Origin of the sequence: Bizionia hallyeonensis, from assembly GCF_042657385.1 — a bacterium.
Taxonomy (GTDB): Bacteria; Bacteroidota; Bacteroidia; order Flavobacteriales; family Flavobacteriaceae; genus Algorimicrobium; species Algorimicrobium hallyeonense.
On the sequence record NZ_JBHSLA010000002.1, the window covers coordinates 1 to 230,686 of the forward strand.

Sequence of the window (230,686 nt, forward strand, 5' to 3'; positions counted from 1 at the left end):
TAATAGCAGTAGCAAATAAATTATTAAAACAGGCATTTGCTATCGCAAAAAGTGGTTTGCCTTATGATGAGAACTTTGTTTCAAAATTAGCTTAAAATTGCTTGTTTTTTAACTCAGTTCTTTGTTGCCAACCGTTTTTTATTCCGCATTATAATTTTCGACCGTTTTTAATAATTGTTTTTCAAAGTTATAAATGTCGTCAATAGAATTTATTGGTTCTTTAATTTCCTTCTTATTGTCGTCAAAAATGCTAATGTATTTGTTTCCTCCGTTTAAATGAAGTCGGCAAAGTGGCTTTCTGTTATTGTCATCTAATAAAATTCCAAAATAAGATTGAGTGTCTCTCGAAACAATTCTTTCTTTTGATAATTTTCTTCTCAAAATCGCAACTACAATTGCAAATCCTTCCAATTCCTCTTCTGTAGTTTCCACTTTGCTTTTAGGTTCTTCCTCAACTTCTTCTATTTTTTGTTTTTCCTCTTCTTTATTAAGAGCTGAATTTAATCGGTCGTTTACTTTTTCGCTTATTATCTGCGTAAAAGCTTTATTTACAATTTCGGTAAATTCGTCCATAACATTTGAAGTTAATCTTCCATTATATGCTTTATTAGCAAATAAGCGAACAAATTCTTGAGATGGCGACTGAAGTTCTTGGTCAATCAGATTTTTAATTTCTCTTGTGTATTTTAAATTACTCGCATTATCAACGATTTTAGAAACATCAAATTTTGATTTGTGAAATTTCTCGATTTCTTTAACAGTACTTTCTTTTAAGTTTGTAATGTCAAATTCTAAAAATGGTTTTTCGTCCATTTTATTCGTTTCTTCTAAATCCGTGTAGAATCTATAAGTAATTCCATTTGTTAAAAGGGCAAATCTCGTTTTTGTAACGTGAAAATATCTAAATAATTGAGAGTTGTGAACGTTCAAATCTTGTTTCCAATTTTTACATTCTACAATTAAAATTGGTGCTCCATTTTGAAAAATCGCATAATCTACTTTCTCTCCTTTTTTTAGTCCTAAATCGGCAGTAAATTCAGGCACAACTTCTGTCGGATTAAAAGCGTCATATCCTAAAATATTTATGAACGGTAAAGTGAAAGCGTGTTTTGTACTTTCTTCTGTTTCAATTCGGTCTTTCAGCTGTTCTACTTTGTCTGCAAGTCCTTTTAGTTGGTTAAATAATTCCATATTTTTCTTATTAGTTCGGTTTTTTTTCAAATGGTTGGCAACGGTTTCGTGTATGAAAAGTGCGTGTTTGTGTCAGAGGGTTTTCGGAATGAAAATCGGAAGAAAGCAAACACACACTTTCCTTTTGATTAAGCACTAAAATAAGCATTTTTTATACACAGTGTTGTGGTGCGTTTTTATTTCCACGTTCTTCTTTATTTCGCCTGTTTTTCAAAATTCCGATTGTTATTATATAAATCAGTACGATTGCGAATGGTATAGCAATAAATCTATGTTCAGGTAATAAATACCAAAGTGCAAGAACTATTGTCGTTCTAAAAGTTGCGTGGAAAATCCCAACCCAATGATTAATTATCCAAGAAAATGGTAACCACATTAAGCCTGTCAAAATTCCGACTGTCATAGGCAATGAAGAATAGTCTATAATAAAAAAAGGAATTGCAATAGAATAGGCTAAAAGTGCTTGTCCAACCGTAAAAAAGAAAAGCTTATCAAATTCATTTTTTGGTTTTGTTTTATCAAGGAAATTTTCACCTGTGAATTTTGAAATGAACATAGCTAAATACACAATACTACCAGTTCCAATAAAAATAGACCAAACTGCTATAAAATCAGAGAAAAAAATCCCAAAAATTCCGATAATTGTCCAAACTATTAGTCCTGATAAAGGTGTAGCAAGAAATTTTTGATTTGAAAATTCAATTCGTTGCTGTTCGAGTGTCCTTTTATTCATTGGTTATTCAGTCAGTTTTATTTTTTTATATTTCTCAAAAATTGTTCTTCGAATTACAATATTTTTTCTAAATTTTGATGCTTTTCCGATTTTTTTTAAATGCACCACAACGTGTGTGTAATATTACTAGTGTTATTATATTTATTATATCTACACCTACAAATCTAATGGATTTTTAATAGAATCAAAACTACTTTTAGCAACATGAGTGTAAATTTCAGTGGTTTTAGTCGAGTTATGCCCTAATAACAATTGAATATATCTTAAATCTGTACCGTTTTCAAGAAGATGCGTTGCAAAACTATGTCTTAACGTATGTGGAGTTACATGTTTCCTTATTCCTGCTTTAATTGCGGCGGCTGATATTATTTTGCCAACACTCCCCGTACTGTACTGTTTATTTTTAATACCTTCAAACAAATATTCTTGTGGCTTCCATTGTTTATAATATTCTCTTAAATCTTTAAGCGCATTTGTTGATAAAATGGTGTAGCGATCTTTATTGCCTTTTGCATCCGTTACGTGAATAAGCATACGAGAACTATCTATATCATTAATTTTCAAATTTAGTACTCGCCTCGTCTCAAGCCTGAAGAATACAACAAGGAAACGATACATTTATGTTTGATGTTGTTAGTAGAGTCAATCAAAAGTTTTATTTGGTCCTTTGAGAGTACAACTGGTAGTTTTTTCTTTTTTCTAGGTCTATCAATCCTGTATAACCTATTAGGCATTCCCATAACAACCTCGTAGTAGAACTTTATACTGTTTATGGACTGATTGATATATGAATTAGAGCGTTTACTTTTTATAAGAAGTTGCAAGTAATCTCGTATATCTACCTCGTTAATATGATCTATATCTTTATCAAAAAAGTGATTTATAAATTCCTCAAAAAGTTTTACATAAAGTCTAACGGTGTTATTAGAATATTTTTTTAATTCAAGCTTTTGTAAATAGACTTCTGGACACAATCTGTAATTAGATGGTCGTGCTCGCTGTCTATACCAATCAACATCAAAAACCTCATTAAGTGCTTTAGAACGGGTGTGACTAAAAAAGTATTTCGAATCAACCCAGGCTACGCCTCTAAAAGTATTATAAATTTCGTCTAACTGATTTTTGTTGTTCGGAACACGATACATATTAAACTCATCACTCCAATTTACATTTTTAAGTTGTTTAACAAGAATATCCAATGCCTTGTTAGAGTAGAATTGAAGACCAATATATTTCTTATTGTCTATTAATAAATGCTTTAAGGCTATATGTTGTCTAAACTTCATTGTACACTTTTTATAAAATTAAACACTATAATTGATTTATCCGTATCTTATACGAATAGTATTCGTGTAACCTTCACTTAATTAATGAAATGAGACAAAAAACATGCGTAGCCTGCGGAAAAGAATTGAAAGGTAGGTCAGATAAACGATTTTGTGACTTACATTGCAAAAGCACCTATCATTATAGAAAATCACAGGAGGAAGAACCTAGATTTTTCAATAAGGTCGATAATCAACTTAAAACCAATAGAAAGATATTAAAACAGTATAATAAAGCAGGAAAGGCAACTGTTAGGTCATCGTTAATTATAGGTGAAGGGTTTAATCCTAATTTCTTTACGCATTATTGGAAAAATAAGAAAGGAGATGTGTATCTATTTGTATATGAGTATGGATTTCTTAAAAAAGTAGAACATGGTGTAGATAAATTTATTCTCATAAAATGGCAAGATTATATGCTGAAAAAAAATCCTTTGAGTTAATATAGTTTATAATCATGTGAACAAAATCAGAAACCCGATTTCATCAAAGTAACTGTTCAAAATCTAGTGCTAGTGTTGAAATAATGGACTATGTCGGGCTTATCCAAAATCTTGGAATTCGAAGTCAGACCGAAAACAGAAATACATACAGGATGCACACCGGGATCAGAAATCCGTGTAATAACCAATTCTTTTTTTACTCCCTATCCGCTTTCGGCAGCTGTAAATCCTTACACACTTCCTTAAAAAGGTCTCCTGGGTCTTCGTCAATGGCAAGGGCAATTAAGTATAGCTCTTTTACTTTCAATTGTGTACTTGCATTATTCGCGAGTTCGCTTAATCGTGTTTTGCTTAAACCAGTTTTGCGCGACACGTCTGATCTATTTATTGATTTTTTTGCAAAGAAAAGTCCTAATTCTGTCATCTATTTATCCTGTTTTCAGTATATAAAGTTACTATTTAAGATAAAACTTTCCGATTTTCTAAACTTTGATTTGTTATTTTGTCTTATTATATGTATATTAGTTCCGATAATATGAAATAATTGTCTTATTTTATAAATAAATGTAGAAATGATGAGTCAAATACTTAATTCACATCAAGAACAAGTTATAAATAAGCTTACTACTTTACTGGACATAAAATACATATACCAGTCAGATACCGGATTGGCAGGTGGCAACCAACCGCTGCTGATTGTGGTGCTTTCAGGATACTGTTCGGCGTTAACACAAAAGTTATCGGCCATGGTTGCCAAAATATGTCAGGAAGAAACCGCTATGCTATACCGGATATTCCCCTTGGACTATGCCGAGGAACAACTTATAGCGGACAACCTGTTTTTTGTGTATCACTGCAGCTGGGATAAACTAGTTTATCAAAGTCCTCAAACCGAACCGGATCGGTTTCAGGAATACCAAATCCCCCAAAGCACATCCAACAACATACAAACAAGCTTTAATAAAGAAAGCCAAAAACTAGCGGGCTTTTTAAAAGGGGCCACTTTTTTTATGGACAACCATCAGGGGTCCCATGCGGCCTATATGCTGCACCAATACATCGAGCTGTGGTTTCGGTTTGCAGCGCTCATTACCATGGGCAAGGCGCGTAAAAGCCATCGGATAAAAGAACTGCAATCCTATATCAAGGATTTTGCGCCAGAACTCGGAAACCTGTTCCCTACGGAAATAGAGGCGGAGCACAGCTTGTTAAACCTGTTGGATGCAGCCTATATAGCAACGCGCTATGAAAACCACTATCATATTAATACGGAACAGCTCCAACGGATCCTGGAGAAAGCCAAAGCCCTAGAAGCCATGGTAACTCGTATATATACAACCCTATGGGAGGCCTGTACAAATCCACTAACAAATCCAAAAGAACGTCAGAAGCCTAATGAATCATGCCGGCCTCCAAATGCTACCGAAAAGGCTAATTTTATACAGTCACTATCCGAAAGGGATTTTCCCAGCCTAAAACCCCATCGGGTTAGAACCGGCTTATACACCATGGAACTGCTTACAGAAGGTTATTTGGATACCGCCTATATGATAGCCAATCTAGTAAAAGTCTGTTTGCTGGCTATGGAATCCGACTACCGTGGGACGCGGTACATTCCCGATCCAGAATTTAATATTAAAGAAGTGTTGGGGTTTATCTTGGATATGATACCCTATACCGAAATGGAGATGCTAGACACCATCAGAGATGAAGCTTTAAAAACAGCCATAGACGATTAATAAAACAGCCATGACAGATACAAACAAATTACAAGCTATCCGGGAGCACATCCAAAACCTCTCGGGCCTCCGAGAAGAACCTTTTGGAAATAGAACCAGAAAAACTGTGGGGTTTGAAGTGTTGGACCAGGCGGACTTGACCAATTCCATAGCCGCCCTTTTGGAAGTCTGTTATTATGCGCTGGATGGCCATGGCAGTTTTGTGGAACCCAAGCATTCCCATAAAATGCCAATAGCTAGTGTAACCAAAGTTATTGAGATGGTCATTGACCTCTTGCCTCACGACCAAATGTATGGATTGGATAAGATTACCGAAATACTAGCGGATGGGGCTAGCAAAAAAGCCTAAAAGGATAACAGGATACCATAACAGTAATCAACCACTAATTAAATTGCAAGCCAGATGAAAACAAAAAAAAAGAAACTCAAAACCCTCTTGAAGTCAGCCAAGCAGCACTTGGACACTTTAGAACCGTCTGATATTCAAAAACAGCAATTTAAAGCCAAGTATTTGCAGTTTGAAGGCTATCAAGATGTGTTTATAACCATTGAAGCCTTAATTAATGTGAGTATTTTAGCCACCCAAGGCGATGTCTATGCACCGCCACGCATAAAAAATCACGGAAGCGATATTCGGAAAACTTTGGAGCTGGCACAAAAACTACTACCCTTTGAGGAAGGTGCGTTTCTGGACGAGGTCAATGCCCAAATAAACCAAGAAAATAAAGCCTAGGGCAGGTGTTCTAAATAAGTAACACAACAGCCATAGTATATACAATCCGATTATATTTTCTGATATCAGGATGTAGTGCTAACGAAATTTATAGAGGTATTTTAGTGATAAGGTTATAGGGTTTTACCTGCTTGCTTATCGGCAGAACCGCTTTTGACTCCGGTACTTGGTTGTACCCAGGTATTTAATCCCAAATGGCATTCAATTCGGTTAATATAAGTGGATGTTTATCCGTTATAAGTATGGTATGTTCGTGTTGGGTGACGTATCCACCTTTGTTACCGACTAATGTCCAACCATCATTCAATGCTACAGCAACAGTGGATTTTGTTGAGATAAAAGTTTCTATGGCTACTGTTGTATTTTTTTTGAATCGCTCTCTGTTACTTGTAACGCTGTAGTTTAAAATATTTTCTGGCGCTTCGTGTAAACTTCTACCAACGCCGTGACCAGCCAAGTTTTTAATGACTTTAAATCCTGATTTTTTTGCTTCCGTTTCTATTATATAGCCAATATCAGAAATTCTCACACCACCTTTGATATGGTTTATGGCTTTGCGTAATATATTTTTAGAAGCATCTACAAGCGGTTGGTGATTATGGATGTCTTTACCTAGAACAAAAGAGCCACCATTGTCAGACCAAAAACCGTTAAGCTCCGCTGAAACATCAATATTGATTAAATCGCCTTCTTGCAATATTTTTTTCTCGGATGGTATTCCGTGTGCGGCTTCTTTATTGATACTAATACACGTATAACCAGGAAATCCATACGTTTCATAGGGTGCTGATTTAGCCCCATAACGCTTCAAAATGTCTCCTCCATAGGCATCTAGTTCTTTTGTAGATATGCCAACTTTAGCATATTCTCTCATTAATTTTAGTGTAGTTCCAACAACGTCACTAATCTTTTTCATTCCAATTAATTCGTCTTCTTTTGTTATCGACATGTTATTTTCTTTAATTGCTTACAACGGTTGGTATAAGTCATGGTTTGTATATAGACACCACAAATATAATCACATTTTAATCTTCAATATAGAAACTAAAAGTAACTTAAAAAATAATAGCACGAATAAATTTTCAGCGCATTAATAGTTTAGGTAAAAATAGAAAAGCGCGTTTTAAAAAAATTAGGGAAATGACTTCTTTAAAATGGCGCTTTTACAACTAAAAGCGCGATTTTTTAAATTAACCAAATAACGGTTGTGCGAGAAATTTAGAAGCAAACCACCAAAAACGGCCGATTTTATAATACCGTTTTAACAGCCATTCCCGGCAATATGTTTTAACTTTATGAAAATTTAAAACATAAAATCATGAAACAACAACTACTTAATTTCTTGGCTATCATCGGTTTAATTGGAACCGTTTCGGCACAGGGTTATACCACGCCAGATACCGGAACCACCTTTACTTTAGAGGATCTGGTGGCGGCAAGTCCGGCTACCATTTCGGTTTCAGGCACCACTTATACCTTGGTGGATGATTTGATAATTTCCACAACAGATACTTTTCTTATAAATTCAAATGTAACATTGGAACTAGCTGCCGATATCCGCATCACCGTTTTTGGAACCTTTAACGTCAATGCAGATAGTGTCACGTTTACGGCCATAGATCCAGCCGCACCTTATGATGGTTTTCGCTTTGAAGAGTTTTCTAATATTAACATTCAAAACGCTACCATTCAATATGGTGGTGGCTTACGTGTGCTTACTGAAACGTTTACCATTAACAATTGTCTAATTACCAATAACGTGTCAGGTGTTGCAACGGGCGGCGTTATTGCGCTTTCACGAGGTATGCCGCAAATTACTAACAACACGATTACCTTTAATCAAACCCCAGCTATAAGTTCGGGTGCCAATAGTGCCGTATCTCCGTATATTTTTAATAATTATATGGAAGGGAATAATCAAGCAAATTCTAACCGACCTCAAATTAACATGGGGACCACAAGGACTACAGAACCCATTCAAATTATTCAAAATACCATTAAAGGCGATCGCAGCTTGGATATGGTAGGCGGCATTGCCGTGTCTAACTTGGTTGGAGGTACCATAAATGCCATAATCGATGACAATAGCATTACCGATAACCGATATGGACTGACCATTGTTGGAAACAATGCCTTTGCTTACGTTAGAAATAACAGGATTGAAGACAATGATTCACAAGGAAGTCCTAACGTCGGCGGAAGTGGTATTTCCTTAAATACCTCTTCAGGCGGTATGGAAGTCATTGCCAGTGGAAATCAAATTCGTCGTAACCTCTGGGGAATTACGGTTATTGGGGAAGCGTCTATTAACTTGGGTGATGGCGCCGCAAATGTAGGCCAAAATGTCTTTTCTGAAAATGGAAACGGTGGCATAACGTACGCGCTCTATAACAATACACCCAACGCATTGATGGCCATGAATAATTGTTGGGATGAAACCAATGCGCCAAACACCCTTGCCGACGCCGAAGCCGTTATTGTGCATCAAAACGATATGTCTACATTAGGATTAGTAAGTTTTGATCCCGTAGATTGTGGCTTTTTAAGTACAGACGATCACCAATTGAAGGTCGTAACCATGTATCCGAATCCTACAGACGGACAACTAAACATAGCCGATAATACGGCTTTTAAACACATGACCATATACAGTTTAGATGGAAAATTAATCATGCAGAAAACACTCCAAATAGGAGGGAATAGCATGTTTTTGGATTTGAAGGCTGGTATGTATATTTTAGAATTAACAGGCGAGAATGCGAAGGCCACCAAAAAGCTAGTGGTTAAATAATTTGGAAGGACGTAATAGTGAAAAGCGCCACTTGAAATGTGGCGCTTTTTTACATAATGTAAAGAACAGTCGCGATTCTCAAAGCGCTTAAAGCTGTTTTTTTTATTACAGGTAATGCCCCATAAACCATTGAATCCCAATAATGGTTTTCGCATCGCAAAACTGATTGGTTTTGATGTGTTTACGGACCTCCTGAACCGGCATTTTTACCAATTGAATATCCTCTTTTTCAGTTATCAAACCGCCACCTTTAAATATGTTATCGGATGAATTTACTTCGGTATAGAACAGAAAAATGCGCTCCGAACTTCCGCCAGGCGAAACAAAAAATGAACTTATAAAATCCAGCCCGTTTAGCTGATAACCAATTTCTTCTTCTACCTCCATTTTCACACGCTGTTCTGGGTTCTCATCGGCTTCTATAGAGCCGGCAGTAAGCTCAAGTATCCAGCCATCCCCTTCTTTAATGCTGGGATATCTAAATTGCTTGGTAAACAGCAAGCAATCGGTGTCTTTTTCATAAATAACAATGGCTACAGAATCGCCCCGTTCAAAACAATACCGTTCCACCTCTATAGTTTTTGAGTTGAAGGTGTCATGGTTAATTTTTGCTTTTTTGATTTTAAAGAAACTGTCAAATACCAGTTCTTCATGAAGTAGGCGATAGGTCATAATTTTTTGTTTTTTAAAGCAGACTTAAAGTCTATGTAAATTCGAAATAGTAAAGTAAATAATTTGGTTTCAATTTTCCAATCGTGAATAAACTTACCAAGTAAAGAGACAAGTCCGTGAAAAGTCGTAACCTCAATAATTATCAGGACGTGACAAAATGGTTTGCGGCTATGACATCAAATTCTAATGCAATCCGAAAACCAATCACCCCAAACAATCCAATACCACAGCACCAACAGATCTTGGTAATTCGCATAAGGCATCACCTTGAATGCTATAAAAACGTATCCCTAAAACGGCCACACCAAAATGAATGGGCGCTAATACGGTATTGGGAATGAGGTCAAAGGAAGTGCTGCCAGAACGAACATCTAAAAAATAGGTAGGAGACAGGTGTAACGATGATGCCAAGCTATCAAAATCAAAATCCAATATACCCAAAGTAAGGCCAATATGGGTGGTAGCTTTTGGTTTTTTAAACAAACTGGGATTAAAGTCACTAATGGCTAACTGCTGCCTTTCCCAATTAAAACGCCCATGGGTTGTTAACGCTTTTAATAGCGGAGTTTGGTAAGTAAAGGCATACTGCTTAAGTAAATTTTGGCCTTTGGTTGTTTGTAAACCCTGTTTTACAGTTCTTTTTCCACGTTCAGAAATACCATCCAAAGCCTTAAGGCCTAAAAATAATTGCATCATCCTGGAGTGGAATAGCTTACCTGTAATACCAATTAAAAACGGCGATAAGGCCAAACGAAAATGCTTTCTAAGCCGACTACAAGTCCCAAATTCGTTATAATTATCTCTTACGGGTTGCATACTGGCTTTGGTTTTTATAGCATACCCATCAAACCCACCGCCAGCTTTTCGTTTATAGCCAATACTACGGGCTATATAATAATTAATATCGCCCAGGGTTCCCGAAATTGTAAAAGGTCCTTTTTGTCGTGCCATGGTAATACTAATATAATGAATAACAGGTATATAAGCAATAGGTATAGCGTATCAACCCTATGGATACCCTATAGATACGCTATACATAACCCTAGTATATTGTAAGGATACAAGGGTGGAAAATAGGCTTACAGATGCCCTGTTTAATCAATGCACCGTTTTTATAGTAGGTTTCAAATAGAAATGAATGAGGATTCTAACAAAAGAATGTCTGTGTCAATGCCTATAAGGGTTAAGCCTAATAAAATGGGTCTAGTTTCTATAATCTAAAAGCGTAGCGGTCTAGATTCAATGTCAGAGATTAAAGAATATAGAATGTAGTATAACCATACTAAAATCTAAACGTTCACGCATTTATAACACGTTTGTATACCTATTCACTTGGAAGCCAGCTTCAGCGAAACCCATAAAAAAAAGCCCTATACTTTCGTATAAGACTTTTACTGCTGTAGCGAGACCGAGATTTACAGAATCTTTATAGGGTTGCCATGACAATAGTAAAAGTTTAAACGCGAGCGCGTTGAATGGCTTTTTTTATGCCTTCATCGCTTATGTGCTAGCACAACACTTAAAGACATAAAAAAAGCCCTATACTTTCGTATAAGACTTTTACTGCTGTAGCGAGACCGAGATTTACAGAATCTTTATAGGGTTGCCATGACAATAGTAAAAGTTTAAACGCGAGCGCGTTGAATGGCTTTTTTTATGCCTTCATCGCTTATGTGCTAGCACAACACTTAAAGACATAAAAAAAGCCCTATACTTTCGTATAAGACTTTTACTGCTGTAGCGAGACCGAGATTTGAACTCGGGACCTCCGGGTTATGAAAATTCTAACTATATAATAATCAGATAGTTAAGTGATGTTTTCGCTGCAAGTGTGTTCCAGGAAAGAACAGTTTATGTTCACTATTATTAATAATAGTTTGAGGTAGCAATATATAAAAATTTCATAAAAACACCCTGTCTTAGAGCTATATAAATTAAGGGTTTAGAAAATGGGATTTTCCTTGTTTTAGCGTTTTTTAGCTTTTAAAAAGTAGTAGACAGGATGAACACGTTTTTAAAAACTGTTTAAACGATATTTCAGTGTATAAATAAAACAAGCAAACTATAATATATTGTTATATTTATACAAAATTTCGACTTGATTTAACACCTAATAAATGTCCTTTAAACAGTCATTCCTTATTTTCTTCTTTTCCATTTTAGGGTTGTTAAATCTTATGGCTTTGCCATGTTATGCATTTCAAAAAAAAGCAATAGATAGTACTTTATATTTTAGTGATAAGGTAGAAAACCCAAAACAAAAAGATGATTTAATTGATGCATTCGATTACTTCACAAAAGTCAAAGATCAAAATCTTAAGGCGTCAAATTAAACGCATGCCATTTACAATTTGCGGCAAATAGCCATTATTCAAAATAAGCTTGGTTTCTTTTATGATAGTGAAGGAACGGCTATTGAAGCTTTAAAATTAGTAGATAATTTGCCAGAAGATTCAACGACTACTGAAAGCCGTATTGGAATTTACAATCAGCTGGGTAAAATATATCGTCAATTATTAGAATACGATAAAGCCATTACCTATTATCAAAAAGCCCTCGATTTAGTTACAGCAAAACACCATCAAATTATACTTAAAAATAATATTGGCTATGTGCTTATAAAGTCGGGAAATTTAAATCAGGCACTTTCCGAGTTTGAAGATCTCCATAATTCGTTGGCAGATGTTCAAGATCCTTCAGAAAAAGCCCGTATTCTCAATAATTATGGAAAAGTAAAAGGGAAACTCAATCAACCAGATGCCTTGACTTACTTACTACAAGGTCTTGCTATGCGTGAAGCTTTAAAGAATGGAAGTGAAGTCATTGGAAGTTACATGGATGTATCCAAGTATTACTCGGAAACAGGTGATACCATCAAGGCAGAAACATATGCAAGAAAAGCTTACCATTTAGCTAAAGAAACTAATAATTCTAATATTATTTCAGAAACAATGGATGTAATAATTGAATTAAAAAGTGATTCGGAAGTTCAATTATATAAAAAAATCAGTGATAGTATAAAAGAAGCTAATCTATTAACCGAAGGAAAATATGCCTCCAAAAAATACGATTTTACGCAACAAGAAAAAATAGCGAATGCCAATTTGCTTCAAGCAGAAAAAGAGAAAAATTTGAAGTTGATTTATGGATATACCGCCATTCTTTTGGGTGTTTTTGCTTTTGTGTGGTTTTTAGTAATCCGACAGCGCCATAAAAAACAAAAACAGTTAGAGGTTTATAATACAGAATTACGGATTTCAAAAAAAGTACATGATGAAGTGGCGAATGATGTGTATCACTTAATGAACAAACTACAACAAGAACAGATAAACAAGGATTCAGTTTTAGATGATTTAGAAGCTGTTTATGAAAAAACAAGAGATATTTCCAGAGAATATCATGATATAGATGTGGTCAATAATTATCAAGAACTTTTAAAAGACTTAATTTCAAATTATCAAAGTTCTGAAAGAAATATCCTTATCAAAGGGATTTCAAAAATAAACTGGGAAGGTTTATCCGAAACTAAAAAAGTCGCTATTTATCGGGTCATTCAAGAATTAATGACCAATATGAAAAAACACAGTTCGGCAACTATTGTGGTTTTAGACTTTAAAAAGCAAGGTCGAAAAGTTCATATTCAATACACGGATAATGGTGTAGGAAGCAACCAAAAAAAACAAAATGGATTGCAAAATGCGGAAAACCGTATAAATACTATAAATGGTTCTATTACTTTTAAATCTCAAATTAACGAAGGCTTCAGTGCATTAATTATAGTTTAGGATGTTTAAAAAAGTAATAGTTTCAGACGATTTAATCAGTATTAATCTAGGAATGTTAACCATTCTGGACACGTTAAAAATAACCAATGTCACATCCGTCCAATACTGTGATGATGCGTATTTACGAATTAAAAGTGCCAGTTTAAATGGTGAGCCTTTTGAATTAATAATCACCGATTTATCCTTCAAAAAAGATCATAGAGATCAAAAATATGCCTCTGGAGAAGATTTAATTGAAGCATTACATACCAATTTTCCTGATTTAAAGATTATAGTTTACTCCATAGAAGATCGGATTCAAACGGTAAAGCGTTTGTTGAATGACTATGCTGTAAAAGCTTATGTCTGCAAAGGTAGGCGAGGACTTATTGAATTAAACGATGCTATTAAGGCTGTTTCTCAAGATCAAGTGTATGTTTCAGAAACAGTTTCACAAGCGTTGAGTAAAAAATCGGATTTAGAAATTGATGATTATGACATTTTACTGTTGAAAGATTTGTCTTTGGGATTATCGCAAGAACAAATCAGTAAGCAATACAAGAAAAAAGGCTTATCGCCAAGTAGTTTGAGTTCTATAGAAAAGCGTCTTAATAAACTCCGCATTCAATTTAAAGCCAAAAATGCTATTCATTTGGTCGCCATCGTTAAAGATTTAGGACTTATTTAAAATTTCATCAGGTTACGGAAAACAGTAAGGAAAGTTGACATATGTACTATATGTTTGCTATGCTATTTATTGAGAAAAAACGAGGGAGTTTTTTAAGCGCACAGGTTTTGTGCGCTTTTTTTGTTGCTTTTTACGGGAAACAGTAAAGTGATTTGAGGACAATTCTTTATGTTTGGATAATGATCAAACTTCTATTTTAAAACATAATAAATTCTTATTTTTGAAATTAACCAAAACCCAAATTCATGAGATTACCTTTTTTTTTATTTCTATTATTTCTACCTATTGCTATACTTTCCCAAAATTATGTCCAAGTTAACCAAGTAGCCATTCAAAAAAACACTTACACTATAAATAATAATAACAATATTGGTTTAACAAATATTGCTTATGCTATTAATTCGTTTAGGAATTCTTGGGATAATAATAAAAAACGAGAACGTGAAATACAAAAAGCCAAAGCCCAATTAGAAATAATTAAAAGAACCTACGACGATCATGAGAATTATCCTGAAAGCATAATTGATGGTTGGCATATTGTATCAGTCACTGATAATTTTAATTATTGTACTGATGCCAAAGTGTTTATTGATAATAATCAAATAATAAAGTTTGTGATAAACAATTATTCAGCTCATACTTTAGACTTTAAGATGATTACACCCATAAAAAATGGTAAAGCCCTTTTAAGTCTGGACTTATTAGATGGTAATACAGATACTGTGGAAGTCTATTTCATAAACGATTTAAATGGTCCACAAACTGTGGAAAAACCTCAAGATGCTGGTTATATTTCTTTCTGGTCCGATATGAATAAGGCTAAAAGTATAAAAATATGGATTGAGGATATGTACTATGGCGAATTAGGAAAGCAATTTGACGATGAACCTGAATGTTATGAGGAAGGAACAATTTCATTAGGTTATAGACCTGGTGTTTATAAATTTAAAGCAGCTGGTCGTGGAACTATTAATTGGCTTGGAACTTTTGAAATAAAAGAGAATTCCTGCCTTATTCTTAACTTGAATAAAGATAATAGGAATTAAACAAAATACAATGGAAGAGAAATTTGGAAAGTGGTTAATTGAAAAAGAACATAAGGCTATTGGAACGGTTTACAGCTATACCAATGCTATTAAGAAAATATCGGAGCACTATTCACAGTTTCAAGGAAAACGCATCTATATTTTTGATATTGAAGATGAGACTAAAATTGAACCTTTGATTGAATTATATGATTTTAATGGGAAACACAGTGATTTTGGCAATAAAGGTCATCGAACTTATATAAACGCTTTAAAAACTTATTTAAGATTTTTAAAACGAAATGACATCGAGCAAGATGTAACTTTTAGAACAACAAAAAACATTAAAATAAAATCAAAAAGGATTTATTCAAATTCTGAAATACAAGAAAAAATTTCAGTATCGGCAAGAAAACTTTCAGATACCGATTTAGAAAAACTGTGTTTAAAAGATTATTCTAAAATCACCTTTAACATTAATTTCCCACTTTTTTTAAAAGTGCCAGATCATTTTACATATGCCGAAAAATCAATTGCGGTAAAGGATGAAGGAGGAATGAATCGATGGACATGGAAATATGAGATTAAAAGAAACGGTTACTCATACGCTATTAGTACACAATGGTATCCGAGAAATGATGAATTTGTTCAACGGTGGTTGCGTAAATTTCAATAATACTAGATGCTTTGAAGATTCTTTTTATATCTTTAAAAATCACTAAAAACATAATGAAAGTAACTCTGTAAAAGCTGTTTTAATTATGTTTCAGTTTAATTAATCATGAAGTTTTTATGTTTTTTAATAAAATGATAATTAAAATTATTGCAGATGAAGAATTACACTAATTATAGTTTTCTTAAAGATAAATATATAGACTTATTGCAATTAGCGATGCTGGCTGAACGAAATTGCTTTTCGGATCCTAGCACAACCTTATCTAAATTAAGAATACTATCAGAAAAGTTGGCAAGTACATTAATTGATTTCGAACAATTAGAAGAGCCTGTTGATGCCAGACAAATTAGCCGACTAAATATTTTAGCGAATCAATCAGAAACACCTTCTGAGATAATTTCCATTTTTCACACTATAAGAAAATCTGGCAATAAAGCGTCGCATTCTGGAGAGGGATCACAAGCCGAAGCCAGATACATGTTAAGGCAAGCCTTTTATTTAACAAAATGGTTTGTTGAGGTTTATGAAAACGTGGAAGTACTTGTAGATTATCAAACACCAGAAGAGTCTTGGTTTTTGGTGGAAAATAAAAGGGAAATAGAATTAGAGCAAAAATTAGAACTCTTAGAAAAAGAAGTTGAAAGTTATAAGCAGCAAATAAAAGAGCATACGCATATTTCTGATGAAGCCAAGCAGCAACGTAAGGAGCGTGCTCATCGTAAAGCCAAAAAAATAGAAGAAACGGAATCTGAAACAAGAGAACGGATCGATAAGCAGTTACGAGATGCTGGTTGGGAATGTGATACTCAAACTTTAAATTATAAATCTTGTAAAACTTTACCTCAAAAAGGAAGATACATGGCCATAGCCGAATGGAAATGCGCTACAAAATGGGCAGATTATGCTTTGTTTAATGGTTTGGAGCTAATAGGAATTGTTGAAGCTAAAAAGCATATTAAGAATGTCATGAGCGATTTAGGTCAAGCTAAAACTTACAGTCAGCTTGTGAATGATGACCATGATATTATATTTCCAGCTCATCCTAATAGTGACATTTACAAAGTGCCATTTATGTTCTCAACTAACGGTAAACCATATTTGGAGCAATTTCAAACAGCTTCTGGCATTTGGTTTTGGGATGGAAGAAATCAAAAAAATATAGCAAGGCCATTACCACAATGGTTTTCGCCACGAGATTTAATTGAAAAACTAAATTACGATGAAGGTGAAGGCGTCAAAAAATTAAAGAGTACAGGATATGAACTGTTAACGGATCCTAGTGGTTTAAGTTTAAGAGACTACCAAATAGATGCCATAAAAGCGGTAGAGCTTAAAATTTTAACCAATACAGAAGACAGACGTGCTTTATTGGCAATGGCTACTGGTACTGGTAAAACACGAACCATGATTGGTATGTGCTATCGTTTAATAGCTTCTGGAAGATTTCGACGCATTCTATTTTTAGTAGATCGGCGCATGTTAGGTACTCAAGCTTCTGATGCTTTTAAAGAGCTGCATATTGAAGGTTTACAAACATTTGCTCAAATTTATGACCTTCAAGAATTAGAAGACAAAATAGCGGAATTAGATACAAAAATCCATTTTGCAACGGTTCAAGGAATGGTTCATCGGATTGCATATGCTGATGAAAGCCCGAGCGTTGGAGATTATGACTGTATTGTGGTTGATGAAGCCCATAGAGGTTATACGTTAGATCGGGAAATGGACGAAGAAGAATTGATACTTCGCGACCAATTAGATTTTCAGAGTAAATACCGCATGGTTTTAGATTATTTTGATGCTTATCGTATCGGTTTAACAGCAACACCAGCCATTCACACGAAAGATATTTTTGGAGATCCTGTTTTTACATATTCCTATCGTCAAGCAGTTATTGAAGGTTGGTTAATAGATTTTGAACCACCTTATGTATTTCAAACAACCTTATCTAAAGACGGTATTGTTTGGGATAAGGGAGATAAGGTTAAAGTTTATGATCCAGAGGACAATGATATTAAAGATTTAGGTGTTACCGAAGATGAAATTAAAGTAGAAATTACAGGATTTAATAGAAAAGTAATTACCGAAAACTTCAATCGTGTAGTTCTACGAGAAATTATTGAAACCTATGGTGTTCTTCCAGAAAACAAAGACAAAACACTAATTTTTGCTGCAACCAATGCGCATGCAGATACGATTGTTAGGTTATTGTATGAATTATATGAAGAATTAGGTGTTGATCCAGATGCTGATGCTATTGTGAAAATTACTGGCGAAGTCTATAATAGAGAAGATTTACTGCGCAAATTTAAAAATGATCAATACCCTAGTATCGTGGTGACAGTCGATTTATTAACTACTGGAATCGATGTTCATAGTATCTCTAATTTAGTGTTTTTGCGTCGCGTAAATTCCAGAATTTTATATGATCAAATGATTGGTCGTGCAACCAGACGTTGTAATGAAATAGGAAAGGAAGTCTTCAAAATTTACGATTGTGTTGGTGTCACAGAAATTATGGCAGATGAGCAGGTCATGAAGCCCGTCGCTCCATTGGTAAGTAAAACGTTTTCTAATTTAATTGAAGAATTAGCTATTATTGAAGACGATTATTCCAAAGATGCCAAATTGGATCGTATTATTGCTAAAATGCAGCGTAAATTTTCAGGTTTTAGTGACCACCAAAAGGAGCAATTTCAAATATTATCTGGAGAACCAACAGTACGGGATTTTGCCAAAAAGCTTAAAGCTACTGACCTCGCTAAATTAAACAATGATATTCAAGATTACAGTCACCTTTGGGAGTTTTTAGATAGGGAAAAAGGAAAAGCATTCAGTTATGGAACCTTGTACAGTGAACATGAAGACAAAGTGGAAGATGTTTTTAGAGCCTATGATAAAAACCTAAAACCAAAAGATTATTTAAATGCTTTTTCAGAATATATTAAAACTAATAGAAACCAAATTGCAGCTCTTAATATTGTTTGCACAAAACCCAGTAGTTTAACAAGATCCGATTTAAAAGAACTCCGTCTTATTTTAGATACCGAAGGGTTTAATAAAACAAATCTGAATACGGCTTATAAGGAAGTAACCAATACCGAAATTATTGCAGATATTATTGCACACATTCGCACCTCTGCTATAGGTGAAAATTTAATAAATCATAATGAGCGTATTGCCAATGCGGTTTATAAACTTAAATCATCACATAATTGGAACCAAATTCAATTAAAATGGTTAGATAAAATTGAAGCACAACTGCAAAAAGAATCTATAGTTACAGTAGAAGATTTAAATAAACCACCTTTTAGTGTAGATGGAGGATTAAAACGCCTAGAAAAAGTATTTAAAAACGATACTGCTAAGATTATTAAAGAGCTAAACGAGTATTTATACGCTTAACTAATGAAAGATAAACAACCTCAAATCATAACTATAACAGATGCTTTTAAGAACACTAATTTAAGCATTCCAGATTATCAAAGACCATATAAATGGACTGAGAAAAACGTAAAACAACTATTAGATGACATTAGGTTAAATAAGAATAGCATAGATTATCGCTTAGGAACTATTGTATTACATGAAAATGAAATAAACGATGAGACAGTTTTAGAAATTGTTGATGGACAGCAGAGAATGTTAACTTTAAGTTTAATTTCTTTAGCTATTTTTAAAACGTTTGATAAGAACGATTTTTTTAAAAAGTACAAAGATTACAAATCACCCTTGTTAGAACTTAAATTTGGTAATTTTATTACTCAAAGAAATCTAAAGGCTAATTACCAAGTGATTTTAAGAGAGGTAAGAAACTTTGATGAATCTACAATTCATTTTTTTTACAATCATTGTAAAGTTGTTTGGGTAACTATTTCAAATATATCAGAAGCATTTCAGTTTTTCGATTCTCAAAATTCTAGAGGGAAAGATCTTTATCCTCAAGACTTATTGAAAGCATTCCATTTACGAGAAATGGCTAAAAACACAGAAGAGGAAAAAAGGGCTTGTGTGGAATATTGGGAAAACCTTGATCAAAAGAAGTTAGATAAGCTCTTTAAAAACTATTTGTTTAGAATCAGAAACTGGAGTAAGGGAAGATCAGCAGAAGAATTTACTAAAAGCGATGTTGATGTTTTTAAAGGCATTACACTAGATAATACTCATGGATTTAATTACGTCCAAGCTTACAAAATAAACCACTTTTATACCGAAATGTATAATAGTGATATGAATAGAAATATAGATGGTTTAAAATTAGAATATCCATTTCAACTAGACCAAATTATGATTAACGGTCAACGTTTTTTTGAGTTTGTTACACATTATGGAAAAGAGGTTGAAAAAGTAAAAAACTTTGGTAATAAATTAAACGAAATTAAACTTAAAATAAAAGACACAAAAACGAAAGCGCTTGATATATTAGAGCTTTTGGAAAGTTATGATGCACGTTTTAGAACAGGAGATCTATATGTGAGAAACATTTTTAACTGTTGTTTGCTATACTACATTGATAAATTTGGCTATTACAAAATAGATGAAGTGATTGTAAGATTTTTTATTTGGGTATATTCACCTCGTATTGAAAAACATTCCGTAAGGTTAAGAACCATTGATAATTTAGGGGCAGATGATAATGGTTTTTTTAGAACTATAAGAGAGTCTATAAATACAAAGGAAGTTTTTTACAAAGAATTAAAAATAGTAGTCCCTTATGGAGGTAATCGTAAAAACAAAAAAACCAAACCACTTATTGAAGTCTTTAATGAGTTAAATTATATAGCCAATTAAATATGGAGCCAAAATATTTAACCAGAGAGCAAATTTTTGATGAAAATGATAAATACAACATTCCTATTTATCAAAGAAATTATGCTTGGGAAGAATCACAAATAAGCCAACTTATTCAAGATATATACGATGTTTATCCAGATAATAATAATTATTACTTGGGTAGTTTAATTGTATATAATAGAGAAAACATATATGAAACTATTGATGGGCAACAACGTTTAACAACTCTTAATATATTAGCTTGTATTTTAAAACATGAAGCTAAGGAAGTTAACTTTTTTGAAAACGTTAATGTGAATTTACAGTTTGATAGTAGATTAAATTCTAATAAAACACTTCAGTATTTTAATGAAAATGGTTATGCACCTACTACATTCGAGTTGCATCCTCAAATGGCTCAAGCTTATGAAATTATAAATAGAAAATTACAAGAATTGTTTGGAAGAGATTTTTCTAAATCTCAAGATTTTAGAAATTTTTTAGATTACTTTTTACAGAAAGTAAAGATTTTACGTATTCAAGTTCCTGAAAAAACTGATCTCAATCATTACTTTGAGGTAATGAATAATAGAGGTGAACAGTTAGAAAAACATGAAGTACTTAAAGCTAAATTCCTAGATATTTTAACTAAAAGCAAAGACAGCGAAACGCATAGAAAAACCTTCAACTTAATTTGGGAAGCTTGTTCATATATGGATAGGTATGTGCAATATGTTTTTAAAACCGAATATAGAGTTCCTTTATTTGGAGAGTATTGGAACGAAATTCAATTTCATGATTTTCAAGATATTTGTGATAAAACATTTCAAAAAGAAGAATTAATTGAAACTGAAGATGATGAACCAGAAAACACGCTTCTAAATATTGTTTTGGGAGATGTTAGAGTGAAAGAAGATAATGAAAAAGATATTAATGAAGAAGGTCTTGAACGTTTTACACCTGTAACCTCTTTTCCTCATTTTTTATTACAAATTTTAAGAGTTACTGTAAATTCAGAAGTGAAATTGGACGATAAAAAATTATTATCAGAGTTTAAAAAGCATCTTTTTGAATCTGAAAACGTTTTGGAATTAGCAAAAGAATTTGGTTATAACCTTTTGTTATCGAAGTACATGTTCGATAATTATATTTTAAAAAGAGATTATAAAAATGACAAAGAATCTTGGGCTATTTTAGAAATGAAAAAGCAAAATGATAGAGATATTGGATATTATACCAATACCTTTGATGATGTTAAAGAGCATAATAAACTAGTTTTATTGCAGAGTATGTTTCATGTGTCTTTTCCTCAAACTAACTATAAACACTGGTTGTCAGCTAGTTTAGATTTTTTGTTGTTTGAGGAAGTTGATGTAAATAGTTTTATTAATTACTTAGAAAATTTATCTGATGCCTTTTATTTTAATCGATTGGTAGGCGACCTAGACTATCACAAAATCATTTTTGAAAACCAAGGTTGTATTTCAACAGAATATCCTTCGTATTTTACAATAGACAAACATTTTAACATTGGTACAAGCGTCAACAATTTTATCTTTAACCGGTTAGATTATTTACTTTATTATAATATAGACACTCAAAAAAATATAATATCAGAAGATAATAAAGACGAAGATTATATTTTATTTAATAAAAATGATTTTGAATTTTCATTTAGAAGTTCCGTAGAGCATTATGCGCCACAGCAGCCTAAAAACAACGACAAACCAATAGATAATATTGATAACTTTGGTAACCTTTGTTTAATTAGTGCAAAAAGAAATTCAGAGTTAAGTAATTATTCGCCTTCTGCAAAAAAAGAGCATTATAAAAAATCTAACACTATCGAAAGCTTAAAGCAACGTTTAATGATGTGTTATAAAAACTGGGATGAAAATTCAGTAAGTGAACATCAATCTCATATGATAGAATTACTAAATACAAAAACAACTATAAAATAAATGGCATTATCCACACAAGAAATAGTAAACAAACTCTGGAACCTTTGTAACGTATTACGAGACGATGGAATTACTTATCACCAATACCTGAACGAGCTTACTTTTATTCTGTTTCTTAAAATGGCAGAAGAAACGGACTATAACGATAAGCTACCAGAAGGTTACCGTTGGGAAGACCTAAAACAAAAGGAAGGCGTAGAACTCGCCACCTTTTACCGTCAGTTATTATTAAAATTAGGAACGGAAAGCACAGGCAACATCCAGAAAATATACAACAACGCACAAACCAGTATTCAAGAGCCAGCTAACCTGCGTAAAATTATAAAGCACATCGACGAGCTTGATTGGTTTGAAGCCAAAGACGAAGGTTTAGGCGAAATGTACGAAGGCTTGTTAGAAAAAAATGCCAGCGAGAAAAAATCGGGAGCAGGACAATATTTTACGCCAAGACCATTAATTAATGTGATGGTACGTTTAATGGAACCTAAAGTGGGCGAACGTCTTAACGATCCTGCCTGTGGAACCTATGGTTTTATGATTGCCGCACACCATTATATTTTAAAGCATAACGATATTTACACCCTTGGAGATGCCGAAAATAACCATTTACAAACCGAACAATATTCGGGTTGTGAGTTGGTTGGCGATACCCATCGTTTAGCCATGATGAATGCATTTTTACACGGTATGGGCGGAAACATTGCTTTAGGCGATTCTTTAAGTAGCTATGGCGAAAGCATAAAAAACATGGACTTAGTCCTGGCAAATCCACCATTTGGAACTAAAAAAGGAGGAGACAGACCCACCAGAACCGACTTAGTCTATCCAACCTCTAACAAGCAATTAAACTTTTTACAGGGTATTTATAGAAGCTTGCATACCAGAGGAGGCGCAAGAGCAGCAGTCGTATTACCAGATAATGTATTGTTTGAAGATGGCGACGGACAAAACGTGCGTAAAGACCTTATGGAAAAATGTAATTTACATACCATTTTGCGTTTGCCAACAGGTATTTTTTATGCTGCAGGAGTAAAAACCAACGTCTTATTTTTTGAGCGTGGTACCACAGATAAAGCAAATACCAAAGACGTATGGTTTTATGATATGCGTACCAATATGCCCAACTTTGGAAAACGCACACCGTTTACTGAAAGCTATTTTGCAGACTTTGAAAAAGCCTATACCGCCAAAGACCGAAACAAAATTAAAGACGAACGTTTTAGCTGTATAACTAGAGAAACCATTGCTAAAAAGAATGATTCTCTAGATTTAGGTTTAATAGCAGACGATAGCATTACCAAAGCCGAAGACATTGGCGAACCTATAGATATTGCCAAAGAAGCGTTAACCGAATTAACCAGCATTACCAAGGAGTTGAATGCCATAATTAAAGCATTACACTAGATGGAGAAGAAGTTGCCAAATAATTGGATTGTAACTGAAATAGGTAATATTTGTCTAATAGGTGATGGAAATCATTCAGGAAAATACCCTAAAAAGGAAGAAATGCTTTCGGAAGGAATTCCTTTTATTAGAGGTGTTAATTTTAAAAAGGGTATAGTTTCTACGAAATATGTAATTTACCTTATATTTATTGGGGTTAGAGCATTTGGGCAACAAATAGGATACAAAAAACACCTAAAAAGGATAAATTAAAGACAATTATTAATAAATTCAATTACGAATATAGCATAAAAAAACCACTCATAAAGAGTGGTTTCATACATAAAAACATCAACCGTTAATTAGCTGTTCCAGAGCCTAAATAAACGCTGTTTGACACTGTATTACCTTCAGCAGTAATAAATGCCATAAAAAGCTCGACTGTATCACCTGCATAGGTACTTGGAATTGTAATGATTTGAGATCCTACAGTTCTATCAGCACCATCAAGAATATACATTGATTCCTTTTTACTTGGATTGTAAACCAAAATCATTGCTTTATCAGTTGCATTTGCATTACCTTCAGCAGAGTTATCATCCCAAGTAAATTCTACTTGTCCCGCAGTTGCTAAATCTGTTGCAGGGTTTAATGCTCCTGATAAGTTACCTCTACTTAATAAAGCTAAAGCATAATCTACAGTAAAGTTTGGTGCAGCTCCTGTAATAGCATTATTCAATACATAAGACATTGCAGCATTAAACTCTGTTTTTTGCACCGCATAAGACTTATATCCCTTTTGGATAAAGCCTAAATTCGGTTGAAGATACTCCAAAGTAACAGTAAACTTGTTTCTTTGGTTAACTTGCCCCTCTGTACGTGGATTTGCCACGCTTGAGGGTTTGATTCTCAAATAGTCAATACCTTTCCAAGAAGCACCAACTACGTTTCCTACTTTACCTGATACACCGCCCAGGATTCCTTGTGAAATAACACCCATTGTATATAAAATTTAAAATTAATACTTGTTCGAAGTTGGTACGGACTTGGTACGGTCTTTAACCAACACAAGTAATATATGGCAAATACTATGCTAATAGATTGATTTGGTTTTTGTTGCCCTTTGTTGCCCGATTTTGCTTTTTAGAAAATAGATTTTGTATGTATGACAATTTTAAATCTGCCATTTTTGAAATTACTTTTTGAAGTTGAGCTTCTTTTTTACAAATTGCTGACACTATATTAATATGCTTTTGTAACTCAAATTCATCATTTAACAACGAGGTGTAACTGTTTTTTAAGGTGTTTCGGCAATCATCTATTGAGATAAACGGAATAACACTCCCTTTTAAATAATAAGCATAAAAACCGCCTATTTGCAACATCATTGATAAATGGTAAAGGGTTTGTTTTTCTTCTTCGGTTGATGTAGATACCACAAAACAATTAGGACAAGGATTTATTAAAGGCTTTCCGCTGTTTTGCCCTTTGTTTAGGATAAAAAAATGAGGGTTTGAGTAAGTTCTTCCGATTTGGTGTGTTTTTAGTTCAAAAGTTGACATAGCTATCCAATTTAAAATTGCTTCGCTACGCTTCGCACCATTAATTTTTTAAAAGAAAAACAATAAAAAAAGAAAGCCTAATGCTCTTGTGGCGTGGATAAGGCTGTCAAGGTTTTTGGATAAAAGTTTTTTGAGATTAATTGTTTAATGATTGTGAAAAATGCTTTTGAAAAAAGTTTTATTCAAAACCCGTAGGGCTTGACCTTTATAGCCTTGCGCGTTGGCAGAAGGAAGCCACATATATTTGCTACCTTTTTTTATTATTTTTTTTGTTCAACTTAATTCACTTTTTGGGGCATAAACTCTTAAAAAAATAGGTTGTTTTCAATTTGAGCGTGGGATGAAGCGTTTGTATGGGTAGCGTTTTAAATAGTTGTTTGATAAAACAGCATTTAAACAAGCTACTTATACAGGACTTTTAGGCAATAGCTTTTTGTTTTTTTGAGGTACGATAAAAAGCAATATGCTATGTCGTATTACTGCATTTTCTTAACCTATTTTTTTATAACCGCTGACTTGGGTGGTGGGGAAAAGTGGACTTTTATATTTGTTAACGAAATGAAACAAACAAAGACTTGAGGTAAGGAATACTTGGACTTAACGATGGTTTTGTGCAGTTTGAATGAGATAACCAATATAATACTAAACTTAATCAATCTTTTAAATTTGCTATTGTTTAATGCTTGTTCAAAATATGGTTATATGTTCGGATGTGAGCGTTGGAATAGCGGATATTTTACATAATACCAGTTATAGCTACAAAATGCATTAAAACTGCGATAGCAAACCTTTGAAAAGTGCCGTTTGCTACTATAACTTGTATTATGTAAACATAGCTTGGGGTAGTTTTTGGTGTGAGGGATGGCAACAGCTCTTTGCTTTTTTATTGTACTACTTTTAAAATATAATAGCAAATAAAATAAGCAATGTGCTGTGTGAGGGTTGGCAACCAAAAACTACAAGTGCGGTGGATAGCGGAACAAAACAAAAGACAGAGGATTTTGAGGTACGAAAAAACTGGGTTTTGGGTTGTGGGGACAATTACCAACTCATTCGTTGTAATCTAACTGCATTTAAAATTGCTAATAATGCTACGCCTACATCTGCAAAAACTGCTTCCCACATTGTGGCTAAACCACCTGCTCCTAATATCAAGACAATAACTTTAACTCCAAACGCTAAAATGATATTTTGCCAAACAATTTTTCTTGTAGAACGACTTATTTTAATGGCTCTAACTACTTTTGAAGGCTGGTCGGTTTGAATGATAACGTCTGCTGTTTCAATAGCTACATCACTACCTAAACCACCCATTGCAATACCAACGTTACTTGCTGCTAAAACAGGTGCATCGTTAATACCATCACCTATAAAGGCTATTTTGTTTTCAGGATTTTTCTTTAAAATTTCAACTTCGTTTAATTTATCTTCTGGAAGTAAACCACCTTTAGCATTTTCGATATTCAACTCTTTAGCGACTTGTTGCGTGATGGAATCTTTATCACCGGAAAGCATCATAATATTTTTAATGCCTACTTTGTGTAATGCTGTTATAGTTTCTTTTGCATCTTCCTTTAATTCATCTGCTATGACTACATAACCTGCAAATTGATTATCGATTGCAACTAATACTATCGATTCTACAATAGATTCCGTTTCAGATGGAACATTTATATTATTCGCAGTCATTAAGGCTTTATTTCCTACTAAAACTGTTTTACCATTAACAACGCCTTTTAAACCTTTACCTGCAATTTCAGAAACGTCTTGTGCTTCAAAATCTTCTCCTTCAGCTTTGTACTCTAAAATGGCTTTAGCAATTGGATGCGTGGATTGTTCTTCCAACGCCATTAAGTATTGCATAAATTCGGTTTCATTCCAACCAATTGCTTTTACTTCTTTGATTTTAAAAACACCTTTGGTAACGGTTCCTGTTTTGTCCATTACCAAAGTATTTATTTTGGTCATAGCATCTAAAAATGAAGCACCTTTAAATAATATTCCATTTTTTGAAGCTGCTCCCAATCCACCGAAATATCCTAATGGAATTGAAATCACTAACGCACAAGGACAAGATATTACCAAGAAAATTAATGCTCTGTATAACCAATCTCTAAACACATAATCATCTACAAAAAAGTAAGGTATAAAAGTAACACCAATAGCTAAAAACACTACAATTGGTGTGTAGATACGAGCAAACTGTCTGATGAATAATTCTGTTTTAGATTTACGTGCTGTTGCATTTTGAACCAAGTCTAATATTCTCGCAATAGAACTGTCTTCAAACTTATTGGTTACCTCAACTTCAATAACGCTTTCCAAATTAATACTACCCGCGTAAACCTTTGCTTCTTTTTGAATGGAATCTGGTTTGCTTTCTCCTGTTAACGCAGCTGTATTTAAAGATGCTTTTTCGGATAATAAAATGCCATCCAATGGAATTTTTTCACCTACACGAATTTGAATTTTCTCTCCAATATTGACAACTTCAGGCGAAACACTTTTATAATCTCCCTCACGAAATACATTGGCTTCTTTAGGTCTAACATCTAATAATGCTTTTATATTTCCTTTTGCACGATTTACAGCAGCACTTTGAAATAATTCGCCTACTGCATAAAATAGCATTACTGCAACACCTTCGGGATATTCACCAATAACAAATGCACCAATGGTTGCTATAGACATTAAAAAGAACTCTGTAAAAACATCACCTTTTTTAATACTAATCCAACCCTCTTTTACAACAGGAAACCCTACAGGAAGATATGCAATACCATACCAAGCAATACGAATCCAATCCTTAAAGAATGAAACATCAAAATAATCTAAACCTATACCAATGATAAGCATTGTAAAACTTATTATTGCAGGCACGTAGGTTTTGAATGCACTTCCATTACCGTGATTATGACCATCATTATGCGTGTGTTGCACTTCTGAATTTGGTTTTAAATCTCTTAAATTGACTTTCTTTTTTTTCATTTAATATCTAATAATTTTTCAATGTCATTGGGAATAGGCATTCGTTTTAATGGTGGCACGTTTGCTCCACCAGTATTACCAAGTGGAACGTGATTTATAAATGATTTCCAGCCACCCACAAGCAACCTAATTATTTGACCTATTACTTCTTTCGTATCTTTTTGTCTAAATCCAAACTTTAGCATAAGCCAATGTGAATAGGTATGTTCTATAGGATAAGATTGTCCTATTATATGATTACGTTCTAAATGATACCAAGCATTACCAAACTGCTTATTTTCTAAACAGAAACTGTATTGTTTTAATTCTTGGTTATACGCCTGTTTTAGATGTTTAGGTATTTTAGTATTAAACTTCATATCCTCTAATTTTGGATAAATGTACTTTAATAGTAAGTGCAATGGAAGTGCAATAATTAGACACTACACTTATCGCAAATACCTTTTACCACCAAATTTACATTCTCTGACACAAAACCATCTGGCACTTTTATTTGAGGTATTTTATGTTCTGTTAAGCAAATGGTTTCATTGCAATTATTACAATGAAAATGTAAATGCAAATCGTTTTTAATATCACAATTACATCCCTCTTCGCATAACGCATATTTTGTTATCCCTGTGCCATCGTCTATTTGATGGACTATTCCTTTATCTTCAAATGTTTTAATAGTTCTGTATAAGGTAGTTCTATCTGCTTTTTCAAAAGCATTTTCAATGTCACTTAATGTTACTGCTATTTCTTTTTCTGCAAGAAACTTATATATAAGCAAACGCATTGCTGTAATACGAATTTGTTTTGACTCTAATAATTGTTCTATTGTCTGCATAATTAATGTTCGTGTTCTGCTTCTCCTTTTTTCATTTCTGCGTTAAGGTAATAAGCATTGTTATAGGCAAATTGTGTGTTACTTTCTATATCTTCAATAAATTGAACCGATACCCAATCACCATCTTTAGTACCTAACACAACTTCGATAGGTTTAAAGCTCCAATCGTCATTTTCTTTTTCTACTGAAAACACATAATATCTTTCGCCTTCTTTTATAATTGCACTTTCTGGTAAAGCTTTTGTTTGGGTATTATCTACTTGAATTTTACCTTGAATATACATACCAGGAATTAAATTACCTTTTTTGTTTTCTATTTCTGCGTGAACGTGAACTGCTTTTGGGTTGTCCTCAAAGGTTATGCTTACGGAATAGATTTCTGCGGTAAGTTCTGTATCTGGTATAGATTGTACCGTAAAGTTTACTCTTTGACCCTTCTGTACTTTATGGACATCTTTTTCAAAGACCATAAAATCGGCGTGAACGTGATGCGTATTTACAATTTCAAATAATTCGGTTTGTGGCTCTACATATTGACCTGTTTTTACTTCAACTTTTTGCACAAAGCCTTCTATTGGACTACGCAATGCTATGCGCTGTGCAATTGTTCCATTGCGAACTGATGTAGTGTTAACGTTGAGTATTCTTAATTGCGCTTCTAAACCATTAACCATTGCTTTTGATGCTTGATATTCTGCTTCTGCTTTCTGGAAATTAGCACCAGAACCAACACCAGCATCGTATAATTTTTGTTGACGTTCATAATTTTTCTTTGCAAGCTCGCTATTGCTATAAGCGTTTAAATAATCCGTTTGCGCTTGTATGATATTTGGGTGCGATAGATAAGCCACAACTTGACCTTTATTAACCTTATCACCTTCAATCACTTCAATTGAAACGACATTTGCACCAACAACAGTAGTAATAGCTGCTTCGTTTTGTGGTAGTACTTCTAACGTTCCGTTTGCCTCTACATAGCCGCTCATATTACGTAATGCCAACGTATCTATTTTCATTTTTAAAGCATCGAATTGCTGTTGTGATAGCATTACTTCTTCGCTTTCATTATGTTCTTCGTCAACTTCTGTTTTTTCTTCCTCATCGTGGGAATGACCATCATTCTCGTTATGATTTTCTTTATTTCCGCAAGCTGAAACAAAAATGGTTAACACCATTACGGTAAGAATTTTATATATTTTATTTTTCATTGTCTTATTGATTAAAATATTGTAATTGAAATGTGCTTTCTAAATAGTTTACTAATGCAGTCTGTGCTTCAAGTTCCGATTGAATGGCTTCTTTTATCAACTGCGTAAATGCAGTATAATCTATTTCGCCTTCTCTGTACGCCAGTAATGCACCTGTTTTTTGCTCTTTTGTTAATGGTAAAACTTGGTCTTTGTAAAACTCCCAAGATGTTTTCCATTTTATATAGTTTTCTTTAGCCTGAACAAACCTTGATTGTACTTCCTGTTTTTTGAACGCTACATTGGTTTCTGCTATTTCTTTATCAATTTTGGAACTTCTAATTTGTGCTTTGTTAGTACCTGATAAAAACGGAATGGAAATACCTGCTTGATACGTGTAAAACCCTGAATTGCCATTTACTTTCTGTATACCACCTTGAAGATTGAACTTTGGCAAATTATCTGCTTTTGCAGCTTTATATTTAGCTTCCGCTTCATCTACAATGTTCTGCGACATACTGTACAACGGATGGTTTTCAATACTAATCGTTTCCATATCACTATCTATCGCTACCTCAAATTCATCTGAAACTGTAAAAATTTCTTCTGATACCAACCACAAATTGAATTGCTGTAAGGCAATAAGGTAATCACTATAGGCTTGCGCTTTTTTATTTTTAATTTGAAACGCTTGATTTTTTGCTGCCGAATATTCTAATTTAGAAATGGCTTCGACTTCATAATTTAAAGCTACTGCTTGTTCAAATTTGGAATAAATGGAATCCAGTTCTTTATACAAGTTATAGTTCCGTTTCATTTGATAGCATTTAGACCACGCTTTTTTTACTTCCAATTCCAGTTCTAATTCGGAAAGTTGAAAGGCTTTTTGTGCTAACTGAATGCGTTGTTCTTGCAGCTTCTTTTTTGTACCAATTCCAAATAAATCAATGTTGGATTGACCAACACCTATGGTTGTATAGATGCCATTACCACTATTAATTTCTTCACCACCTGTAAAAATTTGAGTCGTTCCGAAATCATAGGCAGTCGCTTTTAATTGCTCTTGTTTTGTAATTTCCAACTGCTTTTGTTTGAGCAATGGATAATTACTTTTTGCGAGTTTAACAGCTTCCTGTAATGAAATTTCGGGAATTGTATCATTCAACTCTTGAGCGTTACTTTGTGGTGAAAAGCCAAACAGTAATAATACAACTGCTGTTGCTGTTACTAACTTTTTATTTGGCTTAAACGTAAAAGATTTATTTTCTACCCAATGGTATAAAATAGGTAACACAAATAGTGTTAGCAAAGTTGAAGTTAATAATCCACCAATAACTACAGTTGCCAATGGACGTTGTACTTCTGCACCTGCTGATGATGAAATCGCCATTGGTAGAAAGCCTAACACATCTGTAAAAGCAGTTAGCATAATAGGTCTGATTCTTCGTTTAGTGCCTTCAACTATTCTATCCTTTAGATTGGTTACACCTTCTTCTTTTAATTCGTTGAGTCCACTTATCATTACCAATCCATTTAAAACTGCAACGCCAAACAACACAATAAAACCAACACCTGCTGAAATACTAAATGGCATATCACGCAACCATAAGGCTACAACACCACCAATGGTTGCCATTGGGATAGCGATGTAAATCATTAAGGTTTGTGGTAACGATTTTAATGCAAAATATATCAGTACAAAAATGAGTAACAAGGCAATAGGAACAACAGTTTGTAAACGGTTACTGGCACGTTCTAAATTTTCAAAAGCACCACCATAACGAATAAAATAACCAGAAGGTAGTTCTAATTGTGCATCTAATTTAGTTTTAATTTCGCCTACCAACGATTTTACATCACGACCTCTTACATTAATACCTACATAAGTTCTTCTATTGGTGTTATCTCTACTTATTTGCATTGGACCTGCTTTGTAACTTACATCAGCTACTTCGCGAAGTGGAATCTGTGCACCAGAAGGTAAGTTGATAAACAAATTTTGCACATCTGTTATGTCTTTACGATTATGAGAACTTAACCTAACCACCAAATCAAATCGTTTTTCTCCTTCAAAAATAGTTCCTGCTATTCCTCCTGCAAAAGCTGATTGCACAATTTGATTTAACGTGTTTATTTGAAGTCCGTATTGTGCCAATTTACTTCTGTTATAAGTAATTGTCATTTGCGGTAAACCAGTTGTAGCTTCCGCTTTCATATCTCCAATACCATCAGTACCTGCAATAATTTTAGATATTTCTTCTGCTTTTTGAGACAATACATTTATATCTTCTCCATAAAGTTTAATAGCTATATCCTCTCTAACACCTTCAAGCAATTCGTTAAAACGCATTTCAATTGGTTGCGTAAACTCATAATTCACACCAGGAATTATTTCCACTGCTTCTTTCATTTTTTCGATGAGTTCATCTTTTGTCTCAACGGTTGTCCATTCACCTTTTGGTTTCAGTATTACAAATACATCTGCTAAATCCATTGGCATTGGATCGGTTGGAATTTCGGCAACACCAATTCGACTTACAATTTTTTCAACTTCTGGAAACTTTGCTTTTACAATTTGTTCAATTTTTGTGGTTGTTTCAATCGTTTCTGTAAGCGAGCTTCCGGGTTTTAAAATGGCGTGAAATGCAATGTCACCTTCATCGAGTTGTGGAATAAATTCGCCACCCATTTTTGTAAACATAAAAAGTGCAATCCCAAATAAGACAACAGAAACACCAATTATTAATTTTCCTTTCTTTAAAGCTTTTTCTAATAGTGGTTGGTATTTACGTTCTACCCAATGCACGAATTTATCGCCATAAGATTTTTTGTCTGACTTTGGCGATCTTAAAATAAGTGCAGACATCATTGGAACGTAGGTTAAACAAAGTACCATTGCACCAATCATTGCGAAAATAAAGGTCAATGCCATTGGTTTGAACATTTTTCCTTCAATACCTTCTAATGCCAGTATTGGCAGAAATACAATTAAAATAATCAGCTGACCGAAAAAGGCAGCATTCATCATTTTTTTTGAGGCATCTGCCGCAACACCATCACGTTCTTTAGATGTCAATTTCCTTTTCTTTAGGACTTGCGAAGCAATTAGAAAAACGGTACTTTCTACAATAATCACAGCACCATCGACAATAATTCCAAAATCTATTGCTCCTAAACTCATTAGGTTAGCCCAAACATCAAAAACATTCATTAGTATAAATGCGAATAATAGAGATAATGGAATTGTTGAAGCTACTATTAAACCACCACGCCAGTTACCTAATAAGAAAATAAGAACAAATATCACTATTAATGCCCCTTCAATTAGATTGGTAGCAACCGTTGAAGTTGTTTCTGCTATTAATTTGCTTCGGTCTAATAAAGGTTCGATAATGACACCTTCTGGTAATGACTCTTCAATTTGAGCCATTCTCACTTTTACATTCTCAATAACATCGTTTGAATTAGCGCCTTTAAGCATCATAACCAAACCACCAACTACTTCGCCTTCTCCATCTTGGGTTAAAGCTCCATAACGAATAGCAGCACCAAATTGTACCGAAGCAATGTCGCCAACGGTAATTGGAATATTGTTTGTGTTTTTAACCGTAATCTTTTTAATATCTTCTAAACTACGCACCAAACCTTCTCCACGAATAAAATTGGCTTGATGGTTCTTTTCAATGTATGCTCCACCAGTATTTTGATTGTTAGCTTCAAGAGCTTCAAAAACATCGGTAATTGTTAAACCAATAGCTTTTAATTCGTTTGGGTCTACAGCTACTTCGTATTGCTTAATTTTTCCACCAATGGCGTTTACCTCAACTACACCTTCTACCATAGCCATTTGACGTTGAACAATCCAATCTTGCATTGTACGCAAATCAGTAACCGAATATTTGTCTTTATACTCTGGTTTTACTTTAAGTGTGTATTGATAAATTTCTCCTAATCCAGAAGAAATAGGACCCATAGTTGGCTCGCCAAAACCACTCGGAATTTGTTCTTTGACTTCGTTTAGTTTTTCTGCTACTAATTGACGTGGTAGATACGTTCCCATATCATCGTCAAAAACTATAGTAACTACAGATAAACCAAAACGAGAAATGGAACGGATTTCCTTTACATCAGGCAGGTTGCTCATTGCAACTTCCACAGGGTAGGTTACAAATTGTTCAATATCCTCTGTACCTAAATTGGGGGCTTGCGTAATGACTTGAACTTGGTTATTGGTAATATCTGGAACAGCATCTATTGGTACTTGGGTCATACTCCAAATACCTGCTCCAACAATGGTAAGCGTTAGCAAACCAATAATGAATTTGTTATTGATTGAAAAATCAATGATTTTATTAATCATAGAAAATGTATTAATTCAGTTGAAAACTTGCGGTGCGAATAGGTGCAACGCTTTTATAGAGCAATGCTTACTTTGAGAAGCATCACGTTAGGATATAGCTATCCTTAAAAAAAACTGAATTATACTTTTGGGGGTTGGAAAAGTGATTCCAAATATCTGGAAGTGAAGTTTACTTGATGTAAATTATATTGTTTTTTCTCTTCAAATTTAAGTCGATTGGTTAAAGCCAAATTATTGTTCGCAATAATTAATACCAAAGGGTGACAACATTGATTATGAGAATGGACTGGTGTATTCTCCTTATCTGGGTTATGATGATGCTCTACATTTTTAGCATCGCTGCCAATGTAATCTTCAACTACATATTCAAGGAAAGAGTCACCATAAACTTTATGGTCTTGATAATGGGTAATAACGTTTGAAATTTCTTTAATTGGACCACAAAAGTCCATATCTATGCTTATCCCTTGAAAAAAGAATAAAATAGACATTGATATGGAAACGAATATTTTCATATAATTTAGACAAATATACAAATTATTGAATGCAATGGTTGTGCAAAAGATAATGAGTTATTTTTTACAAAAACCACAATTTGTTTTTTGCATCCTCTGGAACACCATTGTTAAAGCGTGGTGCTATTTGTGCCACCATTTCAGGGTATTTAATGGTAATTGGTACATTTTGTTGGCGTAATGATTTCCAATAGAGTCTGCTGAATTGATAGACTTGGGTTAAAAGTTCTAATGCTACATTAGCATCTTCAAACGCATCGTCGTCTGGACTACTCATTTTAATTTTTATTGGAAATGGATAGCCATCTGTATCTGTGTAGTATTGTGAATTTGGATAACGTGCATTATTAAATAACAAAAATTGGTTGCTGTCTATACGAATGTATGTACCACTTACTGGCATCAATTTATTATTCCAATTAAGGTCGTAAGCAATAATGTCTTCAGATTCTGTTTTGTTGATGTTAAGTATATATAAAGGTACTCCTAACTCTAATTGATGCATTCCTTCAATAATAGGCTGTAATTCTTCATATTTCATTTCTTTGTAAAAGTGAATGACTACTTTATCTGCTTGAGCTACTGAAGTAAAATCTCTAATAGCTTTTAAAATGCTTCCTGCTAATAACTTGGTTTGGTTTTGATTGAAATATTCAAAGTTTCTGAATAGACCGTTATTTTGAAAACTAAAAGCACTTGCTATGTAACGCCTGTTTTCGCCTTGATTGGTAAAGGCTCCTACTCCAATAACTAATTCTTTTTTATCGGTTACTGCTAACTTCCAAGGTGCGCCACCTAATTTAGCGTGTATTGCCAATGCCATATTTTGTAAGGAAAACTGAAAGTTGTATTGATTTTCAATATTTTCAATCATTTTATGATAATCCACTACTTGGGTAATAATACCTTCATTTAAAAACAATTCCTTTATTTGAATATAAATTTCTCTGTCTTCGGGATCTGGTGTAAACTTATCGAATGGGCTTAAATAAAAAGCAGCATACTTTACATTGTCGTGGTCAAATTTTAGGTTTTCTAGCTTTTGTATGATGTCTGGTAAAGGGTCGTTCTCGTTTGTAAATTCAATAAAATGTTCTTTGGATGTTGATGCTTTAATATTTACATAATCTTCTATCCCTTTGAAATATTTCTTTTGTGCTGTGACACCAAATTTTAAATTGTTATAAAAACTCTTTACGGCTTCTTTATGTGAGGTGTGATATATAAAAAAGAATTTAATATTTGGACCTTTAGGACGTCTGTAAGGTGTAAACATATTCATAGCCAATTTAGGCACTAAATGCGTTTTCTTATTACCATATTGGTCTTTGCCAAACTCCAATAAGCCTACTTCTGGATTGATGTGATTTATGCGATTACCTGGTACATCAATAAATTCGTCTATTTTAAAAGGAAATATGGCTTTAAATTCTTCTGTAAAGAGATAAGAGGCAGCAAATTTATTGATGAGGGCTACATACTTTTGATATTTATTGGTAGGTCTTGTAGGTTCTTCAATAGGAATGTTTAAAGCTCTTGCGAGTTGTAAATTGAATATAGGGAAGGCTTTATCAAACACAATACTATTATAAAACTCTTCTTTATCTTCTGTATCGCGTTTCATTTGATAATTGACCGTTTTTTGGCCATATACACAACGCTTTATATACTCTGTTTCCTCAATATCCTTAACAGACTTTGTAAGGACTTTTGACATACCATCATACGAAACGATGAGTTCTGGCAAATCGGTGAGTTTTGCGAATTGTATTTTAAATGAAAACTTATAGTATAAATTATAATCTGCTGTATTCCCTTTTTTTGAAGGCATCCATACTTGTACATCCCTCACAAAGTTTTTTACTACGATATAGCCTTTTTCTAAAAAGTAGTTTTTTAATTGGTGTTTAAGATATTGCTTGTAAATGCGCAACTCTCTACCATCAACCAACTTTATTTTTATACTTGGTGCATCAGGTATTTGTTGTGTAAAGGTGGTAAATATTTGGTCTGTGTTTGATAGGTCTGTTTTTGGAAACGCCTCTTTAATCTGCTTTGAAAACTTTGATTTGTGTATGGGGTGACTGCCTTCCATATCTTCTAATGAAAAATAAAAGGTTGGTGCACTATTTGGCCATTTAAAGTTTAGGATGTTGGTTTTTAAGTGTTCTTGCATAGATATTGAGGTGTTTAATTTTTACATAAATATTATTGGTTTAGTTTCAAAAAGTAGAATACACATATAATCAGTAAAATTATTTCTGATAAATAAATCGGCCATATTGTTGGCCTAAAAGCTATTTTCCAAGGATTGATTTTACTTTTATAATTAGAGATATCCATTGACATTGATTTAGCTTCTTTTTTAATTACAGCGCTGTATAATTCTCTAAAGATTTTTTCAAGCCATAAATAGTGAGCATCTAAATACCAAAATAGAAGTGCAACAGGAAAGCCAATAATAAATATTTTATAATCTTCTTTATCAATACCAAACGCCATTAACGCAGTAATAGCTGTAATGCTCCAACTTTTAACTAAAAAGGATTTATGTGACAATCTATCTATCACATTATGAATCAGTTCTAAATGTTTAATTTTTGTTTCTTTCATTCCTTTATGTTCTTAATATTGGGTCTGTTCCTTTAAGCCAATAATCCATCATTACATATTTATTTAAGCTTTCTCTAATCCACAATTTAATATTGTCAGTATTGGCAATGTTGTTCTGTGTTATGTAAGGATAAATTCCTAAATACTCCGTTCCGTTGAAGCTATCGGACTCATAATCCGAAATGGGTAATACAGCAACTCTTCCTTTAATACCATCAAAATACCCCAACTCCCAAGGCATCCATTTTGACAAACTACTATTTCTTGAAAAAGCATATACTAATGACTTACAGTTTTGCATTCGATATCTTATTCTTTCTGCTGTTTCTTTAGTAACAGAATTGCGATTGAGTTGAAAATCATCAATCCAATCAACATAAACTGAAAAGCCAAAATCTTCTAAATAAATTTTTAAGCTTGCTATTTCCTCTTTGTCTAAATAACTATGCGATAAAAATATATCGTATTCTTTGTTAATATTGAATGATTCATTTAAGATTTGAGGTGCTCCCAAACCTTTACTTAAATTCACTTTTCTGTGACTTGTTATTCTACTTAATAAATCTTTAGTAATTAAACTCATACTAATTCTTTAACCAATCAATTAAATCCTTTTTCTTTCCGTCAGGATATATCACAGTATATTCATCATCCCATTCTATAGACTTATACTTTTTGTCCACATATGGGTAAATCTGTAAATACTCATTTCCAATCCAATTACCAGAATTATCAGCAACAGGCAATAAAGCAATATGTTCAATATACTTGTGTACGTCTCCTAATCCCAACTCCCAATTACACCATTTAGAATCTATACCTTCATTTGTGGCTAAAAGAATAAACTTTTTATTGGCATCAATCATATTTTTAATCTTAATTGCTGTTTTTCCCGTTGGCGGATAGGACAATTCATCATCCATCCAATCTACATAAACTTGTACTTTTAGCTTATTAAGTATACCAACCAAATATTCTACTAAATCAGAATTTTTATGACTATGGCTTATAAATACACTTGACTCAAATTCACTTCTCTTTTTAGCAAGTTTTGAAGACATTGCTAACAACACAGCCATACTGCCTTTTAAACCATAATCATCTTTACCAAGAGTAGATTTTAATTGTTCTTTAGTAATAAAATCTGCCATATATTAACTATTCTCAACAATTTGTATTTCTTCCTCTGTTAACCTATACAACTCATACACCATAGTATCAATTTCTTTTTCTGTTTGGGTGATTTGGGTTTGCAGCTCTTGGGCTTTTTTCTTGTTATCCTCGAAGAGTTCTAACCACTCAAACTCATCTTTTTTGGTAAGCGATGTGCCACCTGCTTTTTTAATGGCTCTGTTGAGTTCTTTTATAAAGTCTGCAAAGTCTAACTCGTGCCAGTTTTCGAGTTTTTTTGTGAGTTTTTCTAATTCAAATTTGAAACAGAAATACTTTCTAAAAGAATCTTGAACCTTGTTAATGTTACTATTTAATTCTATTAGATTATTTCCTGATTCTGACAATTCAGTATCTATTTGAATAAGTTTTTTTGAAATTGGAATTGTGGTTATTTTGTCTCTCCTAAAATCATAAAAACCTCCTTGTAAGGTTGTGCAAACATTCTTTAAATAGAAAAAGATGAGTTTAGAATTTAAAAGAGATAATAATGCTTTAGAATCTGTTGAAATAAAGAAATTATTATCTAACAAAAACACCTCTCCCTTTTCATCAAAATAAAAATTACCTCTATTATTAATTCTTGGATAAATTATTTTGGGTTGTTTCATTTCTTCATAATAGGCACAAGCTCTTAAATTCCAATAGTTTTCACCTTGGTCATATCTTTTAATTAAAGCATCTTTAAAATTGTCTAACTCTGCTTGAATGTCAGGATATAGGTTAGGAATATCATCATCGTAACCTGTAAATAATAAATATTTATCTTGAAAATTAAAATGATTTCTTTTGACTTCTTTACCAGTAGCTAATACTTTAATTCTTTCTTCATTTTTAGGGTTTTTAGCAATTAGTTCATTTCGTTTTATGCCATCTATAATAAATGCCTCATTTCTGCCAGTTGTTAAGCCTCTATATATTTTTTTATCCACAAATTTCCCAAGCACTATGGAATCATTTTCTAATTTGTTTAAAATTTCAAATGATTTAACATCAATAAAATTCCACATATCTTCAGTTAAAGACTCAAAAGGAACTGGATGCTTTTTTAATTCTAATGTATTTATTGGATCTATAGTATTATCTCTTTTATTAATTTCAGAAAAAACAAATGTTTTGGTCTTATAATCTGGATTTTTATTTAGTACATAAATTATTGGATATGTTGTAGCATCTGCAAAAACAGGGTAATCATCAAAATCAAACAACAATTCTAAATTTGCATCTTCTTTTATAACTTTTCGTATCTCCTTGCCATAAGTCGCTTTTAAAAATTTGTTTGGTAAAATGAAAGAAAACAAACCATTTTTATTCATTAAATTAATTCCTTTTTCAATAAAATAAGTATACAAGTCCGCTACACTATTATAGCATTTATAATTTTTTTCTAAATAGGGTTTAATATCTTTAAACAGTTCTTGTCTCACATAAGGCGGATTCCCAATTACTACGTCAAAGCCTTGTTTTGATTCGGCAGATTGCTTCGTTCCTCGCAATGACGTACCAAATATTTGAGGAAACTGCTCTTGCCAATTAAAGGCTTTATCTCCTGCTACGGTTTTACTATCAATTAATGAGTTACCACATTTTATGTTGTTGCTTAAATCGTTGAGTTTACGTCTTGGTTGTGCTGTACGTAACCATAGGGATAGTTTGGCAATTTCTACAGATTCTTCGTTGAGATCAACCCCATAGATGTTGTTTTCGAGAATGGTAGTTTCTATGTCGCTTAAAATAAAGCCACCACCCAAAACTTTAGCTTTTAATTCATCGATGTATCGGTGTTCTTTTATTAAAAAGTCTAACGCTTGGTTTAAGAATGCTCCAGAACCACAAGCTGGGTCGCAAATGGTTATTTGCAGTAGCCACTCACGATAGGTGTCTAATACGTCTAATAGTTGTTTTTTAGTGTTTTGGTGTGTGCCTTTTTTAAGCTCGAAATAGGCTTCTTCTTTGAAGCCAAGTATTTCTTTTTTCTCTTGACAGAGCTTACCAACGGTATTTTCTACAATATATTTGGTAATGTATTTGGGTGTGTAGAAAACGCCATCTTTTTTACGCTTACTCTTTTGCTTATCGAACTCGCCACCTTCAATTTCGGCATTTACGCTTTCTATTTCGTTGAGTGAGTTTTCAAAAATATGCCCTAAAATATTGACATCTACCTGACTGCTAAAATCGTATTTAGCAAGTTTGTAGGCGTGTTTATACAGTAATGCATCGTCAATCTCCAAACTATCTATAATAGCGTCCGGTTTAAAGAGACCTCCATTATAGGCATAAATTTCAGCTCTTGATGTTGTGCCTTTTCTACCTTCATCTAAAAAATGAAAGTATTGTTTAAAGAGGTTATACAATGGACGTTCGTCACCAAAATCGATGTCGGCTTTCCATTTGTCTAAAATCTGTATGGTTGAGTTTGGTGGTAATAGGTCTCTATCTTCAGCAAAGAAAATGAACAGGAAACGGTCTATTAGTTTCTGTGATTTTTTGAATAGGGATAGTTTTACGTTTTTTTCGAGTGCTTTGTTCTCATTAGCGTTGTTATCTTCAAGAGATTGCCGCGCTTCGCTCGCAATGACAGCATCCATTTTAATGCGTTTGGCGTTGCGTTTTACCAAGTCCCTAAAGAGTTCGCGTTTAAATACCGAGTAATCGTTGTAAAACTGCTTGGTGATTTTTTCTTCCTCTACTAAAGATGCTTCTTTAATAGTAAGTGGCAGATTATTTAAAATATTGTCTTTGTGTAAGCACAGATGTAATAAGGCAAATTCTTCTGGTGCTAATTGAAACAGATTGAACTCTAAAAACTCGGTGGCATCATTGATGTAAAACCTCAACTTCTCAAAGTTGGATGTGATGACATACACACAACCTTTTTGATTGGCTTTATAGTCGAATGCTTGTTTACGGATGCTTTCTAAATCTTTTGTATTGGTTCCCTTTAACTCAATAACTCCAATTGCTTTGGTTTCCTTTAAAATAGCGCCATCTGCTTTTCCTGCTCCCTTTTGGTTTTTAAACTCGGTAGTAATGTTGAAGTCAGGCTTTGGATTAAGCGTATAATCCAAGACATTTACAAACAACTCGTCCAGAAACTTTGCCTGGTACTGTTCTTCTTTAGAGTTTTTAATATTTTCTTGAATGGTAAGATTGTGAAAATACTTGGTGTATTTTTTATAGGCACGCTCTACTACATTACTGTCTTGCTGTGTGAGGTATGTTTTTAATACTGATGTTTGGAATAATGCCATTTAAAGCTGCTGTTTTTTGTTGGTTAAGTTCTTAATTTCTTCTTCTGCTTTTTTGAGGATTTCCGTACTGTTGGATTCATCTTTAATCATTTTGACAATTTTATCTGCCATCCAAAGCTTTAGTAGCTCATTTTCACTTTCATTTAAAGCCTCTGCCAAATCCTCTACTTGTTCTTTTCTGGCGATACGTGTACCGCGTTCAATCTTACTTAATAGCGCAGTATCGATACTCATTTGAGATGCTACTTCACGAAGTAATAGTTGCTTCTCTTCCCTTAACTTCCTTATATAATTACCAAATGCCATTTTAGAGAGATTTTGACTTGTCAATATCTGTCTAATGTAAGAAAAAGTAAGTAAAGGAAAATAAAAAGATATAAACAGTTGTTAACAGATAATGAGGAAGTTGAGGATATTGAGGAATTAAGTGATTATTTTATTCTTTTTTGCATTGATCAAAAAAGAAACAAAAAAATCTAGGCTTACAATTCTTATTTACCCATTACGCTTTATGTCCTAAACAAAAAGAACTCGAAATACATTTCTCAAACAGCTTTTTGTTTTTAACGGACATTTCAGCTATGGGTCCCAAAGTCGAATTGTAGGTCGTTTTTAATACAAAAAGGAAAGACCGCTTTATGATAACTGATTATAAATTGAGCTGTTATTAATTAAGACAGAGCGAAGTTTAATAAGGGTTTGTAGTGGTTATTATCGGCTTGTTTTACTGCTTTAAGATACGCTTTACGTGTATCGCTATCTTTAGAGAGATTAGCCGCACCCCAAGAAAAGGGTTCTTTACCAAATAGCTTTTCAATAATAATGTCAGCCATTAATCTACTATGTCTCCCATTTCCATTAGGGAAACAGTGTATGCTTACTAAACGATGTTTAAAGCGAATTGCGATTTCCTCTGGTGGATAGGTTTCGTTTTCTATCCAAAATAGCGTATCATCACAAAGCGCTTTTAACTGCATTGGGATTAGATAACTCTTAACCCCTATGTTTTTTTCTGTTTTTCTGAATGTTCCAGCCCACGCCCACACATTGCCATACATACGCTTATGTAAGTCACAAATAAATTTTTCTGTGAACACCTGTTGGGGTTTGAACTTTTTACCAAATATCCACTGTAAGGCTTCTTCGATATTGAGTTGTTCGAACTCGTCCAATTCACCTTTAGTGGATATGGTTTCTATGAGTAAGCCCTCTTTTTCTTCTTCATCAATTGGGGTTTGCCCATCTATGTAGTCCAAGTTTAATCCCATAGCATTTTTGGCATTTCGTTTTTAATAATGGCTGTGCGCTCTTCAATCGCTTTTTTAATGCGCTGTTTAGAGTTTTCTTGATCTTCCAATTTCATTGTATTAGACGTTCTGGATACAATGCGTATCGCCAATTCTTTGGCTTTTCGCTCTATTAAATCATCTAACGTACCATCTTTAGGCACGAAGCCATATACCAATTGCATATCGAGCGCACTTGCAGTATCCTTTAAGGTTTTGAGGGTTATGTTTCCTTCTTTTTCCCTTGTTTCAATCTCCTGTACACTCTGTTTTGTAATAGACAATTTATCTGCCAACTGCTGTAAAGACATACCCAAAGATACTCTTACCGCCTTGAGCCAACCAGTGGGTGGTGGCGTTACTTGAGCAGCTGTATTAAACCCTCTTAATTTTCGGTCTAATTGTTCTAATTGTAATCTCTTCTTGTTCATAACGTAAGGCTTTAGACTGACATATTATTTACAAACGTAAGGTTTTAACCTGACATAAACAAATATTTCGTCAGCTTACAAACTGACATTAATAAACAAAAAGTAAGGCTATAGGCTGACATAACATCTTTAATTCCTTAAATCCTTAAAATCCTTAATTACGTCTTTGCAGGATTTGAATAGTTATTGTGTGCTTCTCTGTGTATTAAACCTGCTTCTACAAATTTGGTAATATAGCCTTCTGCGGTTTTGTGTGGGATGCTCTGCTTTGTTGCTAAATCTAAATACTCTTGCCTGCTAAATTGCTTTGGCAAACTTTCTAAAAAGCGTTCTTTTCTATTTAAACGTTTTGTTGCTTTTTGCTCAATAGGTAAGTCGTTAAACACTTTACTACTATGTTTTACTAAAATTGAAATAATAGTTAGTGCATTTTCAAAATCTATATCCTCACATTCTTTAGTTGCGTTTACATCACCATCTTCCATAATGCGGAAAGCTGTGAATAGCATCATTATCCTAAACGCAATTAAGCCTAATCGCCTTATTGTTGCGATGTATTCTTCGGGTTGTAGGTTGATGTATTTGGTTTGTAAGGATTCAAAAAACGTATTGAATTGCTGTTGTTGGGTTGTGGTTAATCGTATTTCAATCTCTGGATTGTTTTTTAGCGTTTTGTAAAGTCCCAAAAACTCACTACCTAATTGGTTATAGTAATCATCTAAACCTACCTTATTGCTATTTTGAAACACGTTTTTCCAAGTTGGTTTAATATTCATATAGTAAAACATAAAACGACTGAACAAACCATTTTCTGCATTGGGTATTAAGGTTGCCACTTGTTTAGGTGTACCAGACAACACCGTTGACAAACAAGGTCTTTCAATATCTACATATTCTCTATCTGTTCTGCGATAATAGCTTATAGTTTCGTGATGAAAGGCTTTACGAAAACCATCGGAATAATTACCATAATCGCTTTTAAAGGCTTGTGCTAACGTATCGCCTTCGGTTTCAAAAATTAACCCTCTGCCTTTATTATCAGAAATTAATTGATATACGCCTGTTACACTATTGTTAGCAGGAATAAACAACATTCGTTCTGGTGGCTTACTTGGTTTTTCCAAGTTTTCATCTTTGCCTTTGTTCATATTGTAAGTAGCAGTTTCTGCTTGAAATTGCTGTTTTAGCACTTTGGCTTGTTCTCGTTTTAATTTGTGTACAGGCTCTACCAAATTTTTAATTTGGTTAAGCCTTCCTTTACCTGCAGATGCAGGTGCGGTTACAAATAAATATAAGTTGCTGAACACTTTACGTTGGTCATAGATTCCGAAGAGTTTAGGAAAACACGCACTAAATGCTGTTAATGCGCCTAACAATAAAATGTCCTTTTCTTCCTGTCCATTAGCAGGGTTTACAACTTGTTGTAAAAACTGTGGCAAATTCTCATATACCGTTTCTGGTATTGTTGGCATAGATTCATTTGGTGTGTCAACTACAGTTGCAACCTTTGTTGCAACTTCGTTGTTGTTTTGTAGTTTAGTCGGTTTGACACCTGATTGATGTGCATAGTGATAAAAGGTAGCAATTGTAATTCCGTGTCCTTTTGCGTTTAAGCATTTATCGAATTGTGCATCACATTCTTTGGTATCGTAACCTGCATAATTTTTACTTATACGATGGAAATAATCTCTTCCTGTTTCTCCATATTCTTCTGCTAAAGCAAAGCCTAAATCTCTCCAAGTGGCATAACTTCCTGTTATGTCTGTGCTTGATTGCTCGATTGCTGAAATGTAGGATTCAATGTCTGTATCAGCAACAGCAACAACATTGGTTGTTGCTGTGTTGCTTTTTGGTTTTGTTGGCTCTTTAGGAACTTCTAACCAATCTTTTGGGTTAAATATTTTAGTCATAATGCTTGATGTCTTTTATGTAGAAAGGCTGTTGGGTCGTATGGTAAAAAACACGCTCTGGAAACGTCTTTACCTGACTGGTCAACCTCAATGTTATAATTGTGTTTAATGTAATTTGCTACTGCTGTAAAATATTCTGAATGTGTTACCTCTGAAACATCTATTCTAATAATCCATTTTAGGCCATCACCAGATGGTGAAATGAAGAGCATTTCGGTTTCAAAATATTCATCATTTAAGAGTTGCGTTCTTAACTCTTGTAGATTCTCTAAATGGTCAAAATCAATGGTTAATAAATTAGAATGCTTTAGCAAATTGTTATCGCTTCGTTTTTCAAATGTTCCTGAAAGTGTCACGTAATCAAAGCGATTCGCTTTGAATTTACGTGCTTCTTTTACATTGGTAATTGCTCTTAATTCTTCAGTAATGCTTTTGTATTTATCACTTGTGATTAATGCAAATACTTGATGCAGTCGCAAGGTTTCCGAAGGAAATACATTGCGAACAGGTGCTTTGAAAAAGCTACAGTTGGCATACCAGGTATCATCTGGTTCATTAAGCCATTCCAATTCGTCTTTTTCCTTGACTTCTAAATTTAGATGTAACTCTTTATTTATCTTCTGGAATAATTCTTCTTCATCGGTTATTCTAAAATGGTATTGTGCAAAATCGAATACATCACCTTTAAAGGCTTCTAATTCTGTATCTCTATGTGTTGCTATAATGCCATCAATATGAATCCGTAAGGTTTCTTTACCGCCATTAAAAGGGTTTCGAGTTATCCCACAGTCCCTTCCTTTTACAGAAAGGACTGTTTGATTAGGATAATACTGTCTCAACACATAGGCATAGATTTTTAAACCATAATGTGTTTTGTCTAAAATTGCTTCTCTACTTATTTCCATCTCGCTTGAAATTATGGTTGTAGTAGTTGTCTTGAAGCAACTGCTCAATGTCAGCAACTTTATAGTAAAATTTACCTTTTACTTTGCTGTAAGGCAAAGTGCCATTGGTTCTTAAAGTTTGTAGCGTTCGCTTACTTATATGTAAGGTCTGCAATACATCTTGATTGTCTATCCACGTATCTTTTAATACTTCTGCTCTCGATTGTCGCAACAATTCGATACGTGCTTTTAAGTGCTTAACATCTTGCGAGAGCGTTAAGAGTAAATCGATTATTTCAGTCATAACTTCACCGCTCCTTTCTTAATGAGGTAATCGGCAGCTTGCTGTTCGATTTCGTCTTGTGAATCTACACGGTTACTTAATAACCATTGTTCTAATTCAACTCTGTTAAAATAAATTTTCTTACCATTCGGTTTATAATGTGGAATGGTTCCTGTGCTTGTAAGTTTATATAAATGGGATTGTGATAATTCCAAAAACTTACACGCTTCGTTAAAGCTCAATACGTTTTTTACAATAATGTTTCTGTCTAAAACGTGCTGTTCGATAATTTTGAGACGTTCTAATATTTCGTCCATAACTAATAAAATTTTAGTTTATAGTAAATGGACATCTGGCCAAATGTCATTCTTGGTTTTCAAGAACAGGACAAAGGTTTAAAATTGGCTTCGTGATTTTAGTAAGAGTGTAAAACAAGGGTAAGACAACAGTAAGGTTTCTTACTATTCTTACTGTTTTTTATTGCAGTTGTTGGATGATTTTATCTATTTCTTCCTTTTCTTTTGGGTTGTGAACTTTGTTTTTGTGAAGATTATTCGCCTTTAATAGCGTACCTGTTTTAGTAACAAATTTTCCAGAACGTTCTATTGATGTAGGATTGAAACCATTGAAAAATGGCTTTAGTTTTGTTACAAGGTAACTAAACTGTGTAGTCTCGCATTGAAGATAAATTTGCGATTCTGTATTGGTAAAATCTTTTGCTAATAACAATTGGTGCAACTGTTCAACAGTTGTGCGGTTATCTAACAAATCTATTTTTAGATTTATTTGTTTGAGCACAGTTAGCAAAGTTGAGGTGTCGTTGCTTTTATATCCAAAAGAGGTCTTTGGTTTTGCTTTCGTTTTTAATGTTATTTTGGCAGCCACTTTTTTAGTGGTGCTCTTTTCTATTAGGCTAATATCAAAAGTTTCATCATTAAAGTATTTTTCTGCAATTTCAGCAATTGAGAATTTTGTGTTTACGGAAAACTGACCGTATTGCTCTTGTAGTTCAGCATACAATCTTATAGCAGACACTTTTAAGTAGTTTATGATATAATTGTCATCATTGTTGAAATCTGCTGTTATTCCTCTTTTATTGATATAAGTTGAAATGTCATTTAAGTACTTATCAAATTTATTAAGTAGAATGGTATAACTGTATTTATTTTCTGGTGTAGTTGCATTTTTCGGAAATTCCTTCGCAAATGATGCTACTGTATATTCTGTTTCATTAAATATTAGCTTTTGATAGTATTCTTTTTTCGCATTTAAAGGTTTTTTAAAGTTTACTTTAAAAACTGCGTTATTAGCTTTTTGGTTCAATTTAAAATCAGACAATAAGTATTTAAAATCCTTTTCCTGTCTATTATCTCTATGTAAGCCATTGGTTATAGAAACCAAACTTGAAAATATACTTCCTTTCATTATAAATCCAGTTGAATACGGTTAGCAGCTTCTTTCTTTTTATCGTCAATTACTTTGGCATATATCTGTGTAGTGCGTAACTCTTTATGACCTAATAATTTTGATACAGTATATATGTCTGTACCCAAAGTTAATTGTAAGGTAGCGTAGGTATGACGCGCACAATGAAACGTAATAGTTTTAGTAATACCTGCTTTCATCATCCATTGTTGTAATTTTAAATTAGACCAGGCACTATAATGTAAGCCATCAAATACTTTATCGTCTGGATTACCTTTTTCTCCTAATAGATTTCTTGCTTGGTCTGATATTGGTAAGGTTTCGACACCTTTAGTTTTCTTTTGTCTAAATCGGATATAATATCCCATTTCTTTTGAGTGCTGGATTTCTGACCATATCAATTTTTCAATATCTGACCAACGTAATCCGGTTAAAGCTGAAAAAATAAAAGCATTCTTTAAAATAGGCAGTTCACATTCTGTATTAACTGCCTTTTGTAATTCATCAAGCGTTAAAAATTCTCGTTGAGGTTCACCTTGTTTAAAATACTCTACACCATTTGCAGGATTTACTTTTAATATGCCATCCTTTACAGCCTGTTTTAATGCAGCTGAAAATTTACCAAAATATGAATATTTTGAATTTTGAGATAGTTTTTTACCTGCTCTACCAATTGCATCTTTATCTAAATACTCTTTGAAACGCTCAACAAATGATTTGTCTATGTCTTGAAAACTAACATCAGTTGGACAAAACTTTTTTAAATGTTTTAGCATACTATTCCAATTCCCATAATTGCCAGAGCTTGTATTTTTCTTTTCTGCTAAAGCTGTGATGTAAGTAATAAAACTGCCTTTTAGCTTTTCAATATCTTGAAAGCCATAAATACCATTTTGAATTTCTATTTGTCGCTGTGCACATATAGTTTCAGCCAATTGTTTGGTTTTCTTATTAACTTCTCTTTCAGTTTTGGTTTTAGGATTAGGTGTAAGGTATAAGCGTAAGTATTCTGTTTTACGTTTGCCTTTATGATAGTAATCTAAATACAGACTTATTTTGTCGTTCTTCTTGCGTTGTCTTAATGTTACTTTCATAATGGAATTAATTAAAAAGGTTTTCTATTTGCCATCTGGCCACAATACGCTTTCTACCAAAAGGAACTGCTTTTAAACGTCCTTGTTGTATCATTCTTTGAATGGTCCATCTACTTACTCCAATAAGTTGTGAAGCTTCTGTTACGCTTAAAAAATCTTTATTGTTTACAGCATTTGGATTTTGAACCTCAACCACTTCATTCTTTTGCTTCATATCAGCATTAAGAGTTGATTGAATTTTTTCTTTACGCTTTCTGGCCTTATAGGCTTTTTTAGCGCAAGAATTACCACAGTATTGAGTTACTGTTGTACGTGCTGTAAAAGCATTTCCGCAATGCTTACAAGTTTTCGGGATGTATAAATTACTGCTCATAAATGGTGCTTTATGTAGCGTTATGGTGCAACGTGGGGCAATATGGTGCATCATTTCGCCTTTATTTTTGCCAACAGATTTGGGCAACAAATCCGTATAATGGGCAACATATATGAAACAAATATAGTTAAAAAAGGGCAATTAGGCAACAAAAAAGAATATGTAAACCACTGAAAAACAAGCAAGAACTAATAAAAAGAAGCTTAATTACTTCCTAATACAAGATATGTTATATATATCACCTGAGAAACACGAACAGTTAAGAAAAGGACATTTAAAGAAAGGTGATGTTTTATGTGCAAATAGAGGAATGATTGGAAAAGTCGCTATGTTACCAGATAGTTTTGAGAAAGCAAATTTAAACTCTCAACTTGCATGGTTTAGATGTATCGATAAGGTTCAGTCGAAACTTTTATATTATCAGTTACAAGATGTAAATGTAACTGATCAAATGAATAATTTGACTACAGGTACAGCTCTTAAACAATTACCTATTGGAAATGTAAAAAAAATTAAACTAAAAATTCCACCACTAGCAGAACAACAACGCATTGTTGCCAAGTTAGATGAATTATTTGGGTATCTAGACCACCTTAAAACCCGTTTAAACCACATACCACAAATCCTTAAAAACTTTAGACAAGCGGTATTAACCCAAGCGGTAACAGGTGAATTGACTGAGGAGTGGCGTGTTGGGAAGGCGTTGGAGGAATGGGAAGAAACTACAGTAAGTAAGTTTATGATTGAGGTGAAAGATAAAATGAATCCAATGGATTCAGATGCTACAAATTATATAGGGTTAGAGCATCTTTTAAAAGATGGCGGAGTAATTAATAAGTCAACTTCTGAGGATCTTAAAAGTTCTAAAACAGTTTTCAGAAAAGGGGATGTTCTATATGGAAAATTGAGACCATATTTAAATAAACATGACGTCGTTAATTTTGATGGTGTTTGTTCCACAGATATTCTAGTATATAGAAATGATTTTGAAGATTCTTCACATTTCTTTAATTATTTTTTAGGTACAGAGAATTTTATTCAAAAAGCAAATTCTGAATCTAAAGGAATAAATCTTCCTAGAGTTTCATCAAAAACTATTAATCAATTCAATATTAATGTTCCACCAAAAGAAGAACAAACCGAAATTGTAAAGCGAGTAAAGCATTTATTTGCTAAAGCAGATACTATAGAAGCGCAATACCAAAGCCTAAAAACAAAAATAGACAGCTTACCACAAGCTATATTAGCCAAAGCGTTTAAAGGAGAATTAGTTGAGCAGTTACCTACGGATGGTAGTGCAGAGGTTTTGTTGGAGGAGATAGAGCGGTTGAAGGTTGAGGTTGTTGGAAAAGGAAATACTAAGCGTAATAAGAAAGTTGTTAAAAAGTAAGATGTTATGAGATTAGCTGCATTATATATTGAAGATCATTTTCTTTTTGATCAACCTCAAACTATTAATTTTGGAGGTAACTATATTTATGATTTCACAAACATCCTCGGAATAACAAGAGAGCCAAACAGATTTTTTATTGAAAACTTATATAAAGAAAATAATTTAAGTCTATTATCTGCAATTGTTGGCAGGAACGGTACAGGGAAAACGACTCTTTTGAGATATATAATAAGTTGCATAAAAGGCGAAGGGTATGGAAGTCGTTATATACTTATAGTAGAAGATAATAATATTACTTACACGCTAAGTCCATCTTTGAGTGTTGGCTATAGTTTTACAGAAAGATCACTTGATATAAATTTAATAGAAACACTCTATTATTCACCATATTTAGATTTTAAAGAGTCTATAAATGGTATTGATTTAAGTTACGATACTATTTTGGAAAAAGACATTGAAGCTTCTAAAAATAAATTTGTAGCAAATGAGGATGTGAATCTAAAGCGTTGGTTGAAAGCTAAAAATTCTATCAGAATTTTTGAGTTTCAAATTTCCAAATATGCTAAACAATTAAAAACAGTATTTGATTTTCCTGATTATGAAAGAGCTAGGTTTTCTTTTATTAGATATAAACTGGATGTCAATCATGATGAAGATAGAATTATTTTCCACAATACACCATTTGATTTACAGTTTGTCATACATCCGTTATATAAGTTAATAAAGGAAGAGGCAAGACTTATTAATGAAAATAGACCAAAAGGATATAGTCTCGTAAATCTTCAAAAAAATCTTTTCAAGAATTACTTATTAATGGACTTATTAAGCCTATTTATAATACAAATGGAGAAAAAGAACAATTATTTACGAGAAGGCCATATTAAAATAACGAATAAAGAGTACGCTGAATTAATTAATGACTTGGATGCAAAAGAAGCCCTTTTTAAGTTTTTAGATTTGCATTATTTTCAAGTAGGTTCCCAAAGAATAGAATTATTGCCAGTAGAAGAGACAAAGCAAATGGTTAATTATTTATTTGATATAATTGATAATTTAGAAGCTGAAAATGATAGTGATACAAGAAATTTTGATTGGAGCGATAAATCAATTTATTTAAACAATGATCAAGCAATACAATTAATAGAGTACCATACTTTTTTTTTAAACAAGGTAGATCAATATTATGGAGGTATTAAAGAAAAAGGAGAGGTAATATTTAGTAAAAGAGAACGGATTGAAGGCTTAATTAATTATGAGCCATCAGATAGAGATTTAAGCTCTGGTGAAACGGCTTTATTAAACTTCTATTCAAGAATTTATTATTATTTTAAAAAGCAACATATAGATATCAATAGTATTGCAAAAAAAGATTTCTATGTTTTATTGTTAGATGAAGCAGATATGGGGTTTCATCCAAGATGGAGAAAATCTTTTGTTAAATCTATAACTACTTTTTTACCTTCTTTTTTTAAAGATTTGAAATCTGAAATTCAGATTATATTTACTACTCACGACCCAATCACTCTATCTGATATTCCAAACAATCAGATAGTGTATCTTAATAAAATAGAAGGGAAAAATATTATCCTTAAACAAAACGAAAAGCCTGAAAAATCGTTTGGTGCAAATGTACACGATTTATTAGCTCATAGTTTCTTCTTAGAAGATGGTTTTATGGGTGAGTTTGCACAAGAGTTAATTACTGATTTAATAAATTATTTAACCTTTGATGAAGAGAAAGAATTATCGGAAGAAAATAAGCGACATCAAAAGGAATGGCATCCTGAGAGAGCACAAGAAGTCATAAATATTATAGATGAGCCATTAATTAAAGAAAGTGTTCAGTCTTTATACAATAAAAAATTTTTATATAAAGATAAAAGTCTATTAGAGCTTAAAATTAAAGAGTTGGAAATTCAATTAAATAAAATAACCAGCAATGAGAAAGGTTAAAATAACAAAAGATCTTAAAGATAATGTTGTAAAGTTTAACAAAGAATTATTTGTTGAAACCAGATCTGATTCTTTTGAATTACCAATAAATAGACTTACAAAATTAAAGAATAATAGCAGTTTCAATTATAAAAAGTATGTTAAAAAAATAATTGATAATTATCAAGATATCTTAAATGCAGATCCTATAAAGATGAAAGGTTTTATTGAAGAATTCAATAAAATACTAAAGCCGCATGAATTACAAGATAAAAGAAGTGTTACAGCAAAGTCTTTTCATGAAAAAGTTGTATACGCAATGCGGTATGAAGAATTACGATCTGAAGAGTTTCCGAAATATCTATTAAATTCGGATCTCAGAACTTGTGTGTATTGTAACTCTCAATCCACCCTTGTAGTTGAACCTGTTTATTATAATAAAAAGAAAAAAAAAGGTAAAAAAAAGCCAATTGCAAAATTACAGTTAGACCATTATTACCCTAAATCAAAGTACCCTTTTTTAAGTACTACCTTCTTTAATTTATATCCAACCTGTGCTAATTGTAATTTGTCAAAAGGGAAAAAAGAGGCAAAATTTCAATTATATACCTTAGGAGATGATTTGGATGTTTTTCGTTTTTGGATAGACGATCAATCAATTCTTGATTATTGGCTAAACCTTGATTTAAAATCTTTAAAAATATACTTGGAGACAGTAGATGGTGATATGGATTTAATTAAAAACCATAATGACTTATTTAATATTCAACAGATTTATGATGCACAAAAAGATATAGGAGAAGAGTTGGTCTGGAAACACAAGGCTTATCCAAATATATATAGGCATTTACTGAATAAATCATTTAATAAAATTTTTCCAGACCAATCAGTCATTGATAGGATGCTTATTGGTAATTATAGCAAACCCGAAGAAACTTTTAAAAGACCTCTGGCAAAATACACTCAAGATATTGCTAGACAATTAAAAATAATTAGTGAAAATGAATAATCAAAGAAAACAACTATGCCTTAACTATTTAAAAGCAAGAAAAGCATTTTTAGAAGAAGCAAACAAAGATGACGTTTTACATGGAAATGATAATATTGTGGGTAGAATAGGTGAGGCTATTGCGCATTCGTTTTTGGAACAATTAGGAAAAAAACCTGAAGTGGTTAGAAATCAATCTAAAGCAGGATATGATATTATTTGTCTTTCTGATAACTCTAAAATTTCTGTAAAAATGATTACTTCCGAAAATAAATCGGGTAGTACGTCTCAGATTAAACATGAATGGCATGAGCTCATCGGTATAGAATTAGGTGAGGACTTAAAGGTTATTAAGTTAGGTCTAATTACTCGGAAAAACTTCGAGTTAGAATTAACTAAAAGAAACCAACGATTAGCACCTAATTTTAGCAGAGCCATGTTAAAAGAAACTGGTGTCTTCGCAAAAGCAGGTAAGATTTATATAGGAGAAGAATTAGCTAAATACAATTTATTATAATGTTATTTAATCAAGTTACTAAAGATCATATACTTCAAGCCATAAAAGATTTTGAAGACAAAGGATTTCCAAATGAATTTGGCCCATCTTCAACTTACGATTTAGTTTATGAGGGCAAAAAGTATCCACCAAAAGCCATTATGGCCTATGCTAATTATTACGCAGAAGGGAGGGAATTAGAAAACTATTTTAGTGGAGGTATTGGAACCGATTGTTTTAAAGCGATTGAGAAAAATGGTTTTGAGATTATTTTGAAGCCTGATAAGAATAAAAATTTGAAAAAAGAATTTATTAAATGGTTGCACGCAAACACCAAGGATGGTAGCAATAGAGTTTCAAGTTACTCCAAAGCACTCGATTTATTAAATACGATTTTGGATTATAATCTTTATGAAACCGAAGACTTGAAACATTTAAATTCTTTATATAAAGAGCTGAAACGAGAGCAACGAACTATAGGAGGGAAATATTATGTAGAAAAATCGCCTTCTTATGGAACGAATGGTTTTTATTCGGCAAGTGTTAAGAAGTATATTCAGTTTTTGGAACAAAGGTCAGAGGATTTATTTAGTAGCCCTACTGAAGCAATTTTGCAGAATTTAATTGAACAATATAAATCAGCTTTAATAAATGATGACTGGCTGAATGATGAACTTTATAAATTTGAATGGGCAAATTGGCTCTTCAGTCATATAGATTTTGATAAACAATCAAATGAAGAAATTCTCGAAAATTGTTTGGCTTCACAAAAAGAAAATTACACAGAATCTAAAGGTGTTCAGTTTATTAAGCAAGGCGCTCGAGAAAAATTGAGTAAATATATTGGCATTGAAGATGTCCAGATATTTAGAGATTTTCATAGCGGAATGGAATTGGAAGAATTAGACTGTTCAAATAGAAATATGAGCTTTCCAATTCTATCTTGTTGGATGTCATCATTAATACCAGATTTTGTTTTTCCTGCAAGTAAAACTGCGTTTTCAGAATTAGCAAGAACATTGTTTAATGCTAGTTTATCAAATAGTAACATGGATTTTGTAATCGGTATGCAAGATCCGATGACAAAAATTTCTGAAGAGCTGCTTAAACAGCAGGATATTTTAAATATTTTAGTTAAAAAACTGAATAAAAAGGAATTAATACAACTAGATTTAAATTGGTTAACACAAGATTTTCTGTTGTTTTTGGATAGAAATCAAAATTTATTAATTCCAAATCCTGAAAATAATTATCAGAAGACTATGATTTCAAAACAACCAACAAACAAAATCCTTTATGGTCCGCCTGGAACAGGTAAAACCTTCTTTTTGAAAGATCAATTATTTGAAAAATATATTTCAAAGGAAACGTCTATTACTAAAGCGCAGCATTTTGAAACCGTTGTTAGTGATTGCTCATGGTGGCAAGTTATAGCAGTAGCCTTATTAGATTTAAAAAAAGCCAAAGTATCCGAGATTTTTAAACATGAGTGGGTACAGAAAAAAGCTAGTTTATCTAACTCTAAAACAATAAGACCAACGCTATGGGGACAGTTACAAAGTCATACCGTTAATGAATGTCAGTTTGTAAATGTTACGAGTAGACAGCAACCCTTGATTTTTAATAAAACGGAAGACTCTTATTGGGAGATTTTAGAAGATGAGGTAAATGAATTAGTTCCAGAATTATTTGACTTAAGAAATTCGGTTCATAATTATAATCCTGATCCAGATAAGATTATTAAGCATTATGACTTTGTAACCTTTCATCAATCCTTCGCTTATGAGGATTTTATTGAAGGTATTAAGCCAATCATACCACAGTTAGATACCGAAATAGAGGAGTCTAAAGACTTAGGTTATAACATTGAAGACGGTGTATTTAAAAACCTATGTAGAAAAGCTGAAAATGATCCAGACAACCGATATGCCATTTTTATAGATGAAATTAATAGAGGTAATGTTTCCGCTATTTTTGGGGAGCTTATAACTTTAATAGAAATTGATAAACGCAAAGGTGCTAAAAATGAAATGTTTATTAAACTTCCGTATTCTAAAAAGGAGTTTAGTGTACCTTCAAATCTGGATATCTATGGAACCATGAATACAGCAGATCGTTCGGTTGAAGCATTAGACACCGCATTACGTAGACGATTTGAGTTTCAGGAAATGATGCCAGACTATACCGTTATTGAAGAAGAAACGGTAGAGGGTCTTGATTTACCTGAAGTACTACAAACTATTAATCAGCGTATTGAATTATTAATAGATAGAGATCATACCATAGGACATTCCTATTTTGTAAATGTAAATACGACGCAAAAATTGGCAAACGCTTTTAATAATAAAATTGTGCCTTTATTGCAAGAGTATTTTTATGGTGACTACGGCAAAATTGGTTTGGTTTTAGGTAAAGGGTTTGTAGAAAAGTTAAAAAATGATAAAGTAGACTTTGCGAAATTTGATTATGATAATGCCAATGATTTTAAAATCCCGAGTTATAAACTGAATCAAGTGTATGCAGATACTGTTTTAGAGGCAATAGTAGAATTGTTGGGTGTAAAAGAAACAGATTAAGATATAATTGACTAAACATAATAACATATCAGTTTTTGAGCATCAACGTTTATATGTTGGTCAACAAGGCTTTAAACAAAGCCATTTAGATGCGTTTTTAAAATTAAACGAGTATCATGATGGTAATTTTTTTGAACCTATTGCTAAAGGCATAAAATTCAATCAATATGTTGGTGTTATTCAGGTTGACGGTTTAAATATTCAAATTAATCCAAAAGCAGACAAGGATGATGATGATGATAAATGGAAGAATGTTTTATTAAAAATGCTGCTTGCATGTGGTAAGCTTAAAGCTGAATCAGCAGGTTCCGCGAACGTCAAAAGAAAACACTTAAATCTGTTAGAGGTTTATTTTGAAATCTATCTATTAGAAGTTGAAGGTTTAATTAGAAAAGGGTTAATCAAAAAATACAGAAAGCAAACTCACAATACAAAAGCTTTAAAAGGAAAGTTAGAATTTGCTGGGCACATTAGAAATAATGTGGTCCACAAGGAACGTTTCTATACCACGCATCAAGTATATGATAGCAATCACTTTTTGCATCAAGTACTGCAAAAGGCTTTAACAATAGTAAGTCAGTTTACTTCGGGATCAAGATTGCAAGATCTAACGAATAGAGTATTATTAAACTTTCCAGAAGTAGATAATAAAACAATTACAGCTCAACAGTTAAATACCATTCAACTTAATAGAAAATCTAAAGGTTATAATTCAGCTCTCGAATTAGCAAGACTCATTATTTTAAATTATTCACCAGACATTTCCAGTGGAAAAGAAAAGATGTTATCTCTACTGTTTGATATGAATGACTTATGGGAAACATATATTTTAAAACAACTTCAAAATGCATGCTATGGAACGGATATTACTGTTACAGGGCAAGAATCTAAATCATTTTGGGGCAATAATTTTTTACGTCCAGATATTGTATTGAGAAAAGGAGGTGAAACGTACATTATTGATACCAAATGGAAGCGACCTCAAAAAAGTTCAGCATCCGTAAGTGATTTACGCCAAATGTATACGTATTGCCGATTTTGGGATGCAAAAAAAGCTATGTTACTTTACCCAGGAGAAGACAAAGAAAATATATTTAGATCCTATAAGACGGATGATTATTCTAAAGACCATGAGGATAATCACAACTTAATTGATCATCAGTGTAAAATGGGTTTTGTTTCGGTTTTGGATGAGAGCAATGATGATTTAGATTTAAAAATAGGGGAGAAGATATTGAAGTTGTTGTTTCAATAGTTAAAATAAAGGGCAGAAAAACTAATAACTGCCCTAATTGCTATTAATTAAATTCAATGATTTCAGCAGATATAGTGACACTGATTCGTTTTTTAGTCTCTATAATATCGACAGATACATTTACAAGTGCTCTACTTCCTATAAATTCTACACCAGCTGCCTTCGCGTTGGCTAGCATATTTGCTTTAGCTTGAGAAATAATTCCTTCTTTGTTCGTAATATTTCCAGTAGTTATTTTTTCAGTTGCAATACCTTTAAAACTCCCTAAAACAGTAAAATTTGCGCTTGACAAAATAGTTTGGGTTTGGTTTATTTGATTAAAACCTCCATGGTGAAGACTTGATCTACATGATGCAAACAAACTAACAACAGCTAAACCTAAAATAATTTTTTTCATTTAATAATATTTGAATTTTCACCTACTTCAATTTTATGGTCTCATTCGGCTTATTCCGACCTTAAGTACCTACTAAAAGTTGAAATTTTACTTTGTATAATCCGATACAAAATAATTTGAAATATTTATTTCTTTAAGAGATTAAGGCTAGAAAAATGATTCGGTTTTAGTCGGTGAGTAAATTTAAAGTCAATTATTTGAAAAACTATACGGTTACCCGTAAATAGAAAAAAGATTGCATGATTCGTAGTTTGAATAAGCTACTAAAACAGGCTTTTGCAATTGCTAAATCAGAACTAATATATGAGGTTACTTACAGGAGTAATTTGGTGAAAAGTTAGTTTAATTTTACTTATTTTTTACCACAGTCCTTTGTTGTGCATAGTTATTAGTTCGATGTTGTTGTTTCTGTTCCAGTTTCAAAATCATAAGTTATTGACGCACTATTCGGAATATTTTCCCAAGTATTCATAATTTCATTTTGGTCTGAAACTTTCGTTAGTTTTACTATTTAACCTCCAACATTACTGCTCACGGCAGTTGCTCGCACGCCGACAACTTTAAATTCTTTTACAATTTTTGAGTCAGAAATAAAATCGTCCGTATTTGCTGTTAAACCAGAATATGTTTCTGTCATTTCAACAACTTGGTCGTCTCCATCTGTCGTTATAAATGTCGCTTGAAATTCATAAGGCTCGTTTGGTCCCAAAGCAGTAATATCAACCGTAAATTCAAGGTTGTAATCTTGAAATTGAGTTAAGTCAACTGTGGCTTTTGGATTTTTACTGAATGTTTCTATTAAAGTTCCCTCTCCAGTTATTTCAGTTCTCCATTTTAAAGTCGATTCGTTCAGTTTAAAGATTTCTAAAACATAGTTTTCTAATCCAGCGTCTGAATTATCCCAATCGATTGTTAATGTAGTTCCATTTTCTGTTCATTCTCCAAACTCTGAAATATCTTCGCCACTATTTCCAAAACCTTGATGAACAAATTCTACGCGATTGTCAGTTGTGAATTTTAAAATACTGTTATTTGGAATTCTTGTGTTATTTTCATTAAAAGTACTTGAAATTCCATACCAAGTTCCGAATAAGTCGCTATTGTTACCGTTACTATTTTCATCATCAGATGAACAAGATAAAATTGTAATTCCTAAAATAATTGTAAGTAATAAATTCAGTTTTTTCATTTTGTAAAGTTTGGTTTTTAATTGTGGGTAAACGGTCTTGTGTGTGTCTTATGCGTTGGCATTATTCGGTTCAAATTTTATCAATTCACGTGCAAAATCAATAAATAATTTATATGCTTTTGTAAATGAATAGTTATCATCTGAATGTTTAACAGCTATATTCCTTTTTACCATAGTAGAACCAACTAACCTTTTGATACTATCTGCATCATTTAATTGCTTGTTTGATTTCACAATATCTGTCCAAGAGCTGTTTTTAATGTAATCGACTATTTCCTCAATGTGAAAGTCCGAAAACCCTAATTCATCCATAAAATTCTTTCCATCTTTGTCTAGTTCGTAGCAGAAGATTGAGAAAAATATGCTTATATCACGAGAAGTGTTTTCATTTGTTTCTTCTGAAGTTAGATAATAAAACTCTTGTGTGTTCTTTAATTCAAAACCAAACGACTTATCAAAAAACTCAGCATAGAAATCTTGATTCTCCTTTACTATATCAAAGTAAGATTCGTCAATGGTTATAAATCTTCCATCCATTAAAGATGTAACTATTTGTTTATGTTTATTCGGATACATTTTCTTTTTTAGTGATTTTTAGTTTTGGCATTATTAGCTCTCCTTGTTCTGTTTTAAAAGAAATATTTCGATTCTCTTTGTCCTGCTGTACATCATAGTCCTCTTCAAAGATTAAACTGGTAACCATAAAGTAATTGTCAAAATCAAAGTTTTTGTTTTCGTTTTCAAGTGATGTTTTGCACCAAGTAAAAAAATCGTCAACGGGAAGTTTTGAGTTTAATTGAGATTTGTATTCACTTTTGTTGAAAATCCATTGTTCTACAACATCAGTTTCTTCTTCAATAAATACGTCTTCTTCATTTTTAAATTGGTCAAAATACTCTTTTGTGTTTTCGTAAATAAACGGATTATACAGATTATCTCTTGTTGTATTGAAAAGCTCTGGTGGTTTAATTCCTTTATAACAATTCCCATTTGTTAAGTATAAATGAAAACCTTGTAAATATTCGCTTTCTGTTCTAATTCTATCTATAAGAGGTAAAAGTTCATTTGTTAATATATTAGATTGTTTAGAGATATCTTTCTCTATTTGCCTCAACAAATTATAAAGTTTTTCGAACTGTCTTCTTATACTTTCGTCTGTGTAATCAAAACGTTTGTTATTTGAAAATTGAGAGATACTCAACAGTTCATTATATATTGATTGAGAATGGTTAACATCTAAAATATTATTTAATGGAATAATATAATTATCAATTAAATATCTCGCTTTTTGGACTTTCTCTTGATATTCTATTTTTCGAGTATTTGCTTTTAGTTCTCTACTTTCATTTAAAAGGCTTATTGTATTATTTGTTACTGCATTCTTAAATTGATTTATTTCCTTGGAAAGGGCCTCTATCCTAGCCAAAAGAAGGTTTTTATCATTACTTTCTTTTTTGATTTCAAGAAATAAGGTTCTAATAGATTGACCAAATTTTTCAATCTCTTCTGGAAGTAATGGTTTGAATTGTTGAAGAACAAATTCAAATAAAACGAAATAAGGTTCATTAATTATATAATCGTCATTTTGTTCAACAAGTAATTTGTGTTCAAAAAGCTGATTTTCAATATCACTTCCAAATTCATTAATTGCTTCAGAAACTTGACTTTTTAAAATAATTTCATTCTTAACTTGTATGTCAAAGAGTTGCCTTAGCAAGTCAAAATGAGTTGCCAAAAATTGCAATATGGATTTTGGTTCTGACTTAAACATTGATTAGTATTTCTTGTTCTAAAAATCTATTTGTTCGAGCAACTTGTTCTCTAATTTGAATAACGATTGAATCTTTTGAGTTTTTTACTGGAATGCTCATTTTTGCTTTGTTCCCTTTTAATGACGCAGAATGTTTGTCAAAAAGTTCATTGTAATTGGATGGTAAATACAATTCAGCATTAGTAAAAACCTCTTTTATTCGTAAATATTCATCAAGTCCATTGAAGTCAAAGTCGACAAAAACTAAAACTTCCTTAGCTCTAATCATTGAAATCGATTCTTTTCCTATTCTACCATATTTATGTAGATACAAATACTTATTGCCTAATAGTTTTTCTGCATTTAAAAAAGTTTCTAAATTTTCAACAAAACAGATTTTATCTGCAATAATTGAACGTGGAATTACAGAAAATAAACCAAAATCAAGAGTCTGCTTTTTAATATTTACACGTTGATTATTTATTTGAACAGGATTAAAACCTCTTAACAAGAAAATTGGGTTACTGTCAATTTTTGTTGCCTTTGAGTTTCTATATTTTTTAATATTTCCTGATTTGCTTTTGCTAACGTTTTGTTCTGGAAAAGATGTTTTAAAAAATTTTTCAAATTCATTTTCTTTAGTAACTATAATTTTAAAACCTCTGCCTAGTTTTAATGATTCTAAAATTTCAGCACGAAGTAAGTTTTGAAAAATGTCAGATTTTAAAACGCTTTTAGGAATTGCCGATTTAGAAACCGATTTAGTTTCAAATAATAGTTTATATGTATTGAAGTCAACTTCTCTCATTAGGCTTCAATTGGTTTTCTGAATATAACATTTCCATTCTTCTCGCTAACTACGATTTTACCTTTGTTTCTTCTGACGAGATAGTACTTATCAAAACCATCATATGGATGAAGTGGTGCAGCTGAAATCGGTATAAAATTATGTTCTTTGCAGAAGTTTAATATTTCAATTCTGTTTGCTTCGTCAATAGTTCCTATTTCATCAACAAATAGGACAATTTTGTTTTCATCATCTTTTACAACTATTTGATTAATTATAGACATAATTAGAACCAAACGAATCATTTTATCTGTTCCATCAGATTCAATTTGATTTTTAAGGTCTACAACTTTGTGTTGTCCTTTTTTATGTAGGTGAAGTTTAATGTCAAATAAATCATTAAACGTAATTGTAGTTTGATTATCTAAATATTTATTAAGTGTGTTTAGATTTTCTGATTGGTCATCAAAAATTAACTCTGACGTTAAATCTCTAATTTGAATGATTTTATTTAAATCCTTAATAAGTTTCTCGTTTTCTACAATTTCAATCTTTAAGGTATCGATATCAGATATTTGTATTTTCTTAATTTTTGAATTGAATTGATTTGTTATGAATGAATTAAATTCTTCAAATCTTGAATAAATTGTACGACAAGGATTTGCAAATTGGGTTGATATATTTTTAAGCAAACCATCAATTGCCTTTTGTTTGTCTTCCAATGTTACTAATTCAGAATCAACGTGTTTTATAAAATCAGTTTCACTTGCAAATGATGTTTCTGTTTTGAGCTTTAAGCGTTCAAATAAACTATCTTTTTTGAGTTTGATTTCTCTTCTTTCTTCAAAGTTTCTTTTAAGATTTTTGTAGATATTGTCAAGTGAATCCGTTGATTGATATTCGATAGGTTTAATTCCAAGCTGTTCAAGTTCTACTTTCCAAGTTTGGATTTCTTCAATTCTTTTTTCCTTTTTAAAAATCTCTTTGCTCGCTTGTTCAATATTCTCATTAAGTTTTCTAATTTTTTCTTCAATTAACTTAACGTCTTTAGTTGATTGTTCTTTTTGTTTTATTAAATTCTCAAATTCAACTTTAATAGCTTCAAGCTCTTTTTCAAGAGTTGGAAGTTGTTTTAGTTTTTGGATTTTTTCCGTTAGAGTTTTAATTTTTAAATTTATGTCAGCTAAATTTTTTCTGTGTTTTTCTAAGTCTTTGGCTATAGGTAATAACTTTTCATTTATTCCCTTTTCTTTCTCTAGTTGCTTGATTTGTTTTTTTAATTCTTCTATAGATTCTATTGGTTTACCTTTAAAATCATTTGGCAACTCAATAGCACCATCAAATAATTTCATCAAGTTTTCTGTTTGCTTGATTTTTACTGAAATATTTTCGGAAGGTAAACTTGTAATATCTGTTGAAAGGATTCGATTTAGTAATTCTTTATTTTCTTGGTTCTCTGAGATTTGATGAATTAATTGGTGCGAATAGCTATCAACTTGCTTTTTAATTCTTGAAATTTTAGATTCTGAATTTTGGATATTACTTTCAATTTCTTTGCTACTGAGATTTTGATTTTCTATTAGCGTGATTTGGCTTTCAATGTTTTTTCTGTCTTTGTCTAAATTTTGAAAAGATTGCTCTAGAAATTGTAAATCCTCAAAAGCTTTAATCTCAAGTACTAATTTCTCTTTTGAATCTAAATCTTTTTGTTTTTGTTCAATTTGATTGCTGATTTTTCCAATAAGTTGATTTAATTCTTTTTCTTTTGGATTAAGTGTTTCATTTAAGTGAGTTCGGTTTTCGGCTCTTTCAGTTTTCATTTTGGAAACGGAAGTACCGAGTTCAGAGTACAAAGAGGAATATTGTTGGTTAAAAGCAAAAATTAATTCAGATAGAATTGCACTTTTTCCTTTGTATTGATTTACCAATTCTTTGAAATCAGAAAAGCTACGTTGAATGCTCTTGATAACTTTGATGTCTCGGTTGTGTTTTAATAAAGTTTGAATGTCTTTTTGATTTTTCTTTGAAAAAGAAATACTCTCATTTTCTTTGTTATCTGCTATAATTAAAGATTCTTTAAGTGAATCGTTGTTGATTAATTTTGAGTTTATTAAGTATTTGTAGATTTTAGAAAAATTATTACTAATACCACGTCCATCTTGATTTACGCTTTGATTTAGCCAAACAACTCCGTTGTTTCTTTTTCCTTTTTGGTATACAAAATTAAAAACGTCTCTACGATTAGAGAATTTGCTATGTTCTATTCCATTTGTAGCAAATTCAGATAGCAATGAGTCAAATTTTCTAATTTTTTGACCATTAGCAGTTTCCATAAAATAAAGCTCCTCTTTGTATTCGCTGTCAATTTTATAGTAATCTAGATTGCCTTCGGCATTTTTCTTTACTAGAATAGAGTAGTAGCGATTTTTGAAAATTTCAAAGATTATAAAACTAGAATTTATTGAGGGAAAATAATGATTAAAAGTAGTTTTGTCTCCTGTTCGATTTCCGCTAAAAGTCATTTCTCTTCCATCAATTATAAATAGAAAGTTTAGAGCGTAAATCAGCGTACTTTTTCCGATATTGTTTGGCCCTACAATTTGAAGGGAATTACAATTGTCAAGTTCTATATCCGCTTTTGAGTATATGTCAGAGTTTAATATTATTAATCTTTTAAGCATTCAATTTTTTTGTCAATTTAAGTAATTATTATCAATTTCCTACAAAGTTGAGCGTTGGCAAGAAACAGCACATTTGGTTTTTTTAGCGTTGGCTTTTGTGTCGGAAAAAAAACCAAATGTGCTGTTTGTACGGTTGGTTTTTTCTGTATGAAACACAACGGCAGTTTGTCCAATAACTATATTTCATTCAATGACAATCGCGTATTCAGAAATTTTTAAAGTCACCTACCCGAATAACAAAGTTATAAAAATAGGTTATTAGACAGTTTGACGTTTTTATATATGAAATGTTGCGTGTTTAGCAAGTAATTTAGCAAATAAAAACCAAATAGAAAATCCGAGAGGATTTTCGTAAGTAGGCGAAAACCAGCCATTAATTATACACGGTGTTGTAAACAGTTATTTAACTATTCTTTCCTTTATTTCTATCTTTCCACTTATTATGACCTTGTTTTGCAGTGAATAATACAGCTACTAAACTAACAGCTCCTTTAATTATTTGTCCGACTAAACTTCCGTTTTTTGAATTACTCATATAATTTTTATTTATCTATTTCTATTTTAATTTCAGCGTTTTCTATTTCGTTATAACTTGGGATATTCTGAATTGCTTTCAATGATGAACTGGAAATTTGTTTCCAATTATTTTCAGATGTTTCCCATTCGTTAATTTTGTATACTCTTGTGTCGTCATTAATATGCTCCATAAAATCTTTAAAAGGTGCTAATGATTGTATTAAAGATTGAGGTTCATTCAATTCTTGATAAATTGTCAATATAATTTGTGATGAACGCTGAATGTAGAAGACTTCTTTAATAAACTCCTTTATGTTTTCTTCTTGTGTTTTTTTATAGTTCCAAGCTTTTAACTCTTTAAAAAGGGATTTCCAAAAACCAACTTCTATGTTACTTAATCTTTGTTTTGCACTTTCGATTAGTTGACTTCTTCCCTCATTCAATGATTTATGAGCAGATAAAAGTGCGATTTCTCGTTTGTTATCGTCAGACATTTGAATTGCATCTAAATAAGAACTATAACCAGCTTGTATTTTTCCAATTCTATCATTATTGAACTCTTTATGTATATCAGAAAGCTTTTTTTCAATAAGTTCAAGTTGACTGCTTAATTGATTTAAAGAGTTCATAACTGCCATATTTTGTAATGATGGAAGTAAATTGTTTAATTTTTCAGAATTCGTAATCTCTTTTAATCGAAGTTGTTTAACAATGTTATTTGTTTTCTTGTCTTTTACAAAAGCTAAAAACTCATCTGTACCGACTTTTTTATTTAATAGATATTCGCCACTTTTAATCTTTTTCAAGATTCCTTTAGGAAATACAACTTCAAAGTTTTTATAATTTTTCCCAGATTTTTCAAAAAACTCTGCGTAAGAAGGTATTTGCTTTAAAATATCTAAAACAGTTCTATTTGCGTTGTCAAAGTTATTTGTGTTTTTTGTTTTAAAATTGTCAAAAATATTTGAGTGAGTATTTGTCAAATCGGAATTTGTCAATTTAGCTACATTAGCAGATTTTTGAATTGGTCGATGTATTTTAATTTCTTTCACAGTTTTTTTGGTAATTGTTTACAACATGCATATATAAGTAATGGTGTGCATATATCCGTAATATATACACCACCAAAACTTAGTGTATTTTAATCTCCAATATAGAAACTAAAATGCATTCAAAAAATACGTAGATCTACGTAATTTTCAACTCGTTATTACATAAGGATAAATATAAAGAAGCTATTTTTAAGAAAACTACGGTTACCCGTAAAGAGGCATAAAAGAATAAACAACTTTACCAGTAAGCGTGTCAAAATAAGGATTTGCACCTTGAGGATTGCGAGGTAGGTTTTTGACGGCATGATACCGTTTTATTTGCGCTTGAAGATTAGCAATATCACCTTTAGTTGCAGGTCTGTTTTGTGGTGCAGTTAGTAGGTAAGTTAGTCCATCAGCAGCCAATGTTCCAGCTGCTGAATTTCCAACACCCGCAGCACTCATTTGTTCTACTTTTCCAACAGGTGGTTTATCGGTTTTTGGTTCTTCAGTGGTGGTTATTTCAGGGTTTTCTACTGTCGTTAATTCTGAAGTAGTTTTTCTCGCATGATGGGCTTTTGATCTACACGTGTTACTGCAATATTTTTGGACACGACGTCTTTTCGGTTTAAATCCCTCTTGACAATATTCACAGGTGTAAAATTCTCTTTCCATTTATTATGCGTTAAATAAACGTTTGTTTGACGTTTAATAGGTTTTTACTCGTTGATTTGGGTTACATCTGTCACTATTTTGACTACAGTTGTGGTCATTCATTTAATCAATTTTATCTTCTTCCAGATATTCTGATCCAATACCAAATACCGATTCCAATAAAAAGTTTCTTGCTTTGGCATTTGTCATTAGTGGTTCTTTTTCTTCTTTTTCAACAACTATTTCAAGTTCTTTTGGCTCAATTTTGGGTGGCTCTTCTGCAATTTGTTCAGGTGCTATTACAGGTGTTTCTATTTGCTTGATTGGAGCATCTTCAATCACATCTGAAACCATATCAATGTACTGATAGGGATCACTTAATTCTTCCGAAATTTGTTCGCCAAAATAGCTATCTAATTTATCTAAATGTTTATCAAATGCTTGATGTTGTAATTCAAACATACTTTGTATTGCAGAAGTACTTTCTGGTAAATCAATACCAACGTTTTTAGACATCCATAAACTAAAAACCCAATACATGCCAGCGTGCTCCAAATATTGATCTAAAAAGCGTTTGAATGCTTTTTTAGAAAGTGATTCTTGTTGTTCTAATAATTGCTCTAAATTGTCATTTAGCAATTCTCCTTTCCCTAATAATTCCAAGGCATTCATTTCTGAAGGTAAGGTGGTTATATTTCGGTCCAAATTAGAATAGGCTATAATATTAACCATGTTTGATGTGATAATATTCGCAATAAAAGTCGGTTCTATATAATGATAAAACTGTTTAGGAACATAAAAAATATAGCTCTTAAACAGATTATCACGTATGGTATTAAAAACTTGACTTTTTTTATCCATAATTATCTTAATAAATCAGAATAATCAGTTGGTAAATGGGCATCAATATCACGCAAGTATTGTTCCAATGCGGTCATGGTTGTATGTCCTGTAATATTCATTAAATTACTCTTGGCTTCAAAAGGCGAACTTGTTTCAGCCAATTTTCTGTATAATTTGGTAATAAAGGTATGTCTGAAACTATATAGGCCATAATCGGTACTTAGCTTAAATTTTGTTTTGATTATCTTTTTGAATCGTTTTGAGAAATAATCACGTCTGTTATCGATTTTGGTACTCCAAGGCTTGCCAATTCCATCAGGTGTAAATAATATACTGTCACCATCCATTAATGATAAATCGGGTAGGGCTTCCGAAATGATATCAGGAATAATCTTTGTTTTTAAAGGACTATTTTTCGCCTTAAAAGATAATGTTTTGGTATCCATGTTTAAATCCTTCACGCGTAAACGGTTGACTTCAATTGGTCGCATGAAATTATAGGAGATAAACTTGATATATAATAGGAGTACAGGGTCTTCTTTTTCCAGATACATAAAAATAGCATCTAACATTTTAGGATCATACCGCTTATGACGTTCGGGTTTGGCTTTCAAAACAGGCGTTTTGCGTATGACGTTAACCGGAATAATTTCGTTATCCTCTAAAACTTGCATCATGCTTCCTAAATCGACACGACTATTATTGCGACTTCGTGGTGTATTTTTAATTAGATGTTGGTTTAAAAAGCCCATAACCATCTTTCTTGTAATTTGGTTGGCATGCTCTACATGAGGATATTCTTCATTCAACCATTTTATAAAAACTTTAGATCGATTTCTATAATCTACAAGTGTACGTGGCTTGACTAATTTCTCCTTCATGCTCAACGCAAAATCAAAAGCTTCACGCAAACTCATTTTTGTATCATCCTTTTCTTCAGGTTCTAATAAAGGAGTAGGAGTAGTTTCAATAATAGGCTGTTCTACTTTTGGCTGAAAAATTTCTTTAGGTTGCTGATAAACAGGAATCGATTCTGGCTGTTTTTTTTCAGGAATTGGCGCTTGTAAATTTGTCCGTTGTAAAAATGGATGCGGTATCACTTTTGGTTCTTCAACAACTGGTTTTGGAGCTAAAAAATTAGTGGACATAGGTGCACACGTTTTAGGTTTTTCAGCCAAAAAACGCTCTAAATTATTTTGGTACGGATTGTAACCTTGATTTAAAAGATCCTGAAGTTTTTTCTTGTAAAATTTTAATACATTTAAACGCTCTTTTTTGGTTTTCAGTTTGTTAGCTTCACCATAGATATTCTTTTGGCGTTCTAATTTACCCGTTATAGGATTTCGAAATGAGAAATAGACATACCACCGACTGGTAAGTTTGCCGTTTGCTGTGTAGATTTTTGGGGTAGAATAAACTTTTTTGTCTGACAAATCGTGTTCAAAATTGCACTCTCGTTCGTGTTCAAATGTAAGAAATTCATTTAGATTGAGCATAAAAAAAACGGTTTAGAGTGAACTAAACCGTTGTTTCCGCTGTTACACGTTTGTAGCGAGACCGAGATTTGAACTCGGGACCTCCGGGTTATGAATCCGACGCTCTAACCAACTGAGCTACCTCGCCATATGGCTCTTAAAACAGAAACCGCTTCATTTAAAGTGGTTCGTACCGCTTTTTGAGGCTGCAAATATAACAACAAATTTATTCCGTGCAAATAAAAATCAACATAAAATATTTATAAAAAATAATTTTAATTCTCATCATTTAATGTATATATTGAGCAAATAAATTAATCAACTATGAACGAGAAAGTAAAATTTGAAATGGAGTTCCCTATACAGGCTTCACCTCAATTATTATATCAATATATATCAACACCTTCGGGCCTTTCCGAGTGGTTTGCCGAGAACGTAAATTCAAGAGGCGAACTGTTTAAATTTATCTGGGATGGATCCGAAGAACAAGCGAGTTTAGTCAGTAAGAAAAGTGGCGAACGTATTAAATTTCGTTGGGCTGCCGATGAAGGTGAACCATATTTCTTTGAAATTCGAATTCAAGTGGATGAAATTACCAAAGATGTTTCTATTATGATTGTCGATTTTGCCGAAGAAGATGAAGTGGATGAAGCTAAAATGCTTTGGGAAAACCAAATTTCCGATTTAAAACAAGTATTGGGTTCCGCTTAAGGTGGTTTCTATTATAAAACATATCTTTGTCCCGAATAAAATTCGGGACTTTTTTTATGATCAATTTCAACGGAAAAATGACAGAGGATATCAACACGATATCTATAAATAATCGGGGTTTTGCTTATGGTGATGCTGTTTTTGAAACCTGTAAATATTCACATGGCAAACTCTTGTTTTGGGAGGATCATTATTTTCGCCTGATGGCTTCCATGCGGATTATGCGTATGGAAATTCCCATGCGCTTTACCATGGAATTCCTAGAAGCGGAAATTCAAAAAACACTATCCGAAAATAAGCTTGCAAATAATACGTCGCGTGTTAAATTAACCGTATTTCGTGCTGAAGGTGGTTTGTATAACCCAACCAGTAAAGAAGTGGGATTTGTTATTTCTGTCAGCGCATTGGATGCTGATTTTTATTTGATGAATGATGGCCATTATGAAGTGGATTTGTTTAAAGATTTCTACGTGTCGCCTAGTTTATTATCCACCTTAAAAACAAATAATAAGGCCATTAATGTAGTAGGTAGCGTATATGCCGAAGAAAACAATCTGCAAAACGCCTTATTGTTGAACACCGATAAAAAAGTAATAGAAGCGTTGAATGGGAATTTGTTTTTAGTTCGTGGCAACTGTATTAAAACACCACCACTTTCTGATGGTTGCTTAAAAGGGGTTATGCGAAAGCAAATTATGGAACTTATTTCACAGTTGCCTGATTATGAATTAGAAGAAACATCTATTTCACCTTTTGAATTGCAAAAAGCCGATGGGTTATTTATTACCAATGTTATAACGGGTATTCAGCCCATTAGTAAATACCGTAAGAAGACGTTTGACAATGCGGTTGCCAAAATGTTATTACAAAAATTACAAGTAAAAATTAGATTATCTAATTAAACGTAGGATCTTCGGGTGCATTGGACCAAATGGTGTAGTCACCACCAAACTCCATCATTTTTTCTTTCCAAAACGTTTCATAGTCCTTTTCTATAATGTTTTGCTTATAAATATTTTCCGTTACAACCCAGGAATTTGTTTTTAATTCGGCGTTTAATTGATCCGCATCCCAACCGGAATACCCAAGAAAAAAGCGGATATTCTTCTCGTTTATCTCATTATTGGCAATTAATTCGGCTACTTTATTAAAGTCGCCGCCCCAATAAATTCCTAAAGAAATTTCTACGCTATTCGGAATAAGATCTGGCACCTTATGTATAAAATAGAGATTATCCTGTTCTACAGGTCCGCCATTATAGACCTTAAAAGTGGCATCTAATTCGGGAATTAAATCACTGATAGTGTACTCCAAGGGCTTATTTAAAATAAATCCAATAGAGCCTTCATCGGTATGATCGGCTAAAAGAATGATAGAACGGTTAAAGGAGATGTCACCAATTATAGAAGGTTCGGCAATAAGCAAATGTCCTTTTTTTGGTTGTATTGAAATCATATAGTGATAGATTTTCTATTATAAATCTAATATTTTTTTTTTAAATAACAAACTGATGCTACTACTAATAACAAAAAAAGGTCTTCGAAATGAAGACCTTTTATAATTATAAATTAAGCGATAATTAGTTTACTGCTCTAGATAAATCTGAACCAGCTTTAAACTTAACTACGTTTTTAGCTTTAATTTTGATAGTTTTTCCTGTTTGTGGATTTCTTCCGTCTCTTGCAGCTCTTCTAGAAACTGACCAAGATCCAAATCCTACTAAAGAAACTCTGTTACCTTTTTGTAAAGCTCCTTCAATTTCAATTAACGCACATTCTAAAGCCTTCTTTGCAGCTGCTTTAGTAATTCCTGCGTGTTCTGCCATTGCATCGATTAAATCTGTTTTGTTCATAATTTAAAGTTTAATTATTAATAAATTGTTGGTTAAACATTTTTGTTAAATCCATTACAAATTTATACGGATTATCGTACCATGCAAGTAATAGCAAGGGAAATACCTAAATTTGTTAATAACTTAACCGATTTGTTAATAAAGCGAGTGTATTTCATCGATTTTTTTGAAATATGAGCATTCATAAGGGTTTACAGCATTTTGGCTTCCTCGTGAAAATTATAGCCATTTAAGAGGTCATTTATAGCCATTTTTCGCTTACCTGGTAATTTCAATGCATCAATAAAAATATAACCATCTGTGACGGCCACTTTTAGTGTTTTTTTGCTGGCGATTATTTGTCCTTTTGAATAGTTATGTTCGGCTAAAACCTTATGAGTTTCGTAAATTTTAATTTCTAATGTGTCTTCATTATTATTTAAATAACACCAGGCAGAAGGATACGGATTTAAACCACGTACCTTATTATGTATATTTTCTATGGAATCATTCCAATCTATTTTGCAATTATCCCGATTTAGCTTGTTGGCTTCTTTTAATTCATTGGTGTTTGGTTGTGCTGTGGTTTCAACGGTGCCATTTTCAATGCGTTTTAAAGTGTCAATAACCAATTCACTTCCTGTATGCATCAACTTATCATGTAAGGTGCCTACATGGTCTGTTTCTTCTATGGCAACTGCTTTCTGCATTATCATATCACCTGTATCAATTTTATCATCTATAAAGAAGGTAGAAACACCGGTTTCCGTTTCGCCATTTATAATAGCCCAGTTTATAGGTGCAGCACCCCGATAGTTGGGTAGTAAGGATGCGTGCAAATTAAAAGTACCCAAAGCTGGCATCTGCCAAACGGCTTGTGGTAACATTCTAAATGCGACAACTACTTGAACGTTAGCTTGAAGGGCTTGTAGAGATTCTAAAAATTCAGGATCTTTTAAATTGGTAGGTTGTAAAATATGCAAACCGTGCTTTTGTGCGTATTGCTTAACGGCTGACTCGTTAATTTTTCGGCCACGTCCTGCTGGTTTATCAGGAGCGGTTATAACACCAACTACTTGGTAATTATTGGCTAGTATGGCATCTAATATGGCAACGGCAAAATCTGGCGTGCCCATAAATACGATGCGTAAATCGGTTTTCATAAATGAGATAATTTATAGGTATTAATAGTGGTTACTACAATAATATGATGTTCTAATAATAATTTTAGAGCGTTGTGAATGTCTTTCTCCGGATACCCCAAGGCTTCAGTTAGTGTTCTAGATGAGCAGTCAGTTTCTTCTAATTTGGTAATAATGGCGTTTTTAATAGTTTTAAAATCCGCAGGTGCTTTCTGTTTATGTTTTCGTTCAACACAAAACGAACAAATTCCACAATCGCCCACATCTTTTTCGCCAAAATAGGTGAGGAGTTGAACACTTTTGCAAATAGTGTTATTTGAAATGTATTTTAAAACATCAGATACTTGCTTGTGCTTTAATTCGTTCTGCTGATTAATAATATGTGTAATCCTATTGATGGTCTTATCGTCTTCACGAGGTTCCAAAAACGTGACTTGCGCATCGGTTTTTGAAATTTGCAAACTAATAATGTCATCTTTTTCAAGTTTTTCTAAAGCTTGAATTAATTGGTGTTCAGATATGGAGGCTTTTTCAGCTATTCTAGTCGTATTGACTTTTGTTTCATGTTCAAAAATTCCACCATAACTTCTTAAAATAGATTTGACAATAATGTTTAATGGCGCATGCTTCCCTAAATAGTGAAATAATTGGGTGTCTGAAACGATAAATTGAACACGTGTTTGTTTGTTAAACTGCTGATTTAATGAAATAATACTGGTTCTATCTAAAGTTTGTATAGCATTGTAGGCTATAAGCGTATTAAAATTATAGGTTTTACAAAAGTGATTGAAATTAAAGTCTTCTACAAAACCAACGCCTTCACCATAAGAAATTTGAAAATAGTTGCAGAGCTTTCTGTAAACCTGTTTCATGAAATCCACACTTGGAAGTACGTTTAAAAACTGATCTTCTAATTTACTTTTGTCGGAATTATTCTTTAAAATAACGGCAAAAGCTTTGTCGCCATTTCTACCCGCACGACCAGCTTCTTGGAAATAACTCTCCAAACTTTCAGGTAGATTTAAATGAATAACCGTTTTTACATTGGGTTTGTCAATACCCATTCCAAAGGCATTGGTGGCAACCATGATTAGTTTTTTCTCACGTAGCCAATCCTGAAGTCTGGTGTCTTTTTCAGTGTTGGATAAACCACCATGAAAAAAGGTGGCTGAAAATCCTTTCTTTTCTAAAAACTGACTGATTTCTATAGTCGCTAGTCGATTCCGGACATATATAATGGAAGGTGCGTTATTCTTCTTTAAAATGCGCTCCAAATGATAATGCTTATCCGTAGCATCAAAAGTCATGTAAGCTAAATTATCCCGATTAAAGGATTGTTTCAGAACTTTTGGGCTTATAAAATCGAGTTCTTTAATAATATCTTCTACTACTTCTGGTGTTGCAGATGCTGTTAATGCAATGCAATTTACGGTAGGTTGTAATTCACGGAGTAGTTTGATGTTTTTATAAGCTGGACGGAAATCATTTCCCCATTGCGAAATACAATGCGCCTCATCAACAGCAATTAAATTAACAGGCATTTGGCGAATGCGGTCTTGGACTAATTCTTGCTGAAGGCGCTCTGGCGATAAATAAAGAAATTTATAATTTCCATAAATACAATTATCTAAAAGCGTATCTAATTCGTTGTAATGAATGCCACTAGTCAAAGCCATAGCTTTAATACCTCTACTCTGCAAAGCTTGCACTTGGTCTTTCATCAATGCAATTAATGGCGAAATAACAATGCAAATTCCATCCTTTGCCAAAGCAGGAACTTGGAAACATAAAGATTTTCCGCCGCCGGTTGGCATTAAAGCAAAGGTGTCTTCGCCCTCTAAAACGGCTTGAATCACGGTTTCTTGAAGCGGTTTAAAACTGGTGTAGTTCCAATACCGCTCCAATATGTCAATGGGCTGTTGCATTATAAGTTTTTAACAACATTCAGAATAAAATCTGTACGATTTTCAACCGAATCAAAGGGAACATCTAATAAGTTATAACCGAATTTATCGTAAGTTTTTAATAGGTTGTCATGAATTTCGACAGCTTGATTAAAATTTTCATAACGTTCACTATCACTCACAAAAATGTCTTGCCAAGGTTTTAAAATAAATGCCAAGTCATAATTGTGGTTTTTACAGCTTTCTCTAAACTTTTCCGGATAGTCATCGCCTATAAAATCCATGTATGCCAAAACGTCTGGAATACCACGATCTAGAAAAACAAAGCTTTCACTTTGCGTATTGGCTTGATTAAACTGGTCTTCACGACCTTTTAACAGCAGTTCACTAAACAAAAGTGGTTGGGTTAAGAAAAGCTGGTCTACACCGTCTTCTCTGGCTTTCAAGGTTATTTGGCGTGATATTTCATCCAGACAAACATAGCCACGAGTTTTCAATTCGTTAATGATTGACGTTTTCCCTGTCCCTGGTCCTCCAGTGATAACTATTTTCTTTATTTTCAAATTGGCAAGATTTTGGATGTAAAAATCGTAATTAAAAAGGAAACTAAAAAATGACAAGGAAATACTATCTTTGTTTTTAATAAAAATTATAATGGACGAGAATCAAAAAGTAGCCGCTTTTTACGAAAAGCTAAAAGGTCAGCTGTATGATACAGCCTTATGGCCAGCCGAATATTTATATAAATTTATAATTGAAACGAAAGACGAATCCATTCAGGATATTGAAAATATTTTCAATAATATGGGAGCCGTAATTCAAACAAAAGAGTCTAAAAAGGGAAAATACACAAGCGTTTCTATTAACGTGAAAATGAAATCTCCGGAAGACGTTATTGCTAAATACAAAGAAGTTACAGAAAACGTTAAAGGCGTTATTAGTCTTTAGATTTTTTTTGTACTTTGCGCATGCACAAAACTACGTGCCATAAGTAAACTCTACACATAAACATATTTTGATAGATCATTTAGAATACAATTCAGAACGTGAGCATTTAATTATTCCAGAATACGGACGTCATCTTCAAAAGATGATTAATTATGCTAAAACACGTGAAACCAAAGAAGAACGTAATAAACTAGCGCATGCTATTATTTCCGTCATGGGAAATATTCAGCCGCATTTACGAGACGTTCCCGATTTTCAACACAAGTTGTGGGATCAACTATTTATCATGTCTGATTTTGATTTAGATGTGGATTCTCCTTACGGTATACCTGATAAAGAAATCTTAAATGAACGACCAGAGCGATTACCGTATCCACAGAATTTTCCAAAATATCGGTTTTATGGGAATAATATAAAAACCATGATTGATGTGGCAAATACTTGGGAAGAAGGCGAACTTAAAGAGGCTCTTATTTTTACCATTGCCAATCACATGAAAAAGTGTTTTTTAAATTGGAATAAAGATACGGTTGAAGATGATGTAATCTTTGAGCATTTACGAGAGCTTTCTGGTGGTAAAATTAATTTATTAAATGCAGATGAAGATTTAACAGATGCCACGAGTTTAATGCGAAGTAAATCCAAATACAGCTCTAAAAGCTCCAGCAACAAAAAGAGTCATCAGAAAAAAAATAATACAAATAGAAGTAGAAAACGCTATTAAAAAAACGGCATGGGTATATTTAAAATTGAAGGAGGCCACCAATTAAAAGGTAAAATTCAGCCTCAAGGTGCCAAAAATGAAGCATTACAAATTTTATGTGCTGTTTTATTGACTCCTGAAAAAGTAACTATTCATAACATTCCAGACATTGTGGATGTTAATAAACTTATTGATTTACTAAAAAATTTAGGTGTTAAAATTGAACATATAAATCAAGGGACTTATACGTTTCAAGCAGATGCTATTAATCTAAAATATTTAGAATCTGAAGCCTTTAAAAAGGATGGTCGCGGTTTACGTGGCTCCATTATGATTGTTGGGCCATTGTTGGCACGATTTGGAAAAGGCTATATTCCAAAACCAGGTGGCGATAAAATTGGTCGTCGTCGTTTAGATACACACTTTGAAGGCTTTATTAAATTAGGCGCTAAATTCCGATACAACAGAGAAGATTATTTTTATGGTGTAGAAGCTGATAAGCTAAAAGGTGCTTACATGCTTTTAGATGAAGCATCCGTAACCGGAACTGCCAATATTGTTATGGCAGCCGTTTTAGCAGAAGGACAAACAACCATATATAATGCTGCCTGCGAACCGTATTTGCAACAACTTTGTAATATGTTGAATAGAATGGGAGCCAAAATAAGCGGTATTGGCTCTAATATGCTTATTATTGATGGCGTTGACAACTTGGGTGGTACAAGCCATACCATGTTGCCAGATATGATTGAAATAGGAAGTTGGATAGGTCTTGCGGCAATGACTAAAAGTGAATTGACTATTACCAATGTGAGTTGGGATGATTTAGGGCAGATTCCAGACGTATTCCGAAAATTAGGAATTACAGTAGAAAAGCAAGGGGATGATATTCATATTCCAGCGCATAAAGATGGTTATGAAATTCAGAATTATATTGATGGTTCTATTTTGACTATTTCTGATGCGCCTTGGCCAGGATTTACACCCGATTTATTGAGCATTATTCTTGTGGTTGCTACACAAGCTAGAGGTAGCGTTTTAATTCATCAGAAAATGTTTGAGAGTCGTTTGTTTTTTGTGGATAAATTAATTGATATGGGAGCCAAGATTATTCTTTGTGATCCACATCGTGCCGTCGTAATAGGTCATGATTTTAAATCGCAATTAAAAGCAACAACCATGACTTCGCCAGATATTCGTGCAGGTGTTTCTTTATTAATTGCTGCACTTTCAGCTAAAGGAACATCCACCATTCACAATATTGAACAAATAGATCGTGGATACGAAAATATTGATACACGCCTGCGTGCTATTGGTGCTCTAATTAATAGACACAAAGAGAACGACTAAATAGCGTTATGAGTTTATAAAAAAAATGCTTTTAAATTAGTTAGAAGCATTTTTTTATGGAATAAACTAAAATTATTCTTTTATAATTTTTCGCATACTTATTTCGCCATCAATGTGTAATTTAAGCATGTAAATACCAGCTGCTAAAGATTGTAATGGAATTTGCTTATTAACATTTAGCCTTTGGTTTGCTTGCAATAGTTTTCCTGAAACATCATATAATGAATAGGCTACACTTGAATGTGTATTATTGGTTTCAACCGTAATAAAACGAGACGTTGGATTCGGGTATATACGTACTTTAGAAATTGCTTCCGTATGGGCAGTACTTAATGTAGAGCCTTCCGTAATAGTGATAGATTGATTAATGGTTGGCGCTAATAACTCATCTACATTTCCAGATGGCCACTTAACAACAATTTTAGTGATGGCTGTTGCCGTTCCTAACCCAAAATGTGTTTTTAGAGAATTCATAATACCATAACTCTCACCTGAACGGACTTCACGTATTTGTTTTCCCCAAGCACCATAAATTTCAATACGAGCACCAATTCCGTTGATATTGCTAGTCGTTCCTTCTAAAAGAATTGAGATCCAATTATTCGTGCTATTTCCAGAATTTAAATATAATCTATCCGGTTTATTGCTACTCGGATTATTATAACCTGAACCAAAACCAGCCATAACATCTATAAAACCATCATTGTTTAAATCGCCCACTGCGGCACTTTGTATTCTAAATGTATTGTAAGGTAAGGGAAACGGATTAGCTAATTCTGTAAAGGTTTTATCGCCATCATTTTTGTATAGTTTATGAATACCATTTCTTGTGGTTATAAAAATATCGACAAAGGTATCATTATCAAAATCCTCCATAATGACTTGAATACCACCATCACCTAAATTATCCAATGACGTAGCTATTCCTGATGAAGCCGTGATGTCTGTATAGTTCCCATTTCCATCATTTTCAAGAATCATACTGGTAATATCATGATTTACAATCACGCAATCTAAATCGCCATCATTGTCAATATCTTCAAATGCAGCAGCCCAAGATTGTCCATAAGGAACTAAACCACGAGCAACGGCAACTTCAGAATAATTATTGTTACCATCATTTTCGAAAAGTAAATTGACGCGTCTGCCATCATTGGGATTGGAAATGCCTAAACGGCATTTAGAAATATATAAATCTAAATCACCATCATTATCATAATCAATCCAGATACTGCCATAATTTCCAGAATTATCGGAAGGAATAGTGGAAGCCGTATTAATTAATCCTAGATTTTCTGTCATAGCGCCTGTACCATCATTACTATATGCTTTAGATAAACCATTATCATGACAGGCAAAGATGTCTATGGTGCCATTATTATCAATATCCGCAAAGTTCAAGTTTTGAACAAATATGTTGTATGTAAGGAGGTTAGAGCTGTAATTAGTGCCCGAGCTGTTGGCTGAATATACTTTTAAACCATTATAACTTCCACCCATTAAAATATCGTTATAACCGTTACGATCTACATCCGCAATGGCCATTCCCCATTTGGAACCACTCGTACTTCCATAATTGAATCGGGTAAAAATACCATTGGTGTTTTGGTATTCTATTTCTAAAGAAGAGGCGCCATTTAAACGAATAATATCGTCCAAACCATCACCATTCATGTCGGCAACACCTATAGCAATACCACTTTTTAAAGAGGCGTTAACCAAACTACCGTTTCCACTAGTAAAAGAAATTTGAGCAACACCAATCATGGGGATTAATGTGAGTGCGATAAGTAATTTTTTCATCATGTTATATCTATTTTATAAAATAAATATAAAACAAAGGATGAATAAATAAGTTAATTATCTGATTATGTGTCTATAAAAAACGATTTTAGGTATAATTGGAAGTTTTTTGAAGTGGCAATCAGCATATTTTAAATATAATTTTAACTGACAGCTTCCTTGTAAACTTTTAAACAACGCTCTCGTGCCTCTTTATGATCCACTATTTTTGAAGGGTAGGTGAGTTCTTGAAATTCGGGTACCCATTTACTAATATATTTTAAATCTTTATCAAATTTTTCAATTTGGGTGGTTGGATTAAAAATTCTAAAATAAGGTGCTGCATCCACACCAGAACCCGCAACCCACTGCCAATTTCCAATGTTACTAGCCATTTCATAATCATGTAATTTTTCTGCAAAATAACCTTCTCCCCAACGCCAATCAATCAACAAATGCTTACATAAAAAACTACCAACTAACATACGCACCCGATTATGCATAAATCCGGTTTCATTTAATTCCCGCATACCAGCATCCACTAAAGGATATCCTGTTTTACCTTGGCACCAAGCTTGGAATTCCACTTCGTTATTACGCCATTGTATGTTGTCGTATTTGGGCTTGAAACTTTCGGTAACCGTGTGCGGAAAATGCCAAAGTATTTGCATGAAGAATTCGCGCCAAATAAGCTCTTGCCAAAACACTTCATTTTTTTCTGCAATGGCTTTTTTTACCATTTTCCTGATACTCACCGTTCCAAATCGTAAGTGTGGTCCTAAACGAGATGTGGCATCTTTTGCTGGAAAATTACGCTTGGCTTCGTATTCCTGAATTAAAGTGGGTGTTACATCATATGGTGCTATGTCTTGTTTAGACTTTTTAAAACCTAAATCCGATAATTCCAAATTTGGTAATCGGGTGTTTTTAACCAAATTATCCAAATAGCTGTTCGTGTAATAAATTTCTAAATCTATTGTTTTAAAAGCGGCCTTCCATGTTTTCATAAAAGGTGTATACACGCGATAGGGATCGCCATCATCTTTAACGACTTCATTTTTTTCAAAAATAACTTGGTCCTTATAAGTTTTAAATGCAATTCCATTTTCTTCTAAAAATGAACCTACTTCGTTATCCCGCTTAATGGCATAAGGTTCGTAATCGTGATTGGTAAAAACGGTAGTAATTTCGTACGAATCGACAAGATGTTTAAAAACGCTTTCAGGTGTTCCGTGATATATAGCAATACTGCTGTTGTGTTCGTCTTGAAGTGTTTTACGCATGGTTTGCAGCGTATTGTAAATAAACGTTACGCGTGCATCATCTTTTGGCAGGGATTCCAAAATTTCAGAATCGAAAATAAAAATAGGTAGCACATGATGATCACTTTTAAGAGCTTCATAAAACCCACGATTATCATCTAAACGTAAATCGCGTCGGAACCAAAAAATGTTTAAGGGTTGTTTCATACTTATAAAGTTCCAAATAATTCTACTAGTTTTTTCTGACGATAGGCAAAAATTTCATCTAATTTGGGTTTCACAATTAATGGGTGTATCAGTTGACCTAGTATACCCATAGGAACTTTATAATCTATAATATCTTCCATTTCTACACCACCATCAATGGCTTTAATAAAATGTTTATGATGCCAAAGCGCATAAGGACCAAAGCGTTGCTCATCCACAAAATATGCCTTATCAATGACGTGTGTAATTTCTGTTACCCATTTGGTTTTAATACCTAAAACAGGCGTTACAATATATTGAATTAATTGACCTGCAAACATAGGCCTGTCCGCTCCTGAAAGAATATGAAAGCCCATGTAATCTGGTGTAATAGTTTTAAGATTTTTTGGGTCCGATAAAAATTCCCATGCCTGATCTACAGAAATTGGTAGATTTTGCTTCGCGTGTAAGGTGTAAATTTTCATTAGTTATTGAGTAAAACGTAAAGATTTAAAGAGGTTGCAATGCAAAGCCATATCATATAAGGGACTAATAAATAGCGCCAAGAATTCATGGCATCCACACGAAAGGTGAAAAAGAAATAAAAGATTACGAGTGTTAATAAAACAATCGTGATTAAAGCGAATAGTACGAGGTGCTGATTAAAAAACAAAAAATTCCAAGCAATATTTAAAACCACCTGAAGAGCAAATACGCCTATTATTAATGGCGATTGGTAATCTTTAAACAGATAGGTTAAATACACCGAAAAGCAAATCATGATAAATGTCCATGCCGCGCCAAAAACCCAGCCTGGAGGTGTCCAAGGTGCTTTATTTAAATTGGTGTACCAAGGCGACGTGGCGCCATCACCCATTAACCAGCTACCAATTGCTAAACTGCCAAAATTTATAATTAGAAACAGAACTAAAAGTGGGACAAATTTCATATTACTTATTTTGTAAAATTTCTATTTTATCAGCAATTTTTTGGGCTTCAGCATATTTTAAATCGCTAGCTTTTCTATCGGTTGTTGATAGGCGATGCCAGTCTTTCATAATAACTTCATATTGTTTCTGAAGTTTTTCAATTTCAGATTTTGATTTAAAGAGTCCAAACATAATTACAGCGTTAAATTTTTAGTAATTTTTCCACTCATAGGATTGGTAACAGAAAAATAATAATCTACTAATTGCCCGTTTCCATCCACTAAATACTTTTGGAAGTTCCACTTAACACTGGAACTAGATTTTCCGTTTAACTCCTGATTGGTTAACCACTTATAAAGGGCATGTTGATTATCACCTTTAACGTCTACTTTTTCCGTCATTTGGAATGTTACCCCATAATTGGCTTGGCAGAACGTTTGGATATCGGTGGCAGTTCCAGGTTCTTGACCACCAAATTGATTACATGGAACGCCAATAACCATCAGGTTGTCCTTGAAAGTATCGTAAAGTTTTTGCAAATCTTCATATTGACCCGTAAAACCACATTTGGACGCCACATTGACAAACAATATATGTTTTCCTTTAAAATCTGATAATTTTAACGGTTTACCATCCAAACCGTTAATGGCAATATCATAGATGGATTGTGTTGGTTCGGTTTGTGCTTGACTTTTATTAAATAAACTAAACATAATTATAAGTGTAAATACGTATTTCATGAGTTATATTTTGAAGGATACAATGCCGCAATCCATCTCGAAAATTTGACCAGAAATAGCGGCTGCATGATCCGATAGGAGGAATGAAGCCATTTCGGCAACTTCTGTTGGGTTTAAGAATTTTTTAAGGGGATGCCGCTCTGTAATGTTGTTAATCATTTTCTCGTTTCGCAGTAATTTAGACGCTAATTCGGTATTCGTAACTGTAGGCGCAATGGCATTTACACGAACTGTTGGTGCCAATTCAGCGCCAATAGATTTTACCAAACCTTCCACAGCTGCTTTTGAAGCCGCCACGCTAGCATGAAACGGCATCCCTAATTTTGCAGCTACTGTACTAAAAAATAACATGGACGGTTTATCTCCTTTTTTTATTATAGGAAGATATTTTTGAATTGCTTGAACAGCACCTATCACATTAATTTCAAAATCCGAACGAAAATCATCTAAATTTAAACGGCCAATGGGCTTTAAATTAATACTGCCAGGACAATATATTAAGCCATCAGCTTGATCTAAATCTGGTAGTTCATCACTCAAAATATCAACCGCATAATGTTTTAAATTATCATGATCAAAATCAGGTTTAGACCTGCTTAAATTAATGACCTTATGATTTTTTAATAATTTCATGGAAATTGCGCGACCAATGCCTTTGCTGCCACCAACAATAATATATGTTTTCATAAAACGTTTCCTTTATACCGTTGGTCTGCCTTTCAGGCGTTTTTCAACTTTTTGCTTAATAGCAGTTAAACGCTTCATGATATCCATAATACGTTCATCTTTTTTCTTTTTGTAAATCTGATTTAGTTCTAAAATAAGACGTTTGGCTTCTCTAGAAATTTCAATTCTATCACTAGTTGATAACGATTTCATTTTGGTTTGCTCAAATTCTAAAGCTTGTTCTATTGTATCCATAATTTAATGATTTAAATAGTTTTGTAATTCAATTATTTTTTCTGGCGTATTAAAAACACCACCATAAAAGGCGGTTACCGTTTCAGAGGAATCATCTTTAATTCCTCTAGAAGACACGCACAAATGTTTGGCATCAATAATTACGGCTATGTCTTCAGTTTCTAAAATAGTTTGGAGTTCGTTGGCTATTTGATTCGTTAAGCGCTCCTGTACCTGGGGCCTTTTGGCAAAATATTGCACAATTCTATTTAACTTGGATAAACCTATTACTTTACCAGAAGAAATATAGGCTAGATGTGCTTTGCCAATAATTGGCACAAAGTGATGTTCACAATTGGAGTAAAAGGTAATATTTTTTTCGAGAACCATTTGATTATAACGATACTTATTTTCAAATAAGGCAACTTTAGGCTTGTTTTTAGGGTTTAAACCAGAAAATATTTCATCTATATACATTTTAGCAACACGATCAGGTGTTCCTTTTAACGAGTCGTCCGTTAAATCTAAACCCATAACATCCATTATTTCTTCAAATAACACAGAAATACGTTGCTTTTTTTCGGAATCTGAAAGTTTGAACGCATCAGATTTCATAGGTGTTTCTAATCCTGTTGATAAATGGTCGTTCCCAATCATGTCCGTAGAAAAATCATTTAAACTGTTTTTATGTTGATTTTTAGATAATGTAGATTCTATTTTCATACTCTCTTTTTATTACGTGCTGTCCTTATTTTATTGAGGCAAAGCACCATTAGCGTTTACTTATTTTATTATGCGTAATTTGTTTTTGTCTACTACATTTAAAACGTCCTTTTTCAAAAGAGCGTAATTTTTCATGTTTAGTTTTCCTACCTTGAGCCCGTTTGCGCCACATTCTGAAACTGCTAGGTTTCATTTCGCGCCGCATGAGGTTTATAACATCTTGTTCTTCCAAACCAAATTGAAATTTAATAGCCTCAAATGTGGTTCGGTCTTCCCAAGCCATTTCAATAATTCTATCTATCTCGCGCGTTTTAAAACTATTCATGAGTCCATAAAGTTAAAACGTTGATCATAAACCACTTTAGCATCTAATAAACGTTTAAAAAAAGCTTTATTCTCTTTAAACATGTTATTATTTTCAAAGTTGATAAACTTACCTTGAGCATGAATGCTAGCGCCATTAGTTTTATATAAAACCAATTGATAATAAGGAATAATCCAAGAAAAATTCTTTAGGCCTTTATTAATATATATAATGATTCCGCCAGAACGCATTTCAATATTGGCGTAATTAATATCTGAAACGCGGTTTAAATAGGCTTGTAAATTCGGACTAACCTCATTTATAATCATGCGTTTAGAGCCAATTCCTTTCAACTTGAGTGCTTCAAAAAAAGAATAAGGCTTCCCTATTAAGTCCGAAATAACTTCTTTATACTCTTTGTCGTGATATGTACTGTTTAATATCAAATTAGGTTTATTTAATATCAAAGTTACAAAATGTTTAACAATTATTATCAGAAGTTAAACAAAAATTAACAATTGTTTTGGAAATTAATGCATTAATCGTCGTTCTTCAATAAATTAGAGCGATTATCAATGGTGTGTTTTTTAAGAATGCGCATGCTTTCATTTTTAACTTTGGGGTTTTTCTTCATATTCCAAAGTGTTTCACTAGCACGTTTTCTTTTCGATTTTAAATCAACAATAGGGAAGGGGTAGTCTATACCTAATTGGAAATTATTGAATTGTTGGTCTAAAGTAGTCATTAAATAGGGTTCATGCACGAATGGTAAATCTAAATCACGTAGTTCAGGAACCCAATGTTTAATAAATATCCCATCAGGATCATGTTCTAAACTGTTTTTTATGGGATTATAAATTCGTAAATTATTTATACCTGTTTCACCTGCCTGCATTTGCAATTGTGGATAATGAATTCCAGGTTCGAAATCTAAAAATTGCCGCGATAAATGTTTGGAGGCATCTTGCCATGGTTGCCATAAAATATGCGTAAAAAACGATACTAATAAGGCACGCATTCTAAAATTAATATAGCCGGTTTGGTTTAAGCAGCGCATGCTAGCATCTACCAAAGGAAACCCGGTTTGTCCCGTTTTCCAAGCCATTTGGTAGTGTTCTGAAATAGATTTTTTAAGTTTATGGTAACCCTTATTAACGCTCACCTTTTCCATAATATGTTCCATCTCAAACTTTTGAATAAAATGCGCTTGCCAACGTAATCGGGAACGGAAAGCAGATAATTGCTTCTTATAGCTAGACGATACTTGAGCGGTTTTAGACGCTTGATACACTTGCCTAACAGATAAATTGCCCCAAGCAATATAAGGTGACAAACGACTGCAACTTTTTCGAGATTTTTCAGGTTTAGAAATATGAAACATATAATCCTTATGCCTATTGTTTAAAAAGGATAGTAGGTATTTATTTCCTGTTTTCGTTCCGCCTTCTTGAAAAGGCTTATCTGTTGCCGTTTCTAGATTTGCTGATTGACATTGCGTTTCTAATTCGGAAATAGCATCTAAGGGCAAAAAATTAGAAGTTTGAGCTGTAAAGGTAATAAGCGGTTCAGCCATAATTTTATTCCAGTTTTCAAACCATAATTCACGAGTTTTTAAACCACGAACCACACCATTTTGAATGCTTTCTTGCCATGAAATTACATTATTTTTGCAGTAGCGTTTAAACGCTTTGTCCCGATCAAAAGTTACTTGAATTCCCGTTTCTTGATGTGAATAAACGTTTTTAATTTGATACGAATTAGAAATTATGTTACAGGCCGAAATGATATCAGAATTTATAGCCAGCACTTTCGTATTATAGGGATTTAAAAAGGCATTCATATCGCGAAGAGATTCTTTTATAAAATCCCAATGCCGTTCGCTATAATGTGGATCATCAAGAAGTAATTGTTCAAAAACAAACAAACAAAGGACGCGGACATTCTGCTCCAGTGCCTTTTTTAAAGGCTCATGATCTTCTAAACGCAAATCGCGTTTAAACCAAACAATATGTATGGGTTCTCGGTTAGTATTCATCTTGATTTTCTATAATGTGATTGGCGCGTTTTTTCAATGCTGAAAGCTTATCGGCATCCATTTTATTAAGGATGGAATACATCATTTTCATTCTAAAATTGGATTCTAATTGTTCACGCTTATCATCCAAAAAGTTCCAATATAGGCTATTGAATGGGCAGGCATCGGCTTCTGTTTTTTTCTTATAGTTATAATGACAACCGTCACAATAATTACTCATTTTCTGAATATAGGAACCCGAAGACACATAGGGTTTGGTAGCAATATTCCCACCATCGGCAAATTGACTCATGCCATGTGTGTTTGGTAATTGTACCCATTCAATTGCATCTGCATAAATTCCTAAATACCATGCATCTACAGCATCTGGATGGGTTTGGGTTAGGAGTGCGTAATTTCCCGTAATCATCAAACGTTGAATGTGATGCGCATACGCGTTATCCAAGGAATTGGAAATACTATGTTTTAAGCAAGCCATTTTAGTGTTTCCTGTCCAAAAGAAATCGGCTAAACTATTCCTATTGTTTAAATAATTCTGCTCTTTGAAGTCTGGCATTAATGCCCAATACATGCCACGCATATACTCACGCCAACCAATTACTTGACGGATAAATCCTTCTACTTGCGAAATATCTATAGAATCTTCATGCTTTCGGTAATAATTTAAAATTGTATCAACCACATTTCGGGCGGAAATCAATTTGATATTCATGGCAAATGATAAGCGTGAATGAAATAAATAAACTTCATCGGTATGCAAAGCATCTTGATAATCGCCAAAATGAATTAATAACTGTTCACAGAAATATTTAAGCTGCTCCAAAGCTTGCTTCCTGTTTATAGGATAATTGAAGGTTTTTAGGTTCCAATTCCCCATGGTTTTAATACCGGATTTTTCAATATCTGAAACGACTGCAGATACCTCATTCTTAAAATATTTGTACGTTGGAATTTCAGGTTCGTTTTTCCATTTCTTCCGATTAGATTTATCGTAATTCCATTTACCACCTTCCGGATTACCATAAGCCATTAAAATGTCATGTTTTTTACGCATGTCGCGATAAAAATTTTCCATAACAAATTGCTTTTTGCCTTTATAGAACGTTTGTAAATCTTCACGTTTGGTGTAAAAATGTGACGTATCAACAACATTACATTCTATGGAAAGGGTTATAGCGAATTTTTGCAATTGCCTATCCAATCTATATTCATCCGGCAGTTGATATTCAAAGCAAGAAATGTCTTTTTCACGGATAATTTTTTGAAGATTTTCAGGCAGTTTTTGCGTATTATTTTTATCCGTAATTTTATAATAAATAAACTGGTGTCCAGCAGATTCTAACGTGGAAGCAAATTCGCGCATGGCTGCGAAAAACCCAATTACTTTTTGAATATGATGGGTGACATAATCGGTTTCTTGGCGCATTTCAAAAATAGCGTAAACGATATCATCATCAACGGATTTAAACCAAGGATGCTTAATATTTAACTGGTCGCCTAAAAGGAGTCGGAGTGTTTTCATTCAAATAACGTATTTTGAAGCCATTGCTTCTGAAATTTACCATGTTCATCATAACGGTCGGCCTGGAGCTTCACATTAAAAGTCCTATTTCTAGGGTCGTTTCCAACACCTGCCACGTACAACCAGTTACCATAATTGCTATGCACATCATAATCTATAAGTAGGGATTCAAAATATGCCGCACCAACGCGCCAATCGAGTTCTAATGTTTTGGCAAAGTAAGATGCCACATTTTGTCGCCCACGATTACTCATCCAGCCGGTTTTATTGAGCTCCATCATATTAGCATTTACAAACCGTTCAGGTGTTGCTCCAGAACACCACTTTTTAATTAAAGTTGGATTTGTTTTCCAATTATAGGATTGTTGATTAATACCATCAATTTTAAAAATAGCATTCCCATGTTGCAAGGCAATAAACTTGAAGAAATCGCGCCAGATTAATTCGAAAATAAGCCAATAAGTCGATTCATTTTTGAATTCTGTGCGCTCAAACTCTTTAATGGCCCAATATATTTGCCTAGCACTAATACAGCCGTTGGCCAACCACGCCGAAAATTTAGAGCTGTAATCTGTACCTAATAAACCGTTTCTAGTTTTCTTATAAAATCCTATTTTTTTGGTTTCAAACACATAAGTGTTTAATCGGTTTTGAGCAGCCGTTTCGCCACCCGAAAATGGAAAAGCCGTTTGCGTATGGGTTGTAAATTCCGAAAAACCTAGAATTTTTAAATTTGGAATGGTTGTGGTATTTTTAATTTTAATAGCATCTTGTTTTTCTATTTTAAATAGGCTTCTAACTGCACATGTCTTCTCTAATACTTTTCTAAAATTTGTAAATACCTTTGGAATGTTATTTACATGAATTAAAACATCATCAGGATGAAATAAAAACTGATCATACAATTCATGAAAGCTTGTGTGCTTAGAAACTTTAGCTTTAAGGTTTTGAATAGTTTGAGTTTCTTCACTTGTAAATTCTTTTTGTAAACAGATATCTGATATACTATAAGTTTTACATAGTTTTGGAATGGCTATTTCTGGTTTCTCGTAGAATGTAAATAACGGAATATTGAGTGACTCCAACTGGTTTTTTAAATCCTGAACACTTTCAATCGTAAAACGGGCACGATATTTTTCTGTTTTTTTAAAACCGTATGTGGTTGTTTCGTAATGTCGAGGATCAAAACAATAGATGCCAATTAAAGGATGGTTTAATTTTAAGGCATGGGCCAAAACCGTATTATCTTGAATCCGTAAATTGGTGGTAAACCAAACTAATGTATATGTGTTTTGTTTCGTTTGCATCGTTCGCTACAATAAATTACGTGCTCCCAATTATTTCGCCATTTTTTACGCCAAGAAAATGGTATTTGGCAAACAGGACATATTTTTTTAGGTAAATCTGATTTTTTCAATTAGCTGGCAAGTTTGTTAATCATACCTCTAAAAATAAAACCATGAAATGGTAAAACGCTATACCAATAGAGTCGTCCTGCCAAACCCCGTGGTCTAAACGTAGCGGTTTGTTTCAGTTTATTATCTTCAATTTTAAATTCTAACCAAGCTTCGCCAGGTAATTTCATTTCGGCGTAGAGTAGGAGCTTTTGTTTGTCTTTATCCGCAAAAATGACACGCCAAAAATCAAGTGAATCGCCTACATGCAATTCTGTTGGACTTGTACGTCCGCGTCGTAAACCAATGCCGCCCACCATTTTGTCCATATAACCACGCAATCGCCATAAACGGGTTCCATAATACCAACCGGTATTGCCGCCAATAGCCCAAATTTTCCGAATGGTTTCTTCTGGATCTGTAACAGGACGTTCCTTATAATCTTTAAAACAACCATATTTTGGTACATTGACATATTTATGGAAATTATTTTTGAGTCGGCCGCTACTCACCATGGAATCTTTCCAACTAGAAATAATACTATTTTGTTCTATTTTTTCAAAAGCTAAGGAAACAGCTTCTTTATATGACAATGGTTTTATGCCTAAAAGTTCCTCTATATTGCTTGGCTTACCAATTATTTGAACACCCATGCTATCTACTAAAGACGAAGCTAATTTGTAGGATGTGGACGTCACGAAATACAACCAGTATGATGATAATTTGGGTGTCATAACAGGAACCGTTAAAATGTAACGTTTGAGTTTACGGACTTCGGCAAATTCCAATAACATTTGTTTGTATGTGAGTACTTCAGGACCGAAAATATCATAAGCCTGATTATAAAGCCGTTCGTCTCCAGCACTTTTTGATAAATAACTTAATACGTCACGGACAGCCAAAGGTTGCGTTTTGGTATTAAGCCATTTTGGTGCAATCATAAAAGGTAATTTTTCTACTAAATCACGAATAATCTCAAAAGAGGAGCTTCCAGAACCTACAATAATTCCAGCCTTGAAAATAGTGGTCGCGTAATTGTCTGATTTTAGAATTTCTTCAACCTGTTTGCGTGAGCGCAAATGTTTAGATAACTCTTTATCGTTAGTAATACCACTTAAATAGATAACTTGTTGAACATTGGTTTTTGTTATGGCCGTTTTAAAATTTTCGGCACAACGCGCTTCTAAATCTTCAAAATCTTTGGAGGAATTAGACATGGAGTGGATTAAATAATAAGCCACATCAATATCTTTTGGGGGATTAGTTAATGTTTCCGGTTTTAGAAAATCACCTTCAATAAAATCTATGTGAGGATCTTCCACATAAAGCTTATCCGCTCTTAAAATATCGCGAACCACACAAATAACATGATGACCATCTTGAACAAGTAATGGTATTAAGCGTTTGCCAATATAACCTGTTGCACCTGTAACAAGAATTTTCATATTTAGTGGGTATTTAAATTGGTTTTTGGCCGTTGGTAGGGGTGTCGCTCTTTTAATTCTGGAATGGCATAGCCATCTAATCCATTGATGGTGACAACTTGTGCCTTGGATAAATTAACGAACCCGTCTGTTTCTAATAAATGATCTTGAATATATAAATGTTTTATTTTACCTATGACTAATATGGTTCCATTGGATTTAATATGGTATTCTTCAATAAATTCCATGAGCATCTGTAAAGGTGTCGTTGCTACAAAAGGCACATTTATTCCCAATTTATATTCGGCTTTTAATGAGGTAACATCAAATTCAGAAATCTGTTTATCATATTTTGCTGATGTATGATGCGCTTCAGAAATTATAGATTCATGCACGTGATTTAAAGTGTAAAACCCCGTTTCTTTTATGTTATCGTAGGTGTTTCTGGTTACCGTTGTTGGTCTCATAAAAACACCTAATAAAGGTGGGTCTGAACCAACATGCGTAACTGAACTAAAAATAGCCACGTTTTCAATGCCATCTCCAGATTTAGTCCCAATTAAATTGGCCGATTTGAAACCAGAACAACTATTTATAAGGTTTATTTTATAAAGATGTTCTAATTTAGAGATTTTTTCATGGCTGAAATGTTTCATTATAGGTTGTGAAAATTATTGATTTTTACATCTTTCGCTTTTAAGTCGAACATTAAATTATACAGTCCAAAAAATGTTCGGTTTATATAAATAAAATGTTTAGAACCTCGGTTTCCATTCATTTTACGCAATTCCGTATTTTTTGAATATTTTTCACCTAATTCAGCAATGCGTCCAAAGAATGATGGATCTGAAAAATCAAAAGTTTCCGCATGAAATGGTTGGGTGAAAATGCTTAACATTTCATGAAACATAGTTGAGAAAAATTCTAATTCTTCAGGCGAATCGTCTGGTTTTAAAATTTCTAATTTGAACATTTTTTCTCGAAAGATTTTCGGGTTTTCAATGCTTTCCTTTTCAGCTAATTCAAAATAAGGAACATAGAAATCTTCAGGAATGGTTTTCATACATCCAAAATCTAAAGCAATTAAGTGCCCGTCATTTGAAATTAGAAAATTTCCCGGGTGCGGATCGGCATGAACTTTTTTAAGCTTATGAATTTGAAACATGTAGAAATCCCAAAGCGATTGTCCAATGGTATTGGCCATATCCTGATTGGTGTTTTTTGCTGTGAATTCAGACAAATGTTTACCCATCATGTAATCCATAGTAATAATCCGTTCGGAAGATAATTCTGGATAATAATCGGGGAATTTTAAATTGGGAATATGAGAACATGCTTTTGCTATTTCTTGACTTTGTTCAAGCTCTAAGATATAATTGGTTTCTTCAACCAGTTTATTTTCTACCTCTTTGAAGTACTTATCAGAATCTTTACCTTTAATATTAAACATTTTAATAGCGATGGGTTTTACCATGGCTAAATCCGATTGGATACTTTCGGCAACACCTGGGTATTGAATTTTTACAGCCAATTTTTTACCACTTTTTTCGGCTAAATGAACCTGTCCAATACTGGCAGCATTGACGGAAGATGAATTGAAGGTGTCAAAAATTTCCTCTGGTGATTTTCCAAAATAGGTTTTAAATGTTTTTACTACTAAAGGTGGTGATAATGGCGGAACAGAGAACTGGGCTAATGAGAATTTTTCCACATAAGCCTGCGGCAAGATGCTTTTTTCCATGCTTAACATTTGGGCAACTTTAAGTGCGCTACCTTTTAATTGTTTTAAGCCATCATAAATATCTTCTGCGTTATTTTGATTTAATTTTTCTTTAGCTTCTAGTTCTGTTTTAGTGAGTTTATCACCATAATATTTTAAGTAATTTACACCCACTTTAGCTCCTGTTTTTACCAGTTTGCTAGCACGTTGTATTTTGCTTGTCGGAATACTATCAATTGTTTTCATAGGCTTTATTGCATTTTTTCTTTAAAGAGGAATTTCCCTAAATCCAAAACGCTTTTTAGTGGTTTGATATCCATTAAATCAAAACCAGCATGTACGGACTTTTCTATAAAAATGTCTGTCTTTTCAAAGGAAGGTGATGTGTCGTCTAACCAAAACTTCATGATCATCATAAGTTGAATCCAAAAAGATTCTTGTTTGGAGTAATCTTGAAGTTTAACAATACGTGGCTCTTTAATATCAAGGGTTTCAATGTTTAATGTGTCAATATATTTTTTGAAAGCATGACGTAATTCAGAAAGCGTACTTAATGATTTTAACCCTTTATTTTCAAGTGCAAAAACGACATAGCTTCGGTTTGCCGTTAAATTTTCAAAAAAGGTGAAATAAAAGCTTAATAATTTATTTCTAGCATCAAAATGTTGATATGCTTCGCTTTTTTCTAGCATTTGTAAGGTGTTATCAAAAAATGCCTTGAATATGGATTTTTCTAAAGCTTCAAAAGAAGCAAATTTTTTATAAAAATCAGCTTCTTCAAAATTGTTGTCTTTTGCAAAAGCATACACGGTTTTTGGTGTATGGCTATGCATTAAAACATAATCCATATAGAATGAAATAAGCTTGTCTTGGGTGATGTTTTTCTTTTTTGCCATAATAATTAAATTCTTGTGTAAAGATACAAAATGTTTAACTAATTGACAGGAAAGTTAAACAATATTTTTTCGAATTCGTATTTTAGTGTATCCGCAAAGCGAAAAAATAGTATATTTGTTAAAGAAAACTTAACAATTATGAAAACAAGTCAAATACGCTACATAGGTATTTTTTTATTAGTAGCAAACATGAGTTTTGCTCAAAACAAATCAGTAAAAGAATCGGAACTTCAGCAAGTAAAAGTAGATACGCTTTATTCGGTAGAGGAGCGAGCAAATATGCAGCGTTGGTTTTATGATCGCGTAAATGATATGAAATTATCAGCAGAGCTTCGTGATGATTACGATCGTATTGTAAATAAATATGTGTTTGATATGAGTCGCTTAAATGATTAGGACAAAACGTATACACGTGATGAAATACATGAGCAGTTTAATATATTGGTTGGTAAAATGAATGAGGAATTAAAAGGGATTTTAACTACCAATCAATATGTAAACCATTTAGAAAATTTTGGACAAATTCAGCGCAGTGTTTAAAGTAAATGGAACTTTAAGGACTAGTCATTAATTTATACTTTAGTTAACAAGCTTTTGACTGTTTAATCGTATTTTTGTGGACTATAAAAAATAAATCAATTTAATTTTAATTACTATGAAAAAAGCAATACTAATTTTAGCAGCTTTTGTGTTAACATTTAGCATACAAGCACAAGTAACAACACCAGAATCTAGTCCATTTAGTAAAGTGGAGCAGAAGGTTGGATTAACAGATGTAACGATTGAATATTCGCGTCCAGGAGTTAAAGGACGAAAAATATTTGGAGGACTTGAAGCTTATGACAAAATGTGGCGTACTGGTGCTAACAAAAACACCATCATTACATTTAGTGACCCTGTAACTATTAACGATTACGAATTAAAAGCAGGTTCTTACGCTATTTTTACAAAGCCTGGAGAATCTATGTGGGAAGTGTATTTTTATTCAGACACTAACAATTGGGGAACACCTGAAAAATGGGATGAAAGTTTAGTTGCTGCAATTGCAAAAGTAAAAGTGGAGAAAATTCCATTCACGGTTGAAACATTTACTATAGATATTAATGATATTAAAACAGGAAGTGCTAGATTAGAAATGATGTGGGAAAACACTTATATCGGTATACCTTTCACGGTTCCTACGGATGATAAAGTATTAGCCTCTATAAATGACGCCTTAAACGGAACGCCAAAAGCCACTGATTATTATGCTTCTGCTGTTTATTACCTAAATGAAGGAAAAGATATTAAGCAAGCTAAAGAATGGATTGATAAAGCTATGAGTATGATGGATAGCCCTGCGTATTACCAAGTAAGACAACAAGCTTTAATATATGCCAAAGCGGGTGATACCAAAGGTGCTATTGAATTAGCTAAAAAATCTTTAGAAGGTTCTAAAGCTGCGGGTAACATGCAATATGTTAAATTTAATGAGGAATCATTAAAAGAATGGGGAGCTAACTAATATATGGTTTTACGACTCACCTCACTATTTGCACTATTGGTACTATCTTTACAAAGCTACTCTCAAGAAGCCGAATGGTTATCGGGCGAGTTACACTTGGTAAATGGAAGCTTAAAAAAGGGACAAGTTAAAATCCCGCAACCAACAAAATCGATACGAATCGGTGCTAATAAGGTTGCTTTTAGAGCTAATAAAGACGCCAAAACAACGCGGTTTAAGGATCACGAAATAGCTTTTGTTTATTTGACCTCTCGGACAGATGGTACGGTAAAGTATGTGAATATTATTGTGGATAAAAAACTAGCACTTTTTCGTGAAGTTGAAACTATTGGTGATTTAACTATTTATGCGCGTAGCATGCAGGTTAATCATGCATCAACTGTTGGTGTTTGGTTTTCATCAAACTTTAATGAAATATATGTACAACGCGAAGGTGAAAAGCAAGCCTCTGAATTAGTAAGCGCTACACGTGGTTTAAACTATTTTCGCAAAAATGTGAATGCTTATTTTTCTAATTGTAATTCGGTGGTCATGGCTTCCGAACCTATTGAAAAAAAGGAGGATGTTTTATCTGCATTACAGTATTATAAAAACTGCATTTAAATGAAATGCCTACTTTAACAAAAAAACGACTTGGTAATAGCAAGTCGTTTTTTTTATGCTTAATCCGAACTTTCTAATTGAAACAATTCCTCAACAGGTTTTTTAAAGAGTCGGGCTAACTTTAAAGCTAAAACCGTAGATGGTACATACTTGTTTTTTTCCATGGCATTTATGGATTGTCTGGAAACGCTGATAGCTACAGCCAAATCTGCTTGGGTCATGTTATGCCTGGCACGCTCTACTTTTAAATTATTCGTCATGACTAGTAGATTTTAATTTTAAGAAATTAAAGCGAATAATGAAGATGAAAAGCGGTGTAAACATATTAAATATCATCACGTTAAAAAATAGCATATCATAAACAAAAATGACAGCAAACGCTAAAATGGTATAATTTACAATTATAGCCCAAACCAGCGATTCGGTTCGCAGTTGGTAAATAAATTCATCTTCTACTTTCTCTTTGGTGAAACCAATTAGTAAGCCACCAATAATGATAGCGAGTGCTGAAAGTTCATCAACGATTCCATTCTTTATAATTTTAAACCAACCTTCTTCTGTTCCTGTAAATAGACTATCATCATTATAAATGCTTAAAACGTTTAGTTTTATTATATCAGGATCCATATCTGTGGCATATAAAAAGAGGCCTGAAATTAGTCCAAGAACAAGTAATACCCAACCAAACACCTTGTACTTGTGTGGCAATAAATAATTAGTTTTCATAATTGTCCGATTTAAAATTGACAATTCAAATACAAAATAAACTTTACATATTGACAATTTTATTTGACAAAAGGTTGTAAGAACTAGACAATTAGAATACTAAAAGGAGATAGATTATTAATGCTTTAAATTCTATTTTTGTTCGTAAACTGAATCATGATAGCAATAGCCACTACAATGGCACAGCCAACAAAATTCAACCATAAGAATGGTAAATTAATGTATTCATACAGATCTAGCAAAAACAAAGAGATTACCAAAATTTGAGTTATAATAGCGGCAATAAAAACAGCACGACCTTTAACGGCTTTTACAAAAAAGGCTAACAGGAAAATACCTAGAACATTTCCGTAGAAAATGGATCCAATAATATTAACTAACTGAATTAAGTTTTCGGCAAGATCGGCGACACAAGCAACGAGAATAGCTATAATTCCCCAACCTAATGTAAACCAACGTGACACTTTTACCATTTCCGTATCGGTTCTTTCGCGGGTGTTTCTTTTAAATAAATCAATTGTTGTTGTGGAAGCCAAAGCGTTTAATTCACTAGATGTGCTGGACATAGCTGCACTTAATATAACGGCTAATAACAGCCCAATTAAACCACGCGGTAGGTTGTTTAAAATAAAATTGATAAACACATAATCTTTATCATTACTTTCCACTTTTACGCCTTTAGTTTCGCCAGCTTTATCAATTAAATATCGCGCACGCGCACGAATACTATCATTTTTGGCATTTGCGGAAGCCACGCCTGCAATGGAAGCTTCATTTTTATTGGCTATAAAATTGGCAATTAATACTTGTTTGGTATCGTAAATGGCATCTTGTTCAGCTTGAAGTTGTTCGTATTCTTGGGCGAATTTGGTATTTAAAACCACTTCAGTTGCTACAGGATTAAAGTTAATTGGCGCTTTATTAAATTGATAAAACACAAACACCATAACACCCACTAACAGTATAAAAAACTGCATGGGTATTTTAAAAAGTCCGTTGAACATTAGTCCCAATTGCATTTCACGAACAGATTTTCCAGACAAATAGCGTTGTACTTGACTTTGGTCTGTACCGAAGTAGGAAAGCATCAAAAACGTACCTCCAATAATACCACTCCAAAATGTATAGCGATTATTGAGGTCGAAAGAGAAATCTAAAATCTCCATTTTACCGCTTGCACCAGCAATATCTAAAGCATTGCTAAAGGTGATATTTTCTGGAAGTTTATTCACAATAAGAATAAAAGCGATAATCATTCCTGTAAAAATAACAACCATCTGGTGTTTCTGCGTTACATTGACCGCTTTAGTACCACCAGAAACGGTATAAATAATAACAAGAATTCCGATTATAATATTGAGTAGTAATAAATTCCAACCTAATACAACTGATAAAATAATGGCTGGCGCAAAAATGGTAATACCAGCAGCTAAACCACGCTGAATAAGAAATAAAATGGCTGTTAATGTTCTGGTTTTTAAATCGAAACGATTTTCAAGAAATTCATAAGCAGTGTATACATTAAGTCTGTGATACAAAGGAATAAATACCATACATATGACAATCATGGCAATTGGCAGTCCGAAATAGAATTGCACAAAACCCATTCCGTCATTAAAAGCTTGACCTGGAGTGGATAAAAACGTAATTGCACTGGCTTGGGTTGCCATGACCGACAGACCAATAGTCCACCATTTAGAGCTATTACCACCTTTTAAAAAATCTTGAACATTTTTACTGCCACGCGTTTGATAGGTTCCGTAAGCAACAATTGTAATTAAAGTAATGGATAATACAATCCAGTCGAGAGTTTGCATAGTTAAAAAGCTTGCATGATGAAATAAAACGCTAAAATATAAAGCGCATTAGCAATGAGTAAAATTGTATACATTTTTTCCCATTTGTATTTTTCTTGCTTCATGGTTTTTAATTTTTCGGTTTTATTTTCCTAAAGATAAAATATTTGCAAATAAGCGATACGCACCGGAAACTCCAGCAGGAAATTCCCTAAAGAAACTCAAGCCTGTATAGATGTAGTAGCCTTTTCCGTATTGCGCCACTAATAAACTTCCTTTTTTGGCTGACTCCCCTTTATCATGCATGGATAAAATTGGTGTAAAATCCGTACTCCATTTATCCGGGAAGTATAGTCCACGCTCTTGCGTCCAGTTTTCAAAATCTGTTTGGGTTATTTTATTAGGGACATTTAAAACAGGATGATTGGGTGCTAAAAATTTAACCTCCGCAAACTCATCGGTGACACGATCGCGAGATAATTTTAATGTATAAGGCGCCAACTCATCGGTTACCAAACCGCGGCTCGTGTTATATTGAACCACCATATTACCACCATTCTTTACAAAATCGAATAAAACAGATTGTTTAAATTTTAATGTTTCAACAGTGTTATATGCGCGTATTCCGATAACAACAGCATCAAAGCCTTTTAAATTATCAGGCGTAATGTCATCAGGTGATACAGTAGTCACGTTATACCCAATTTGTTGTAAACTTTCTGGAACAACATCGCCAGCACCCGCAATATAGGCAATGTTTTCGCCTTTTTTCTTAATATCTAAACGAACCACTTTACTTTCGCTTGGCAATAAAACGGTTTGGTAAGGAATATGAACGTAATCAATTTCAATTAGTTCATTGGAGTACATGTTCCCATTAATTGAAATAATTGGTTTGATGAATCCTTCACTTTGAATTTTAGGAGGCGTTATGGAAAATAAAACCGTTTGTTCTTCACCTTTATTGCTAATAGTTACTTGGTGATTTTCGGGTGAAACGCGCCAACCGTCAGGAACTGATAAGTGGACCATTCCTTCCAAATTATCGTGTCCAGCTTTTACATGTACAGGAATATCTTTTGTGTTAACCGTTTCAAAAATGATGACTTTTTCGGCAATTCTAGCCGAAGCTTCTGGGATGATTTCAAAAGGCTTATAAACTTCTCCTTTCACAGGATCGTTGGTTTTATAAACAACGGGCTTCATGAATGGAATGTTTGTTCCAGCAATATTAATATAAAAGGTGACATTAAAATAATCTGGTGATTCCGGTTTGCCGATTAGAGATTTATCAGAAACTTTATACATGCCTAAACTTCCTTTTTCAATGAGCCAATAAGGTGTTGTTACAGGCGCATTATCGGTACTTGGTATGTGAAAAATTTCTTGAATTTTTATGGATTCATTTTCATTTAGTTCAATGCCTTTCGGAACTTCTAATCCATCTGGATTGGTGAATGACACCAACGTCATTTTTGCTGGACTTCTATTAATAGCTTCTAAATTTAGTTGAATACTTTCACCGGATGTAGCTTGATTCGTTTCCGCCACAGCCTCCACAAATAAACCAGCGCAAGCCGCAATAATGGCTTTAATCTCTTTGGTTTTAATAATTTTCCAATGCGTATTTTCTAAAGCTTGAATGGCATTATAGGCTTTAACCAACTTTGGAAGGGAAGCAGCTGGGTTTTTAAAATCGTAATTGGCTTCCACCTCTTTAAGAATAATGCCAATCTTGGCACCACCTTTTACACGATTCCAACTGGTATCAATACCTTCAAATAAATTGGTTGGAGTGGTTGGCATGGTACCTTTTATCAATTCAATATATTCCATTTCGGTACCACGTGTTCCAGTATTTCCGAAACCTTGCGATTTATGCTGACTTCTGCTTAAGGCTGCAATTTCCGGGTTACTCAAACCGCTTGAAGGAAAATAGATGCCGGTATCCAAGCCAATTAAATTACTCTTATCGGCTCTATCAAACTTCTCTTGACTGCCATAAAACCACCATGATGTATTGAAAAACGCACGTTGAACTTGCCAAGTTTCCGTTGTTTGTAATTGATTCGGATAGATTGAAGCATCATTTGCTAAATCAAAAGCCTCCAAACTCAACATAGCCGAACTGGTATGATGACCATGGGTACTTCCTGGACTTCTGTGGTCAAAACGATTTATGATAATATCTGGTTGAAATTGACGAATAGCCAATACCACATCACTTAAAACTGCTTCTTTATTCCAAATAGCCAACGTTTCTTCGGGATGTTTGGAATACCCGAAATCGTTAGCACGAGTAAACAATTGTTCACCACCATCAATCGCTCTAGCTGTTAAGAGTTCTTGCGTTCTTATAACACCTAAAAGCTCCCGAATTTCTGGACCAATGAGATTTTGGCCTCCATCACCACGTGTTAAGGATAAATAGGCGGTTCTTGCTTTGACGTTATTTGCCATATAGGAAATAAGTCGTGTGTTTTCATCATCAGGATGTGCAGCAACATATAAAACCGACCCTAAAAAATTGAGTTTTTTTATGGACTCGTAAATTTCCGAACTATTAGGTTTTTTGGGTTGCTGTGCGTAGGAAAGCGTGGTACTTATTAGAATTAAAAATAGGAAACGTACTAGTTTTATCATAATGGCTTTTGGCTAAAAGACCAAATATAATAAAGACTTATTAAGATGTTTGGCTTTAAGTTTTTTTTAACGCAATGATATACGGGAATTCTACTAACTTTTTGAGATGCGTAAAACGAAAACTATAAATAGGAGGGTAACAAAATTGAAGTTTTATTGATATCAGGTTGTAACAATAAAACTAATAATCATGAAAAATTTAAAAACAAATAAACTTTTACTATTTTTTACATGTTGCTTTTTAGCGCTGGTATCTTGTGATGATGACAACGATCCAATTAACAATGTATGTGAAAACAGTTATGTAGATAATTTGATTAATTCCGTGTTCGCGACCAATATTGATTATGATTTATATGAAACCATGGATTTAGAAACGCATGAATATGATATAATTATAAATGCAAACGGCGAAATTTGTTCTGTAGGGTATCAAAATGCAACGGCTTATGCGGGTGGCTATACTATGGAGGTTATTAATAATACTTCTGGTGCATCTTATTCTGGCACCCATACATTTTCTCAAACAGCATTAGATTATCAAGCCATTACACCTGTAATAGTTTCGTCTGGTGATGAGATTACCGTAAGAAGAACAATTTTGCCAGGTTATGGTAATTTAAATGAAACTATAGGGCGGATTTATAGAAAAATCGATTTTTCTCCCGTTCCATACCCAATAACGGAAGGAAACGTGGTTTTTCAAAGTTCTAATTTCTATGGATCAGGAGGTCCTGTTATAAATTATGGTCAGCCTTATATTGCTTTAGGTTTTAAAGTAGATTAATACCAGAATTACTCTTCAAGAAATTTTAGGGATGGTTGAAAATTAAAACCACTTCATGCGTTTAAAGTAGTAAACCATTCCTATAAAAATAACGAACATAATACCCAATAGTATAAAGTAACTATTTTCAAAATGAAGTTCTGGCATATTATCGAAATTCATACCATAAATACCTGCTATAAAGGTTAATGGGATAAAAATAGTCGCGATAATAGTCAGTACTTTCATGACCTCATTCATTTTATTACTAATAGTGGTCATGTACATATCCATTAAACTCCAAATCATTTCGCGATAAATATCTATACTGTCGGATAATTGAATAATATGGTCATATACATCATCATAAAACTGAATGGTTTTTTTATGAATAAGTGTATTATCACTTTTTAGAATACGACTAATTATTTCACGTAAGGGAAAAATAGACCGACGGACTTTTAATAATTCCTTTTTAAGACTTAATACCTGTTGACTTAAATCTTCTTTAATATTCCCACTAAACAATACATCCTCTAAATCTTCCACTTTGTTGCCCATGGTTTCACTAACAATGTAGTAATGGTCAACCACGGCGTCTATTAAAGCATACAGTAAATAATCCGAACCCATGGTACGGATTCTTCCTTTGCCGGCGCGCAATCGTTCACGAACCGTATCAAAAACATCACCTTCCGATTCCTGAAAAGTTAGTACATAGTTTTTTCCAAGTACAAAACTGACTTGTTCTATAGTAATATTTTCATCAACATCATAATACAGCATTTTTAAGGATACAAAAATGTAATTTTCATATTCATCAATTTTTGGTCGCTGTGACGTATTGACAATGTCTTCTAATACAAGGGGATGCAAATTGTAATGCGCACCTATTTTTTCAATTTCATCAATATGACTTAAGCCATTAATATTAATCCAAGTAATGGAATCTGTAGACTTAAATTTAAAGGCGTCCTCAATGAATTCAAGTTCTAATTCATTGATAAATTCAGGATTATAATCAAACGACTCAATAAAAAGCTTTTGTGCAGTTTTATCTCCCGTATAAATTAAAGTTCCTGGCGATTTGCCAACGTGTTTCTTATACTTTGATGTTCTTTTTTTACCCATAATGTTGAAATTTACAACAATTATTTGAAAAAATTATACAGCATCAGTGCCATCGTCTTGTGGTAAAACAATAGCATCCTTTTTTAGAAGCGTAACAGGTTTTTGTAGAATTAAGTTGTTTGGATAGGTTACCAAGTCGCCATTATCCAAACGTAAATGCAGTTGAAACGCCGCAATATCCTCAATGATAGCCTCAATTGGGAAGTCCTTATCGTGAATCATGATTTTATCGCCAACCTTATATGGAAAGTTGAAAAACATAATTATTCCGGATGTAATATTGCTTAAAATAGACCATATAGCAAAAAGCGCAATTCCTATGACAGCAAAAACGGAGGAAAAAACAACCGCAATTTCTTCAAATTGAGCACCGAAAATAATAGTTTCTATTAGGAGCCAAATTAAAATAAGCGTGGCCGTAGCATACCTTGAAATTAGATGAATTCTTGCATCATTAATTCCAGCTTTATGGCCAATTTTTTTAATTAATTTTCGGGCTATATACCGAATAATTAATAAAACTAAAAGAAGGATAATACTTCCTAAAATTTCCGATTCATAATTTTTAAAAAACTGTATAAATAATAACATAATTGATTAACACATTAAGTGGACAAAGATAGCATAGAAACCATACAAACAGATGCGATTTATGGTATATTTAAGAAGAAATAAATTGCTGAAGGGTTTGATAAACAACATGGGTTGGTAGTCCAACCACATTAAAATAGGATCCTTCAATTTTGGTAATACCAATTTGCCCTATCCATTCTTGAATACCGTAAGCTCCCGCTTTATCAAACGGTTTACAGGTATTTATATAGTAATTAATTTCCGCTTCTGTTAACGCTTTAAATGTAACTTTAGTAACAGCATTTACAGTTTTCTGTTTTTCTGAGGTAGTAAAACAAACCGAAGTAATTACCTCATGCGTTGAATTGCTCATGGATTTAATCATATTAAAAGCATCTTCTGCATTTTTAGGTTTTCCAAGCGCTTTATTATTGTGCCAAACTATGGTGTCACTGGTAATGAGAATGTCGCTTGGATTTAATTCGGCTTTGAATGGTAAGGATTTTAACTGGGCCAAGTAATCACTGATTTCAAAATGGCTTAAACGTTCTGGGAATTCTTCTTTAATAGGTTTTAGAATAATTTCAAAATCCAAGCCTAATTCCTTAAAAAACTGCTGCCGTCTCGGAGAGCCGGAAGCAAGAATAAGTCTGAAGTTTTTTAATTGTTCGTTGAGCATTATCCAAGAAGTTTATATTTATAAATGAGCAGCGATAACATTCCGAAGAGCATGATTATTTTAAGCAAACTACTAATAAAATTATAGTCCGATTTTAGCTTAGCTTGAAACAAACGGATTATGACATAAATTAATGGCGCTATTATAAAAATTAAAAAATAACCCACAATCCATAAGTTGTGATATAGATATGTTATGACATAATAGATAACGGCAGCCAAGGGAATAAATGTTAGTGCCAACGTAACATGTGTTGCACGAGCACGACCAATAGCAATAGGTAGTGTATTCATACCAACTTTGTAGTCGCCATCAATATCTTCAATGTCTTTTACTAATTCTCGTATTAAATTAATGCAGAAAGCAAACAGGGCATAATCTAATATAATTTTAAAAAAAGTGAGTTGTGTTTCTTGATTTTGAGGTGTAATGGCTGGTAATAATTCAAATAACCCTACCATAATAATACTTAAAGCAATTAATGCCGAAATAACAATATTACCAACTAATATCATTTGCTTTAAGTAGGAAGCATAAATATATAGTAATCCAGAAACAATGACAAAAAGGGCAAAGAATCCGGAGCGGCCAACCAAATGGGATAAATAGAAACCAATTAGCACACCAACCACATTAAAGCCAATAAAAAGACTGTAAGCCGTTTTTTCAGAAATGGATTTACCAACAATTACCTTTTTGGGTTTGTTAACAGCATCTGTATCTTGATCAAAAATATCATTTATAATATTACCACCAGCCGCTAAACATAGTGTTGCTATTATAAGTAATGAAAACCCAAACCCGTTCAAAGTAATGGTTACACCAAAGGACTCCAGCAAAGCATATTTAATAAGTAATTGCACCAAGGCAATCATGAGTAAATTTTTCCAACGAATTAGTGATAAAATACTTTGCATACTTGTTTGTTAGTAGGTGATTAAAGGAGCGTTAATTTTTTAATTCTTTAAATGCGAATTAGTCATATTTGGCATCAAAATTACCTTGCCAGTTATCTTGAACTTTTAAAACTTGCTCAATTACATCGCGAACAGCACCATAACCGCCATTTTTATGCGAGATATATTTTGAAATTACTTTAATTTCAGGAACCGCATCTTGCGGACAGCAAGGCAGACCAACAAGTTTCATAACGGGGTAGTCTGGGATATCGTCACCCATATATAACACATTTTCCAATTTGATGTTGTTTTGAGACAGGTATTCGTTTAGCTGTTGGATTTTATCATGAGAGCCTAAAAACACATCCGTAATACCTAAACCTTCCAACCTAATACGAACACCTTCATTAGTGCCGCCAGAAATTATACAAATATTATAGCCCTTATTTACTGCTGTTTTTAAAGCATAGCCATCTTTAATGTTCATTTTCCGGAGCATTTCACCAGTTGTTAAAATGGTTACGGTTCCATCAGTTAAAACACCATCTACATCAAATATAAAGGTGGTAATATGTTCTAGATACTCTTTATAACTTTTAGTTTCCATAATTTATTAATGAATTATTGGGTTAATTAGTAAATGAGTTATAGCTTGAATACGCTGATAAATAAATACATAACAAGCTATTTTGTTTTGTTTTTAACTACTTTTTTATTACTAACACCTTGGGTTTTTTTAATAGACGCTGTAAGTAATTTATAGATAGCTTGATGCTGTTCATTTTCAAGCAGTTTTAAATGCTTTTTAATTGTTTTTTTATCGTTGCGTTTAGCAGGACCTGTTTGTGCTAAATACGGTGAAATATTCTGTACCTTATTTGCAGTTTCCAAAATAAGCGGTTTTAAAATATCAAATTCTACACCTTCAGACTCTGTAATCTCATGAGCCACCCGATATAATTGATTGGTAAAATTATTAACAAAAACCGCGGCTAAATGTAATGTTCTACGCTGATCACTATTCACCTTATGCGTTTTACAGCCCATACTTTTACCTAGCAATTTTAACAGAGGGGCATCTTTTTTGCCTATGGTTTCAATACAAATAGGAACCGTTTCCATGGCCACAGGAACGTTTTTAGAGAATGTTTGCAATGGATAAAAAACACCACGTCGGTTTTTCTTATCTATATCGTAAACACTAACACTTCCCGAGGTATGAACCACAAATCGGTTTTCGAAAGGGAGTTGTTCGGAAATATGCGAAATAGCATCATCACTAACAGCAATTATATATATATCGGCTGGCTTTAATTCCGATAAATTATCAATGGTCTCCACGTCACTTTGAAACATGGCTAATTTCCTAATATCCCTATTATACCATTGTACAACGGAAATAGTTTCTGCCTTAATAAACGCTTTATATAGATGGGTGGCCACATTTCCTGCGCCAATAATACTTACTGAAATCATAAGGCTAAAATACACATAATTATAAATAAACTTTATGCCGTTTTAGGATTAATTTTTCATCCTTTTCTAATTGCTTTATGGTTCTGATAACGGTTTCAACGCGTAAGCCTGTTAAGTCCGAAATTTGCTGTCGTGTTAATTTTACCTCATAAAGCTCGGTGGAATTTGCTGTTTCTTTAAAATGGTTTAATAAGGTTAAAATCCGATGTTCTGGAGGATGAATAGAAAGTTCTTGAATAATTTTCGCCTTATAAATCATGCGCTTACATAAAATCTTGGTGAGTTTTAAATGCACCTTTGGGTGGTTTTCTAATAACTCAAAGAACCGATCTTTAGGCAACATATAGATACTGCAATCTGTAATGCATTGTGCGCAAGCTGGATAATTAGAGTTTTGAAACAATGGTGGTTCTCCAAATGATTTTCCAGACTCAAAAAAACCTTGAATAAACGCTTTTCCATCTTCCGAATGATTAAACATTTTAAGTTTTCCTTGTTTTATTTGAAAATAAAAAAGAGCCTCCTCGTTTTCTCTAAAAACTACCTGACCTTTAGAATAGGTTTTGAGGGTTGCTTGATATTTCTCTAAAATGGCAATTGGAATCATGGTGATATGATTTGAATCATAATTAAACAAAGATAAGTTTTAGAATTTTGTTTCAACAAAAAAACACTATTATGAAATCTTTATATCAACAAGCCATTAAGGACTTTAATGAGAACTATATTCTCTACATTCCACTAACTATTATTTTACAAAGTTGTATTGGTTCTATTGCAGCCATGTATATTTTAATGAATAGTCCTAACGAAGCGTTTAAGTTTTTTGAACTAACTTTGTGCGTAGTTTTAGCCATGGGTTATAATGCTGTAATTTTTGCACAGCCTAAAATCAAAATTATTTTCCCTATTTTATTGGCAAGTATCACTATTAATATTCTGCTGATAATAATTAATGTTTATCAATTGTCATAACGCATAACATGAAAAAAAACATAGAAACCCGAGACGATGTCTTTCTTTTAGTCTCTTCATTTTACGATAAAGTTCGTGCTGACGAATTTTTAGGTCCTTTTTTTAATCGTGTGATTACGGATTGGGATGCACATATTGACCGATTGACAACTTTCTGGGAAACGAGTTTATTTATGACTCGGAAATTAGAAAAAAAATACTACGGAAACCCGCTTGAAGTTCATGTTCAAGTAGATAAGGAAAATAACCATGCTATTACCGAACATCATTTTGGCGCTTGGTTAAATTTATGGTTTGAAACCATAGATGAACATTTTGAAGGCGAGGTGGCTGAAAATGCCAAGCGTCGTGCTAGAAAAATGGGAAGTTTTATGTATTTAAATATCTTCCAAGCTAGACCATCAACAACTTAAGCTTTTTTACACTTTGTTAATTATATCCCGATAAAACATATCTATAAAAGTCTTGGTTTATTTGCTATTATTTATAAAACAAAACCTTAAATTTGCACAATTCAATTTTTGAGTCTCAAGTTATGCTAAATAAACTCGCTAAATTTCTATTTTCAACCCGATTAACGTCTGTATTATTTATTGCTTTTGCCGCCGCTATGGCAATTGGCACCTTTATGGATGCAGGGCAAGAAACATCTCCAACACCTTATAGCCGAAACCTGATTTACAATACGTGGTGGTTTGAAGGTATAATGTTAGTGTTCATAATTAATTTTATAGGAAATATTAAAAAATACCGCTTGTGGCGTTTAAATCAGTGGGCAACGCTTACGCTGCATTTGTCCTTTATTTTAATCATTTTAGGTGCTGGAATTACCAGATATATTGGTTTTGAAGGTATGATGGCTATTCGTGAAGGCGAAACAGAAAACTCGTTTCTTACCCAAAAAACCTACATCACAGCTTATATAGATGGCGATTATATGGTGGACGGTATGGCGCAGCGAAAAATTGTTGAAGAAGAAGTAGATTTTTCACCAAGATTGGAAAATGATTTTTCTTACGCTACGGATTATAATGGTCAAGATGTAAAATTTGAATTAGAAAAATACATTGGTGGTGCCGAGTTAGATGTGGTTCCAAATGAAACAGGTGATGAGTATTTAAAAATAGTGGAAGCAGGAAATGGTGCACCACATAATCACTTTTTAAAAGTAGGTGAAACACAAAGTTTACATAACGTACTTTTTTCTTTGAATAAATACCAAGAAGGTGCTGTAAATATTACTTATAAAGATGGGGAATTAAGCATTCAATCCCCTTTTGACGGTGAGTATATGACCATGGCCACGGGACAAACGGGGTTATTGGTAAAAGATAGCATACAGCCTCTAGTTTTAAGATCGCGTTACGTTATAGGCAATATGCAAATGGTATTTCCAAAACCTGTTGTTAGAGGTGATTTTGATGTAGTACAAAAATCTCAATTATTACGTGGCGATGAAAATGGTGTGGTTTTAAAAGTTACTTCAGCAGGCGAAACAAAACGGGTTAAACTATTAGGAGGTCAAGGCTATAGTAAACCTTTTGAGCAGGTAAAAATTGGCGGATTAGATATTGCTGTAAAGTATGGTTCTAAAGTATTGGAATTACCATTTAGTATTAAATTGAATGACTTTATTGCTGATAAATACCCTGGAACCGAGAAGAGTTATTCAGCTTTTGCAAGTGAAGTAACGATAATTGATAAAGAGGAAGGCGATTTTAATTATCGCATTTTTATGAATAATATTTTAGATCATCGCGGTTATCGCTTTTTCCAAGCAGGATTTGATCCAGATGAATTAGGAACAAAATTATCAGTAAATCATGATATGTTAGGTACATGGGTGACCTACATAGGTTACATGTTATTATATTTAGGATTAATGGCTATATTATTTGATAAAAACACGCGTTTTGGCGATTTAGAAAGAAAACTAACAGCCATTAAAAATAAGAAGCGAAATAGATTAAAAACCAAAGTTGCCAGTATTTTAATGTTAGCATTCACGTTAACTAGTTTTGCGCAAGTGCACACACCTGATGATGGTCATGGTCATAATAATAGCAGACCAACCAAGGCACAAATTGATTCGGTGTTAGCTGTAAATATCACACCAAAAGAACATGCTGATAAGTTTGGCCATTTGGTGATTCAAGATATTGGTGGACGAATGATGCCTGTAAATACATTTGCGTCAGAAATGCTTCGGAAGTTAAGTAAACACGATACTTATGAAGATTTTGATGCCAATCAAGTATTCTTATCTATTCAGGAAAGTCCATTGCTTTGGTACAATGTACCTATTATATATTTAAAGCGTCAAAAAGCAGATTCTATTAGAAGTCTAATAGGCGTACCAAAAGATCAAGAGTATGTTCCTCTTGTAGATTTCTTCACCCCTGAAGGAAATTACAAATTAGCGCCTTATCTGGAAGAAGTTTACAAAGCTCAAATTCCTAATGGGCATCAAAAAGAATTTAAAGAAACTGATCAACGTGTAAATTTACTATATAACACTATAGATGGTTATGCCTTGCGTATTTTCCCGATTCCTGATGATGAAAATAATAAATGGATATCGTCTGTGGAATTTAGACGTGATGGACATCGTGAAAACATTAAAGATTCACTTTACGGAAATTTCATCAACAATGGGTTTAGCGCGTATTTAATGACATTGAATTTGGCTAAAAAATCTGGCGATTATACAAAAGTTAATGAAATTTTAGAATCTTTTACTAAAACACAGAAAAAGTATGGAAGCGATGTGATGCTTTCAGATGAAAAAGTAAAGACCGAGATTCTTTACAACCATTATGATATTTTTAAGAATTTGTTTAGCTGGTATATGTATGCGTCAGCGTTGATGTTTATTATCTTAATAGTTCAGATTTTTAGAGATAATAATAGAACCATTGCTAAAGTAGTAACCCTTTTCAAGGTTGTCATTCTTTTACTCTTTATATTACACACATTAGGTTTAGCAGTACGTTGGTATATTTCCGGCCATGCACCTTGGAGTGATTCTTACGAATCCATGATTTATGTTGCTTGGGCAACCATGTTTTTCGGATTAGCATTCGGAAAACGAAGCGATTTAACCATTGCAGCAACAGCATTTGTAACGGCCATCATATTAATGGTGGCACATTGGAATTGGATGGATCCAGCTATCGCGAACTTACAGCCAGTTTTAGATAGTTATTGGTTAATGATTCACGTGTCCATCATTGTGGCAAGTTATGGACCATTTGCACTTGGTTTAATATTAGGAATTGTAGTCTTATTTTTAATGATATTCACCACAAAAGACAATAAAGATAAATTACTAATTAATATTAAAGAATTAACCATTATTAATGAAATGGCACTCACCGTTGGTCTAGTGTTATTAACCATTGGTAACTTTTTAGGTGGTATGTGGGCCAATGAAAGTTGGGGTCGCTATTGGGGATGGGATCCAAAAGAAACGTGGGCTTTAATTAGTATTATGGTTTACGCCTTTGTTATTCACATGCGTTTAGTTCCTGGATTACGTAGTCGATTTGGATTTAATTTCGCGTCTATTATTGCGTTCTCCAGTATTATGATGACCTATTTTGGTGTGAATTTTTATCTAGCAGGTTTACATTCTTACGCAAGTGGTGATCAGATTGTAAGTGTGAAGTTTATTGCAATAGCGTTTGGTATTGTTGCGGTAATTGGATTACTAGCCTACAGAAAACATGTTAAATTTTACAAAAAATAATCTTAATTAGGTTATGAAGTTGCTAAAAGAATTCAAAGAGTTTGCCGTAAAAGGCAACATGATGGACATGGCCATCGGTATCATAATTGGTGCCGCATTTAATAAATTGGTAGATGTTTTAGTGAAACAAGTATTTCTACCACCATTGTCTTTGCTAGTTGAAGGTGTTAACCTGTCTGATAAGCGTATTATTTTGCGTCATGAAGTTTTAAACGATGCTGGTAAAACTATTGCCGATGAAGTAGCTATAGGATATGGTGCCTTTAGTGAAGCCTTTTTAGATTTCTTAATCGTAGGTTTCACTATTTTTATAATCGTAAAGTTTCTGAATAGATTGCGTAATAAATCTCAAGACCCTAAAAACAAAACCGTTTCTACGCCTAAAGATATTGAGTTACTCACTAAATTGACTGATTTAATGGAGGAACAGAATACACTAATGAAAAAATCTAAATAGGAGGTAGGTCTTATAATTTAATAAGATCCTTATCCATATTCAAATCGTCCAACATATCTTGTGTAAATTTGTAATGACCACGACGCGTGATAATTCTAAAACGATGATCTTTCATTCGCGTTAAAACATCTAAAAAACGCCATTTTGATTTTAATAAAATTTGTTCTTCAGATTTTAAGCTAATTTCAAAATAGTGCTTTCTTCCTGCTTTTTCTGCAACTATATTAGGTGTGATTGTGACATCTGAACCTTTTTTATGATATGATTTTGGAGATTCATACCCTTCCATATCGGCTTTGATGTTGTCATAACCTAAATTCTCTAAATAGGTTAAAGATTCTTTTAAAAACGCGGTGCTTTCTTGTAGTTCTGTTGAAGTCATAATCCCAAATATAGTAAAAATTTTGATGTAAATTTTTAAAAATATGTTAAAAGCCTGATAATCAATATGATATTTTATTTGTGTTCTATTTTTACTTGAATTTATAATAAGAAACGCAAAAAATGCCTAGCTCATTTTACCCTATTACGTGTAGATTATTTGTAATTTAGTTGTTCAAAAATTTAAGTTATGAAACTTTCAAAATTCGGTATTAATACCATTTGCACGCATGTTGGAGAAATTGAAGATAAACAGTTTAAAGGCGCTGTATCACCCATCTATGTTTCTACATCCTATGCGTTTGATGATGTTGATGTAAAACGCTACCCAAGGTATTTTAATACGCCCAATCAGGAACATTTATCTAAAAAAATTGCGGCATTAGAGCACACGGAATCGGCTTTAATTTTTGGTTCAGGGATGGCAGCTTTAAGTGCGCTTTTTTTAACATTTTTAAAATCTGGTGATCATTTAGTGGTTCAAAACACGTTATATGGAGGTACAAGCCATTTTATACGTGAAGAGTTTCCTAAGTTTGGAATTGAATTCACGTTTACGGACGGTTATGAGGTGGCAGATTTTGAAACTGCTATTCAACCTAATACGAAATTAATTCACATTGAAACACCTTCAAATCCGCTACTTACAATAACCGATATTAAAGGTGTTGCTAAATTAGGGAAGGCTCATAATATTCTAACCAGTATTGATAATACTTTTGCAAGTCCAATTAACCAAAACCCAATTGATTTTGGGATTGATATTATCATGCATTCCGCAACGAAATATTTAGGCGGTCATAGTGATATATTGGCGGGTGCTTTAGCCGCTTCTGATGAATTGATAGGTCAAATCTGGCATGTAGCTAAAAACTTTGGAGGAAATTTAAGCGATTATACCGTTTGGATGTTAGAACGTAGCTTGAAAACATTGGCGTTGCGTGTTAAGGCACAAACTAAAAATGCGAACAAAATTGCCAAATATTTAGAGAAGCATCCCGATGTAAAGGCCGTTTACTATCCAGGACTTAAATCCCATCCGCAATATAAATTGGCTAAAGCACAAATGCATGGATTTGGTGCTATGATGTCTTTTGAGTTACAAGACGGTCTGGAGGCATTACAATTTCAGAAACACCTTCAGCTTATTAAATCTTCCATGAGTTTAGCGGGTGTTGAGAGTACGGTTTTATCGCCCTATTTAACATCACATGGGTTATTAACACAAGAGGAACGCGATGCTATTGGTATTTGCAATCAATTAATCCGGTTTTCTGTGGGTATCGAATCAAAAAAGGATTTAGTGGCTGATATTAATCAAGCTATAAAAAAAACAAAAACTAAATAGGTATGAAACTAGATATTTTGGCCTTTGGTGCCCATCCCGACGACGTAGAGCTAGGTTGTGGTGGCACAATAGCAAAGGAAATAGCTAATGGTAAAAAAGTTGGAATAATTGATTTAACACGTGGTGAATTAGGAACTCGAGGAACCGCAGAAACACGCGATGCCGAAGCGGCTGAAGCTGGACGAATTTTAGGTATAGCTATTCGTGAAAATTTAGGCTTTGCTGATGGATTTTTTGTTAACGATAAAAGCCATCAATTAGAAATAATAAAAATGATACGGAAATACCAACCGGAAATGGTTTTATGCAATGCTATTGATGATAGACATATTGATCATGGGAAGGGGAGTGATGTGGTAAGCAATGCCTGTTTTTTGAGCGGATTACTTAAAATTGAAACCACCTTATCGGACACCAATACACCACAAAAGCCTTGGCGGCCAAAACTGGTATTTCATTATATCCAATGGAAATACCTTGAACCAGATTTTGTAGTGGATATTTCCGGATTTATGGAAAAAAAATTAGCGGCGGTTTACGCCTATAAAACCCAGTTTTTTGACCCTAAAAGTAAAGAGCCTGAAACACCTATTTCAAGCAAGAACTTTACTGATAGTGTGGACTATAGGGCACGCGATTTAGGACGAATTGTGGGTGTTAATTACGCTGAAGGTTTTACAGTAGAACGGTACCCAGCAATTAATAGTTTGTTTGATTTGAAATAATTTTTCAAAAATACTTTGCAGGAAATAGGAATTAAATTATCTTTGCAGACCTATTAAAATGGTGGTTGTAGCTCAGCTGGTTAGAGCATTGGTTTGTGGTACCAAGGGTCGCGGGTTCGAATCCCGTCTTCCACCCAAAATTATAAAGCCTTTCAGAATCTCTGAAAGGCTTTTTTTGTATATAAGGTTTGCTGTTTTTAGTGTACAACTAATTGTTTAACAGTAAATTAACGAGGTGTTTAAACATAAAAAAGCCTTTTAGTTTATGTCTAAAAGGCTTTTTTATGTTTAATTGACAAGAAGTTATTCTTTTATTTTATCAACTATAATTCTGTTTTCGCGGTTTGCTAGTTCCCACGCCGTATAAAATACCAAACGTGTTCTATTTTCTAACAAATCATAACGGATTTTGTCTGGCGTATCACTTGGTCGGTGATAATCATCATGTGTTCCATTAAAATAGAAAATAACAGGAATATTATTTTTAGCAAAGTTATAATGATCAGAGCGGTAATAAAATCTATTTGGATCATTATCATCATTGTATTTATAATCTAATTCAATGTTCATATATGTTTTATTAACTTCTTCCGAAATATCATGTAACTCTTGACTTAATTTATCACTACCAATTAAGTAAATATAGTTGTCTGCTCCTTCCGTACGTTTCGGATCTGTACGACCAATCATATCTATATTTAAATTTGCGACAGTATTTGCCAACGGAAAAATAGGATCTGTATCTGTATAGTAACGGGAACCTAAAAGTCCTTTTTCTTCAGCTGTAACGTGCAAAAATAAAATTGAACGTTTTGGTCTATGTCCATTTTTTACAGCAGTTTTAAAGGCTTCAGCAATTTCAATGATAGCAACAGTACCTGAACCATCATCATCGGCACCATTAAAAATTTCTCCATCCTCAATACCCATGTGGTCTAAATGTGCTGAAAGTACAATAACTTCATCTGGTTTTTCAGAACCTTTAATAAATGCCGCAACGTTTTCAGATATAAACTCATTGGATGCATTTATATATTCTAGATTCATTGGAACCGTTAATGTTTCTGTTTTAGTAGCTGTTTCTATAGTTGGCATGATAGCTTTCGCTAAATCTGTATTTATTAAAAAATAGAACATGTCATCTGCATTACCACGTAAAGACATTCTTCCACTAGAGCCACCAAATCGTTGCGCAGCCATGTCATAAATTTCAGGATAATAAAACAAAACTGCAGCAGCGCCACGCTCTTTAGCAGCATCACGTTTGGCCGCATATTCTTGTCTAAAATTTGACCACTTTGAACTTTCATCAGATCCGCTTATTACATAGTTGCCATCAGCTTTTTTAGGTTCACCAGATCGGATTAAAACCACTTTACCTTTAACAGCTAGATTATTGTAGCTGTTGTAATTTTCATCATCAATGCCATAATCAGCAAAAACAATATCCGTCACGGTAAGGCTTCCATTTTTAGATGTTGAAGCAGAAACGAAATCGTCTATCATTTTATAAGATTTTCCATTAACGGTTAGGTTAACTTTAGGCGCTTCCATAACTTCTAGCGGTACATCTTGAAAATAATTCCCGTCCGCTTTTGCTGCAGGAACATCCATAGTAATGTATTGTTGCTTTAAATATTCCACCGCCATTTTTTGTCCTTTTTCACCTGTAAGTCTACCTTCAAATTCATCAGAGGCATAGGTGTATAACATTTCTTTTAGCTCGGCAGATGTTATGGTATTAGCATATTCCATAGGATTAGCAATCTCGGTAGCTTTTGTAGCTGTTTGCTTTTCCTGTGTTGATCCACAACTAAATGCTAAAAGCGTAGCACTTAGAATAAAAACTGATTTTCTCATAAATTATAAGTAAGTGATGTTAATAAATAACTTTTGTGTTAAAGACAATATTACGAAATAACCTATCATTTCAAAGAAATGCGCATTTACATTTAACAAACTTTAACAAGCTATTAAATATCCTCGTTATGAATTAATTTATGTTCTTTATTAGCTAAATACCATGCCGTACTAAATATGAGTCGTGCGCGTGTAGCCAATAAATCATATTCAATTTTATCTGGTGTATCTGTAGCTTGATGATAATCGTCATGCTCACCATTGAAATAAAATATGACAGGAATATTTTCTTGAGCAAATTTATAATGATCAGACCTATAATAATAACGGTTATGATCATCTTCATCATTGTAGGTGTAGTCTAAATCTAAATGGAAATAGGTGTCATTTATTTTTTCAGAAATAAAATGAAGCTCTTTACTAATTCTGTCTGCGCCAATTACATAGAGATAGTTGGGATTGTCCTCATGTTTTTTATCTATACGACCAATCATATCAATATTTAAATCGACCATGGTTTTATTTAAGTCAAAAATAGGATTCTCTATATAGTATCTTGAGCCATATAAACCTAGCTCTTCGCCGGTTAGATGTAAAAATAAAATGCTGCGTTTTGGCATAAAACCTTCCAGTGCTGCTAATTGGAAAGCTTGGGCCATTTCCATTAAAGCTGTTGTTCCAGACCCATTATCATCAGCTCCATTAAAAATCTGATCATCTTCAATTCCTAAATGGTCCAAATGTGCAGAAATAATAACAACTTCATCGGGCTTTTCGGAGCCTTTGATGTAGGCCAAAACATTTTCTGTGGATTTGATGTTGTCCGGTAAAAAAGCCTTTGAAATCTCTTGATAATATAAAGAATCTTTTATTGGCGAATAAATGTTTTGAGATTGGTAGTATTCTTTCAGAAAATTGGCTGCTTTTTTCTGTCCAAGTTCTCCTGTTTTTCGTCCTTGAAAATCATTGGAAGCATAAGCTATAAGATGCGTTTTTAATTCGTTAGCGGTTATTGTATTAGCAAAACGCATAACGGTTGCACTATCCGTGAGTTGAATATTGTTTTTTATGTTTTCAATTTTAGTTGAATAACGAGTTGTGGCACAAGAACCAACTAATGTAAGTGCCGAAGCAATAACAAATCCTTTCATTTATAGCTATTTAGCCTATAAATAAAACAAAAAAAAAGATAATACCGAAGTATTATCTTTCTAAACTGTGGGAAATTATAATAATTATATTTATAAGTCAATATCTTCTCCATCCACATCTTCAAATTCAACACCTTCCAAATCGATATCTTCCAAATCCATATCTTCCAAATCCATATCTTCCATGTCCTCGATATCCAAATCCTCTAAAACCTCTATAGCTTCTTCTTCAGATTGTTGTTCTGTAAGTTCTAATTGTTCTGTATTACCAACTTCCGATGTATCAAAAATAGCCTTGTAAATAGAAATGGATAAAGCAATAATAGTTAGGAGGAAGGCCAATTTTATGGTGTGTTTGGGTTTGTTTTTTTTATTGGACAAATAGAAGCCAATTAAACCCAAAACAAGTGCAAGTATAGCAGGAATAAATGCCAAGTTTGAAACTGGTAGAACGGATAGAATAACAGCAAAAGCCGCTGAAATTAAACTTAAAATTATAATTAGTATTCTCATGTTATTTTAATTTTTTAATCCCGTAGCAGATTTTATTTTTAATTCACCATTACCAACGGCTATTTTAAATTTAGCGTAAACAGGTACTTTATTAGCATCCGCGGTTAACCACAATAAATTATCATTAGAGCCTTTTAAAACCGAACTATTGTTAACAGAAATTCCTAGTTTGTAACACGTTTTTTTACCAATGGCGGTATTAATCGTTTCGGTTCCTAAATACACCACTGAAATTTTAAATTCTTTATTATCAAAAATTACAGTTAAAGGAAAGTTTTTGCCTGTTGTTGCTTGCTCTAAATTTAAATTACGCATTTTGTATATAGTGGTTACAATATCATTGGTGGAGCTACCTATATTTATGCTTTTCTTTTCTTCCCAAATAGTCCCATCACCACGTCGTTTTTTCTTGATGCTTTCAACTGTATTTGTTTTATTTTTAAATTTATACTGCATTGCTTTGTAATAACCACCTTCGTTAATATCACGCTTATGTAAATAAGGTGTTAAGGTTTTAGGACTTACGTAGCTTTCGTATAAATCACGAATTTTAAAAAAATTATCCCATTTGCTATAAGTGGTTGCTGTTGTTTTTAAACGCAATAGCGTAACTTTTGATGTCTTTACAAGGCTAGTCTCCATGGTTACTTCAGCTAAATCGGTCATAATGCCAGACATGTTGTAAGCTGCAGTAAACTTTAAGCTTTCGTTCATTGAAACGGCTGTATTTTGTGAATAGCCGACAGACGCAACAAAAAGACTTAAAATGAAAAAATATTTAAACATATAATTTTTAGTTTTTAGTATAACGAAGGTAATAACATTTATTGTGCCGAAAGTAAAATGTTAGAAAAAAAGTATAATCAGATTTGGTAGAACCTAATTGTTAAAGTTTTCATAATTACATTATTATCTGAATGTTAGCGTTTTGATTTCAATATTGCCGAAAAATAATTGTGGATAAACATGAAATAATCGACAAAACGCTTGTTTTTTTCGTTTAATTGCATAAATTTGTGATATTAAACCCCAAAACCTATAACATGAAATCTAAAATTACTTTGTTTTGTTTAACCTGTCTATTAATGACAGGCATTGCATCTGGCCAGAATAAGGATGCACCTAAAAGTATTATCAGTCAAGATGTTGGTATTTCTAAATACCATGACAGAAAGGAACTGGAGCAGATGCAAAAAGGTGTTTTGTTAGGACTGTATAATGAGCGAATTGAAATTATTATTAAAATTCTACCTTATATAGCATTTGCAACAAAGCCTGGCGTTACCATGTCTACCTTTGGTATTCCAGATACGAAAGACAATAGAACTGCTTTAGATACTCAAATAGACGCTACTAGGGATTACTTTTTAAGTACTATGGATTTTCAGAATAAAATTCTACCCTATTCGGACAGATCTAATTTAATAGCGGCGATTTTGTTTTATGAAGAAACTTTAAAATCTTTACATATATATAGCGAAAATAATAGATTTTAATATAGGCTATTTTAAAGCGGTATTATAATCTAGATTGCTATTATCAAAGCAAAGCTAATTAAGCGCATATTTTCTCGAACAAATTTTCTGTTAGACAATAACTATATTATTAATAAATGTTAGTTTTTAAAACAGTATCATATTTGTAGGAAAAAACCTCAAGAACATGTTCATTTGTGCATTTTGTCGTTATTATTTGTGTTTAGTGGAATTTATTTATATGTTTGGTATATAATAAAAAGAATATTTATGATTAATAAATAACTATTTTAACTATGAAAAATTTGCCCCAACTCTTATGCATTTTTTTATTAGTGTTTTCCAATTCCTACTCCCAACAAGAGAAAGGTATTATTGGCACTGATAACTGGTTAAATTCTTGGACAGAATTTAAACCAGATTTAAATGAATATGGTGAAGCCACCGAGATTTTAACCGGAACCATTTCAGCTGATACAAAGCTTAGCAAAAAAAACACCTACATGTTGTTAGGTAATGTTTTTGTTACCAATAACGCTACTTTATTTATTGAGCCTGGAACAGTTATAATAGGAGACTTTAAATCCAGTGGTGCTTTAATTATTACTAAAGGTGCTACAATAATTGCTGATGGTTTGGAAACCGATCCTATTGTTTTTACTTCTAATAGAAGTGTGAAAAAAGCAGGCGATTGGGGAGGAATCATTATTCTAGGCGATGCACCAATTAATAAATTTGGTAATGGATCTTCCGTAAATTACGATTTTAAATCAGCCTCTTATGACCATGTTAGCTATGGTGGAGAAAATACTGAAAGCAATTCCGGTATTTTGCGCTATGTACGAATTGAATATGCTGGTAAAAAGTTAAAGAGCGGTGAGAATTTTAATGCCTTATTGTTGGCAGGTGTGGGAAGCCAAACTATTTTAGAAAATATTATGGTTAGTTTTTCAGCGGGTAATTCCTTCGATGTGTATGGCGGGCAAGTTAATATAAGTGAAGCTGTATCTTATAAATCTGAAAAAATAGATTATAACTTTAATTATGGAGCTCAAAGTAATTTATACAATTCATTAGCTGTTAGGTCATCTTACGTTTCTAGTCCAGATGGATCTAGATGCCTAAACGTGGCATCCTTTAAAGATGATAAATCAGAAATCGATTTTTCTAAAAAGCAAACTTCAGTACTTGCAACAAACCTAACATTTATCAACGCTAGTAATAATTTGAAATCTGAAATCGAATTAGGCTTGGTTAAAGAAGCTATTTTTATTGATGAGTTGGCCGAACTAGATATGAATAAAAGTGTCATCTCTGGATTTAATCCAGCTGTGCTTTTAGCAAATAAGATGAAAATTAACAGTGAAACTTTAGACAGGATAAAATTTACTGAAATGTATTTCAATAACTGTAATGGAAATATTTTCACGGAATATAAATCTAATAATGAAGATTTAGAGAGTTGGTATGGAAATAGCAGTTTCTTTAATGTGTATTCAAAAGGATTGGATTCTGAAACCTTTATTGATTTACAAAATTCTAGAAGGCCAGATTTTAGACTGCGAATAAATAAAATTATAGCATCCAATGATGATTAGAAATTTAGTTTATTTATGAATCTTCTTTAGAAGGTTCATTTTTATTAATCCTAAATTATTTTAAGCCCCTCAAACGTGCAAACACAGTGTTATATAAATCATTGTTTTTGTACCGACTACCAATAAATAAAGCGTATGGATAAAACTACTTTTGTAAAAAATTCCTTTTTTGTAATGTGTTTTTTTGTTCTAACCATAAGTCAGAACATAATGGCACAGATAGCTATAGGTGTTCCAAATATTGGATTTACCCAAGCTTGTGCAAATGAATCTTTTAATACGTTTAATGTTACCTTTAGTTTTTCTCCAGAAGCAGGATTAAATCCGTCTAATCAATTTATAATTGAGCTATCTGATGCAACTGGTAGTTTTGCTAGTGCCACAACTGTGGCTACTTCAACAGCAGGAGCCATTACAACTTCACCCGCAACTTTAAGCTTTGGTTTGCCAACTATTACATCAGGTGAATCATATAGGTTGCGCGTTAAAAGTACTGCACCGGCTGCTACAAGCTCTGGATCATCAACATTTGCCGCCTATTACAAAATTCAAGACACACCGTTTTCAATCAATAATTTAATTCCAATAGCAACTTATTGCGCTGGAGGAAGTTATGTTTTAACAATAGATAACCCTGGAACTGGAATAAACGATTCCCCATTAAATTATCCATCACTAACCTATAAATGGTACAGAACAACAGGTCCTTCAACTTCCGTTTTTGTGGCAGATGGTGAAACTTTAACCGTTAGTTCACCGGGAACATATTTTGTGGAAACTAATTATGGGACATGTACTTCAGACTCCTATTCTAATCGTGTAACAGTTTCAGAATCTACATCGGGCTCAACAATGGCGGTTCTTTCTAGTTTAGGAAATCCATTTTGCCCAAGTGGCGGACCAACCACTTTAACCACAACTGAAGGGAATGGTTACCAGTGGTTTTTAGATGGCGAAGTTATTTCTGGAGCAACTAATCAAACTTTTGAAACGACATCGTCTGGAACGTATTCTGTAAGTATTGATTTAGGGAGCTGTACAACAACTGCATTTATTGATTTAGAAAGTGACGGCTTTACAAGTAGTATTAATGTGGACGAGATAAATGTGATGGATGCTAATGATACATTATATGTAGAAGTTACAAGCTCTGCTAATAGTCCAGAATATCAGTGGTTTTTAAATAATACCCTTATTCCTGGTGCCAATGGAAACACCTATGATGCATCGGAATATGGTGATTACCAAGTTGTTATTAGCCAAACAACAGGTTGTCTAGTTTCCAATGAATTTTCATTTGTAATTGAAGCACCTATAGATCCATTCCCTAGTGTTGAAAAAATTCCAAATGTTATAAGTCCCAACGGCGATGGCATCAACGATACATGGATTATTCCAAACGAATATGTAAGTGGAACAAATACCGAAGTAATCATAATGGATTCCTACGGAAAGGTTTCTCTAAAAACCACCGATTATCAAAATAATTGGCCAGAAAACGAAATTAACTTTAATAGTGTAAACCCTGTTTATTACTACGTGATTACCACAACAGATAATAAAACAAAAAAAGGTTCAATAACCATTATAAAATAAATGAGAGCATTTTTACTAATAATAGCTTTAACCGTGTGTTCAACACAACTTTCTTTCTCTCAAGAGGACGGTGTTGTGTCGTTAGCTATTCCTGTAAGAAGTTCCTTAAAGTTTAATAGATATTTAACCAATCCAACCTTTAGTTTTGTAAGAGAACAAAACACGTATATCAATATAACCAATAAAAGAGAGTGGATTCAATTTGAAGATGCACCCGTAACGTATTTAGTAAATTATTCAGGACGTTATAGTGAAAACATGGGAGTAGGTGTTGGTTTATTTCAACAAAATCATGGTGTATTAACAACCTTTGGAGGTATTGTTAACTTGGCCTATAATGCCCAGCTACAAACAGATAGTAATTTAACTTTTGGATTGAATCTTGGTTTTTATACCAGTAGTATAAACGAAGGAAGCGTTGTTTTAAACGAACCAGACCCTTCATTAGATAATATTTCTAAAAATTCAATTTTTACCGTCAGTCCCGGAATTAATTACGGATTGGTATTTTTTGATCTAGGTGTGTCTGTAAACAACTTAGTACAATATAATTTAAAATCTTCCGAATTACTAAAAGAAGATCCACAACGAAGCATTCAGGCGCATGTTATGTATACAGGTTATATGTATAGTCGCGGTTTCTTTGATGAAAGTAAATTTTCAGCTTTAGTTAAATCCGAATTTAAAACAGATCAAATTATTTTCTCAGGTGTTGCTATGTTAATGGTTCCAAAAGGGATATGGGCGCAGCTGGGCTATAATACCGTTTATGGCGTAATGGGAGGTGTTGGTATGAATATTACGGAACAAATTTCAATAGAATATAATTACGAAAAGGCTATGGGCGATTTATCAACCTTTGGTTCATCCCATGAATTTACCTTGGCTTATAAATTTAATACGAGAAATCGATTTAAATATAGTGGTGACGATAGAGAACAAGCACTCCTTATTAAAAAACAGAAAAAACGTACGCTTGCTTCGGCTAGTAGTACATCCAAATTAGATGCTGATGCTAAAGCGGAACGAGCAGAACAAAAAGCATTGGAATTAGAAGAAAAAAGATTAGCTATAGAAGCTAGAGCTCTTGCACGTGAAGAAGCTAAAGAAGAAGCTAGAATAGAACGCGAAGCGAAAGCTGCGGCTTTGGCAGAATCTCAAGTCGAAGACGAAAACCAAGCGCAAGCAGCCGAAGCAACGGCTCAAGCACAAGCAGCCGAGGAAGCAAGATTAGCAGCCGAAGCAGCAGCCCAAGCACAAGCAGCCGAGGAAGCAAGATTAGCGGCCGAAGCAGCAGCCCAAGCGCAAGCAGCAGAAGAAGCAAGATTAGCAGCCGAAGCAACTGCTCAAGCACAAGCAGCCGAGGAAGCAAGATTAGCAGCCGAAGCAACGGCCCAAGCACAAGCAGCAGAAGAAGCAAGATTAGCAGCCGAAGCAACGGCTCAAGCACAAGCAGCCGAGGAAGCAAGATTAGCGGCCGAAGCAGCAGCCCAAGCCCAAGCAGCAGAAGAAGCAAGATTAGCAGCCGAAGCAACGGCTCAAGCACAAGCAGCAGAAGAAGCAAGATTAGCGGCCGAAGCAGCAGCCGAAGCACAAGCAGCCGAGGAAGCAAGATTAGCAGCCGAAGCAGCAGCCCAAGCCCAAGCAGCCGAGGAAGCAAGATTAGCAGCCGAAGCAGCAGCCCAAGCCCAAGCAGCAGAAGAAGCAAGATTAGCAGCCGAAGCAGCGGCTCAAGCACAAGCAGCCGAGGAAGCAAGATTAGCAGCCGAAGCAGCGGCTCAAGCACAAGTAGCCGAGGAAGCAAGATTAGCAGCCGAAGCAACTGCTCAAGCACAAGCAGCGCAATCACGGGTCATAGAAACGGATGTTGCTATAACTCAAAAAGATGATTTAGCTAAATCCATGTACGCAATTACCGAGTCAACAAAAGACTCTGAAAAAGAACAAGAAATTTTATTAGTGCGATTAAACGAAGTTGTTATTTCTAAAAATAAGGATCTGAAAGATCTTAAAGAAGAAAATGATTTAAGTGAACAAGGAATTTATATGGAACCTAAACCATTTAAGAGTATTTCAGCGGAAAACAGAGCAATGGAAGCTATCAAATCGGATTTAGATATTATAATAAATAAGCGTAACGAAGATATTAAGAATTTAGAAAATCTATATATACAACGCATCCAAAAAGGTTCAAATAAAAATGATGAAACCACTAAATATTATTTAGAAACTATTCGTGGTTTAAAAGCGGATCAAGCAGAAGCTGAACGAACCAGAGCTAGTTTAGTGTCAACATTAGAATCTATAAAATTAGCAACAGAAATTGAAAGAAAACGTCGAATTAAACGTGCGCTATACGATAATGAAAAGGATAGGTATAATAAAGATATGGCGACGCTTGAAAGAATTAAAAACAGCACCCCATTAAGTACGGTTCCTTTAACGGCAGAAGATTTTGATTCTGGTGAGAAGCAGAGCAGTAATGTGCAAATTTTAAAAGGTGTTCAGAATGTTGATAACGGTTACTATATGATAGTTGCCGTGCATAAAAATGTTAGTGAACGAGATGCTTTTTTAGAAAAAGCTATCGCTGCCGGACAATCAAACATTAATTTCTTTTTTGATGTAAATTCGAGTAAGTACTTTATTTACTATCAAAAATTTGATTATGTAGAAGAGGCTATGAGAGCCCTAGAAACTAAAGGAAATAAACCCTATAACCAAGAAATGTCTGTAGTTAAGATAGAAGATTAAAAATAGAGTGCCCCATTTGCTCTTTTTAATGCCCCTTAAAAAGATTGAATGTTTATATAAACAAAGATATCATGAAAAAACCTACTTTTTTTAAGATTAGCATTGTTGTAATCATACTTTTTATGAGTTTACAATCAATTGCTCAAAACTTCGTGCCCTTCACACCAAGATTTAACAGTGACTTAAAAGGCGATATTCGTCTCATTGGAAATAATATCTTAGGGCCAAGCAATAATCCATTTAACAATACATCTGTATACAACCATAATGTTGATATGCGCTATATTGATATTGATGGAGATCCATCCACTTTTAACTCTACGAGTGCCGATTTAGAAATACCAAACCCAAACTGCTATAGAATTGTCCATGCAGGTTTATATTGGGGAGCTGTTACTAATGGAAGCGACCCAATAACCAATGTCAAGTTTAAAGGACCCACTGGCGGTTATAATGATGTGGTAGGTACGGTTATTTATGAAGCCAACGGTGTTGAAACCGGAAATAGTTTTCCATATTCCTGTTATGCAGATGTTACTTCAATCGTTACTGGTTTGGCTAACGATTTAGGTACTTATACCGTAGGGAACGTGTCAACATTACAAGGAGAAACCTCTAATTTTAATCCTTATAATGGAACTGGTTTATCCGCAGGGTGGTCGCTATTTATCGTTTTTGAAGATCCAACCTTGCCAGGAAAATCTATCACCAGTTTTGATGGTTTTAGTTCAATTAATAGTTCTGTTAATGTGGATATTCCAGTATCAGGATTCCGAACCGTTCCGGCACCAGTTCCTGTAAGAGCAAACTTTGCTTTTGCGGCGCTAGAAGGGGATAGCCCTATTCAGAATGACAGATTAATTCTTAATGGTGTTACGATGTCTGCGGTAGATAGACCAGCAAATAACTTTTTTAATTCCACTGTAACTCAATTGAGTGCCTTACCTGTTAATAACAGAGTCCCTAACAGTGCAAATACTTTAGGTTTTGATACAGGTATTATGGTAATTCCTAACCCAGGAAATACCGTCATTGGTAATGGAGATACAACTGCTACTATTAGGTTAGAAAGTAATCAAGATCAGTATTTTGCTTACTTCTGTGCTTTTGCTGTCGAAATTATTGAACCAAGAATCGTATTAACCAAAATAGTAGAAGATGATTTTGGAGTCAATATTGGTGGTCAAACAGTGGGTTTAGGAACTTCATTAAATTATGTAATTGGTTTTAATAATACAGGTAATGATGATGCCGACAACTTAACCATAAGAGACGTGCTTCCTGTTAATGTTATTTTTAACTATCCGGCAGATCTAGGTGTTTTACCACCGGGCGTTACCGTACAAAGTTATAATCCAGCAACAAGAGAGCTTATTTTTAGCGTTGATAATTCTATTGTAGAGCAAGGAGATCCTGTTACTGAAATTAGAATCCATGTACAAGTAGTAGAAAGTTGTGATAGTTTAGCAGATGCCTGCTCGAACATTATAAACAATCAAGCCTTTGCTACCTACGGAGGTATTGAAAATCCGAATTTTATTATTTCAGACGATCCAAGTTTAAACACTAATACAGGTTGTTTAATTATACCGCAAGCAACGAACTTTTTAGCAGATTTGGACTGTGAATTTATAGAAAATGTCATTTTATGTGGAGACACAGTTCAACTAACAGCCGGAAATGGCTATGATTCCTATTCTTGGTCCACCAGTCCAACAGGCACACCGGTAATTGGAACAACGCAATCCATAACCGTGGCTGCAACAGGTACTTATTACGTTTATAATACAGCTATAGCACCCTGTCAATCCATTACCCAAACGTTTGTGGTTACTAATTATGGAGGTACTACTTTAACAAACCCAGTTATTCCGTTTGCCGATGAAGTTGTAACCTGTCCAAATGACGGAAAATTATTACCAAATATATTTTTGTGTGGTGCTAATGATTTCACTTTAATTGAAACCCAAATTACAGATGCATCATCAATAATATGGGAACAATTAGATGAGGGGAGCTGTACGCCAGTTGTCAACGCAGATTGTGCAAATGAAGATGGGGCTTGTACTTGGAATCAAGTAGGAACCGGTTCAAATTTTAATGCGAATACTTCTGGGCAATTTCGATTAACGATTAATTATGAAGGTGGTTGTTTTAATCAGTTTTATTTTAATGTGTATCAAAATGTTTTAAACCCAACCGTAACGAGTAATGATATTATCTGTACAACGCCGGGACAAATAACCGTTGGAGGTGTACCAAATGGTTACGAATATAGCATTGATGGCGTTACATACCAAGCAAGTAATGTTTTCCCTATTACTGTGGCGGGAACTTATACGATTTTCATCCGACAGATAGGCGCTTCAACAAATCCATGTGTTTTTACAGTTCCAGATGTTCAAATTAGAGCGCGTGATTTCACTGTGTCTTTAACAGTAGCACAACCACTTTGCTATGGCGATAGAGGTAGTATTACGTTGGCAGCCAATGATGTGCGACCACAATATTTCTTTTCAATTTATGACGGTGGAACATTGGTAAATAGTGTTGGTCCAATAACAGAGAATAATTACACATTTTCCAACTTAAATCCAGGAATCTATACAACTCTTGTTGAAACTGAAGATGGGTGTACACATACCGAAGATGTTGAAATCATTGAACCACCTTTATTAACAGCAACGTCAGCGCTTACAAGTCCATTAACTTGTACAGATGGAGAAATTACCGTTTATCCCAATGGCGGCACACCACCTTATTTTTACTTTGTAAATAGTGGAACGGTTTTCCAAACGGTTCCTGAAGTTGTGGTTACAGCTCCAGGCGTTTATAATATTACCGTTATAGATTCTAATAACTGTGAAGCTACTACAACGATAACCGTGGAAGCTACTTTAGCACCAGAATTCACGGTAAATCAAACTAATATTGCGTGTGAAGGAGCAGGAAATGGCTCCATAACTGTAAATGTTACCAATCCAAACGGAAATAGCTTATTATATAGTATTGACGGTGGCGTTACCTTCGTGAGTTCTAATGTATTTACAGGACTTCCTGCAGGAGATTATGATGTGGTTGTTCAATATACTACTGGACCAGATGTTTGTGTTACAGATCCGCAAACGATAACGATTACAGAAAGCGACCCAATTACAGGAACCCTTACGTTAACAACGCCATACACCTGTACTACAAATGGTGAAATTACGGTTACAGGAGTTTCAGGTGGAACATTGCCTTATACGTATAGCATTGATGGTGTTACGTTCCAAGCAGGAAACACCTTTTCTGGTTTATCAAATGGCACATACACAATTACTGTTCAAGATGGTAGCGGGTGTGCAGTAATTGTAGGTAGTATTACTATTGACCCGTTAAATCCTCCAACGGATTTAACATTTGATAATACGGCATTGAGTTGTCCATTAAATACGTCAACAATAACCATTACAGGAACTACTGGCGGTGTTGGAAATTTAGAATATCAAATTATTGCACCAGCAACAGAAGCAACACCTTACCAATCGTCCAATGTATTTGCTGATTTAGCGCCGGGAACTTATACGTTCCAAGTTAGTGATGAAAATGATTGTACGTATACTGAATCCTATACAATTAACCCGTTACCAGCATTATCTGTTATAGGTCAAAACATCAGTAATGTGACATGTTTTGGTGATTCAGACGGGTCTATTCAATTTACAGTATCGGGTTCAACAACATTCACCTATACCATAAATGGAGGCGCTTCAACAGCAGGAACATCTCCTATAGTTTTAAATAGTCTTTCTGCGGATACCTATACAATTGTTGTAACCGACACGACAACTAATTGTGAAGCTACAGAAACATTAACTATAGATGGCCCAACTACTGCTCTAAGTATTTCAACAACTGTTAGCCCAATTACCTGTAACGGAAATGGACAAGTAGTCATAAATGCAACAGGAGGTTGGGGCGGAAATTCCTATAGTTTAACCTTACCAGATGGAACTGTCCTTCCGGCACAAGCGAGTAATACCTTTACAAATCTATTACAAACAGGAACGTATACAGCAACTGTAATAGATACACAAGGTTGTACAGTAACAACGACTTTCGATTTACTGGTTCCAACAAGTCCAACAGCTACTATTAATGTAGCTTCAGATTATTGTTTTGATGCAACTAATGCAGCAACTTTAGAGGTAATTGCATCTGGTGGTCAGCCACCTTATGAATATAGTATCAATGGTGCTCCATTTACTTCAGATAATACGTTTAATAATTTAGTTCCAGGAACATATACCATTATAGTAAGAGATGCCTATGGTTGTACTTTTACAATGCCTGCTGAAACTATTGCAGCTCAATTAACCGTGAGTACAATAGTAACTAAAGATTTGGATTGTACAACATCCCCAGACGCTCTTATTACAGGAACAATAACTGGCGGGTATCCACCATTTACATATGAGGTATCTGTTAATGGAGGTGCATTTACAGCGTTAGGCGCAACAGGCTCTCCATTTACGTATGCTACTGCAAATGATGGAACCTACCAATTTCAAATAATGGATGCCCAAGGATGTACAGCACTTTCAACGGTTAATACCATTGATGTACTTACGTTACCTGAAATTGTTTCAGTAACAGAAACACAACCTATTTTATGTCATGGTGATGAAAACGCTGCTATTGATGTTGTAATTAACACAACCGTTGGCGAGCCTGTATTTGTAATTAATGTGTATAATACAACTACTGGTTTTGATTATGGCACACAAACTTCAGGTTTAGCTGCAGGATCATATACCATTACCTTAACCGATAACAATTCCTGTACAGACACGGAAACTATAATTATTGCTGAACCATCACCAATCAATGTGGTGCATCATGCTGTTCCTATTACGTGTAGCCCAAGTGGTGTGTCCCAAGGGTCAGTTATTGTGGACAGCGTAAGTGGCGGTACACCACCTTACAATTACTTTGTAACGGGAACCAATGGATACAATAATTCTGAACTTAATAATGCGGGAACAACATCTATAAGCTTTGATGTGGTTGATTTTGGATTATATCAAATTAATGTGGTTGATGCTAATGGTTGTTCAGTGTTAGTTCAAGATGTGCTTGTGGCGTCACCACCAGACGATTTAGATATTAATATAACGGCAACAGCCGACTGTCTTTTAGGAGGCGAAGCCGTTGTTACCATTGGCACGACTTTAATTAGTCCTGGACCTTTCTACTTTAGTCTTTACCCAGCAACAGGTACAGCACCAGGTGGTTCATGGGTTCCAGAGTTAACACCAGGTTCTGCTACGTTTGACAATTTATTACCAGGTGTAACATATACCTTTATTGTTTATGACTCATCAACTGGCTGTAGTTATTATGAAACAGCTACAAGTCCAATTCCTACAAATTCAACGCTAACGGCTACGGCGGTTACGGCAAATAACATTACCTGTACAGGTAGTGCGGACGGCAATGTGTCATTTACAATTAACAGTACCTATGGTGCTGCTACCAATGTAACTTATGAAATTTTCGATTCGTTATCATTGGTAACAACAGGAATTAGTGGGGCAGGAACAGTGCCAGGAAATGGTTCTTTACCCGTTGCTAATTTAGGACCATTACCTTTTGGAAATTACTTTGTTTTAATAAGTGAAACATCAGGGCCAAATACAGGCTGTAGCGTGGTTACCGTGCCTTTTAATATTACGGAGTCTGCTTTTGAATTAAGTGTAACAGCAACTGTTGATCAGAATGCAAATTGTAATCTTAATTCTGGAGTTATAAGCGCTATTGCAACGGATGGAACACCGCCATATATGTATCAAATTACTACAACGGCAACTGCACCTTTGGCAACCGACCCATATTGGGCTTCAACTAGCACGTTTAATATGGATGCTAATAGTTATTATGTACATGCTATGGATGCTTATGGATGTATTAGAACCACACCTGTTTTAGTATTACCTATGGATCCTTCACCAGTAGTTTCTGCAACTGTAAGTAACCAATGTAATACTGCTGAAGGGGCTTTTGAAATAGATGTTGCATTATCAACTGTAGGAATGCCACCTTATACATTTAGTGTAAATGGAGGTGCATTTCAATCGCAAACTGTACCATTCACAATCCAAAATTTAAACTCCGGTAGTCATACTATTGAAGTACGAGATGTTAATGGTTGTGGAAATACAGTGACTGTAAATATTGAAGCACCTTTAGGAATTTCTCCAACAGTAACCGGAATTACAACATGTTCGGATGATGATGGCGAAATTACCGTAACAGCGCAAGGTGGAACTGGAACCTACTCTTATAGCATTAGCCCAAATCCTGCAACAATTAGTTTAACTGGAAATGTATTCTCCGGTGTACCATCAGGAACGTATATAGTAACCATTACAGACGCAACCACAGGTTGTACAGAAGATGCGAGCATTACTTTAGATGCTGCAACACCTGTTAGTTTTACTACCACTGTTACAGATGTAATTTGTAATGGTAGCAATGAAGGCGTGATTACGGTTCTTTTAGATGCAGGAAACGATAACCCTATTTACACCTATGAAATACTAGCACCAATAGTTGTGGCGCCTCAAAGCTCAAATGTTTTTACAGGGTTACCGGCGGGAACATACACCGTGCAAGTAAATTCTGGTAGAGGTTGTTCTGCAACTGCCAATGTTATTATTGATGAACCAACCTTACTAACGGTTTCTGGAACGGCAACCGATTTTGCGTGTGCTGCTGATGGTTCAGTAAACAGCTCCGTTTTAACAATTTCGGAAGTAGGAGGAACACCTTCTTATACCTATAGTATTGATGGTGTAAATTACTTTGCTTCTAATGTGTTCGATATCATAGATACAGGAAGTGCCCAAACAATTACACTATATGTAAAAGATGGTAACGGGTGTATTGCAACAAATACAGTTACTATTTTACCATTGCCAACTTTAACAGCAGCAACAGTTGCTGAAGCAACACCAATAGATTGTAATAACACAGGTTCTATAGCCATTACGGTAACTGGAGGCTCCGGAAATTTTGAATATCAAATGTTACCAGATGGAACGCCTCAAGCTTCTAACATCTTCAATATTACATTGCCTGGTGAGTATTATTTCCTTGTAACCGATTTAGATACAGGATGTACTATAGCCACAGCAGCTTATACTGTTTCACCATTCGATACGGTTGATGCAACTGCAACAGCTACCACAGCCGTAACTTGTTTTGGAGATAATAATGGTGCCATTGAAATTAATGTAACTGGTTACACCGGAACATATAATTATGAAGTTTTTGACAATACAGGAACTTCAGTACTTGGACCAATTGCCTCTAATACTACAACGAACCCACAAGCTATAACCGGTTTATTAGCGGGTAACTATACCGTTGAAGTTACCGAAACGGCAAGTCCGTTTTGTTCAACCACTACCAATGTGGTAACGGTTACATCACCAACGGAAGCGTTAACAGTTGTTGCTTTAGAAACGTCCAACGTAACCTGTACTAATGATTTAGGAACCATTACCGCTACAGCAACAGGTGGTTGGGGAACTTATCAATATGAGTTAACGGGCGCGTCACCGGTTGCATATTCATCAAACAATACGTTTGAGAATCTATCAGCAGGAACGTACACCGTAAATGTAATGGATGCTGGAGGGTGTATTGCTTCAGATACAGTAACGCTAAATATTCCGGCACCAATTGATGCAACGGTTATACCTAGCACAACCTTATTATCATGTTTTGATGATGCAAATGCTACTATTACAGTAACCACAACAACAGGTGGACAAGGAAGTAATTACTCGTACACATTAAATATGCTTTCACCTACTAGTAGTTCTTCAGGACCACAAACCTCTCCTGTATTTGGAGGATTAGGCGTTGGAACGTATCAAGTTATAGTAACGGATGGATACGGTTGTAGTTTTACATCGCCTAATATTACAATTACGCAGCCAACACCAATTCAAGCTAGCTTGGTGAAAACCACGTCACAAACCTGTTTAACGGAAGCAACACTTACGTTAAGTGCTTCTGGTGGAACAGGACCTTATACGTATAGTGCTAATAGTTCGTTTACACCAGTTTTAGGATCTTTTGCAACATCAACAACTTTTACAGTTCCTGTTGGAGTTTATGAATACTATGTACAAGATGCTAATGGTTGTATTGCTATTGTTTCTAATGAAATAACAATTGATCCATTACCGGATTTAACACTTAATTTATCATTAACCAATGCCATTATTAATTGTGCTGGAGATGGAACAGGCGTTATTGTTGCAACTGCTGAAGGTGGATTAGGAAATTATGTATATACATTATTAGATACATTAGGAAATCCGATACCTGCTATTCAAGCTAGTCCAGGTATTTTTACGGAGCTTTTTGCAGGTACTTATATTGTTCAAGTGGTTAGTGGTGACTGTTTAACAACTTCAAACCCTATAAATATAACGGAACCTGCTGCACCTCTAATAGCACCTTTTACGGTTACAGATGTTTCGTGTTTTGGTGCAAATGATGGCTCTGTAGTTATTAATGCTTCAGGCGGAACAGGAATCATTAAATACGCCATTTCACCGCAATTAAATCAGTTTTTCGATAGTGGTGTTTTTGAAGATTTAGAACCAGGAACGTATGATGTTATTGTACAAGATGAATTAGGATGTTACTTAACTCTTAATTTCACTATCGTTGAACCAGCTCCTGTATTTATAACGTTCGATTCATTAACCATTATTGAAGAAATTTGTGAAGGTGATTTGGATGGTGAGTTTAGTATTGAAATTTCAGGAGGAACACCGCCTTATTCAGTAAGCCTTGATGATTATAATGGTCCTTATACCGTAGGAACTAGTGGTCAAACAATATTTGATTTTACAGGTGTCGCTGGTGGAAACCATACAGTTTATGTGCGGGATAGTTCTGGTTGCGATTCGGAAATGTTGATACCTTTCCCTGAATCTGCACGAATAAATCCTACGGTTGAAATTGAATATGCATGTGTAAATAATGCGTCAGGCAATATTGTTACCGTTATAGTAGATGAAAGTATTACGGATTTAGCGGATGTGGACTTCTCATTAAACGGAGGACCATTTCAAGCTAGTAATGTATTTATTGATGTACCACCAGGAATTGGACATACTATAGATGTACAGCATACTAATAGCTGTATTCAAACAACGGATCCTTTTGATATAACTGCCTTTGATCCGTTAACACTTGTTTTAACTGATGGTGTTATTAATGAAATTATAGCAACAGCAACTGGAGGTTCGGGAGATTATGTTTATACATTAAATGGTGTTGACTATGGAAATACGAACGTGTTTTTTATATCCGAATCTGGAACATATACCGTAACCGTAACCGATAGTAGTGGTTGCGTGGCTATTGCAACTAGATATTTTGAGTATGTAGATGTTTGTATCCCTAATTACTTTACACCAAATGGTGATGGTACTATGGATGAATGGGGACCAGGATGTTCAATCCATTATCCAAATCTTGATTTTGATGTTTTTGATCGCTATGGCCGAAAAATTGTCACGTTAAGAATAGGGCAAAAATGGGATGGTAAATACAATGGTAAAGAACTTCCTACCGGAGATTATTGGTACGTGGTTAGGCTAAATGATGAGAATGATGATAGAGACTTCGTGGGACACTTTACACTTTACCGATAAACTAAAAGAGGTTATAAATTTTAATACAAATCAAAATGAAAAAACTAATTATATATTCTCTTTTCTTCGTCATAGCTCAAGGTTATAGTCAAGAATTAAACTTACCCGTGTTCACGCAATATTTGGCAGATAACCCTTTTGTGATTTCTCCTACGTATGCCGGAATTGGCGATAATTTAAGAATTAGAGCTAATGGATTAACGCAATGGGTTGGCATAAAAGGCGCGCCAGATAATCAGTCTGTGTATGCCGATTTTAGAATTGCCAACCGTTCTGGTGTGGGAGTTTCTTTGTATAACGATAGAAATGGACTTACGGAACAGAAAGGATTAAAAGCCTCATTTGCGCATCATCTTATTTTAGATTATTATTCCGATCAGTTTTTATCCTTTGGTCTTACGTATAACTTAAATAGTTTTAGAATTCGAATTGAAGATTTTGAAACTAATTCGGAATCACCCATAATTGATCCACGCGTAACTGACGATAGAGCTATTTCAAATAATAATTTTGATGTTGGTGTTTTATATAGAAATAAAGGATTTTATTTCAGTTTAAACGTGAATAATATTTTACCAAAAGATATCGATAATTTTTTAGGTATTGAACCAGATTTACTTTTAAATTATCAGGTTTATTCCGGATTGGTTATTCAAAATAAAAATAATAAATCACTTGAAATTGAACCTTCAACATTCTTTCAATACTTTGCTAGTGATGATCGTTCAAGTACAGATTTTAATATTAAAATTAGAAAGTTAGATAAACGAGATGATTATTATTGGGGTGGCATTTCATACCGATTTCTTAATGACCAATTTTTTAATCCTTTAAATTTAGGTCCTATGGCAGGACTTAAAAAATCTGGTTTTTACTTTGCTTATGCGTACCAAATAACGATAAATGATTTGGCTGGGTATAATTCCGGAACCCACATGATAACCATAGGTTTTGACTTCTTCCAAGGAATTAGTAACTGCTCATGTGCACAATCATTGCTTCGTTAGAAAGTGTCGTTCTATGTCGTTATTTAGGTTGACGAGAAAATGATATTTGTCATTTTAAATATGCGTTTCAAATAGTATATTGTAGGTTATAAAACTGAAAACAAATTATGAGACATATATTATTAACAACTGATTTTTCTGAAAACTCCATTCATGCTATAAACTATGCGTTGGAATTATTTACCTATGCCGAATGTGAATTTCATGTTTTACATGTGGTAAAATCGTCAACATTTATTTCAGATGATCTCATGCAGAGCAAGCCCACTGAATCTTTGTATAGTGAACTAATTTCAGATGCCAAAGTAAAATTAGAAGCACTTATTGAGACTTTTAAAAACAGGCACAATAACCTGTTGCATACTTTTGAACCCGTTGTTGATTATGATAATTTAATTGGTTCTATCAATCAAACTGTAACCTTACACGATATAGATTTGATTATTATGGGAACAAAAGGTGCGACCAATTTGGAGAAAATTATTTTTGGAAGTAATACCTTGCGTGTTTTTCAGCGTTGTCAGATATCTGTTTTGGCAATTCCTGCAAATTGCCCCATAAAACAAATTAAAAATGTCTTGTTTACCACCAAATACCATTCAGCTTATAAATTAAAAGATTTAAACATTTTAATAGATTTAGCCGAGCACTACGATTACAAATTAGATATTTTGCATATAACCGAAGCAAAAACTATCGATTCAAAACAACACGTTGTACAACAAGAATTACAAGGTTTTTTTAGAAATATAAATCATCAATTTGTACTAAAATCCGAAATAACCTATTTAAGAACAGTTTTAGATTATATTAGAGAAAACGATATTGAATTGTTTGCCATGATGCGTAAACAGCATAGTTTTTTAGAGCATCTGTTATTAAACCATAAAACCGAGCAAATTGCATATAATATGCAAATACCATTTTTAATGTTAGCTTTTAAGGATAGTTAATTAGTTTAATTTATTGACAGTAACCACTAATCAAAATCACATTACATAAAAAGGGTTATTATTTGTAGCTTTTTTTGTTGAAAATGATTTTAAAACTTGCCGAAATTTAGGAAACTAGATACTGGACTGCTGCAATTGTCATCATTTTTTAGTGTTTATTCTTATTGAATAATTGATGCATATTCTACATTCCTCATAAATTTTGGTTACATTCCCAAAACATGAAAATACAGTTAAGTTATTAGAATTTGCATTCTGATTTTTATAGCGTATTATAAATTTATATTAAAATAAGCGGTTTTTCTTTAAACAAAAATCACAATCACTTATCTTTGGTATTCAAATATTTCTTTATATATGATAAAACGGGTACTTCTTACACCATTTCAAAAATTTGTTAAGATAGAAAGCTTTAGTGGTATTTTATTACTTTTGGCTACTATAACCGCCTTGGTTTGGGCTAATTCACCTTTCGGTGCAACCTATCAAGAGTTATGGCAATATGATTTAGGAATAGTAACCGAAAGTTTTGAATTTAAGAAACCATTAATTCTATGGATTAATGATGGTCTGATGGCTATATTTTTCTTTTTAATTGGACTTGAAATTAAAAGAGAATTATTGATTGGTGAACTAAACACCATGAAAAAAATAGCCTTTCCATTATTTGGGGCATTAGGAGGAATGATTGTTCCCATAACCTTTTTTATTCTTTTAAATCAAAATCCAGATACCTTAAAAGGTTGGGGAGTTCCTATGGCAACGGATATAGCCTTTTCATTAGCTGTGTTAAATGTATTGGGGAAGCGTGTGCCTTTGAGTTTAAAAATATTTTTAACAGCCTTTGCAATTGTGGATGATATTGGCGCTGTATTAGTTATAGCAATCTTTTATAGTGGTACTATAAATACCACACTTTTACTTATAGCTGGCGCCTTATTAGGTGTCCTATATTTTACATCTTACAAGGGATATTACTCCAAATTCTTTTTGTTTTTAATAGGAGTCGTAGTTTGGTTTTTATTTTTAAAATCAGGTGTTCACCCAACGGTTGCTGGAATATTATTAGCTTTTTCAGTTCCGGTAAGACAAGGGATTTATACCCAAACATTCTTAAAGAATTTGGAAGATATTTATAATAAAATTAAGAAGTCTAGTGTCCTTAAACAGCCAATTTTATCTAACGAACAAATTGGTCATATTGATGAATTAGAAGAGTGGACGAGTAAGTTTCAATCGCCCTTACAGCGTTTAGAACATAGTTTACATGGCTGGGTAGCCTACTTTATAATACCTGTATTTGCACTGGCTAATGCTGGTGTTATGTTAAGTAGCGATGTGGAATTAGATATGGCATTAACAACTAATATTATTCTGGCTTTAGTTCTTGGTAAGGCTATTGGAATACCATTAGTGGTGTTTCTTGCAAAGAAAACCAAGCTGGTAACAATCCCATCAAACATAAGTTTTTATCAAATTATAGGTGTAGCATTTTTAGCAGGTATTGGGTTTACTATGGCTATTTTTATTGCAAGTTTGGCATTTAGTTCACATCCTGAGTATATAGATTCGGCTAAAATTGGCATATTAGTTGGCTCCTTAATTTCGGCTATTGTAGGATATGTTATTCTCCGATTTGCGCCAAGTAAAGGAAATGATAATCTAATATAAAAATGAGCTCACGTTTCTATAAAATATACATTCCGTAAGTTTATGTAAATAAAAGAAACCGCAACAATCTTAATTTTTAGATTGTTGCGGTTTCTTGTTTAAAGGAATAGATTGGGTTATTTTTTATTGGTATTTGGAACCGAACAGCCTGCAGAACCTTCTTTTTTAAGACCTAATTTTTGCAAAATGGTTTCTAACAAGCACCATTTTGTAAATGCAGATTGAATTAAATTAACGCCAATAAACACCGTAAACCACATCCAATTTGGGTTTACATAAACGGTAAGCACAACGCTTAATAATACCATGGTGCCAACAATAATTCTAAAATATGTATTTAACATTGTAATTTATTTTTTAGATTAAACTTTTACTTTATATAAATTTTTCAATAGGAACTACAACGGCTCTTATAGCGTTATTTGTTTCTATATTTGAATTAAATTCCTGTATTAATTTGAAAAGCACATCAATACTTTCATCTTCTGTGAACGAGAAAAACAAACGGGATTCATTCCCAAATTTTTGACTAGGAAACCAACTAGAAGCCATTAAAACGGATGCCCCATTTTTATAACCATCAATATCTGAACTACTAAAGCTGTGAATATTGGCATTTTTAAAGAGTTTCAAAATAGCTGTTTGAAACTCTTCGACTGCTGTAACTATAACTAATTTCATAATTTCTATTTTATATTTTCCAAAAACTTCACGATTAATGAAAATTGTATTTTTACGCTCTGCTTGAACCAATCAAAATTGTGGAAAAAGGATTATTTATAATTTTTCTTTTCTATCATATAATAAACTAATGGTACAACCAACAATGTTAGTACCGTTGAAACGATAGTTCCTCCCATTAAGGAGATGGCTAACCCTTGAAAAATGGGGTCAAACAAAATAACAAAGGCACCTATAACAACCGTTCCTGCGGTTAACAGAATAGGTGTGGTCCTAACGGCTCCTGCTTCAATTGCTGCTTGCTTCAATGGGACACCTTCCGCTGTTCTTAAATTGATAAAATCAATTAATAATACGGAGTTTCTAACCATGATTCCTGCTAAAGCAATCATGCCTATAAATGACGTTGCTGTAAAGAAAGCTCCCATAATCCAGTGTCCTAAAATAATCCCGATTAAGGACAACGGAATGGCAACCATCATTACAATTGGAGCTTTAAAGTTTTGGAACCAACCTACAATTAGGATATAAATCAATATAATGGCACCTAAAAAGGCGATACCTAGATCTCTAAATACCTCTAATGTAATTTGCCATTCGCCATCCCATTTCACCGTATAATTATCTTCAAAATCTGGCTGACCTAAATACAATTCGTTTAATTCGAAGCCTTGAGGTAACGGAATCTCTTTCAACTTATCTTCCATTCCTAGAATAGCATAGGCAGGACTTTCTAGTTCTCCAGCCATATCAGCCATTACATAGACCACATGTTTCTGGTTTTTTCGGTAAATGCTTTTGGCTGCGGTCGTTTCTGATATCGTTACTAAATCTGCAATTGGTACCATATTACCTTGTTTAGACTTTACCTTCAGTTGCGAAATATCAGTTATTGTAGATTTCTCTTTTTCATCTAAAGCTAATATTAAACCTATTTGACTTACAGCATCTTCATCATATAAACTGGTTATCGCACGGTTTGATAAAGCCATATTCATGGTGTAAGCAATTTGCTGTGGGGCCACACCGTATAGCATGGCTTTTTCCTTATTGATGTCAAATTGATATTCAATTTGGTCGTCTTCAACCATCCAATCTATATCAACCACATCATCTGTATTTTTCAGTATGCCTTGAATGCTATTGGCAATCTTAATTTGTTCATTATAATCCGGACCGTAAACTTCTGCAACAATCGTTGACAATACAGGAGGTCCCGGTGGAACTTCAACTAACTTTACATTGGCATGATACTTGGCAGCAATTTTTTGAATATCCGGACGCAATAATTTGGCTATATCGTGACTTTGTGCTGAACGTTCACTTTTATCAATTAAATTAACCTGGATATCTGCCATGTTAGAGCCACCACGTAAATCGTAATGACGCACCAAACCGTTAAACGTAATAGGAGCAGAGGTGCCAATATAATTCTGATAATTAACCACTTCTGGACGTGTAGATAAATATTGTGAAATTTCTTGTGCTACAACACCAGTACGTTCTAATGTTGTTCCTTCTGGCATGTCAATAACTACTTGAAACTCATTCTTGTTATCAAATGGTAACATTTTTACAGCTACCGAATTCGTGAAAAACAAAGCCATAGTTCCCATCAATACCCCAAATGTGCCTCCCAAAAATATATAGCGTTTAGTTTTGCTTTCTAATAGTGGTCTTTCAAATTTGTTGTAGATTCTATAAATTAAAGTTTCCTCTAATGGCTTTTCTTCTTTCTGCTTGGCTCCCTGTTTATCTTTCTCCCGCAAGAAAATTAAGCCTAAATAAGGTGTAATGGTCAAGGCTACAAATAAGGATAAAATCATGGCAATGGAAGCGCCTATAGGCATTGGTGCCATATATGGACCCATTAATCCTGACACAAAAGCCATTGGTAAAACGGATGCAATTACCGTAAAGGTTGCCAAAATGGTTGGATTACCCACTTCATTAATAGCATATAAAGCTGCTTGCTTAAACGGCAAGCGTTTCATTTTAAAATGCCTATGCATATTTTCGGCAATAATAATGGAGTCATCCACCACAATACCCGTTACAAATACTAAAGCGAATAAGGTTATACGGTTTAAGGTATAATCCATTAAATAATAACTCAACAAGGTTAACGCAAACGTAATGGGAACAGATAAAAATACGACCAATCCGCCTCGCCATCCCATGGCTAACATAACCACAATGGTAACTGCTATGATAGAACCTATAAGGTGTAATAGTAGTTCAGATACTTTATGCGATGCTGTTTCTCCATAGTTTCTGGTAATTTCAACATGAACATCGTCAGGAATTAAAGTGCTGCGTAAATGGTCCACCTTATCAATAATAACTTCTGCAATTTTCATAGCATCAGCACCTTTTCGTTTGGCAACAGAAATGGTAACCGCTGGATATTCCGATTTATATTCCGAAGACTTTGCACTTCCTTTTCCGAAACCTAAACTCACATAGTTTTGTGGTACTTCTGGTCCATCAATAATTTTAGCAACTTGTTTTAAATATATAGGCTGATTCTGTTGCACACCAACCACCAAGTTTTCAACATCGGTTACCGTTTCTAAAAACTTTCCAGTATTTATAAGGAATTCGGTGTCATTTTTATCAAAACTTCCAGCACTTAATTGACTGTTATTTGCGGTAATCATTTCAGAAACAGACAAAAAATCCAATCCGCTTGCCGCTAATTTATCTTTATCTAAAACCACACGTAATTGACGATCACGACCACCAATTTTATGCGTAATAGCTACGTCGTTTACCTTTTTAATTTCGGCTTCCAACTCTTGAGCCATTTGGCTTAATTGGAAATCGTCATAATTTTCACTCCATAGGGTTAATCCTAACATGGGAACATCATCAATAGCACGCGTTTTTACCAATGGAAAGGTAACGCCAGCTGGCATTTGATCCATGTGCTTATTAATTTCGTTGTATAACTTTACAAAGGAACGCTCAATGTCTTCGCCAACATAAAACTGTACGATAACCATGCCTTGCTCTTTCATAGACGTAGAATACACATATTCCACGCCTTTAATATTCGAAATTAATTGCTCTAATGGCTTAATGACCCGCGATTCTACTTCCGTAGGACTTGCCCCAGGGTAACCCACAAAAATGTCTGCCATTGGCACGTCAATTTGCGGTTCTTCCTCACGCGGAATTAAAAACGATGCGTACACACCAACAACCATAAATACAATCATTAACAACACGGTTAATTTAGATTGCATAAAGACTTTGGCAATTTTTCCTGCGATTCCTTCTTTCATTTTTTATATGTATTTGGGCGTTTTAACAGGCTATCCGTTACAATCTTTTTTTGCCATATATGGCAGCAAAAAAAGGATTTTCACTTCTATCCCTAACGCGAAAACAATTCTTAATTATTATTTTAATGTTCTCAATTATGCTTACAAGGTTTCAGACACCATATTAAGTTTCATACAAACCGCGTAGTACATTGAAAACTGAACCAGATTACTGAACACTTATTTTGGCGCCATTAAAAAGCTTTCCTTCTGCTGAAACAATATAGGCTTCGTTGGCATTTAAACCTGATAACACTTCTATCTGATCACCGTAAGTTCTACCTAGTCGTAACCAACGTAAAATTGCAGTATTACTTTGGCTAACGGTATATATACCGGATAATTGGCCGTTAGTAATTAATGCCTCTTTAGGGATTAAAACCATGGATGTTTTTGCTTTTCTGGCCACAGGAAATTGAACGGTTGTAAACATACCAGACAAAATATTGGCATCAGTTTTCTCTAAATCTATTTTTACTAAATATTGTCCGCCTGTATTTTTGGCAGACGTACTTACTTCAATAACTTTTCCTTTTAAGGTTTGGTTGATAGACTTGACTAATACATCAACTGAAGATCCATTTTTTATTTCCGAAATTTCTGTTTCTGGAACCATGGCCATGACTTCAAAATTCCCTGGTGTTTCAATACTAATTAATGGTACACCTGGACTAGCCATATTTCCGGCCTCCACGTTTTTACTTGTTACAGTTCCGCTAAAAGGCGCCGTAATATTACTATATGCAAATTGTGCACTAATTTCATTTTTCATTTGGTTTGCAGATTCTAATCGTGCTTTTGCCATTTCATAATTAGCTGTTACATCATCCATTTCTTTTTGCGACGCACTATTGTCATCCAGTAAACTTTTAAACCTATTATAATCTTTTTGTGCATTATTAAAAGCGGCTGTAGCTTCGGAAATACCCGCATTTACTTGCGCTTTCTTTGCTTGTAAATCAGCATTGTTAATAGATACTAATAATTGCCCTTTACTAACTTTATCGCCAACATTTACGTAAACTTTATTAACATAACCCATCATTCTGGTGCTTAATTCAGCACTATTTGCAGCCTGAATTTTTCCGCTTACAGATAAAAAGGGACTGTTGCTGTTGGCTTCAACTTGACTTGTTTTTACTGCAATTGCCGGCGTGTTATCTGCAACTTCTTTTTTGTCTTCACTACCACAACTCGTTAGGAATACTGATACTGCGGTTAAAGTAAATAGGTATACGTATTTTTTCATTTTATTAGTTTTATTTTAATAGTTTCAAGGCTTTAAAAACCTTTAATAATAATTTTTCTGCGTTATTTATTGACTGAATACTGAGACTGCCTACTGCAAACTTTTTACTCTTTGGTTAAAAATTGTAAATACGCTAGTGCATAATTATATTCAAAAATAGTTTGAAAATATTCCAATTGTTTTTGTGAATATTGTGTTTCAGCGGTTAATAAATCGGATGTTTTTTCTAAACCTTCTTTAAACCTATTGGTTCTAATCCTCAAGGATTCTTCAGACTGATCCAACGCCAAAGCTGTTAGTGTTAATTTATTTTCAGCATCAATTAAAGCACGTTTTGCCTTATTCAATTCTAAATTACTTTGGGACACATATTGCGTGTATTCTAATTTAGATTTTTCAAATTCGGCTTTACTTTTTTGTGCTTTTCCAAAGCGCTTGGAGCCTTGAAAAACATCCCATGATAGCTGTGCACCAAATAAGTAACCGTTGGCATCGCCTTGAAACACTTGATCGTCATATAATTCGTAGCTTCCAAAAGCATTTAAGCGTGGTAAAAATGCCATTTTATCGGCTTTATTCATGGATTCGTAAGCATTTGTGGCTAATTGCATCGCCTTAATATCCGAACGATTCTCCGAAATGCTTTGTGCTTTTAGTGATACCACGGAAATAGTTAAACTATCCGTAGGCGTGTAAACCACATAGTTGTCATCATTCATTAAAAATGACAAGTAATTAGACGCATTCTGCACATTGCTTTTCGCCATTTGTAATTGATTCATTACTTCTGTTACACGAACTTCTACATTTAGGACATCTGCACGTTGTAAATACCCTTGCTTAAAACTATTATCCGCTAGTTTTTTATTGGAATTGGCAGCCGTTAATGCTTTTTCTAAAACAGCTTCACCTTTATAGGCTAATTGTAATTGCATATAGGCTTTTTCAACTTCAAATGCCAAATAATCCTGTGTACGGATGGTCTTTAAAGACATAGCTTCCATTTTAGACTTGGCTGCTTTACGCTGATACATGCCATCTACATTAATTAATGGCTGCTGTATTTCAAATTTAGTCGCGTAATTTTCTATCTGCGAAGGATCGTTTAATAGGGCTGGATTAAAATCTGAAGCTGTTAAAATTTCCTGATTTAGCTTCGAACCAAAAGCCATTAAGGGGTTAGTGGTAGCAATACCAGTGTGACTGGCCGTAATATTTGGCAGGAATACAGCATTAGTTTGATTAAAATCTGCTTTTGCTGCATTAAATTCCTTTTCTGATATTTTAATAGTTGTATTGTTTTCAGAAACTTTAAGCAATACATCCGATTTGGTAATCGGAACCAATTCTTGCGCATGAACTGATAAAGTGAATGTAGCTAGCAATAGTGGAATAGAAATATAGTTCTTCATTTAAATATGTAGTTTTCTAGTGCAAAAATACTGGTAATATACATGTAAGTCTGTAACCTTTGTTACAACCACTATCAACATATATTGAACATTAATTTTTTTGAAATAGTACAGAAATTAATTACAAGATTCATGAGTTCCATTTATGATAATATTATAAGCATCTTGTGATAGATACTGCGGCGTATATGTAGATCCTATAGCTTCAATGCCCGAAACAAAGCTTCTTAAATGATTACGTGATCCGCATTGTAATTTACCGAAAATGGATATCAAGGTTGTGTTTGAAGAGGTATCCAAATAGTCTTGTAAATCTACGATATCTAAATCTTCAATAGTTGCACCTATTTGGTAGGCATTATCTATACTTATAGCACCATCTATTTCAAATTGATTGTAAAGACTTTGTAATTCTTCATTAAAAAACGCTCCGTAAGGTAGTATGGTGTAATCTATATTATTTTTGATTAATTGATTTTCAATAGCATTCATATGAGATTGTTCGCTGTTTTTAATATTAGCAAACTGATCAATAGACCATAAATCATTTATATATGTATAGGTGTCTCTCGCTAATTTTTCTTCCTCTAGCATAAATAATAGTGCCGCTGTATCGGCATCAGTTAGTACTTCCTCTGTATTTTGATTCTTTCCTTTCGTTGTGTCATCATCATTATTATCACAAGCGGATAGCAAAGTAAAAGAGATAGCTAATAATAAAAATGGCATTAATTGCATAAATTTTGAGTTTTTCATCTTTTCATGAGTTTTCGTTATCTGTAAAATTGAGAATATAATTGTGAAGTTTCAGCTACTTATGTTACACAATAAAATTTTGTTCTAATGTGACAAATGTCACTTAAGAAACTCTTTTGATATTTTAGCTTTGTGATAATGAAAAATTGGTCACACATAATAATATTTTGTTTAACTGCTTTTGTTTTATTTAATACAACAAGAATTTCGTTTACATATATGTATTATGAATTAGATCCAGTTGGCTTTATTGAAAGACTTTGTGAAAACCAGGATCAACCGGAATTAGAGTGTCTCGGAAAATGCCATTTAAAAAAGATTTCACAGGCTTCATCCGATGATACCGAACCAGCACAAATTATTAATTTTGATGAACTGCTCCTTTTTACTGGAGCACCATATAGTTTTCAATTTAAATCGAGTGATTTGGCACTTAAAAAGTTCAATATTTCTTATGTAAACCATTATAGGTTTCGTATTAATCTAGCAGTTTTTCATCCACCTCAAGTATAAGTCATTATTTCAATTACAAAATCGTTTTTGGCTTTTTAAGTTAGAGATGAAAAGACTTATTAAAAATTTAAATATCATTCAAATGAAAAATATATATACTGTACTTTTATGTACATTAGTTTCCGTTTTGGCTTTTTCCCAAGAAACAAAACCTGTTGTCACTGATTCCACAGAGACGGTAAAGCTTGACGAAGTTATAGTAACCGGAAACATAAAAACAGACCCCATATTAACTAAAGTTACCAATAATTATGACGAAAATGTGGTGCAACCGAAAAATGTAGCCGATTTATTTAACGATATCAACGGTTTTTCTGTTATAAAAAGAGGGAATTATGCTATTGATCCATCTTTTAGAGCTAGTCAATATGAGCAATTAAATGTTCAGTATGATGGTGGTACTAAAGCTATGCATGCTTGCCCGAACCGTATGGATCCCATTACAACACATGTTATTCCAGAAGAAATTGTTCGAATAGAAATTATAAAAGGACCATATACAGTGCGTTATGGCGCTACATTTGGTGGTGTTATAAATATGGTTACTCAAAAGCCAAATTATATGGACAAAGGTATTCATGGTAAGGTTTCTGGAGGTTATGAAACTAATGGTAATTCCTATACGAGTATGTTTCAACTTCAATATATTGAAGATAAATATGATGTTGTTGGGAATTTCGGTTACAGGAATTTTGGCAATTATGAAGATGGTAATAGTGTAGAGATTCCGTCTTCTTTTAAAAGTACTGATTACGGTGTGAAGTTTGGCTATAATTTCACCGATAATCAACGTTTACAAGCTCATTGGAGACAATCTTTTGGTCGTGATGTTTTACACTCAGCATTACCCATGGATACGGATTATGATAATAGTAGTATTTTATCTTTAGATTATAAGATAACGGATTTAGGTGAAAATATTAATAGTTTTTCCGCAAAAGCGTACTATAGTTATGTAGATCATTTAATGACTAATTTTGATAGGCCTTCATTTAACAGCACAGCCGCTGAATCAGGTGTTGATGCTACAACAATTGGTGGAAAAATAGAATTAAATTGGCAACCATTTAATGCCTTGAATGTTTTTAGTGGCTTAGATGCTATGCTTGTAGCAAGAGATGGTAATCGAATAAGAACAGTTAAGAAAAATATGATGGGTATGCCTTTAGATAATCCTATTATTTTTAATGATAAAGTTTGGCAAGACTCAAATATTAACGATTTTGGTGTTTTTACTGAAGTTAAATGGGCTCTAAATTCTTCAACAATACTTACCGCTGGTGTGAGGTATGATTTGGTGACTAGCAGTATTAATGACCCAGAACTTGATTTTGCCAAGAGATATGATTTGGAAGACAAAACAGATCATAATGTAAGTGGAACAGTTTCTGTTAAAAAGGTGGTGTCTAATAATTTTACTTTAGAAGCTGCTTATGGCAGAGGTGTACGTTCTGCAAACATGATTGAGCGTTACATTAACCATTTTAATGTGGGTCAAGACCCTTATGAATATTTAGGTAATCCAAATTTAAAGCCTGAAGTTAATAATCAGTTTGAAATTGGTTTCAATGGAAAAAATGCTTTAAAAAGCTTTAATTATTCAGCGAGTTTTTATTATTCTAAATTTGAAAACTATATAGTAGGAGTTATTGATCCAACTATAAATAGAAAATACATGCCAATGGCAGAACCGAAATACGTAAAAGTATTTGAAAATTTGAATGATGCTTATAAAACAGGTTTTGAAGTTATGACGCAAGTAAGTTTTTTAAACAATTACTTTTTTAAAGCTGAAGCAGCTTATGTGTATACAAAAAATAATGATTTTGGTGAATCGCTGCCTTTAACGCCTCCCTTTAATGCCGCATTTACTCTAGGATTAAAACGGGATAAATACTGGGCAAACTTAAGGTTTAATGTAACTAGTAAGCAAGATAATATTGCAGAAAGTTTTGGAGAAACTTCTACAGAAGGATATCAAACAGTTGATGTACGCATGGGTGTTAAGCCACTAACGAATTTTTCCATTGGTATTGCAGCGTTAAATTTATTTGATGAAGCATATAATAATCATTTAAACTTTAGTTTTACTAATCAAGAAGATTTTGGTAGAACACCAATAACAGAACCAGGAAGAAACTTTTCTGTATTTGTTCAGTATGAGTTTTAAGTGCAACATAACATATATTAAAAAGGGCATTCTACTAGAATGCCCTTTTTAATAAAAACTAATCAATAATCCTGACCATCACATCAGTTTGCCTTTCGAGTGCCTCCATGACCACCAGCTACAATAACCATTATTTTAATACTTAAATAAATGTATTTGAAAAACTGGATGATTGGATTCATCATTTTAAATCTTTGATATTTTGAAATTCGATGTGTCATTTTATAACTATTTACACTGTTGTATTTTACTATTAAACCTTAAACCTTGAACTATATTTACTCTGGAATCAACCACCAAAATGGTTTCATTTTTGCTTTGTAAATAAAGGCGTAATGTAACGTAAGCTTAAGCCAGTGTCCTGCCAATCCAATTTCGCCAAATGTTTTACCTAATTTTCGCCCTTGTGTTCTTGGATATTTTTCATAATCAGGAACAATAGGGAAGGTGGTAATACTCACACCGCTTCCAGAGGTTAGTCCATAGCCAGCAGAAGCAATACATGCGGCTCCCATGTTTCCCATAGAACCTTTATGATGTAAAGATTCCTTACCGTTTTTAATGGTATCTATAATATTATCGGCTACAATTCTGGCTGTAATTCCAGATGGCATTCCTGTTCGTGGAGGAGCAGGCGTAATATCTGTACCATTTTTACTTTTTCTAGGTTTAGAGATGGAATGAGGAGGTGCAAAGGCAATTCCTGGGGCAAAAATATTTTTATAATTGGGATTTTGATAGGTTTCTGGCCAATCTTGTACGGACCATTCTTCGTATGGTTTTGGCGTATAGTCTGCATCCACAATCATGAAGCCTCTAAAGAGTTTATCAGTGATGTCTTCATTATTTTTATCATAAGCCTTAAATCCATGACCTGAAAAAGCTGGAATTAACATGGCAAAATCATAAGCTTCGGATTTGTATTCGCCTTCTAAATTTTCATAGTGTGCCAATCCATCTTCAATTTTATTAACACCAGCACCCAATATCCATTTAATGTAACGATCTTCAAAAATCATTTCAATCATTTCATGGGATTTCATGGTCATGCTTCCATAACTTAACAACATGCCATCCATTCCAAAATCACCTAATTGATATTCATTGGATATCCAAGTTACTTCAGCCATATCGCGTACGCCATGCCTATGTAATTCCTGTTCAACATTTAAAATATATTCGAAAGCAGCACCTTGACATGTTGATTTGGCATGACCTGTTCCAATTAAAATTTTAGCTTTTTTACCTTGCTTCATTTCTTGAATTAAGGCCTTTAATCCTTCCCAAGCATGATCTGCGTGCGTGTATGTACAAACGGAATACGCTTTGTTTTTTCCAGGAACTAAACCTTCTGTAGCTTCGAAATTTAATTTTGGACCGGTTCCGTTTATCAAATAATCATAGGTTACCTTTTCATGCTGGCCTTTTTTATCGCCAACAACATATTCAACCATAACATACGGTTTGTTTTCGCTTGAATCACCTTCTGGGTGAAAAGTGATTGCTTTGGCTTGGATGTAACCAATATTTTTTTTATTATATAAAGGTTCTAAAGGAAATAAAATTTCTTTCGATTTCATTCTACCAATTCCAACCCAAATATTAGAGGGAATCCATTGGTAATTGCTGTTAGGTGATACGACTACAACTTCGTGATCTTTAGATAATTTTCTGCGTAAATGTGCTGCCGCAACATGTCCGGAAATACCTGCTCCTAGAATAACAATTTTAGCCATGACTATGAATTTTTATTAAAGGTAATGTGCAAAAATAGTTCCCACAGTAACTTTAGTTACTTAAGCTATTTTTTAATTGAAGAAGACCAAAATCGTGGATGTCATATTATAGGTTTAAAAATGACTATTTTCAACTTTATAAAAATATCATATTGGGTTACATATAGGATTCTTCTTAAATTGAAGTCAAGATTGGAGTAGTGGGTAGCAAACTAGTTTTAAATTTAGAGTGTATATTGAAACTAATAACTCAAAATTAGTATGCTTTATTATTGCAATACCACCTAAAAAAAACCGCAATGATATATAAATATTCAAAGCGGCTTTAAACCCTTTATTGTTGAATTCACTTATTTTTTTACTCCCAAAAAACGAATCACTTCTGCTTTTCCTTTATGATGTTCGCCTTCAGCAAGTTCAATTGTCAATGCCTTTAATATTTCAAACTCTAGTTGTGGGAATTCGTCCTTAACTTCATCTATAGAAAATAACATGTCTATATTTTTTGGGCCACCAGATGTATGTTCTAGTTGTGATTTGGCAAACGCTTCAAAAATAACCTGACCACCTATTTTTAAGAAGCCCAAAACATGTTGATGCGCTTGTTTACGGATATCCGCTGGAAAATGCGCAAAAGATAAACCTACAGCATCAAATTTTTCATTAGATTGAAACTCCTGAACTCCTGTAACGTCATAACTAATATTAACGGACTTCTTTTCTGCCAATTGCAACGCTTTTTCCTGGCCTTTTATGCTCATGTCAAACGCTTTTACTTCCCAACCTTGAGAAGCAGCATATACAGCATTTCGGCCTTCACCTTCTGCTGGAAGTAAAATTTTACCCGGATTTAATTTGTCGAGTTGTTGTTTAAAAAACACATTGGGTTCCGTTCCATATATAAATTCTTCATTCGCATAACGCTCGTTCCAAAATTCTTTCATAATTATTTAGCTCGTATTATAAATTGATAAGGCAACAAATCTACATTGACATCCAATTGTGTATAGCCTGCCTTTTCTAACTCGCTTTTTACAGTCTCTAGATCAATTTTATGGTCAACAGACGGACCTACTGGAAGTTCTTTTTTGAAGTAATCTATAACGACTAATTCTCCATTTAATTTAATTCCTTTTTTAACTTTTGAAAAATAATCGATTCGGTTTTCTATGTGATGGTATGTATTAACAATTAACACCATATCTACTTCGTTGTCTGATAAGTTAGGACTGTCATAAGGAATTTTTCGAAGTTCTATATTTTCAAGGTTGTTTTCTTCTATTCGTTTTTTTAATGCGTCTTGAAACTTATTACTAACATCAGCAGCAATAACATGCGCACCTTTTTCAGCCAATTTCACCGAAAAATAACCTGAACCAGCACCTAAATCCATAATTTTTTTACCGTTTATATCACCAAGGTATTCAAGCACTTTCTCTGGGTTTTGATAAGCATCACGTTCAGGCGACTCAAACCGCTCTATTAAATCTTTTGTGGATGAACGCTGCATGTGTTCATTTGCGGATTTTGAACTATCGTGTTTGTCGTGATTTGTTTCATGCATTGCATCCTGAATCGCATTCTTTTGGTTATTTTCTTTACAAGCCGTAAATGCCAGCATTATAATTATAGCTAGGAAAAGTTGTTTTACCTTGCTCAAGATTATATAGTTATTTTGGTATATAATAATATTCAATTTTAATTTATTTAAGTTTTAGTAGACCTACAAACAGATCATCTTATTTTAATTTTTTGTTAGGTTAGTTTTTAAAATGTTCAACCGCATCACTTAAGTCATATACCGAAGCTTTATCAATTAAATTAGAGATAATACTACTGCCAATGGCACTTCTATAACCGCCTGCACAATGCACCACAATTGGCTTATTAGTAGGGATTTTATCTTTGGAATCTCTCAAATCATTTAGAGGAATAAAAATCGCTTTTTCAAAAAACTTACCTGTTTCAACTTCACTCTTATTTCGAACATCAATTATAGTATAATCATTCGTTTGCTTTTTAAAATCTTCTAAATTTATAGATTCTGTATTTAAAAGGGATGATTTATCTAAAGTCATCATACTTTTTAATTGTTTCTCATAACCGATTTTGGCAATACGATTTAAAATATTATTTTTGTCTTTTATGGAATTTAAGACCACATAAAAAGGCTCTTCAGGTTTAACAATGGCACCAAGCCAAGTTTCGAACTTGTCATCTTCGGTTTCTGCAATAATGTTGATACTTCGCGCTAAATGATTTTTATTATAATCATCTTGATTTCTAACATCTATCACTAAAGTGTCATTATTATCAATTGTATTGATCTGAAATTGAAAAGGTGGTTTTGCAATGCTTGTTTCAAAGTTATCTGCTCCTTCTTTATTTATGTCCACATTAAATCCAAAATAGGAAGGTATAAACGGTTGGTCTTTTAAAATATGTGCAACAAACTCTTCTTCCGATAAATTTTTAAAGGCCCAATTTTCAGTTCTTTCTCTTCCTAAAGTACTGGACGGATCTTCGCTCAAATTTTTTCCGCACAAAGAACCTGCGCCATGTGCCGGATAAATAATTGTGCTATCTGGTAGGTGGTTAAATTTAGTTTTCATGGTTTTATACATGCTTTTAGCCAATTCTTCCCGTTTAGCTTTCATATTGCCCGCTTTTTCTCTTAAATCCGGACGGCCAACATCACCAATAAACAACGTATCTCCTGAAAACATATAGTGATTCCTATCTGCATCTGTAGCAATAACCGTAATACTATCTGGCGAATGGCCGGGTGTGTTAATAGCTTCTAGCGATACTTCTCCTAAAGTTACTGTATCCCCATCATCAAATGTTTTATGCGGATACGTTGCACCAACAAGCTTACTAACGTAAATTTGTGCTCTGGTTTCTTTATGCATTTGTAGATGACTACTTACAAAATCAGCATGCGGATGCGTTTCAAATATGGCTACAATATTGGCATTGTGTGCTTCGGCTAATTCGTAATATGGTTTTGTATTTCTGGAAGGGTCTATAATTGCCATTTTTCCATTACTAATAATAGCATAAGAATAATGTGCTAATGGTTTATCTTCAAATTGTTTAATCGTCATAATTTAAAATTTATATCGTATTATTGATAATATAGAAAAATGTTTTAAAATTTCATAGAAAAGAGCCTCAAGTTGGGGCTCTTTTTCTTGATGGACTTAACTATTTTTGTAAAATTTCATTCAGTACTAAATCTTTATCTAATTTTTTAGTACAGAAAAACCAATCATGACATTCTAGTTCATCGGTTGCTGTCATGCGTTCTTCAGCAACACCACAAGATCCTGCTGGTGATACTATAACATCATCGCCTGGATTCCAATCGGCTGGGGTGGCGACATTAAATTTATCAGATGTTTGCATGGCTATTAATGCCCTGTATAATTCATCAAAGTTACGTCCTAAACTTAAAGGGTAGTAAATTATAGCACGAACAATTCCTTTTGGATCTACGAAAAACACAGCTCTAACAGCTTGATTTTCGCTTTCTCCCGGCATAACCATTCCATATTTCTTGGCAACATTCATAGATATATCTTCTATTAAAGGAAACTTAACCTCGACATTTTCCATGCCGTTGAATTTAATTTTTTCCTTTATCGTTCGTAACCAAGCAATATGGCTATACAAACCATCAATTGATAATCCAATTAGATTGCAGTTTGCTTTTTTAAATTTTTCTTCTTGATGCGCGAATGTCATAAACTCCGATGTACAAACTGGTGTAAAATCGGCTGGATGGCTAAATAAAATTGACCACTCTCCTTTATAATCTGATGGGAAATTAATATGGCCTTGTGTTGTTACAGCTGTAAATTCAGGTGCTTTATCACCTATTCGTGGCATTGAAAATGTTTGTTCTTCTTTTGTTGTTTCTGTGGTATTCATAATAAAAGGTATTAGATTAATTTATTACAAATATAGTTTGTAATAGTTTTTAACTATGTAACTTAAGTTACCTATACCTAATTTTTTATAAAGTTTATTCAATTAAAGTTTAAAAACAGACCTTTATATTTTTAAGTAACTTTTGTACACATTACTAATTAGGGTCAATGGTTATATAAAGTGAATTGATTCTGAACCTGAAACTAGTTAAGATTGACATCCTATACGCTTGGCATTTTTTTTTTAAATTTAGAAAATTAGGTGTTTATTAGGAAAATTATGAAAAGATTTAGACCGGTAGATGTTATTACAGTGGTACTGAAAAGGAATTTATAACAAATAGGGTTTAACTTTTTATAATTTGAAAAGGCTGGATTTACTACATTTTAAAGGTATAGTCGCCTTGAATTATTTTAATCTACTTTATACTAAAAGTATCACTTTCAATTTCATAAAATGCAAAAAGCTCCACTCTTTGAGTGAAGCTTTTTTTTGCGGAGAAAGAGGGATTCGAACCCCCGGAGGTGTGACCCTCAACAGTTTTCAAGACTGCCGCATTCGACCGCTCTGCCATTTCTCCTTGAGCGCCGTATCAGGTATACCCTGATTGCGGGTGCAAATATAGAACCCTTTTTTCATTCTTTCAAAGAAAAAAACTGAAAATTTTAAAACATTTTTAAAAATCTTGCTAATAAATTTATTTTCTGTTAGTTGTTGACACCCACTTACCTTATTTTTGCAAAAACAATGAAGTAATTATGAGCACTATTGAGCATTTACAATGGCGTTATGCCACAAAAGCGTTTGATATTAATAAAAAAGTAGCATCGGAAAAATTAGAGGTAATTAAACAAGCTTTTAATTTAACGGCTACTTCTTATGGGTTACAACCCATAAAATTAGTCATTGTTAGCAATAATCAGTTGCAGAAAGACTTGGTTTCAGTGGCAATGAACCAGAAAAACATAGAACAAGCATCACATGTTTTAATATTTTGTATTCAAACCGAAATTGATGAAGATTTTGTAACTGAATATTTTAATCGGGTTCATAACATTCGACAAACACCAAAAGCCATATTGCAACCGTTTCAAGATTTCCTAATTTCAGACTTTGAAAAGAAACCTCAAGAGCAAATAGAGGCATGGGCAACAAACCAATCGTATTTGGCTATGGGAAACCTTTTGACAGTCTGCGCTATGGAAGGTATTGACGCTTGTCCAATGGAAGGTTTTAATCCAAAAGCTTGTGATGATTTATTAGGTTTGGGTAAAAAAGGTTTAAAGTCGGTTTTATTATTACCAATAGGGTATCGTGCAGAAAATGATATGTTTGCTGATTTTAAAAAAGTCCGTAAACCCATTGCAGATAGTATTATAGAGTTGTAGTTTTAGAACATCAAAAAATATATGTATTATGCCAGGATTTGAATTATTTGGAAGTGCAGAACGCAAAGAAGTAAATGACGTTTTAGACAGTGGTGTTTTAATGCGTTATGGTTTTGACGGTATGCGAAATGGACATTGGAAAGCTAAAGAATTGGAGGCCGAACTTCAAGAAAAATTGCAAGTAAATCATGCCCAATTAGTATCAAGTGGTACAGCTGCTGTTTCCGTTGCTATGGCAATTACGGGTGTTGGAGCTGGAGATGAAGTTATTATGCCAACTTTTACATTCGTAGCAAGCTTTGAGGCCATTATGATGTTAGGAGCCATTCCAGTTTTAGTGGATATAGATGATACCTTAACGCTGGATCCCAAAGCAGTGGAAGCTGCTATAACACCGAAAACAAAAGCCATTATGCCTGTTCACATGTGTGGTAGTATGGCAGATTTGAATGCGTTACAAGCAATTTGTAAAAAACATAATTTATTATTGATAGAAGATGCTTGCCAAGCCATAGGTGGTTCGTACAAAGGAAAACCATTGGGTAGTATTGGAGATGTAGGGTGTTTTTCATTCGATTTTGTAAAAACAATAACTTGTGGTGAAGGTGGTGCCGTAATTACTAATAATGACACCTATTTTAAACATGCGGATCATTATACAGACCATGGTCACGATCATGAAGGTATGGATCGCGGTGCAGAAACGCATCCATTTTTAGGGTATAATTTTAGAATTTCAGAATTACAGGCTGCTGTAGGATTGGCTCAAGCAAGACGTCTACATGATTTTGTTGCCATTCAAAAAAAATATTATACCATTTTACGTGAAGCACTATCGGTAATTCCAGAAATTACATTTAGAACCGTTCCTGAAGGTGGTGAAGAAAGTTATGGCTTTTTAAATTTCTTTTTACCAGACTTGGAGGCCGCAAGAAACGCTTCAAAAGCATTCAAAAAATCAGGAGTTGATGCGTGCTTTCACTACTTTGATAACAATTGGCATTACATCAGAAAATGGGATCATTCAAAAGATATAAAATCTTTATATCCTATTTCTCCTGAAGTTAAGGAAGGTTTGAAGTATCTTCAAACAAAAACTTTTGAGCAATCAGATCACTACATAGCAAGAAATATATCGTGTTTAATTAAGTTATCGTGGACAGAAGACCAAGTTCGAGAACGTGCTGAAAAAATGAAAAAAGCCATTTTGGAAGCCTTGTAAGCACTAGGCAAATAACATATTTAAAAGCAACCTTTAAAAAGTTCATAACCATGAATTAACTGTAAGGTTGCTTTTTGGTTTTTACGCTTTTGGATTAGGCTTAAGAAAATTAAATCTAAATATAATTTTCATAAAGTTTGTTTACTTGTTAAAACAACTTACACAAAGAGGTAATTATAATCGAATAAATTTTTTAAACATTAATTATGAAAAAAACAACTACAAAAATTAAGCACGTATCAATGTTGCTATTTTTTATTTTTGCTACAGCATGTAGTTCAGATGATGATTCAGCCACTAGTACTCCAAATGTTAATGAGCCAATAGTTAATTACCCTAGTTCAACAATAAGTGCTACTTTTTTTGAAGCAGGAAATTCTGCAGCACCAAATATTACTTGGAACGGTGATGTAGGTACTTTTTCTTTAGTGACACCTTTAGATGGATTAAGCATTAATGCAAATACAGGCATTTTAAGTTGGACGAAATCTCTACCACAAGGTAATCACGCTATTCAAGTTATTATAGCAAATAGTACCGGGCAGAAAAGTGTAAATCTTATTTTACAAAATAAATTCCACGGTAATTTTACGCATAAATTTGAAGGAACCTGTTCCTATGAACTCCATTTTAGCCCAGACGGTTCCTTACGCGTAAAATATATGAGAGGCGCGGATATTCTTGCCAATGGATCTTGGGAAATAAATGACAATGAGCTTACAGCAAGTTATACTTTTATAAATGACAATGAGGAGAATTCCATAAGAGCGCTATTAGTACACACATCAACAGAGGTAAAACTAGAAGGAAATTGGTATAATGGATTAGGTGCAACTTCTGGTCAAGAAGGAGGGAGCATTAATTTAAAATTAAGGGAATTACCACCAGGCGATGGTATTATAACTATTAGGGATAGTGGCGACTATTTCGTTCGCTTTTATGACTCCTGTGGTGCTGCTTGTTGTTTTAGCACTATTCAAAGCGCTATGGATGCATATCCAAACAGGATCTTAACATATCTACCATAACATAAGGATATATTGAAGATACTTTGGAAGCTTATTTAATTCTACTTTTTAACAACTTTAAAGAACTTATAAATTCTTTAAAGTTGTTTTTTTTACAACCAATTGGTGTTTTTAATCTTTAATTAATTATTAATCACATCTTTAAAAGCTCTTTAAAAATTAATAATTGGAATATTTGTAAACTTTCCCCCTCATTTTGTTAACCTTTTATAAATGTTTACATAAATACGTAGTTATCAATTATAAAATTTATATCCCATGAAAACATCAGAACCAACAGCAGAAGCAACAGTAGCAACAACAAGTACAAAATCTGAAATAACCGAAGGTAAATCCATGGCTATTATTGCCTATTTAACGATTATAGGATTAGTAATTGCTTTTGTAATGAATAATGACAAGAAGAACAAATTTGCCAAGTACCATATTACGCAATCATTAGGGTTAGCCCTAACAGGTTTAGCAATAGGTGTTATTGGTATGATACCTATTTTAGGTTGGTTAATTAGTGTAATTGGTTTTTTTGTAATTATTTTTATGTGGATTTCGGGTTTGATGAATGCCATTAACGAGAAACAAAAACCGCTTCCTATTTTAGGAAATAAATACGAAGAATGGTTTAAAAACTTATAAGTCGACTTTTATTTTGAACTAGAATTTCAAAAAATTCATTTAAAACGACACTCAAAACAAAATTATTAAAATAGTTTTAATTGGTTTTAAAAAGGAGAAGATGCTTACATTAAACGAAGCGTTGCTCTCCTTTTTTGCTTTTAATGGTGTCGTGGATTATGTTAAAAGCGTAACAGCCAATTTATAAATTCACATAAATAAATCAATTTAAAATAAATATATCAGCTTTCAATAAGCAATCAAAAACATTTAGTACTTTAATAGTTAATTTAATCAAAATGAGTTGTTTAAAATGGCTTCTGTTTTTTATCGGAACTTGTGCTGTTTATTCTCAAACAAACAAGCAAGTGGCATTTCGGGAATTGACTGTGGAGCAAGGTTTATCTCAAAATAGTGTTGTTAGCATTGCGCAAGATAGCATTGGCTTTATGTGGTTCGCTACGCAAGATGGGCTAAATAAATATAATGGTCGCGAATTTTCCTATTACAAAATTCAGTTTGAAGACGTTACGAGATCCACCTTTAGTAAACTAGGAAAATTATATGTGGATAAATCAGGTATATTATGGGCTATTGCTAATTCGGGAAAATTACAGTTTTTTAATAAGGATCTAGACAGTTTTCAATCCGTGATAACGAATTATGCGGTTAGTACCGTTTTTCAAGATGACCAGCAAAACTTCTATATGGGAACGTTTGATAACGGACTATATAAGGTCAATTCTCAATCTGCAGATACCATCCAGTTTTTAAAACCAGAACACGCCTATCATACTATTTACGATTTTATAAAAGGCGATAAGGAGAGCCTATTGGCGGCTACAAAAGGAGGTGTTTTTAAAATTAAGAATACGGGGTATGAATATATAGAAATTGAGTCGTTAGCCAATTTTAGTGCTTTAGCAAAATCGGATAATAACACCATGTATTTAGGTAGTTTTGGCAAAGGGTTATTTGTAAAATCGGAAAACGAAAATCAGTTTGCGCCTTTTAAAAATAAGCCATCTTTTTCGCTTCCAAATAATTTAATAATACAAGATTTACTAGTTGATAAACGCAATAGATTATGGATAGCCACCTATGGACAAGGTGCATTTCTAGTAGATTTTAAAAATCAATATATTCAAAATTTCAAAGAAAATAAGAATGATCCATATGCACTTTATTATAATGATGTTATATCCTTATATGAAGATAATACAGGAACCATCTGGCTTGGAACCGATGGTGCAGGCTTAAGTTATTATGATGAGTTTTTAATAAAGTTTAATGTGTTAACAAACGATCAAGTTCCACAAAATGTCCATGTAGATGTTATTCGTGCCATAACTGTGGATGATAAAAATAATATGTGGTTGGGTACATCAGGAAAAGGTTTAACGGTTGTAAATACAAAAAATCAAACTTTTCAAACCTATACAGCTGCCAACTCTAACCTTTTAGGAGATAGGATAATGAGTCTATATTATGATAAAGGAAACCTTTGGATTGGCCATCAAACGTATGGATTACAAAAAATGGATGCTAGTGGGAAAATCACATCCTTTCAAGAAACGGAACATTTTACTATTTGGAAAATCCTTAAAGATAGATCTAACAATTTGTGGTTGGGTACACGAGATCATGGATTCGTTCAATTTAATGAGAAACACGGCATAACAAAACAGATTAATGCAGAAAACACCATTTTGGAAACTAATAATATTCGCACCATGGTATTGGGTGAACCAGGTATTTTTTGGATTGGAACGGAAACGGATGGGCTTTATAAGTTTTATAAAAACACAGATAGTTTAGTGAAAGTTGATAAAATAAGCGATAAAATAAAATCTTTATTCTATCACGATTCTATTCTCTGGGTTGGAACCAATGGTAATGGTTTAAAATCGTTCAACACAAAACGAAACACATTTAATACATATTCCACAAACAATGGCTTATTAAACGATGTTATTTATGGAATTCTGCCTGGAAATAATGATTTCCTTTGGTTGAGTTCCAATAAAGGCATTACTAAATTAAAAATGGAAGGTGGTGAGATTTCAGAGATAGAAAACTATGATAATTATGATGGTCTTCAAGCTTATGAATTTAATACAGGTGCTTCCTACAGACATTCCAATGGTATATTATATTTTGGTGGTTTAGAAGGTTTAAATTGGTTTAATCCCAACCAGCTTGAATTGAATCCTATAAAGCCAAAAACAATTATTACAAATTTGGAAGTTTTCAATAAACCTGTTGCTTTAATTGATAATCAGGAATTTAAACATGACAAAAACACCTTGACGTTTACATTTTCCGCATTACATTATTCCCAGCCTGAACGAAATCAATACAAATACCAATTAATTAATAATGATGCCAATTGGATAAATTCTGGAAACAGTAATGTGGCGCATTACACCAACCTACCACCAAACGTATATCAATTTCAAGTTATTTCTAGTAATTATGATGGCGTTTGGAATACCACGCCCGCAACATATATATTCACCATTTTAGATCCTTGGTACGCTACAAATTTGGCAAAAACCATGTATGTGTTTTTAATAATAATCTTGTTGTATATTTTATACTTGTACTTAAAATGGCGTTGGAATGTAAAAAATCAATTGCGTTTAGAGCAAGTTGAAACAATACGGTTAAAGAAATTAGATGAATTTAAAACCAAGCTTTATACTAATATATCTCACGAATTTAGAACACCATTAACCTTAATTTCTGGTCCTATAGATAATCAATTAGCCAAACCAGAACTGTCCAAAACTGATAAGAAAGAACTGACCTTGGTTAAGCAAAACGCCACCCGGTTGCTTAATTTGGTAAACCAGATGCTAGACCTTTCTATGATAGATTCTGGACAAATAAAGCTGAAAGTATCACAAGGAAATTTAACCATTTTATTAAAGCAAATTATAAGCGCATTTCAATATAAGGCTAACAAAAAAAGTATTGAAATTAACTACCAAATTCATCATTTAAAAGCCGTTTGGTTTGATAAGGATATAATTGAAAAAATAACATCTAACTTACTTTCCAATGCTATAAAATATGCACCAAAGCACAGTGATATAATTTTTCAAGCTAGCAATCAAGAAGGTGTTTTGGTATTATCCATTATAAATACTAGTAATCACGTTGGAAAAGAGGATTTAAACAAACTATTCCAACGTTTTTATCAAAATAATGAATTATCAGATGGTGTTGGTGTTGGCTTGGCTTTGGTTCGAGATTTGGTCACGCTATCTAAGGGCAGTATTATAGCCAACAATTTGGAATCGGACCGCATTCAATTTACCGTTTCCCTACCTTTAAATAAAGATGCGTTTACTAAAGATGAAAGGCAAGTTAGCCATGAACCTGAAAATTTCAATTCAGATTTAAAATCATCTATTGCTGAATTTAAAACCGATAAACCATCCTTGCTCATTGTGGAAGACGAACTAGACATTCGCTCATTTATCGTTTCTGTGTTTGCAAATAACTATCAAATTATAGAAGCCTCCAATGGTAAGATAGGTATAGAAAAAGCTCGAAAACACCTTCCAGATTTAATTATCAGTGATATTATGATGCCTGAACAGGACGGAATAACGTTATGCCACGATATTAAAAGAAATGCGCTTACAAGTCATATTCCTGTAATTCTACTTACGGCCAAAGTTGGAGATGCTAATGAAATTGAAGGTATAAAAACAGGAGCAGATGCCTATGTTACAAAACCATTTAGTAGCGAAAAATTAAAAATCCGAGTAGAAAAACTGATAGAAAGCCGCTTTAAACTTCAAAAACACTTCAGTAATACCTTAACAATAAATCCGGAATTAGCAATTACTTCCACCGAAACCGAATTTTTAAAAAGGCTTCAAACCACATTAGACCAACATATAACAAACCCCGATTTTAATAGCGAAGGGTTGAGCAAACAGATACAAATTAGTCGCACCCAACTTCACCGAAAACTGAAAGCCATAACAGGAATGACCACTAGTGAGTTTTTACGATCTCAACGCTTAAAACTATCATTAGAGCTGTTAAAAACTTCCGATGCTACCATGGCAGAAATTGCCTATCAAGTTGGATTTAATTCCCCTTCCTATTTCACCAAATGCTTTAAAGACGTTTATGGTTGTACACCAAACGAGTACCTTTTAAACATCTAGAAAAACGCATTAAATAGCCATTTGGCACATATTTTATATCCTTTGAAACATATCTGATATTCAAAGGCAAAACTTCCTTATACTTTTATCACATATTTAAAAAGTGAATAAATGAAAAGCTATGCCAATAGCCCTAAAAAGAGTGAGAAGATTTATTTAAGTATCGATCATTTAAAAGATGGGCACTATGAGCTTGAAATATTATTGAAGAATAAAGTGGTAATGTCTATTGTAATAATAAAATAGCCTCTACACTCAATAAAGGATGTTAACCTTTTAAAGCGAATAACATTAAGCATAAAGTCTGAATAAGCCGAAAAAGGACTTAAAACCGAAGTAGGTAACTATTAAAAACAAAAATTATGAAAACCAAATTATTATTATTAAGCGCGATTAGCGCACTTATGTTTGTTTCTTCTTGTAGCAGTGATGATGATACTATAACACCATCAATACCTGAACTAGAAGCTTTAGAGCTTAGTAACTGCTCATCTGGTATAGCTGAGGGCGAAACACTTATCCTAGAAAACAGAAATAATGGAGTAGATTATATTATTAATTGCACCTATCCTGTAAATGGTGATTTGATTATAGACCCAGGCGTTACAATTCAATTTGGTACTGATGCTACAATTAGAGTTTATAATTCAGGATCTATACAAGCATTGGGAACAGCTCAAAACAAAGTTGTATTTACTGGTGAAGATAAAGTACCTGGTTCATGGAAAGGTCTTTATATAATTAGTAGTGACGTTAAAAATAAAATTGAATATGCAACAATTGAATATGCAGGAGCCGTTGGCGATGATGGTGCTATATTATTATGGTCTGACACGCATTTAAAAATGAACAACACAAACATAACCAATAGCCAAACTTATGGACTTCATGCAAACACTAACAATAACGAATTAATATTAGAAAATAATACAATTACGGCTTGTAAGGCACCAATGTATTTAGATGCTAGTTATGTTTCAGCCATTTCTAACGGAAGCTATACTGGCAATAATACAGATGCTATAATTGTAGATAGAGGTTTTATAGACGAAGATCATACTTGGACTAAATTGAATGTACCATATCATTTTCCAAATGGAGTAGATGTAGTTGCTGGAGGAAATTTGACCGTAATGCCAGGGGTTATCATGAAATTTGGTCAAGACTCAAGACTGTTTATAAACGAAGGCGCTAGTGGACCTAAACCTAGTATCATAGCTGTTGGTACAGCTGCAGAACCTATTGTGTTTACATCCATAGATAATGTTATGAGTGCATGGAGAGGTATTTATTTTGACTCACCTAATGCATTAAACGAAATTGGTTTTGCAACTATAGAAAATGCAAGTAATCCTGATCAAGAGGGAGCAATTGAAACATGGTATGGCACTGTTTTAAATGTACATGATGTAACTTTTAAAGATATTCAAAATTGTGCTATTCATCAATATAAATTCCCGGCTGATCCTGATACATTAACAAGGTCTAATTTAACATACATAAATGTAGCTAATGCATTTTGTCAAAACTAATCAGCTAAATTATTTTTATTAGTCTTTCCTTTTTTCATTAACCCTCAGAATGAAGGTTAATGATAAAGTGTTTTTGATTAGAATGTTGTAGTGATTCCTCGGGAAGATGAAACTTGAGTATTGTGCAAATTTTATCTATTTACCGCCTTCTGTTTTTTTGAGGTATTTAAAACCGAGGGGAAGCTACTATTAGCGAAAAAACATGGATTAAGCGTAATGATATTAAAACCTGTTAGTAATAGTCGTGCTGGCAACATTAGATATTTTGGATTTTATATGGATAGAGCAATAACATTTAAATATGATTGTATTAAAATATCTTCTAGAACAGACGATGTTTATGCAAATGTTATTACGAACATCCATTTTGAAAAAGGATGGAACTTTATTGAAGAAAACCTTATAAGGATTAAAACTAATAGGCCAGGTGATTCGCTTGCCACACAATTAAATGAAATCTAACATATATTCGATTAAATCTTAAACATTGGAACAACCTTTAGCTTTTAATAGACTTTGAAACAAAAGTAATAAACAAAGATTGGAGTCCATTTTACGTTTGATTTAAATAATTAATTATTAGAATGTTAACCTCTCATAATTTATACCATTAATGAATAAACACAATCTTATGAAAACAAAATTATCATTATTAGTAATCATGTTTACGACCATCATGACCTTTGCACAAAATGGTATCAATTACAAAGCTGTTATAAAAGACAACCTTGGTAATATAGTAGCTAACGATTTGATAGCTATTCAATTCACGATTATGGACGGCGCAACTACTGTGTATCAAGAAACCCAAACACCAACTACAGATGACAATGGAATTATTATCGTAAACATTGGTGAAGGTACTCCCATTTCTACGGCATTTTCAACAGTTGATTGGAGTAGTAGTAATCACTTCCTGAATGTACAATTAAACACAGGAGGAGGTTTGATAGATATGGGCACGACGGCTTTTAAACCTGTGCCTTACGCATTGATGGCAAAAAATGTGGAGAACACTATCTGGACTAAAAATAATTCTCGAATTTCTTACAGTACAGGTGATGTTGGTATTGGGATAAATAACCCAATTAATCCACTTTCTGTTCTTCAATCAACAGGTTTAGTTAATACGGTTCGTATTGAAAGTTTAGATCATCCTGCGGGTAAAGATCTTTTAGAGCTAATTGTTCCATCAGGTTCTACATCAGATTCTCAATTTATAGAAATGCAAAATGGCTTTGACATTGTTGCAGCAATTAATAGTGATGGCTCAGCACAATTTAAATCGGTTCAGTTTGAAGATAATACGGTACAGACCACTGCTGCTGTTGGTCCTCTTGCCTATGGTTTTGTGCAATCTAGCGGAAACGTAAGTTCTGGTTCAGGGAATTTTAGTGCTACTTGGAATACCGTAGATAATAGATATGAAATTACTATTACAGGAGAGAATTATTTCTGGACACTTTTTACTACAAATGTTACTAGTAGTTCAAGCACTGTTTACCGTGAACGTGTAAGTAGTGCTAGTGGCAAATTACTAATTTACCTTTATAATTCAGCAGGAGCATTAATCCAAGGTAATTTTCAGTTTATCACTTATAAATAAAAATGTTTACAAATACATATAAAATTATGAAAACAAAAATCACATTACTGTTAAGTCTAATTTTGGCTTTTATATGTCAGGGACAAACCATAGAGAAATTTAGTATCGATAGTGGAGGCGCAAATGCTACCGCTGGAGGAATAGAAATTCTCTATACCATTGGCGAAGTAAACGTACAAGAATTAAGTGCCGGAAATATTCAGGTTTCTGAAGGTTTTATTAATGGCACTATGAAAATAAAAATGGACGCAAAGCTTTTCTTGCAAGGACCACTATTAAATCCAGTTTCAGCTGGGTTAATGAATGATAATTTAAGACAAAATGCCATAATTCCAACAACCAGTCCGTATGCAGATTTAGCAACCTGTAATGCATCGGTATTTTCTGTTACAGGAGCTAATGCTATTGTAGATTGGGTTTGGGTGGAACTCCGCGCAGCTAATGATAATACCAAGCGTATTACTGGAAAATCAGCCCTATTACAACGTGACGGTGATGTAGTTGGATTAGACGGTGTAACAAGTCTCATTATGAATGCCGCACCTTCTAATTATTATGTGGTGGTTAATCACAGAAATCATTTAGGTGCTATGAGCGCTGGAACCATTGGACTTAATGCAAATACGGCAAGCGTTGTAGATTTCACTAATAGTGGATTTGCCACTTATGGAACCATGGCGCAAGCTATTTTAACTTCTGGCAATATGGCACTTTGGGCTGGTGATGTGAATGGAAATAATCAAGTGCGTTATTTAGGGCCAAGTAACGACTCGGCTACCTTAAAAACTATTGTGCTCAACGCGCCTGGTAATGCTTCTGGAAGTAATTATTTTCCATATGCAACTTACAATTTAGGCGATATTAACCTAAATGGTGTCGTCCGATATTTAGGGCCAGGTAATGATAAAGGTATTTTGAAAAATATCATACTAAATCATCCTGCTAATCCTTCGTCCAATTATTTTCCTATTTCACAACAAATACCAAATTAAAATAAACATCTAAATTTTAACACTTTAAAACTATATTATTATGAAACATGTATACACAGCGGTCATTTTACTTTTTATGACCTTCACATTACAAGCACAAAATCATACTTATGAGTTTAGTATCTCATTTGTAGGGATAAACGCGAACACAGGCAACTACCAAATGGCTTTATTGGCAACACCAAGCGAATCCGTAGTTGATGACAGTACAGACGATATGGGAGCCGGCTTTTATGTGCCAACAGGTATGACTATAGGTAATTTTGTAACTGGTAATTCTAATCTTCCAGCCTCCGAATGGGCGTCTATTTCCATGGGACCTGGCGTTAATGGCGATGCCTATTTTTTAGGTCGCGATGAAGCTGGCCAATTTACCGTTATGTTAAATGGTGCAGGGCCTTTTGAGCTGGTTTTATTTGATGTTATTGCAGATCCTAACCCAACAACAGGCGCTATTCTGTTCGTTGAAAATGGTGATCCAGTTTTTGACACCATTTTTATTGAAAATTATATCAATATTTGGGCACAAAACTTATACTCACAAAACAATCCAACAGCAAGTTCTGTAAATTTCGCCACCTTAAGTACGGAAGTTGTTATTGATGATACTTCGTTTTCTGTTTACCCGAATCCAGCATCAGATATTCTATATATTAAAACACCAAATACCATAAATGCTATTGAGTTGTATTCTATTCTAGGTAAAAAAGTATTTGAAAGCAGCCAAAATACAAACCAAATTGATGTTAGTAATTTTCAATCTGGTATCTATCTTCTGAAAATTCAAACAGAGAAAGGTCGCGTCACTAAAAAAATAGTGATTAAATAATATTAAAGAGGCTATTTATTGAAGTGAAAAGGGGGAATGACCTTATGTAACATTTTGTGTTGTTTCCCTTTTTTTAATTTCAAGTATTCACAACCTAGTACAAATAGGTGTTAGTTAGAATTATATTATTAAGGTGTTATAAATCAAAAATTTCTAATCTTTAAAAATTGAACAATTATGAAACGGTCTATAAAAACAATCGTATTATTTTCACTGTGCTTTTTATCAATATTTTCAACAATCTATGCACAACAGAGTATTAATTATAAGGCTATTATTAAAGATGATAACGGTAACGTTATTGTTAATGATGTGGTACCTATACAATTTGACATTCTTCAAGGTGTTGCACAAACCAATATATATTCAGAATTACATACACCAACAACAGATGATAATGGTATTATAATTGTTAATATAGGCGAAGGTATATTAGTTGGAGGAAGTCCCGCTTTTAATACGATCGATTGGGCTAGCGATAATCATTTTCTGCAAGTATTCGTAAATATTGGCGATGGCTTGGTTGAAATGGGTGTTACCGAATTTAATGCCGTTCCATATGCACTTTCGTCTGGCGATAAATCTTGGGAATCCGAAATGGATAATGTGCATGTGTTATCAAAAAATGTGGGAATCGGTACGGATGCACCAACCGAATTATTAGAAATTAATGATCCGAATAATGCAACCATAAAATTGACAGTTCCAACAGTTGGTAGTTCATCAAAATTAGAATTTGAAACTGGCGATGAAACTGGGGCACATACTTTTTACAGAATTGAAAACAGGAGCGACTATTTAAGGTTTGAAACCGATACAGATTATATAATACCGACAACAGGTTATGAATTGTTAATGAATCTGGGTAGAATGGGTTTAACTTTGGAAACTGGAGCAAGAATAAACGAATTTTCTACAGATGCTACATTAGCAGATAATAGTGATAATGTAGTACCAACAGAACGTGCAGTTAAATCTTACGTGGATAATAGTATAGCTGCAGTTACAGCTATCACTAAAAGTATAGTTGTTCCTGCCACAGCATTTACTAGTAGTAACGGTCTGGTAAATTATGGGCTAGGTGGTGGAAATGCTTATAAATCTGCTGGCAGTCAAGCTATACTGGCACCAATGATAATCCCAATAGGTTCTACCGTAACTTCGACTACATTTTATTTTAAAGATACCAATAGCGCTGGAAATGTAAATCTAATAGGTGATGTAATAGCCTATTATAGAACTAATACATCCGCAACTATACCTGTTACGGTTTCAACATTTGGAGCTTCATCAACTGGTATGACAGAGGTGAGTTCTAATCCTTTTAATATTGCTACTGATAGACAACATTATATTAGAGTAAGACCTTCATCTGATTGGGATGGAAGTAATTTAGCAATTCATTCTGTAAAAGTAACCTACACAGAAAACTAATAGGTAACATATTCAACAATTTCCAATCCGTAGCCAATCATGCCAACACGTTTGGTTTGTTCACTATTAGAAATCAGTTTGAGTTTATGAATATTTAAATCATGTAGAATTTGAGCACCAATTCCAAAATCCTTCGCATCCATATCAAGACGCGGTGCTTTTATTACCTCACCAGGAACTTGGGCTTCTTTTAAAACGTTCAGACGTTTTAATAAATTCATGGTTTGCGATTGCTGATTAATAAAGATAACAGCACCTTTTTCGGCTTGGTTAATTACTTGAAACATGTCGTCCAACTTCTGATCGGCATTGTTGGTTAACGTTCCTAAAATATCATGATTAACAAGCGTTGCATTCACACGTGTTAATACAGGTTCACTCGTAGACCAAGACCCTTTAGTAAGCGCAATGTGAATTTGATTGTTAGTTGTTTGGTTATAGGCACGCAATCTAAAATTTCCAAAACGGGTTTCTAGATTAAAATCTTCCACCTTTTCAATTAAAGAATCGTGCTGCATGCGGTAAGCCACTAAATCTTCTATTGAAACAATTTTTAAATCGAATTTTTTAGCCACTTTCATTAACTCTGGTAAACGAGCCATAGTACCATCTTCATTCATAATTTCCACAATAACACCTGCTGGTTTTAATCCAGCAAGTCGTGCAAAATCTATAGCAGCTTCCGTATGTCCGGTTCGCCTTAATACCCCTCCTTCTTTTGCAACTAAAGGAAATATATGACCAGGCCTAGCCAATTCAAAAGGTTTCATATTATCATCTACCAAAGCTTGAACAGTTTTAGCACGATCGGCAGCTGAAATACCCGTAGTAACACCGTTTCCTCTTAAATCTACTGAAATAGTAAATGCAGTTTCCATAGGATCCGTATTATTACGAACCATCATATCAAGCTCTAAAGCCTTGCAACGATTTTCGGTTAATGGTGTACAAATTAAGCCCCGACCATGTGTGGCCATGAAGTTAATCATTTCAGGTGTTGCCATTTCTGCAGCTGCTAGAAAATCACCTTCATTTTCCCGATTCTCATCATCAACAACAATAATAACTTTTCCATTTCGGATATCGTTTATGGCATCTTCAATGGCATCTAATTGAAAGGTTTTGGTATTTTGAGTTTGAGTCATGGACATAACCATTTTGTATTAAAAGCAAAGGTATTGCTTATTTTGAATTAAGTGAAAAGACTTTATTTATTTTATTCTTCAGTAAAAAATGTCTAATGGGGTACATAATAAAACCAAGTATGATAAAAATTGGATTTTTAGAAACGTGGAATGTTTCAATCCGTTTTGATAAGCCTGAAATATTTACATATGATACGATAAAGTAAAGTGTATAAATTACACCAGAAATAGCGCTTATTTGAATTATTATGGCCGCAATTTCTTCTAGTTTATTATTTTGAAACACGAAATAAAGCACAAATAGTACAATAGCAATGCAATAAAAAACAAAACTAAATTTAGCATGCATGCTATAATCTGTTAAACGCGCTTTAGCTTGTAAGTCGCCTTCAGAACTTAAAGAAATTCGAGGTTTTTGTGTTGTTATACTTTCTTCTGATTTGTTTGGAATTTTTAATAGCTTCTTAATGGGTTCAATAATATGATCAAATTCAAATAAACCACGATCTGCTGTTGCGCGTTTGGTTAAATAGTAGCCAAGAGGCAACATAACAAGCGTAGAGAACCAAGCAGCTAGAATTGGATTTAAACTACCATCCTTGGCGCTGTTTTTTGCGAAAATTCCTATAAAGTGATAAGTTAAAAATAATAAGATAGCAATAATCATTGGCAATCCAATACCACCTTTTCTAATTAAAGCACCTAAAGGCGCCCCTACAAAAAACAGGATAATACAGGCAAAACCTAAAGCTAATTTTTCATGAAGAGCAATAAAATGTTTGTTAATTTCAACATTACGCTCTTTAAAATATTTGGTTTTAATATTTACAATTTGTTTGGTACTTTTTAACGAATTTAATGCCTGATCTAGCATTTGTACTTTTTTCTTATCCGGAAATAATTCTAAAACATTGCCGCTAAAAGATGAGTCAATACCTTTCGTTACTGTAATCCCAGAGTTTAATACAGGTAAGTTGGAGCGGTTGTATAAACTAATAGCAAAATCTTCATGATCATTGTTTAAAGCAGTCCCTAATGAGTCTATCATAAAATTTAAATCAGAAATGTTCAGCATATTGTACTTGTCTGATACATTTTTCTCGTCTAAATCATTACTATTTAATTGGGATAAATCGATATTAATAATATATTTTTCAAAATGACTCATTACCATGGGATGCCGACTTCTTTCAGCACGATTTTTGGATGGCGTATCATCATAAAAATATCCATCAAAGAGAATAAATTGTAACACATCAGAATCTTCTTCACCTATAAGTTCACCATTTTTAGCAACTATTATCGTGTTGTTGGCATTATTTCTTTGGCTTTTCTTGTGCATGACCACACCTTTCAAATACCTGCCATTTTCACCTGATTTTTTTTCAACTTTAATGTTGTAATCCATGACGTCATTAAACTGACCTTCGGCAATTACCATAGCAGGTTTTAAGGTGGCAATGTTTTTCCGAAGATTATGCGAATTAAATTCAGCCCAAGGTATAACGTTGTTAGCAAATAAAAAGGTGGTAATGCCCAATCCTACTATAAAAATACTTAAGCCAGTCATGGCGCGCTGTAACGAAATTCCAGTGGATTTCATGGCGGCAAATTCATAGTTTTCAGCAAAACTACCGAAAACCATAATCGAAGCTAGAAGAATAGTTAGTGGTAATACTAGTGGGATAAGTTTGGGTGTAAAGTAAAATAGAAACTTTAAAATGACAACCATGTCCAAATCCTTACCCGCTAATTCTTTTATATAAAGCCAAATGGTTTGTAATACAAAAATTAGCATGAGTATAATAAACACGCTGAAAAAGGTTTTTAAATACGTAGTAAGTATGTAACGGTCTAGTATTTTCACACGGTTATAGTTTCCTTCATTTATCCAATTTGAAATTAAAAATGGCTGATTATTAAAGGTTTATTATGAAATTTAAATCCTTGAAATGCAAAGTGTTAACCAGTCTAATCTAACTTATTAATATAATGGTCTTTATATTTGTTAGCATCAAAGGTAAATAAGGTTTTTGATAAGGGCTCGTTTGTTTTAAAAGAATTAACAGTTAAAGTAGTTTTTGTACCATTTTTACCTGTTTCAATTAAATTGTAAATGTGATAGGTTTGAGCATCTATACCTAAAAGAATAGTTTTAATTTCGGAACCAGAATCACTAGGTGTTAATTTTACATATTGAATTTTCCGACCTTGTACATTTTGAAGAATATCCATTTTGTAAGAGTATCCGGTTTCGTAAAAAGACAACATTTTACTTGGGGTAATACTATTTTCATCTTCGGTGTTATTTGATGAAATGGTTACCTCTTCATCATCAGGGCTAATACTATAAAGTGTTTTGCCATCGTAGATGCGGGTCATTCCTAGTATATTTAAACGGTATTTATCGCCCGCAATAACCACATCACCACGTGTTTCTTGTTTTAAGTTTTCTACATCATTGCTTAAAGCATATTTAAAATCAATGGATATATTATCATAACTTTTTACTTTTTTAGAAACCTTGTTTAATAGAGTTTTGGCCTCATTATCTTGTGCAAAAGTTACAGACGTGACCATGATTAATACTAATACTAATAGTTTTTTCATTACGAATAAATTTATGCGCTATTAATTTTTACGCTTTTTTTGTTATTTAATTTTTAAGATGTTTCGTTTTCTAAAAGCATATTTAATGCTGCTAAATCTGGTACCAAAACCTGTCTGGCTTTACTACCTTCAAATCCACCAACAATTCCTGCTGCTTCCAACTGATCTATTAAACGACCAGCACGATTGTATCCTAGTTTTAATTTTCGTTGTAATAATGATGCGGAACCTTGTTGGGCTGTGACAATAATTTCTGCCGCATCTTTAAACAAAACATCCCGATCGCTTATGTCTACATCAAGACTTGTGCCACTTTCCTCACCAACGTACTCTGGCAGTAAGTAAGCTTCTGGATATGCTTTTTGAGAACCGATAAAATCGGTAATTTTTTCCACTTCCGGTGTATCAACAAAGGCACATTGAATACGGATCATTTCGTTTCCTTGTGTAAAAAGCATATCACCACGTCCAATTAATTGATCAGCTCCAGAACCGTCTAAAATAGTACGAGAATCTATTTTACTGGTTACTCTAAATGCGATCCTCGCTGGGAAATTTGCTTTAATAATACCTGTTATAACGTTTACAGAAGGTCTTTGGGTGGCTACAATTAAATGTATTCCAATGGCTCGTGCCAATTGTGCCAATCGTGCTATAGGGGTTTCTACTTCTTTACCAGCTGTCATGATTAAATCGGCAAACTCATCCACCACCAAAACGATATAGGGTAAAAATTGATGGCCATCATTTGGATTTAATTTTCGCGCTTTAAATTTCGCATTATATTCGGCAATGTTTCTACACAACGCATTTTTTAATAATTCATAACGGTTGTCCATTTCAATACACAATGAGTTAAGTGTATTAATTACTTTGGTATTATCTGTAATTATGGCTTCATCACTATCTGGTAGTTTGGCTAAATAATGACGTTCAATTTTATTGAAAAGCGTCAATTCTACCTTCTTCGGGTCTACCAATACAAATTTTACTTCCGCAGGATGCTTCTTGTAAAGTAGTGATGTTAATACCGCATTTAATCCAACCGATTTACCTTGTCCTGTTGCACCAGCCATTAGCAGGTGAGGCATCTTGGCTAAATCTACCACAAAAGTTTCATTACTAATCGTTTTACCTAAAGCAATTGGCAATTGCATTTCCGATTTCTGAAATTTCTGCGAGGCAATAACCGAACGCATAGAAACGATAGTAGAATTTTTATTTGGAACTTCAATACCAATAGTTCCTTTTCCTGGAATTGGCGCAATAATTCTAATTCCTAAAGCGGAAAGCGATAAAGCAATATCATCTTCTAGGTTTTTAATTTTAGAAATTCGAACTCCAGCTTCTGGTATTATTTCATACAAGGTTACTGTTGGTCCAATGGTTGCTTTAATATTGGAAATACCAATTTTATAGTTATTTAGCGTATCTACTATGCGGTTTTTATTTTCTTCTAATTCTTCTTGGTTAATAGTTATACCTTCAGAATCGTATTTTTTCAGTAAGTCTAATGATGGGAATTGGTAATTACTCAACTCCAAAGTCGGATCAAATTGGCCAAAATCTTCAACCAATTTATTCGCTAAATTATCAGTTTCCGAAAGTTCTTCTTCAACCGTTTCAACTTCAATCTGCATTTCAGGCTCTTCCGCATCGTCTTTTGCTACAGGTTTAGGTTCTGGTTTCTTTGTTGGCGGTGTAATTGGTGCCTCTGATTCGTTTTTTTCTACAGTTAAATCGAAAGCAGATTTAATATCTTCCGCTTCCGCTGACAAATCGTTATCCAAAGGAACCAATGGATCATCAACTGTCTGACTATCCTTTATATTGGCGTTAATGTCCTTTTTAACGGATTTAAAAGCGTTTTTAATGTTATCAAAAGTCAATCTAAACCGAATGGCTAAATAGAATATTAAACCAAAAACGAGTAGAAGTATGGTTCCAATTTTTCCTAAATAGATTTGCAAATAGGTATTTATTTCAAAACCGACTGTTCCTCCTAAAGAACTCCATTTTTCAGCGAAAAATCCGAAAATTATAGAAAGCCAAACAACAATTAAAGTGCCCCAAAACCAATGTTTGCGAAGTTTAGAGCGGTTGCCATTGGTAAGAACGAAAACACCTGATAGGAAAATAAGACCTGCAAAAATAAAGGAAGCCACACCAAAGCCACGATGGATAAAAAAATCACTAACCCAAGCACCTGTTTTATTAAGCCAATTTTGAGATTCAATAGCTTTATTACCAAATTCTGAAAGCGTACTCTGGTCGTTTTGCCCTGTAAAAAAGTACGACACAAAAGCAATAAAAAGTAAAAGACCTGAAAGAATTAAAAAACTGCCAAATACCAACTTTTGTTGATTGGATAGTTTAAAACTAGGCGCTTTGAACTTGGGTTTCGTCGCTTTTGTTGCTTTTGTTTTCTTTTTGGCCATATATACTTTCCGTAAAACAGAAAAAGGTTATTGTGTAATTAATTCTGAAAATTTAGGTTCAAATTGATGTGACATCAGATGGTCACAAAAATACAAATAGTTCGCGTTAATCCTAAAGCTAAATGTATTTAAAAAATCTTTGGAATATATATGATACATCCTATGATTATTGCGGTTATAGCAAAAATAAAAACAGCGCCTGCGGCTATATCTTTAATGAGTCCTATTTTTTTATGATATTCTGGATGTATAAAATTTGCTATTTCTTCGATGGCTGTATTTATACCCTCTAAAGCCATAATTAAACCAATAGTTCCTATTTGAATTAGCCATTCGGTTGTTGAGATTTCAAAATAAAAACCCGCAACTGTCATGATAATCCCAATACAAAATTGCACTTTTATACTAGCTTCTGTGGAAACTAATATAAAAGCGCCTTTAAAAGCATATGTAACGCTTTTTAATCTATTAATTAAAAATGAATCTTTTTTAGGCATCCATTAAAGCCTCCAAAGCTGCTTTATAGTTTGGTTCATCAACCGTTTCTTGAACCTGTTCTGTATAAACTACTTGTCCCTTTTCATCAATAACTACTACTGATCTTGAAAGTAACGTTTCCAATGGTCCGGATGTAAAAGCCACGCCATAATTTTTTCCAAAGCTTCTATCTTTAAAATCTGAAAGCGATACCACATTATCCAATCCTTCCGCCGCGCAAAAACGAGCTAAAGCAAATGGTAAATCTCTAGAAATACATAGCACTTTTGTGTTGTCTAATTCGCTTGCCTCTTGGTTAAATTGTCTGACTGAAGCTGCACACGTACCTGTATCTACGCTTGGAAATATATTTAACACTAATTTTTGTCCTTTATAATCTGCTAATGTGTTAGTTCCTAGATCGGTGTTAGTTAATGCGAAATCTGGTGCTTTACTGTTCGTTTTTGGAAGTGATCCAGATGTTTGAATTGCATCGCCATGTAAGGTTACTGTTGCCATAATTTTTTAAAATTTTAGTTGTTATAAAAATAGGGATATTTCCTCTGAAACATTACTAAAATATAAGGTTTTTTTATTCTATTGTATGTTAATAATGCGTTAAACGAAAAATAAATAAAAACCGCAACCTAGATAATTACGTTAGTAGGGTATAAACAAATTAATAACTTAAAAATTACCAATATGAAAAATTTGAAATTAGTAACAGTAGCAACATGTCTATTAACATTTGTAATGTCTTTAAATATGAGTGCTCAAAGCAACATGATGAAACAGGAGACTAAAATGGTTGGTGGCGCCGAAATGTATCCTACAAAAAACATTATTGAGAATGCTGTGAATTCTAAAGATCATACCACGCTAGTTGCAGCCGTTAAAGCTGCAGATTTAGTTGATGCTTTATCAAGTGAAGGTCCGTTTACCGTTTTTGCTCCAACCAATAGTGCCTTTGATAAGTTACCAAAAGGAACCGTAGATAATTTACTGAAGATGGAAAACAAAATGATGTTACAAACCATTTTAAAATATCATGTTGCTTCTGGAAAATGGAATGCTTCAGATATTTTGAAAGCCATTAAAAAGGGTAATGGTAAAGCGCAAATTACAACATTAAGTGGTGGAACATTAACAGCTTGGATGAAAGGAAAAGCTGTGTATGTTACGGATGAGAATGGAAACTCTGCTTTGGTAACGATTGCCAATGTTAACCAATCTAATGGTGTTATTCATGTAGTTGATGCCGTATTATTACCAAAGTCATAAGACTATAATTAGTCTCTAATTTTATTTGAATTAAAAAAGGCCACTAAAATATAATTTTAGTGGCCTTTTTGTGTTGATTTAATATGTCAATTACTTGTCAATAGAACCAAGCACGCGTTTCATAAAGCTATTTAAAGCTTCTTTTTGTGGTGTGCCATCTTTCATCATTTTATTCACTTCAAGAGCACCATACATGTTTGAAATTAGTTCGCCAATAACATCTAGCTCTTCATCTTTTAATGAAGATACTTCCGTTAAGGCTTCTAAAGTTTCAATAGTTTCAAGAACATAATCCTCGTCATTCTCTTCAATAAACTGTGTTAAATGCTTTATAATAGGTAGTTTCATACTAATCTAGATTACGTTATCAACAAGTTCTTTTAAAGCGTCGAATTTATTGGTTTGTTCTTGACCAACAAATTCCCCTTTTTTAAAAGTCGCAAAGGTTGGTAAATTATCAACAGTTGCTAATTTTCTACTTTCAGGAAATTTCTCAGCATCAGCCATCACAAAAGTAACACCTTCATGCTCTGTTGCTAATTTCTTGAATTTAGGCTTCATAATGCGGCAGTTTCCACACCAAGTAGCTGAATACTGTACAACTACTGTATCATTATTATTAATGATATCCTGTAAATTATCTTGTTCTAATTCCTGTACCATAGTTTTAAAAGTTTTAGCTATTTAAAGTCCTTCCGTTTTGGAAGGACTTAATTAGATGTTTAATATAGGTTGTATTGAAGTTCTTCGAGTGAAGTTGAAAAATATAAATTAGTGAGATGCTAAATATGCAGCAGTTCCTTTCGCGTTAGCTTGCATAGCGTCTTTTCCTTCTTCCCAGTTTGCTGGACAAACTTCACCTTTTTCTTGAACGTGTGTTAAGGCGTCTATCAAACGAATATATTCACCAACATTTCTACCTAATGGCATGTTGTTGATGCTTTCGTGCTGTACAATACCATCTTCATCAATAATATAGGTAGCTCTATACGTTACATTATCGCCTTCAACTTGAACAGTTCCTGTCTCTTCGTCAAAAATTTCATTGGTAATATCTAAAATTCCTAAAACGCTAGATAAGTTTCTATTACTATCAGCAAGGATTGGATAGGTTACACCTTCTATACCACCATTATCTTTTGCTGTGCTTAACCAAGCAAAATGTACTTCAGGAGTATCACATGATGCGCCAATAACTATTGTATTACGTTTTTCGAATTCCTTCATTGCTGCTTGGAATGCATGTAACTCCGTTGGACATACAAAGGTAAAATCTTTAGGATACCAGAATAATACTACTTTTTTCTTGTTGTTTACTGCTTCTTCAAGAACGTTCACTTTAAAAGTGTCGCCCATTTCATTCATTGCGTCAACGTTTAAATCTGGGAATTTTTTTCCTACAAATGCCATGTTTTTATATTTTAATTGTTATTAAATTTCTTAATGACAAATATAAGAACAAGTCATAGTATTTCAGTCGAAATGAAATCTTAATTCTTTATTGAAGTATAGTTTAAATTTATGGCAAAGTTAGAAAGTGATAGTTTATGCTTATTTAGTGTTGCTCGTTAGTTGTTTAATTTTAATATTTAATGCCGCGTAAGTTAAGGTCATAAAAGGACTTAACCAATTGAAGATGGCATACACAAAATAATCAGCAACAGAAACACCTAAAACACTACTTTGATAAGCGCCACAGGTATTCCAAGGAATTAATACGGACGTTACCGTTCCAGAATCTTCCAAGGTTCTACTCAAATTTTCAGGAGCTAATCCTTTATCTTTATAAGCTTGCTTAAACATTTTACCAGGAATAACAATGGCTAAATATTGATCACTGGCTATAGTATTTAATCCTAAACAACTGATAACGGTACTTGCAAATAATCCGAAAACCGTTGTAGCAAAAGACAAGAGTACTTTAGTAATTCGTGCCAAAGCGCCTATAGCATCCATAATGCCACCAAAAAACATGGCGCAGCAAATTAGAAGAATGGTCCAAATCATGCCTTTCATGCCGCCTGCAGCAAATAAATCGTTTAGTTTTTCGTTATCGGTTACAATTTGCGTGTCTGTTAATATGGCATTTACGGTGGCGCCTAATTTAGAATCTCCTAAACTATCTAAAATAGCGGGTTGGAAAATAAAAGCGAAAACGGCTGCCAATATAACACCAACACCAAGAGCAATAAGTGGCTTTGTTTTTAAAAGAATTAAAGCTATTACTACTAATGGTACAATAAATAACATTGGTGTAATATTAAACGTGTTTTCAATACTTATTAAAAGACTACTTAAATCGGCAGTTCCTGTGGTATCAATAGTCATACTCATTACCGAAAAGGCTATTAATGTAATTATAATCGTAGGAATAGTTGTTAACGCCATATACCTAATATGTGTAAATAAATCCGTTCCAGCCATGGCAGGAGCTAGGTTAGTGGTATCACTCAATGGCGACATTTTATCGCCAAAATATGCGCCAGAAATAGCGGCACCAGCAATCATGCCTGTAGGAATTCCTAAAGCGCTTCCAATTCCAATTAAGGCAATACCTACCGTTGCAGAAGTGGTCCAAGAACTACCTGTTGCAATGGAAATAACCGCACAAATAATAACAGAAGCCGGTAAAAATATTGACGGACTTAAAACTTGTAGACCATAATATACCATGGCCGGAATAACACCACTTACCAACCACGTTCCGGCTAAAGCGCCAACTAAAAACAAAATCATTATGGGTACAAATACGCTACGCAAGTTTTCCCAGACCTCTTTCATCATGATTTGAAAGCGGACTTTATTAAAAAAACCAACGATGGCAGCCACAGCCGCACCTAATAATAAAATAAACTGATTGGAATATTCTCCTAAAGCTTCACCATCTGCAAGAAAGATGTTGTAAGCCAGCATTAGCATTAAAATAACCACAGGAATTAACGCTTCCCAGATACTTAATTCTTTATTCTCAATAATTGTTTGGTCTTCAATATCAATATCTGATAGGTTTTTATCGTCCTGCATATTGGTTGTTAGTTTCGTTAGGATTGTAATGTTACGATTTTCAGATAAAGTATGCAAATACTAATTGTCGCTTAAGCTAATATGGTGAAAGGAATGACTTTGTTTTTAAAAATAAAAAAGGAGCACGCTTAAACGAACTCCTTAATTTACTTGTAATTTATGCTTACTATAATATATCAAGAGACTCCATGCAAGAACGCATAGTTTTATAGGTACGCTCAATGTCTGCATCCAATCCAATAGAAAAACGAATTAAACCATCACTTAAGCCCATTTCTTTTTGTTCATCTTCCGGTATTTCCGATGAAGTAGAACTACCTGGAGCCGAGAATAAGGTTTTGTAAAACCCTAGACTAACAGCTAGATATCCTAAATTTTTCTCTTGCATTAATTCCATTAATGTGTTTGCTTTTTCTAAAGAACCAACATCTACAGTTAGCATGCCACCATATCCATATTTTTCATTCATCATACTTTTAAATAATTCATGACTTGGATGAGAAGCTAAGCCTGGATACACGGTTTTTAATCCATCAGCTTCAAATTTTTCTGCTAAATAGGTCGCATTTAAACTATGTTGCTGCATTCTAATGTGTAATGTGCGTAGGTTTTTTAATATAGAAGCGGCTCTTAAACTGTCCATAGTAGAGCCTAATAACATACAGGCGCCATCGTTGACACTTCGTAAATCGTTTATGAATTCTTGTGTACCACAAATTACACCACCAACCGTATCACTAGATCCATTTATGAATTTAGTTAAACTGTGAATCACGATATCAGCTCCCAATTGCACAGGTGAAACAGATAAGGGCGAAAACGTATTATCTACCACCAATTTTAAATTGTGCTTTTTAGCCAATTTTGCTAAACCTGAAATATCAGCAACTTCCAAGAGCGGGTTACTAACAGATTCGCAGTATAAAATTTTTGTGTTTTTCGTAATGGCAGCTTCAACCATTTCTAATTTTGTAATATCTACAAAAGTCGTTGTTATGTTAAGTCTAGGTGCAAAATTCTTTAAAAAGGCATACGTTCCTCCATAAATGGTGCGACTAGAAACGACATGATCGCCAGCGCCACAAAGCTGCATTATGACTGGTGTTATGGCTCCCATTCCTGAAGCGGTAACATTTGCAGTCTCCGTTCCTTCCATGGCTGCTAAAGCTTCGCCGAGATATAAGTTTGAAGGCGTAGAATGTCTTGAATACAAATAACAGCCATCTGCATTACCTTCAAAGGTGTCAAACATGGTTTTAGCCGATAAAAAAGTGTAGGTTGATGAATCTGAAATAGAAGGGTTTACTCCTCCAAATTCACCAAAATATTGTAAATCTTGAATATTATTTGCTGGTTTGAATGCCATAGTGTGAAAATTTATTAATTAATAATACTGTAAAAATCGTTAATATTAGATTATCTATCAATAGATGTCTTTATATTTAGATTATTAATCTATTAAAAATATGAATAATAGTTTTTATTACGTCTAATTTGGTTAATATTGTTTTTTAAACGAAAAATTTTCAATTATTATGAATTTCGATCTCATAGATTTAAAGTTATTACAATTTCTTCAAGAAGATGCGAAGCAGACCAACAAAATGTTATCTAACAGGTTAAATTTATCTGTTACAGCTGTTTACGAGCGGATTAGAAAGTTAGAACGGGAAGGTGTTATTGCGCAATATGTGGCCTTGTTGGATAAGAATAAGGTGGATCGGAGTTTTGTTGCCTTTTGTCATATTAAACTTGTTCAGCATACACAGAATAACATTGTGAAATTTGAGCGTGAAGTTGCTAATTTAGAAGAAATTTCTGAATGCTATCATATTAGTGGAGATTACGATTATTTATTAAAAGTAATGGTTCAGGATATGGAAGATTTTAGGGAGTTTATGGTTAAAAAACTAACATCTATTAATCATATTGGTAGCACCCACAGTATGTTTGTTATTAATGAAGTAAAACATACTACAGCCATTATGATTTAATTTGTCGGCCTGATAAAAAGATTTTGATTTAGGTAAAATTGAATTTAGTATACCTTTTTGCTACAATTCTTGTTTGTATGTTTTCGTTTTTACAACCATAAAACCCAGGCGAACGACTGAATTCCATCAAATTCCGGAAGGGGTAATTAGTTATTTTTGGTAATCTATTTTTATTTTTTAAAAATAACTGCGTATTTCGTTGTTCAATATCTAGCATATATAACTTTATGAAATATCAATATCTGTGGTTTCTAGTAGTAATAGTAATTGTTCAATCCTGCGGAAGCGTTAAAAAAAATAATGCCGTTGTAAGTAGTTTGCATGATGCAGATGAATTGAGAGAGGACGTAGATGCGGTTTATAATCAACTGCAAAAACATCATCCGCGCCTATATCAGTATATTTCTAAAGAAGCGTTAGATTTTAAATTTGATAGCCTAAAAACCAGTATCACACAACCATTAAGTAGTCATGATTTTTATGAACAATTAGCGCCTATTTTAATGGAAGTGCGTCAAGGTCATATTTCGGTTATGCCACCTCAAATGCAATTCACTAAAAAAGAACGTAAGGTTTTAATGAAGGAACGGTTTGAGTTTTACGATTTAGATTTTAATTATATGGACAAACAATTATGGGTGTCCGGATCCAAATCAGATTCATTATTAATTGGAAGTGAAGTGGTTCAGATTGAAAATGAATCTGCCAACGCGTTAATCCAGAAATATCAAACACAATATGCTTCTGATGGCTTTAATACCACGTTGATGGATAGGCAACTGGGTCGTGCATTTCAAAGATTGTATGCACGAGATAAAGGATTTTTAGATAGCTTATCCGTAACCTTCAATAAACAAGATTCATTATACACGAAAGTTTTCCGACGCATTCCAAAAGATTCAACTTCACACACAATAGATTCATTAAAACAGGAAGCTGATTCAATTAAAGTAGCCCAACTGACTAAAGCAGAAAAATTAATTAGAAAGCAGAAAGCAAAAGAAAAGCGAAAACAAGATCGAATATATGGTTTTCAAGGTTCAGACGGCAAATACACGCGTAATTTCAATTTTAAGGGAATAGATAGTTCTGTTGCCGTTATGAAAATAAGAGCTTTTGGAAATGGGAATTATAAAAAATTCTATAAACAGAGTTTTGCCCAATTAGATTCATTAAATACACCGAATCTCGTTTTGGATTTACGAGATAATGGCGGTGGTCGAATAGAAGAAATTGCTTATTTATTCCGCTATTTGGCGCAAGAAGATTATCAGTTTATTAATGAAAGTGAGGTAACTAGTCGTGTGCCATTTATGGTGTACACCATGAGCAATGGAAGCCCTTTAATGTTAAAGATAATTGGAGCCGTTTTTTCACCTGTTATTGTAACCCATAACTTAATAAAAACCAAAAAGGTTGATGATGCTATTTATTATAAATTTAAATATGCCAAAATGCAATCCCCATTTCCGGATAATTTTAAAGGTAATTTATATGTGCTTATTAATGGGAATTCTTTTTCGGCATCATCCATATTGTCTACTAATATTCAAGGTCATAATTTAGCCACATTTGTCGGTGAAGAAACGGGAGGTTCTTATAATGGAACCGTTGCGGGTTTATTTAAAATTTATAAATTACCAAATAGTAAGGTTCGTGTACGCATTGGTTTAATGCAAATTGATGCGCCTTTTAAAGTAGAGCCAGATGGATATGGTATTAAGCCGGATATTCCAATTGTTCCAACTTGGAATGACGTTTTACATGAACGTGACCCCGAGCTGGAATGGATTTTAAATCATGTAGAGAAAGAGAAACCATAGATTTTTATGTAACTTTATTGCGAATTTTTTTTCAAAAAACACTTTTATACCAAATGGATGCTTTATAAAAACATCAAAAAGATTTATCATGATATTTTCATGTCTTATGCACACCCTGAATTAGGCACGCATATTAAAAAAATCATGGAATTAGATGTGTATTTGCCATACAGTTCTACCTTTTTCTGCATAACAAATACCCAAGATTTAACCTTTGAATTTGTTAGTAAAAACATGACGGCCTGTCTAGGCTTGGAAAAAAATGTCTTGCTAAAGGAAGGTATGCGAAATTTTTGGAGTCGCATTCACCCAGAAGATATTGAACTTTGGTTAAGAGGTTTAAACGATTTAATGGAATTTACTTTAGCTGAAATCCCAGTAAACCACAGATACCAAATGAGCTATACATGGAATTACCGCTTAAAAAATACGCAGGACGAATATGTAAACATAATTCAAAACACCACACCTTTAGAGTTTGATGCGGAAATGAAACCAATAATAGGATTAGCGCATTACACCGTTATGGATATAAATATACAAATGCCAATTACGGTTACAGCCAAATTACTCAATGAAAACAACGAATATGAAACCAAATATTTTAATAATTATTCCCAAAAACTATTAACAGATGGTTTAAGTAATCGGGAGCGCGATGTGATACGATTATTAACCATGCATAATTCAAGTAAGGAAATAGCTGATTTATTGAATATTAGTCCTAATACAGTAGATACACACCGAAGAAATATTTTAAAGAAACTTAACATTTCATCAACAGGAGAGCTGATAGGTATGTTAAAAATGAACACGAATTTTCTGTAAAATTACTCAAATTGAGTATTGCAAAACCTGAAATATTACACCATTTTTGTAATGCTATTATTTGAGGGTGATACCTTATATTTAGGGCAATCTAACAAAATTGTTAGTTTTGCCCTTTTTTTTACACTTATTTTGATGGCGCTTATTATCCTGTATTTTTTTTATTGCCTTCCCATAAAACATTTGTATTTTTGTTCTTGTATTAATACAACTTGAAAAAAATATTTATATGAATTCATACGATGTAGCCATTATTGGCTCTGGTCCTGGAGGTTATGTAGCAGCTATTCGTTGCGCGCAATTAGGATTGAAAACTGCTATTATAGAAAAATATTCAACCCTTGGAGGAACATGCCTAAATGTTGGGTGTATTCCAAGTAAAGCGCTTTTAGATTCGTCTCATCATTACGAAGATGCAGTCAAGCATTTTGAAGAACATGGTATAGATATTCCTGGTGAAATTAAAGTGAATTTAAAACAAATGATTGCCCGTAAGCAGGCAGTTGTAGATACAACAACAGGTGGTATAGATTTCTTGATGAAGAAGAATAATATTGATGTTTACCAAGGATTAGGAAGCTTTAAAGACGCCACTCATATTACGATTTCAGGTGAAAAAGAAACGGAAATTGAAGCGAAGAATACTATTATTGCCACTGGAAGTAAACCTTCAAGTTTGCCATTCATAAATATTGATAAAGAGCGTATTATAACATCTACTGAAGCGCTAAAGCTTAAGGAGATTCCAAAACACATGATTGTTATTGGAGGCGGTGTTATTGGATTAGAGTTAGGTCAAGTTTACAAGCGTTTAGGTGCTGAAGTTTCTGTAATAGAATACATGGATCGTATTATTCCGACAATGGATTCAGGACTTTCTAAAGAATTAAATAAAGTGTTGAAGAAACAAAAATTCAAAATCAACACCTCACATAAAGTAAAATCTGTTGAACGTAAGGGTGATGAAATCATTGTAAAAGCGGACAACAAAAAAGGAGAAGAAGTAGAGTTTAAAGGTGATTATTGTTTAGTGTCAGTTGGTCGTCGTCCGTATACGGATGGATTAAATGCGGAAGCTGCTGGTGTAAAATTAAATGATAAAGGTCAAGTAGAAGTTAATGATCACTTACAAACAGCTACCAAAAACATTTATGCCATTGGCGATGTTATTAAAGGCGCTATGTTAGCCCATAAAGCGGAAGAAGAAGGCGTATTTGTTGCTGAAACTATTGCTGGACAAAAGCCACACATCGATTATAATTTAATTCCAGGCGTTGTTTATACATGGCCGGAAGTTGCAACTGTTGGTCAAACAGAAGAGCAACTAAAAGAAGCAGGAGTAGAATATAAAGTCGGGCAATTTCCAATGCGTGCATTAGGTAGAAGTAGAGCGAGTATGGATTTAGACGGGTTTGTTAAAATTTTAGCCGATAAAACAACAGATGAAATTTTAGGGTTTCATATGGTAGGTGCGCGTGCAGCCGATTTAGTTGCTGAAGCTGTAGTTGCTATGGAATACAGAGCATCAGCTGAAGATATTTCGCGCATGTCTCACGCACACCCAACATTTGCAGAGGCCGTTAAAGAAGCCGCTTTAGCAGCAACAGACAATCGTGCTTTGCATGTATAATAAGACTAAATTCCATTAAATTGGATTTAAATATTACAAAACCACTTCTCAATTGAAGTGGTTTTTTTTTGTTTTAATTTTACTATTCTTTATAAATAACACTAATAGTACACGCATTACAAGCCTTCCTATTTTAATTACTGGTTTATTTCCTTAATGCGATTAATTTATTCCTGTGTTTATTGTTTTGTTGTTTCTGAAATTAGCAATTAGGACTACTATTGCCACAAATTAATTATTAACGAAAACAAAGACAATGAAAAATTTAAATCGTGAATTAGTATTCTTAAGAACTTTTGCGCTCGCTGTGGTTGGTGTCATGGTAATAGCAAGTATATATAGTTTTAATACAAATAGCAATAAAAGGTTTGGAACTATTGATGTAGAACGCATAAATATTATAGAAAAGGATGGAACCGTTAAAATGGTTATTACCAATGCAGACCATTTTCCCTCTATAGGTGATTCCATCAATAACCGTGTTTATCATGAACGTAAAAAACGCTCTGGTATGCTTTTTTTTAATGAAGACGGCATAGAATGTGGTGGTTTTATTTATGATGGAACTGAAAATGAAAACGGACACAGCGCTGGACTTTCTTTAACCTACGACCAATATGATGGTGATCAAGTTATGCAACTCATAACCACAGATAGTAAAAGAGATGATAAACGAATTGTTTCTAGTATGTTAGCGTTTAATGATCGCGCTGAAAATGAATCGCAATTAGGTACTATGCGTATTGGAGAAGAACTAAAAGCTATAAAAGATCCAGAAGAGCGTAGAAAAAAGTACCAAGCCTATAAAGACCAAAATTTAATGGGCGCTACCACAAGGATCTTGCTTGGCAAAACGCCCAGTGAAAATAACGGCCTGTTTTTATTTGATGACCATGGAAACCCAAGAGCACAATTTAGCATCGATAAAGACAATCAAGTAAAATTGGTTGTATTTGGTGAGAACGGCGAAATCATTAATTCTTGGCCTCAATAAATCAGTCTAGCACAAAATATCCATGAAATGATTCATTATTCTTTCATGGATATATCTTATTTTGCAGCAATGAAAAGACTATTCAACTTTTTAGGTATAGATGGCTATTTCACGGTATTTATTTTTTTTATCAGTTACTTATTAATAATTGATTCTAGAATTAAGGTGGATACGCATATTTTAAATGTCCTAAAACCCGATGCACCAATAGCACAGTTTTTAGCCGTTTTTGTTATTATGATACTTATTAAGTTAACCATAAACTATATCCAAAGAAAGCATGATTTAAAGATTCACACAGCTAAAACATATCTTATTTACTTTAGTGTTTCATTTATTTTATATCTCATTATTTCTAACGTATTTAGTCTTGTTATTGCAACGCTATTCAATACCATTTTAAGAAATTTTAATTCACACACCTTACTTTTAAATAATGTGTCACGAATTGTAGAATTTACATTATTTGGGAGTATCTATTTGGCGTATTTATTCTTTAATGAAAACAGCAAGTATAAAACTGAAATTACTAAATACAATCAGGCACTTTCTAGTAGTGCTATTCAGCAATTAAAAGCACAATTAAATCCCCACTTTTTATTCAATAATTTAAATACTTTAGATGAATTAATTGAAGAAGATCCAGCCAAAGCCAGTGCATTTTTACATCATTTTTCAGAACTGTATCGGTATTCATTGATAACCTCTGAAAAAAAATTAGTCCCTTTACATGATGAAATGCAATTTGCTAAAAATTACTTTGAGTTAATGGCACATAAATATTTAGGATATTATTATTTAGAAATAGAAAATGAACATCTAATACCAGACATTTTTGTACCACCTTTCTGTTTACAGGTTTTAGTTGAAAATGCTATAGAGCATAACTTAGCTCTTGCCAAAACACCCGTTTTTATAACTATTTCTATTTCAGATAAAATTACAGTAAGTAATAATAGTATACCAAAAAAACACCAAAAGAAAACAGGTGGTAGAGCCTTAAAAAATCTTGCAACACAGTTTAATCTTTTAGGTGGGAAAAATATCAGAATAGATTCTAGTGATACGCATTTTAAAGTAACATTACCCTTTATTAACAGGAACCAAGATGTATAAAATATTAATAATTGAAGATGAAGCACCTGCACGAAAAAAGCTAAAACGGTTTATTATGGAAGTCTGTGAAGCTCATACCATAGTTGCGGAATTGGAAACGGTAGAGGACACGAAAACATTCCTAAAGCAAGCTCCCGAAATTGATATTATTTTTTCAGACATCGAATTAAGAGATGGTAATGTTTTTGACGTGTATAATACTATAACTTTAAATTGCCCCATAATTTTCGCAACCGCTTATAATGCGTTTTTAATTGATGCCTTTGAATCCAATGGTATTGAGTATCTCTTAAAACCCTATTCATTGGAACGATTTTCAAAAGCGTGGAATAAATTTATTCGCTTACATAAAACTGATCCTGAAACTAATAATCAGTTAATGGAAACCATCCATCAGTTGATAAAAAATAACCAATCGGTTTCTAAAACTTATAAAGATCAGTTTGCCATAAAAAAAGGAACTGAAACCTACTTTTTAAAAACCGAGAACATTGTTTATTTTCAGGCGGACAACGGAATTATATGTGCTTTTGATTCTATGAACAAACGTCATGTTATGCCTCAAGCTACATTAAAAGAAATAGAAGTATTTCTAGATCCTCAAAAAATTTTCCGAATTAATCGTAGCGAAAGTGTGCAGCGTCAATATATTGATAAAATTAAAAGGTACAACAAAAACACACTATCCATACACCTAAACGGTGGACAGAAAACGCTAAAAACCAGCCAGAGTAAAACAAGTGGCTTTAACTTGTGGTTGGATTTGTAATTTTAAACGCTTTTTTAATAAAGCACTTATCCTAATTTCCCACCAAAAGAGAGTTTATAAATTTTAGCATCATAATAAGTGTTTAAGTTGATACATATGGCAAACTTTTTGCTCATTACTTGTAAACGAAATTAAATTTAAAAACGAACACTCAAAATGAAAAAGAATTTTTTAGCCCTTGGCGTAGTAGCAACGCTATTTTTAAATGCTTGTAAAGAAACTCCAAAGCAAGATCAAGCAGAAACGTCAACTACCGAAGTTGTTGATAATACACAGGATGATATTGTAGAAACATCATCAACCAATGATGAAGGACAAACATTACAATTAAAATTTAATAATTCAGAAGGAACCGTAACCTTAAATTTTAAAGGCGATATGGTGACGTTAACGCAAGAAAAGGCGGCTTCTGGAATATGGTATAAGAATGAAAATTACGAATTACGAGGTAAAGGAAATGATCTTGAATTGACAAAAGCTGGCGACGTTATTTTTAAACATGAAGATAATATCGTAGCATATTCAATTAAAAATAAAGATGGTGAAACACTAGATATGACCTTTAACAACAGTACGAATAAAGTAAAGCTTTATGTAAATGGAGGCGAACAAATAGAGTTAGATGCCGAAAAAGCAGCTTCGGGAATTTGGTATAAAAATAGCCAATATGAATTAAGAGGTAAAGGCGAGAATTTAACGTTGACTAAAGATGGTAAGGTGGTGTTTGAAAATTAAAACACATTATTTATATCTGAATATTAGCCTGTAGAAAACGGATTATAAAAACCATGTCTTAACGGATATGGTTTTTTATTATTATGCAGGAAACCTGAGCCTGGCTTTAAAAAACTTCATATAGCGTTGTAACTATTAGTCCTTTGCCATGGGCCAAAGGTATAGACAAAAGTTGTCTTTCGTTTTTCACGATCCAATTAAAAGGTGGTTCTAGTAAATGGATTCCACTTTGTTTTTTTAACCGAATGCCTTGTCCGGAAATAATATCTTTATTCGGAATAAAAGGTTCATTTGGAATATGCTCTGTTACTATAACGTATTTATACGCGTGCAGTTTCTTGATGATTTCCAGAACTTCAGTATTGGATATATGTTGAAGTACCTGGCGCAAAATGGCGCAATCTCCTTGTGGTAAGGCGTCTTTAGCTAAATCCAAACAGTAGAATTCTAAATTTGCTGTTTTAAATTTTTCTATGTTATGTTTTATTAAATCAGGTACAATATCTACTGCTATATATTTCTTCGTATGTTGTACCAAGCTGTTTCCAATGTTAAAATCACCACAACCTAAATCCACAACCGTTAATGGGTTTTCAAACGATTTTAAAAACTTGGTAACCGTTTCTATGTATGGATTTACCAATTCAGTTAGGTGAGAGCCATCACCAGAATAATAATGAGCAGTGTTGCCTCCCCAAAGTTTCATGGTGTAAACCTGCTCCATGGCGGCTTTAGTTGGCCATGGTTTTTTATGTTCTTTTGAGTTCTTTTCAGGATTCATCAATTATTAGGTAAGTTTTTTTTATTCTGGATAGAAAATTACTAAAATCGGTAGGAAGGAAAATGGAATTTAGGATTTAATTGGTTTTCAAACGTCATTATGACACTTTTTTGACATGTTTTTTACATTTCAGACTGCTATAAAGGAATCTTTCATATTAAATTTGAAAAGAAAAATATTCGCCAAAAATGAAAGAAATATACCTAGTATTAAAAATAAGCCTAATTGTTTTTAGCTCGTTTCTGTTAACGGCTTGTAACGGACAAACTAAAACATCTGCAAAATCAAATGCTCAGAAACATTCAAATTCCAACATTAGTCATAGCCCAAAAGTAAGTGAGCCAATAAATAGTCCAAATTATGGCGCACCATTTATAAATGAACCACCAGCCAACAGAATTAGCGATTTTGTCCGTCATATTTTTCAAGATAGTAAAGGGAATTTGTGGTTTGGCACAAATGGCGATGGTGTAATTCGTTTTTCTGGAAAATCTTTAGAATATTTTTCTGAAAACGAAGGCTTTAATGGACTTGCAGTACGAGGAATACTTGAAGATGAAGCAGGCAATATCTGGTTTGGAACCGAACGCGGATTAACCAAATATAATCGTGACACCTTTACCAATTTTAATGCGAAGGATGGCTTGTTAAACACGAACATTTGGAGTTTAATTATAGATAGTAAAGGTCTCATTTGGATTGGCACGTTAGGAGGAGCGTACACTTTTAATGGTGAAAAATTCACACCGTTTGTCATACCAGAATCAGAACCAGATGTATTTCGAGGTGTTACAAGTAGCAAAATTGTGCATTGTATAATGGAAGATAGCAACGGAAATATGTGGTTTGGAACACCAAGTGGAGCTTATAGATATAATGGAAAAACACTAACACATATTTCAGAAAAAAATGGCTTACCAAACAATTCAATTAACCTCATTTTAGAAGATAAACATCATAATTTTTGGTTTGCAACACACCATAAAGGGGTTAGTCGTTATGATGGAGAAACGTTTACTAATTTCACAGCAAATGGCGTTATAAGTGGTAATGAAGTCTGGAATATCTATGAAGATTCAAACGGACATATATGGTTTCCAGCCGAAAACTATGGGGTTTATCGTTATGATGGAAACACCTTTAAAAATTACTCTAAAAAGGATGGCTTGTTAACAAATGCTATTCAATGTATGTACGAAGACAAAGAAGGCCGATTTTGGTTTGGTGGTTGGATGGGGCTTTTTCGTTTTGATGGTACGCACTTTTCAGTTGTTACCAAAAAAGGACCTTGGGGAAATTAACCTATTACAGTGGTATCTTGTATTAAATTAATTTGGTTTGAGAAGAAATTAATTCATGAAATTTGTTTAGCTTTGATAGCTAACTATTTACAAAACAACCACTAAAACAAAATAATATGGCACCTAAAAATCCTGTGGTTTGGTTCGAAATTTATGTTAACGACCTCAAAAAAGCACAAAAATTTTATGAACAAGTTCTAAACCTTAAATTAATGGATCTTCCCATGCCAGATAGTGCAGGTGATGGTATGCAAATGATGGCGTTTCCTATGGAAATGGAACAAGATGGCGCTAGTGGTGCATTAGTAAAAATGCCAGGTTTTGAATCAGGTAAAAACTCCACAATTATTTATTTTCGAAGTGAGGATTGTTCCATTGAAGAAGCACGTGTAGCGGAAGCAGGTGGGACCGTATTTCAATCCAAACAATCTATTGGCGATTATGGCTTTATGGTAATGGCTCAAGATTTGGAAGGTAATATGTTTGGTATTCACTCTCAAAAGTAGAAAGAGGCCGTTATTTAAAAAGCATTTTAGTTCAAACATTCAGAAACAAATAGGACTATGGACACCACATGTTTTAATAGTCGTAACACGGATTAAGAACTTTATGGTTATGTTATTTGCAACCCTTGTTAAAAGGATTTAAAATTATTCACAGACAAAACCATAGATAAGCTTATTTTAAAATTTACCAAACCAGCTTACAAAATAGAAATCACCGAGAGGTTACATTTGATTGAAAGTTTAGAAATAAAAAAATAAACTAATAGATATTCTAAACACTTTAGAAAAATGATTTATTCTGAAATTTTGTAATGTCTAATTATCCACGAGCTCATTATAAAAATCCGACTTTTAATAGTGTGTTTTTAATGTAATTTTTAACAAAATTACCGATCATCAATATTATTCAAAATAAACCCCTTCCGTTACAAATGAAAAAGATTTACTTCCTAAACCCCCAATCATTACAGCTTGAAATAGCGGATTTAACTTGGTGTTCCCATACCATTCCACCACAAAGTTAGCACCAGAACCACCAGATACATCCTCCTCATCCACAACATACTCCAACGTTTCAAACGTACTTAAATAAATAGGCGATTTTATATAACTCCTAACAAATTTTCCTTCCGTATTGAAATAATCAATTCTACTAATAAACAGGGTGTCAGTTTCACTCGTATTATGAATACTTAATGTAGATGTTAGCTGCGTTCTATCATTTCGCGTACGCTGATAAATGTTAGAATAAACGGGAACATAAACTTTTTTCGTGACCAAATCACTGTTTGATTTTTCTACCTGTTTAGGCACCTGATGTTCATTAGAAATTATTTCACGCTCCTTGCTAGACGATTTTTTATCGCATGAGACAAATAAGATGAATAAAACTGAAAAAAGGACGATAGTAGATTTCATGGCAACAGGGTTTTCAATGAAATGGTTAACATTACTTACAAATATAAAGAACATTTAATTATAATTTTTAAAGATTTCTGTTTCTAGAACGGAAATAGAATAAAGGAACTGTAGGCTTGTAATTTATATTCGTGCCACACAAATAAAGCGCGAATTTTATTAGCTTTGGTTTTTCAAATATTATATGTTATGAAAACAAGCAGGTTAGAAGCTTTTAGTGACGGTGTCATGGCCATTATTATTACCATTATGGTTTTAGAGTTAAGTGCACCGGAAGGAACAGATTTTCAATCGCTTTTGGCTAAAGCTCCCGTTTTTATTAGTTATGTTGCTAGTTTTATTTATGTTGGTATATATTGGAATAACCACCATCATCTGTTTCAAATTACACAAAAAGTAATCGGTAAAACATTATGGGCCAATTTGCATTTACTTTTTTGGCTCTCCTTAATTCCGTTTACTACAGCGTGGATTGGCGATAATTACGAAGCTAAACTACCCATAATTTCCTATGGTGTGGTTTTACTTGGTAATGCCATTGCCTATTTTATTTTGCAAAGTGTTATTATAAAATCGCACGACGATGCTTTTCCTCTTAAAAAGCCATTGGAACGGATGGTAAAGGAAAAATTTCTATAGTATTTTATTGCCTTGGTATAGGTTTAGCCTTTATAAGTACGTGGTTATCCATTGCATGTTATGTTATAGTTGCCATTATGTGGCTCATTCCAGATACGCGGATTGAGAAAAATATTTAAGCGTTATAGCCAACGCTATTTTCTCCTGGGCGTTTTGGTGAATATAAAAGGATCTTAAGTTATTTTAAAGAGCAGCGCTACCAAATCATATACGAGCCAAAAATATATTAAACAGCAAATTCAAACAACTTTAAAACTGTTCCAATAGTTCTAAAACCGATTTTTTATAACTTCTACTAATAGTTAAAGCTTGGTCCTGAATCACAACATGTTCATTGGTAAAAGATGTGATTTGTTTAATAGCGATAATATAAGATCGATGGATCCTAATAAATTGTTTACTTGGCAGTTTGGCTTCAATAGCACTAATAGTTTCGCGTGTTACAATGGTTTCATTGGCTAGGTGAATTTTTATATAATCGCTAAAACTTTCAATATAAATAATAGCTTCAAAATCAATTTTAATCATGCGTCTGTCTGATCTTACAAACATAAACGCATGCAATTCTGTAGTGGACATTAACGCGTTTTCTTGGGTAGCATACACATCAAAATAAGTGTTCACCGCTTTTAGTAAGCGTATAAACGAAATGGGCTTTAATAAATAATCAACAGCTTGCAATTCAAAACCTTCTACAGCATAATCGCGATAAGCCGTGGTAAAAATAATTTTAATGTTTTTATTAATGGATTTGGCAAATGAGATACCCGAAATATCAGGCATATTAATATCCAAAAACACTAAATCAATTTTATGATTGCTAATTACCTGAAAAGCTTCCATGGCATGACTGCAACTAGCAATGACATCTATGGCTTCAATTTTTGAAAGGTGAGCGCTAATAATATCGCGCGCCATAGCTTCATCATCAACAATTAGACAGGCTATGTTTTTCTGGGATCGCAATTAATTAGATTTTAAGGTTAAATGAACTTTATATAAATCATCGGTGTCTAAAATAGTTAAATTATAATGGTCTTTATAGAGTAAATCTAAACGTTTCTGAATATTCTGTAAACCAATACCATCTTGGGAATTTTCAATTTTAGCTTGCGTGTTTTCTATGGAAAAAATAATCTCCTCATGTTTGACGGTCAGGTCTATGTTTATAGATAACTTTCCTGATTTTATACCTCCATGTTTAAAACTGTTTTCTACAAATGGCAATAGAAGCATGGGTGCAATTTTTGTCGTTTCAAGAATATGGCAGTAATTAAATGTCACGGCTAATGTATCATTAAACCGCAAATTTTCAAGGGCAAGATAATCTTCTATATGCTGTATTTCTTGTGTTAAAAGAACAAAAGGTTTATCTACTTGATATAATAAGTAATCTAGTAAATTGGAGAGTTTCAAGATCATTTCGGGTGTTTCATCTGCCTTTTTTAATGCAAAACCATACATAGTATTCAGAGTGTTAAATAAGAAATGCGGATGGATTTGCATCTTTAAATAATGCAACTCTTGTTCCTTTAGTTTTAATTGGGTTTCTAAAATTTTAGTTTCCAACACTTTGGTTTCTTCGGTGTGTTTTAAATTAAGCTGGAGCAACTTAAAAGCACTAACTAAAATAACTACTAAATAAACACCAGAGGTGATAATAAATATATTCCGAGTTACGGGATTCATAGCCTCATATTCAAAATTGGCTAAATATATTAAACTGAAAAATATAGAAAGCATAATTAAATATCCAGAAATAATTAGGGTATATAGGCTATATAAGGCAAATTGCAAATAGCGCTTTGATACTAAATAACCTGGAATTAATTTATAAACGGAAATATAAGTTGTGGCAATAGTAATAGGCATGATAAAGAGTGAAAACAAAAACGTATCATTAAAATTCTCATTTTTGGCACTAAAGAATTTTGTAAAAAACAACAACACACAACACCAAAAAACGAGATGTAGTAAAAAACGCAGAAGTGCTTTTAAAATGGATTTTTTTGTAAACATATAAGTAAATAAACATACAATAATACAACGTTTTTCATGCGTTTTCATATTTTGTAGACGAATAACAGATTTAGAGCTGGTTTCAACATGTCGGTTATAATGAGGTCTAAATTGGTCATCCACCGCATTTTTAAGATTTCACATGAAATGCAACTTATGTTTGTACCATGTTTAACTAAAACCATTTGTTTATGATATTATTAGCTTTATTACTCATAAATCCTTTTTCCGAAGGTGGACCCATCATGATGTCCTTAATTACCATTTGTTTAATTATTTCTATTGTTTTTTTAATTAGAGGATTCAGTAGTTTAAAATCCAACGTTAATCTATCCAAAAAAATGTTAAAGTTAGCAGCAGACAGTAGTTTGCTAGGTTTAGTATTAGGTTTTTTGGCATCTATAATCGGATTAATTACCGCCTTCGACTCTGTTCAAGCCATGGGTGATCCAGATCCGGCTATTTTTGCAGGAGGCTTAAAAGTATCGCTGTTAACAGCTGGTTTTGGTTTGCTGACATTTATAATTGCACGAATTGGCATTCTACTTTTAAAAGGATTGCAAAAAGACGTTTAGTTCAAATTCATCTTATTTCATATTACATAAAAGCGACTATACGGTCGCTTTTTTTTTGTTTCAAACCTATATAATTTATTGATTAATAGGTCATTTTATAAAAATTTACAATGAAAATTTTGGCAATTAGCAAAAATTGAAGATATTTATAGTTATGATTATAGCAAATAGATACTAATCATGTTGATTTTTAAAGCGACTTATTATGGTTTAAGTTATTGTTAGGAAGGTTTTAAAAGGATACAAGATTATTTATGGATCCCTTGCCCGAAATGGTGAGGGATTTTTTTTAAAAATTAAAAAAGCTATTTGTATATTGCTTCCACATTAATTTCTGCTTTCGTATGAAACGTATTTATATCTGTGTATTCTTAAGTTTTGTTTGTTTATTTTCTTGTAATGAAAAACAAGACCCAGACGATTTTCATGCAGAAAACTGGAATAAAAGACGTAAAGATATTACTTCGAAAGACGTGTTGGAGCATGGAAAATCCTATCTTTCCATTTACTCCCAAATCTACAGCATGTCTCAGCATAAAACGCATAATTTAACGGCTATGGCTAGCATGCGAAACACCAGCGATTCAGATACTATTTATATAGTTAGTGCCAAATATTATGATTCTCATGGCAAATTAATTCGCACCTATTTTGATAAACCAATATATTTGGCACCTTTAGAAACTACGGAAGCTATCATTGATGAAGTAGACGTAACAGGAGGTACAGGTTCTAATTTTATATTTGAATGGCGTAAGCCTAAAGAGGCACCAGAACCTTTATTTGAAGGTGTTATGAATTCTACTTTAGGTCAGCAGGGTTTATCGTTTACAACCGTTGGGAAACGTATTAAATAAAAATCCCTTTATAAGAAGGAATCTTATATATTAACTTAAGGTCATTTTTATGGTTGTTAATGGCAAATAAGAGAGGAGCTTCTTACTTTTTATTCCGCTTATTATAATTCTTATCACCACGCGTCTTTGGCTTTTTATATTTGGCCGCAATTTTAAATTTATACGAACCACCTAGATTTTCTTTACTATTTTTCTCTTTCTTTTCATGAAATGCGGAACCTGGCGCATCTTCATCACGTAATTTTAGCGGATTATTTCGTTCTAAAATTTGAGGACGTTCTTCTTCTAATAAATCTGTAGAAATAGCAACATTTTCTGGGAATTCAATTTCTGGAATTGTCATTTGCATCAAACCCTCTATACGTTCTAAAGCTTCTTGTTCTTTTTCAGTATAAAAAAGTATGGATTTACCTTCACGTTCGGCACGACCTGTTCTACCAATGCGGTGCATGTAATTTTCAGGGAAATTGGGTGTATCAAAATTGATAACGTGAGACACATTATCAATATCCAAACCACGAGCCATAACATCGGTTGCCACCAAAATCCTATTGTCGCCAGCACGAAACTGCTCAATACTTCGTAAACGGTAATTTTGAGTTTTATTGGAATGGATTACGCATAATTCATCGTGGAAATTTTCATCCAGCGCATCAAATAACCGATCTGCCATTTTCTTAAAACCGACAAAAATCAACACTTTATTAAAGGTTTCGGTGTCTTTTAAAATTTCTTTCAGCAAATTTAACTTCGTATAGAAATTGGGAACGGCATATTTATGTTGATCAATATTTTCTAAAGGGGTTCCAGAAACGGCAATAGAAACACGCTTTGGTGCTATAAAAAAGTCATTTATTAACGCGTCCACATCTTCCGTCATTGTAGCCGAAAACATTATGTTCTGACGACGTTCAGGTAGAATATCAAAAATATTTATTAACTGATGTCTGAAACCTAAATCTAGCATGACATCTACTTCATCTATTACTAATTTCTGAATGGTTTTTAATTGCAACACACGACTAACGGCTAAATCATACAAGCGTCCTGGAGTGGCTACAATAATATCAATACCTTCGGCAACAGCACGTTTTTGGGCATTAATGTTCACGCCACCATAAACACCCAATACGCGGACATTTATGTATTTGGCTAATTTTTCAATTTCATCAACTACCTGAACTACTAATTCTCGCGTCGGCACCATTACCAAAACACGTGGACTTTCTTGTTCGGAGTATTTTAAACCCCTTAAAATTGGCAACATATAGGCAAAGGTTTTACCGGTACCAGTTTGGGCAATCCCAACGACATCAGATCCTGAAGCAACTACATTAAAGGCTTCAGCCTGAATAGGTGTTGGATTGGTAAAGCCTAAATCGTCTAATGCATTGTATAAAGGCGTATTTAATTTTAAATCTTGAAAGGTAATTGCGTCCAAAAGTTTCTGTTTTAGGCTACAAAGGTAAATGTTTTATATGTCTTATGCTTTATGGCTTTGCAACTTTATAAATTGTTATGATACATACCATAGTTCTGCTTTTTTATCCAATGAAATTTTCGGTACTTTGTAAATAACTTTTTTATTGAGAAAAACCCACACATATCAACCCCAAGACATCCAAGTCTTTAAAAATAAGTTACTGCTTTGGAGTCAGCAATTCCGTGAGGTTTTGTGGTTAGATTCTAATACTTACACACAAACGCATAGTAGTTATGATGCTGTTTTAGCTGTGGATGCTTTTACTAGTATTCAAACGGATTATATAGATGCATTTCAGAAATTAAAAGAGTATCAAACCATAACTAACGATTGGATTTTTGGGTATTTAACCTATGATTTAAAAAACACAACAGAACCCTTAAAATCTGAAAACTTTGATGGATTACAATTTCCAGACATGTGTTTCTTTCAACCTAAAAAATTATTTTTAATCAAAGGAAATCAAGTGGTCTTGCAGTATCTGAATATGGTGGATGATGAGATAGAAGCAGATCTGGAAGCCATTAAAAAAGTAGAAGAATTCTATTCTAATCGCGATGAAAATGTATTAGATAATCCCATCAAAATTAAAATGAGGATTACCAAGGATGCTTATTTTGAAAAGGTGAATAATATGCTAGCTCATATTCATCGTGGTGATATTTATGAAGCTAATTTCTGTCAGGAGTTTTATGCGGAAGACACCCAAATAAAGCCATTAGCCATTTATAACAATCTGAATGCGATTTCAAAACCACCTTTTGCTACTTTCTTAAAATTAGATGATAAATATTTGTTGTCAGCCTCGCCTGAACGCTATTTGAAAAAATCAGGACAAACGGTTATTTCGCAACCTATAAAAGGAACCGCCAAACGGTCTGGAAATGAAGAAGAAGATACCTCACTTAAAAATCAGTTAATAAATGATGTTAAAGAGCGTAGCGAAAATATCATGATCGTGGATTTGGTACGTAATGATTTATCTAAAACAGCAATTAAAGGAAGCGTTCACGTATTGGAATTGTGTAAAATTTACAGTTTTCAACAAGTTCATCAAATGATTTCAACCATTCAAAGTACGGTTTCAGAAAGCACAAATCCTATCCATATTATTGAATCCACATTTCCTATGGGAAGCATGACAGGTGCACCTAAAATTTCGGCCATGCGCATTATTGAAAACCTTGAAGAAACAAAGCGTGGATTATATTCCGGTGCTGTTGGTTATATGACACCTCAAGGTGATTTTGATTTTAATGTGGTGATACGAAGTATACTTTACAACGCCACAAATCAGTATGTGTCGTATTCTGTTGGTGGTGCTATTACAGCTAAAAGCAATCCGTTAAATGAATACGAGGAGTGCCTCATAAAAGCCAAAGCTATGCGCGACGTTTTGGAGGCTTAAAAGGATTACGAATAGTTCTTTTAAAAGTGTAAATTTGACGTATTATTGAAAATTATATGACACAAATTGATTTTGAAAATCATATGCACCAAGAATTTCCTTTTTTAGCTAAAAGCCGGATTTTAATTGCTATTTCTGGAGGAATGGATAGTGTGGTTCTAACCCGTGTTTGCCATAAAATGAATTTAAACATTGCATTGGCACATTGCAATTTCAATTTACGCGGAACTGAAAGTGATGCGGATGAAGAATTTGTTTTAGAGTTAGCCGAAGATTTGGATTTAGAAGTTTTTATTGAAAGTTTTGAAACTGAAACTTATGCTTCGGAAAACAACATATCTATTCAAATGGCAGCGCGAGACTTGCGCTACACTTGGTTTCAAGAATTAGCAGATCAGTTACAATTCGATTATATTTTAACAGCCCATCATGCTGATGATAATGTGGAAACCTTTTTTATTAACCTCATGCGTGGTACTGGTTTAGACGGATTAACTGGTATTCCGGAAACCAATGGGAAGCTTGTTAGACCATTTTTACCATTTTCTCATAAAGCATTACAAGCCTATGCCAACACCAAAAAATTAGTTTGGAGAAACGATAGTAGCAATGCTTCAACTAAATACCTTCGGAATAAATTACGACATGATGTTATTCCAATATTAAAGGAAATGAATCCGCAATTCCTGGATAATTTTCAAAAAACACAAGCGCATTTGCAAGAGTCGTCTGAAATTATTGAAGATACCTTGGTGAAAATTCAAAAAAAAGTAGTGCTAGCATCAGATAATAGTATTCAATTGGATGTAAAAAAACTACAACAATTATCCAATCCGAAGGTTTATTTATTCTACTTATTGAAAGATTTTCAATTCACAGAATGGGATGATGTCTATCAATTATTATATGCGCAATCGGGAAAATATGTATTATCTCAAACACACCGTTTGGTGAAAGATAGAAACACGTTAATTTTAACCGAAAGACCTGAAAATATTAAAACAAAGTCATTTATCTGGGAAGAAAATGAGTCCGAATTATTTCTTCCTAACGGACAATTAACCATTGAAAATAGTTCTAAATTAGGCGAAATTTCCGCCTCAAGGCTCTATGTTGATAAAGATTTGTTAAAATATCCCTTAACGGTAAGAAAATGGGAAAAAGGCGACTATTTTTACCCTTTTGGGATGGATGGCAAAAAGAAATTGAGTAAATTTTTTAAAGATGAAAAATTGTCTTTACCCGAAAAAGAACAAGCCTGGTTATTATGTTCCAATAAGCAAATTGTTTGGGTTATTGGTTTACGCGCCGATAACCGATTTAAAGTAACTAACGAAACGAAATCTATATTAAAAATTAGTCTCCATAATGAAACGTAATTTAATTCTATTTACAACGCTTCTTATTACTGCGTTTTCAGTACATGCCCAAATTTTAAACCCCGTAAAATGGACAGGAAAAACTGAAAAACTATCAGAAACAGAATACAATTTAATTTTTGAGGCAACCATTGAAGATAAATGGCATTTATACTCTCAAGACTTACCAGATGGTGGACCAACGCCAACCGAATTTATTTTCGACACCATTGACCAAATAGATAATTATAAACTGATTGGTAATGTTGTGGAAAGTAAGTACATCACTGCTTTTGATAAGGTGTTTGAAATGGATTTAAACTACTTTGACAAGGAAGCTACTTTCACTCAAAAAATTCAACTTTTAAATCCAAATTTAAAATCCATTACCGGAACCATCGATTTCCAAGCTTGTGATGATATGCGTTGCATTTATCAACAGAAATCTGTCACTTTTAATTTGGACAACACCACCACCATGGAAGATGCCATTCCTGTTATGAATGAGAATTCCGGACTTTCAAACATTTTAAATTTAAATGAATCTAAAACAGAAGTGTCGCCAGATTATACGGTTTTAGATTCGGAAGTAGAAAACGAATCCAAAGGTCTGTGGGTAACGTTTTTTACGGCTTTCTTTTTAGGGTTTTTGGTATTACTAACACCATGCGTGTTTCCAATGATTCCTATGACGGTGAGCTTCTTTACCAAACAAAGTAAAACACGTGGTCAAGGTATTAGAAATGCATTGCTATACGGATTCTTCATCATTGTAATCTATACACTTTTAGGAACGGCTATTTCGGCTCTTTTTGGTAGTAATGCCATGTATGAATTTTCTACGGGTGTTACGTTTAACACCATTATGTTCTTGGCTTTGTTAATTTTTGCTTTCTCTTTTTTAGGTGCTTTTGAAATTATGTTACCAAATTCTTGGGTCAACAAAGTAGATACAGGTGCCAATAGAGGTGGAGTGGTAGGTATTTTCTTTATGGCTTTAGCATTGGCGGTTGTGTCGTTTTCATGTACCTTTCCTATTGCAGGAACAGCTTTGTTAGATGCAGCAACTAAAGGTGGTATTGCACCAATTATTAGTATGCTAGGTTTTTCATCCGCAATAGCGTTACCATTTGCTTTATTTGCATTTTTCCCGAGTTGGTTAAATTCCATGCCAAAATCGGGTGGTTGGTTGAATACTGTTAAAGTGACTTTAGGGTTTTTAGAATTAGCATTTGCTTTCAAATTCCTGTCTATGGTGGATTTAGTACTCGAATGGCACATGTTAACCCGTGAGGTATTTTTAGCCATCTGGATTGCTATTTTTGGTACACTGGGTTTATATTTATTAGGGAAAATTAAATTACCACACGATTCGCCTTTACCACATATTTCCGTTGGTCGTTTATGTATGGCATTGTTAGCTTTATCGTTTACGGTTTATATGATTCCAGGACTCTGGGGAGCACCAGTGGAACTTATTAGTGGTTTTCCACCACCAATGAGCACTAATAGTGAATCGCCTTATGGTGTTGGAAATACCAAACCAGCTTTGTATTCCAGTGGAACAGGTACAGCGGTTGAACTTCCAGAGCATGCACATTATGGACCAAATAACTTAATAGCATTTCATGACTATGATCAAGGTTTAGCTTATGCCAACAAAGTGAACAAACCTGTAATGCTGGATTTCACCGGATTAACCTGTGTTAATTGTCGTAAAATGGAAGAGCAAGTTTGGGTTAAAGAACATGTGTTTAATACCATAAATAACGATCTGGTTTTGATTTCATTATATGTAGATGATAGAAAAAAATTACCTAAAGATGAGCAATACGAATCTGAATTAACCGGAAATAACGTCACGACTTTTGGTCATAAGTGGTTAGAATTTCAGCAAGTACGCTATAATACAAACGCGCAACCTTTATACGTTATTCAAGATACAGATGGGAACGATATTAGTAAACCTGTTGGTTACACGCCAGATGCCGAAGAGTATCACGATTGGTTAAAAGCAGGTGTAAAACGCTTTAAGGAAAAACAATAAGTGCTTAAAAATCAAGCGAGACTCGTTCTCGCTTTTTTTATTTAAAATAAGTAGCTTTACCGAAACGATTATATGAAAATTCAAGGACAGATTGTCGATATTCCAAACAAACGTATTTTTTCTGGCGAAATTACTGTGACAAACGGCAAAATTTCAGCTCTTGAAGAAGTGTCACATAACATTCAACACTATATTTTGCCCGGTTTTGTTGATGCACATATTCACATAGAAAGTTCCATGTTAGTGCCAAGCGAATTTGCAAGAATAGCCGTAAAACATGGAACCGTTGCAACCGTTTCCGATCCGCACGAAATAGCCAACGTTTTAGGAATAGAAGGTGTGGAATTCATGATTAAAAACGGGAAGCAAACACCATTCAAGTTCAATTTTGGCGCACCATCTTGCGTGCCAGCAACCACCTTTGAATCGGCAGGAGCTGTAATTGATTCGGAAGGGATTAAAAAATTAATGACCAATCCAGATATTACCTATTTAGCCGAAATGATGAATTATCCAGGCGTTTTATTTGATGATGAGGAAGTTTTAAAGAAAATAGCTTGGGCAAAACATTACAACAAACCCGTTGATGGTCATGCACCAGGTTTACGAGGTGACGATTTATCCAAATATATCAACGCAGGCATTACAACAGATCATGAATGTTTTACCTATGAAGAAGGTTTGGAGAAACTTCAAAAAGGCATGAAAGTCTTAATCCGAGAGGGTAGTGCTGCCAAAAATTTTGAAGCGTTAATCGATTTATTACCGAAACATTACGAAAATATGATGTTTTGTAGCGATGATAAACATCCAGACGATTTACTACTTGGTCATATCAATCAATTATGTTCACGAGCCATAGCCAAAGGTTTTGATGTGTTTCAAATATTACAAATGGCGTGTGTAAATCCCGTAAAACATTATAATTTATCAGTAGGCTTATTGCAAGTAAATGATGCTGCTGACTTTATTGTTGTTGAAGATTTAACCCATTTTAAGACCCTTAAAACAGTTATTAATGGCGACGTGGTTTTTGAAAACGGACAATCGCTTATTCCACATACAGAATTCGAAATACTTAATAATTTCAATACATCTAAAAAGCAGGTATCCGATTTTAGAATCGAATCTTCAGCCAAACAGATTCGCGTTATTGAAGCTTTGGAAGGGCAACTGGTAACGAATGAGCTTATTGAAGATGCGTTAATTGAAAACGGAAACTTAATCTCAAATATTGAAAAAGATATTTTAAAAATGACGGTTGTAAATCGCTATAATAATGATGAACCGTCTATGGCCTTTATTAAAAACTTCGGATTAAAATCTGGTGCCATTGCCAGTTCTGTTGGTCATGATTCCCATAATATTATTGCCGTTGGTGCGACCGATGAAGCCATTTGCAAAGCTGTGAATGTAATTATTGAAAACAAAGGTGGAATTTGTGCCGTTTCAGAAACTGATAGTCACATTGTTTCCTTACCCGTTGCTGGTATTATGAGCAATCAAGATGCCAAAACCATTGGGGAAGCTTATGGCAAATTGGATAACAAGGCCAAACAATTAGGGAGTACTTTAAACGCACCATACATGACCTTGAGTTTTATGGCTTTATTGGTAATTCCGTCCTTAAAAATGAGTGACAAAGGCTTATTTGATGGGAATACGTTTAAATTTACATCTTTAGAAGTTTAGTATGCCCATTATAGAATCCACCTACAAAGCACCCTATTTTTTTAGAAAAGGATTTGTGGCCACTGTTTATTCTGGATTAATCCGGAAAGTTGAAGGCATTGTCCAAAAACGCGAACGGCTCACCTTATCCGATGGCGATTTTTTAGATTTGGATTGGAGTTATGCTGATGAAAAAACAGACACGCTTATCATTATTTTGCATGGCATGGAAGGTAGCGCACAACGTGCTTATGTTACTGGAACAGCCAAGTTGTGTAATGAGAATAAAATTGATGCGTTATCCGTTAATTTTAGAGGGTGTTCTGGTGAAGATAATTTGCATTTCCAATCCTATCATTCAGGAGCAACCACGGATTTACAAGATGTTATTTCGCATGTTATTGGTACAAAAACGTATTCAGAAATCTATATCAAAGGCGTCAGTTTAGGCGGAAATGTCACTTTAAAATATTTAGGTGAATCCACTAACATTCCAACAGAAATAAAGGGCGGAATAGCCATTTCAGTACCATGCTATTTAGCAGGATCTGCTAAGGAATTGCACACCATTAAAAACTTTCCATTTCACGAAAAGTTCAAACATGATTTAATCAATAAATTACGGATTAAAAGCGAAAACCATCCCGATAAAATTTCAAATAAAGATTTAAAAGCCATTAAAACGCTTTACGATTTCGATAATTATTATACCGCTAAAGCCCACGGATTTATAAATGGTGCCGATTATTATGAGAAAAGCAGTTCCTTACAATTTCTTCCTAATATTAAAGTTCCCACATTAATAATAAATGCGCTAAACGATTCCTTTTTATCACCGGAGTGCTATCCCGTAAAAGAAGCGATAAATAACCCGAATTTATTTTTAGAGATGCCCAAATATGGTGGTCATATGGGCTTTATTCAAAAAGGTGGTTATTATTATAATGAACTTCGGACTTTAGAGTTTATTCGTAAAAATTCGCAATAATCCTTACTTATAAATTTCCAAGTAATTCGTTTGTTCCTCAAGAGCCGAAATAAACTCATCTTTAAGTGCTTTCACTAATTCAGATACATGAGGTGCATTGCTAATATTAGTCACCCCTTGTCCAGCGGACCAAATCGTTTTCCATGCTTTTGCATCATCTTTATGAGCTGTTAATTCTTCACCAAAATCTACTTTTTTCTCACGTGTTAACATCTCTTCGGTGATTCCCATGGCTTTTATGCTTGGTCCTAAAAAGTTGGCAGCAACACCAGAAATAGCGGCTGTATAAACAATATCATCAGCGCCAGCATCAATAATCATATCCCGATATTCTTGAGGTGCTTTACTTTCTTGCGTATTAATAAATCGGGTTCCCATATAGGCTAAATCGGCACCCATTTGTAAGGCAGATGCTATATCTCGTCCTGTGCTTATGGTTCCTGCTAGCAAAATGGTTTTCTTAAAGAAGCGTTTAATTTCTGCAATTAAGGGCATCGGGTTAATAGTTCCTGCATGACCACCAGCTCCGGCGGAAACGAGAATAAGCCCATCTACACCAGCTTCGGCAGCTTTTTCTGCATGCCGTTTTTTAATAATATCATGAAATACTAACCCGCCATAACTATGAACAGCATCAACCAGTTCTGAAACAGCACCTAAAGATGTAATAATTAATGGTACTTTGTGTTTAATACATAGTTCTAAATCGGCTTGTACGCGTGGATTTGTGTTATGAACAATCAGATTCACACCAAATGGTGCTGCTTTTTTTCCTGTTTCTTGTTCAAATTTGGCAAGTGCGGTTTTAATTTCTACCAACCATTCTTCAAAACCTTCGCTCGTACGCTGATTTAAAGCAGGAAACGTTCCAACAATGCCATTTTTACAACACTCAATGACTAATTGTGGTCCAGAAATTAAAAACATAGGTGCCGCAACAGCAGGCAATGTTAAGTCTTTTATAAACGATGCTTTACTCATTTTTTGTGTGTTTTGATTGGTATACCAAATATAAATAAAATCTGCTCATTAGGCTTGAATTGACGTCTTAAGAGTTTGCTAATTCGTCATAATTATCAACATATTTCTAAAATTTAGTTGCCACATTACTCATTGTTTTTTCATACATTTAAGGAAATCAAGCAATTATGCTAAAAAAAGTTTTTGGAAGTGCGGTATTTGGCGTTGAAGCGACAACCATAACCGTAGAGGTAAATGTGGATAAAGGCGTTGGCTATCATTTGGTAGGTTTACCCGATAATGCTATTAAAGAAAGTAATTTCCGAATTGCTGCTGCGCTTCAAAACAATGGTTATAAAATTCCCGGCAAAAAAATAATTATAAATATGTCGCCTGCCGACTTACGAAAGGAGGGAAGTGCCTACGATTTAACCCTAGCTATGGGAATTTTAGCCGCCACCAACCAGATAAAAGCGGATGATTTAGAAGATTATTTAATTATGGGTGAGTTGTCTTTAGATGGAACCTTACAACCCATAAAGGGCGCTTTACCCATTGCCATAAAAGCACATGAAGAAGGTTTTAAAGGGTTTATTCTTCCCAAACAAAATGCCAAAGAAGCTGCCATTGTTTCTGGTTTAAATGTTTATGGCGTAAATACAATTTCGCAGGTCATCGATTATTTTGATAAAGGCGAAGCTTTAGAGCAAACCATAATTGATGTCAAGGAAGAGTTTAATAAAAGTCTCAATTTCCCAGAATTCGATTTTGCCGATGTTAAAGGTCAAGAAGGTATTAAACGTTGTATGGAAATTGCCGCAGCTGGTGGTCATAATATTATTTTAATTGGTCCTCCAGGCGCTGGTAAAACCATGCTTGCAAAACGGTTACCAAGCATACTTCCTCCAATGACATTGAGTGAGGCTTTGGAAACAACAAAAATTCATTCCGTCGTTGGTCGTGTTAAAGAAAATACGGGTTTAATGGCGCAACGCCCTTTTAGAAGTCCGCATCATACCATATCAAATGTCGCTTTAGTGGGAGGAGGTAGCTATCCGCAACCAGGCGAAATTTCCATGTCGCACAACGGTGTGTTGTTTCTAGATGAATTACCAGAATTTAAACGCGAGGTTTTAGAGGTTATGCGTCAGCCGTTAGAAGATCGGGAAGTTACCATTTCCAGAGCCAAATTTACGGTTACCTATCCATCATCCTTTATGTTGGTGGCGAGTATGAATCCGAGTCCGAGTGGTTATTTTAACGATCCCAATGCACCTGTAACATCATCACCAGCGGAAATGCAACGGTATTTAAGTAAAGTGTCTGGTCCGTTGTTAGATAGAATAGATATTCATATTGAAGTGACACCAGTACCTTTTGAAAAATTATCTGATGAACGCAAAGGCGAAGCATCTGTAGAAATCAGAAAACGGGTTACTGCAGCCAGAGAAAAACAAACAGAACGTTTTGTGGAATCCGATAGCGTGCATTATAATGCGCAAATGAATGTGAAACAAATTCGGAAATATTGTAAACTGGATGCTGCTTCAAAAGAATTATTAAAAACAGCCATGGAACGTTTGAATTTGTCCGCTCGCGCTTATGATAGGATTTTAAAAGTTTCCAGAACCATTGCCGATTTAGAAGCTAGTCCGTCTATAAATGGTTCCCATATTAGCGAAGCCATTCAATACCGTAGTTTAGATCGCGAGGGTTGGTTAGGTTAAGTGAAAATTTTCTGACAGTTTGCAGGCTAATCGCCAATAAATAGGATAGTTGAAAAATGAAATTAAATCATTTTATTTCTAGAAAAACAAAGTCTATTTCATTCTTTTTTATATTTTTAAGACCTATTAATCAAACTAACCAAAAATGAAAAATGTATCCTTATTAATTATTGGTGCCATCATTGGTGCTTTAGCTACCTACTATTTTTGTCCTAATTGTGCAGGTCACGATGATACCGTAGGTGGTATTGTTAAACCAGCTGGTGTAATTACATCTAAAGAAGCTATGGTTTTAGATGAAGCTTTTAATTCTAGACATCAATTAATTAGCGATTCTATTGTTATGCGTCCAGACAACCGGTCTGCTTGGTGGTCTATAGAAGACATTAAAAATTATATAAAATATGCAGAAAATCAATCCCAAGAATTAGGCTACCAAATGGATGGCGTACGTTTATATTTGGGTGCTTATCCAGATTCACCAAAAGAAGGCGTTGGTTATACCACTATGTTTTTTGTGCCAACTGGTACGCAAGCTTTATCTGAAGGCTCTAGTATGCCGTTAGATTTTAAACGCCAAGGAGGTGACATTCCTGGAGGTGATGGCTTGAATAAAGGTAATATGGGTGATCCGCCTAGTGCTAATTACCCAAACTAATTTTTATTTATGAATGAGTTTTTAAGTCAAAACTATTTCTTGATTACGCATTCCGTTGAATTTTTAGCAGCAGGTACAGGTTTATTCTTTTATAAAAAGTATAAATCTACTGCTGTTATTTATTTTATATGGTTTCTTGTTTATAGTGCTATCTTAGATTTTTCGATGCTTTATGTACGTTTTTTTAAAACGTTTGGAATATATGATGTAATTGAAGATACTATTTTTGAGAAGAACTATTGGCTTGCTACTATTTTTTGGGTAATTGGCAGCACTATATTTTATGTTTTCTATTTTCAGAAAATAATTTCTAATCCCAAACTGAAAACCATTTTAAATTTCACAAAATGGATATTCATTCTATTATCTATTTTAATTTTGGAATATAATTATACAACTTTGTATAATGGAAATATAACTATTTTAGATGTTGTATCTACTTTAGCTGTCTTTTTTGCTATTAGTTTATACCTTTATGAAGTTTTAAATAGTGATCGTATTTTAATTTTTTACAAATCTATTAACTTTTATATTAGTGCAACCGTTTTAGTTTGGTGGTTAGTTATAACGCCTTTAGGGTTTTATGAACTCTATTTTTCAACAGCAGATTGGAATTTTGTATTTTTAAAATGGCAAATATTTCTATTTGCTAATGTATTTATGTATGTAACTTTTACTTTGGCTCTCATTTTTTGCAAACCACAATATGATTAGAACGTTACTTTTTATAGTATTCCAGAATCAAGCCGTTTCAACAGCAGCTGAACGCTACCTATTGTTATACATGATAGCGGTGTTAGTAATTGTTACTGCTTTGATTATTGTTTTCTTTATTGTTTTTCAAAAGCGAAAAAACAAACTGCTTTTAGATAAAATTGAACGCGAGAAAGTCTTTCAAGAAGAAATCTCAAACACCCAAATAGAAATTCAGGAACAAACGCTTAAAAATATAGGTCAGGAGTTACATGATAATATTGGGCAATTACTGTCTGTTGCCAATATGCAAATGAGTATTATGAACATGCAAGTTCAGGAAAGTATTAAGGAGCAATTTACGGAAACTAAAAATGTGGTAAAAGAGAGTTTAAGTGAATTACGTGCGCTTTCTAAATCCTTAAATAGTGATGTGATTGTAAATCGTGGTTTTCAAAAATCGGTTGAAAACGAAGTGGCACGTTTAAATAAACTACAGCTATTATCAGCCGAATTAGAAATTACAGGTGATGAAACCACATTCACCAATTCCAAAGATAGCATTATCTTATTCCGAATAATCCAGGAGTTTATTTCAAATACCGTGAAATATGCATCGGCAGCGAGTTTAATGGTGAAATTAGATTATCAAGAGCAACAGCTGATAATTCATATGGAAGATGATGGAAAAGGTTTTGATGTCGCTTCTGCAGAAAAAGGAGCAGGCTTACTAAATATGAAAAGTCGCGCGGATTTAATAAACGCGGAATTTAAACTAGAATCTGAAATTAAGGAAGGAACCAGCTTACAAATTAACTATCCGTATCGTGAAGAAACAAAATTAATCTTCTAAACAGGCATCCCAAACGGGATCATTTGGTAATGGTGCTGTTACCTGAATGTCTTTTTTGGAAACAGGGTGCGTAAACTCCAAGTGTCTGGCATGTAAACTAATACTACCATCTGGATTACTCCGATTAAAGCCATATTTTAAATCGCCCTTTATGGGACAACCAATACTAGCTAATTGTACACGAATTTGATGATGTCTGCCAGTTTCTAATGCTACTTCCACTAAATAGTAATTATCTAATTGTTTTAACACCTGATAATGTAAAATGGCTTTTTTGCTCTCAGCAGATTTATTGGGAAAGGCTGTAGATTTGTTGTTCTTCGGATTTTTCCGTAACCAATGTATTAACGTATCCGTTTGTTTTGGAGGTGCGTTTTTAACTAAAGCCCAATAGGTTTTATGGGCACCTCTTTCCGCAAATAATTTATTCAATCGTGGCAAGGCTTTACTGGTTTTAGCAAACATAACTACACCAGTAGTTGGTCTGTCCAATCTATGAACCACACCTAAATACACATTGCCAGGTTTGTTGTATTTGTCCTTTATATAGTCTTTAACCACATCGCTTAACGGCGTGTCGCCAGTTTTATCACCTTGAACAATATCACCAGCGCGTTTGTTAACAATGATTAGGTGATTGTCTTCGTATAGGACTTGGAGGTTGGTTTTGTTGGAGAGTAATTTAGACATAGATTTTTTAGACACGAATTACACGAATATTATTTATTTTTACGATTGCTTTACGGCTTTACGGCTTTGCGGCTTTGCGGCTTTGCGGCTTTGCGGCTTTGCGAGAAAAAAGACTCTGATTGCACGTTTTGTTTCACAGACCTTCCTCTCGGCAGGCAGGGTTTCACAGAGAATTACTTACGAATCTTAAATGTAATTCTACAACTTAACAACAAACATCTCCACAACTTTACTATAAAAAGACTCGGATTATAATAGTTCTTCATGAATTACTGTAAACTGAACACTGAACACTAGTATTGTTCCTCATCATTCGGAAAATCAACCGATTTCACATCAGTAACATATTGCGAAATAGCATTGGTCATATCTTCATACAAATTCATATATCTACGTAAAAACCGTGGATTGAATTCATGTGTCATACCAATCATATCGTGCAATACAAGCACTTGACCATCTACACCTTTTCCAGCGCCAATGCCTATAACAGGAATGCTGACACTTTCCGCAACTTCTTGAGCTAATTTGGCGGGAATTTTTTCTAACACAATAGCAAAACAACCCGCTTTTTCAAGCATTAAAGCATCTTCTTTCAGTTTATCTGCTTCTTCATCTTCTTTGGCACGAACGGTATAAGTTCCAAATTTATAAATGGATTGTGGTGTTAAACCTAAATGTCCCATAACCGGAATTCCCGCATGTAAAATACGCTTAATAGAATCTTTAACTTCTTTTCCGCCTTCTAGTTTTACAGCATGTCCGCCACTTTCTTTCATAATTCGGATGGCAGAACGCAAGGCTTCTTTAGGATCACTTTGGTAACTTCCAAAAGGTAAATCTACAACAACCAAGGCACGCTCAACCGCACGAACGACTGATGATGCATGATAAATCATCTGATCCAACGTAATGGGTAAGGTTGTTTCATGTCCAGCCATAACATTACTGGCGGAATCGCCAACAAGAATCACATCTATTCCAGCACCATCAACAATTTTAGCCATGGTATAATCATAGGCTGTTAACATGGATATTTTTTCGCCTTTGGCTTTCATATCCACTAATGTTTTTACGGTAATGCGTTTGTACTGTTTTTTGGCTACTGACATAAGTTTGGTTTAAAATGCAGGTAAAATTAATAAATTAAGAGTGGATACTATTAAATTTTTAAGTATTTCAATAAAATAGGTTACCAGTACACACAAGAATCAATGGGTTTAAAAAACCAATTAGCAGTCCGTTAAATTAACACTAACGGCAAGTCCACCTTCACTGGTTTCTTTGTATTTGGAATTCATGTCTTTAGCCGTTTCCCACATAGTTTGAACCACTTTATCTAAAGGCACTTTTACATTTTTAGGGTCGGTGTCCAGGGCTAATTCAGCGGCATTAATGGCTTTTATTGCTCCCATAGAATTACGTTCAATACACGGTATTTGTACCAAACCACCAATAGGATCGCAGGTGAGACCTAAGTGATGCTCCATAGCTATTTCAGACGCAATTAAAACTTGGTCTGGTGTGCCACCCATTAATTCGCACAAAGCGCCTGCAGCCATAGCAGATGATACGCCAATTTCAGCTTGACAACCACCCATAGCAGCCGAGATGGTGGCTCCTTTTTTAAATATGGAACCAATTTCACCAGAAACTAATAAGAACTTCTTGATATGTTCAAAATCGGCATCATGGTTTTCAATAACTAAATAATACATTAAAACAGCTGGAATTACACCAGCACTGCCGTTTGTTGGCGCTGTTACAACACGACCTAAAGCCGCATTTACTTCATTTACAGCCAGAGCAAAACAGCTCACCCATTTTAAAATTTGTCGGAATTTAACTTCCGTCTGACGAATACTTTGTAACCAGGTTTCAGGCGAATCATACGGCACGCCATTATTTAAATTCTTGTGCATATCATAGGCACGACGGCGCACATTTAAACCTCCAGGTAAATTACCTGCTGTATGACAACCAACGTACATACATTCTAACATGGTATTCCAGATGCGTTTTAATTCAAAATCAATTGTTTCTTCATCGCGAATGGACTTTTCATTTTCTAAAACAACGCCTGAAATCGGTAAATTTAGTTGCTGGCAAAAATCAAGTAATTTCACGCCGTTTTCAACAGGATATGGAAACGTGCAATAGAATATAATTTTGTTGGCTTTAGAATTCTGACGTTCTTCTTGAACCACAAATCCACCACCAATAGAGTAGTAGTAGGCATGCGATTTCCTGCCATTAATAACCGCCGTAAAACGCATGCCGTTAGCATGGTATGGCAAGAATTTTCTATTAAAAACGATGTCTTTTTTCGGGTCGAAATCTATAGTGCGTTCATTATTAAAACGCAGTTTATGGGTGTTATTAATGGAGGCTATTATAACATCAATAGTATCCACAGGAATATACTCGGGGTCGGCGCCACTTAAACCTAACATAACCGCATAGTCTGTTGCATGACCTTTTCCAGTTAAGGACAAGGAGCCGTATAAATCTACCGTGATGCTTTCTACCTTTTCAAACCGGTTTTTAGATTTTAATTCCGCAATCCATCTTTCGGCAGCACGCCAAGGACCTAATGTGTGCGAACTAGAAGGTCCCACACCAATTTTTAGCATATCGAAGACAGAAATACACTCCATATTATAATCAGTTTAGATTAACTACAAATATACATTTAGTTTATGATGATTTTCAAGAAAATCACGTATATTCCATAAGAATTTAACCTAATGTTTTTCAAATTCTGTAATATTAAAAACTTCCATCACATTGTTAATATTGGAAGTGTCTAAACGACTAATCGCATCAGCTGGTAAAATAATTACTCTAAATATTTGATTTTGTGTAAATTCATTTCCTAGTGTTGATAAATCGAAATTACCATCTATAAGTAATTCAACATCTGCATAAGTGTGGTTAAATACATATTGAATAATGTTTGGTCCTTGAAGGAAAAAATTTTGAGGAAGAGCAGACCAGGCTTCGGTTGGCACACCATCGATCTCTACAATGTTTTCCAATCTATATATCAAAACAGCATCGCTGTCTAAAATATCAAATGGTAAGTTGATAAAGGCTTCTTGTAAGCCACTGTCATTAAAATATTCAAAATCAACAGTTCTTTCAAAAGAAAGTGCAGCATATTCATCGGCATTAATACCATTAAACCCATCTCTACCTGGAGGTCCTTGAGGACCTTCACAAGAGGTTAAAACTAAAACAAATCCAACTAATAGTGTTACTAGATTTTTCATAATCATTATTTTTTAGAATTTAAAAATACTAATAATTCACGTCATACGCGCGGTTTAAAGGTATATTAACATAGGAGTCTGACATCGTGTCACTTTTTTTGTCATGGCACAATCATTGTCTTATACATTCCGAAAATAAATAAGAACACAACACTTCCGATTCTTATCGGAAAATACAAATTAAAATAAATAACTATTATGAGTAAAATTATTGGAATCGATTTAGGTACAACTAACTCTTGTGTTTCTGTAATGGAAGGTAATGAGCCAGTTGTAATACCAAATGCAGAAGGTAAAAGAACAACACCATCTGTGATCGCTTTCGTTGAAGGCGGTGAAATTAAAGTTGGTGATCCAGCAAAACGTCAAGCCGTTACCAATCCAACAAAAACGGTTTATTCTATTAAGCGTTTTATGGGTAATAAGTTTTCTGAATCTGCAAAAGAAGCAGGACGCGTACCTTACAAAGTAGTAAAAGGAGATAACGACACACCACGTGTGGATATTGATGGTCGTTTATATACACCACAAGAATTATCAGCTATGATTCTTCAAAAAATGAAGAAAACGGCTGAAGATTATTTAGGTCAAGATGTAACACGTGCTGTAATTACAGTACCTGCTTACTTTAATGACTCGCAACGTCAAGCAACTAAAGAAGCTGGAGAAATTGCAGGTTTAAAAGTAGAACGTATAATTAACGAACCTACTGCTGCTGCTTTAGCCTATGGAATGGATAAAAAAGGAACGGATCAAAAAATCGTTGTTTTCGATTTTGGAGGTGGAACCCATGATGTATCTATCCTAGAATTAGGTGATGGTGTATTTGAAGTATTATCAACAGAAGGTGATACACATTTAGGTGGTGATGACGTTGATGAGAAAATCATTGATTGGTTAGCTGACGAATTCAAGTCTGAAGAAGATATTGATTTACGCAAGGACCCAATGGCGTTACAGCGTTTAAAAGAAGCTGCTGAAAAAGCGAAGATTGAATTATCATCTGCGGCACAAACAGAAATTAACTTACCATATGTTACGGCTACAGCTAGTGGACCAAAACACTTGGTACGTACTTTAACACGTTCTAAATTTGAGCAGTTAATTGACGATTTAGTAAAACGTACAATTGCACCTTGTGAGTCTGCTATGAAAGCTGCAGGTTTAACAAAAAGTGATATTAACGAGGTTATTTTAGTTGGTGGATCTACGCGTATTCCTGCTGTTCAGGAAGCTGTTGAGAAATTCTTCGGAAAAAAACCAAGTAAAGGTGTTAACCCAGATGAAGTAGTTTCTTTAGGAGCTGCTATCCAAGGTGGTGTTTTAACTGGTGATGTAAAAGATGTATTGTTATTAGACGTAACGCCTTTATCATTAGGTATTGAAACAATGGGTAACGTCATGACTAAACTTATTGAAGCTAACACGACTATCCCAACTAAAAAATCGCAAGTATTTTCTACAGCAGCTGACAATCAGCCATCTGTTGAAATCCATGTGTTACAAGGAGAGCGTGCAATGGCTGCCGACAACAAAACAATTGGACGTTTCCATTTAGACGGAATTCCACCAGCAAAACGTGGAACCCCTCAAATTGAAGTAACGTTTGATATTGATGCCAATGGTATCATTAAAGTTTCGGCAACAGATAAAGCGACGAACAAAACACAAGATATTCGTATTGAAGCTTCTTCAGGATTATCAGAAGAAGAAATTCAAAAAATGAAAGCAGATGCTGAAGCCAATGCCGATGCCGATGCGAAAGCAAAAGAAACTGCTGAAAAATTGAATGCTGCTGATGCGATGATTTTCCAAACGGAGAGTCAGCTGAAAGAATTTGGCGAAAAATTATCTGATGATAAGAAAAAGCCAATTGAAGAAGCACTTGAAGAATTGAAGAAAGCTTACGAAACTAAAGATCTTGCCGTTATTGATCCAGCTTTAGAGAAAATTAACGAAGCATGGAAAGTAGCAAGCGAGGAAATGTATAAAGCACAAGCAGATGGGCAACAAGGTGGTCCAGAAGCAGGTCCTGATACCAATGCAGGAACAGATGCTAACGAAGGAAGCGACGTAGAAGACGTGGATTTCGAAGAAGTGAAGTAAACAGAGAGCCAATCCCGATCTTTTAATCGGGATTGTGCGAAGCACTAATCCCAAATTTATTTTGGGTTCTGATAAAATTAAAACGCAATCATTAATTTGGTTGCGTTTTCTTTATGTCTTAACCTAACAGGTTTTCAAAACCTGTTAGGTTTTTTGTAACCACTAATTTTAGGCGTCAGAAACAACTCGTTGAGGAAACTAAATTTACAACCATAAACTATGCACGCATAATAAATTCTCTTATATTTGTGGCGCAAACAAATTCAGATTACATGTCAACCCAACTCACCAAACTTCTCAAAATAAAACACCCAATCATCATGGCACCTATGTTTTTGGTTTCCAATACAGCCATGGTAATCGAAGGTATGAAAAGCAGTATTGCTGGCTGTATTCCTGCTCTAAATTATAGAACCTTGGATGAATTACGAGCATCAATAATTGAATTAAAAGAGGCAAAATCGAATCTTCCACAAGGCGCATTTGGCTATAATTTAATTGTGAATAAATCCAATGTCAAATATAAAGAACAATTACGTGTGATTTGTGAAGAAGGTTGCGATTTCATTTTAACCTCTTTAGGAAATCCAGAAGAAACCATTAGAGAAGCGCATGCCGTTGGTATTAAAGTGTTTTGTGATGTAACCGATTTACATTTCGCCAAAAAAGTAGAACAATTAGGTGCTGATGCTGCTGTAGCTGTAAATAGTGAAGCTGGTGGGCATCGTGGTAATTTATCGCCACAAGAATTAACCAGTTTATTGCATAAAGAATTAAATATTCCAGTCATTTCCGCTGGAGGTGTGGGTTGCAAATCAGATATTGACACGATGTTAAGCTATGGAGCAGCAGGTGTTTCTGTAGGAAGTCCGTTTATTGCTTCTATTGAGGCTGGTGTTACGGACGACTATAAACAAGCCTGTGTAGATTATGGTTCAGATGATATAGTGATGACAGAGCGTATTTCAGGAACACCGTGTACAGTAATTAATACGCCTTATGTTCAGAAAATTGGTACAAAATCAACGGGTTTAGAAAAGCTACTAAATAAAAATAAAACACTAAAAAAATGGGTAAAAATGGTTCGGTTTTATATTGGGATGAAAGCCACTGAAAAAGCAGCCTTACAAGCAACGTACAAAACAGTTTGGGTTGCTGGACCTAGTATTGAACATACCAAAGCTATTTTGCCGATACGTGAGATTATTAAAAATCTGACTAATTAATAGTTACACCAAACCGTTAATTAATTCAACGTTTACAACATGTTTGCCCTCAAAAGGGACTAATTGCAACCGGTTTCCAAATAATTCGGTAGCGCGCGTTTCTTCGTGATGGATGCGTTCGTCATTTAAATATTCATCTTCAGTACCATAAATAAGCGATACTTTGGTTGATGCATCTAAATATTGAAAATCAGCAGACACTAATTCTTTTGGAATTCCGCCAGAATGCAATACCAGTTGGGAACATTTCAGTTGGCGTTTGGCAAGATATCGCGTTGCCACACTCACACCTTGAGAATACCCTAAAACAATTAAATTTATTCCGTCAGGAAGGTCTTCCACTTCCAGAACAGAATCAAAATAACGCATAATATTTTCGGTGTCTTTAACCGTGTTTTCTTTAGTCAACCAACTAGCTCCAACATGTTTAAATTTTGGTGGTGTATAATATTTACTTGGTGCTTGAGGCGCAATAATATAATTTTCTTCAGCAGATAAGCCCTGAAAATATCTTAAAAAATATCGACTTAAATAACCCATCCCATGACAAACAAACCAAACGTTTTTTGTAGTTGCCGATAATGTATTTAAAGTGGCATAACTATTCGTGGTGGTGTAAGATATTTCCTTTTCAGTTAGATTCATTTGTTATTGGTGTTTTGTACTTTTACATTTCGATTTAAAAATACAGAATTTTATGTCCATATCTAAAGAAGCCAAACTTAAGGAAATCAATGCGGTTTGCAAAAACACCTTGATGGAAACCCTAGAAATTAGTATTTCCGATTTTGGCGATGATTATTTAATAGCCAAAATGCCGGTTAATTCGCGCGTATATCAACCAGATGGTGTGTTGCATGGTGGAGCAACAGCAGCATTGGCAGAAAGTGTTGGTAGTTTTGCATCCCACTTGTTTTCAAATTTAGACGTGGTATTTGTTCGCGGCACCGAAATTACAGCCAACCATTTAAAAAGTGTAACGGACGGTCATGTATTTGCTAAAGCCACTTTTTTGCATAAAGGAAGAACCACGCAATTAATAGATATTCGTGTTACTGATGACCATGACAACTTGATTTCAGTTTGCCGCTTATCAACTATTTCATTACCAAGAAAAAAATAAAACATGACATTTTCTGTTTTTTTAGAGAACCTTCAAGATCAGTATGTAAACAACTTGCCCTTTGTAGCTTATAGAAACCCTAATGAGACTATAATTAAAACGTTTTTACAGCAAGATGATACACTTTATAAAACCACGAATTTCTCTGAAAGTGGATTTGTTTTTTCGCCTTTTAACATAAAAGAAACTAGTGTTTTAATTCCTGTTGAAACATCATTAATTTTAGAATTTGAAAGTGAAACTATTGAAGAACCATCCATAAACTCATGTACTTCCAAAGTTATTGAGACATTTGATATAACTGTGGCTAAGCAAAACCATATTGCATTAGTTGAAAAGGGGATTAAAGCTATTCATAAAGGCACATTTGAAAAAGTCGTATTATCCCGGCAAGAATCGATTACTATTTCAGAAACAAATCCTATTAAAATTTATAAAAGGTTATTAGAAACCTATCCAACCGCTTATGTGTATGTATGGTTTCATCCTAAAGTAGGATTGTGGTTAGGTGCTACGCCAGAAACTTTGCTTCATATTGAAAATAACCAATTCAGCACCATGGCGTTGGCGGGAACGCAAGTTTATAAAAACACCATAGATGTGGTTTGGAAGGATAAAGAATTGGAGGAACAACAAATTGTTACCAATTTCATCGTTTCAAATCTAGAAAGCCAGTTAGATAATTTAAAAATCTCCGAGGTGGAAACTGCAAAAGCTGGAAATTTACTGCATTTAAAAACGCACATTTCTGGTCGGGTGAATTCTGATACTTCGAGCTTAAAAAATATTATTGAAATTTTGCATCCCACACCTGCTGTTTGCGGTATGCCAAAAGAAGAAGCCAAACAATTTATCCTTGAAAATGAAGCGTATAAACGCGATTTTTATACAGGTTTTTTAGGTGAACTAAATATTAAGAAATCCATTTCAAGAAACCCGAACAGACGCAATGTTGAAAATAATGCTTACACGCGTATTAAAACGGTTTCAAATCTGTTTGTTAATCTGCGTTGCATGCAAATTCAAAACACGGAAGCCCTTTTATACATTGGAGGAGGCATCACAAAAGACTCCAATCCCAATTTAGAATGGGAGGAAACCATGGCTAAATCGGTGACAATGAAAAAGGTATTACAATAATTTTTTATCAGGAAGCTATTTGCTATTTTTACGCTTAGATTCAATCTTACATGCAATACCCAAAAATTCCGCTTGCGCAAACCATTGTTCTGCTTTGCAAAGCTAAAAACATTCAACATATTGTTATTTCACCAGGTAGTAGAAATGCACCTGTAACTATCGGCTTTACACACGATGATTATTTTACATGCTATAGTATTGTAGATGAACGTTGTGCTGCCTTTTTTGCATTGGGAATTGCGCAACAAATCCAAAAGCCAGTAGCTGTAGTTTGTAGTTCAGGTAGTGCACTTTTAAATTACTATCCTGCTATTGCTGAAGCTTATTACAGTCATATTCCGTTGGTTGTTTTATCGGCTGATAGACCGAAACACTTGATAGGAATAGGTGATGGGCAAACCATTAACCAAACCGATGTTTATAAAAATCATATTATTTATACGGCAAACTTAAGTTCACAAATGGATGCCGAATTTAAAAATCGGGATGAAGATGAACCAGCCATTCTTAAAACACTAGAAAACAAATTAGAGCGCTTTTTAGGAAGAAAACAGGAGTTACAGCAGGAAAATGAAACGGAAATCAATAAAGCGCTTAACAAAGCTTTGTCCAAGCGTGGTCCAGTTCATATTAATATGCCATTTCACGAACCCCTTTATGAGTTAACGGATAGCTTAAGTGTGAATCCAAAAATTATTGATATAAACAAACGCGCAAGCAAAGTAGACGACTTTATTTATAATGAATGCCTTGATGCCTGGAATAGCGCAACCAAAAAAATGGTTTTAGTTGGCGTAAATCCACCAAACGAAATAGAACAAAAATGGTTGGATGAATTGGTAAAAGATAATAGCGTAATTGTGTTTACGGAAACAACTTCTAATATCCACAATCCAGGGTTTTTCAATAGTATAGACACCATGATTGCACCTTTAGAAGATGATGATTTTAAAGCCTTGCAACCTGATATTTTATTAACCTTTGGCGGACTAGTAGTCTCCAAAAAAATTAAAGCCTTTTTACGAAGCTACCAGCCAAAGCAACATTGGCATATAGATCGTGATTATGCAAATGACACATTTTTTTGTTTGGAGAAACATATTGAAACAACACCTAATAATTTTTTTGAAACCTTCTTACCCCAAATCACGCATTTTGTAAAAAGTGATTACAAAGCCACTTGGGAGCAGGTTAGACTTTATAGAAAAGAAAAACATAGTGCGTATTTAAACGAAATTCCTTTTAGTGACTTTCAGGTGTTTGAGACAGTATTTAAAAGTTTACCAAATAATCTCGCATTGCAATTGGGTAACAGTTCCACGATAAGATATGCACAGCTTTTTGATATTCATAAATCAATAAACGTGTTTTGTAATCGTGGCACAAGTGGTATTGATGGCAGTACTTCTACAGCTATAGGTTGTGCCGTTGGCCAAGAAAAACAAACGGTTTTTATTACTGGCGATTTAAGCTTTTTTTATGATAGCAATGCACTGTGGAATAATTACATTCCTAATAATTTTAGACTAATTATTGTTAATAATCAAGGCGGTGGAATTTTTAGAATTTTGCCAGGAAATAAGGATTCAGAAAATTTTGAAAACTTTTTTGAAACCACTCATAATTTTACAGCAAAACAATTGGCTGCTATGTATGGCTTTCAATATGGAACTGCAGCGAATGCCACTCAGCTTAAAAATAAATTAAAAGATTTTTATAAAGAATCAGATCAACCCAAAATATTAGAAATATTCACACCACGTACAGAGAATGACGACGTATTATTGAATTATTTCAAGTTTATTAAGTAATTGTTAAAAATGGCGTCGTATTTTTTAAATACCTCATTATTAAGTATATTAAGGGCTCATATTAATCTTTAAATTAATTTTTATAAACATGAGTAAAAGAGACGAATTAATAGCTAAATATGCAGCCGATTTAAAAGATAAATTAGGTGTAAATGCAGATATGGATTTACTGACAAAAGTAACTATTGGCTGTGGACCATCTATTTATAATGCGGATGCAGCAACGGTTTCTGGTTCAGATGCATCGGAATTAGCAACGGTAAAAAACAATTTCTTAATTAAAAAACTTGGATTAAAAGATAGTCCGGAATTAGATAAAGGAATTGAAATAGTTATGGAACAATACGGTAAATCCAACCGTAATAAGTACAGAGCAGTTGTATATTACCTATTAACCAAACATTTCAAAAAGGAGTCTGTTTACTAGATCTTCATAACATATTTAAAACGCCACTTCTTCAAGTGGCTTTTTTTATACCTAAATTTAAAATATTGAGGATATTTCTAAATCCATAAAAACAGATACACAAGATATCTCATAAAATAGTACCTTTGCCATATGATAAAAATTGGAGAATATAATACATTAGAAATCCTTCGCGAAACCGAACCAGGATTATTTTTGGAAGACGCGGATGGAAATGAGGTTTTACTGCCAAACCGCTATGTCCCGAAAGAATTTAAAATTTGGGATAAACTGGATGTATTTGTGTATTTAGATAACGAAGAACGTCTAGTTGCCGTTACCGATAAGCCGTATATTCAACGTGGTGAATTTGCTGTATTACGTTGTAATGCCGTTACCGAACATGGTGCTTTTTTAGACTGGGGAATGGTTAAAGAGTTATTCTGTCCATTTAGAGAACAGGCCTTTAGTATGAAAAAAGGCGGCTGGTATTTGGTGTATTGCTTTCTTGATGAAACGTCTAATCGTTTAGTTGCTTCTAGTAAAACCAATCAGTTTTTAGATAATAAAGAATTAACGGTTGAAGCTTTTCAAGAAGTGGATTTAATAGTTTCACATCCATCTGATATTGGTATGAATGTGATAGTGAATAAAAAACATCAAGGCTTAATTTTTAACGATGATATTTTTCAAGACCTTTCCATTGGCGACCGCTTAAAAGGCTATGTTAAGAAAATCCGACCTGATAATAAACTGGACATTGGTTTAGGTAAAATGGGTTACCGAAGTATCGAACCGAATGCGGATTTAATAATGAAGGAACTGGAAGACCATGGTGGTTATTTAAACCTTACAGACAAATCTGATCCAGATACTATAAAAAATGCGCTTCAAATGAGTAAAAAAAGCTTTAAGAAAGCTATTGGAACCTTATACAGACAAAAATTGATCGAAATTAAAGATGATGGGATTTATTTGGTAGAATAGGAATCCTCTAGTATACCCAACAATTTGAAACTATTATAAAAAAGTCATCAACAGCGATTTAGGAGTTGATGACTTTTGTTTTTTTAGTTGCTTGAAAGTCTATATAATTAAACATTTCCCGATTCAATAACTAGGTTGTCAAGTCAGCAAAATTTAAGTCTTGGTTCTTATTTTTATTACAATTTCAATTTCTTCTTTAAATCGTTAGTAACAGCATCTTTATGCACCATGACTGAAATGGTTTTTAAACGCATAAAAGCATCACTCATATATATATAACCGTCATTGGCTACGCGACTTTCATCCGTTCCCCAAGAATTTTTTACCTTATAATATAAGGTACCATTTTGATCTTTTAGCATACCAGTAATATGCATCAAATGATCGTCTGTTGTAGCGTAGTTTTCAAATTCTTGTTGTCTGTATTCTGGAGTAATTGTTTTTTCCGGACGTACGCTAATAATAGCTTCAGCAGCGGTTGCATCATCTTTAGGAATTACCGCAATACCGTGTTTAGCAGAAAATGTTTTTTCACTCACATCACAATCTAATTCAACCGTAAAACCATTTTCTAAAGCGTGATTAATGGTGGACATCAGTTCATCTAATTGCACATTATAAAAACTACCATTGGAGAAATTATCGGGAATATTTAAAATGAATTGGGAGTAAAACGGCTTGTGTGTAAATGAGGTTATGCTTACATAATTATCAGGATTAATTTGCGTCATTGCCTGAAACGATTTTGGTGTATATTCCACACCTTCATATGTAAAGGAGGTAATATCTCTTCCTAAATAGGTATCCAAAGTACTATTTACAACTGCTTGCCATTTAGGGGATAATCGTCTTCCTGGATTTTCAATATAAACATCCAACATGCCATTTAAAACGGCTACCATTTCAGCATGATTGTGTCCAGTTGCCCCAGTTTCCATGCCACTATAAACGGATTGTGGTACCAAACCATAATCGCGAATACTGTTCATAACATCATGAGCCAAACCACCTTCACTAAATTGTGCTTTTCCTTGACGCATAACATAATTCCATGCTTTTTTAGGATAGGTGTGACGGACTTGAAACATTTCCGAAATATCAATTTGTTTTCCCGTTAACCGCATGATTTCACTTTCTAAAAATGAGGATGTTGAAAAACTCCAACATGTTCCCGTATTTCCTTGGCTAATCACATCGGTGGCATCTAAATCGATTACCGATTCAAAGGTGTAACTTTGTGAAAAACTGGTTGTGATTGTAAAAAGAAAGGCGAATAAAAACAGAATATTTCTCATGGTACTGAATTGTTAGATAAATAATAATTATTTTTGACAAAAATAAAGAAAATGAGTGTAGCAAACTGGAAAACGGTTAAGGAATATGAAGACATCACCTATCAGAAATCTGATGGTGTGGCACGCATAGCTTTTAATAGACCAAATGTTCGAAATGCCTTTCGCCCAAAGACGACTAGTGAATTATATGATGCGTTTTATGATGCACATGAAGATGTGAATATTGGGGTCGTATTATTATCAGCTGAAGGGCCTTCAACCAAAGATGGTGTTTATAGTTTTTGTTCAGGAGGCGATCAAACAGCACGTGGTCATCAAGGTTATGTTGGTGATGATGGTTATCATAGACTTAATATTCTGGAGGTACAACGTTTAATTCGTTTTATGCCAAAAGCCGTTATTGCCGTTGTTCCGGGATGGGCAGTTGGTGGTGGACATAGTTTACATGTGGTTTGCGATTTAACATTAGCTAGTAAAGAACACGCTATTTTTAAGCAAACGGATGCCGATGTTACCAGTTTTGATGGTGGTTACGGATCTGCTTATTTAGCTAAAATGGTTGGACAGAAAAAGGCGCGTGAAATTTTCTTTTTAGGTAGAAACTATTCGGCACAAGAAGCTTTTGATATGGGCATGGTAAATGCAGTTATTCCACATGACGAATTGGAATCTACGGCCTATGAGTGGGCTCAAGAAATTTTAGCCAAATCGCCAACATCTATAAAAATGCTCAAATTCGCTATGAATTTAACAGACGATGGTATGGTTGGTCAGCAAGTTTTTGCTGGAGAAGCTACGCGTTTAGCCTATATGACAGACGAAGCCAAAGAAGGTCGTGATGCCTTTTTAGAAAAACGTAAGCCTAATTTTCCAAAAAAATGGATTCCTTAAATACAGTCTATGCCATCAATAAAACATTGGGTTTCAGCAGCAAGATTGCGCACCTTACCATTATCCATTTCAGGAATTATTCTTGCTACTAGTTTTGCAGCCTATAATGGATATGTAAATTGGTATATTTTTGTTTTAGCACTTTTAACAACGGTTGCACTACAAGTGCTATCCAACTTTGCTAATGATTATGGCGACGGTGTTAAAGGTACCGATAATGATGAACGTGTAGGTCCAAAACGTGCTTTGCAAAGTGGAAATGTATCTGCAGACCAAATGTTTATGGCTATAAAAATTAATATTTTAGTCATTATAGCTTTAGTTGTCACTTTACTTTTTTGCGCTTTTGGTATGCGTCATTTTTTATATACCATGCTATTTTTAGCCTTGGGAGCACTTTCAGTTTATGCGGCAATTAATTATACCGTTGGCGATTCTGCTTATGGTTACAAAGGTCTAGGTGATGTATTTGTATTTATATTCTTCGGATTAGTAAGTGGTTTAGGCACGTATTTTCTATACACCTTAAAAATAGATCACGTTATTATTTTGCCGGCTTTTACCATTGGTTTATTGAGTGTGGCGGTTTTGAACTTAAATAATATGCGCGATATTATTTCGGATGAAAAATCAAATAAAATTACGTTAGCCGTAAAGCTCGGTTTTGAAAATGCCAAACGCTATCATTATATTTTAATTTGTGGTGCTATTCTTCTTTCCGCCATATTTGCAGTTTTGTATTATGTTTCACCATATAATTTAATGTTTATGGTTATGTATATTCCACTGGTGAAGCATTTATTCTATGTTAGAAAAACGACTAACCCTTCCTTACTAGATTCAGAATTAAAAAAAGTGGCTATTTCTACATTTCTACTCGCCATTTTAATGGGAGTGGGCTATATTATTTAGTAGATTTTATGGCTATCACTTCATAAAATTGTTTTAGATTTTGTATTTTTCAATACCGAATTTAAAACCCTCTTTCAATGAAAATTACATTTTACGGTCATGCCAGTTTAGGAATAGAAGTAGATGGTGTTCATATTTTAGTAGATCCCTTTATCAGTGGTAACGAGAACGCTAAACATATAGATATTAGTACCTTAAAAGCTGATTATATTCTGCTAACACACGCTCATCAAGATCATATTTTAGATGTAGAAACCATTGCTAAAAATACGGATGCTGTTATAGTTTCTAATTTTGAAATTGTAACCCATTTTCAAAATAAAGGGTTGGAAGGACATCCTATGAATCATGGAGGTTCTTGGGACTTCGAATTTGGTGTTGTGAAATATGTAAATGCTATTCATACCTCGTCGTTTCCTGATGGCAGCTATGGTGGGCAACCAGGAGGTTTTGTTATTGAAGGCGAACATAAAAACATCTACATTGCTGGAGATACAGCATTAACCATGGATATGAAACTCATTCCACTACGTACCAAGTTAGATTTAGCCATTTTACCAATTGGCGATAATTTCACCATGGGAATTGATGATGCTATTTTAGCCAGTGATTTTGTGCAATGTGATAAAGTGTTAGGCTACCATTTTGATACCTTCGGATATATAGAAATTGATCATGAAGTTGCAAAACGCAAATTTTTTGAAAAAGATAAAGATTTAATGTTATTGAAAATTGGCGATAGTTTGGAATTGTAATTAAAAAACTCAATCAAAACTGTAACAAACTTAAAAAGTGCTTGTCTTTAAGGATATACTAATCAAAATACGCATTATGAATTCCTTTTTAAAAAGTACGTCACCAATTATCACTATTTTTTTTGTTACCCTTTTTTAAGTGCCCACTTGGTTGTTGGACAAAATAAAACCTTTAGCGTTAAAACGTTTGACAAAGTTATTATCAGTCCACATATAGAAGTTGTTTTTAAAACTGGTGATAAGGAAGAAGTGGTTATTGAAATGATAAGCGAACCTTTAAATGAAATTAATGTAGAAGTTAAAAACAAAACACTGCAAGTTTATTTGGATGATGCTAAAATCATCACCGAAAACGATAAAGAAAAAAGCACCAAACACAGAACGGTTGAGGCTTATAAAGGAACCGTGGCAAGAGCAACTATTTACTATAAAAAAGTAAAATCGTTTTCTTTAAGAGGCGAAGAGCGTTTTAATTTTGAAGATGCCATCATATCCGATAAAATTGTCTTTAGTATCTATGGTGAATCTCAAGTAACCATGAAAGACGTAACCTTAAAAGATTTAAAAGTATCCATATATGGCGAAAGTTATTTAGTTATTGAAAAGGGTAGTATTGAAAACCAAAAAATAATTGGTTATGGTGAAAGTACGGTCTATTTTTCACAGGTAAATAATAAGGAAACCAAAATAACGGCTTATGGCGATGGTAGTTATCAATGCAATGTGTCTGATAAGCTTAAAATAAGGTCCTACGGCGAACCAACAATTACCTATAAAGGAAGTGCTAGAGTAGAAAACGGCTTATCATTTGGTGACGTGGAAATTGTAAAAATAGATTAATTTAACGTACAGCGCTTCTTAAGGTATACCAATGCAGAAATTTTGGAAAGAAACGTTTTAAAAAAACGCCTAACACTTCTTTTTTACCAATATAAACTTCAAATTTATTTTTATAAACGGCTTTCAGCATGCGTTCAGTAAAAACGTTTACTGGAAGCCCTTTTTCTGTAGCTGTATCTTGGGTGTTTTGTTGCTCACCATTGCCAATTAAGGCATGGCGTGCAATATCAGTATTTACAAAACCTGGACAAATTAAAGTGACAGATATTCCGTCTTTTTCATGTTCTAATCGTAAGGCATCAAAAAAGCCATGAAGCGCATGTTTGGCTCCACAATATCCTGAACGGTAAGGTGATGCGAACTTCCCCATTAAACTCGTTACGGTTACAAACTGTCCAGATTTCTGACGCACAAAATAGGGTAGCAATGCTTTTGTAAGGGCTACAGTTCCTAAATAATCTACTTCCATCAGTTTTTTATCAACAGCAATATCGGTTTCAATAATGAGCGACCGTTGACTAATGCCACCATTATTTATTAAAATATCAATCGTGCCAAAACTGCCGATGGCACTTTCAACAATTGGTAACATATTATTATAATCGGCTAAATCAAAAGGCACACAGGCAATATTTTCGGGATTGGGTTGCGCATTTTTTACGTTTTCCAAATCTGTTAAACGTCGGGATGAAATAATAAGTTGGCATTTCTGTTTTGCCAAACTAGCAACCAAAGCTTTACCAATTCCGCTGGAAGCTCCCGTAATCCATATAACTTTGTTGTTGAAATTCATAATAATGCTCGCCAAAACGGGTGTCTCTTTATTTAAAACTAATCTTCTTTAAGCTGCGACTGCGACTGCAAACTACTCTCCAGCCACTCCCGACGTAAATCATCACTCAATTTTCCGGTTCCATCATGCGTCCAACCAGGTGGTTTCACTAAATAGAGAAACCGATTTTTTAAAGATTTTCTACCGAAAAAAACATCTTTTAGCATATTTCGCCATTCTATAAAAGCAATTTTTACGGGATTATACGTGTTAATATTAACAACCAAACCATAAATAACTCTTTCTTCTTTTAATTCTGGTTGGAACGTACCAAATAACTTATCCCAAATAATTAGAATACCTGCATGATTTCTATCTAAATACAACG

Annotated in this window: 210 protein-coding genes and 3 tRNA genes (1 of these 213 cut by a window edge); 92 read left to right on the plus strand and 121 right to left on the minus strand. The window is 33.7% G+C overall.

Annotated elements, in window-relative coordinates; all coding sequences use genetic code 11:
- Window positions 1-138 precede the first annotated feature (138 nt).
- The 4 genes from ACFPH8_RS05400 to ACFPH8_RS05415 all read right to left on the minus strand — a co-directional run bounded on the left by ACFPH8_RS05400 (window position 139) and on the right by ACFPH8_RS05415 (window position 3,210).
- Entirely contained in the window at window positions 139-1,191 is a 1,053-nt protein-coding gene (locus ACFPH8_RS05400; protein WP_376859120.1) for a type I restriction endonuclease, read from the minus strand.
- A 151-nt stretch (window positions 1,192-1,342) separates the two neighbouring features.
- Window positions 1,343-1,924, minus strand: coding sequence for a DUF7010 family protein (locus ACFPH8_RS05405; protein WP_110474113.1), 582 nt, complete (start codon window positions 1,922-1,924; stop codon window positions 1,343-1,345).
- 156 nt (window positions 1,925-2,080) lie between these two features.
- Window positions 2,081-2,488, minus strand: coding sequence for a tyrosine-type recombinase/integrase (locus ACFPH8_RS05410; protein ID WP_376859123.1), 408 nt, complete (start codon window positions 2,486-2,488; stop codon window positions 2,081-2,083).
- Window positions 2,489-2,490: 2 nt separating this feature from the next.
- Window positions 2,491-3,210, minus strand: a complete 720-nt coding sequence (locus tag ACFPH8_RS05415; protein ID WP_376859125.1) for a tyrosine-type recombinase/integrase — start codon at window positions 3,208-3,210, stop codon at window positions 2,491-2,493.
- Window positions 3,211-3,299: 89 nt separating this feature from the next.
- Between ACFPH8_RS05415 and ACFPH8_RS05420 the strand changes: the two genes are divergently transcribed.
- On the plus strand, window positions 3,300-3,692 hold the full coding sequence (locus ACFPH8_RS05420) for a hypothetical protein (protein ID WP_376859127.1): 393 nt from the start codon (window positions 3,300-3,302) through the stop codon (window positions 3,690-3,692).
- A 196-nt stretch (window positions 3,693-3,888) separates the two neighbouring features.
- On the opposite strand, the gene ACFPH8_RS05425 is transcribed toward ACFPH8_RS05420, so the two are convergent.
- Window positions 3,889-4,116 (minus strand): helix-turn-helix domain-containing protein, encoded by a 228-nt coding sequence (locus ACFPH8_RS05425; protein WP_376859129.1) that lies wholly within the window; start codon window positions 4,114-4,116, stop codon window positions 3,889-3,891.
- 148 nt (window positions 4,117-4,264) lie between these two features.
- Between ACFPH8_RS05425 and ACFPH8_RS05430 the strand changes: the two genes are divergently transcribed.
- The 3 genes from ACFPH8_RS05430 to ACFPH8_RS05440 are packed head-to-tail and all read left to right on the plus strand — an operon-like array spanning window position 4,265 to window position 6,164.
- Complete coding sequence (locus ACFPH8_RS05430; RefSeq protein ID WP_376859131.1) at window positions 4,265-5,431, plus strand: HEPN domain-containing protein; 1,167 nt, start codon at window positions 4,265-4,267, stop codon at window positions 5,429-5,431.
- Between the two features lie 10 nt (window positions 5,432-5,441).
- Window positions 5,442-5,780 (plus strand): hypothetical protein, encoded by a 339-nt coding sequence (locus ACFPH8_RS05435; protein ID WP_376859133.1) that lies wholly within the window; start codon window positions 5,442-5,444, stop codon window positions 5,778-5,780.
- A 54-nt stretch (window positions 5,781-5,834) separates the two neighbouring features.
- Window positions 5,835-6,164: a hypothetical protein gene (locus tag ACFPH8_RS05440; RefSeq protein ID WP_376859135.1), complete on the plus strand. Its 330-nt coding sequence runs from the start codon at window positions 5,835-5,837 to the stop codon at window positions 6,162-6,164.
- A 184-nt stretch (window positions 6,165-6,348) separates the two neighbouring features.
- Here the strand turns inward: ACFPH8_RS05440 and map are convergent, their stop codons facing one another.
- Window positions 6,349-7,113 (minus strand): type I methionyl aminopeptidase, encoded by a 765-nt coding sequence (gene map, locus ACFPH8_RS05445; RefSeq protein WP_376859137.1) that lies wholly within the window; start codon window positions 7,111-7,113, stop codon window positions 6,349-6,351.
- Window positions 7,114-7,482: 369 nt separating this feature from the next.
- Between map and ACFPH8_RS05450 the strand changes: the two genes are divergently transcribed.
- Window positions 7,483-8,955, plus strand: a complete 1,473-nt coding sequence (locus ACFPH8_RS05450) for a T9SS type A sorting domain-containing protein (RefSeq protein WP_376859139.1) — start codon at window positions 7,483-7,485, stop codon at window positions 8,953-8,955.
- Window positions 8,956-9,060: 105 nt separating this feature from the next.
- On the opposite strand, the gene ACFPH8_RS05455 is transcribed toward ACFPH8_RS05450, so the two are convergent.
- Together ACFPH8_RS05455 and ACFPH8_RS05460 are read right to left on the minus strand one after the other, a co-directional pair.
- Complete coding sequence (locus ACFPH8_RS05455) at window positions 9,061-9,627, minus strand: NUDIX domain-containing protein (RefSeq protein ID WP_376859141.1); 567 nt, start codon at window positions 9,625-9,627, stop codon at window positions 9,061-9,063.
- A gap of 204 nt (window positions 9,628-9,831) precedes the next feature.
- Window positions 9,832-10,578, minus strand: coding sequence for a hypothetical protein (locus tag ACFPH8_RS05460; protein ID WP_376859143.1), 747 nt, complete (start codon window positions 10,576-10,578; stop codon window positions 9,832-9,834).
- 1,166 nt (window positions 10,579-11,744) lie between these two features.
- Between ACFPH8_RS05460 and ACFPH8_RS05465 the strand changes: the two genes are divergently transcribed.
- The 10 genes from ACFPH8_RS05465 (at window position 11,745) to ACFPH8_RS05510 (ending at window position 24,170) form a co-directional block, all read left to right on the plus strand.
- Window positions 11,745-11,960 carry a hypothetical protein gene (locus ACFPH8_RS05465; RefSeq protein WP_376859145.1) on the plus strand — a complete coding sequence of 72 codons (216 nt, stop codon included), beginning with the start codon at window positions 11,745-11,747 and terminating at the stop codon, window positions 11,958-11,960.
- 18 nt (window positions 11,961-11,978) lie between these two features.
- A complete protein-coding gene (locus ACFPH8_RS05470) occupies window positions 11,979-13,412 on the plus strand; it encodes a tetratricopeptide repeat-containing sensor histidine kinase (protein WP_376859147.1) in 1,434 nt (477 codons plus the stop codon).
- A 1-nt stretch (window position 13,413) separates the two neighbouring features.
- Window positions 13,414-14,079, plus strand: coding sequence for a response regulator (locus ACFPH8_RS05475; protein ID WP_376859149.1), 666 nt, complete (start codon window positions 13,414-13,416; stop codon window positions 14,077-14,079).
- A gap of 245 nt (window positions 14,080-14,324) precedes the next feature.
- Complete coding sequence (locus ACFPH8_RS05480; RefSeq protein ID WP_376859151.1) at window positions 14,325-15,125, plus strand: hypothetical protein; 801 nt, start codon at window positions 14,325-14,327, stop codon at window positions 15,123-15,125.
- Window positions 15,126-15,135: 10 nt separating this feature from the next.
- Complete coding sequence (locus ACFPH8_RS05485) at window positions 15,136-15,780, plus strand: hypothetical protein (RefSeq protein WP_376859153.1); 645 nt, start codon at window positions 15,136-15,138, stop codon at window positions 15,778-15,780.
- Window positions 15,781-15,933: 153 nt separating this feature from the next.
- Window positions 15,934-19,185, plus strand: coding sequence for a type I restriction-modification system endonuclease (gene hsdR / locus ACFPH8_RS05490; protein ID WP_376859155.1), 3,252 nt, complete (start codon window positions 15,934-15,936; stop codon window positions 19,183-19,185).
- A 3-nt stretch (window positions 19,186-19,188) separates the two neighbouring features.
- The gene (locus tag ACFPH8_RS05495) at window positions 19,189-20,571 is read left to right on the plus strand and encodes a DUF262 domain-containing protein (protein WP_376859157.1); all 1,383 of its coding nucleotides are present in this window, start codon (window positions 19,189-19,191) and stop codon (window positions 20,569-20,571) included.
- A 2-nt stretch (window positions 20,572-20,573) separates the two neighbouring features.
- Window positions 20,574-22,514 (plus strand): GmrSD restriction endonuclease domain-containing protein, encoded by a 1,941-nt coding sequence (locus ACFPH8_RS05500; RefSeq protein WP_376859159.1) that lies wholly within the window; start codon window positions 20,574-20,576, stop codon window positions 22,512-22,514.
- On the plus strand, window positions 22,515-23,918 hold the full coding sequence (locus ACFPH8_RS05505) for a class I SAM-dependent DNA methyltransferase (protein WP_376859161.1): 1,404 nt from the start codon (window positions 22,515-22,517) through the stop codon (window positions 23,916-23,918). It begins immediately after the preceding gene.
- Window positions 23,919-24,170 (plus strand): restriction endonuclease subunit S domain-containing protein, encoded by a 252-nt coding sequence (locus ACFPH8_RS05510; protein ID WP_376859163.1) that lies wholly within the window; start codon window positions 23,919-23,921, stop codon window positions 24,168-24,170.
- 85 nt (window positions 24,171-24,255) lie between these two features.
- Here ACFPH8_RS05510 and ACFPH8_RS05515 read toward each other — a convergent pair whose 3' ends face one another.
- The 23 genes from ACFPH8_RS05515 to ACFPH8_RS05625 form a co-directional block, all read right to left on the minus strand.
- Window positions 24,256-24,897, minus strand: a complete 642-nt coding sequence (locus ACFPH8_RS05515; protein ID WP_183477859.1) for a DUF6266 family protein — start codon at window positions 24,895-24,897, stop codon at window positions 24,256-24,258.
- 88 nt (window positions 24,898-24,985) lie between these two features.
- A complete protein-coding gene (locus ACFPH8_RS05520; RefSeq protein ID WP_183477858.1) occupies window positions 24,986-25,459 on the minus strand; it encodes a DUF6943 family protein in 474 nt (157 codons plus the stop codon).
- A 1,041-nt stretch (window positions 25,460-26,500) separates the two neighbouring features.
- Window positions 26,501-28,447: a heavy metal translocating P-type ATPase gene (locus tag ACFPH8_RS05525; protein WP_072349412.1), complete on the minus strand. Its 1,947-nt coding sequence runs from the start codon at window positions 28,445-28,447 to the stop codon at window positions 26,501-26,503.
- Window positions 28,444-28,806, minus strand: coding sequence for a DUF3703 domain-containing protein (locus ACFPH8_RS05530; protein ID WP_072349505.1), 363 nt, complete (start codon window positions 28,804-28,806; stop codon window positions 28,444-28,446). Before ACFPH8_RS05530 ends, ACFPH8_RS05525 begins: the two co-directional genes overlap by 4 nt.
- Before the next feature lie 56 nt (window positions 28,807-28,862).
- Window positions 28,863-29,276 (minus strand): Fur family transcriptional regulator, encoded by a 414-nt coding sequence (locus ACFPH8_RS05535; RefSeq protein WP_072349413.1) that lies wholly within the window; start codon window positions 29,274-29,276, stop codon window positions 28,863-28,865.
- 2 nt (window positions 29,277-29,278) lie between these two features.
- Window positions 29,279-30,484 carry an efflux RND transporter periplasmic adaptor subunit gene (locus tag ACFPH8_RS05540; RefSeq protein ID WP_072349414.1) on the minus strand — a complete coding sequence of 402 codons (1,206 nt, stop codon included), beginning with the start codon at window positions 30,482-30,484 and terminating at the stop codon, window positions 29,279-29,281.
- Between the two features lie 4 nt (window positions 30,485-30,488).
- Complete coding sequence (locus ACFPH8_RS05545) at window positions 30,489-34,823, minus strand: CusA/CzcA family heavy metal efflux RND transporter (RefSeq protein ID WP_376859167.1); 4,335 nt, start codon at window positions 34,821-34,823, stop codon at window positions 30,489-30,491.
- A gap of 119 nt (window positions 34,824-34,942) precedes the next feature.
- On the minus strand, window positions 34,943-35,338 hold the full coding sequence (locus ACFPH8_RS05550; protein ID WP_376859169.1) for a hypothetical protein: 396 nt from the start codon (window positions 35,336-35,338) through the stop codon (window positions 34,943-34,945).
- A gap of 64 nt (window positions 35,339-35,402) precedes the next feature.
- A complete protein-coding gene (locus ACFPH8_RS05555; protein WP_376859171.1) occupies window positions 35,403-37,514 on the minus strand; it encodes a Piwi domain-containing protein in 2,112 nt (703 codons plus the stop codon).
- A gap of 32 nt (window positions 37,515-37,546) precedes the next feature.
- Entirely contained in the window at window positions 37,547-37,951 is a 405-nt protein-coding gene (locus tag ACFPH8_RS05560) for a hypothetical protein (protein ID WP_376859173.1), read from the minus strand.
- A 4-nt stretch (window positions 37,952-37,955) separates the two neighbouring features.
- Window positions 37,956-38,534 carry a toll/interleukin-1 receptor domain-containing protein gene (locus ACFPH8_RS05565; protein ID WP_242084212.1) on the minus strand — a complete coding sequence of 193 codons (579 nt, stop codon included), beginning with the start codon at window positions 38,532-38,534 and terminating at the stop codon, window positions 37,956-37,958.
- A gap of 1 nt (window position 38,535) precedes the next feature.
- Window positions 38,536-39,102 carry a toll/interleukin-1 receptor domain-containing protein gene (locus tag ACFPH8_RS05570; protein ID WP_376859175.1) on the minus strand — a complete coding sequence of 189 codons (567 nt, stop codon included), beginning with the start codon at window positions 39,100-39,102 and terminating at the stop codon, window positions 38,536-38,538.
- A 3-nt stretch (window positions 39,103-39,105) separates the two neighbouring features.
- Window positions 39,106-42,375 carry an Eco57I restriction-modification methylase domain-containing protein gene (locus ACFPH8_RS05575; RefSeq protein WP_376859177.1) on the minus strand — a complete coding sequence of 1,090 codons (3,270 nt, stop codon included), beginning with the start codon at window positions 42,373-42,375 and terminating at the stop codon, window positions 39,106-39,108.
- The gene (locus ACFPH8_RS05580) at window positions 42,376-42,681 is read right to left on the minus strand and encodes a helix-turn-helix domain-containing protein (RefSeq protein WP_183477850.1); all 306 of its coding nucleotides are present in this window, start codon (window positions 42,679-42,681) and stop codon (window positions 42,376-42,378) included. It abuts the gene before it with no gap.
- Between the two features lie 365 nt (window positions 42,682-43,046).
- A complete protein-coding gene (locus ACFPH8_RS05585; protein ID WP_376859180.1) occupies window positions 43,047-43,631 on the minus strand; it encodes a mobile mystery protein B in 585 nt (194 codons plus the stop codon).
- A 2-nt stretch (window positions 43,632-43,633) separates the two neighbouring features.
- Entirely contained in the window at window positions 43,634-44,092 is a 459-nt protein-coding gene (locus tag ACFPH8_RS05590) for a mobile mystery protein A (RefSeq protein ID WP_183477848.1), read from the minus strand.
- Between the two features lie 158 nt (window positions 44,093-44,250).
- Window positions 44,251-46,002 (minus strand): DUF3987 domain-containing protein, encoded by a 1,752-nt coding sequence (locus ACFPH8_RS05595; protein WP_183477847.1) that lies wholly within the window; start codon window positions 46,000-46,002, stop codon window positions 44,251-44,253.
- Window positions 45,999-46,907, minus strand: a complete 909-nt coding sequence (locus tag ACFPH8_RS05600) for a BT4734/BF3469 family protein (protein ID WP_183477846.1) — start codon at window positions 46,905-46,907, stop codon at window positions 45,999-46,001. The genes ACFPH8_RS05595 and ACFPH8_RS05600 overlap by 4 nt, the downstream gene beginning before the upstream one ends.
- Window positions 46,894-47,190 carry a helix-turn-helix domain-containing protein gene (locus ACFPH8_RS05605; protein WP_183477845.1) on the minus strand — a complete coding sequence of 99 codons (297 nt, stop codon included), beginning with the start codon at window positions 47,188-47,190 and terminating at the stop codon, window positions 46,894-46,896. The genes ACFPH8_RS05600 and ACFPH8_RS05605 overlap by 14 nt, the downstream gene beginning before the upstream one ends.
- Window positions 47,187-47,486 carry a helix-turn-helix domain-containing protein gene (locus tag ACFPH8_RS05610; RefSeq protein WP_155087805.1) on the minus strand — a complete coding sequence of 100 codons (300 nt, stop codon included), beginning with the start codon at window positions 47,484-47,486 and terminating at the stop codon, window positions 47,187-47,189. Before ACFPH8_RS05610 ends, ACFPH8_RS05605 begins: the two co-directional genes overlap by 4 nt.
- Before the next feature lie 160 nt (window positions 47,487-47,646).
- Window positions 47,647-48,594 (minus strand): DUF6617 family protein, encoded by a 948-nt coding sequence (locus tag ACFPH8_RS05615; protein WP_376859183.1) that lies wholly within the window; start codon window positions 48,592-48,594, stop codon window positions 47,647-47,649.
- A complete protein-coding gene (locus ACFPH8_RS05620) occupies window positions 48,594-49,688 on the minus strand; it encodes a phage integrase SAM-like domain-containing protein (protein WP_376859185.1) in 1,095 nt (364 codons plus the stop codon). The genes ACFPH8_RS05615 and ACFPH8_RS05620 overlap by 1 nt, the downstream gene beginning before the upstream one ends.
- A 7-nt stretch (window positions 49,689-49,695) precedes the next feature.
- Window positions 49,696-50,115: a helix-turn-helix domain-containing protein gene (locus ACFPH8_RS05625; protein WP_246415186.1), complete on the minus strand. Its 420-nt coding sequence runs from the start codon at window positions 50,113-50,115 to the stop codon at window positions 49,696-49,698.
- Between the two features lie 172 nt (window positions 50,116-50,287).
- Between ACFPH8_RS05625 and ACFPH8_RS05630 the strand changes: the two genes are divergently transcribed.
- From ACFPH8_RS05630 to ACFPH8_RS05655, 6 genes are read left to right on the plus strand one after another with little or no spacing between them, the layout of a single operon-like run.
- Window positions 50,288-51,451, plus strand: a complete 1,164-nt coding sequence (locus ACFPH8_RS05630; protein WP_376859187.1) for a restriction endonuclease subunit S — start codon at window positions 50,288-50,290, stop codon at window positions 51,449-51,451.
- A 6-nt stretch (window positions 51,452-51,457) separates the two neighbouring features.
- Window positions 51,458-53,407 carry an AAA family ATPase gene (locus ACFPH8_RS05635; protein ID WP_376859189.1) on the plus strand — a complete coding sequence of 650 codons (1,950 nt, stop codon included), beginning with the start codon at window positions 51,458-51,460 and terminating at the stop codon, window positions 53,405-53,407.
- The gene (locus ACFPH8_RS05640) at window positions 53,394-54,395 is read left to right on the plus strand and encodes an HNH endonuclease (protein WP_376859191.1); all 1,002 of its coding nucleotides are present in this window, start codon (window positions 53,394-53,396) and stop codon (window positions 54,393-54,395) included. The genes ACFPH8_RS05635 and ACFPH8_RS05640 overlap by 14 nt, the downstream gene beginning before the upstream one ends.
- Window positions 54,388-54,891 (plus strand): hypothetical protein, encoded by a 504-nt coding sequence (locus ACFPH8_RS05645; RefSeq protein ID WP_376859193.1) that lies wholly within the window; start codon window positions 54,388-54,390, stop codon window positions 54,889-54,891. The genes ACFPH8_RS05640 and ACFPH8_RS05645 overlap by 8 nt, the downstream gene beginning before the upstream one ends.
- Window positions 54,891-57,446, plus strand: coding sequence for an McrB family protein (locus ACFPH8_RS05650; protein ID WP_376859195.1), 2,556 nt, complete (start codon window positions 54,891-54,893; stop codon window positions 57,444-57,446). Before ACFPH8_RS05645 ends, ACFPH8_RS05650 begins: the two co-directional genes overlap by 1 nt.
- 7 nt (window positions 57,447-57,453) lie before the next feature.
- A complete protein-coding gene (locus tag ACFPH8_RS05655; RefSeq protein WP_376859197.1) occupies window positions 57,454-58,701 on the plus strand; it encodes an McrC family protein in 1,248 nt (415 codons plus the stop codon).
- Between the two features lie 43 nt (window positions 58,702-58,744).
- Here the strand turns inward: ACFPH8_RS05655 and ACFPH8_RS05660 are convergent, their stop codons facing one another.
- From ACFPH8_RS05660 to ACFPH8_RS05720, 13 genes are all read right to left on the minus strand, one after another.
- Window positions 58,745-59,098: a DUF6567 family protein gene (locus ACFPH8_RS05660; RefSeq protein ID WP_376859199.1), complete on the minus strand. Its 354-nt coding sequence runs from the start codon at window positions 59,096-59,098 to the stop codon at window positions 58,745-58,747.
- A gap of 511 nt (window positions 59,099-59,609) precedes the next feature.
- Window positions 59,610-59,807 carry a hypothetical protein gene (locus ACFPH8_RS05665; RefSeq protein ID WP_376859201.1) on the minus strand — a complete coding sequence of 66 codons (198 nt, stop codon included), beginning with the start codon at window positions 59,805-59,807 and terminating at the stop codon, window positions 59,610-59,612.
- A gap of 225 nt (window positions 59,808-60,032) precedes the next feature.
- On the minus strand, window positions 60,033-60,287 hold the full coding sequence (locus tag ACFPH8_RS05670; RefSeq protein ID WP_376859203.1) for a hypothetical protein: 255 nt from the start codon (window positions 60,285-60,287) through the stop codon (window positions 60,033-60,035).
- A 48-nt stretch (window positions 60,288-60,335) separates the two neighbouring features.
- On the minus strand, window positions 60,336-60,863 hold the full coding sequence (locus tag ACFPH8_RS05675; RefSeq protein WP_376859205.1) for a condensin complex protein MksE: 528 nt from the start codon (window positions 60,861-60,863) through the stop codon (window positions 60,336-60,338).
- Window positions 60,850-62,058 carry a hypothetical protein gene (locus tag ACFPH8_RS05680; RefSeq protein ID WP_376859207.1) on the minus strand — a complete coding sequence of 403 codons (1,209 nt, stop codon included), beginning with the start codon at window positions 62,056-62,058 and terminating at the stop codon, window positions 60,850-60,852. The genes ACFPH8_RS05675 and ACFPH8_RS05680 overlap by 14 nt, the downstream gene beginning before the upstream one ends.
- The gene (locus ACFPH8_RS05685; protein WP_376859209.1) at window positions 62,051-62,845 is read right to left on the minus strand and encodes a hypothetical protein; all 795 of its coding nucleotides are present in this window, start codon (window positions 62,843-62,845) and stop codon (window positions 62,051-62,053) included. The genes ACFPH8_RS05680 and ACFPH8_RS05685 overlap by 8 nt, the downstream gene beginning before the upstream one ends.
- On the minus strand, window positions 62,845-65,505 hold the full coding sequence (locus ACFPH8_RS05690) for an ATP-binding protein (RefSeq protein ID WP_376859211.1): 2,661 nt from the start codon (window positions 65,503-65,505) through the stop codon (window positions 62,845-62,847). Before ACFPH8_RS05690 ends, ACFPH8_RS05685 begins: the two co-directional genes overlap by 1 nt.
- Window positions 65,506-65,908: 403 nt before the next feature.
- A complete protein-coding gene (locus ACFPH8_RS05695) occupies window positions 65,909-66,040 on the minus strand; it encodes a hypothetical protein (protein ID WP_376859213.1) in 132 nt (43 codons plus the stop codon).
- A gap of 7 nt (window positions 66,041-66,047) precedes the next feature.
- Window positions 66,048-67,073 carry a hypothetical protein gene (locus ACFPH8_RS05700; protein ID WP_376859215.1) on the minus strand — a complete coding sequence of 342 codons (1,026 nt, stop codon included), beginning with the start codon at window positions 67,071-67,073 and terminating at the stop codon, window positions 66,048-66,050.
- 204 nt (window positions 67,074-67,277) lie between these two features.
- Window positions 67,278-67,727, minus strand: a complete 450-nt coding sequence (locus ACFPH8_RS05705) for a hypothetical protein (protein WP_376859217.1) — start codon at window positions 67,725-67,727, stop codon at window positions 67,278-67,280.
- 102 nt (window positions 67,728-67,829) lie between these two features.
- A complete protein-coding gene (locus ACFPH8_RS05710; RefSeq protein ID WP_376859219.1) occupies window positions 67,830-68,567 on the minus strand; it encodes a hypothetical protein in 738 nt (245 codons plus the stop codon).
- A gap of 2 nt (window positions 68,568-68,569) precedes the next feature.
- The gene (locus ACFPH8_RS05715; RefSeq protein ID WP_376859221.1) at window positions 68,570-70,045 is read right to left on the minus strand and encodes a tyrosine-type recombinase/integrase; all 1,476 of its coding nucleotides are present in this window, start codon (window positions 70,043-70,045) and stop codon (window positions 68,570-68,572) included.
- Between the two features lie 53 nt (window positions 70,046-70,098).
- Window positions 70,099-70,172: transfer RNA gene (locus ACFPH8_RS05720), tRNA-Met, on the minus strand.
- A 176-nt stretch (window positions 70,173-70,348) separates the two neighbouring features.
- Here ACFPH8_RS05720 and ACFPH8_RS05725 point away from each other — a divergent pair.
- Window positions 70,349-70,735, plus strand: a complete 387-nt coding sequence (locus tag ACFPH8_RS05725) for an START-like domain-containing protein (protein WP_248400302.1) — start codon at window positions 70,349-70,351, stop codon at window positions 70,733-70,735.
- Between the two features lie 56 nt (window positions 70,736-70,791).
- Window positions 70,792-71,637, plus strand: coding sequence for an aminotransferase class IV (locus tag ACFPH8_RS05730; RefSeq protein WP_376859223.1), 846 nt, complete (start codon window positions 70,792-70,794; stop codon window positions 71,635-71,637).
- On the opposite strand, the gene ACFPH8_RS05735 is transcribed toward ACFPH8_RS05730, so the two are convergent.
- From ACFPH8_RS05735 to ACFPH8_RS05755, 5 genes are all read right to left on the minus strand, one after another.
- Complete coding sequence (locus ACFPH8_RS05735; RefSeq protein WP_376859225.1) at window positions 71,630-72,190, minus strand: YqgE/AlgH family protein; 561 nt, start codon at window positions 72,188-72,190, stop codon at window positions 71,630-71,632. The genes ACFPH8_RS05730 and ACFPH8_RS05735 overlap by 8 nt on opposite strands.
- A 124-nt stretch (window positions 72,191-72,314) precedes the next feature.
- Window positions 72,315-72,587 (minus strand): HU family DNA-binding protein, encoded by a 273-nt coding sequence (locus tag ACFPH8_RS05740; protein ID WP_092206834.1) that lies wholly within the window; start codon window positions 72,585-72,587, stop codon window positions 72,315-72,317.
- Between the two features lie 191 nt (window positions 72,588-72,778).
- Complete coding sequence (fmt, locus tag ACFPH8_RS05745) at window positions 72,779-73,729, minus strand: methionyl-tRNA formyltransferase (protein ID WP_376859227.1); 951 nt, start codon at window positions 73,727-73,729, stop codon at window positions 72,779-72,781.
- Complete coding sequence (locus ACFPH8_RS05750; protein WP_376859229.1) at window positions 73,726-75,633, minus strand: RecQ family ATP-dependent DNA helicase; 1,908 nt, start codon at window positions 75,631-75,633, stop codon at window positions 73,726-73,728. The genes fmt and ACFPH8_RS05750 overlap by 4 nt, the downstream gene beginning before the upstream one ends.
- Window positions 75,633-76,175, minus strand: coding sequence for an AAA family ATPase (locus ACFPH8_RS05755; protein ID WP_376859231.1), 543 nt, complete (start codon window positions 76,173-76,175; stop codon window positions 75,633-75,635). Before ACFPH8_RS05755 ends, ACFPH8_RS05750 begins: the two co-directional genes overlap by 1 nt.
- A 91-nt stretch (window positions 76,176-76,266) precedes the next feature.
- Here ACFPH8_RS05755 and ACFPH8_RS05760 point away from each other — a divergent pair, with 91 nt between their 5' ends.
- The 3 genes from ACFPH8_RS05760 to murA all read left to right on the plus strand — a co-directional run bounded on the left by ACFPH8_RS05760 (window position 76,267) and on the right by murA (window position 78,613).
- Window positions 76,267-76,560 (plus strand): DUF493 family protein, encoded by a 294-nt coding sequence (locus ACFPH8_RS05760; RefSeq protein ID WP_376859233.1) that lies wholly within the window; start codon window positions 76,267-76,269, stop codon window positions 76,558-76,560.
- 67 nt (window positions 76,561-76,627) lie between these two features.
- Window positions 76,628-77,284, plus strand: a complete 657-nt coding sequence (locus tag ACFPH8_RS05765; RefSeq protein WP_376859235.1) for a DUF4290 domain-containing protein — start codon at window positions 76,628-76,630, stop codon at window positions 77,282-77,284.
- 9 nt (window positions 77,285-77,293) lie between these two features.
- Entirely contained in the window at window positions 77,294-78,613 is a 1,320-nt protein-coding gene (gene murA / locus ACFPH8_RS05770; protein ID WP_376859237.1) for a UDP-N-acetylglucosamine 1-carboxyvinyltransferase, read from the plus strand.
- 72 nt (window positions 78,614-78,685) lie between these two features.
- On the opposite strand, the gene ACFPH8_RS05775 is transcribed toward murA, so the two are convergent.
- From ACFPH8_RS05775 to ACFPH8_RS05865, 19 genes are all read right to left on the minus strand, one after another.
- Window positions 78,686-80,419, minus strand: coding sequence for an FG-GAP-like repeat-containing protein (locus tag ACFPH8_RS05775; protein ID WP_376859239.1), 1,734 nt, complete (start codon window positions 80,417-80,419; stop codon window positions 78,686-78,688).
- A 140-nt stretch (window positions 80,420-80,559) separates the two neighbouring features.
- Complete coding sequence (locus tag ACFPH8_RS05780) at window positions 80,560-81,864, minus strand: cryptochrome/photolyase family protein (RefSeq protein WP_376859241.1); 1,305 nt, start codon at window positions 81,862-81,864, stop codon at window positions 80,560-80,562.
- A gap of 2 nt (window positions 81,865-81,866) precedes the next feature.
- The gene (locus tag ACFPH8_RS05785) at window positions 81,867-82,328 is read right to left on the minus strand and encodes an SRPBCC family protein (RefSeq protein ID WP_248400287.1); all 462 of its coding nucleotides are present in this window, start codon (window positions 82,326-82,328) and stop codon (window positions 81,867-81,869) included.
- Window positions 82,328-82,792, minus strand: coding sequence for a TspO/MBR family protein (locus tag ACFPH8_RS05790; protein ID WP_376859244.1), 465 nt, complete (start codon window positions 82,790-82,792; stop codon window positions 82,328-82,330). Before ACFPH8_RS05790 ends, ACFPH8_RS05785 begins: the two co-directional genes overlap by 1 nt.
- 1 nt (window position 82,793) lies before the next feature.
- Window positions 82,794-82,964, minus strand: coding sequence for a Lacal_2735 family protein (locus ACFPH8_RS05795; protein WP_248400285.1), 171 nt, complete (start codon window positions 82,962-82,964; stop codon window positions 82,794-82,796).
- Between the two features lie 2 nt (window positions 82,965-82,966).
- The gene (locus tag ACFPH8_RS05800) at window positions 82,967-83,485 is read right to left on the minus strand and encodes a glutathione peroxidase (protein WP_376859976.1); all 519 of its coding nucleotides are present in this window, start codon (window positions 83,483-83,485) and stop codon (window positions 82,967-82,969) included.
- A gap of 30 nt (window positions 83,486-83,515) precedes the next feature.
- Complete coding sequence (locus ACFPH8_RS05805; RefSeq protein WP_376859247.1) at window positions 83,516-84,199, minus strand: SDR family NAD(P)-dependent oxidoreductase; 684 nt, start codon at window positions 84,197-84,199, stop codon at window positions 83,516-83,518.
- Between the two features lie 12 nt (window positions 84,200-84,211).
- Window positions 84,212-84,433, minus strand: coding sequence for a hypothetical protein (locus ACFPH8_RS05810; RefSeq protein ID WP_376859249.1), 222 nt, complete (start codon window positions 84,431-84,433; stop codon window positions 84,212-84,214).
- Window positions 84,434-84,436: 3 nt separating this feature from the next.
- Window positions 84,437-85,069: a GTP cyclohydrolase I FolE gene (gene folE / locus ACFPH8_RS05815; RefSeq protein WP_376859978.1), complete on the minus strand. Its 633-nt coding sequence runs from the start codon at window positions 85,067-85,069 to the stop codon at window positions 84,437-84,439.
- Window positions 85,070-85,184: 115 nt separating this feature from the next.
- Complete coding sequence (locus ACFPH8_RS05820) at window positions 85,185-85,460, minus strand: TIGR03643 family protein (RefSeq protein WP_376859251.1); 276 nt, start codon at window positions 85,458-85,460, stop codon at window positions 85,185-85,187.
- Window positions 85,457-85,885, minus strand: coding sequence for a hypothetical protein (locus tag ACFPH8_RS05825; RefSeq protein WP_376859253.1), 429 nt, complete (start codon window positions 85,883-85,885; stop codon window positions 85,457-85,459). The genes ACFPH8_RS05820 and ACFPH8_RS05825 overlap by 4 nt, the downstream gene beginning before the upstream one ends.
- A gap of 92 nt (window positions 85,886-85,977) precedes the next feature.
- Window positions 85,978-87,474: a cryptochrome/deoxyribodipyrimidine photo-lyase family protein gene (locus tag ACFPH8_RS05830; protein ID WP_376859255.1), complete on the minus strand. Its 1,497-nt coding sequence runs from the start codon at window positions 87,472-87,474 to the stop codon at window positions 85,978-85,980.
- Window positions 87,464-88,996 carry a cryptochrome/photolyase family protein gene (locus ACFPH8_RS05835; protein WP_376859257.1) on the minus strand — a complete coding sequence of 511 codons (1,533 nt, stop codon included), beginning with the start codon at window positions 88,994-88,996 and terminating at the stop codon, window positions 87,464-87,466. The genes ACFPH8_RS05830 and ACFPH8_RS05835 overlap by 11 nt, the downstream gene beginning before the upstream one ends.
- Complete coding sequence (locus ACFPH8_RS05840) at window positions 88,993-90,303, minus strand: DASH family cryptochrome (protein ID WP_376859259.1); 1,311 nt, start codon at window positions 90,301-90,303, stop codon at window positions 88,993-88,995. Before ACFPH8_RS05840 ends, ACFPH8_RS05835 begins: the two co-directional genes overlap by 4 nt.
- The gene (locus tag ACFPH8_RS05845; protein WP_376859261.1) at window positions 90,273-90,413 is read right to left on the minus strand and encodes a DUF2256 domain-containing protein; all 141 of its coding nucleotides are present in this window, start codon (window positions 90,411-90,413) and stop codon (window positions 90,273-90,275) included. Before ACFPH8_RS05845 ends, ACFPH8_RS05840 begins: the two co-directional genes overlap by 31 nt.
- Entirely contained in the window at window positions 90,414-91,835 is a 1,422-nt protein-coding gene (locus ACFPH8_RS05850; RefSeq protein ID WP_376859263.1) for an SDR family oxidoreductase, read from the minus strand.
- Between the two features lie 2 nt (window positions 91,836-91,837).
- Window positions 91,838-92,470, minus strand: coding sequence for a flavin reductase family protein (locus ACFPH8_RS05855; protein ID WP_376859265.1), 633 nt, complete (start codon window positions 92,468-92,470; stop codon window positions 91,838-91,840).
- A complete protein-coding gene (locus tag ACFPH8_RS05860; protein ID WP_376859267.1) occupies window positions 92,470-93,780 on the minus strand; it encodes an ABC1 kinase family protein in 1,311 nt (436 codons plus the stop codon). The genes ACFPH8_RS05855 and ACFPH8_RS05860 overlap by 1 nt, the downstream gene beginning before the upstream one ends.
- A 5-nt stretch (window positions 93,781-93,785) precedes the next feature.
- Window positions 93,786-94,430, minus strand: a complete 645-nt coding sequence (locus ACFPH8_RS05865; protein ID WP_376859269.1) for a TetR family transcriptional regulator C-terminal domain-containing protein — start codon at window positions 94,428-94,430, stop codon at window positions 93,786-93,788.
- 138 nt (window positions 94,431-94,568) lie between these two features.
- Between ACFPH8_RS05865 and ACFPH8_RS05870 the strand changes: the two genes are divergently transcribed.
- The 3 genes from ACFPH8_RS05870 to ACFPH8_RS05880 all read left to right on the plus strand — a co-directional run bounded on the left by ACFPH8_RS05870 (window position 94,569) and on the right by ACFPH8_RS05880 (window position 96,537).
- Window positions 94,569-94,826: a hypothetical protein gene (locus ACFPH8_RS05870; protein ID WP_376859271.1), complete on the plus strand. Its 258-nt coding sequence runs from the start codon at window positions 94,569-94,571 to the stop codon at window positions 94,824-94,826.
- Window positions 94,827-95,085: 259 nt separating this feature from the next.
- Window positions 95,086-95,934 (plus strand): DUF2911 domain-containing protein, encoded by an 849-nt coding sequence (locus ACFPH8_RS05875; RefSeq protein WP_376859273.1) that lies wholly within the window; start codon window positions 95,086-95,088, stop codon window positions 95,932-95,934.
- Window positions 95,935-95,937: 3 nt separating this feature from the next.
- A complete protein-coding gene (locus ACFPH8_RS05880) occupies window positions 95,938-96,537 on the plus strand; it encodes a hypothetical protein (RefSeq protein ID WP_376859275.1) in 600 nt (199 codons plus the stop codon).
- A 59-nt stretch (window positions 96,538-96,596) separates the two neighbouring features.
- Here the strand turns inward: ACFPH8_RS05880 and ACFPH8_RS05885 are convergent, their stop codons facing one another.
- The 4 genes from ACFPH8_RS05885 to ACFPH8_RS05900 form a co-directional block, all read right to left on the minus strand.
- Complete coding sequence (locus tag ACFPH8_RS05885; protein WP_376859277.1) at window positions 96,597-96,797, minus strand: helix-turn-helix transcriptional regulator; 201 nt, start codon at window positions 96,795-96,797, stop codon at window positions 96,597-96,599.
- Window positions 96,787-97,263, minus strand: a complete 477-nt coding sequence (locus tag ACFPH8_RS05890; RefSeq protein WP_376859279.1) for a hypothetical protein — start codon at window positions 97,261-97,263, stop codon at window positions 96,787-96,789. Before ACFPH8_RS05890 ends, ACFPH8_RS05885 begins: the two co-directional genes overlap by 11 nt.
- 125 nt (window positions 97,264-97,388) lie before the next feature.
- Entirely contained in the window at window positions 97,389-99,080 is a 1,692-nt protein-coding gene (locus tag ACFPH8_RS05895; RefSeq protein WP_376859281.1) for a sodium:solute symporter family protein, read from the minus strand.
- Window positions 99,081-99,203: 123 nt separating this feature from the next.
- Window positions 99,204-101,702 (minus strand): PIG-L family deacetylase, encoded by a 2,499-nt coding sequence (locus ACFPH8_RS05900; RefSeq protein WP_376859283.1) that lies wholly within the window; start codon window positions 101,700-101,702, stop codon window positions 99,204-99,206.
- A gap of 190 nt (window positions 101,703-101,892) precedes the next feature.
- Between ACFPH8_RS05900 and ACFPH8_RS05905 the strand changes: the two genes are divergently transcribed.
- Complete coding sequence (locus ACFPH8_RS05905) at window positions 101,893-102,489, plus strand: hypothetical protein (protein WP_376859285.1); 597 nt, start codon at window positions 101,893-101,895, stop codon at window positions 102,487-102,489.
- A 42-nt stretch (window positions 102,490-102,531) separates the two neighbouring features.
- Here the strand turns inward: ACFPH8_RS05905 and corA are convergent, their stop codons facing one another.
- The 7 genes from corA to ACFPH8_RS05940 all read right to left on the minus strand — a co-directional run bounded on the left by corA (window position 102,532) and on the right by ACFPH8_RS05940 (window position 107,833).
- Entirely contained in the window at window positions 102,532-103,599 is a 1,068-nt protein-coding gene (gene corA / locus ACFPH8_RS05910; protein WP_376859287.1) for a magnesium/cobalt transporter CorA, read from the minus strand.
- Window positions 103,600-103,632: 33 nt separating this feature from the next.
- Window positions 103,633-104,190: a mechanosensitive ion channel domain-containing protein gene (locus tag ACFPH8_RS05915; RefSeq protein ID WP_248400232.1), complete on the minus strand. Its 558-nt coding sequence runs from the start codon at window positions 104,188-104,190 to the stop codon at window positions 103,633-103,635.
- Between the two features lie 70 nt (window positions 104,191-104,260).
- On the minus strand, window positions 104,261-104,851 hold the full coding sequence (locus ACFPH8_RS05920; protein ID WP_376859289.1) for a Maf-like protein: 591 nt from the start codon (window positions 104,849-104,851) through the stop codon (window positions 104,261-104,263).
- Window positions 104,851-105,768: a geranylgeranylglycerol-phosphate geranylgeranyltransferase gene (locus ACFPH8_RS05925; RefSeq protein WP_376859291.1), complete on the minus strand. Its 918-nt coding sequence runs from the start codon at window positions 105,766-105,768 to the stop codon at window positions 104,851-104,853. Before ACFPH8_RS05925 ends, ACFPH8_RS05920 begins: the two co-directional genes overlap by 1 nt.
- A gap of 58 nt (window positions 105,769-105,826) precedes the next feature.
- A complete protein-coding gene (locus ACFPH8_RS05930; protein WP_376859293.1) occupies window positions 105,827-106,357 on the minus strand; it encodes a KdsC family phosphatase in 531 nt (176 codons plus the stop codon).
- Between the two features lie 77 nt (window positions 106,358-106,434).
- Window positions 106,435-107,226 (minus strand): Rossmann-like and DUF2520 domain-containing protein, encoded by a 792-nt coding sequence (locus ACFPH8_RS05935; protein WP_376859295.1) that lies wholly within the window; start codon window positions 107,224-107,226, stop codon window positions 106,435-106,437.
- 19 nt (window positions 107,227-107,245) lie between these two features.
- Window positions 107,246-107,833: a Crp/Fnr family transcriptional regulator gene (locus tag ACFPH8_RS05940; protein WP_248400222.1), complete on the minus strand. Its 588-nt coding sequence runs from the start codon at window positions 107,831-107,833 to the stop codon at window positions 107,246-107,248.
- 71 nt (window positions 107,834-107,904) lie between these two features.
- On the opposite strand from ACFPH8_RS05940, the gene ACFPH8_RS05945 reads away from it, so the two are divergent.
- The 4 genes from ACFPH8_RS05945 (at window position 107,905) to mscL (ending at window position 112,406) form a co-directional block, all read left to right on the plus strand.
- Window positions 107,905-108,201 carry a hypothetical protein gene (locus ACFPH8_RS05945; protein WP_376859297.1) on the plus strand — a complete coding sequence of 99 codons (297 nt, stop codon included), beginning with the start codon at window positions 107,905-107,907 and terminating at the stop codon, window positions 108,199-108,201.
- An 8-nt stretch (window positions 108,202-108,209) separates the two neighbouring features.
- On the plus strand, window positions 108,210-108,614 hold the full coding sequence (locus ACFPH8_RS05950; RefSeq protein WP_248400218.1) for a group III truncated hemoglobin: 405 nt from the start codon (window positions 108,210-108,212) through the stop codon (window positions 108,612-108,614).
- A 122-nt stretch (window positions 108,615-108,736) separates the two neighbouring features.
- A complete protein-coding gene (locus ACFPH8_RS05955; protein ID WP_376859300.1) occupies window positions 108,737-111,949 on the plus strand; it encodes a cytochrome c biogenesis protein in 3,213 nt (1,070 codons plus the stop codon).
- 13 nt (window positions 111,950-111,962) lie between these two features.
- Window positions 111,963-112,406: a large conductance mechanosensitive channel protein MscL gene (gene mscL / locus ACFPH8_RS05960; protein ID WP_248400206.1), complete on the plus strand. Its 444-nt coding sequence runs from the start codon at window positions 111,963-111,965 to the stop codon at window positions 112,404-112,406.
- Between the two features lie 10 nt (window positions 112,407-112,416).
- On the opposite strand, the gene ACFPH8_RS05965 is transcribed toward mscL, so the two are convergent.
- Entirely contained in the window at window positions 112,417-112,788 is a 372-nt protein-coding gene (locus tag ACFPH8_RS05965) for a hypothetical protein (RefSeq protein ID WP_248400204.1), read from the minus strand.
- A gap of 189 nt (window positions 112,789-112,977) precedes the next feature.
- Here ACFPH8_RS05965 and ACFPH8_RS05970 point away from each other — a divergent pair, with 189 nt between their 5' ends.
- From ACFPH8_RS05970 to ACFPH8_RS05980, 3 genes are all read left to right on the plus strand, one after another.
- Window positions 112,978-114,135, plus strand: coding sequence for a trans-sulfuration enzyme family protein (locus ACFPH8_RS05970; RefSeq protein ID WP_376859303.1), 1,158 nt, complete (start codon window positions 112,978-112,980; stop codon window positions 114,133-114,135).
- 2 nt (window positions 114,136-114,137) lie between these two features.
- Complete coding sequence (bshB1, locus tag ACFPH8_RS05975) at window positions 114,138-114,860, plus strand: bacillithiol biosynthesis deacetylase BshB1 (protein ID WP_376859305.1); 723 nt, start codon at window positions 114,138-114,140, stop codon at window positions 114,858-114,860.
- A 60-nt stretch (window positions 114,861-114,920) separates the two neighbouring features.
- Window positions 114,921-114,996, plus strand: a tRNA-His gene (locus tag ACFPH8_RS05980).
- Between the two features lie 167 nt (window positions 114,997-115,163).
- Here ACFPH8_RS05980 and ACFPH8_RS05985 read toward each other — a convergent pair.
- From ACFPH8_RS05985 to ACFPH8_RS06000, 4 genes are all read right to left on the minus strand, one after another.
- Window positions 115,164-116,720 carry a M28 family peptidase gene (locus ACFPH8_RS05985; RefSeq protein ID WP_248400198.1) on the minus strand — a complete coding sequence of 519 codons (1,557 nt, stop codon included), beginning with the start codon at window positions 116,718-116,720 and terminating at the stop codon, window positions 115,164-115,166.
- 113 nt (window positions 116,721-116,833) lie between these two features.
- Entirely contained in the window at window positions 116,834-117,871 is a 1,038-nt protein-coding gene (locus ACFPH8_RS05990) for a M28 family peptidase (RefSeq protein WP_248400196.1), read from the minus strand.
- A gap of 90 nt (window positions 117,872-117,961) precedes the next feature.
- Window positions 117,962-118,384, minus strand: coding sequence for an FUSC family protein (locus ACFPH8_RS05995; RefSeq protein ID WP_376859307.1), 423 nt, complete (start codon window positions 118,382-118,384; stop codon window positions 117,962-117,964).
- A 6-nt stretch (window positions 118,385-118,390) separates the two neighbouring features.
- Entirely contained in the window at window positions 118,391-119,170 is a 780-nt protein-coding gene (locus tag ACFPH8_RS06000; RefSeq protein WP_376859309.1) for a DUF3108 domain-containing protein, read from the minus strand.
- A gap of 257 nt (window positions 119,171-119,427) precedes the next feature.
- Between ACFPH8_RS06000 and ACFPH8_RS06005 the strand changes: the two genes are divergently transcribed.
- From ACFPH8_RS06005 to nhaA, 8 genes are all read left to right on the plus strand, one after another.
- Window positions 119,428-119,880 (plus strand): hypothetical protein, encoded by a 453-nt coding sequence (locus ACFPH8_RS06005; RefSeq protein WP_248400190.1) that lies wholly within the window; start codon window positions 119,428-119,430, stop codon window positions 119,878-119,880.
- A gap of 275 nt (window positions 119,881-120,155) precedes the next feature.
- On the plus strand, window positions 120,156-121,457 hold the full coding sequence (locus ACFPH8_RS06010) for a hypothetical protein (protein WP_376859312.1): 1,302 nt from the start codon (window positions 120,156-120,158) through the stop codon (window positions 121,455-121,457).
- A 210-nt stretch (window positions 121,458-121,667) separates the two neighbouring features.
- The gene (locus tag ACFPH8_RS06015; protein WP_376859314.1) at window positions 121,668-123,053 is read left to right on the plus strand and encodes a T9SS type B sorting domain-containing protein; all 1,386 of its coding nucleotides are present in this window, start codon (window positions 121,668-121,670) and stop codon (window positions 123,051-123,053) included.
- Entirely contained in the window at window positions 123,054-125,807 is a 2,754-nt protein-coding gene (locus tag ACFPH8_RS06020) for a PorP/SprF family type IX secretion system membrane protein (RefSeq protein WP_376859316.1), read from the plus strand.
- Between the two features lie 122 nt (window positions 125,808-125,929).
- On the plus strand, window positions 125,930-135,529 hold the full coding sequence (locus ACFPH8_RS06025) for a T9SS type B sorting domain-containing protein (RefSeq protein ID WP_376859318.1): 9,600 nt from the start codon (window positions 125,930-125,932) through the stop codon (window positions 135,527-135,529).
- A 35-nt stretch (window positions 135,530-135,564) separates the two neighbouring features.
- Window positions 135,565-136,536 (plus strand): PorP/SprF family type IX secretion system membrane protein, encoded by a 972-nt coding sequence (locus tag ACFPH8_RS06030; RefSeq protein WP_376859320.1) that lies wholly within the window; start codon window positions 135,565-135,567, stop codon window positions 136,534-136,536.
- A gap of 107 nt (window positions 136,537-136,643) precedes the next feature.
- Complete coding sequence (locus ACFPH8_RS06035; RefSeq protein ID WP_376859322.1) at window positions 136,644-137,489, plus strand: universal stress protein; 846 nt, start codon at window positions 136,644-136,646, stop codon at window positions 137,487-137,489.
- Window positions 137,490-137,846: 357 nt separating this feature from the next.
- Window positions 137,847-139,160 (plus strand): Na+/H+ antiporter NhaA, encoded by a 1,314-nt coding sequence (gene nhaA / locus ACFPH8_RS06040; protein WP_376859324.1) that lies wholly within the window; start codon window positions 137,847-137,849, stop codon window positions 139,158-139,160.
- Window positions 139,161-139,276: 116 nt separating this feature from the next.
- Here the strand turns inward: nhaA and ACFPH8_RS06045 are convergent, their stop codons facing one another.
- The 6 genes from ACFPH8_RS06045 to ACFPH8_RS06070 form a co-directional block, all read right to left on the minus strand.
- Window positions 139,277-139,504 (minus strand): YgaP family membrane protein, encoded by a 228-nt coding sequence (locus ACFPH8_RS06045; protein WP_248400167.1) that lies wholly within the window; start codon window positions 139,502-139,504, stop codon window positions 139,277-139,279.
- Window positions 139,505-139,535: 31 nt separating this feature from the next.
- Entirely contained in the window at window positions 139,536-139,841 is a 306-nt protein-coding gene (locus tag ACFPH8_RS06050) for a hypothetical protein (protein ID WP_248400164.1), read from the minus strand.
- A 92-nt stretch (window positions 139,842-139,933) separates the two neighbouring features.
- A complete protein-coding gene (locus ACFPH8_RS06055; protein WP_376859327.1) occupies window positions 139,934-143,128 on the minus strand; it encodes an efflux RND transporter permease subunit in 3,195 nt (1,064 codons plus the stop codon).
- A 208-nt stretch (window positions 143,129-143,336) separates the two neighbouring features.
- On the minus strand, window positions 143,337-144,416 hold the full coding sequence (locus ACFPH8_RS06060; protein ID WP_376859329.1) for an efflux RND transporter periplasmic adaptor subunit: 1,080 nt from the start codon (window positions 144,414-144,416) through the stop codon (window positions 143,337-143,339).
- Between the two features lie 104 nt (window positions 144,417-144,520).
- Entirely contained in the window at window positions 144,521-145,828 is a 1,308-nt protein-coding gene (locus tag ACFPH8_RS06065; protein ID WP_376859331.1) for a TolC family protein, read from the minus strand.
- A gap of 117 nt (window positions 145,829-145,945) precedes the next feature.
- Window positions 145,946-146,584, minus strand: a complete 639-nt coding sequence (locus ACFPH8_RS06070) for a DUF2202 domain-containing protein (protein WP_376859333.1) — start codon at window positions 146,582-146,584, stop codon at window positions 145,946-145,948.
- Between the two features lie 138 nt (window positions 146,585-146,722).
- Between ACFPH8_RS06070 and ACFPH8_RS06075 the strand changes: the two genes are divergently transcribed.
- Both ACFPH8_RS06075 and ACFPH8_RS06080 read left to right on the plus strand, forming a co-directional pair.
- A complete protein-coding gene (locus ACFPH8_RS06075) occupies window positions 146,723-147,097 on the plus strand; it encodes a hypothetical protein (protein WP_376859335.1) in 375 nt (124 codons plus the stop codon).
- Window positions 147,098-147,179: 82 nt separating this feature from the next.
- Window positions 147,180-149,267, plus strand: a complete 2,088-nt coding sequence (locus ACFPH8_RS06080; protein WP_376859337.1) for a TonB-dependent receptor plug domain-containing protein — start codon at window positions 147,180-147,182, stop codon at window positions 149,265-149,267.
- A gap of 278 nt (window positions 149,268-149,545) precedes the next feature.
- Here the strand turns inward: ACFPH8_RS06080 and ACFPH8_RS06085 are convergent, their stop codons facing one another.
- The 6 genes from ACFPH8_RS06085 to ACFPH8_RS06110 form a co-directional block, all read right to left on the minus strand.
- The gene (locus ACFPH8_RS06085) at window positions 149,546-151,003 is read right to left on the minus strand and encodes an NAD(P)/FAD-dependent oxidoreductase (RefSeq protein ID WP_376859339.1); all 1,458 of its coding nucleotides are present in this window, start codon (window positions 151,001-151,003) and stop codon (window positions 149,546-149,548) included.
- A 350-nt stretch (window positions 151,004-151,353) separates the two neighbouring features.
- Window positions 151,354-151,947 (minus strand): class I SAM-dependent methyltransferase, encoded by a 594-nt coding sequence (locus tag ACFPH8_RS06090; RefSeq protein ID WP_376859341.1) that lies wholly within the window; start codon window positions 151,945-151,947, stop codon window positions 151,354-151,356.
- 2 nt (window positions 151,948-151,949) lie between these two features.
- Complete coding sequence (locus ACFPH8_RS06095; RefSeq protein WP_376859343.1) at window positions 151,950-152,663, minus strand: class I SAM-dependent methyltransferase; 714 nt, start codon at window positions 152,661-152,663, stop codon at window positions 151,950-151,952.
- 100 nt (window positions 152,664-152,763) lie between these two features.
- Entirely contained in the window at window positions 152,764-154,110 is a 1,347-nt protein-coding gene (locus ACFPH8_RS06100) for an MBL fold metallo-hydrolase (protein WP_376859345.1), read from the minus strand.
- Between the two features lie 100 nt (window positions 154,111-154,210).
- A complete protein-coding gene (locus ACFPH8_RS06105; protein ID WP_376859347.1) occupies window positions 154,211-154,936 on the minus strand; it encodes a peroxiredoxin in 726 nt (241 codons plus the stop codon).
- 495 nt (window positions 154,937-155,431) lie between these two features.
- Window positions 155,432-155,516, minus strand: a tRNA-Ser gene (locus ACFPH8_RS06110).
- A gap of 178 nt (window positions 155,517-155,694) precedes the next feature.
- Between ACFPH8_RS06110 and ACFPH8_RS06115 the strand changes: the two genes are divergently transcribed.
- The 11 genes from ACFPH8_RS06115 to ACFPH8_RS06165 all read left to right on the plus strand — a co-directional run bounded on the left by ACFPH8_RS06115 (window position 155,695) and on the right by ACFPH8_RS06165 (window position 169,766).
- Complete coding sequence (locus ACFPH8_RS06115; protein ID WP_376859349.1) at window positions 155,695-156,324, plus strand: nitroreductase family protein; 630 nt, start codon at window positions 155,695-155,697, stop codon at window positions 156,322-156,324.
- 28 nt (window positions 156,325-156,352) lie between these two features.
- The gene (locus ACFPH8_RS06120) at window positions 156,353-157,546 is read left to right on the plus strand and encodes a DegT/DnrJ/EryC1/StrS family aminotransferase (protein WP_376859351.1); all 1,194 of its coding nucleotides are present in this window, start codon (window positions 156,353-156,355) and stop codon (window positions 157,544-157,546) included.
- 206 nt (window positions 157,547-157,752) lie between these two features.
- Complete coding sequence (locus tag ACFPH8_RS06125; RefSeq protein ID WP_376859353.1) at window positions 157,753-158,574, plus strand: hypothetical protein; 822 nt, start codon at window positions 157,753-157,755, stop codon at window positions 158,572-158,574.
- A 258-nt stretch (window positions 158,575-158,832) separates the two neighbouring features.
- Window positions 158,833-159,207: a DUF4870 domain-containing protein gene (locus ACFPH8_RS06130; RefSeq protein ID WP_376859355.1), complete on the plus strand. Its 375-nt coding sequence runs from the start codon at window positions 158,833-158,835 to the stop codon at window positions 159,205-159,207.
- Between the two features lie 278 nt (window positions 159,208-159,485).
- Window positions 159,486-163,373, plus strand: a complete 3,888-nt coding sequence (locus ACFPH8_RS06135) for a two-component regulator propeller domain-containing protein (RefSeq protein WP_376859356.1) — start codon at window positions 159,486-159,488, stop codon at window positions 163,371-163,373.
- A gap of 362 nt (window positions 163,374-163,735) precedes the next feature.
- Window positions 163,736-164,905, plus strand: coding sequence for a hypothetical protein (locus ACFPH8_RS06140; RefSeq protein WP_376859358.1), 1,170 nt, complete (start codon window positions 163,736-163,738; stop codon window positions 164,903-164,905).
- A gap of 216 nt (window positions 164,906-165,121) precedes the next feature.
- Window positions 165,122-165,367 (plus strand): hypothetical protein, encoded by a 246-nt coding sequence (locus tag ACFPH8_RS06145; protein WP_376859360.1) that lies wholly within the window; start codon window positions 165,122-165,124, stop codon window positions 165,365-165,367.
- A 169-nt stretch (window positions 165,368-165,536) separates the two neighbouring features.
- Window positions 165,537-166,511 (plus strand): hypothetical protein, encoded by a 975-nt coding sequence (locus ACFPH8_RS06150; RefSeq protein ID WP_376859362.1) that lies wholly within the window; start codon window positions 165,537-165,539, stop codon window positions 166,509-166,511.
- Window positions 166,512-166,537: 26 nt separating this feature from the next.
- Complete coding sequence (locus ACFPH8_RS06155) at window positions 166,538-167,503, plus strand: hemagglutinin protein (RefSeq protein WP_376859364.1); 966 nt, start codon at window positions 166,538-166,540, stop codon at window positions 167,501-167,503.
- A gap of 40 nt (window positions 167,504-167,543) precedes the next feature.
- Window positions 167,544-168,332 (plus strand): T9SS type A sorting domain-containing protein, encoded by a 789-nt coding sequence (locus ACFPH8_RS06160; protein WP_376859366.1) that lies wholly within the window; start codon window positions 167,544-167,546, stop codon window positions 168,330-168,332.
- Window positions 168,333-168,509: 177 nt separating this feature from the next.
- A complete protein-coding gene (locus ACFPH8_RS06165; RefSeq protein WP_376859368.1) occupies window positions 168,510-169,766 on the plus strand; it encodes a hypothetical protein in 1,257 nt (418 codons plus the stop codon).
- Here ACFPH8_RS06165 and ribB read toward each other — a convergent pair.
- The 6 genes from ribB to tpx all read right to left on the minus strand — a co-directional run bounded on the left by ribB (window position 169,763) and on the right by tpx (window position 176,955).
- Window positions 169,763-170,917, minus strand: a complete 1,155-nt coding sequence (ribB, locus tag ACFPH8_RS06170; protein ID WP_376859370.1) for a 3,4-dihydroxy-2-butanone-4-phosphate synthase — start codon at window positions 170,915-170,917, stop codon at window positions 169,763-169,765. The two genes, ACFPH8_RS06165 and ribB, sit on opposite strands and share 4 nt — an antisense overlap.
- 31 nt (window positions 170,918-170,948) lie before the next feature.
- Complete coding sequence (locus ACFPH8_RS06175; RefSeq protein ID WP_376859372.1) at window positions 170,949-172,778, minus strand: LptF/LptG family permease; 1,830 nt, start codon at window positions 172,776-172,778, stop codon at window positions 170,949-170,951.
- A 104-nt stretch (window positions 172,779-172,882) separates the two neighbouring features.
- The gene (lolA1, locus tag ACFPH8_RS06180) at window positions 172,883-173,521 is read right to left on the minus strand and encodes an outer membrane lipoprotein periplasmic chaperone LolA1 (protein ID WP_376859374.1); all 639 of its coding nucleotides are present in this window, start codon (window positions 173,519-173,521) and stop codon (window positions 172,883-172,885) included.
- Window positions 173,522-173,574: 53 nt separating this feature from the next.
- Window positions 173,575-175,959, minus strand: coding sequence for a DNA translocase FtsK (locus ACFPH8_RS06185; protein ID WP_376859376.1), 2,385 nt, complete (start codon window positions 175,957-175,959; stop codon window positions 173,575-173,577).
- Window positions 175,960-176,087: 128 nt separating this feature from the next.
- A complete protein-coding gene (locus tag ACFPH8_RS06190) occupies window positions 176,088-176,456 on the minus strand; it encodes a diacylglycerol kinase family protein (protein ID WP_376859378.1) in 369 nt (122 codons plus the stop codon).
- Window positions 176,449-176,955, minus strand: a complete 507-nt coding sequence (gene tpx / locus ACFPH8_RS06195) for a thiol peroxidase (protein WP_248400047.1) — start codon at window positions 176,953-176,955, stop codon at window positions 176,449-176,451. Before tpx ends, ACFPH8_RS06190 begins: the two co-directional genes overlap by 8 nt.
- 183 nt (window positions 176,956-177,138) lie before the next feature.
- Between tpx and ACFPH8_RS06200 the strand changes: the two genes are divergently transcribed.
- Complete coding sequence (locus tag ACFPH8_RS06200) at window positions 177,139-177,717, plus strand: fasciclin domain-containing protein (RefSeq protein ID WP_376859380.1); 579 nt, start codon at window positions 177,139-177,141, stop codon at window positions 177,715-177,717.
- Window positions 177,718-177,807: 90 nt separating this feature from the next.
- Here the strand turns inward: ACFPH8_RS06200 and ACFPH8_RS06205 are convergent, their stop codons facing one another.
- The 5 genes from ACFPH8_RS06205 to ACFPH8_RS06225 form a co-directional block, all read right to left on the minus strand.
- Window positions 177,808-178,065 (minus strand): DUF6952 family protein, encoded by a 258-nt coding sequence (locus tag ACFPH8_RS06205; protein ID WP_376859382.1) that lies wholly within the window; start codon window positions 178,063-178,065, stop codon window positions 177,808-177,810.
- 6 nt (window positions 178,066-178,071) lie between these two features.
- A complete protein-coding gene (locus ACFPH8_RS06210; protein WP_248400045.1) occupies window positions 178,072-178,380 on the minus strand; it encodes a thioredoxin family protein in 309 nt (102 codons plus the stop codon).
- A 108-nt stretch (window positions 178,381-178,488) separates the two neighbouring features.
- Window positions 178,489-179,127 carry a peroxiredoxin gene (locus tag ACFPH8_RS06215; RefSeq protein ID WP_248400043.1) on the minus strand — a complete coding sequence of 213 codons (639 nt, stop codon included), beginning with the start codon at window positions 179,125-179,127 and terminating at the stop codon, window positions 178,489-178,491.
- Window positions 179,128-179,268: 141 nt separating this feature from the next.
- Window positions 179,269-180,741, minus strand: a complete 1,473-nt coding sequence (gene nhaC / locus ACFPH8_RS06220; protein WP_248400042.1) for a Na+/H+ antiporter NhaC — start codon at window positions 180,739-180,741, stop codon at window positions 179,269-179,271.
- A gap of 166 nt (window positions 180,742-180,907) precedes the next feature.
- Window positions 180,908-182,107: an aminotransferase class I/II-fold pyridoxal phosphate-dependent enzyme gene (locus tag ACFPH8_RS06225; protein ID WP_376859385.1), complete on the minus strand. Its 1,200-nt coding sequence runs from the start codon at window positions 182,105-182,107 to the stop codon at window positions 180,908-180,910.
- A 169-nt stretch (window positions 182,108-182,276) separates the two neighbouring features.
- Between ACFPH8_RS06225 and ACFPH8_RS06230 the strand changes: the two genes are divergently transcribed.
- The 8 genes from ACFPH8_RS06230 (at window position 182,277) to ACFPH8_RS06265 (ending at window position 190,630) form a co-directional block, all read left to right on the plus strand.
- Complete coding sequence (locus tag ACFPH8_RS06230) at window positions 182,277-182,735, plus strand: Lrp/AsnC family transcriptional regulator (RefSeq protein WP_248400038.1); 459 nt, start codon at window positions 182,277-182,279, stop codon at window positions 182,733-182,735.
- Between the two features lie 227 nt (window positions 182,736-182,962).
- Complete coding sequence (locus ACFPH8_RS06235; RefSeq protein WP_376859388.1) at window positions 182,963-184,558, plus strand: S41 family peptidase; 1,596 nt, start codon at window positions 182,963-182,965, stop codon at window positions 184,556-184,558.
- A 99-nt stretch (window positions 184,559-184,657) separates the two neighbouring features.
- A complete protein-coding gene (locus ACFPH8_RS06240; RefSeq protein ID WP_376859390.1) occupies window positions 184,658-185,386 on the plus strand; it encodes a response regulator transcription factor in 729 nt (242 codons plus the stop codon).
- 229 nt (window positions 185,387-185,615) lie between these two features.
- Window positions 185,616-187,016, plus strand: a complete 1,401-nt coding sequence (gene lpdA / locus ACFPH8_RS06245; protein ID WP_376859392.1) for a dihydrolipoyl dehydrogenase — start codon at window positions 185,616-185,618, stop codon at window positions 187,014-187,016.
- 256 nt (window positions 187,017-187,272) lie between these two features.
- Window positions 187,273-188,010: a hypothetical protein gene (locus ACFPH8_RS06250; protein ID WP_376859394.1), complete on the plus strand. Its 738-nt coding sequence runs from the start codon at window positions 187,273-187,275 to the stop codon at window positions 188,008-188,010.
- A gap of 27 nt (window positions 188,011-188,037) precedes the next feature.
- Window positions 188,038-189,126, plus strand: a complete 1,089-nt coding sequence (locus ACFPH8_RS06255; protein WP_376859396.1) for a sensor histidine kinase — start codon at window positions 188,038-188,040, stop codon at window positions 189,124-189,126.
- Complete coding sequence (locus ACFPH8_RS06260; protein WP_376859398.1) at window positions 189,119-189,895, plus strand: LytR/AlgR family response regulator transcription factor; 777 nt, start codon at window positions 189,119-189,121, stop codon at window positions 189,893-189,895. Before ACFPH8_RS06255 ends, ACFPH8_RS06260 begins: the two co-directional genes overlap by 8 nt.
- A gap of 156 nt (window positions 189,896-190,051) precedes the next feature.
- Window positions 190,052-190,630 (plus strand): MliC family protein, encoded by a 579-nt coding sequence (locus ACFPH8_RS06265; RefSeq protein ID WP_376859400.1) that lies wholly within the window; start codon window positions 190,052-190,054, stop codon window positions 190,628-190,630.
- A 106-nt stretch (window positions 190,631-190,736) separates the two neighbouring features.
- Here ACFPH8_RS06265 and ACFPH8_RS06270 read toward each other — a convergent pair whose 3' ends face one another.
- A complete protein-coding gene (locus ACFPH8_RS06270; RefSeq protein WP_376859980.1) occupies window positions 190,737-191,411 on the minus strand; it encodes a class I SAM-dependent methyltransferase in 675 nt (224 codons plus the stop codon).
- Between the two features lie 188 nt (window positions 191,412-191,599).
- Here ACFPH8_RS06270 and ACFPH8_RS06275 point away from each other — a divergent pair, with 188 nt between their 5' ends.
- Both ACFPH8_RS06275 and ACFPH8_RS06280 read left to right on the plus strand, forming a co-directional pair.
- Window positions 191,600-192,712, plus strand: a complete 1,113-nt coding sequence (locus tag ACFPH8_RS06275) for a ligand-binding sensor domain-containing protein (protein ID WP_376859402.1) — start codon at window positions 191,600-191,602, stop codon at window positions 192,710-192,712.
- Between the two features lie 116 nt (window positions 192,713-192,828).
- On the plus strand, window positions 192,829-193,218 hold the full coding sequence (locus ACFPH8_RS06280) for a VOC family protein (protein WP_248400020.1): 390 nt from the start codon (window positions 192,829-192,831) through the stop codon (window positions 193,216-193,218).
- 402 nt (window positions 193,219-193,620) lie between these two features.
- On the opposite strand, the gene ACFPH8_RS06285 is transcribed toward ACFPH8_RS06280, so the two are convergent.
- On the minus strand, window positions 193,621-194,136 hold the full coding sequence (locus tag ACFPH8_RS06285; RefSeq protein WP_376859405.1) for a DUF3124 domain-containing protein: 516 nt from the start codon (window positions 194,134-194,136) through the stop codon (window positions 193,621-193,623).
- A 189-nt stretch (window positions 194,137-194,325) separates the two neighbouring features.
- On the opposite strand from ACFPH8_RS06285, the gene ACFPH8_RS06290 reads away from it, so the two are divergent.
- Window positions 194,326-194,775 carry a TMEM175 family protein gene (locus ACFPH8_RS06290; RefSeq protein ID WP_376859407.1) on the plus strand — a complete coding sequence of 150 codons (450 nt, stop codon included), beginning with the start codon at window positions 194,326-194,328 and terminating at the stop codon, window positions 194,773-194,775.
- 249 nt (window positions 194,776-195,024) lie between these two features.
- Here the strand turns inward: ACFPH8_RS06290 and ACFPH8_RS06295 are convergent, their stop codons facing one another.
- Both ACFPH8_RS06295 and ACFPH8_RS06300 read right to left on the minus strand, forming a co-directional pair.
- Complete coding sequence (locus ACFPH8_RS06295) at window positions 195,025-195,741, minus strand: LytR/AlgR family response regulator transcription factor (RefSeq protein WP_376859409.1); 717 nt, start codon at window positions 195,739-195,741, stop codon at window positions 195,025-195,027.
- Window positions 195,742-196,842, minus strand: a complete 1,101-nt coding sequence (locus ACFPH8_RS06300) for a sensor histidine kinase (protein ID WP_376859411.1) — start codon at window positions 196,840-196,842, stop codon at window positions 195,742-195,744. It abuts the gene before it with no gap.
- Window positions 196,843-196,985: 143 nt separating this feature from the next.
- Here ACFPH8_RS06300 and ACFPH8_RS06305 point away from each other — a divergent pair, with 143 nt between their 5' ends.
- Window positions 196,986-197,369, plus strand: a complete 384-nt coding sequence (locus tag ACFPH8_RS06305) for a MotA/TolQ/ExbB proton channel family protein (RefSeq protein ID WP_376859413.1) — start codon at window positions 196,986-196,988, stop codon at window positions 197,367-197,369.
- A 344-nt stretch (window positions 197,370-197,713) separates the two neighbouring features.
- Window positions 197,714-198,226: a DUF3124 domain-containing protein gene (locus tag ACFPH8_RS06310; protein ID WP_376859415.1), complete on the plus strand. Its 513-nt coding sequence runs from the start codon at window positions 197,714-197,716 to the stop codon at window positions 198,224-198,226.
- 82 nt (window positions 198,227-198,308) lie between these two features.
- Here the strand turns inward: ACFPH8_RS06310 and ACFPH8_RS06315 are convergent, their stop codons facing one another.
- Entirely contained in the window at window positions 198,309-199,658 is a 1,350-nt protein-coding gene (locus tag ACFPH8_RS06315) for a DEAD/DEAH box helicase (RefSeq protein WP_376859982.1), read from the minus strand.
- Window positions 199,659-199,812: 154 nt separating this feature from the next.
- Here ACFPH8_RS06315 and ACFPH8_RS06320 point away from each other — a divergent pair, with 154 nt between their 5' ends.
- The 5 genes from ACFPH8_RS06320 to ACFPH8_RS06340 all read left to right on the plus strand — a co-directional run bounded on the left by ACFPH8_RS06320 (window position 199,813) and on the right by ACFPH8_RS06340 (window position 207,181).
- On the plus strand, window positions 199,813-201,117 hold the full coding sequence (locus ACFPH8_RS06320; protein ID WP_376859417.1) for an anthranilate synthase component I family protein: 1,305 nt from the start codon (window positions 199,813-199,815) through the stop codon (window positions 201,115-201,117).
- A gap of 56 nt (window positions 201,118-201,173) precedes the next feature.
- A complete protein-coding gene (tilS, locus tag ACFPH8_RS06325) occupies window positions 201,174-202,496 on the plus strand; it encodes a tRNA lysidine(34) synthetase TilS (protein WP_376859419.1) in 1,323 nt (440 codons plus the stop codon).
- Window positions 202,486-204,522 (plus strand): protein-disulfide reductase DsbD family protein, encoded by a 2,037-nt coding sequence (locus ACFPH8_RS06330; protein ID WP_376859421.1) that lies wholly within the window; start codon window positions 202,486-202,488, stop codon window positions 204,520-204,522. The genes tilS and ACFPH8_RS06330 overlap by 11 nt, the downstream gene beginning before the upstream one ends.
- Window positions 204,523-204,594: 72 nt before the next feature.
- Window positions 204,595-206,214 (plus strand): adenine deaminase, encoded by a 1,620-nt coding sequence (gene ade / locus ACFPH8_RS06335; protein ID WP_376859423.1) that lies wholly within the window; start codon window positions 204,595-204,597, stop codon window positions 206,212-206,214.
- A gap of 1 nt (window position 206,215) precedes the next feature.
- The gene (locus ACFPH8_RS06340) at window positions 206,216-207,181 is read left to right on the plus strand and encodes a YheT family hydrolase (RefSeq protein WP_376859425.1); all 966 of its coding nucleotides are present in this window, start codon (window positions 206,216-206,218) and stop codon (window positions 207,179-207,181) included.
- A 3-nt stretch (window positions 207,182-207,184) separates the two neighbouring features.
- On the opposite strand, the gene ACFPH8_RS06345 is transcribed toward ACFPH8_RS06340, so the two are convergent.
- Window positions 207,185-208,162 carry an NAD(P)H-dependent flavin oxidoreductase gene (locus tag ACFPH8_RS06345; RefSeq protein ID WP_376859427.1) on the minus strand — a complete coding sequence of 326 codons (978 nt, stop codon included), beginning with the start codon at window positions 208,160-208,162 and terminating at the stop codon, window positions 207,185-207,187.
- Between the two features lie 167 nt (window positions 208,163-208,329).
- Here ACFPH8_RS06345 and ACFPH8_RS06350 point away from each other — a divergent pair, with 167 nt between their 5' ends.
- The 4 genes from ACFPH8_RS06350 to ACFPH8_RS06365 all read left to right on the plus strand — a co-directional run bounded on the left by ACFPH8_RS06350 (window position 208,330) and on the right by ACFPH8_RS06365 (window position 212,072).
- Window positions 208,330-209,868, plus strand: coding sequence for a YifB family Mg chelatase-like AAA ATPase (locus ACFPH8_RS06350; protein WP_376859429.1), 1,539 nt, complete (start codon window positions 208,330-208,332; stop codon window positions 209,866-209,868).
- Window positions 209,869-210,013: 145 nt separating this feature from the next.
- Window positions 210,014-210,526 carry a hypothetical protein gene (locus ACFPH8_RS06355; RefSeq protein ID WP_376859431.1) on the plus strand — a complete coding sequence of 171 codons (513 nt, stop codon included), beginning with the start codon at window positions 210,014-210,016 and terminating at the stop codon, window positions 210,524-210,526.
- Window positions 210,527-210,535: 9 nt separating this feature from the next.
- Entirely contained in the window at window positions 210,536-211,240 is a 705-nt protein-coding gene (locus ACFPH8_RS06360) for a hypothetical protein (RefSeq protein ID WP_376859433.1), read from the plus strand.
- Window positions 211,233-212,072, plus strand: coding sequence for a sensor histidine kinase (locus tag ACFPH8_RS06365; RefSeq protein WP_376859435.1), 840 nt, complete (start codon window positions 211,233-211,235; stop codon window positions 212,070-212,072). Before ACFPH8_RS06360 ends, ACFPH8_RS06365 begins: the two co-directional genes overlap by 8 nt.
- Here the strand turns inward: ACFPH8_RS06365 and ACFPH8_RS06370 are convergent.
- The 4 genes from ACFPH8_RS06370 to ACFPH8_RS06385 form a co-directional block, all read right to left on the minus strand.
- Complete coding sequence (locus ACFPH8_RS06370; RefSeq protein ID WP_376859437.1) at window positions 212,061-212,762, minus strand: RluA family pseudouridine synthase; 702 nt, start codon at window positions 212,760-212,762, stop codon at window positions 212,061-212,063. The genes ACFPH8_RS06365 and ACFPH8_RS06370 overlap by 12 nt on opposite strands.
- Window positions 212,763-213,055: 293 nt before the next feature.
- Window positions 213,056-213,874 carry a 3-methyl-2-oxobutanoate hydroxymethyltransferase gene (gene panB, locus ACFPH8_RS06375; RefSeq protein ID WP_248399979.1) on the minus strand — a complete coding sequence of 273 codons (819 nt, stop codon included), beginning with the start codon at window positions 213,872-213,874 and terminating at the stop codon, window positions 213,056-213,058.
- Window positions 213,875-213,994: 120 nt separating this feature from the next.
- The gene (locus tag ACFPH8_RS06380; protein ID WP_376859440.1) at window positions 213,995-215,419 is read right to left on the minus strand and encodes an L-serine ammonia-lyase; all 1,425 of its coding nucleotides are present in this window, start codon (window positions 215,417-215,419) and stop codon (window positions 213,995-213,997) included.
- 87 nt (window positions 215,420-215,506) lie between these two features.
- The gene (locus tag ACFPH8_RS06385) at window positions 215,507-216,034 is read right to left on the minus strand and encodes a hypothetical protein (protein ID WP_376859442.1); all 528 of its coding nucleotides are present in this window, start codon (window positions 216,032-216,034) and stop codon (window positions 215,507-215,509) included.
- Between the two features lie 198 nt (window positions 216,035-216,232).
- Between ACFPH8_RS06385 and dnaK the strand changes: the two genes are divergently transcribed.
- Together dnaK and ACFPH8_RS06395 are read left to right on the plus strand one after the other, a co-directional pair.
- Window positions 216,233-218,140 (plus strand): molecular chaperone DnaK, encoded by a 1,908-nt coding sequence (gene dnaK / locus ACFPH8_RS06390; RefSeq protein WP_376859444.1) that lies wholly within the window; start codon window positions 216,233-216,235, stop codon window positions 218,138-218,140.
- Window positions 218,141-218,412: 272 nt separating this feature from the next.
- Window positions 218,413-219,366 carry an NAD(P)H-dependent flavin oxidoreductase gene (locus ACFPH8_RS06395; protein WP_376859446.1) on the plus strand — a complete coding sequence of 318 codons (954 nt, stop codon included), beginning with the start codon at window positions 218,413-218,415 and terminating at the stop codon, window positions 219,364-219,366.
- A gap of 3 nt (window positions 219,367-219,369) precedes the next feature.
- On the opposite strand, the gene ACFPH8_RS06400 is transcribed toward ACFPH8_RS06395, so the two are convergent.
- Window positions 219,370-220,011, minus strand: coding sequence for an alpha/beta hydrolase (locus ACFPH8_RS06400; RefSeq protein ID WP_376859448.1), 642 nt, complete (start codon window positions 220,009-220,011; stop codon window positions 219,370-219,372).
- A 52-nt stretch (window positions 220,012-220,063) separates the two neighbouring features.
- Between ACFPH8_RS06400 and ACFPH8_RS06405 the strand changes: the two genes are divergently transcribed.
- The 5 genes from ACFPH8_RS06405 (at window position 220,064) to ACFPH8_RS06425 (ending at window position 224,833) form a co-directional block, all read left to right on the plus strand.
- Complete coding sequence (locus tag ACFPH8_RS06405) at window positions 220,064-220,489, plus strand: PaaI family thioesterase (RefSeq protein WP_376859450.1); 426 nt, start codon at window positions 220,064-220,066, stop codon at window positions 220,487-220,489.
- A 3-nt stretch (window positions 220,490-220,492) separates the two neighbouring features.
- Complete coding sequence (locus ACFPH8_RS06410) at window positions 220,493-221,629, plus strand: chorismate-binding protein (protein ID WP_376859452.1); 1,137 nt, start codon at window positions 220,493-220,495, stop codon at window positions 221,627-221,629.
- Window positions 221,630-221,679: 50 nt separating this feature from the next.
- Window positions 221,680-223,440, plus strand: coding sequence for a 2-succinyl-5-enolpyruvyl-6-hydroxy-3-cyclohexene-1-carboxylate synthase (gene menD / locus ACFPH8_RS06415; protein ID WP_376859454.1), 1,761 nt, complete (start codon window positions 221,680-221,682; stop codon window positions 223,438-223,440).
- Between the two features lie 88 nt (window positions 223,441-223,528).
- A complete protein-coding gene (locus ACFPH8_RS06420) occupies window positions 223,529-223,867 on the plus strand; it encodes a DUF2853 family protein (RefSeq protein WP_248399961.1) in 339 nt (112 codons plus the stop codon).
- Between the two features lie 132 nt (window positions 223,868-223,999).
- Window positions 224,000-224,833 carry a CvfB family protein gene (locus tag ACFPH8_RS06425; protein WP_248399959.1) on the plus strand — a complete coding sequence of 278 codons (834 nt, stop codon included), beginning with the start codon at window positions 224,000-224,002 and terminating at the stop codon, window positions 224,831-224,833.
- A gap of 176 nt (window positions 224,834-225,009) precedes the next feature.
- Here the strand turns inward: ACFPH8_RS06425 and ACFPH8_RS06430 are convergent, their stop codons facing one another.
- The gene (locus ACFPH8_RS06430) at window positions 225,010-226,128 is read right to left on the minus strand and encodes a C1 family peptidase (RefSeq protein ID WP_376859457.1); all 1,119 of its coding nucleotides are present in this window, start codon (window positions 226,126-226,128) and stop codon (window positions 225,010-225,012) included.
- 51 nt (window positions 226,129-226,179) lie between these two features.
- Here ACFPH8_RS06430 and ACFPH8_RS06435 point away from each other — a divergent pair, with 51 nt between their 5' ends.
- The 4 genes from ACFPH8_RS06435 to ACFPH8_RS06450 all read left to right on the plus strand — a co-directional run bounded on the left by ACFPH8_RS06435 (window position 226,180) and on the right by ACFPH8_RS06450 (window position 229,526).
- Window positions 226,180-227,019, plus strand: a complete 840-nt coding sequence (locus ACFPH8_RS06435; protein WP_066256461.1) for a 1,4-dihydroxy-2-naphthoyl-CoA synthase — start codon at window positions 226,180-226,182, stop codon at window positions 227,017-227,019.
- Window positions 227,020-227,028: 9 nt separating this feature from the next.
- Entirely contained in the window at window positions 227,029-227,931 is a 903-nt protein-coding gene (gene menA, locus ACFPH8_RS06440) for a 1,4-dihydroxy-2-naphthoate octaprenyltransferase (RefSeq protein ID WP_376859459.1), read from the plus strand.
- Window positions 227,932-228,008: 77 nt separating this feature from the next.
- Window positions 228,009-228,686: a metal-dependent hydrolase gene (locus tag ACFPH8_RS06445; protein ID WP_376859461.1), complete on the plus strand. Its 678-nt coding sequence runs from the start codon at window positions 228,009-228,011 to the stop codon at window positions 228,684-228,686.
- 147 nt (window positions 228,687-228,833) lie between these two features.
- The gene (locus ACFPH8_RS06450; RefSeq protein ID WP_376859463.1) at window positions 228,834-229,526 is read left to right on the plus strand and encodes a GIN domain-containing protein; all 693 of its coding nucleotides are present in this window, start codon (window positions 228,834-228,836) and stop codon (window positions 229,524-229,526) included.
- A 1-nt stretch (window position 229,527) separates the two neighbouring features.
- On the opposite strand, the gene ACFPH8_RS06455 is transcribed toward ACFPH8_RS06450, so the two are convergent.
- Window positions 229,528-230,319 (minus strand): SDR family oxidoreductase, encoded by a 792-nt coding sequence (locus ACFPH8_RS06455; protein ID WP_376859465.1) that lies wholly within the window; start codon window positions 230,317-230,319, stop codon window positions 229,528-229,530.
- Window positions 230,320-230,357: 38 nt separating this feature from the next.
- A protein-coding gene (locus ACFPH8_RS06460) for a sterol desaturase family protein (RefSeq protein ID WP_376859467.1) crosses the window boundary here: on the minus strand, window positions 230,358-230,686 show its final stretch. The gene runs 589 nt beyond the window's last position; 329 of the gene's 918 nt are visible here — the last part of the coding sequence; its start codon lies off the right edge, out of view; it ends in the stop codon at window positions 230,358-230,360.

Bases quoted from the DNA above. Each gene is read 5' to 3' on its own strand.
- ACFPH8_RS05400 (WP_376859120.1), bottom strand. From the start codon at position 1,191: ATGGAATTATTTAACCAACTAAAAGGACTTGCAGACAAAGTAGAACAG.
- ACFPH8_RS05405 (WP_110474113.1), bottom strand. From the start codon at position 1,924: ATGAATAAAAGGACACTCGAACAGCAACGAATTGAATTTTCAAATCAA.
- ACFPH8_RS05415 (WP_376859125.1), bottom strand. From the start codon at position 3,210: ATGAAGTTTAGACAACATATAGCCTTAAAGCATTTATTAATAGACAAT.
- ACFPH8_RS05420 (WP_376859127.1), top strand. From the start codon at position 3,300: ATGAGACAAAAAACATGCGTAGCCTGCGGAAAAGAATTGAAAGGTAGG.
- ACFPH8_RS05425 (WP_376859129.1), bottom strand. From the start codon at position 4,116: ATGACAGAATTAGGACTTTTCTTTGCAAAAAAATCAATAAATAGATCA.
- ACFPH8_RS05430 (WP_376859131.1), top strand. From the start codon at position 4,265: ATGATGAGTCAAATACTTAATTCACATCAAGAACAAGTTATAAATAAG.
- ACFPH8_RS05435 (WP_376859133.1), top strand. From the start codon at position 5,442: ATGACAGATACAAACAAATTACAAGCTATCCGGGAGCACATCCAAAAC.
- ACFPH8_RS05440 (WP_376859135.1), top strand. From the start codon at position 5,835: ATGAAAACAAAAAAAAAGAAACTCAAAACCCTCTTGAAGTCAGCCAAG.
- map (WP_376859137.1), bottom strand. From the start codon at position 7,113: ATGTCGATAACAAAAGAAGACGAATTAATTGGAATGAAAAAGATTAGT.
- ACFPH8_RS05450 (WP_376859139.1), top strand. From the start codon at position 7,483: ATGAAACAACAACTACTTAATTTCTTGGCTATCATCGGTTTAATTGGA.
- ACFPH8_RS05455 (WP_376859141.1), bottom strand. From the start codon at position 9,627: ATGACCTATCGCCTACTTCATGAAGAACTGGTATTTGACAGTTTCTTT.
- ACFPH8_RS05460 (WP_376859143.1), bottom strand. From the start codon at position 10,578: ATGGCACGACAAAAAGGACCTTTTACAATTTCGGGAACCCTGGGCGAT.
- ACFPH8_RS05465 (WP_376859145.1), top strand. From the start codon at position 11,745: ATGTCCTTTAAACAGTCATTCCTTATTTTCTTCTTTTCCATTTTAGGG.
- ACFPH8_RS05475 (WP_376859149.1), top strand. From the start codon at position 13,414: ATGTTTAAAAAAGTAATAGTTTCAGACGATTTAATCAGTATTAATCTA.
- ACFPH8_RS05480 (WP_376859151.1), top strand. From the start codon at position 14,325: ATGAGATTACCTTTTTTTTTATTTCTATTATTTCTACCTATTGCTATA.
- ACFPH8_RS05485 (WP_376859153.1), top strand. From the start codon at position 15,136: ATGGAAGAGAAATTTGGAAAGTGGTTAATTGAAAAAGAACATAAGGCT.
- hsdR (WP_376859155.1), top strand. From the start codon at position 15,934: ATGAAGAATTACACTAATTATAGTTTTCTTAAAGATAAATATATAGAC.
- ACFPH8_RS05495 (WP_376859157.1), top strand. From the start codon at position 19,189: ATGAAAGATAAACAACCTCAAATCATAACTATAACAGATGCTTTTAAG.
- ACFPH8_RS05500 (WP_376859159.1), top strand. From the start codon at position 20,574: ATGGAGCCAAAATATTTAACCAGAGAGCAAATTTTTGATGAAAATGAT.
- ACFPH8_RS05505 (WP_376859161.1), top strand. From the start codon at position 22,515: ATGGCATTATCCACACAAGAAATAGTAAACAAACTCTGGAACCTTTGT.
- ACFPH8_RS05510 (WP_376859163.1), top strand. From the start codon at position 23,919: ATGGAGAAGAAGTTGCCAAATAATTGGATTGTAACTGAAATAGGTAAT.
- ACFPH8_RS05515 (WP_183477859.1), bottom strand. From the start codon at position 24,897: ATGGGTGTTATTTCACAAGGAATCCTGGGCGGTGTATCAGGTAAAGTA.
- ACFPH8_RS05520 (WP_183477858.1), bottom strand. From the start codon at position 25,459: ATGTCAACTTTTGAACTAAAAACACACCAAATCGGAAGAACTTACTCA.
- ACFPH8_RS05525 (WP_072349412.1), bottom strand. From the start codon at position 28,447: ATGAAAAAAAAGAAAGTCAATTTAAGAGATTTAAAACCAAATTCAGAA.
- ACFPH8_RS05530 (WP_072349505.1), bottom strand. From the start codon at position 28,806: ATGAAGTTTAATACTAAAATACCTAAACATCTAAAACAGGCGTATAAC.
- ACFPH8_RS05535 (WP_072349413.1), bottom strand. From the start codon at position 29,276: ATGCAGACAATAGAACAATTATTAGAGTCAAAACAAATTCGTATTACA.
- ACFPH8_RS05540 (WP_072349414.1), bottom strand. From the start codon at position 30,484: ATGAAAAATAAAATATATAAAATTCTTACCGTAATGGTGTTAACCATT.
- ACFPH8_RS05545 (WP_376859167.1), bottom strand. From the start codon at position 34,823: ATGATTAATAAAATCATTGATTTTTCAATCAATAACAAATTCATTATT.
- ACFPH8_RS05550 (WP_376859169.1), bottom strand. From the start codon at position 35,338: ATGAAAATATTCGTTTCCATATCAATGTCTATTTTATTCTTTTTTCAA.
- ACFPH8_RS05555 (WP_376859171.1), bottom strand. From the start codon at position 37,514: ATGCAAGAACACTTAAAAACCAACATCCTAAACTTTAAATGGCCAAAT.
- ACFPH8_RS05560 (WP_376859173.1), bottom strand. From the start codon at position 37,951: ATGAAAGAAACAAAAATTAAACATTTAGAACTGATTCATAATGTGATA.
- ACFPH8_RS05565 (WP_242084212.1), bottom strand. From the start codon at position 38,534: ATGAGTTTAATTACTAAAGATTTATTAAGTAGAATAACAAGTCACAGA.
- ACFPH8_RS05570 (WP_376859175.1), bottom strand. From the start codon at position 39,102: ATGGCAGATTTTATTACTAAAGAACAATTAAAATCTACTCTTGGTAAA.
- ACFPH8_RS05575 (WP_376859177.1), bottom strand. From the start codon at position 42,375: ATGGCATTATTCCAAACATCAGTATTAAAAACATACCTCACACAGCAA.
- ACFPH8_RS05580 (WP_183477850.1), bottom strand. From the start codon at position 42,681: ATGGCATTTGGTAATTATATAAGGAAGTTAAGGGAAGAGAAGCAACTA.
- ACFPH8_RS05590 (WP_183477848.1), bottom strand. From the start codon at position 44,092: ATGAACAAGAAGAGATTACAATTAGAACAATTAGACCGAAAATTAAGA.
- ACFPH8_RS05595 (WP_183477847.1), bottom strand. From the start codon at position 46,002: ATGACTAAAATATTTAACCCAAAAGATTGGTTAGAAGTTCCTAAAGAG.
- ACFPH8_RS05600 (WP_183477846.1), bottom strand. From the start codon at position 46,907: ATGGAAATAAGTAGAGAAGCAATTTTAGACAAAACACATTATGGTTTA.
- ACFPH8_RS05605 (WP_183477845.1), bottom strand. From the start codon at position 47,190: ATGACTGAAATAATCGATTTACTCTTAACGCTCTCGCAAGATGTTAAG.
- ACFPH8_RS05610 (WP_155087805.1), bottom strand. From the start codon at position 47,486: ATGGACGAAATATTAGAACGTCTCAAAATTATCGAACAGCACGTTTTA.
- ACFPH8_RS05615 (WP_376859183.1), bottom strand. From the start codon at position 48,594: ATGAAAGGAAGTATATTTTCAAGTTTGGTTTCTATAACCAATGGCTTA.
- ACFPH8_RS05620 (WP_376859185.1), bottom strand. From the start codon at position 49,688: ATGAAAGTAACATTAAGACAACGCAAGAAGAACGACAAAATAAGTCTG.
- ACFPH8_RS05625 (WP_246415186.1), bottom strand. From the start codon at position 50,115: ATGATGCACCATATTGCCCCACGTTGCACCATAACGCTACATAAAGCA.
- ACFPH8_RS05630 (WP_376859187.1), top strand. From the start codon at position 50,288: ATGTTATATATATCACCTGAGAAACACGAACAGTTAAGAAAAGGACAT.
- ACFPH8_RS05635 (WP_376859189.1), top strand. From the start codon at position 51,458: ATGAGATTAGCTGCATTATATATTGAAGATCATTTTCTTTTTGATCAA.
- ACFPH8_RS05640 (WP_376859191.1), top strand. From the start codon at position 53,394: ATGAGAAAGGTTAAAATAACAAAAGATCTTAAAGATAATGTTGTAAAG.
- ACFPH8_RS05645 (WP_376859193.1), top strand. From the start codon at position 54,388: ATGAATAATCAAAGAAAACAACTATGCCTTAACTATTTAAAAGCAAGA.
- ACFPH8_RS05650 (WP_376859195.1), top strand. From the start codon at position 54,891: ATGTTATTTAATCAAGTTACTAAAGATCATATACTTCAAGCCATAAAA.
- ACFPH8_RS05660 (WP_376859199.1), bottom strand. From the start codon at position 59,098: ATGAAAAAAATTATTTTAGGTTTAGCTGTTGTTAGTTTGTTTGCATCA.
- ACFPH8_RS05670 (WP_376859203.1), bottom strand. From the start codon at position 60,287: ATGAAAAAACTGAATTTATTACTTACAATTATTTTAGGAATTACAATT.
- ACFPH8_RS05675 (WP_376859205.1), bottom strand. From the start codon at position 60,863: ATGTATCCGAATAAACATAAACAAATAGTTACATCTTTAATGGATGGA.
- ACFPH8_RS05680 (WP_376859207.1), bottom strand. From the start codon at position 62,058: ATGTTTAAGTCAGAACCAAAATCCATATTGCAATTTTTGGCAACTCAT.
- ACFPH8_RS05685 (WP_376859209.1), bottom strand. From the start codon at position 62,845: ATGAGAGAAGTTGACTTCAATACATATAAACTATTATTTGAAACTAAA.
- ACFPH8_RS05690 (WP_376859211.1), bottom strand. From the start codon at position 65,505: ATGCTTAAAAGATTAATAATATTAAACTCTGACATATACTCAAAAGCG.
- ACFPH8_RS05695 (WP_376859213.1), bottom strand. From the start codon at position 66,040: ATGAGTAATTCAAAAAACGGAAGTTTAGTCGGACAAATAATTAAAGGA.
- ACFPH8_RS05705 (WP_376859217.1), bottom strand. From the start codon at position 67,727: ATGGAAAGAGAATTTTACACCTGTGAATATTGTCAAGAGGGATTTAAA.
- ACFPH8_RS05710 (WP_376859219.1), bottom strand. From the start codon at position 68,567: ATGGATAAAAAAAGTCAAGTTTTTAATACCATACGTGATAATCTGTTT.
- ACFPH8_RS05715 (WP_376859221.1), bottom strand. From the start codon at position 70,045: ATGCTCAATCTAAATGAATTTCTTACATTTGAACACGAACGAGAGTGC.
- ACFPH8_RS05725 (WP_248400302.1), top strand. From the start codon at position 70,349: ATGAACGAGAAAGTAAAATTTGAAATGGAGTTCCCTATACAGGCTTCA.
- ACFPH8_RS05730 (WP_376859223.1), top strand. From the start codon at position 70,792: ATGATCAATTTCAACGGAAAAATGACAGAGGATATCAACACGATATCT.
- ACFPH8_RS05735 (WP_376859225.1), bottom strand. From the start codon at position 72,190: ATGATTTCAATACAACCAAAAAAAGGACATTTGCTTATTGCCGAACCT.
- ACFPH8_RS05740 (WP_092206834.1), bottom strand. From the start codon at position 72,587: ATGAACAAAACAGATTTAATCGATGCAATGGCAGAACACGCAGGAATT.
- fmt (WP_376859227.1), bottom strand. From the start codon at position 73,729: ATGAAAACCGATTTACGCATCGTATTTATGGGCACGCCAGATTTTGCC.
- ACFPH8_RS05750 (WP_376859229.1), bottom strand. From the start codon at position 75,633: ATGCAACAGCCCATTGACATATTGGAGCGGTATTGGAACTACACCAGT.
- ACFPH8_RS05760 (WP_376859233.1), top strand. From the start codon at position 76,267: ATGGACGAGAATCAAAAAGTAGCCGCTTTTTACGAAAAGCTAAAAGGT.
- murA (WP_376859237.1), top strand. From the start codon at position 77,294: ATGGGTATATTTAAAATTGAAGGAGGCCACCAATTAAAAGGTAAAATT.
- ACFPH8_RS05775 (WP_376859239.1), bottom strand. From the start codon at position 80,419: ATGATGAAAAAATTACTTATCGCACTCACATTAATCCCCATGATTGGT.
- ACFPH8_RS05780 (WP_376859241.1), bottom strand. From the start codon at position 81,864: ATGAAACAACCCTTAAACATTTTTTGGTTCCGACGCGATTTACGTTTA.
- ACFPH8_RS05785 (WP_248400287.1), bottom strand. From the start codon at position 82,328: ATGAAAATTTACACCTTACACGCGAAGCAAAATCTACCAATTTCTGTA.
- ACFPH8_RS05790 (WP_376859244.1), bottom strand. From the start codon at position 82,792: ATGAAATTTGTCCCACTTTTAGTTCTGTTTCTAATTATAAATTTTGGC.
- ACFPH8_RS05795 (WP_248400285.1), bottom strand. From the start codon at position 82,964: ATGTTTGGACTCTTTAAATCAAAATCTGAAATTGAAAAACTTCAGAAA.
- ACFPH8_RS05800 (WP_376859976.1), bottom strand. From the start codon at position 83,485: ATGTTTAGTTTATTTAATAAAAGTCAAGCACAAACCGAACCAACACAA.
- ACFPH8_RS05805 (WP_376859247.1), bottom strand. From the start codon at position 84,199: ATGAAAACATATATTATTGTTGGTGGCAGCAAAGGCATTGGTCGCGCA.
- ACFPH8_RS05810 (WP_376859249.1), bottom strand. From the start codon at position 84,433: ATGGATACAATAGAACAAGCTTTAGAATTTGAGCAAACCAAAATGAAA.
- folE (WP_376859978.1), bottom strand. From the start codon at position 85,069: ATGATTGGGAACGACCATTTATCAACAGGATTAGAAACACCTATGAAA.
- ACFPH8_RS05820 (WP_376859251.1), bottom strand. From the start codon at position 85,460: ATGAATAGTTTTAAAACGCGCGAGATAGATAGAATTATTGAAATGGCT.
- ACFPH8_RS05830 (WP_376859255.1), bottom strand. From the start codon at position 87,474: ATGAATACTAACCGAGAACCCATACATATTGTTTGGTTTAAACGCGAT.
- ACFPH8_RS05835 (WP_376859257.1), bottom strand. From the start codon at position 88,996: ATGAAAACACTCCGACTCCTTTTAGGCGACCAGTTAAATATTAAGCAT.
- ACFPH8_RS05840 (WP_376859259.1), bottom strand. From the start codon at position 90,303: ATGCAAACGAAACAAAACACATATACATTAGTTTGGTTTACCACCAAT.
- ACFPH8_RS05850 (WP_376859263.1), bottom strand. From the start codon at position 91,835: ATGAAAATTCTTGTTACAGGTGCAACAGGTTATATTGGCAAACGCTTA.
- ACFPH8_RS05855 (WP_376859265.1), bottom strand. From the start codon at position 92,470: ATGAAACATTTCAGCCATGAAAAAATCTCTAAATTAGAACATCTTTAT.
- ACFPH8_RS05860 (WP_376859267.1), bottom strand. From the start codon at position 93,780: ATGAAAACAATTGATAGTATTCCGACAAGCAAAATACAACGTGCTAGC.
- ACFPH8_RS05865 (WP_376859269.1), bottom strand. From the start codon at position 94,430: ATGGCAAAAAAGAAAAACATCACCCAAGACAAGCTTATTTCATTCTAT.
- ACFPH8_RS05870 (WP_376859271.1), top strand. From the start codon at position 94,569: ATGAAAACAAGTCAAATACGCTACATAGGTATTTTTTTATTAGTAGCA.
- ACFPH8_RS05875 (WP_376859273.1), top strand. From the start codon at position 95,086: ATGAAAAAAGCAATACTAATTTTAGCAGCTTTTGTGTTAACATTTAGC.
- ACFPH8_RS05880 (WP_376859275.1), top strand. From the start codon at position 95,938: ATGGTTTTACGACTCACCTCACTATTTGCACTATTGGTACTATCTTTA.
- ACFPH8_RS05885 (WP_376859277.1), bottom strand. From the start codon at position 96,797: ATGACGAATAATTTAAAAGTAGAGCGTGCCAGGCATAACATGACCCAA.
- ACFPH8_RS05890 (WP_376859279.1), bottom strand. From the start codon at position 97,263: ATGAAAACTAATTATTTATTGCCACACAAGTACAAGGTGTTTGGTTGG.
- ACFPH8_RS05895 (WP_376859281.1), bottom strand. From the start codon at position 99,080: ATGCAAACTCTCGACTGGATTGTATTATCCATTACTTTAATTACAATT.
- ACFPH8_RS05900 (WP_376859283.1), bottom strand. From the start codon at position 101,702: ATGATAAAACTAGTACGTTTCCTATTTTTAATTCTAATAAGTACCACG.
- ACFPH8_RS05905 (WP_376859285.1), top strand. From the start codon at position 101,893: ATGAAAAATTTAAAAACAAATAAACTTTTACTATTTTTTACATGTTGC.
- corA (WP_376859287.1), bottom strand. From the start codon at position 103,599: ATGGGTAAAAAAAGAACATCAAAGTATAAGAAACACGTTGGCAAATCG.
- ACFPH8_RS05915 (WP_248400232.1), bottom strand. From the start codon at position 104,190: ATGTTATTATTTATACAGTTTTTTAAAAATTATGAATCGGAAATTTTA.
- ACFPH8_RS05920 (WP_376859289.1), bottom strand. From the start codon at position 104,851: ATGCTCAACGAACAATTAAAAAACTTCAGACTTATTCTTGCTTCCGGC.
- ACFPH8_RS05925 (WP_376859291.1), bottom strand. From the start codon at position 105,768: ATGCAAAGTATTTTATCACTAATTCGTTGGAAAAATTTACTCATGATT.
- ACFPH8_RS05930 (WP_376859293.1), bottom strand. From the start codon at position 106,357: ATGGAAACTAAAAGTTATAAAGAGTATCTAGAACATATTACCACCTTT.
- ACFPH8_RS05935 (WP_376859295.1), bottom strand. From the start codon at position 107,226: ATGATTTCAGTAAGTATTATTGGCGCAGGAAATGTGGCCACCCATCTA.
- ACFPH8_RS05940 (WP_248400222.1), bottom strand. From the start codon at position 107,833: ATGATTCCAATTGCCATTTTAGAGAAATATCAAGCAACCCTCAAAACC.
- ACFPH8_RS05945 (WP_376859297.1), top strand. From the start codon at position 107,905: ATGAAATCTTTATATCAACAAGCCATTAAGGACTTTAATGAGAACTAT.
- ACFPH8_RS05950 (WP_248400218.1), top strand. From the start codon at position 108,210: ATGAAAAAAAACATAGAAACCCGAGACGATGTCTTTCTTTTAGTCTCT.
- ACFPH8_RS05955 (WP_376859300.1), top strand. From the start codon at position 108,737: ATGCTAAATAAACTCGCTAAATTTCTATTTTCAACCCGATTAACGTCT.
- mscL (WP_248400206.1), top strand. From the start codon at position 111,963: ATGAAGTTGCTAAAAGAATTCAAAGAGTTTGCCGTAAAAGGCAACATG.
- ACFPH8_RS05965 (WP_248400204.1), bottom strand. From the start codon at position 112,788: ATGACTTCAACAGAACTACAAGAAAGCACCGCGTTTTTAAAAGAATCT.
- ACFPH8_RS05970 (WP_376859303.1), top strand. From the start codon at position 112,978: ATGAAACTTTCAAAATTCGGTATTAATACCATTTGCACGCATGTTGGA.
- bshB1 (WP_376859305.1), top strand. From the start codon at position 114,138: ATGAAACTAGATATTTTGGCCTTTGGTGCCCATCCCGACGACGTAGAG.
- ACFPH8_RS05985 (WP_248400198.1), bottom strand. From the start codon at position 116,720: ATGAGAAAATCAGTTTTTATTCTAAGTGCTACGCTTTTAGCATTTAGT.
- ACFPH8_RS05990 (WP_248400196.1), bottom strand. From the start codon at position 117,871: ATGAAAGGATTTGTTATTGCTTCGGCACTTACATTAGTTGGTTCTTGT.
- ACFPH8_RS05995 (WP_376859307.1), bottom strand. From the start codon at position 118,384: ATGAGAATACTAATTATAATTTTAAGTTTAATTTCAGCGGCTTTTGCT.
- ACFPH8_RS06000 (WP_376859309.1), bottom strand. From the start codon at position 119,170: ATGTTTAAATATTTTTTCATTTTAAGTCTTTTTGTTGCGTCTGTCGGC.
- ACFPH8_RS06005 (WP_248400190.1), top strand. From the start codon at position 119,428: ATGAAATCTAAAATTACTTTGTTTTGTTTAACCTGTCTATTAATGACA.
- ACFPH8_RS06010 (WP_376859312.1), top strand. From the start codon at position 120,156: ATGAAAAATTTGCCCCAACTCTTATGCATTTTTTTATTAGTGTTTTCC.
- ACFPH8_RS06015 (WP_376859314.1), top strand. From the start codon at position 121,668: ATGGCACAGATAGCTATAGGTGTTCCAAATATTGGATTTACCCAAGCT.
- ACFPH8_RS06020 (WP_376859316.1), top strand. From the start codon at position 123,054: ATGAGAGCATTTTTACTAATAATAGCTTTAACCGTGTGTTCAACACAA.
- ACFPH8_RS06025 (WP_376859318.1), top strand. From the start codon at position 125,930: ATGAGTTTACAATCAATTGCTCAAAACTTCGTGCCCTTCACACCAAGA.
- ACFPH8_RS06030 (WP_376859320.1), top strand. From the start codon at position 135,565: ATGAAAAAACTAATTATATATTCTCTTTTCTTCGTCATAGCTCAAGGT.
- ACFPH8_RS06035 (WP_376859322.1), top strand. From the start codon at position 136,644: ATGAGACATATATTATTAACAACTGATTTTTCTGAAAACTCCATTCAT.
- nhaA (WP_376859324.1), top strand. From the start codon at position 137,847: ATGATAAAACGGGTACTTCTTACACCATTTCAAAAATTTGTTAAGATA.
- ACFPH8_RS06045 (WP_248400167.1), bottom strand. From the start codon at position 139,504: ATGTTAAATACATATTTTAGAATTATTGTTGGCACCATGGTATTATTA.
- ACFPH8_RS06050 (WP_248400164.1), bottom strand. From the start codon at position 139,841: ATGAAATTAGTTATAGTTACAGCAGTCGAAGAGTTTCAAACAGCTATT.
- ACFPH8_RS06055 (WP_376859327.1), bottom strand. From the start codon at position 143,128: ATGAAAGAAGGAATCGCAGGAAAAATTGCCAAAGTCTTTATGCAATCT.
- ACFPH8_RS06060 (WP_376859329.1), bottom strand. From the start codon at position 144,416: ATGAAAAAATACGTATACCTATTTACTTTAACCGCAGTATCAGTATTC.
- ACFPH8_RS06065 (WP_376859331.1), bottom strand. From the start codon at position 145,828: ATGAAGAACTATATTTCTATTCCACTATTGCTAGCTACATTCACTTTA.
- ACFPH8_RS06070 (WP_376859333.1), bottom strand. From the start codon at position 146,584: ATGAAAAACTCAAAATTTATGCAATTAATGCCATTTTTATTATTAGCT.
- ACFPH8_RS06075 (WP_376859335.1), top strand. From the start codon at position 146,723: ATGAAAAATTGGTCACACATAATAATATTTTGTTTAACTGCTTTTGTT.
- ACFPH8_RS06080 (WP_376859337.1), top strand. From the start codon at position 147,180: ATGAAAAATATATATACTGTACTTTTATGTACATTAGTTTCCGTTTTG.
- ACFPH8_RS06085 (WP_376859339.1), bottom strand. From the start codon at position 151,003: ATGGCTAAAATTGTTATTCTAGGAGCAGGTATTTCCGGACATGTTGCG.
- ACFPH8_RS06090 (WP_376859341.1), bottom strand. From the start codon at position 151,947: ATGAAAGAATTTTGGAACGAGCGTTATGCGAATGAAGAATTTATATAT.
- ACFPH8_RS06100 (WP_376859345.1), bottom strand. From the start codon at position 154,110: ATGACGATTAAACAATTTGAAGATAAACCATTAGCACATTATTCTTAT.
- ACFPH8_RS06105 (WP_376859347.1), bottom strand. From the start codon at position 154,936: ATGAATACCACAGAAACAACAAAAGAAGAACAAACATTTTCAATGCCA.
- ACFPH8_RS06115 (WP_376859349.1), top strand. From the start codon at position 155,695: ATGAGCACTATTGAGCATTTACAATGGCGTTATGCCACAAAAGCGTTT.
- ACFPH8_RS06120 (WP_376859351.1), top strand. From the start codon at position 156,353: ATGCCAGGATTTGAATTATTTGGAAGTGCAGAACGCAAAGAAGTAAAT.
- ACFPH8_RS06125 (WP_376859353.1), top strand. From the start codon at position 157,753: ATGAAAAAAACAACTACAAAAATTAAGCACGTATCAATGTTGCTATTT.
- ACFPH8_RS06130 (WP_376859355.1), top strand. From the start codon at position 158,833: ATGAAAACATCAGAACCAACAGCAGAAGCAACAGTAGCAACAACAAGT.
- ACFPH8_RS06135 (WP_376859356.1), top strand. From the start codon at position 159,486: ATGAGTTGTTTAAAATGGCTTCTGTTTTTTATCGGAACTTGTGCTGTT.
- ACFPH8_RS06140 (WP_376859358.1), top strand. From the start codon at position 163,736: ATGAAAACCAAATTATTATTATTAAGCGCGATTAGCGCACTTATGTTT.
- ACFPH8_RS06145 (WP_376859360.1), top strand. From the start codon at position 165,122: ATGATATTAAAACCTGTTAGTAATAGTCGTGCTGGCAACATTAGATAT.
- ACFPH8_RS06150 (WP_376859362.1), top strand. From the start codon at position 165,537: ATGAAAACAAAATTATCATTATTAGTAATCATGTTTACGACCATCATG.
- ACFPH8_RS06155 (WP_376859364.1), top strand. From the start codon at position 166,538: ATGAAAACAAAAATCACATTACTGTTAAGTCTAATTTTGGCTTTTATA.
- ACFPH8_RS06160 (WP_376859366.1), top strand. From the start codon at position 167,544: ATGAAACATGTATACACAGCGGTCATTTTACTTTTTATGACCTTCACA.
- ACFPH8_RS06165 (WP_376859368.1), top strand. From the start codon at position 168,510: ATGAAACGGTCTATAAAAACAATCGTATTATTTTCACTGTGCTTTTTA.
- ribB (WP_376859370.1), bottom strand. From the start codon at position 170,917: ATGTCCATGACTCAAACTCAAAATACCAAAACCTTTCAATTAGATGCC.
- lolA1 (WP_376859374.1), bottom strand. From the start codon at position 173,521: ATGAAAAAACTATTAGTATTAGTATTAATCATGGTCACGTCTGTAACT.
- ACFPH8_RS06185 (WP_376859376.1), bottom strand. From the start codon at position 175,959: ATGGCCAAAAAGAAAACAAAAGCAACAAAAGCGACGAAACCCAAGTTC.
- ACFPH8_RS06190 (WP_376859378.1), bottom strand. From the start codon at position 176,456: ATGCCTAAAAAAGATTCATTTTTAATTAATAGATTAAAAAGCGTTACA.
- tpx (WP_248400047.1), bottom strand. From the start codon at position 176,955: ATGGCAACAGTAACCTTACATGGCGATGCAATTCAAACATCTGGATCA.
- ACFPH8_RS06200 (WP_376859380.1), top strand. From the start codon at position 177,139: ATGAAAAATTTGAAATTAGTAACAGTAGCAACATGTCTATTAACATTT.
- ACFPH8_RS06205 (WP_376859382.1), bottom strand. From the start codon at position 178,065: ATGAAACTACCTATTATAAAGCATTTAACACAGTTTATTGAAGAGAAT.
- ACFPH8_RS06210 (WP_248400045.1), bottom strand. From the start codon at position 178,380: ATGGTACAGGAATTAGAACAAGATAATTTACAGGATATCATTAATAAT.
- ACFPH8_RS06215 (WP_248400043.1), bottom strand. From the start codon at position 179,127: ATGGCATTTGTAGGAAAAAAATTCCCAGATTTAAACGTTGACGCAATG.
- nhaC (WP_248400042.1), bottom strand. From the start codon at position 180,741: ATGCAGGACGATAAAAACCTATCAGATATTGATATTGAAGACCAAACA.
- ACFPH8_RS06225 (WP_376859385.1), bottom strand. From the start codon at position 182,107: ATGGCATTCAAACCAGCAAATAATATTCAAGATTTACAATATTTTGGT.
- ACFPH8_RS06230 (WP_248400038.1), top strand. From the start codon at position 182,277: ATGAATTTCGATCTCATAGATTTAAAGTTATTACAATTTCTTCAAGAA.
- ACFPH8_RS06235 (WP_376859388.1), top strand. From the start codon at position 182,963: ATGAAATATCAATATCTGTGGTTTCTAGTAGTAATAGTAATTGTTCAA.
- ACFPH8_RS06240 (WP_376859390.1), top strand. From the start codon at position 184,658: ATGTCTTATGCACACCCTGAATTAGGCACGCATATTAAAAAAATCATG.
- lpdA (WP_376859392.1), top strand. From the start codon at position 185,616: ATGAATTCATACGATGTAGCCATTATTGGCTCTGGTCCTGGAGGTTAT.
- ACFPH8_RS06250 (WP_376859394.1), top strand. From the start codon at position 187,273: ATGAAAAATTTAAATCGTGAATTAGTATTCTTAAGAACTTTTGCGCTC.
- ACFPH8_RS06255 (WP_376859396.1), top strand. From the start codon at position 188,038: ATGATTCATTATTCTTTCATGGATATATCTTATTTTGCAGCAATGAAA.
- ACFPH8_RS06260 (WP_376859398.1), top strand. From the start codon at position 189,119: ATGTATAAAATATTAATAATTGAAGATGAAGCACCTGCACGAAAAAAG.
- ACFPH8_RS06265 (WP_376859400.1), top strand. From the start codon at position 190,052: ATGAAAAAGAATTTTTTAGCCCTTGGCGTAGTAGCAACGCTATTTTTA.
- ACFPH8_RS06270 (WP_376859980.1), bottom strand. From the start codon at position 191,411: ATGAATCCTGAAAAGAACTCAAAAGAACATAAAAAACCATGGCCAACT.
- ACFPH8_RS06275 (WP_376859402.1), top strand. From the start codon at position 191,600: ATGAAAGAAATATACCTAGTATTAAAAATAAGCCTAATTGTTTTTAGC.
- ACFPH8_RS06280 (WP_248400020.1), top strand. From the start codon at position 192,829: ATGGCACCTAAAAATCCTGTGGTTTGGTTCGAAATTTATGTTAACGAC.
- ACFPH8_RS06285 (WP_376859405.1), bottom strand. From the start codon at position 194,136: ATGAAATCTACTATCGTCCTTTTTTCAGTTTTATTCATCTTATTTGTC.
- ACFPH8_RS06290 (WP_376859407.1), top strand. From the start codon at position 194,326: ATGAAAACAAGCAGGTTAGAAGCTTTTAGTGACGGTGTCATGGCCATT.
- ACFPH8_RS06300 (WP_376859411.1), bottom strand. From the start codon at position 196,842: ATGAAAACGCATGAAAAACGTTGTATTATTGTATGTTTATTTACTTAT.
- ACFPH8_RS06305 (WP_376859413.1), top strand. From the start codon at position 196,986: ATGATATTATTAGCTTTATTACTCATAAATCCTTTTTCCGAAGGTGGA.
- ACFPH8_RS06310 (WP_376859415.1), top strand. From the start codon at position 197,714: ATGAAACGTATTTATATCTGTGTATTCTTAAGTTTTGTTTGTTTATTT.
- tilS (WP_376859419.1), top strand. From the start codon at position 201,174: ATGACACAAATTGATTTTGAAAATCATATGCACCAAGAATTTCCTTTT.
- ACFPH8_RS06330 (WP_376859421.1), top strand. From the start codon at position 202,486: ATGAAACGTAATTTAATTCTATTTACAACGCTTCTTATTACTGCGTTT.
- ade (WP_376859423.1), top strand. From the start codon at position 204,595: ATGAAAATTCAAGGACAGATTGTCGATATTCCAAACAAACGTATTTTT.
- ACFPH8_RS06340 (WP_376859425.1), top strand. From the start codon at position 206,216: ATGCCCATTATAGAATCCACCTACAAAGCACCCTATTTTTTTAGAAAA.
- ACFPH8_RS06345 (WP_376859427.1), bottom strand. From the start codon at position 208,162: ATGAGTAAAGCATCGTTTATAAAAGACTTAACATTGCCTGCTGTTGCG.
- ACFPH8_RS06350 (WP_376859429.1), top strand. From the start codon at position 208,330: ATGCTAAAAAAAGTTTTTGGAAGTGCGGTATTTGGCGTTGAAGCGACA.
- ACFPH8_RS06355 (WP_376859431.1), top strand. From the start codon at position 210,014: ATGAAAAATGTATCCTTATTAATTATTGGTGCCATCATTGGTGCTTTA.
- ACFPH8_RS06360 (WP_376859433.1), top strand. From the start codon at position 210,536: ATGAATGAGTTTTTAAGTCAAAACTATTTCTTGATTACGCATTCCGTT.
- ACFPH8_RS06365 (WP_376859435.1), top strand. From the start codon at position 211,233: ATGATTAGAACGTTACTTTTTATAGTATTCCAGAATCAAGCCGTTTCA.
- ACFPH8_RS06370 (WP_376859437.1), bottom strand. From the start codon at position 212,762: ATGTCTAAATTACTCTCCAACAAAACCAACCTCCAAGTCCTATACGAA.
- panB (WP_248399979.1), bottom strand. From the start codon at position 213,874: ATGTCAGTAGCCAAAAAACAGTACAAACGCATTACCGTAAAAACATTA.
- ACFPH8_RS06380 (WP_376859440.1), bottom strand. From the start codon at position 215,419: ATGGAGTGTATTTCTGTCTTCGATATGCTAAAAATTGGTGTGGGACCT.
- ACFPH8_RS06385 (WP_376859442.1), bottom strand. From the start codon at position 216,034: ATGAAAAATCTAGTAACACTATTAGTTGGATTTGTTTTAGTTTTAACC.
- dnaK (WP_376859444.1), top strand. From the start codon at position 216,233: ATGAGTAAAATTATTGGAATCGATTTAGGTACAACTAACTCTTGTGTT.
- ACFPH8_RS06395 (WP_376859446.1), top strand. From the start codon at position 218,413: ATGTCAACCCAACTCACCAAACTTCTCAAAATAAAACACCCAATCATC.
- ACFPH8_RS06400 (WP_376859448.1), bottom strand. From the start codon at position 220,011: ATGAATCTAACTGAAAAGGAAATATCTTACACCACCACGAATAGTTAT.
- ACFPH8_RS06405 (WP_376859450.1), top strand. From the start codon at position 220,064: ATGTCCATATCTAAAGAAGCCAAACTTAAGGAAATCAATGCGGTTTGC.
- ACFPH8_RS06410 (WP_376859452.1), top strand. From the start codon at position 220,493: ATGACATTTTCTGTTTTTTTAGAGAACCTTCAAGATCAGTATGTAAAC.
- menD (WP_376859454.1), top strand. From the start codon at position 221,680: ATGCAATACCCAAAAATTCCGCTTGCGCAAACCATTGTTCTGCTTTGC.
- ACFPH8_RS06420 (WP_248399961.1), top strand. From the start codon at position 223,529: ATGAGTAAAAGAGACGAATTAATAGCTAAATATGCAGCCGATTTAAAA.
- ACFPH8_RS06425 (WP_248399959.1), top strand. From the start codon at position 224,000: ATGATAAAAATTGGAGAATATAATACATTAGAAATCCTTCGCGAAACC.
- ACFPH8_RS06430 (WP_376859457.1), bottom strand. From the start codon at position 226,128: ATGAGAAATATTCTGTTTTTATTCGCCTTTCTTTTTACAATCACAACC.
- ACFPH8_RS06435 (WP_066256461.1), top strand. From the start codon at position 226,180: ATGAGTGTAGCAAACTGGAAAACGGTTAAGGAATATGAAGACATCACC.
- menA (WP_376859459.1), top strand. From the start codon at position 227,029: ATGCCATCAATAAAACATTGGGTTTCAGCAGCAAGATTGCGCACCTTA.
- ACFPH8_RS06445 (WP_376859461.1), top strand. From the start codon at position 228,009: ATGAAAATTACATTTTACGGTCATGCCAGTTTAGGAATAGAAGTAGAT.
- ACFPH8_RS06455 (WP_376859465.1), bottom strand. From the start codon at position 230,319: ATGAATTTCAACAACAAAGTTATATGGATTACGGGAGCTTCCAGCGGA.